Consider the following 230686-nt stretch of genomic DNA (forward strand, 5'->3'; position numbering starts at 1 on the left):
GGGATCGCGGTAAAGCCCACCCGGCCCTCTAAAAAGGCTGCGACCGCCACCTCATTGGCCGCATTCAGCACAGTCGTAGCGCTCTGGCCCTGCCAGCAAGCCTCGATTGCCAGTTGCAGGCAGGGATAGCGCAGTGGATCTGGCTTTTCAAAGCTCAGGGTTCCACAGGAGAGCAGATCCAAGGGCTCAACTCCGGCATCGATGCGCTGCGGATACGCCAGCGCATGGGCGATCGGTGTACACATATCCGGTTGTCCCATCTGGGCCAACACCGAGCCATCTTTAAAAGAGACCATGGAGTGGATCACCGACTGCGGATGGATCACCACCTCAATGTCACTTCGCTTAAGATTAAACAACCAGCGAGCCTCAATATATTCCAGTCCCTTATTCATCATCGAGGCAGAATCAACCGAGATCTTAGCGCCCATCGACCAGTTGGGGTGAGCGATCGCCTGCTCTACCGTAACCGAGGCCAGCTGCTCCAGGGGCAGCTTACGAAACGGGCCTCCGGATCCGGTTAACAGAACCTGCCGGACTCCGGCGCCAGCCAGATCACAGTGCCCCAGCTTGGTCTGAACCTGCTCGGGCAAACACTGGAAAATGGCGTTGTGCTCACTGTCAATTGGCAACAGCTCGGCTCCATGAGCCCGGGCTGCTTCCATCATCAGGGCGCCACTCATCACCAGCGACTCTTTATTGGCCAGAAGAATCCGTTTGCCCGCCTTGATGGCACTCATGGTAGATGAGAGCCCGGCAGCCCCGACTACGGCCGCAATCACCACATCCGATGCAGGATCCGCGGCCAGCTCATCCAAAGCCCCCTGCCCCTCCAATACCTGAGTTGGGCAACGGCTGGCAGCCAAAAGTTCCCGTAACCTTGCCGCAGCCTGAACGTCCACCAGCGCGGCATAGTCCGGCTGAAACTCCAGGCACAGCTCGGCCAGAGCCTCGGCGCTCGAATGGGCGGCCAGGGCACTGACCCGATAACGATCTGCGTTACGCCGTAACACACGCAAACTGCTTTGGCCAATAGAGCCGGTCGCTCCCAGAATCGTCACGCCCTGCATCATCACTCCTTAACTGAGCAGTCGATAGAAAAATACAAACACGGGTAGTGCCGCCGTCAGGCTGTCAATGCGATCCAAGATACCACCATGGCCCGGCAGGATCTGTCCACTATCTTTGATCCCCGCCTCACGCTTGAACATGCTCTCGGTCAGATCGCCCACCACGGAGAACAGTACCGCCGCCAGAGAGCTCACCAGCCAGACATACATCTCGTGCCCCCGGTAACCGATGCAGTAACCAATGATTGCCGCCACAATTACCGCCAGCACCACACCACCGGCGAGGCCTTCGCGGGTTTTGCCAGGACTGACTTTAGGTGCCAGCTTGTTCTTACCCAGGGCACGGCCACAGAAATAGGCCCCGGAATCGGCGACCCATACCAGGACCATCACGCTCAACAGTCCCCAGCCACCATGCATGGGTGCATCCACGTTGCCCGGCGCAAACACCAGCACCATGGCCCAGTAAAACGGAATCAGTGTCAACACTCCGGAGAAGGATTTGAGCCAGGAGCTCTTAAACCAGAAGCCTGTGCCCCTGGGGTAGACAGCGATCATCCACACCGAGAACAGCCACCACAGGACAGACAGGGATAGCATCAGCTCTAGGGCTTTATCATTGAAGGTCGCAAGCTTGATATCCTCAATGACAAAACCGCCGGAGAAGGCGACAATCACCAGTGTCACCACGGCACTCACCACGCAAACGGCACGCTTGTTACACAAAAAGCGCCCCCACTCGTAGCCCGCCGCTGTTACCAGCAAGGCTGCCACTATGGTAAACAGATTCAACGGCAGGAAAAATATGCACCCCAGAACGACAGCGACCAACACGATGGCGGTGATGATTCGTTGTTTGAGCAAGGAAAACCTCTCTTTAAACAGTAGATTGAGCCTGGCCGGAGATCAGCTCCCGGATCTGCTCTCCGGTGCAGCCAAAGCGGCGCTCGCGACGAACAAAGGAGGCGACCGCTTCACTAAAAGCGGCGTCATCAAAATCAGGCCATAACAGGGGAGTAAAATAGAGCTCTGCATAGGCAAGTTGCCATAGCAGAAAGTTACTGATCCGGCAGTCTCCTCCGGTACGGATCAAAAGATCGACCGGGGCCAGCTCGGACATGCAGATGTGTTGTGACAGCAGCGCCTCATCGATATCATCCACCGCAAGGGTTCCTTGCTGAACCTTAAGCGCAAGCGCGCGGCTTGCCTGTGTGATATCCCAGCGGCCACCATAGTTAGCCGCAACGTTAAGCTGCAGGCCGCTGTTGTTTTCGGTGAGCGCTTCGGCCTGAGCAATCTTCTTGCGCAACCTGTCACTAAAACGGCTGAGATCACCAATGATTTTTAGTCGGACATTGTTCTTATGTAGGCGTTTGATCTCTGAGCCCAGAACTGTAAAAAACAGCTCCATCAGTGCATTGACCTCTCCCTCGGGACGACGCCAATTTTCACTTGAAAACGCGAACACAGTCAGAGCTTCCAGCTTGAGCTTGACTGCAAATGAAACTGTATTGCGCACCGCCTTTACCCCGGCCTTGTGGCCGAAGACCCGCATCTTGCCACGCTCCTTGGCCCAGCGACCATTGCCATCCATGATGATAGCAACATGTCGAGGCAAACTGGCCTCACCAGTTTGAGTCAGTGCATCTGGTAATGACATCCCATCTCTCCGCAGCAAAAGGAACGCCGTGCAGGGAACTACACGGCGTCGGCTACTATAACTGAATAACGGATTATATTTCCATTAACTCATCTTCTTTTACAGACAAGAACTCGTCAATTTTCTTGATGTAGCCGTCAGTGATCTTCTGAACGTCGTCCTCAGCGCGACGCTCATCATCTTCACTGATCTCTTTCTCTTTGAGCAGCGCCTTGATGTCGCTGTTCGCATCGCGGCGAATGTTACGTACGGCAACACGGCCCTGCTCCGCTTCAGCGCGAACCAGGCGGATCAGATCTTTACGACGCTCTTCCGTCAGAGGAGGCAGGGGAATACGGATCACTGTACCTGCTGATGATGGGTTCAGTCCCAGATCGGACATCATGATCGCCTTTTCAACCGGCTGGATCAGGGTCTTATCAAATACGGTGATCGCCAGGGTGCGCGCATCTTCTGCAGTCACATTCCCTACCTGACGCAGTGGAGTTGGAACACCATAGTACTCAACTGTGATGTTATCCAGCAGGCTAGGGTGTGCACGTCCGGTGCGAATTTTTGCCATATGGGTGTTGAACGCCTCAACGCTCTTCTCCATACGCTGTTTTGCGGATTCTTTAATATCGTTAATCACGGCCACTATCCTTTCAAAACCTTTCAGGAATAAATCCGCTCTATTCTAGCGCAAACTGCACCAAGAACCAGAGCTTATTGCGCGAGTTGGTGAATAAGAGTCCCCTCCTGGTCTCCTGAGATCACCTTGGCCAGGGTTCCGGGCTTGTTCATGTTGAACACCCGAATCGGCATTCCGTGATCGCGAGCCAGGGTAAAGGCCGCCAGATCCATCACCTTAAGCTCTTTTTCCAGCACCTGGCTGTAGTCAAGCTCATGGTAGAGTTCCGCTTGTGGATCTTTAACAGGATCGGCACTGTAGACACCATCAACCTTGGTCGCCTTGAGCACAACATCCGCTTCGATTTCGATACCGCGCAGACAGGCCGCCGAATCCGTGGTAAAGAAGGGATTACCGGTTCCTGCAGAGAAGATCACTACCCGGCCCTGACGCAACATACTGATCGCATTGGCCCAGTTGTAGTTATCGCAGATCCCCTGCAGTGGAATCGCTGACATCACCCGTGCATTGACATCAACCCGGTGCAACGCATCACGCATCGCCAGACCGTTCATCACGGTTGCCAGCATCCCCATGTGATCGCCAACCACCCGGTTCATCCCGGCTTCGGCCAGGCCGGCACCACGGAACAGGTTACCACCACCGATAACCAGGCCAACCTGCACACCACGCTCAATCAGCTCCTTGATCTCCAGCGCCATGCGATCCAGTATCGAAGGGTCGATACCAAAACCATCCTCGCCCTGCAGCGCTTCGCCGCTGAGCTTCAACAAAACTCGCTTATAGACGGGTTTGGAAGAGGTTGTCATCTTTTTGTGTCTCCCGATGCTAAAAGACCGCGGCGAGCCGCGGTCTTGATGAATCAAATCAAGCGGCGATTAAGCCTTGGTTGCGTTGATCTGAGCCTGAACTTCTGCTGCGAAGTCTTCTTCTTTCTTCTCGATACCTTCACCAACTTCGAAACGTACGAAGTTAACTACGTCAGCATTTTCCTGCTTCAGCAGCTGAGCAACGCTCATGGAAGGATCTTTAACGAAAGGCTGACCAGTCAGAGAGATCTCACCGGTGAACTTCTTCATACGACCGGTAACCATCTTCTCTGCGATCTCTGCAGGCTTGCCAGAGTTCATCGCGATGTCGATCTGGATCGCTTTCTCTTTCTCAACAACGTCAGCCGGAACATCTTCAGGCTTAACGAACTGAGGGTTACAAGCAGCAACATGCATTGCGATATCTTTAGCCAGCTCGGCGTTGCCACCGGTCATGTTCACGATAACACCGATACGGCCACCGTGGATGTAGCTTGCCAGAGTCTCACCTTTAACCAGGGTCACACGACGCAGGTTCATGTTCTCACCGATCTTAGCAATCAGGTTGGTCAGAGAGGTTGCAACGTCTTCGCCGTTTTCAAACTCAGCAGCATTCAGAGCCTCAACAGACTCGATGCCGTTCGCCAGAGCGATCTCTGCCAGCTTGTTACCGAATGCGTTGAAGCTTGCATCCTTAGCTACGAAGTCAGTTTCGCTGTTCAGCTCAACCAGAACCGCCTTATCTGCGTCAGCTTTACCGAAGATGATACCTTCAGCAGCAACACGGCCAGCTTTCTTAGCTGCCTTTGCCTGACCAGACTTACGCATGTTCTCAATTGCCAGCTCGATGTCTGCATCCGCAGCTTGCAACGCCTTCTTACAATCCATCATACCTGCGCCAGTACGCTCACGCAGTTCTTTAACCAGAGCAGCTGTAACAGTTGCCATTTCAATAATCCTCGCTCTTGTTTTGACAAGAAATAGGGGCCAAAAGGGCCCCTATTAAGCAAATCGGTTTTCAATCAACCGGTAAAGGGCGACTTAAAAAGTCGTAACGCCTTACTCGCCTTTGTTTTCAGCGACGAACTCGTCTTGCTCAGCCTGAACAGCGATGTCAGTCTCACGAGCTTCGATGACAGTGTCAGCTGCAGCATTCAGGTACAGCTGAACAGCGCGGATCGCGTCGTCGTTACCAGGGATGATATAGTCAACACCATCTGGGTTAGAGTTGGTATCAACCAGAGAAACAACAGGGATACCCAGGTTGTTTGCTTCTTTAATCGCGATGTGCTCGTGATCGGCATCGATTACGAACAGAGCGTCAGGCAGGCCGCCCATGTCTTTGATACCACCCAGGCTCTTGTCCAGCTTTTCCATTTCGCGAGTACGCATCAGCGCCTCTTTCTTGGTCAGCTTTTCAAAAGTACCGTCCTGGCTCTGTACTTCCAGATCCTTCAGACGCTTAATGGACTGACGAACAGTTTTCCAGTTAGTCAGCATACCGCCCAACCAGCGGTGATCCACGTAGAACTGGTCACAACGCTGAGCAGCCTGCTGAACCGCTTCGCTTGCAGCGCGCTTGGTACCAACAAACAGGATCTTACCTTTCTTAGCAGCAACAGAGCTGATGAAGTTCATCGCATCGTTGAACATTGGAACGGTTTTTTCCAAGTTGATGATATGAACATTGTTACGAGCGCCAAAGATATAAGGCTTCATTTTTGGGTTCCAGTAACGAGTCTGGTGACCGAAATGTACGCCCGCTTTCAGCATGTCGCGCATAGAAACTTTTGCCATTTTAATCCTCTCTTAAGGGTTAGGCCTCCACGCATCCCATAGCACCGACCCTTGCGGGCACCCAGGTGTATGTGCCGATACGTGTGTGTTTTAACATATGTCCGCCCGAACAGCTCGGGACGAACGACGAACATTAGGCGCGCTTTATACCATAAGCACAAATTTATGGCTAGTTTTTTGTCGACCTAACGGGTGGTGGTTTGTATGTAGCTGCGCTACGGCTGGCTTTGTGGTTTCGCCACATCACGCCGGTGCTGACCGGCGACAGGAAATTATAATGATTCGGCCTGCGGATAGCTTATTTTTGCAGCTGCGCTGCATAGATGTCGGGGGCGCCCGACAGCGCCCTACTTTTGTATCGTCAAAAGTAGGCAAAATCTCGCTACGCACGATGGGTCCAACCATCGACCTTCGCAGCTCGCCATCCATGTCTCGAAAAGAAAAACTGTAGCTATCAATTCACCTCAGCGCTCGCTCACGGGGGGTTTTGGGCCCCGTCTATTTGCGCCGAGAGCTTCAAATAGGAGCAAATGGTGAGCTGCAGGGATGCAGCGAAAAGACAATCAGTACATGGACGTACTGTTTGTCTGTACCTTTGCGAATTTGAAACTTGAGGATGAAGCAAATATCGGGGTGTCCTTGGGAGTGAAGAGGGTATTGGACAAGCAATACCTTCTTCCCGCTGTCCGCGGCCGGACATCTGTGCCACAGGCATAAATCAGCTGCCCGCAGGTCAAACTGAACCTGCTTTTATCCTGCAGATAGCATTTTGCAGCTGCGCTGCATGGCCCGAATCACCGGGCGGGTGAGTTACTTTTCTACCGAGAAAAGTAACCAAAAGCTCCCTGCGCGTGATGGGTCCCTCCATCAAGCTACGGTGCTCGGCATCCTGCCTCGGAAAAAGCAATCCTCATCGGCTACCCTCGGCGCTCGCTCACGAGGGTGTTAGGCCCCGTCTATTTGCGCTGAATGTTTCATTGTTGATGAACTTATCAATCGCATGGACGCGATTGAAAGACAGCCGGAATATGGACGTTTCGTCTGTCTGTTTTAGTGAATCTGATGAAGCAAATTCCGGGGCGTCCTTGGAAGTTCAGTGGGGATTGGACAAGCAATCCCCTCAGGCCGGAGTCCGCTTACCGCAGGCCAAGCTAAACTTTTAGTTCCGCTAGCGATTGACTGCTCACCGCATATGTCGGGCCGTGATTGACATGGATGCTCGGATGCAAAACTGGGGAAGATTAACTGAATTGCAGGCAAAAAAATCGGGGCATAGTACCCCGAAATCATGCTGCTCAAAATATAGGTTTCCTCTGAGTTGCCTCAGAGCACAGGTCTTATCGCTCTCTGCAGAACCAAGTCTACTTAATTTACACTTAATACAAACTGAACGAATGCTGGTCAGTTGTTCAGTAACCACAAAGATAAAGCGGTGGAAGTTCGGCGCAGGAGTGGATAAAATTTCCGCTTTGGTTGAAAAGGCGAGCGCAAGCCGCACGATGACAGAGAATAGGAATGACAATACAGATCAAAACTGCAGAAGAAATTGAAAAGATGCGCGTGGCCGGACGCCTGGCTGCCGAAGTGCTGGAGATGATAGAACCACACGTACGCAAAGGGATCACCACCGAGGAGCTCAATCAGATCTGCCATGACTATATTGTCGACAAGCAGCAGGCGATCCCTGCCCCGTTAAACTATCACGGCTTCCCTAAATCGATCTGCACATCCGTCAATCATGTGATCTGCCACGGGATCCCCGCCGATAAGAAACTCAAAGACGGCGATATTATCAATGTGGATATCACGGTGATTAAAGATGGCTATCATGGTGACACTTCCAAGATGTTCATGGTAGGTAAGCCCTCCATCCTGGCGGAGCGCCTGTGCCGTGTTGCCCATGAGTGTCTCTATCTTGGCATCGAGATGGTCAAACCCGGCATTCACTTAGGTGACATTGGTCACGCGATCCAAAAGCATGCCGAGAAAAATGACTACTCGGTGGTCCGTGAATACTGTGGCCACGGTATCGGTCGCCTGTTCCACGAAGAGCCCCAAGTATTACACTATGGTCGTGCCGGCACCGGGCCGATTCTTGAGCCCGGCATGTGTTTTACCATCGAGCCGATGATCAACGCGGGCAAACGTCACTGCAAGATGCTCAAAGATGGCTGGACCGTGGTGACCAAAGATCGCTCCCTGTCCGCTCAGTGGGAGCACACACTGCTGGTCACCGAGCAGGGATGTGAAGTCCTTACCCTGCGCAGAGATGATAGCATCGAGCGATTCATCACCTCTTAATCCCCACCAAGACAAGGACGTTTCAGATGCCTCTTGATCCTTCGCAGCTTGACCCCTTTCTTAGTGCTGCGGTGGATCTACCGCAGGGACGGCTGTTTATTGAGAACCTGGACAATCAGCTCAGCGAGGCATTCAGTGCCAATACTCCCGTTGCCGAGCTGGTGCACTATCGGGCACAGCAGTTTGATCGCCTGCTACAGGCTCTGTGGAATCAATGTACCGCTATCTCTTCGCAATCCATGGCGTTGATTGCCGTCGGGGGCTATGGTCGCCAGGAGCTGCTGCCGGGTTCAGACATAGATCTGTTGGTCCTGATCACCGATACATTCGAGCCTCACCAATCCAAGCAAATCAGCCACTTTCTGACCCTGCTATGGGATCTCCACCTGGATATCGGCCACAGCGTGCGTACCCAGGATGAGTGCATCGAGCAGGGGAAAAAAGATATCACGGTCGCCACCAGTTTGATGGAGTCACGGCTCATCGCCGGAGCGGCCCCCATGTTTACCGAGCTGCAGCAGGTGCTCGATAGTGATCTCTTCTGGAGTAGCGAGGCTTTTTTTGAAGCTAAGTGCGAAGAGCAAAAGCAGCGCCACCAGAGATATCGCAACACGGTTTACCTGTTGGAGCCAGATCTCAAGCATAATCCGGGAGGCTTGCGGGATCTACAGACCATAGGCTGGATCGCGCGCCGCCACCTGGGAAGTCACTCGGTGGAGGAGATGGCGATTAGCGGTTTTCTAAGCCAGGCCGAAGCCAAAGAGCTCACCGGCTGCCGGGATAGCCTGTGGCGACTGAGATTTGCCCTGCACCTTATCAGTGGCAAAAAAGATAACCGACTGCTATTCGATCACCAACGCAGCGTGGCCCAGCTGCTGGGCTGGTCCGGCGAGGGAAACCGTCCGGTCGAGACCATGATGCGCCACTTCTATCAGGTGGTGCGCCGGGTCAGTGAGCTCAATGAGCTACTGCTGGAGCTTTTTGATGAGCACATCATCAATCGCCAGCCGATCACCTGCCAACCGATCACTGCTCAATTTGAGCTGCGAGGCCCACAGCTTGAGATCCGCCATCCATCGATCTTCAGTGAAGATCCCAGCTCACTGCTGGCACTCTTTTACACCCTGATCACCCAACCGCAAGCCGAGCGGATCGGCGCAGTCACACTCCGGGAGCTCTACAAGGTTAAGCAAAAGCTGACCGCTCCTCTATGTCAATCCGAAGCCTGCCGCCGCCTGATGCTGGCGATTTTACGCCACCCCAAGGCCATAGAAGCGTTCGAGCTGATGCACCACTATGATCTGCTTTCGAGCTACTTCCCCGAGTGGAAAGGGATCGTCGGCCAGATGCAGTTTGATCTGTTGCACACCTATACGGTTGATGAGCACACCATCAGGGCCCTCACTAAGTTGAGACTCATCGCCTCGGCCGAGGGTCAAAGCAACTATCCCCTGTGTCATCAGCTGCTACAGCACCTGTATAAGCCGGAGCTGCTCTACCTCGCCACCCTGTTCCATGACATCGGCAAGGGCAAGGGGGGCAACCACAGCGAGATCGGTGCCGAGACCGCCTATGAGTTTTGCAGGCTGCATCAGTTAAGCCACAAGGAGAGTGAGATCGTCTCCTGGCTGGTGCGTCATCACCTGCTGATGTCGACCACGGCCCAGCGCAGAGATATCTGTGATCCCGAGGTGATCCGTGAATTTTCACTGCAGGCTGGCGATGAGCGCCATCTGGATCTTCTCTACTGCCTGACGGTCGCCGACATGAACGCCACCAACGATAAGCTGTGGAATGACTGGAAAGGAAGCCTGCTGCGCCAGCTCTATTTCGCTACCCAGCGGATGCTTCGCCAGGGGCCTGAACTGTCGATGGATGTCAGGCGGCAAATTCGCGATCGCCAGCGGCGCTGCCGGCTGCAGTTACAAAAACGTGGTGAATCAACGGCGCTTATCGATAAGCTGTGGCAACAGTTTAAGAGCGATTACTTTATTCGCTACAGCGATGAGCAGGTGATCAATCATACCCAGGCAATTCTGGCCCACCAGCAGCAGGGAGAGAACTCTCCCCTGGTCAGTATCACCTCGGACAGCGCCCGGGGCAGCAGTGAGCTGCTGCTCTACTGCAACAATAGGCCCAACCTGTTTGCCAGCGTGGCAACCCTGCTCAGTCAAAAGCGTCTGACCATTCATCAGGCACAAATCATGACGACCCGGGAGGAGAAGGCCCTGGACAGCTTTGTGATCCTGGAGCCCGATGGCTCGCCCCTCTCCCATCATAGGATCCCCAAGATCCAGCAGGCGCTGCTGCATGCGCTCAAGCGCCCCACCTCCAAGGTTCGCAAGAAAGAGCGCCTGAGTAGGCGCCTTCAGCCGTTTAGGGTCAATACCCGTATCCTGTTCCTGCAAACCGCGGGGAGCCATAAGCACACCCTGATGGAGCTGAAAACTCTGGATATCCCGGGCCTTCTGGCACGGGTCGGCGCCGTGTTCCAGGAGTGTAAGCTGCAGCTACATTCGGCCAAGATCACCACAATCGGCGAGCAGGCACAGGATCTGTTTATGCTCACCGATCGCCAGGATCGGCCGCTTGACGACTCGCTAAAAAGGCAACTGACGGAAAAACTGCTGCAATCGCTGAATAATGACAGAGAAATGTGATAAAAATAGCCTCTATCTTCACTGATAAAGAGACGAACCATGACAGAGTTACAAGCAATAATCGAGGAAGCCTACGAGCGCAGGCAAGATATCACTCCGGCACTGGTCGATGATGCAACCCGCCTTGCCATCGAAACCACCCTGCAGAAGCTGGATGCCGGTGAGCTGCGCGTTGCCGAAAAGATAGCAGGCGAATGGGTCGTGCATCAGTGGATCAAAAAAGCGGTACTGCTCTATTTCCGCATCCATAACAACGAGGTGTTCGATCATAACGATCTTAAGTGCTACGACAAGGTGCCCCTTAAGTACGCCGACTACACCCAGGAGATGTTTGAGCAGCAGGGTGTGCGGGTGGTACCACCGGCCACCGTTCGTAAGGGTGCCTACATCGCCCGTGACGCGGTATTGATGCCATCCTATGTCAACATCGGAGCCCGGGTCGGAGAAGGCACCATGGTTGATACCTGGGCCACCGTGGGCTCTTGTGCGCAGATCGGCGCCAATGTACACCTCTCCGGTGGTGTAGGCATAGGTGGCGTTCTTGAGCCGCTGCAGGCAACCCCGACCATCATCGAAGATAACTGCTTTATCGGGGCGCGCTCCGAAGTGGTTGAGGGAGTGATCGTCGAAGAGGGCAGCGTGATCTCCATGGGGGTCTACATTGGCCAGTCCACCCGCATCTATGACAGAGAAACCGACACCATCCATTATGGCCGGGTACCTGCTGGCTCAGTGGTGGTTTCCGGCTCCTTGCCATCTAAGTGCGGTAACTACAGCCTGTATGCGGCAATCATCGTCAAAAAAGTTGATGCCAAAACCCGGGCTAAGGTTGGGATCAACGCACTGCTGCGTAGTGTTGAATAATTGATTACGCCAGGGGCTCCCCTGGCGATTTGCATGTTTCGAATCCAATAAAGGAGAAGGGAGTGTCTGAGAATCTGTACAACGTGGGGATCAGCGATCCCGCCCAGATCGATCGTTACAGCCTGCGCCAGGAATCGGGTAACGATATTCTGAAAATCTACCTGAAGAAGAAACCGGGTGAATTTTTCGCCAAGAGTGTCAAACTCAAGTACCCCTGTACCGCCTCCGGCGAGCTGGATGAAAACCTCAGCAAGGTACTCGAAGAGCTCAATCATAGTAAACCGACCCCGATCCCCCGCGATCTTAAGAAGAAGATACTCAGCGATCTTCGCCACCTGGAGAAGGTGGTTCAGAGCAAGATCAACGAAATTGAAGCGGATCTGGAGCGTCTGTAAACTCGCCGGGGCATATCGCCCCGTTTTTCTTTAAACCGGGCAACGACTCCCTCTGGCTGATCCCCTGCTCTCTTGAGATTCATGATAAACCTCTGGGCAAAGCCTTATCTAACACAAAGCCGCACACTCAAATATTATGCAAACGGAGGATGTCAGCGGCGGCCCTGCAGTGCTATAGTGCGGAAAAAATCAACCTCAAGAATCCTATGGCATACATTCCACCAAAATACGCCCAGTTAGAACAGGGCTATCGCGATAAGGCCCTCAAGCTCTTTCCCTGGGTCTGTGGCCGCTGCGCCCGTGAATTTACCTACTCCAACCTAAGAGAGCTCACGGTTCATCACATCGATCATGACCACAGCAATAACCCGGAAGATGGTTCGAACTGGGAGCTTTTGTGCCTTTATTGCCACGATCATGAGCATTCAAAGTACCTCGAAGCCGAAACCTATGGCTCTTCGGTCGAGGCGGGCGATGATCTCAAGCATGAGCAGGCCACTCACAACCCCTTTGCCGATCTCAAGGCGATGATGCAAAAGAAAAAATAGTAGTCCGCTATCCGCTCTGGCAGTTCAGGATTGCCAGAGCTCCTGGCTCCATCCCAGCGTCTGCAGCAAGCCACCCATGGCTTCATCCAGAGATGCCTCAATACAAACAGGCTCATTGCTCTCGGGGTGGATAAACTCCAGGGACAAAGAGTGCAGTAGCAGGCGACTCACCCCGAAATGCTCACGGAAAAAGCGATTATGTCGCCCTTCGCCATGGGTGGTATCACCAATCATGGGGTGATACAGGTGCTCCATATGTCTGCGCAGCTGGTGTTTACGCCCGGTGAGCGGACTGAGCAAGGCTAAGCTGTAGCGACTGGTCGGGTAGCGACTAATCACCGCATAGGGCAGTTCCACCTTTCCCAAACAGCGATATTCGGTCTGCGCCTCCTGCGCCTCTTTATCTTGGCTCACATCCGCATCGGCTAACTTATCCAGCCTGGGTTTCAGCGGATAATCGATGAGCCCCTGATCAGGCAGATAACCGCGCACCAGGGCCAGATAGCGCTTCTTCACAGAGCGCTCACTAAAAAGCTCAGTCATTGAGCGGGCCATCTCGGGGTTCAGTGCAAACAGCAGCACACCGGATGTCGGGCGATCCAGCCGGTGCACCGGATAGACATGCCGACCCAACTGATCTCTTAACATCTGCATCGCGAACTCTGTGGCGTGACGATCCAGCATGCTGCGGTGGACCAGCAAGCCTGCAGGCTTGTTGATTGCCACCAGTTGCTCATCCTGATAGAGGATCTCTAACATCTCAGTCTCGCTCTGCCGGTTTTCCGCTTAGCAGCTCATCAAAGCGGGCGATGATCTCGATAAGCTCTGCGGCACGCACTGGATGATCTTTGAGGGCCTCGGTTGCCATCGGGGTAATTGAGATCGCCTCAGGCAATGGGTGCCCACCATCGATCAAGGCTCGCATCCGCGGCAACAGGATAAACTGCAGCCACTGGGTAAACTCCAGGGTATCCACACAGAAGGGCTGCTGGCTTGAAAGCGCCTCGACAGATGGCATCACCTCCTCCCAGAATAACCGGAGCTTTAGCTCCTGCTCCAACAGGTTCAATAACTCTAATGTTTGTTGAGCTTTCTGCTCGGGTGTTGCATCTGCATGCATATCAACGCTTTCCTCTCTATAATGGGGGCTCATTGACCAAAGTTGTTGGATCTCATGCTTATCAAGACCCTTACAGATTTTCTTGTACAGGCGGATACCCGGTACCAGATCTATGATCTGGGACGACGGATCCGCCCCATTGATAACCAGACATTTTCCCAGATAGAGCAAAACCAGTGCCCCTACCCCTGGCCGCTCCAGCAACACGCCTGGCTTGCGGTACTGTTCTGGAATCCTCAGCTATCAAACGAGCATTATATCTGGTTTTTAAAATTTCCTTTAGATGAACGTGGCTTGCTGCACCCGGCTGCCCCCAGCCAGTTCCTTGAATCGGTGGCCGAGATCCTGGGTAGCAACCTGACCGGAAACCTGAATGAGGAGCAGCAACAGCGCCTCGCCAGCAACCCGGCTGTCTTCAAACCGGCCCAGGAGAAGCTGGCACTACTGCACGCCATGATCGCGGAAAAGTTTCACCTGCCGCCCTCACACTGGTACCCCGATGTCCAAACCTATCTCGATGGCACACCCGAGGCGAAGCCCTGGGAGCAGCTCGGATTGCAGGGGTTTGCCGATTATGTCATTCGCCTGCGCCATGATACCCCCGTCGACTCGTTGTGCCGGCTGTTGCCCAAACTGGATGAAACGCCTCTCTATACCCTGTGCCAGCTACTGGAGCAGAGCGAGCTACCCAAAGGGGTGTTTGACAGCCTCTACCAGATGATCAACCGGGAGCTGGAGCTCGCCGAGCCCAATCCGCAAAAGATTGCGATGCTGCTGCGGGCTACCACAGGGGCTCCTCAGGCAAAGCGCCGCCGCCAGCTCATCGCCAAGCTGTTGATGGCAGCCCCAGGCACCGAACTGCTACTGGTTATCGCTGCCCGCAGTTTTGAAGATCTCTGCGATAACGATCTTCTGGAGCTTTATCTTAAAACCCTGGCGACCATTAGCGAGCCGGCAGTCCTGTTCTGCCCCCTGTACCGGGAGCTGGTTTCCCAACCTCAGCTTCGTCTGCAGCTACTACCTCTGCTGCATACGGGTCATACGGATCCGGACATTCAAAAGGGACTGGATAGCCTGCTCAGTGAGATGCGCTCCGGTGGTTAACCTACTGCTGATCCTGTTAGCTGTGGGTGTGATGGCGCTGTTTTATAAACAGCGCCAGCAGAGTGAATATGCTAAACGCTATATTCAGGACTACTGCCAGCGTGAGGGATTGCAACTGCTTGAGCTGTTCCGTGCTCACAACCGGGTAACCCTGTCCCCGCTGCGCTTTATCACCGACTACGGTTTCAGCTACACCACAGATGGCATCGAGCCCCTTGAGGGTAGCCTGCAGATGCTGGGAATGCGGGTGGTAGAGATCCGGGTTCAGTCCCCGGATGATGCCAGCCACTCGACCTATGAGAACCTGAAGTGATACCTATCATGAAAGAAAGGTGATCAGCTTGTTCTGATAATCCATGAGTCATTTGCGCCACGCAGCAAGTACATCCTGTATGCTCGATGCCAGCATCCATGCTACCAACGGGCTAAATGACTCACAGATTATCCAAATTGGGGTTAGCTGCACCCTGATCACTTAACTATTAAGATTGGTATGATTCGCAGGATCTCGGGAGCCCAACAGGCACCCGGTGACTACTTAGTCGCCTAGCCAGGGCTCCAGCCTGTCCAGAAAGCCGGACAGGTCGACTCCCAGCGGGATCCTCTGCCCCTTACTCAGTTTCTCAAGCAGCACCTCGCCGCTTTGATTATCGACCGAGATGATCTGCATCTCATCCCGGCAACTGGCAATAAACAGGGTCGGAGCACGTTTCAATTTTTTCTGCATCAGCAGGTGGCCAATCAGGTTTTCCTGGAGCCTGGAAAAATCCTCCTCATTCCAGGGCTGTACCAGCTCAATGGCCAGCCCCTTGTATAGTGCTGGCAGAGGCCCACTAAAGTAGTGGCTATAAAACTGGCACACATCCGAGTGCAGTGATAACTCCAGCGCCTGCTCCACATTGGAAAAGTCACCAGCCCTGCCGCGCTCAGAGGGCCACCAGACGATTTCATCCTCCCGGGGCTTCCCCTGCTGACAGGGAGATAACCAGTCGGCATCGAACTCCTGCTTGGGTTCAAGATGGCGGGATTTACACCAATGTTGCCAGCGCTCAATATAGGATTGCAGCGCACAAAAAACTTGATTTGCCATATAAATTCTCCACAATTGCGCGCATATTCTCCCAGAAAGTTTTAAGGATGAACAATGGCAAAACATGATCCCTACAAAGATGCGGCTGAGCTTGCGGATCTGGAGCTTGGAAAGCGCAGCGACTATGTCACTCAGTACAGCCCACAACTACTGCAGCCGGTTCCCCGCTCTTTGAACCGCGGCGATCTGAACCTGCTGGCCGAGCTGCCTTTTTCCGGTGAGGATATCTGGACCCTGTATGAGATCTCCTGGCTTAACCCCAAGGGCAAACCCATGGTGGCGATTGGTGAGGTTCGCATCAACGCCGCAAGCTTAAATCTCATCGAGTCAAAATCATTCAAGCTTTACCTGAATAGCTTTAACCAGAGCCACTTCTCCAGCCTCAGGGAGCTGGAAAACACCATGAGTCAGGATCTTAGCAACTGCGCTCAGGGCGAGGTTTCGGTTCAGCTCTTTGAGCTCACCCAGGCCAGGGCTGAGATCGCCCATATTCCTGGCGAGTGTATCGATGATCTGGATATCGCCATCGATAGTTACCAGTTCAATCCTAAATACCTGGAGAATGCGACCTCAGATAAACAGGTGGAGGAGACCCTGTGCTCCCACCTTCTCAAGTCAAACTGCCTGGTAACCGGCCAGCCGGACTGGGGGAGTGTGACCATCCACTATCAGGGCTGCAAAATCGATCGCGAAGCCCTGCTCCGTTACCTGGTCTCTTTTCGCGATCACAACGAGTTCCATGAGCAGTGTGTCGAACGCATCTTTTCTGATCTTCTGCACTACTGCCAACCAGAAAAACTGACCGTCTATGCCCGCTACACCCGACGCGGAGGGCTGGATATCAATCCGTTTCGTAGTAATTTTCAGAAAACCCCGGAAAATATCCGCAACATCCGACAATAATCGCCCACCGGGCTGGACGCTCCCAGCCCGGGGCGCTAACATGAAGGCCCATTCGCCGTTTTACCATATAGATATTTAATGCGGAAAACGCTTGTCCTGTCGCTAATACTGATTTTGCTGCCGCTGCAAAGCTTTGCCGCGCAGCTGAGTAGCTCAACACTACCGCTGAATATCAGCGATGTATTGTTGCCAATGCTGCTCAATAAGGCGAAATCTGATGTGAACTCCGAGCCCTCGCTCTGCGTTCAGTACACCCAGCAATATCTGCATCCTGAGTCTTCCGCAACCTCGACTTCCGGCTCGACCAGCCATGGTAAAAAGCTCAACTATTTCCAGGCAACCCAGCAGATCACCGCCTTTCAGATGCAGGCGAAATGTCAGCTCAATATGTCTGAAAAGCGGGACGCCCTGCTGAGCATTGAAAAGGCAGAAAATCTCTCTGAAGGCCCGAGATTTACTCTGCAGCAGGCACAAAACTACTATTTGAAAGCCTTTATCTACACCCAGGCGATGCACGATTACGCCCGTTCTCTGGAGATGATCGATCAGGCCGAAAAGCGCACCCAGATTCTAGGAGAGAAGGCGGGAGACCTTCCCTTTAACCTGTCCCTGCTGCGCCTGGCTAACTACATCAACCTGCAGCAGTTCGACCAGGCCCGGCTGCTTCTCAAGGGCTTACAGCTTGAGCTTAATGATCACGGTTCCTCCACCCAGCTGGCCTGGCTACGCTTTGGGGAAGGAAGCTATTATCAGGCCCTGAATGAACCTCAACTGGCACTACAACACTATCTGCAGGCCTACCAGAAAGCAGCCAAGGTGAAGGATGATCTGCTGCGGGTTCATCTGAGCTGGTTTATCGCCGAACTCTATGCCAACCAGGGAAATCTGAAAAAAGCGATTCAATATGAAAATCAGGGAGCCGAGATTGCTGAAAAACAGGGGAGCAGTATCCTGTTAGCGGGCAGTCAGTTTCAACTGGCAAGGCTCAACCGGGCCATGGGCTCAAACAATATTGCCCTGGTCTACTTCTTCAATGCCCTGGATCTGTATCGTAACCTGCATGCAGATCTGAAGATCACCGAAACCTATCAGCAGATCGGCTCAACCTACCTGCAGATGCAGTATTGGCCTCAGGCGAAAAACTATCTGCAAAGTGCCGAGCAGGGGTATCTCAAGCACAAGGATCCTCAGGGCGTGCTCAATAGTCGCCTTGAGCTCACCAAGCTCGATATTCGCCAACTCAGATTTGAGCGGGCACTGAATGCGCTGCATGAGCTGCTGCCACAGGCAAAGAAACTGCACGACCTGCATGCAGAGCGAACCATCTACGAGTTACAAGCCTCTGTCTATGAGCATCAGCAGCTGTATAAGAAAGCCTACCATGCGAATAAACAGGCCAGCAGCATTGAACATCAGCTGCACCTGAAGAGAGCATCGAAGCCGCCCCAGCAGCAAAAACTGGTGGCATTTGAGCAGCTAAACGAGCTGAAACAGCTCCAGGATAGCAACAACCGCCTCAAGCAGAACCGTCTGACCCTGGTGTTTTTATTGGGAATCAGCAGCATCTGTATCTTCATGCTGGCTCTGGTGATGCTCTGGATGTTCCTGAGCAACAAGCGTCTGGCGCTGCTCAATGAAAAGATGTCCAAAGATATCTATCAGAACATCCGCTCCGGACTACCTAACTGGCGTAAGCTTCTGTTGAGAATGCCCCGGGAGCTGATGAAGCGACAAATCGACTCGGAACAATGGTACCTGGAAGAGTCCTCTCCCTATACCAATAAGGACAGGCTTCACTACCTGCTATTCAAGGTCGAATTCTTAAGAGAGTGGCGCGAACGGCTGGGCTCGACCATCTCTTTGCACCTGACCAAGCAGTTTGGCCAATATGTGGCAGACCGTGCTCATGATCCGGACCGGATCTATGATCTCGGTGAAGGTAACCTGCTACTGGCACTGCCTCACCTTGAGAAAAATGAACTCTATCATCAAACCGAAGAGTGGATCCGTTATCTGGCAAACTTTCCTTCCACCTACGCGCTGCGCCGTGAAGTGAGTGCCGGAATCATCAGCGTCCCCTTTCTTCCCAAAGAGCCCAGCGCCCTGGATCACCTGGCCCTGAGTGATATCGCCACCTTTGCCCTGGCAGGAGCCAATCAACTGGGCCTTCGTAGTGGACAAAACTGCTGGGTTGAGCTAATCCCGATCAACTGTTCACAGGCCGCTTTTTTCCGTGGCGAGATCTGGGAAAGTTGTGTGCAAGCCATTGACAGAGGGTTGCTCAGAGTTAACACTTCCCTAGAGAAAGAGGAAATTGACTGGCATGCAATTTTGGCCGCCAGACACCCTTGTGAATAGGCCGCCGCAGGGAGAGTGAGACAATTCATTCATGGACGATTCAGCCCGGCAACATGCAGAGCAGCTGCAGCAGAAATTACTTAATGAGCAGACTCAGCACCAGCAAGCAATAGCCCGCCTGAGCTCTGAGCAGAAACTCGCCTGCCACCTGATCGGGCAGCTCATGAATATCTGCCGGGGCTTGGATCGGGAGCTGGATAACCGACTCGCCGACCTCAAACATGAGCTCGATCAGTTTCAGGGTTTTGAATCGATCACCGAGCAACTCGATACCTTTGATAAATACCTGCTAAAGCAAGCCCATATCCAGGAAGAGTCTTTTGCAGACAGCGACAAAGCACTGCACCAGGGGCGCACCCAGCTCAAAAAAATTAAACAGCTCCCTAGGGAGTTTGAGGTCACCCTAAAGGAGCTGCTCAACACCCGGGACCCCTACTCGATGCGAGAGTACCAGCAGCAGACCATGCAGCTTCTGGATTTTTACCAAAACCTGTGGGGACACTTTCATAACGGCGATGCCCCCTCTGAAGCGACATTTGCCGATGGTAAGGTGCCGGAGCAACTCACCGAGGAGCTTAGTGATAAGCTGCAATTGCTGGTCGGGAATATCGAACTGTCCCAGCCCCTCAACGATCAGCTCAAAGAGCTGCGTAAGAAACTACTCGCAGGCAGTGATCCCGACTCACTGACAGAAGTGAGCCTGCAGGTGATGATGGTACTGATGCAGGGGCTCTATGAGGAGCGCACGGCATTCCAGGAGCTACTCGGTGCAATGGGTAATAACCTGACCTCGCTGCAACATAACTTCGATAAGTCGGTCAATGAGAGCTGCGAGCTCCATGAACAGGGAGAGCAGGCGGATACGAACCTGCAAGCCCACATCTCAGAACTCCAACAAAGCACTCAGCAGGCCACCGAGTTTGAAGACATCAAGCGCAGTGTGGTGTCCGGGATCGACACCATCTCCTCCATGATGATTCAAAGGCGCCACCTCAAGGCCCGTGAACAGGTCCTGCTCAATCGCCTCAATGATATGGGAAGTCATCTCAAGCAGGTTCAGGAAGAGGCCGATGAGTACAAGAAACAGCTGGATATCCAGAAGAGCCGCCTCTATATCGATAAGCTGACTCAGATCGGTAACCGGGAAGCCCTGGAAGAGCGGATGAAGCTGGAGTTCAAGCGCTGGAAGCGCTATGGCACTCCGCTGGGTGTCGCCATTGCCGATCTCGATTTCTTTAAGAGCGTCAATGACAGATTCGGCCACATCGCCGGCGACAAGGTGCTAAAGGTGGTGGCCCGAACCCTGCAGCTCTCTTTGCGAGACACCGACTTTGTGGCCCGATTCGGCGGGGAGGAGTTTATCCTGCTGCTGCCCAATATCCCGGCCGATCAGCTATTCACCCCGCTGGAAAAAATTCGTGAAGCGGTCAACAACATCCCCTTCCACTTCAAGGATGAGAATATCTCGGTCACCATCTCCATCGGGGCAACCCTGCTGCTGGAGGGCGATACCTCGACAACCGTGTTTGAACGAGCCGATACCGCCCTGTATCAGGCAAAAAATGAGGGGCGCAACCGGGTCATCCTCAGTATCTGATCCCTCAACCCCGGACTCTGATAGCTCAAACCAGCAGCAGATCCCGGGTTATTTGAGTTTTTCGCTCAAAAAAGACGCAAATGAGTCAACCTGCTCTCCACTTTTTATCTAAGTCGCACTAGGATCAAAATAGACCGCAGTCGCTTCGTCATTAAGATACTGAGGTCCCCAAGTGCGCGCAGCATTGCAAAAAGTGCTGTGTCGCAGCCACAAGAAGTACAAAATATGGACATAAGGGGACGATATGATTACACACCTCAACCCAGTAGGAAGCATGGCACTTCTTTCTCAGTTGGAGGTCGATCAGCTCAAGCAAACCGCGAGTAGTGAGATCTACCAGCTATTCCGCAACTGTTGTTTGGCCGTACTCAATTGCGGCTCACAAACCGATAGTTCCAAAGAGATACTGGAAAAATTCAAGTCATTCGATGTCAAAGTGATCCGCCGTGAGCGCGGTGTCAAACTGGAGCTTTTTGATGCTCCTGAAGATGCCTTTGTGGATGGGGAGATCATTGTCGGGATCCAGGAGCACCTGTTCTCTGTGCTACGAGATATCATCTATGTCACTGGTTTGCTTGAAGGAAAGTCAAAAGAGGATCGCGAAAAGCCAGCGAACCTGACCGATCTCATCTTCAACGTTCTGCGCAATGCTGAAACAATCCGTCCCGGCGTCGATCCAAATCTCATCGTCTGCTGGGGGGTCACTCGATCAATGAGCGTGAGTTTAACTATACCCGTGAAGTAGGAAGCGAATTAGGCCTCAGAGAACTCAATATCTGCACCGGCTGTGGCCCTGGAGCCATGGAGGGACCGATGAAGGGAGCCGCCATTGGTCATGCTAAGCAGCGGGTCCATCATGGCCGCTATATCGGATTAACCGAGCCCAGCATTATCGCTGCCGAGCCCCCCAACCCGATCGTCAACGAACTGGTGATCCTACCGGATATCGAAAAGCGCCTGGAGGCCTTTGTTCGCTTTGGCCACGGGATCATCATCTTCCCGGGCGGCGTCGGCACCGCCGAAGAGCTGCTGTATATTCTCGGGATCATGATGCATCCGGAAAACAAGCTTCAGCCACTGCCAATTATTCTGACCGGTCCCAAGGAGAGCGAAAACTACTTCCGTACCATTGATGAGTTTATCCAGGCAACACTCGGCCCCAAAGCAGCCAGCCTGTATGAGATCATTATCGATGATTCACAGCGAGTCGCGCGGACTCTCAAGGAGAGCATGGTAAAAGTTAAGGAATATCGTAAGGCGATCGGCGATGCTTACTCCTTTAACTGGACCCTCAAGATTGAGCCTGAATTCCAGCAGCCCTTTGAGCCCGATCATGACAACATGACTCAACTCAACCTGCACTGGGAACAGCCCCCTCAGCAGCTGGCAGCCAACCTGCGCCGTGCCTTCTCTGGCATTGTCGCCGGTAACGTCAAGGAAACAGGGATCCAGCAGATCGAGGAGAAGGGTCCCTTTAAGATTAACGGCGATCCCAAGCTGATGAAGCTGATGGATAAGCTTCTCAAGAGCTTCGTCAAGCAACAGCGGATGAAGCTACCGGGAACCCAGTACATCCCATGTTACGAAATCATTAAATAACCACTCCGGGGGAGGTCTTACCCTCCCTCATTTTTTGATCAATTTAGTTGCAACTTGTTGCCCTGTTGTTACAATGCCTGCGGTGTTCCCCGGCTATCCTAACAGAACACCTACAATTTCCACTCCTATCTGCGCCGCTTGGCATGCTTTGGGCTCCAGGCCCCGTACCCTGCTACTTGCCATGCAAGCCTGTGCAGATGGCTCTGACCTGAAAATGGAAACTACAGATGTCTGAAAAAAAAATCACAGTGATCCCCGGAGATGGGATCGGCCCAAGTATTATCCAAGCAACCCTGGCGATCCTAGATAAGGCAGGCTGTGGGTTGGAGTATGAATTTGCCGATGCAGGTCTGGCCGCTCTGGAAAAAGAGGGTGAGCTGCTTCCACAGCGTACCCTGGAGCTGATAGAGAAAAATCGTATCGCCCTCAAGGGTCCCCTGACCACTCCCGTCGGTGGCGGCTTTACCTCAATTAATGTGAGCCTTCGCAAAAAGTTTCAGCTCTATGCCAACCTGCGCCCGGTCCTCTCTTTTAAAGGCACCAACAGTCGCTACGAAAATATCGACATCATCACCATCCGTGAAAATACCGAAGGGATGTATTGTGGTGAGGGACAGATCCTCAGCGAAGACGGCAGCCGTGCCGAGGCGACCAGTGTTATCACTCGTGAGGGTGCCGAGCGGATCATCACCTATGCTTATGAATTAGCGCGCCGGGAAGGACGCAAAAAAGTCACCGCGGTTCACAAGGCTAACATTCTCAAGTCTACTTCCGGACTGTTTCTCGAGGTCGCACGTGAGGTCGCCGAGCGTTATCCGGATATCAGCAGTGAAGAGATGATTGTCGATGCCACCTGCATGAACCTAGTGATGTATCCGGAGCGCTTCGATGTGATTGTCACCACCAATCTGTTTGGCGATATCCTCTCGGATCTGTGCGCCGGCCTGGTGGGCGGCCTGGGACTGGCTCCCGGGGCGAATATCGGTAAGGATGCAGCTATTTTTGAGGCGGTTCATGGTTCGGCTCCGGATATCGCAGGCCAGAACATCGCCAACCCCACCTCGGTGATCCTGGCTGCGATACAGATGCTTGAGCACATGGGGATGAACGAGCAGGCCAGTCGGATCCGTAATGCGGTTCGCCAGACGATCGAGTCCAAGGATCGAGTCACCCGGGATCTGGGAGGTAATGCCAGCACCACAGAGTTTACCCAGGCGATCATCGAGCGCCTTTAACCCCTCCGGATTTGCAGGGGCCCCGCCCCTGCATCACTCAGTCTCACTCCATCCCCCAGAGTCAATATTCATGAATCGAGGTCGCGCTCCAAAGCAGCTTTACACCTGAGTTTTGGTTACACTGTGTGCTGGATTGCCAGATGAAAAGGAGAACCAATTGAAGCAGTTTATCAAAGAGGAAACACCACTCCTTGTCGGGATCATCACCGCTGGTTTTTTCCTGGGCGGTGGAGCACGCTGGCTCGAGGCCGGAACCAGTCTCTGGTTATATATCCCCCTTTCCCTATGGTTGCTTGGGATAGTGACCTGGTCGGCCTTCTGTGTGGTACGCCACTCCGATGCCCTGGCTATTAAGCTGGGCGATCCCTACGGCACCCTGATCCTCACCCTGTCGGTAATCACCTTAGAAGTGGTGGTGATCTCCTCGGTGATGCTGACCGGAGAACCCAACCCGACCATGGCCCGGGACACCATGTTTGCCGTGGTAATGCTGGTGATGAATGGTCTGGTGGGTATAACCCTGCTACTGGGAGGGTGGAAGTACCATATTCAGAACTTCAATCTGGAAGGGGTGAAAGCCTACCTGGTGGTGATTATCCCCCTGGCCCTGTTGTGTCTGGTGCTGCCCAACTTTACCATGACGGGCTCTAAGGGCGCGCTCACCACAGGCCAGGAGTGGGTCCTGATCCTCATATCTATCGCCTTGTACGGGATCTTTTTGCTGGTTCAGACCAATAGTCACAGCCACTTTTTTATCGACTCGGACCATGAAGATCATGAGGAACATCATGGGATCTTGCATAGCAACCTCTATCACACCCTACTGCTGCTTGCCTACCTGGTGATCGTGATCCTGCTGGCCAAAAAGCTGGCGATCCCCATCGAGTTCACCGTCTCCACTCTGGGGGCTCCCCACGCACTGGGGGGATTTGTGGTGGCCTGCCTTATTCTGTCTCCTGAGGCCGCCGGTGCTATCAAGGCAGCCCTCGGTAATCAGCTTCAACGCTCGATGAATATCTACTTTGGTTCGGTACTGGCCACCATCGCCCTGACGGTTCCGGCCGTGCTGCTGATCGGCACCCTGACCGGACAACAGGTGATCCTGGGCCTGTCTGCGGCAGATATGGTGCTGCTGGCTACCAGCTTGCTGGTATGCCACGTCAGTTTTGCCAGTGGCCGCACCAATGTCCTGTATGGTGCAACTCACCTGGTGCTATTTGTGGTCTACCTGATGCTGATGTTTGAACATTAATAAATGCCCGTGAGGGTGGAGGATAAAGCGTGAATATGACAGATCGCAGAAAATGGTATCTTGGCTTTGGCATCATTTTGCTCGTTATCATTGCCCTATTGCTACTCCTGCATACCAGCCTGCTGTGGATCGGCTCTTTTTTACTGATCCTGGTCGCTATCTATCTCTATGACATTATCCAAACCAAACACACGATACTACGCAACTTCCCGATTCTCGGGCACATGCGGTTTATCCTTGAGTTTTTCAGGCCCGAAATACAGCAGTATTTCATCGCTGATGATAAAAGCGAGATGCCGTTTGACCGGGCAACCCGCTCCGTCATTTATGAAAGAGCCAAGGGGATTAACGATACCACCGCCTTTGGTACCGAGCGAGACATCCTCAATGTAGGGTATGAGTGGGTTCTTCACTCCCTGGCACCAGCGGATCCCTCTGCTGTAGAGCACAGACTACAGGTCGGTGGAAAGTTCTGTAAGCAACCCTATAGTGCATCGAGGCTTAATGTCTCTGCCATGAGTTTCGGAGCCCTGTCTAAAAACGCCATCATGGCGATCAACAAGGGAGCGGCTCTTGGAGGCTTTTACCAAAATACCGGTGAAGGCGGCCTGACCGATCATCACCTGCAGGGAGGAGATATAGTGCTGCAGATTGGCACCGGCTACTTTGGTGTCCGCAATAAACAGACCGGGGAGTTTGATGAGGAGAAGTTTGCAGAAAAAGCCGCCCTTGACTCAGTAAAGATGATAGAAATCAAGCTGTCGCAGGGAGCAAAACCGGCCCACGGCGGGGTGCTACCCGCAGCGAAAATTACCCAGGAGATCGCCGAGATCCGCGGCGTCGAACTGGGCAAAGATGTGATCTCACCTCCCGTGCATACCGCCTTTAGTGGCCCCGATGGCCTGTGTCATTTCATAGAAAAGCTGCGCGGACTTAGCGAAGGGAAACCGATTGGCTTTAAGCTTTGCATCGGCAGTCAGCGTGAGTTTTTGAGTATCTGCAAGGCGATGATTTCAACTCAGATCTTCCCTGACTTTATTACCATTGATGGTTCAGAGGGTGGGACGGGAGCCGCTCCACTGGAGTATGCCGATCACATGGGCATGCCCCTTGATGATGCCCTGGTCTTTGTAAACAACGCGCTGATCGGTTGTGGGATCCGCCATGAGATCACTCTCATCGCCAGTGGCAAGGTTTCAACTGGCTTCGATATGGTCAAAAAGCTCGCTCTGGGAGCCGATCTCTGCAACTCAGCCCGGGCGATGATGATGGCGGTCGGTTGTATCCAGTCAAAACAGTGTAACAAGAATACCTGCCCGGTGGGGGTCGCCACCCAAAATCGAAGTCTCTACAAGAATCTAGATATCCAGGATAAGATGCACAGGGTCCGTCGTTATCATGATGCAACCCTGCACAATTTTCGCGAGATCATCGGCTCGATGGGGCTTGAGCATCCGGGAAAACTCTGTCCATCCCAGCTTCTCAAGCGTACCGGGCCTGAGACGGTGAGAAGCTATGCCGATATCTATCCCCGCATCGAGCCCGGCTGCCTGCTCAGGGAGGAGGCTATCCCGCAAAGCTTTAAAACGGACTGGGATGGGGCCTGTGAGACTAAGTTTTAAAGTCACACTGGGATTTTAGGCTCTGTTGACGTTTCCAATTTAGAACCTGTTGCCCCTGAAAATGTTCTGTTCGCGACGCGAATCATGAGGTTTAGTTGTTCTAAATGAGTGATGAGCAACAATGAACAGGGCTTTTTCAGGCGCAACCCGAAGGGCAGTGGCCATTTCTCCTCCCAGCAGCGTTATCAGATGCTCATGTAGAGCTACTACACCACACATCTTCTGCCTTGCTGGATGAAAAAATTGCCAACTGCAGAGCCAAATCTGAAACGTCAACAGAGCCTGGATTGAAGGGGGGAAATCCCGAAAACAGAGCCAGGCTGAAACACAGAAATGGGATCTGGGAGGGAAGCGCTCTCCCTCCCCCGCTTGTTAAGGGCATTTTCCATCTCTGACTATCACTGCTATTTTCCAATAAACTGCAGCCGTGAATTGTGCCCTGCCACAGCTCCTATTATCCCAGAGTGAGTAGCTGCCCCACCGAGCCTGTCATCTCCAATACCGACACCAATAACAGTCCTGCCATCGCGTAATTGAATAGCCGGACTCGACCAGGTTCGTGCAGCAGAGCCTGGAGCTTCTTTCCGGCAAAGACCCACACAGTGACCGAGGGGATATTAATCACAGCAAAGATCAGGGCAACCATTAGTATCCCCTTGAGCTCACTTGAAGCACTGAAAAGGCTCACCGCACTAACAGCCATCGACCAGGCCTTGGGATTAACCCACTGAAAAAGCACCGCCGAAACAAATGACATCGGCTTATAAGCTGACTCCTCGCTCTGAGCCGGTTTACTGGTTGCTATCATCACCGCCAGATAGAAAAGATAGAGAATGCAGCCAGCCTGCAAGATTGAGTGAATCATCGGATAAGCTTCAAATAGCCCGCTTAGACCTACCCCGACCAGGATCACCATCAGGCTAAACCCGATCACGATACCCAGCATGTGTGGCAGTGTACGCATAAATCCAATATGTGCGCCCGATGTCATAAGCATAATGTTATTAGGTCCCGGGGATGCCGTGGTTACTAAGGCAAACATAACCAATGCGACAAGCTGTTGCTGATCCATCTTTACTCCTATGCAATGAATAACCTCTTGTTGTATGTTAAATAAGTTCTCAGACAATTTTGTGTCTATAATTGTCATAAACCAGCCTAAATGAGCAATCTTATATAGCTATGGATAGATTTGATGACAGAATATTGCATGAGCTCAAGCTGAAGGGGCGCCTGTCCAATGTGGAGCTGGCCGAGCGAATCGGTTTATCCCCTCGGCGACGCTGCGACGGGTTCAGGAGCTGGAGCGAAGCGGTATCATTCAGGGGTATCGGGCGATACTGGACTCGGAGCAACTTGGGATCGGTTTTATCGCCTATGTCACCATAGGCCTGTCTAACCATAGCCAGAAGTCACAGCTAGGTTTTGAAGAGGAGATAATGCAGGCCAAAGAGGTCACCGAGTGTCACAACATCACCGGCAGCTGTGAGTACCTGATAAGGGTTGAAACCGCCGATCTCAAAGCCTACAAGCACTTTCACTCTCAGGTGCTCGGGGAGATCCCCCAGGTCAATGCGATCTCGACCATGGTGGTGATGGATACACCCAAGGATGAGCGCAGCTAGGGTCGCTCAAGGCTTGCGTAAAATAATGTAGCTATAGGGTGGGAGTTGGTATTCATCCAGATAGGGCTGAGCATCCGCAAGCTCCCCAAGGGGCTGATGAATCGTGATGAGCTCAAAACCGGCTTCTTTACTGGCTTCAACGATACTTTCGATCGACCAATAGACATCCTCAATCTTCAGATCGAGATGTTTAAGCCGAACCTGACAGCGATCGCCATCACGTACAGGCGGTTCACCGATGCCCTCAACCGTGGCATAGCTTGCCATATGAATACTGTGATTCCCATGGACAATAAATAAGAAGCCATTATCTTTCAGCGAGTTATAACAACGCTCAAGCTCTGTTGCCATCGCCTGCCGGGTTACAAAGTGAAAGAACATCAGGATAGAAAAGATAGAATCATAGGCTCCCCCTGATAACAATGCGAGCCTTGCTGATTGAGAAAACAGTGGATATCCGGATAACTCTTTTGGGTATTGCCCAGGGCTAGTGGATTAATATCAGTTGCGGCTATAGAGCTACACAGCGGTGATAACACACCGATCGAACGACCGCTTCCACAGCCAAGATCCAAGGCTTTGCCCGGGAGTAAAGCATATTCGTCCAGCAGCCAGGGAATATCCCGATAGGCTAAATAGCCGGTTCCAATCACCTGGTTATGGGAATATTTTTCAATCTGTTCATCCGTAAACTCGATCATCTTGACTCCTTATCAATCTCTGGCCCACAAAAAAGGATGCGATAAACGCATCCTTTTTTTAAAACCAATGAGAACTATTAATCGCTGTGTCGCTCAACCCGCCTGGAGACGCTGCGCTTGTTATACACATGCACAGTGACCTCTTCACGATCGTGATAGAGCTGCTTGGCCTCAACCACGAAGTCATTGCTCACTTCACTGAGCAGATCTTTAAGCTTTTGCAGGTTAAACATCAGCTCGGGGTAGCGTTTTTTCATCGGCAGCTTGAGGTTGAATATCGCCTCTTTACACCAGTCGTCGCACAGCCACTCTGCCATCAGCTCAATGACACGAGCCGGTTTTTCAACCATATCACACACCAGCCAGTAAATATTGTGCTTGACCGGGCGGTACATGAAGCCATCCTGCATCAGGTGCTTCACCTGGCCTGTATCCATTAAGGACTGGGCCATCGGACCGTTATCCACCGCTGTCACATGCATGCTGCGACGCACCAGCTGATAGGTCCAACCTCCGGGAGCCGCCCCGAGATCGACGGCGAACATACCAGGGCTCAGGCGCGCAGCTCGCTCCTTCGCTGGAATAAACTCAAGGAAGGCTTCATCCAGCTTGAGGCTGGAGCGGCTTGGTGCATCCGCCGGCTGCTTCAAACGCGGGATCCCCATGAAGTGGGAGGAGTGATTGTAGGAGTAGGAGTAACCCACCCAGCCATGCTCACCGCTGAGCATAAATAGGTGCAAAGTCCGCTTGGATTTGTGCTCTGTCTGAGTCAGGATCTCCGCCTTGCGCAGCCCCTGGCGCAGCGGCACGGTAAACTTACGGCAGAACTTGGCCAGCTCACGACCCTTTTCGGTATCCGGAGTCTCGACCCACAGGTTGCCGCAGACAGGATACTCCCGTAGCGCCTGAGAGATCAGCCGCACCCGATCGCCGACGATCAGCTCGCTGAGCTCATGGGTGGCGACAATCATCTGCCGGGCAAAGATCAGATCGCTGAAGGGATGCTTGCGGGCAAAGTAATCGGCATCCTCATCTTCATAGCAATGGAACAACACATAACCGGTGTTTGGCTCCAGCTGAGGATAACCAAAAATATCATAGGCGGCCGCTTTTTCCTGGACCTCCTGCGCACACTCTTTTTCAAAACCCGGACGGCAATACAATAGAAGATGAGACTGAGACATAACAAACCACAATAAAAATAAAAAATAGATTCCCGAATGAGATGCAGGACCTTAGGAGTCCTGACTCAATACAGGCATCCGCTCCTCTTCCTTGCGTACCACTTCCAACATCCACTCCCGAAACGCCACGATCTTACCCAGATCGGCCTGGCTCTCTTCACACACCAGGTAGTAGGCGTTTTTGCTCATCAGCGCCTGATTAAAGGGGCAGATAAGTCGACCACTCTCCAGCTCCGGCTGTGCCAGAACACTGTGTCCGAGCGCCACTCCCTGTCCATGAATGGCAGCCTGGATCACCATGGTTGAGTGACTGAATATCGGGCCCTGGTTTACATTTGGGGCCGAAATTCCAACCTGGCGGAACCAGGCCTTCCAGTCACGGCGTGAAGTATCGTGCAAAAGCGTATGATTTGCCAGATCTATCGGCTCCCGAAGAGGTTTAGGACCCGTTAGCAACCTTGGGGAGCACACGGGGATCAGGTATTCCGTATAGAGCTTATCTGCACGCAGCCCGGGCCAGTGGCCACGCCCGTAGTAAATCGCGATATCAACATCATCATCCAAAGCGCCTTCATCCATATCCACCGCCTTGATCCGCACGTCGATATCCGGATGCCGCTCACTAAAATCTGCAAGGCGTGGCACCAACCACTGAATGGCAAAGCTTGGCTGCAGGCTCACTGTCAACGCCCCCTTGGCACTGCGGGCCAGCAGCTTCTCGGTCGCCTCGGAGATCATGGTGAAGATATCTTTGATATCCAGAAAATAGGCCTGCCCCTCTTCCGTCAGTAGCAGGGAACGGTTTTTGCGTCGAAACAACTTGATTCCCAGGTACTCTTCGAGCCCTTTGATCTGGTGACTAATCGCGGCCTGAGTCACAAACAGCTCCTGAGCCGCCCGGGTAAAACTCAGGTGACGGGAGGCAGCTTCGAAGGCCTTGAGCGCATTTAGCGGTGGGAGTCGACGCGGCATGGCAGCAGTCCAAAGTTAAGATGAAAAAATCTAATGCAGATCATTATAAAATGTCGCTTGCTGCACTACCAGCTAATTAATATAGTGCGCACCAGGTTTCTGGTGAAGGTGAAACAGCCGAGTGAAGTGGTGATCGGCTGAAGCGAGTACGCTTTCATCTTCACAGACAGGCCTCGTGATTTTGCAGCCATGCTGCCAACTCACCTCCTGTTATATGAACCTGTCTGTCACATTGAATATCCTTTTGGCGCTACCTTTTGTAGCGCTTTTTTTTTGCCCGTCGATTAGCAAATTTTTTACACAACTGCTTTGATTTACATCAGATTTGATGTATTTTTTACAAGTTGTGATGAATCTCACACCACCTGTCTGAATTTTCGTCTGTATCAGACCCTGAATAGCACTCGTTCAAGAGCCTCTTCTACTGCTCATCCTACAGGATACTGCCGTTGACGCCCTTGAGATCTGCTCATCGTTCTGCAATTTCGATCCAGCTCCACCAGAAGTGTCACTGGAAAAAAACAGGCCAAAGTTTGAGGCCCCTTGTCGAAGATGGGAAAAGCGTGTTTCGGATCACAAGGTGGTGATGGAGCCCCATCATGCACAAGTACACATTTTTAAAAGAACAAAAGGGGAGGTCATCATGTTCTATCTGGTACATAAACTGGCTCAGGGCAGAGCAGTACACAACAGTAAAAAGGTTTCACAGCCCCAAAGCGGTCTGTTCATTCCCTACCACCTGCTGTAACTGCCCATCGATGATAAGCGACTCAGTCTGACACAACTTCACTCAAGCGCTTATCATCGACTATTATCTTCTTTATCCTACGGATAGCTGAATCACTTTGCATTGCATGCCGCTTATTTTGTGGCTACGCCACAGGTGTCGGGGTGCCGACAGCACATTACTTTTGTATCGCCAAAAGTAATTAAAAACTCACTCCGCGCTGCGAATTTATCATCCCTGATAAACCTCCGCAGAGCTGCGTCTCTCGGCATCCTGCCTCGAAGAGCTAAACTCTCAATAATTAAAATAGGTTCACTTGCAACAATCATCACTTTGTCGCCAAAGCTGACATAGGAATAACACAAGATTCTCGCGGTTAATTACCCCATCTAGCTAAAAAAGTTAGAGTCTCTCGGGCTGAGCGGTTGCATAGCGCTTCATTTTCATGGAGACCCATTGCCATACGAAATCCGCTGAGAACCCCGTACTTTCATTCTTCAGGGGCGCTTCGCAAACCAGAATGTATTTTCCGGACAGACTCTTCGCCCGGCTTCAGAAGTGATTTACGAATATATTCAACTGATACTCAAAGGGATGAAGCCATTCATCCCTTTGAGTTTTGATCATATGATGAGATCAAGCTTGAAGTAGGCCGCGGCCTGGACCGGTGTCTGCCCACTTACGTATGGTATTTCAGCTAAGAGTGGGCAATCAAAACGTTCCTCCAATACCGAAAGCATATCTTTATAATACTCATTAGGTAGTTCTGCGTTGGTTCTGGTTGCAACCCAGGCAGCAGGAGTCAGCCCATCATTGACCATAGCCTGATAGGTCGCTAAGTTATTACTGAGGGCACCATGATTCATACTTGCAACAAAAATTGTTGGAAAATTGAATTGTTTGGCAAGGTCGGCTGTTGTTTCTTTTTCATTTATAGGAACAAGCCACCCACCGGCACCTTCAACAATAACAAAATGAACCTGTTCTAATACCACTTCTTGGATTGTGTTCATTGACTTGTTATATATATCTGTAGTTGTTATTCCTATACCCTCCTTTTTTGCCGCAGTTTGAAAAGAAACACCATGTTTTAGGGTGAAAAAGTTAATTTTTTCATAAGGAAGTGGCAAGCTATTATGTTTTAGGTAGCATTGCACATCTTCGCTATAAATTCCATCAGATGTGACCTTACATGCACCTGCAACCGGCTTGAGCCCAACTGCAGGTAACCCTCTTTGTTTGAATGCTTCAACAAGAGAGCATCCGACAAATGTTTTTCCACTGTCAGTGGACGGAGACGCAATAAAAAAACCCTGATGTAGGCTTGGCATTATATTAATCCTTTAATCTTTGATTTTAGCGAATATATAATAATTAACTAAGGCATTATTCTTACGGGAGCTAATATATATCAATGCTTGGTGGTTTTCTTGTGAATTTTAAAAAAAAGACTATTTCCATTATTGAAATAATATAACCTATTAGTTCGATTTAAATATAGGGCGTCATTTAAATAGAGTTCTCTGCGCTGATCGCTTGACGCTGGAGATCTGAAGCCAGAGATGTAAAGGCAGTCTGAGAGGTTGTAGGCGATTGCCTTGTATTTCTCCCGCAATGCCTGCGTGATATCCAACGTTTGTTGGACTAAGAGCTTATAGCGGCGACTTATGGCAGCCTGTAGATGTAGCAGAGAAAAAAGCTGGGGAGGCTGGGTCTTCTTTTCTTGGATACTGCACTCTTCAACACTGGTAGTGTGCTCTTTCAAGTTGTCTCATGTAGTTCAAAATATCATTGCGCCTGAGCTTCTTCCTTTTCAACTGGCAGCCAGCTCGATTGACTACGTTAAGGGGTATTTTTTCTAAACGCATAACTGAGCAGTTTTACTGCCAAATTTAGATTATCCGTCTGATGGCTCCGAGCACTTCGACGATAAAATGGCCACTATACAGACAAATTCTTAGCCTATTCTCAAGCTAGCAAGTGAATAATTCTTTTAGGAAACAACGCCGCGTGAAGATAAAACTAACTTTGCTATATCTAGCCCTATTAGCTTGACCTTCATAGCGGACTCACTTCCTGCTGATAAATTATCGAACTAAATCATCATGGTCCAACTCGAGGCTGAATGAAAGGATGGATCCACTCCATTACACTTGAACCCTTTATCGCACAAACCAAGATGCGGCATAACTGCCAAAAGTCGTCTTTGATGAACAACTAGGCTTGACCGCATGGGTTCAACGTAAATGTATCCAAAACACGGTGACTCCGTGCTTTCAGATCAAGAAGCGACAGAGCCTAACAGCTTTCCCCTGATTTGATCACAAAAGAGTCGTATGTTTGATGATTTTGCTACGGGGCGATGATATATATAGAAAGTTGTATCGTCTAGTGGGATTCCGATATCTATAGCGATTAAATCACCTTCCGTGATTTCATTTTTTATTAAAATCTCATCGACAAAAACAATCCCCATACCCTTGCTTGCTAATTTTATTAATTCATCGCTCGATTCACTAATGTAACACCCATTGACCTTTACTTTATTCTCACTGGATAAATTCCAATAATTATCAGGAGATGTTTGCATGTTAATTAGGCATTGATGATGAGCAAGCTCATCTATTGATGAAGGTAAACCATGTCGATTTACATAATCTTGAGACGCGTATAAACCCTTGGTAGATGTAAAGAGAGCCTCTTTGATTAATTGTCCATTTCTATAGTTAATTGGTGTAATACACACATCAGACTGACCATCGATGACGCTGGGAGGATATCCGCCGCTGCGTGATCTGAGAGTTATATTTGGATACTTAACAAGAAAATCATGATATAGATCAGAAAGTAGCGTTCTGCTAAGGCTTGACGGTGAAGATATAATGATTTTTCCGTGCGGATCACAGTTGATGCTATCGAGAGCGAGTTGCGCGCTATTAATGTCTGAAAGTATTTTTAAAGAATATGAATAATAAACCTCTCCCGCATCTGTCAGGCGGCTAATCCTGGTAGTGCGCTCAAAAAGCGCACTACCAACATGTGACTCCAGCCAATGAATTTGCTTGGTCAACTGAGAAGGTGATACCCCAAGATCTCGTGAAGCACCCGCAAAACTATTATGCTTAACCGATGTAACAAAGCTTTTTAGACAAACCAAGTAATCCATACGATTACTCCAAGACAAAGCGAATGTATATAACACCTTCGCATGGAAAAATCAATGGTAATCATCAGTTAAAAAGATGCAGAGTTATATGGCTTAACATGTTTTGCTGTCTTATTGCCATGTATACCTCATGGCAGAGTGTTTATTTTTTTTGGTGACATAATCTATTATTTCTAATTTGGAAATAGATGATTTCGTGTTTCTGTATTTATTTTTATTTTATCTTGTGTGATATTTTCATCTCATTTATGAAAAAGACGAATAATGCATCCATAAATGAGGCCCATAGAAGTTAAACTGGTAAAAACAAGGAAAAGAAAATGAAAAAAACTAATTTATTCGGTATGCCAGTGGTAAGTGGTGTTCAACCTTATCCAGAGGGACCATTTCCATCAGATGATAGAGAATACTTTATCATTACTTATGAGACCGATATTGAGCTACTAAAAGAGATAGCACCCAAGCCACTTGAGGTAGTTAGCCCATATGTTAAATTTGAGTTTATCCGCATGCCTTCTTATGGTCTGGGTGATTTTTGTGAATCGGGCCAAGTTATTGAAGTTAAGCTCAATGATGAAGTTGGTAACTATATTCATAGAATGTATCTTGATGGTGCTACTTCTGTAGCTGCTGGGCGGGAAGTATGGGGTTTTCCTAAAATGATGGCTAGTCCTAGGCTCTATATCGACCAAGATGCTCTTGTTGGAACGTTAGATTACGGTACATTGCGCGTTGCACAAGCTTCAATGGGACTAAAGCAGAAGAGAGTTCCACTAGACAAAGTGAAAGAAGCCGCAGAACAACCTACCTTTGTTCTCAAATCTATCCCGCATGTCGATGGTACTCCAAGAGTTTGTGAGTTAGTCAAGTTTAATTTATCGAATGTTAATGTAAAGGGAGCGTGGAGTGGTTCTTCTGCTTTGGATCTATTTCAGCATGCTCTCATACCTGTGGCCGATCTACCCATTAAACGAATTATTTCAGCAGTTCACTTCATAGCTGATGTTACCGTAGATTATGGTGAAGTTGTCCATGATTATTTGAGTAAATAAATTTAGATAAATGTAGTTGGAGACTAATATGAACATCGGTTTTATCGGTCTTGGTAATATGGGCGCCCCTATGGCGGCAAACCTAGTTAAATCTGGAAATAAGGTTTATGGATTTGATCTGAATCAAGACTTTCTTGATAACCATAAGAAAATTGGTGGATATGCAGCAAGCTCTATTGAAAATCTAGCTGAGTTGTCTGAAGTTATAATTTTGAGTCTTCCTGCGGGTAAGCATGTTGCCGCAGTTTGCGGGGGTGAGCATGGTATTTTTAAGCATGCAACAAAAGGTACATTAATTATCGATTGCTCAACAATTGATGTACCTACATCAAAAGAACTGGCCGCTGAAGCTAGGCGAAATGATCTATCAATGATCGATGCCCCTGTCTCAGGTGGCGTAACAGGTGCGAAAAGTGCAACTCTCACATTTATGGTTGGTGGTGAGAAGAAAGACTACGAAACAGCGATGCTATTTCTGAAATGTATGGGTACTAACTTCATCTATGTTGGACAAAATGGCGCTGGGGTTGGTGCCAAAATTGCAAATAACATGATGTTAGGTGTAGCTGCGGTAGCAACTGCTGAAGCGGTTTCACTAGCAATAAAGGTCGGTGTTGATCCCAAGAAGTTCTATGATATCGCGTCGACATCGACATCGACAGGTTCATGCTGGGCATTAAATAATTGTTATCCAATTCCAGGTATTACTGAAAACTCACCTGCGAATAATGATTACAACCCTGGGTTTTCTTCCGCATTGTTGTTGAAGGATCTAAAACTAGCTCGAGATTCAGCAACCACTTCCAAACATAGCCTACTCATGAACGATGTAGCTATTGGACTCTATGAGTCTATGGTCAATAATGGCTTGGCTGGTAAGGATTTTTCCGCGCTGATCACTGTTCTCTATCCAGAAGCGCTCTGATCATATGAGTGTTGTATAAACTAATTAACTTAATCTTGGTGCATATTTTAAGCCCTTAATGTATGCACTAAATGAATAAATCCAAATACGAATTATCATGAAGGTGTAATTATGAGATCTAGTGTATATTATATTCCACCTGTAAATTATATGGGTAGTAGCTCTCTCTATCAAGCCATGGATGCATTAGTAAAATATGGCTTCAAGAAAGCCCTCATTGTAACAGATCAAGGAATCAGTTCTATAGGGTTAGTAGATGTTATTACCGAGATCCTGATACAGAAAAATATTGACTTTGTTGTTTACGATGAAACTAAACCAAATCCGACGGTTTCTAATGTTGATAATGGATTAAAGGTATTAATCGATAATCATTGTGATTGTGTGATTACTCTTGGAGGAGGATCTCCACATGATTGTGGTAAAGGGATCGCCCTGCTTGCGACTAACGGTGGATGTATCAAAGATTACGAGGGAATCGATCGTTCAAAAAATCCACAGCTCTCACTGATCGCTATTAATACGACGGCAGGTACAGCTAGCGAGATGACCCGTTTTTGTGTTATTACAGATGAAGTTCGCCAGGTCAAGATGGCAATAGCTGACAAGAACGTTACCCCTCTGATGTCTATAAATGATCCTATGCTAATGATTGCCAAACCCGCTTCATTAACTGCGGCAACAGGCATGGATGCCCTGACTCATGCTATTGAAGCTTATCTGTCGACCTTGGCAACTCCTGTCACTGACGCATCTGCCGAAAAGGCAATATCTCTCATTGCAGAGAACTTAGGTCGCGCAGTCAAATATGGAGATGATATCGTTGCTCGTGAGCAGATGGCCTACGCTGAGTTCCTAGCTGGTATGGCATTTAATAATGCAGGGCTTGGATATGTTCATGCACTAGCCCATCAATTAGGGGGGATTTACGATCTACCCCATGGTGTTTGTAATGCGATTTTGCTGCCCCATGTTCAACAGTTCAATTTGCAGGTGTCCGCCAGTCGATTATCAAAAATTGCGCAATTGATGGGGATCGACACTCAGGGTATGAGTGAGCAACAAGGGGCAGATGCTGCACTCGAGGCAATCCGCCAGCTGGGTCGGGAGATTGGTATCCCTGTAGGACTAAAAGAGCTAGGTGTACGAAGTGATGATTTGTCCCGTTTAGCAGATAATGCCCTAAATGATGTTTGTGGCCTGACCAACCCACGTCAGGCGAGCCATCAGCAGTTGGTCAACATTTATCAAAGTGCGATGTAATGGGTAACACCAAACCGTACAGCAGATGTGCATGCCCATTTTTTGGGTTTTGATACCAGATGTGGGGCAGAGGCATCAACAAGTCATCAGTAATCTCATCTGGCGAAGTTGGCTGATCGGTATCATACGCAGCCAGAGGTGACTGTTTGGATGGTTTGGTGTCGGCAGACAGTTAAGTTTGTATCCTTGGGGTGACTCTGGTCATCCCTATATTGTCTGCCGACAACGGGTTAACCCGGGGATGAATTATTTTTCAAATTTCATTGCGTAAATTTTGAATTTTTTCAACGAAGTTGTAACGGTAAGAACTCCGTGCATGCACGGGGTAATCTACAGTTGGCTAATGTCACATAGCGATACTGCCGCAGTGGCAATGGGGTGACCGCTTTCGTCAGAGTTGACATATTCTTTTGTAAGAAAAATATCAAAAATGGCAGTGCTAAACCAGATATAGAGATACCGAGTCGAAGAATGGTTCTTTATCCCCTGTCAATTTACCCCGAGGCGACTCGTAGTAAAAAAGACCGAACAGCATGGATGCTGAGAGCAGGCAGCCCGCACAGGGATGTGCGGTGTGTCTGTTGTCTTTATTTACAAGATAAGCCAAGGAATAGGTAAATTTCAGGGCGCTGGAGGATTGTTAAGGAGGGAGGCGCTCTCTCCTTAACCCGCAGTCCGCGGCCGGACAATGTGCCGCAGACACACACACCCTCCGAAGGAGGTCAGCTCCCGGAGCTGAAACCCCTGCCCGAAGGGCAAGCATCCAGGGCCGTTGGGAGCCAACACCTCAGCTCCCAATCCAGCAGCTAGCCCGCAGGGCTAACCGATCAACGTGATGTATCCAGCTCGGGGAAGGACTTCACCAGCTGATCTACCGCCTGCATCTGCTTGAGGAAGGGCTCCAGCGCCGCCAGTGGCAGGGCGCTTGGGCCATCACAGCGCGCATTATCCGGATCCGGATGCGCCTCGATGAACAGGCCTGCAATACCGGTTGCCATCCCGGCACGCGCCAGCGGAGTCACCCACTCACGACGGCCACCGGAGGCCTTGCCACTTGGGTCGCGACACTGCAGGGAGTGGGTCACATCGAAGATCACCGGGATTCCGTTACTCTGCTGCTTCATCACCTCAAAGCCCAGCATGTCAACCACCAGGTTATCATAGCCAAAGCAGCTGCCGCGCTCACAGAGGATCAGGTTCTCATTGCCACACTCATAGAACTTCTCCACCAGGTTGCCCACCTGAGAAGGGCTCATGAACTGGGGCTTCTTGATGTTGATCACCGCACCAGTGCGGGCCATGGCCTCCACCAGATCGGTCTGGCGAGCCAGAAATGCCGGCAACTGGATAACATCCACCACCTCGGCAACCGGCTTCGCCTGCTCAATCTCATGGATGTCGGTGATGATCGGCATCTTGAACTGAGCTTTGAGCTCTTCAAAAATCTTCAACCCCTCTTCCAGGCCCGGCCCACGGTAGGAGTGGATGGAAGAGCGGTTTGCCTTATCCCAGCTCGCCTTAAACACATAGGGAATATTGAGCTTGTGGGTTACCTCGGTGTAATGCTCGGCAATCCGCATCGCCAGATCCCGTGACTCCAGCACATTCATTCCGCCAAAGAGTACAAATGGCAGGTCGTTGGCGACCTGAAAATCATGGATCTGTACCTGTTTTTGATTCATTGTCTCATCCCGTTAGTGAAGGGTTTTCTGTTGCCGGTCCAGACGCTCGATCTGCTGCTTGAGGATCTCAGCCACAGGATCATCGGGACATTCCTTAATAAAATACTCAAAGTCATCCGCCGCAAGCTGCCCGCAATCGAGGCGCTCATAGAGGAAGCCGCGATCGCGAACCTCGTAAGGGTCACCTGGATTGAGGCGCAGGAAGAGCTCACTGCAGTGCAGCGCCTCCACTACCTTATCTTCGCGAATAAATGCGGTCTTAAGCTGTCCCAGCAGGCGCTCGACAATCAACCGCTGATCGGTCGCTTGCAGGTGCTCCTCTTTAAGCTGGGCCAGATTCCCCTGGGCGCCACGCAATCTCAGCTCCAGCTCATGATGCTCCAACCGCTGGCCATTGAGAGGATCGACGATCACCGAATCTTGGCCATCGTTAAAACGCACCAGGAAATACTCGGGAAAACAGATCCCCTCGGCATCAATCTCACAGCCCTTCGCCAGGTAGATCAACAAGATCCCCAGCGAGAGCGCATTGCCCTTGCGCTCCGATAGCACCTGATGCAGCAGATTGTTCTCAGAGATGAAGTAGTTTTGCCAGTTCCCTTTGAAACCGAGCTTTTGATAAAAGAGTGTGAGAAGCAGCTCACGCTTCTCGGTCACATTCTGGCATGCCGATATTTGGCTGCCAATCTCACGGCGGAGTGTCGCCAGCTGAGCAAGTCCTTGATGCAACAGCGGCTGCTGACAGATCTCCTCAGCAGCCATTAAGGCGAGCAGTGCCAAATCGTAACGTTCAAAATCTTGTTGTTGTTCGATTTTCACGATTCTGCCCCTTACATAAAACGAGGTGTCTTCAAAATGGTTAACTCAATCAGAAAGTAACCCCAACCCAGGGCTCCCACAAAGGCAAACCAGCGCAGTGCCAGATTGCGTCCAAGTTTCAGAGCAAACCAGATGAGAAATAGATAGATCACAATGCCTAGCAACTTCTCCGTCAGCCAGTGGGCTGAGGTAAAGGGATAGGTCGATGTGGCCAGGCACAGGCCGATGCCACTCAACAGCAGCAGCAGGTGTGCCAGCAGGGTTGAGCGCCACATCCAGGGATGTTGCGCCAGGGGTGCTTCACGCACCGAGCCGATAAAATAGATGATAATCAGCAACGCCGTCAGGGCGATGATAAGCAGGTGAAAACCAACCAGAAGCTGAACCATCTATTTTTATCCTTATTCTTTTGTTTGTAACTGACCCAGGGTAACCCGCTCCTGTCCGCCATAATCGCGGACGGTTTTGACCCGGGTAAATCCAGCTTTCTCAAACAGCTGGCGAACCGCTTCGCCCTGCTCCCAGCCGTGCTCGGTCATTAGCCAGCCGCCGGGGTTGAGATATTCGGGAGCCTGGCTGGAAATCAGCTGCAGATCGGCTAACCCGTCCTGCTCTGCAATCAGAGCGGTTACCGGCTCGTAGCGCACATCGCCCTGATCGAGGTGTGGATCACTGGCCTCAATGTAGGGAGGATTGCTCACCACCAGATCAAATTTTTGTTTATCCAGAGGCTCAAACCAGCTCCCCTGGACAAAGGTCACATCCAGCGCCAGCTTACGGGCGTTGCGCCGGGCCACGGCCTGGGCCTCATCTTGCAACTCGACTCCCCAGACCTCGGCCTGAGGGCGCTCGGATTTGATCGCCAATGCAATCGCGCCGGTGCCACTCCCCAGATCCACCACCCGACCCACAGGTCCGGCAAAATGCTCCAGGGCCTGCTCGACCAGCACTTCGGTATCGGCGCGGGGGATCAGCGACTCCCGGCTCACCTCAAGGGGCAAAGACCAGAATTCGCGCACCCCGGTCAGGTAAGCCACGGGCTCACCCTGACGGCGCCGCTCAACCAGCTCCTGATAGGCCTGCCAGCTGGATTCTTCGAGCGCTCGCTCCGGCCAGGTCATCAGGTAAACCCGCTCACAATCAAGGAGATAGCACAGTAAAACCTGCGCATCGAGCACGGGCGAGTCTCCCCCTGCTAGCTGCTCGCGGGCCCAGGACAAACTCTGACCAATGGTTATCATACCCAAGATCACTGCTCTGCTAAAGAGGCAAGCAGATCGGCATGATGCTCCTGCAATACAGGATCGATCAGGCAGTCGAGTTCCCCTTCGATGATATCGGTCAACCGATACAGGGTCAGGTTGATCCTGTGGTCGCTGACTCGCCCCTGGGGATAGTTGTAGGTACGGATCCTGTCCGAGCGGTCACCGGTTCCCAGCAGGTTACGCCGGGTACTGGCTTCCGCTTCCTGGCGCTTCTCTACCTCGATCTGTGCCAGCCGCGAAGCCAGCACCGCCATCGCCTTGGCCCTGTTCTTGTGCTGAGAGCGCTCATCCTGACACTCCACCACGATTCCCGAGGGCATGTGGGTGATCCGGATCGCCGAATCTGTCTTGTTGACGTGCTGTCCACCGGCACCCGAGGCGCGGAAGGTATCGACTTTCAGATCGGCGCTGTTGATCTCCGGCGCTTCGGCTTCGGGGATCTCGGGCATGATGGCGACGGTACAGGCGGAGGTGTGAATGCGTCCCTGAGACTCGGTCTCCGGAACCCTCTGTACCCGGTGGCCGCCGGATTCAAATTTCAAACGCCCGTAGACCCCATCTCCCTCGACCTTGGCGATCAGCTCTTTGTAGCCACCATGTTCACCATCATTGGCACTGATGACCCCCATCCGCCAGCCCTTGGTTTCGGCATAGCGCGAATACATGCGGAACAGGTCACCGGCAAAGATAGCGGCCTCATCACCACCGGCCCCGGCACGGATCTCCAGATAACAGGGGCGATCGTCATTGGGATCTTTGGGCAGCATCAAAAACTGCAGCTCATTGGCCAACGACTCGATGCGCTGCTCAGCATCGGCCAGCTCTTCGGCCGCCATCTCCTTCATCTCGGCATCATCTTCGGCCAACATCTCCTGGGCCGACTCTCTATCCGCCAGTGCCTGCTGATAGGCCTTAAAGCAGTTCACTATCTCTTCGAGCTGCGCATACTCCTTGGTGAGAGCGCGAAACTTATTCTGATCACCGATGACTTCAGGATCGCCCAGCAGTGCCTGGACCTCTTCGTGCCGCTCCATCAGGCCTTCGAGTTTATTGATTACAGATGCTTTCATATTGATTCGCTTTCTCGCTTTAAGTAAACGCGGTTAAATTCTAGAGTGCGTCATCAAGACGCAGCGTCTCGGCCAACTGGGCCAGTAATTGATGATCCTGCTCACGCCCGGCATGATGCAGTAGCTGGGTCGGGCCATGGCTGAGCTTATTCACCAGTCGATGAGCCAGCTGTTCCAGCACTTGATCGGCTGGCTCTCCGGCGGCCAGTGATGACATGGCCCGTTCGAGTTGCCGGCGCTGCAGCAAGGAGCAGTCCCGTCGATAATCTTTGACCAATGCCACCGAGCGCAGTGAACGATACCATTGATAAAGACGCTCATGCTCCTGCTCGGCGATCCACTCGGCCTGCTCTGCGGCCTGATGCCGTGATCTCAGGTTATCCTCGATGATATTGTTCAGATCATCGACCGTATACAGGTAGGCATCGGCCAGCTCATCGACCGCCGCCTCAATATCCCGGGGGACCGCCAGATCGATCAATAGCACGGGGCGATAGCGGCGCTGCCTGAGAGCCTGCTCCACCATCCCCTTACCGACGAGCGGCAGGGGGCTGGCGGTTGAACTTATCACTATATCCACATCCGGCAACAGCTCCGGCAGATCCGGCAGGGTTGCCGTTTTGGCCCCCAGCTCAGAAGCAAGCTCCTGAGCCCGTTGGCGGGTCCGGTTAGCCACTATGATATCCTGAACCCCCTGCTCCTTGAGATGGCGGGCAACCAGCTCGATAATCTCCCCCGCCCCGACCAGCAGGATCCGGGTCTTGGCAAGATCGGCAAATATTTGTCGCGCCAAAACCACCGCAGCATAGGCGGTGGATACCGCACTCGAGCCAATTTCGGTCTCGGTTCGGATCCTTTTAGCCACCGAAAAGCTCTGTTCAAACAGCCTGGATAACACGGATTTCGCGCACTTGAGCTCCAGGGCCCGCTGGTAGGCGGTCTTCACCTGTCCCAGGATCTGTGGCTCCCCAACGATCAGCGAATCTAAGCTGCTGACAACCCGTAACAGGTGGTGAATTCCCTGGCTTCCCTGGTATTGATAACTGTGGTTCGCCACCGAGCCGCTCTCCAGCTGGCTATAGCTTTCCAGCCACTCGCTGAGACTCTCGGGCTCCGGCTCCCCCTCACAGTAAAGCTCGGTGCGATTGCAGGTCGACACGATCACCGCCTCCTCTACGCCTTCAACTGACAAGAGTGATCGCAGTGCTTCGCCTGTCTGCTCAGGTCCTATCGCAACCCGCTCGCGGACCGAAACCGGGGCAGTCTTATGATTAAGACCTAAAACAAACAAGCTCATATGGGGGTTCGGAGTATGATGACCAGTTAGAATCTATTCAGGATTGGCTATTTTACGGAAAAGCCGGGCCGTTTAAAAGCAAGCCTGACATCCGGGGCCCCACTCAGTTATACTCGTGGCGTTTAATTTCACGGGATCCTCAAAGTGACTCGCAGCTACCGATTACTCTTTACCGCCCTGTGCTGCCTGCTGTTTGCAGCCTGCTCCAGTACTCCGCCCACCCCAACTCTGTCTGCCTCACAGCAAGCAGCGAACTGGAAGAACTATCAGAAAAATGCAGACTCACTCACCGACTGGACCCTGCGAGGCAAGCTGGCCCTCATCACTCCGGATCAAAAAGGCAGCCTGAATCTCTTTTGGCAAAACCGGGATACCAACTACAAGATGGTGCTCAGTGACTTTTTCGGCCGCACCATTTTAACCCTGCAAAAGATCAATGATGAGTTTTATCTCACCGACAACCGCAATCATCATTACCAGACCAGCGAACCCGAAGCCCTCATCTATAATCTCACCGGTTTGATGATCCCCTTGCAGGCGCTTCCGAGCTGGGTCAAGGGAGTGCCCCTCCCTCAGCAGCAGAAGGTGATCAAGGGCCCGCAGGGGCTACCGGCAACCTTTGTCCAGGGAAGCTGGCAGGCCGACTTCCAGGAATTCATGCAAAAGGGTAAGGTCCAGCTGCCGCAAAAGCTGAAAATCCAGGAGCATCAGGAAAAACTGACCCTTAAACTTGCGATCTACGACTGGAGTCTTCATGCCTGAACTCGATTATTGGCCCGCCCCGGCAAAACTAAATCTGTTTTTACATATCAACGGGCGCCGGTCCGATGGCTATCATGAGCTGCAGACGCTGTTCCAGTTTATAGAGATAGAGGATGAGCTGCGCTTTGAGATTAATGACAGCGGCAAGATCTCCCTGAAATGTGAGCCTGAAACCGATTTTCCTGCGGAGAAAAATCTTGTGGTCAAGGCGGCGCGGCGCTTACAGGAGCTCACTGGCTGCTCCCTGGGCGCCGATATCCAGCTGTCGAAACGGATCCCGATGGGCGGAGGCCTGGGAGGCGGCTCATCCGATGCTGCGACCACCCTGGTGGCACTTAATCAGTTGTGGAACCTTGGGCTGTCACGGGAGCAACTGGCCAAACTCGGTGCGGCCTTAGGGGCCGACGTCCCGGTCTTTGTCAGGGGGCATGCCGCATTTGCCGAGGGGATCGGAGAGATTCTGACACCCGCTCATCCCCGGGAACCCTGGTACCTGGTGTTAGTCCCCGACTGCCACGTCAGCACTGTGGATATTTTCACCGATCCTGAATTGATCCGGGACACACCTAAGCTTGTGGTAGAAAACCGGAGCGCAGAAGCGTGGAAAAATGACTGCCAGCCTTTGGTGGCTAAAAAACATCCCGAGGTTGCCAATGCGCTGAACTGGCTGCTAGAATACGCGCCGTCGAGACTAACGGGTACCGGTGGCTGTGTGTTTGCTTCGTTTGAAACCGAGGCTGCTGCTCGTGAAACCCTTGCAAGAGCACCCGAGGCTTTGAATGGATTTATAGCGAAGGGGGCGAATGTATCACCTCTTGAAGGCGTCTTGCAACTGATTTCTGATTGAGTGGTGTCGATTGCTGAAAAATGCATCTTCACGGCTTATAAAAAACCCCCACAACTGCATGCAAACCTGAGGTTTATACCGTGCCTGACATGAAGCTATTTGCTGGTAATGCTAATCCCGAACTTGCACAAAAAGTCGCTGGACGTCTGTTCACCAAGCTGGGCTGTGCCACTGTAGGCCGCTTTAGCGATGGCGAAATCTGCGTCGAGATCAACGAGAATGTGCGTGGCGGTGATATCTTCATTATCCAGTCAACCTGTGCCCCGACCAATGACAACCTGATGGAGCTGATCGTGATGATCGATGCTCTGCGCCGCGCTTCTGCTGGTCGTATCACTGCGGTAATCCCCTACTTCGGGTATGCGCGTCAAGATCGCCGTATTCGCTCCGCCCGGGTGCCAATCACCGCCAAGGTTGTTGCCGACTTCCTGTCCAGCGTTGGTGTTGACCGTGTCCTGACCGTCGACCTTCACGCCGAGCAGATCCAGGGCTTCTTCGATGTGCCTGTGGACAATGTATTTGGCAGCCCCTTCCTGCTGGAAGATATGCGCAGCAAACAGCTTGAAGATCCGGTTGTTGTTTCTCCGGATATCGGTGGCGTAGTTCGCGCCCGTGCCATTGCCAAGCTACTCGATGATACCGATATGGCGATCATCGACAAGCGCCGTCCTCGTGCCAACGTTTCCCAGGTGATGCACCTGATTGGTGATGTTGCCGGCCGTGACTGCATCATTGTCGATGACATGATTGATACCGCAGGCACCCTGAGCAAGGCCGCCGAAGCCCTGAAAGAGCGTGGTGCTAAGCGAGTATTTGCCTACGCTACTCACCCGATTTTCTCGGGCAACGCAGCCCAGAACATCATCGAATCTGTCATCGATGAGGTGATTGTTACCGACTCTATCCCACTGTCTGATGAAATTCGTGCCATCGACAAGGTTAAGCAGGTCTCTTTGAGCCCGATGCTGGCCGAGGCGATTCGCCGCATCAGCAACGAAGAGTCTATCTCTGCAATGTTTGAGCACTAAGGCTCTCAAGTGGAGCCTCGAATGAGGCTCCAGCTTCCCGATACCTGTTCTCTTAAGAGCACATATTTTTTAATGATCCTCTTTATTAAAAATATACTGCCGAATGATATTCTGATTTATCACAGCCTCTCAGCAGCCCCCACATCATTTTAAATCTCTTTTGAATTTTTGACTCATTCCATCGCAGCTCAAGAGATAGATCTTTCTTTTGAGAAAATATGGCACTCCAAATAAAAATCTCAGTTTAATCAAACAACTAGATTGAACTCTCCCTGTCCTCAAGCTAACTCTCTGAGTCCTGATCGCTCCAGGCAATAAAAATCAAGACCTGAATAATCCCCAAATCCTCCTCAGTTGCCGCAGAGCAAACTTGCCTCCATGATGAGCCAAACTAATCAGCAAACAATGACCAGACTTTCCGGTTCACCCATGAGTCATCCCATCCTGCTGCAGACAGCTCTGTGTATGTTTACAGGCTGCAACATGCTGCCCGCGGTTTAAACGACTTATAAATCGAATTGAAGTCCATGGGCTTTTGATCAGCTGCGATTGAGATTGGTATCACTGCGCTCTTTCATCGATTATTACCCAGAACACAAGCGAGGTATTTTGTGTCGACTCACTCTTCTCTAAATGTTTTCAGGCAGCCGAAGGCCTTCTATCTGACTTTCTCCATTGAACTTTGGGAACGCTTTGGTTTTTATGGCGTCCAGGGGATCCTGACCCTGTTCCTTGTGCATCAGTTCAAATTACCTGAAGCCAGCTCTTTCATCCTGTTTGGTGCCTTCACCGCCCTGGTTTATGGTGGTACCTCCATTGGAGGTTGGCTTGGCGATAACATCCTCGGCACCAAGCGGGTGATCCTGCTCGGTGCCATCACCCTGGCACTGGGTTACCTGTTACTCTCTCTAGCCAAAAGCCATGTCGAAATAGTCTATCTTGGGATGGGATTTGTCGCGATCGGTAACTGTCTGTTTAAGGCCAATCCATCCAGCTTGCTGTCCAAGGTTTACTCCAGGGATGATCCCAGGCTTGATGGTGCCTTTACCATGTATTACATGGCGATCAATATCGGTGGATTCATCTCAACCCTGCTCACACCCTGGATAGCACAGCATTATGGCTGGAATGCCGGGTTTGTTCTGTGCTTTATCGGGCTCATCCTGACCCTTGCCAACTTCCTGTTCTGCAGGCGCTGGGTTCATCAGTACGGATCCCCTGCTGACTTCAAACCCGTGAACTCAGGCGCCATGCTTATCACAGTGGCCGGGATCCTGATCTGCTCTTTTGTTGGGGCCTGGCTGCTGCAACACCTGAGTGTTGCCCACTGGCTGCTGACCCTCATCTCCATCGTTGCTATCTTTATCTTCTTTAAGGAGGCATTCGGATTGAGGGGAAGTGATCGCGCCAAGATGCTGATCGCCTTCATCCTGATGCTCGAAGCGGTGATCTTCTTTATCCTGTATATGCAGATGCCCACCTCTCTGAATTTCTTCGCGGCACATAATGTAAACCATAACGTGCTGGGGCTCTCCCTGGAAACGGCGCAGTTTCAGGCTCTCAACCCCCTGTGGATCATGGTTGCCAGTCCGCTGCTGGCAATGCTGTATAACAAGCTGGGAGATAAGATGCCGATCTCGGCCAAATTTGCGATCGGCATGTTGCTCTGTAGCTTGGCATTTTTAGTGCTGCCGCTGGGTGCTCATTTTGCGAATGCCCAGGGGATCATCTCATCTGGCTGGTTAGTTGCGAGCTATGGATTTCAATCCGTGGGAGAGCTGATGATCTCCGGTCTGGGGCTGTCGATGGTTGCCCAGCTAGTCCCCAGCGCCTGATGGGATTTATCATGGGCCTTTGGTTTCTTACCGCAGCGATTGCCGGGGTATTAGCAGGCTATGTGGCGGCTCTCACTGCAGCTCCAGCTGGGATCTCCGCTCCCAATCAGACCCTGCCCATCTACAGCCATGTGTTCCTGGAAATTGGGATCTCAACGGCCATTGTGGCCCTGATCATGCTGGCCACAGCCCCTGCCCTCACCCGGGTGATCCAGGGAGAGAGTCAATCCCCTCAATCTCCTGAAGGGAGCCCCTCTTTATAATCCCTCAACTCTCGAAGCCGCCCATTCACAGGGCGACTTTGAGATTATGCTAAAGGATAGCAGCCCTCTTTGAGCTAAGAAGTGCCCTGAATCGTAGGCTTTATCCTGTTTAATCCAAGTGCTTCATTCATCCATCTCGGGTATCAGGAGTAGTGGTTACTTTTGGCATCGAGCATACGGGAAGCAATTTCTTTTCTAAGGCGCACCCAAGGTAAGAAGCCAGGTAGCCATAGAAACTCATGGATGAGATTTGGACTCACGATGGGGCTGAAATGATTTTAAGACGGTTCAGACACTGCAGCTGACTTTTATGCTAAATCCCCATTTTACCGACCTATTCTGTCGCTCAAAGCCTGAATATTTGAAATTTTTAGCAGGTTAACTCTAAGTTAACCGTATTAACAACGGGTTAGATCAAAACATTGCACATAAAATACAAAACACTCCGAATGAAAATCGCCAATACAGCCTAAGGTGTGAATAATATTTTAATATCCGAATGACAACTCCCAGATAGGATCTCGGATAAATTTCCTCAACTCAAGATCCGCTCCGAGAGAAATAATCGGTTCGATTATCAGAAAGTTAGCTGTTAACCCTTCAAGTGAGGCCACCGGATGCCAGAAAACCAGAACAATACAAAAATCAAAAGATCAAGCATCGAATTTATAACTCATTATTGATAAATCATCCACAAACCACCAACATAAATCGCTCATAAAAAACAACAATAACAATGATTCTTATTACATATTTCAAATGAGCGAGGTAATTCATTGTGACACACCAGTCTTCACACAATTCATTAAACGTATTCAGGCAACCCAAAGCCTTCTATATGATTTTCTCTGTTGAACTTTGGGAACGCTTTGGCTTCTATGGTATGCAGGCAATTCTGACCCTGTATATGGTTCACCACCTAAAGCTCCCTGAAACCGCTTCTTTTGTTCTATTCGGTGCTTTTACAGCCCTGGTTTATGGAGGAGGCTCGATTGGGGGGTGGCTGGGCGATAAGGTTCTGGGCACCAAGCGAGTCATTTTATTGGGTGCAACCACCCTGGGCATCGGCTATTTAATACTTGCCGTAGCATCCAACTCTAGCTTTATGGTGTATCTTGCGATGGGGGTTATCGCCATCGGTAACTGTCTATTCAAAGCCAACCCTTCGAGTCTGCTATCAAAGCTATATACCGAAGATGATCCCCGGTTACATGGGGCTTTCACTATGTATTACATGTCAATCAACATCGGCGCCTTTGTATCTATGTTGATCACCCCGGTTCTGGCGAGTAAGTTCGGCTGGAACGCCGCCTTCATGCTTAGTTTCATCGGCATGATGGCTGCGGTTTTAAACTTTATACTCTGTAGTGGTTGGACAAAAGCCTATGGCTCTGCGGCCGACTTCCTTCCTGTAAATAAATCTTATCTATTGCTGACCATTATCGGCACTGTCATCGCTTCTTTTATCGCAGCCTGGTTACTGCAACACCTGGACTTTGCCCATGGGATCCTCACCATCATTGCCGTCATCGCCGTTGGGATCTACTTTAAGGAGGCTTTTGCACTCAAGGGGACCGAGCGTGCCAAGATGCTGGTTGCTTTCGTTTTGATGCTGGAAGCCATCATATTCTGGGTTCTCTACAATCAGATGCCGATGTCCCTGAACTTTTTTGCCGTACATAATGTGACTCGGAATATCTTTGGCATCGCAATTGAGCCAGCTCAATTCCAGAGCCTTAATCCGTTTTGGATCATGCTGGCCAGCCCCCTGTTGGCAATGATCTACAACGTTCTTGGCGACAAGCTACCGATCGCCACTAAGTTCGCAATCGGCATGGTTCTATGCTCACTGGCGTTCCTGATTCTGCCTCTTGGAGCTCACTATGCAAATGCTCAGGGCATGGTTTCCTCTTACTGGGTCGTCTTAAGTTATGGCCTTCAGTCTGTAGGTGAGCTAATGATTGCCGGATTAGGCTTGGCTATGATTGCGCAACTGGTCCCACAACGCTTGATGGGGTTTATCATGGGGATCTGGATGCTGACAACCGCCGTTGCCAGTATCCTGGCAGGCTATGTGGCAGCGCTAACCGCTGCCCCCAAAGGGATCACAGATCCATTACAAACTCTGCCTATCTATAGCCACGTGTTTCTGGAGATAGGCGTCTCTACAGCCGTAGTCGCCTTGCTGATGGTGATGACAGCGCCCATGCTCACCCGGGTGATCCAGGGTAGCCCACGGGATAAGGCTACAGCCCAAGCACTCTCATCCTAATTAATGGCAGGATTGAGTGGCTTCTGGGAAGCCGCTCAATCTGATTCATCCAATTTGGGATTCAATTGTTTTCGCTCCTGCGCATTAGTCCAGACTTTGTTGTTTATACGGAAAAACGCAGATTTTTTAACCACGCATTGACTCTGAATAAGAATTCTTTCATCTAAAGCTGCTGTAGATCACAAAAAATTACTAAGCACCCTCCTCTTTTGCCCTCCAAACTAAAAATAATCTGCAACCATATAACTAATACACCGAACATGTTTCAGCAATGTTACAAACTGAATGCATAAAGTAATGACTAAAAAGAGTGATATATAGCAGAGTGGCCTGTTTATAAAACAGACAGCGCAACCCCCGCAACCAACCTATAAAATCCTAATATATCAATATGTTGATATTATTTTGATGATTATTAATTCTTTTTTGCAATCTCTCTCACTGGTCAAAAAGCTGAAAAATAATCATCGAACCTAAAGCCTGCTATTGAAAAGTTATTTACAAACAATGAATATAAGTAGCTCGCAAAAATAATAACAACAATGCTTTTTTACAAACTCTAAACATGAGAGGTTCTTTACTGTGTCACACGATGCGTCACAAAATTCATTAAATGTGTTCAGGCAGCCCAAAGCCTTCTATATGATTTTCTCGGTAGAGCTTTGGGAGCGTTTTGGCTTCTACGGCATGCAAGCCATCCTGACCCTTTACATGGTCCACCACCTTAAACTCCCCGAAACAGCATCTTTTGTTCTGTTTGGAGCATTCACCGCCCTGGTTTACGGTGGAGGCTCGATTGGGGGTTGGCTGGGCGATAAGGTACTGGGAACCAAGCGGATCATCCTGCTGGGTGCAACCACTCTGGGAATCGGTTATCTGCTACTGGGACTTGCTTCTGACAGCACCTATATGGTGTACCTGGCGATGGGGGTTATCGCGATCGGTAACTGCCTGTTCAAGGCCAACCCCTCAAGCCTGCTGTCAAAGCTCTATGCTGAAGATGATCCTCGTCTGCATGGTGCTTTCACCATGTACTATATGTCGATCAATATCGGTGCCTTTGTCTCCATGCTGATCACCCCGATCCTGGCAAGCCATTTCGGCTGGAACGCCGCCTTCATGCTGAGTTTTGTCGGTATGATGGCCGCTGTGCTCAACTTTATGTTGTGTAGCCGATGGGTTAAGGATTATGGCTCCCCTGCCGATTTCAAGCCCCTGAAAAAATCCACCTTCCTGGCGGTCATTGCCGGCACGGTCGCGGCATCATTTATCTCCGCCTGGCTGCTGCAACACCTGACAGTGGCACACTGGATCCTGACAATCGTTGCTATCGCTGCAATCGCATTCTTTTTTAAAGAGGCGTTTGCCCTCAAGGGTAATGACCGCGCCAAGATGCTGGTCGCCTTTGTGCTGATGATCCAGGCGGTGATCTTCTTCATCCTGTATATGCAGATGCCAACCTCACTGAACTTCTTTGCGGTTCATAACGTGACTCACGATATCTTCGGGATCCCGGTAGAACCTGCGCAGTTTCAGGCCCTGAATCCGCTGTGGATCATGCTGGCCAGTCCACTGCTGGCCATGCTCTATAACGTGATGGGAGATAAACTACCGATTGCCACTAAGTTTGCGATTGGTATGCTGCTGTGCTGCCTGGCATTCCTGGTACTGCCACTGGGCGCTAAATTTGCCAATGCACAGGGGATCGTCTCTTCCGGCTGGGTTGTTCTGAGCTATGGCCTGCAATCTGTCGGAGAGCTGATGATCTCCGGTCTGGGACTGGCGATGGTTGCCCAGCTGGTTCCTCAGCGCCTGATGGGCTTTATCATGGGGATCTGGCTGCTGACAACAGCTGTTGCCAGTATTCTGGCCGGCTATGTTGCCGCACTAACTGCGGCTCCCAAGGGGATCACCGACCCGTTGCAGACCCTGCCTATCTATAGCCATGTATTCATGGAGATCGGTATCTCTACCGCAGTGATCGCTATACTGATGCTTCTGACCGCTCCAATGCTGACTCGTATCATCAATGGCGGTAAGCAGGGGTCTCTGACTGAGAAGACCGCTTAATCTCCTTTAACTGAAAAAAGACCGGCGGTGAGCCCTGCTCAGCGCCGGCCTTTTTTTAGGTCAAGCAAATCCAAAAGAGTCCCAAAGCCCCCGGAAAGCCACCAATCTCTCCAATTGACGCCATTTCACTATAAAGTTTTGCATTTGACTGCATTCTCTGTAGAAACCCCTGAGAAGATAGCAATAAGCTAATATTTTATATTGGTTTATGCAGATAAAACTGCATAAACTCACGGCTCAGACAGAGGCCCACCCCTTGCGGATACAGACTGCAACAAAACTTATCTCGCACAGGGATCGCTCAATAAACAACCAAAAGAAAACACCTTAAAAAACAAAAGACTAGACAAAAACACACTAACAAAATAAACACCAGCAAAAACACTTGATTAACAAACTTTTTTGATAGGCATTTCATATTTTTACAAACTATTTCTGAATGAAGCTTGACCGATGGTGCTTAAATCCTGAATATAGTGCGTTCGAAAATAATAAAAAAATAACTTTCTGAAATTCAATTAAGCAGAGAGGTTCAACTGTGTCACAAACATCACTTAACGTATTCAGGCAACCGAAATCCTTCTATATGATCTTTTCGATCGAGCTGTGGGAGCGCTTTGGCTACTACGGCATGCAGGGGATTTTGACGCTGTTTTTGGTAAACCACCTGGGATTACCTGAAGCAACATCATTTACCCTGTTTGGAGCATTCGCCGCCCTGGTTTACGGAGGAGTTTCAATCGGTGGTTGGCTGGGAGATAAGATCCTCGGAACCAAGCGAGTGATCCTGCTCGGAGCCATCACCCTGGCCTTTGGTTACCTGCTGCTTGCCCTTGCCGGAGACAGCATGCACCTGGTTTACCTGTCGATGGGCTTCATCGCCGTGGGTAACGGTCTGTTCAAGGCAAACCCATCCAGCTTACTGTCTAAGCTGTATGATGCAGACGATCCCCGCCTGGACGGTGCCTTCACCATGTACTACATGGCGATCAATATCGGCTCCTTCATCTCCATGCTGGCGACCCCATTCCTTGCCAGCAAATACGGATGGAACATCGCGTTCATGCTCTGCTTCATCGGTATGGTTGTGACTATTATTAATTTCCTGTTCTGTAAAAACTGGGTTGCCCCTTATGGTTCGGCCCCGGATTTCCAGCCCGTGAACCGCTCACACCTGCTGCTGACCATACTGGGAACCATAGTGATCTCATTCGTCGCTTCCTGGTTGCTGCAAAACCTGACCATCGCTCACTGGTTCCTGGCGATCGTCTCCCTGGGTGTGGTTGTGATCTTCTTTAAAGAAGCCTTTGCCCTGCACGGTAAAGAGCGCGCCAAGATGCTGATCGCCTTTATCCTGATGCTTGAGGCCGTTATCTTCTTCATTCTTTACAGTCAGATGCCAACCTCCCTGAACTTCTTTGCGGTGCATAACGTGACTCACGATATCTTTGGCATCGCGATTGAACCGGCCCAGTTCCAGAGCCTGAATCCATTCTGGATCATGCTGGCGAGCCCACTGCTGGCGATGGCCTACAACACCCTGGGCGATAAGCTGCCTATCGCGACTAAGTTTGCGATCGGCATGGTGCTCTGTTCTCTGGCCTTCCTGGTGCTGCCTCTGGGGGCAAAATACGCCAACGCTCAGGGCCTGGTAAACTCAAACTGGGTGGTTCTGAGCTATGGTCTGCAGTCTATCGGTGAGCTGATGATCTCCGGCCTTGGCCTGGCGATGGTTGCTCAGCTGGTTCCTCAGCGCCTGATGGGCTTTATCATGGGAGCCTGGTTCCTGACCACGGCAGCAGCAAGCGTTATCGCCGGTTATGTTGCGACCCTGACCGCGGCGCCTGAAGGGGTGACCGACAAGTTTCAGACCCTGGATATCTACAGCCATGTGTTCCTGCAGATCGGTATCGTCACCGCGGTGATCGCCGTACTGATGCTGATCACAGCGCCTATGCTGACCCGGATTATCACCAGCGGTAGTGCTGAAGATAAAGCGTCTCAGGCTGCTCCTGAAGCGGCTTAATCTGATACTGAGTTGAGTCTGACTCAACTCATTGCTAGGATATGCCATCCTGCGGTGAAGGTTTCACCGCAGGATGTTTTTTATAGGGCATCATCTCTTATCCAAGCGGTAGTAAAACGACGTGAAAAACTCAATCCAACTGATCGTCGGCCTGGGAAATCCTGGCCAGGAATATGCGGCAACCCGGCATAATGTTGGGGCCTGGTTTGTCGAGCGCCTCGCGGCTCGCCACCAGCTCTCCCTTAAAGAGGATCGCAAATTCTTTGGCTATACAGGGCGGGTGCGTATCCAGGATCAAGAGGTGCATTTGCTGATCCCAACCACCTATATGAATCTCAGTGGCCAGGCACTGTCTGCCCTGGCACGTTTTTACAAGATTGGGGTCGAAAATATTCTGGTAGTTCACGATGAACTGGATCTTCCCCCCGGGGTTGCCCGCTTTAAAAAAGGGGGCGGTGCCGGAGGACATAATGGACTCAAAGATATAATCCAGAAACTCGGTAACAACAAAGAGTTTTACAGACTGCGCATCGGTATCGGTCATCCGGGCTCTAAAGACAGGGTTCATGGCTTTGTTCTGGGCAAGCCCTGCCCTAAAGAGCTGGCTCTGATCGATGAAGCGATCGATGAAGCTCTGACATGCAGCGAATTGTGGCTAAAACAGGATCTTCCCCGGGCGATGAACCGCCTGCATTCCTTTAATGCCAATCCATCTTAATTAATCAAGAGTATCTGAATCATGGGTTTTAAATGTGGTATCGTCGGCCTGCCAAATGTTGGCAAATCGACCCTCTTTAACGCACTGACCAAGGCCGGTATCGATGCAGCAAACTTCCCGTTCTGCACCATCGAGCCTAATACTGGTGTGGTTCCTGTGCCTGATCTGCGCCTGGATCAACTGGCGGCGATCGTCTCTCCCCAACGGGTCATCCCAACCACCATGGAGTTTGTGGATATTGCAGGCCTGGTGAAGGGCGCCTCTAAGGGGGAAGGTCTCGGCAACCAGTTCCTGGCCAATATTCGTGAGACCGATGCGATTGGCCACGTGGTTCGCTGCTTTGAAGATGACAACATTGTTCATGTTTCCGGTAAGGTTCATCCGGGTGAAGATATTGATGTGATCAATACCGAGCTGGCCCTGTCCGACCTTGAGAGCTGTGAGCGCGCGATCACCCGGGTTGCGAAAAAGGCCAAGGGTGGCGATAAGGATGCCAAGTTCGAGCTGCAGGTTCTGGAGAAGATCCTGCCACACCTTGAGCAGGCCGAGATGGTTCGCTCGGTGGAGCTCAGCAAAGAGGAGAAGGCCGCGGTTGCCTACATCAACTTCCTCACTGCGAAGCCCACCATGTATATCGCCAACGTCAATGAAGATGGCTTTGAGAATAACCCCTACCTGGATCAGGTTCGTGAGATCGCGGCCAAAGAGAACTCTGTGGTGGTTGCCGTGTGTGCCGCTATCGAATCAGATATCGCCGAGCTGGATGCCGAGGAAGCCGCCGAGTTCATGGAGGAGATGGGACTCGAAGAGCCGGGCCTGAACCGGGTGATCCGCTCCGGTTATGAACTATTGCACCTGCAAACCTACTTCACCGCGGGTGTCAAAGAGGTTCGCGCCTGGACTACACCTATCGGGGCCACCGCTCCTCAGGCCGCAGGTAAGATCCATACCGACTTTGAGAAAGGCTTTATCCGGGCCGAGGTGATCGGTTTTGATGACTACATCAGCTGCAATGGCGAGCAGGGCGCTAAAGAGGCAGGCAAGTGGCGCCTGGAAGGCAAAGAATATATCGTCAAAGATGGCGATGTGATCCACTTCCGCTTTAACGTATAAGTCTGTCAGCCTGTGTTGTGACTAAAGTGCCGCCCCATCCGGGCGGCATTTTTTATGCGTCATCAGACAAGCATGGGCGATCGCTCCCTTGCCTTCAATTGAGCCCCTTATAGGCCTCCACCAAATCCTTGGGGGGCTGCATATCGTACTTCTCATAGACGCCATTGAGCTTACCCTGCTGATAAAGCTTAATCAGGGTGTCATTAAAGCGCTTGATGAGTGATGCCGAATTGTGGGCCTTGGCAAAGCCGATGTAGTATTTAAGCTGCCTGTGCATTCCTGCGTAACGAATATTGTCCAGCTCCAGTTTATTGATCAGGGCATAGCCCACATCCCGGTTGGAGTAGACGGCGTCCACCTTGCCATCGGATAAGTTCTGAAACTGCCGCTCATCATCATTGGTGACACTAACTGCCAGCTTATTAATATTCTCTTTGATCTTGAGCAGGGACTTTTCGGTATTTGAAGGGCCGTAGACTCCCACATGATAATCGAGAATATCCGTCTCTTTGGTGAACTTTAGGGGGTTATCTTTTCTCACAAAAATGCCGTATTCGGTGTCTATGATGGGCGGTGAGAAATAAAAGATTTTACTTCGCTCTTCATTCCAGCCAATGACAAACAGGCCATTTTTACGGCCATGCTCAACAAACCACTGAGCCCTGAGCCAGTTCATCAGCTGAAAAGAGCAGCTCATCTCCATCGCGTGGCACACCTCACGGATAATATCCGCCGCGGGCCCGGAGACCACATGCTTATCTTTGTAGTTAAAAGGATAAAAGTCCTGGGTAGCAAAGCTAAACTGGGCCCGGCTCACTGGGCTAAACAGCAAAAAGCTGGCACACAGTATAGATACCAGAAGAATTGACTTATTCATGCCAAACATCCTTGTCCACACTCCTCTATTGATAAAGGTAGTTAAGGAGCCGCCATGCTGCCCAGAAGCCTGATTTTTTTGCCAGAACCCAGTGCCGGTTGATGGAGCAAGGCTCCCCTGGTGACTCAGCCAAAACCTGCTTCGAACGGGTTATGAATCCCTGGAAGGAGAACCGGGTTTAAACCTCCCGATAAAGAGTAATCCACCCAGAGCCCTTTGAGATAGTGTTATCCCCGGGATGAAACTATCCTTTTCTAAAAGCCCCCCTGACATCATAAGGCCTCATGCAGCGACTGGAGAGATGGCTAAGAAAGCTTAAGATCCCGATCCGCCTTAGTGTCGGATATGTCTTGCTGCTGTTAGTCACCCTGGTGGTGGGAGATATTATCTTCTACTACCAGGTCAAACAGGTGGTGAAGCAGGGAATCGAGCAGGAGCTCGAAAAAACCACCTCGGCGATCCTTCATCAGGTGAAGACAGCGGCCAATGTCGCGATCCGCAGCCACCTGCGTGGAGTGGCAGAAGCAAACCTTGAGCAGATAAGCTCACTCTATCGCCAGGTTCAGGCCGGAAAGATTAGCAGAGCGCAGGCCGAGGAGAAGGTTCATCAGCAGATGCAGGCACAATCAATCGGGGAGCGCGGTTATCTCTACATCATCGATAGCCTGGGAAACATAGTCCACCATCGTCGTGATGCACTCAAGGGAGTCGATCTCTCCTACTACCCCTTCATCCAGCAGCAGATCGCTAAGAAGCAGGGCTATATGGAGTACGTCTGGAAAAACCCGGATGAGCGAACCCCTCAGGAAAAAGCCCTGTATATGACCTACTTCAAGCCCTGGGACTGGATCATATCGGTCTCAACCTACAGAGATGAATTTCGAACCCTGCTCAATATCGATGACTTTCGCCACTCGGTGCTGGATATGCGTTTTGGCAAAACCGGCTACCCATTTATCATCAACACCGCAGGGGATATCATCATCCACCCCTTCCTGGAGGGAAATTTCTTTGAGATCAAAGACGATAATGGATTTCCCTTTTTCAGGGAGATCATCAATCAAAGAAACGGGATGCTCACCTACAGCTGGAAAAATCCGGGTGAGTCCGACTTTCGCAAAAAACTGGTCCTGTTTAACTATCTGTCCGAGCTGGACTGGATCGTGATCTCCTCCACCTATGAAGAGGAGATCTACGCCCCTCTGGACCGGCTTACCAAGCTCAATATCATCTCTCTCGCCCTGATATTGCTGCTGGTCCTTCCATTGTCTATTATCCTGAGCGCCTCTATTATCAATCCGCTCAAGCAGTTGATGTCACGCCTTGAGCTCGCTGCCAAAGGGGATTTTTCGATCCGCATGCCCCTGGACAGCAGCAAAGATGAGATCCACCAACTCGCGGAGTACTTTAACCGCTTCATGCAAGAGCTGGAGGAGTTCAGTATTTCGCTACATGGTGAAATAAACCAGCACCGCAGTACCCAGCGGGAGCTTAAAAAGCTCAATATTGAGCTGGAGCAAAGGGTTTTGGAGCGAACCCAGGAGTTGAATGCCTCAATTGAAACCCTGAAAAAAGCCCAGGCTCAGCTGGTCGAAGCCGAAAAGATGGCATCTCTAGGTACGGTAGTCGCCGGGGTCGCCCATGAGATCAACACCCCCATAGGCACAGCAATCACCGCCATCTCCTTTCTCAGGGAGCAAACCGAAAGCTTTGTTCAGGTCACCGCCAATAATCAGCTCAGCCGAAGCGGCTTAACAGGTTACACAGAAACGGCTCTGGAGTTGACTCAGGCGATTCATAGCAGCCTTCAGCGCGCCGCCAGCCTGATCCAGAGCTTTAAAGGGATCGCCGTCGATGAGAGCCGTGAAAACCTGCGGGTGTTTAATCTCAGAGAGCTGTTAGTCGATTATTTTGCAACGGTTCAATCTGAGCTCGACTCCCATCAAATCACCCTGAACCTGACTTGTGACCCAGATCTTGAACTTAGAAGTTACCCCAACACCTTCTCCCATATCATCTCTAACCTGGTGGTGAACTCCCTGCATCACGGCTTTGAAAATCGCCCATCCGGAATCATCAGCATTGAGGTTGATGCATCAGCATCCGCCCTAACCCTTAAATATCGGGATAACGGCAGCGGAATGAATGATAAGCAGTTAAAAAATATTTTTGAACCCTTCTATACCACTAAGCGGGGCAGTGGAGGAACAGGCTTGGGTATGCACCTGGTTTATAATCTGGTCACCCATATTCTGGGGGCCAGATAACCCTCAGTAGCAGAGTCAATGAATACACCTCAATCACCATCACCCTGCCGGCAAGCACCATTGCCCTCCCCGCTTAAGCATCAAAGCGATACACAAAAAAACAAACTTTTGTATTGATTTAAAACAATAATCGGCATATTTACAAAATTCAGAACATAAATCACAAGAATTTGATCATTTGTGATAGCCATCATTTTATTTGAATGGCGTTTTTAACATGATGTTCACCCTGAGCCAGGCTCACTTATCAAAACAACTGGGTAAATAAGAATGACTCAATCACACTCAAATAATGTGTTAAATCAACCCAAACCCTTCTATATGATCTTCTTTGTAGAGCTTTGGGAACGCTTTGGTTATTACGGCCTTCAGGGAATACTCGCGGTCTATTTTGTCGAAAAGCTCGGTTTCTCTCAGGAGCTTTCTTTTATTACTTTTGGTGCCTTTGCAGCCCTCGTTTATGGATTAATCTCAATCGGTGGCTTCATCGGGGATAAGGTTCTCGGGACCAAACGAACCATTATTCTCGGTGCCTTGATCCTGGCGATCGGCTATATGGTGGTGGCATTTTCGATCTCTCACCGTGAGCTTATCTTCATCGGCCTGGGTATTGTTTCTGTGGGGAATGGCCTGTTTAAGGCAAACCCATCGAGCCTGCTTTCTAAGTGCTATGAAGAGGGAGACTCCAGGCTTGATGGTGCTTTTACCATGTACTACATGTCGATCAATATCGGCTCTTTCCTCTCCCTGCTGTTCTCCCCTGTGATTGCTTCTCACTTTGGTTATGCTGCCGCCTACACTGTGTGTGCCATCGGCTTGCTGCTATCCATGTTGAGTTACTGGATCTTTCGCAATACCGTGGGTCATATCGGATCCGAGGCCGATAAGCGTCCTCTGGACCTGAAAAAATTACTCCTGGTGATCATAGGTTCGGCCGTGCTCTCGCTGATCTGTGCGTTTTTAATGAAGCACGTGGCTCTGGCTGAGGGGGTGCTGGTCCTCATCTGTGCCGTGGTCATCGTTCTCTACTTCCGCGAAGCTTTCAAGCTGCAGGGAGTTGAGCGTGGCAAGATGATGGTTGCATTTGTGCTGATGATTGAGGCTGTGCTGTTTTTCATTCTCTACGCTCAGATGCCCACCTCTTTGAATTTCTTCGCCATCCACAATACCCAGCACCAGTTGTTTGGCATAGGTATCAACCCGGTGAGCTTCCAGAGCCTCAACCCATTCTGGATCGTACTTGCCAGCCCGATCCTCGCCTGGCTATACAATCACTTTGGCCATAAGGGACGCGATCTCTCTATGCCAGCTAAGTTCACCCTGGGGATGTTCCTCTGCTCCCTGGGCTTCCTCTGCCTGGCTCTGGCCGGACGTTTCTTTGCCAACGAAATGGGGATCGTCTCTGCCTGGTGGATCGTGCTGACCTATTTCTTCCAGAGTATTGGTGAGCTGATGATCAGCGCCCTGGGACTAGCGATGGTCGCCAGCCTGGTTCCCCAGCGCCTGATGGGATTTGTGATGGGTGCCTGGTTCCTGACTCAGGCCAGCGCATTTTTACTCGGCGGTTGGGTGGCAAGCTTTACTGCGGCACCTAAAGGGGTCAGCGATCCCATCCAGACCCTGCCTCTTTATACCAAGGTGTTCATGCAGATCGGCGTTGTCACTTTAGTGATCGCCATCATCATGTGGCTGACCGTCCCTATGCTCAACCGGATCATTCACTCTGAGAGCAAGCCTCAGGAGGGCGAGAGCGCTCTGAGCCATAGTTAACCCCACAAAAGACCCGGCATAGCCGGGTCTTTCCCCCTGTAGTTAATCCAAACTTGCCCTCCTCCAGCAATGCTCAATACTTAGCGTAAGGGACACAAAAAGCTCCTCTCATCTCAGGAGGGTATGGATCGTTCGAATATGAAGAGGCTGATAGGCTGGATCCGCTATCTGAAAATTCCCCCCGGCTGTTGCTGGGAACCCTGCTGACCCTGCTCATTATTAGCGGCATCGGCTATGCGGTCTTTTATCAAAACACCAAGCAACTGCTCAGCCAGGAGATCGACGATGAGCTCAAACTCACCAGCCAGGCGATATTAGAGCTGGTCAGGGGTTCGGCCCATATCTCGATTCAGACCCACCTGCACACCCTTGCCGAGGCTGATCTGCAGCTGGTTACCAGCCTCTACAATCAATCAAAGCAGGGGAAAATCTCAGTCGCCGAGGCCAAGCGCAGAGCCTTTGAGCTCCTTAAGGCCCAAAAGATTGGCGATAGTGGTTATACCTATGTTCTGAGCAGCAAGGGGCTGTTGCTGCTCCACCCCCTCAAGGAGTTTACCGACAAAGACATCTCCGGCCTGCACTTCGCCAGCGAGCAGATCCGACGTAAGCGAGGTTATCTGGAGTACCAGTGGCAGGGCAGCGACGATGACAGCCTGCGCAACAAGGCGCTCTACATGAGCTACTTCGAACCCTGGGACTGGATCATCTCGGTCTCCTCCTATCGCAGTGAATTCCACCAGCTACTCGATCCCCGGGACTTTGACTCCGCACTGGAGAAGATGAAAATTGGCCAGACCGGTTATCCCTTTATCGTGGATCGCCAGGGGAACCTGATTGCAGGAAAAAGCCAGGATCACCTCTCCCCCGAGGAGTTGCAGCCACTACTGGTGGCAAATTCAGATGATCTGAGCCTGAGCTTAAGTAACAAAGGAAGAGAGATCCAGGCAATATCTCACTACCTGCCCGACATGGGCTGGTATGTGATTGCGGTTGCCTACCCCGATGAGCTGAACGCCCCACTGAAGACCTTCTCACTACTTAACATCCTGGGGGGTCTCCTGATTTTACTGCTAATCCTGCCCCTGTCTCTTCTCATCAGTGCCTCCATCATCTACCCGATGCGCCAGCTTTTACGGCGAATGCAAAGTGCCTCGACCGGCGACCTATCGGTTCGGATTCCAGAGGAGCAGGCTGGCCAGGATGAGTTTTTCCAGCTTGCCCAACTTTTTAATACCCTGATGGAGGAGCTTGAGAAATCCAGCGCCTCGTTGCGCCAGGAGGTCAATGAGCGTCAAAAAGCCCAGGATGAGATGGAGATGCTCAATTTTGAGCTTGAGCAACGAGTTGCCGAACGAACCCAACGGATGCAAGCCTCCCTGCACTCCCTCAAGCAGGCCCAGAAGCAGGTAGTTGAAACCGAGAAAATGGCATCGCTCGGAACCGTTGTCGCGGGGGTAGCCCATGAGATCAACACCCCGATTGGCACAGCCATTACCGCCGTGAGCTTCTTAAATGAGCAGGCTGAAGGGCTAGCCCAAAGCCTTGCCGAAAACAAAATCGGCCGACAGCAACTAACACAGTTTATTGAGCAATCGATTGAGCTAACCCAATCGGCCAAAACCAACCTGCACCGTGCCGCCCGGCTGATCCAGAGCTTTAAGAGCATCGCGGTTGACCAGGCGAAGGAGCGCCCGTCGCAGTTTAATCTGTCTGAGCTTATCCGTGATTACATGCAAACCATCCATAGCGAGCTTCAAGAGAAACAGATTGAGGTCACGGTGAACTGCCCCGAGCACCTGATACTGGAGAGTTACAACAACGCCTTCATGCATATCCTGGCGAATCTTTTTACCAATGCCATCAGTCACGCCTTCACCGACCGGGGAGGTGAGATTATCCTGGAGGTGCAGTGCGATAGCGGCGATCTGGTGATCGACTTCCAGGATAATGGCAAGGGGATGAGCTGGGAGCAGCAGAAACTTATTTTTGAACCCTTCTTCACCACCAACCGCAACGATGGAGGGACCGGGCTTGGGATGCACCTGGTGTATAATTTGATCACTCACCTGCTCCAGGGGCAAATAAGCTGCCAGAGTCTGCCGGATCTGGGCTGTCGCTTCACCATTCAGCTGCCGATCGCCATCGTCCTTAATGCCGAGTGATCCCTCTCTATCCTGTTTTCTCCTGAACACCGTCCCCTGTTCCGCTCATAAAACCGACAGAGCTGTATAGCTTGCAGGCAAAGTTTCTATTTTTTATCCAACCACACCACAAAAGCTGTTTTTTCTCAAAAAAAGGGTTGACCCAATCTGCGCATATTCGCATAATACGCCCCGCTTCCAACGAGAAGCAAAGCAAACTTGAGTGTGGCTATGTAGCTCAGCTGGTTAGAGCACATCACTCATAATGATGGGGTCGCAGGTTCGAATCCCGCCATAGCCACCAGTCTGCTGGGATATCGCCAAGCGGTAAGGCAGCGGGTTTTGATCCCGCCACTCCCAGGTTCGAATCCTGGTATCCCAGCCATATTTTTGCTATTTTTTGATTGCTGTTGGGATATCGCCAAGCGGTAAGGCAGCGGGTTTTGATCCCGCCACTCCCAGGTTCGAATCCTGGTATCCCAGCCATATTTTTTGTTGTTGGCTATGTAGCTCAGCTGGTTAGAGCACATCACTCATAATGATGGGGTCGCAGGTTCGAATCCCGCCATAGCCACCAATATCTAGAGTTTTGCGGAAGTGGCGGAATTGGTAGACGCACCAGATTTAGGTTCTGGCGCCGCGAGGTGTGAGAGTTCGAGTCTCTCCTTCCGCACCATCACAATTGGGATATCGCCAAGCGGTAAGGCAGCGGGTTTTGATCCCGCCACTCCCAGGTTCGAATCCTGGTATCCCAGCCATTCAAAAAGCCCACCTCGTGTGGGCTTTTTTATTTCCGGATCACTGCAAACCCTGCCGGGATCCAATTCTGATAATCACTCTCAATCAGAAAACAATTGATTATTATTGCGCCATATTATAGAGTCGTCTGACTGGCAGCTCCCCTGTTGTGGCTCTTCGGGCAGCGCCTATCGGTGATCCTTTCTCAATTTACGATTTCCCCGGTCAGTTTTCCGCTGCTCCGGTCGCTTCCCTTGCTTAAAAAACGCTTATTACAAAAAGGCAAACCATGTCGAATAACAAGCATAATTACATCATTCTCACCCTGATCGTCACCATAGTGATCGATATCATGGGGTGGGTCTGGTCTTCCCTATTCTGCCCTCACTATTTTTCGGGCAGGGCTCGGTATTCCCGATGGGGACTCCTCACGCTGAGCTGTGGGCTTACTCGATCGCCCTGGCGGTCTGGCCATTCGGCCTGTTTGTTGGAGGACCTGTGATCGGTGAGCTCTCGGATAAGTTTGGCCGTAAGCCGACCCTACTGATCGCGCTGAGCCTGACTGCCGTCGCCTATGGACTCTCTGCAGCCTCGATCCTCATCGGTAACTTCTGGCTGTTTGTGGTAAGCCGCCTGATGAGTGGTGTGGTGGGTGGCGCCTATGAGGTTGCTCAGGCCACAGTGGTGGATATCAGTGATAAAGAAACCAAGGCTCGTAATCTGGGGTATGTAAGCATGGCCGCCTCCATCGGCTTTGTTATCGGCCCTGTGGTGACCAGCCTCTCTACCAGCGGCTGGCTGAGCTGGATGACCATCAGTACCCCGTTCTGGATCGCCATGGGATTAGCCGCCATCAATACCCTGTCGATTCTAAAGCTGCTGGAGCGGGACAAGCCTAAACACCCGGATCTCAAGCTGCATCCCATCGGAGCGGCTAAGACGGTTGGTTTTTTGTTTCTGGACAAGCGGGTGCTGTATATCGGTGCCATCTATCTGCTACTGCAGGCGGGCTGGGGATTCTATACCCAGGGGGTTGCGCTGTTTATGCATCACTACTATCACTATGACACTGGCAGTACCGGCTACTTCTATGCCGCGATGGGGCTGGCGGTTGCACTCTGCAGTGTCTCGGTACAACCCTGGCTGCTCAAGCGTTTTTCGCCAAGGACTCTTTACAGTGTGATGGGGGTCATCTGTGCACTGCTGCTGGTGATAGCTATGCTCAGTAAGCCGCTGGTTGTCCAATGGATCACCGCAGTTTTAGGTTCGGCCACCCAGTTCATCTGCTATACCGTGGTGCTGATGCTGCTCTCCGGCAGCGTCTCTGAGAAGGAGCAGGGTAAGGTGATGGGTAGTGCGGGCGCAGGCTTTGGCCTGGCCTGGGGATCAATGATCTATTGATGGGGGTGCTGACCCAGCACTCTGTGGCCCTGCCGCTGGCCGCCGGTGCCATCCTGCTACTGATCAGCGTGGTGATGATCCAGGGCTATCGCTCCGCTCAATCCAAACAGCTGTTAACCGGCAACGCCTGATCTCACCCGGGGGAGTCCTCTCCCCCGTCAGCTATACTAATTAGCCAGAACCTCTGACGTTGGGAAACCTTGATGCGGTTGCGTTACTCAATCGCTCTTCTGGGTCTGCTGATCCTACCCTCATTACTCTTCGCTCAGCAAAGAGAAAGGATCTCTGTGACCTTTATCAATCCGGGCGTCTCAGATACCAAGCATGCGACCGGAGGGTTCTGGTATAAGGTCAGTCACTTCATGCAGGCGGCGGCTGCCGATCTCAATATTGATCTCGAAGTTCTGTACGCCGAACGTAAACACACCCGGCTCACCCGTCTTGCCCGCGAGGTCAGCTCCAGAGACAAAAAACCTGATTATCTGATCATTGTCAACGAGATGAAGCAGGGAGCCCCCCAGCTCGTCGAGGCGGTGCAGGCAAAGATCAAAACCCTGATGATTCTTAACACCCTGGTCAATGAGACGGATATCGCGCAATTCGGAACTCCCCGGGAGGTTTATCAAGAGTGGATTGGCTCCCTGGTTCCGGATAATCATCTGGCGGGATACAAGGTGGCAACATCGATCATTAACCGCTTACTTGAACAAAAAAATCCCTCGGACTCTGCAAAGCTTCAGATGATAGGTCTCACCGGTGACTTTGCCACTCCGGCCGCCCTCAGCCGTAATGAAGGGCTTAAACAGGCAATCAAAGAGAATGAGCAGCTGGTTGAGCTGAAACAGCTGCTGGTCTGCAACTGGTCACGCAAGGTTGCAAGCCACAAGACTCAACGAATTTTACATCGCTACCCGGATATCTCCGGGATCTGGTCTGCCAATGACCCCATCGCATTAGGAGCGATGTCCGCCGCAAAACGCCTGCACAGGCAGCCAGGCAAAGATATTTTTTTCGCAGGCTTGAACTGGGATCAGCCAGCCTTAAGAGCCATCCAAAGGGGGGAGCTGGTTTCGAGTATGGGCGGACACTTCATGACCGGGGGCTGGGCGCTGGTACTACTGCATGATTATCATCATGGCAAAGACTTTGCTCAGCCGGGCGCCGCCCTCAAGATGCCGATCTTTGATGAGATCAATGCCTCCAATGTGGACAGCTACCTGGAGATGTTCGGCGATCAGGACTGGCAAAAGATAGACTTTACCCGTTTCTCCAAGGTGTATCACCCAGAGCTTAAAAACTATGAGTTTTCTTTAAAAGGGATTTTGAAAACTCTACCAACAAAAAGCTAAGCAACTCACAGTTGATGAGCTCCTCCCACTCGCTGATATCCCTCCTCTCAGGCATAGTACTAATAAATAGACTATCCGGGAGTGTTATTCATCGCTATTCTTAAAAACCAGCTCTCAACCCAGGTAACCTCGGAAAATTAACCATGATTCGCCATATTCTATTGATCCAATTCAAGCCAGATGCCCAACCCGAGGCGATTGAGGCGCTCCGCCAAGCCTTTCTTCGCATGCCAGATAAAATAAGCGGTGTACTGAGTATCGAGTGGGGAGAGAACGACAGCCCGGAGGGGAAAAACCAGGGATTCACTCACTGCGTGTTGATGAGCTTTGCCGATGAAGATGCACGCCAGCGCTACCTGCCACACCCGGAGCATGAGGCTCTCAAAGCTATCTTTAGACCGGTTTTGCAGGAGATCATCGTGCTGGATTACTCCCTTAGGTGAGACACAACTTAGCTCCCCAGGCGTTAAGCTGCTGATCAACGGGTCGAGTTAAGATACACTCCAGCTCAGAAAAATGAACGGGTTAAATGGGATCCTCAATGAAGAGACGACTCAGAAAGAAAAAGTTTTTAGGTGAATTCAAGGTCTTCGGTGCTCCGCTGGCAATTAAACGTAACACCACCAGCGAGATGGATGATTTCATCGATGCTTTGCTGCAAGAGGCGATTGAAGCGAACCATTGTATCGCCTGTATCGGCGGCCACGCCGACATGCTTGATGGCTTTATCGAGCTGGGTACCCAGGATAATAATCCTGAGCAGGCGCTGGCACGGATCAATGAATGGCTCAAGCAACGCAGCGACATCGAGCGCTTCTTTGTGGGTGAAATCATCGATGCCGAATATGGCCCCTTTGATGAGGTAGATCAGATCGCCCATAAGCTGTAGAGCGCTTGCAGCTGCTGACCGCAGGTCAAACTGCGGTCTTTCTGTATCCTGCGGATGGCGATGTGTGGCTACCGCCACAGATGTCGGGGCGCCGACAGCGCCCTACTTTTGTATCGTCAAAAGTAGGCAAAACCTCACTACGCGCGATGTATTTATCATCCCTGATAAATCTCCCCAGCTCGATATCCTATCTCGCGTTACGTTGCTCTGAGGAGCAACTTCACCCTTCCATCGAACTTCGCGGCTCGGCGATTATCATCCCTGATAATCCTCCCAGCTCGGTATCCATACCTCGCGTTTCATTGTTCCGGGAGCAATTACACCCTGCCTCGAAAAGGACAGTAGTTATCAACGGCTTGCCTCGGCGCTTGCTCACGGGGGGTAAACTTCCCCTTTGATTCACACCGAAGAGTCACATTGGAATTTGAGATTGAAGGATATGGATATCCTGAAAGCAGGGCCGAGCCATGGATGGCTCGTTTCTGCGAATCTCAAAAGCCAGTGCCTCTGAGGAACGATGTGAATCGGGGGCACCCTCGGGGTTGTTAGGGGGACTGGGTGAGCAGTCCCCCTGACCCGCCGCCGCTCGGCAGCGGCTATTGTGCCGCAGGCACAAATCAGCTGACCGCAGGTCAAGCTGAACCTGCTTTATCCTGCGGATGGGTGTTTGTGGCTACCGCCACAGGAGTGCCGGACTGGCCGGCGGCAGGCAAGAAGGGGCGCTCGTCCTCCCCCTCTTGCATCTCCCGGGACGCCCCGGATCTCGCTTTATCTTCACAATAACAGGGAATTCGAGGCACCAAACAAACGGGATGTCCCTATCCCGATTGTTCTCTCACAACTTCCTGTTGTTCGACCTCAAATTCCCAATTATTGCTCAGCACTCGCTCACGGGGGTTAGGGCCCCGTCGATTTGCTCCGAGAGCTTCAGATGGGAGTAGAGGGTAAGCGGTATGGATACCGCGAAAAGGCAGCCAGTACAGGGAGGTACTGTTTGTCTGTACCTTTGCGAATTTGAAACTTAAGGATGAAGCAAATCCCGGGGTGTCCTTGGGAGTGAAGAGGGTATTGGACAAGCAATACCCTTTTCCCGCCACCGCTCTGCAGCGGCATCTGTGCTGAAAGCACAAAACCTTCTGACCGCAGGTCAAGCTGAACCTGCTTTATCCTGCGGATGGCGATGTGTGGCTACCGCTACAGATGTCGGGGCGCCGACAGCGCCCTACTTTTGTATCGTCAAAAGTAGGCAAAACCTGGCTACGCGCGATGTATTTATCATCCCTGATAAATCTCCCCAGCTCGATATCCTATCTCGCGTTACGTTGCTCTAAGGAGCAACTTCACCCTGCCTCGAAAAGGACAGGAGCTATCAACGGCTTGCCTCTGCACTCACTCACGGGGGGTTAGGGCCCCGTCGATTTGCTCCGAGAGCTTCAGATGGGAGTAGAGGGTAAGCGGTATGGATACCGCGAAAAGGCAACCAGTACAGGGAGGTACTGTTTGCCTGTACCTTTGCGAATTTGAAACTTAAGGATGAAGCAAATCCCGGGGTGTCCTTGGGAGTGAAGAGGGTATTGGACAAGCAATACCCTTTTCCCGCCGCCGCTCGGCAGCGGCATCTGTGCTGAAAGCACAAAACCTTCTGACCGCAGGTCAAACCAACATGATTACCCGTAGTCCGCGGCCGGACAGTTGTGCCGTAGGCACAAAATCAGCTTAAAGCGAGCCTCACGGCCGAGGCCGCATGTATTTGCGTCGTATCATAGAGAGGCACAGAGGTGTGTTGCTGTTGCACCAACAATGCGATCTCGGTGCAACCAAGGATGACCGCCTGGGCTCCCCTTTCCCTGAGTCCATCTATGATGGTGAGATATTGCGCTCTGGAGCTCTCTCTAACTTCTCCACGGCAGAGCTCCTGGTAGATGATGTGATGGACCTGCTCACGCTCCTGAACATCGGGAATCAATACCTCAATTCCAAACTCATCTTGCAGGCGTCCCCGATAAAAATCCTGCTCCATGGTAAAGCGGGTCCCCAGCAGGCCAACACGGCGGATGCCCGCCTCGGCTAAGCGAGTCGCCGTCGCATCCGCAATGTGAAGCAGCGGGATCTGGATCGCCTGCTGAATTTTCGGGGCTACCTTGTGCATGGTGTTGGTGCAGATCAGCAGAAAATCAGCACCGGCGGCCTCCACCGACTGGGCCTCTCGGCTGAGAATTTCGGCGGTTTCATCCCAATCTCCTGCGTGCTGCAGCGCTTCAATCTTGGCGAAATCGACACTCACCATGGTAATTTGGGCACTATGTAACCCCCAAGCTCCGCCTTCACTCCCTCATTGAGAAGCTTGTAATAGCTAAGGGTCGATTCCCAACTCATGCCCCCGAGTAACCCTATGGTCTTCATTCGTATGCTCCGCTTTATCTGATTGAAACAGGGACTCAATCTTATAGCTTCTGTCTCAAAGATAAAACGAAACAAGGGGAGCTAAGCTCCCCTTGTGAGGTTTAAAGTGCTCCCCTGATCAGAGCAGGGCGTCGATGGCCCGGTTGAGGGTCTCACTCGGACGCATCGCCCGGGAAGCAAGCTCAGGGTTCGGGTGATAATAGCCACCGATCTCCATCGCCTGTCCCTGCACCGCATTGAGCTCATCCACTATGGCTTGCTCATTGGAGCCCAGGGTTTCAGCCAGCGCGGAGAACCGGGATTTGAGCTCTGAGTCCTGCTCCTGCAGCGCAAGCTCCCGAGCCCAATACAGCGCCAGATAGAAGTGGCTGCCACGATTATCCAGCTCTTTAACCTTGCGCGAAGGGGAACGATTCTCCTCAAGAAAACGTCCCGTTGCCCGATCCAGAGTATCCGCCAGGATCTGAGCCCTGGGGTTATTCTGGCTCTGAGCCAGATGCTCCAAAGAAACGGCCAGTGCCAGGAACTCTCCCAGAGAGTCCCAGCGCAGATGGTTCTCTTTGGTAAACTGCTGGACATGCTTCGGTGCCGAGCCGCCTGCTCCGGTTTCAAACAGACCACCACCATTCATCAAAGGTACAATGGACAACATCTTGGCGCTGGTTCCCAGCTCCAGAATCGGGAACAGATCGGTCAGGTAGTCCCGCAATACATTGCCGGTGACCGAGATGGTATCCTGCCCGGCCCTCAGGCGCTCCAAGGTATGTCGGGTCGCCTTGGCGGGTGCCATGATCTGAATATCCAATCCCCGGGTATCATGATCCTTAAGATACAGCTCAACCTTCTTAATGAGCTCGGCGTCGTGAGCCCTGGAGCTATCTAACCAGAAAATCGCCGGAGTGTCGGTTGCCCTGGCCCGGTTGACCGCAAGCTTAACCCAATCTTGGATCGGCGCATCCTTCACCTGGCACATCCGCCAGATATCCCCCTGCTCCACTCTGTGCTCGAAGAGTTGGGCACCGTTCGCATCCACCACCCGCACACAACCCGAGGCTGGGATCAGGAAGGTTTTATCATGGGAGCCGTACTCCTCGGCCTTTTGTGCCATCAGCCCGACATTAGGGACGGTTCCCATGGTTTTGGGATCGAAGGCACCGTGGGTCTTACAAAAATCGATGGTCTCCTGGTACACCCCTGAGTAGCTGCGATCCGGGATCACTGCTTTGGTGTCCTGAAGCTCTCCAGCCGGGTTCCACATCTTGCCCGAGGAGCGGATCGCCGCCGGCATCGAGGCATCGATGATGATATCGCTGGGAACATGCAGGTTGGTGATCCCACGATCAGAATCCACCATCGCCAGATCCGGACGCTCGGCATAGCAAGCCTTGAGATCATCTTCGATCTCAGTGCGCCAGGCCTCGGGAAGATCAGCAATTTTTGAATAGAGATCGCCAATCCCATTGTTTGGGTCCACCCCGAGCTCAGCCAGCAGCGCCGGATGTTTATCAAACACAGGCTGATAGAATACCCGTACCGCCTGACCAAAGATGATGGGATCGGACACCTTCATCATGGTGGCCTTCATGTGCAGGGAAAAGAGCACGCCCTGCTCTCTGGCCTGCTCAATCTGCTCCGCCAGGAAAGTCCGCAGCTTCTCACCACTCATCACAGCTGCATCGAGCACCTCGCCAGCCTGCAGCTCTATCTTCTCTTTGAGGGTCTGTAGTGAGCCATCTTCGCTGATCAGCTCAACTCGCACCGAGGTGGCCTGGGGTATGGTGGTGGACTGCTCACTGCCGTAGAAGTCGCCCTCACTCATACTGGCAACATGGGTCTTTGAATCCGTGCTCCAGCTTCCCATGGAGTGAGGGTTGTTGCGGGCATATTGCTTGACCGCGCCGGGAGCCCGGCGATCCGAGTTCCCCTCACGGAGCACAGGGTTAACTGCACTGCCCTTAATCTTGTCGTAGCGAGCCTTGATCTCCTGCTCCAGGGCCGTTTTAGGTTCTTCCGGGTAATCTGGGAGATCATATCCCTGAGATTGTAACTCTTTGATGGCAGCATGCAGCTGAGGGACAGAGGCGCTGATGTTCGGCAGCTTGATGATATTAGCCTCGGCAGACTGAGTCAGCTCTCCAAGCTCACTCAGGGCATCGGCAATCTTCTGATCTTCTCTGAGGGCTTCTGGGAAATTGGCAATGATCCGCCCCGCCAGGGAGATGTCACGGGTCTGGACATCAACTGCGGCAGGTGCAGTGAAAGCCTTGATAATCGGCAGTAGCGAGTAAGTGGCTAACGCCGGAGCTTCATCAGTTTGGGTGTAAATAATCCTTGATGTCATCTTTTATCCTGTTGCTATCGTGATAACCGCATGAGTCCACACTGATTCAGGGAACAACTCGGCAGAACCCACGTTTTAACAAATCCAAAAAGCAAACTCAAAGATTTTAACAAGATAGGGTGCGACAGTACTTACAAGTAAAGAGAGCTGAGACAGCCACTCAGTGGCTCTATGGGAAAGCAGATTTAGCCAGCTCAGCTCCACTCCCAGTGCTGGATAAACTCAATCCAACCCGTTGGCAGCAAGGAAGCTGTCAACGGGCCAACAGAGACGTTTTTACGATAAGATTTGATTGAGCCTATATGGGTAGCAAAGCAGACTGCCATCACCCAAGAAAAAGGATATTCGCTTAAAGCCCCAGGGCATACTTCAGGGCCCGCTTTTTCAGGGGGCCGCTGTGCTCAGCGCCCCATAGCCCGATATTACGTAACACCTTTAGCGGAAAACGCTCACAGCCAAAACCCAGATAGAAGAGATCCATGGCACTCTGCATCAAAAGATTGTCGCGCTTACGCTGCTTTTGATACTGAGCCAACCACTCCAGCCCGGCCCAATCTGAAGCTTTCCAGGCCTGATGAAACAGCTCACTCAGGCAGGCCACATCTTTAAAGCCAATATTCACCCCCTGGCCGGCCATGGGGTGGATGGTGTGGGCCGCATCTCCGAGCACCACCACCCGGCCCTTGTGATACTGCTGGGCATGACGCCGGGTCAGTGGAAAGCTGCCCGCAGCTTCAACCTTGATCCTTGCGAGCCTGTGCGGAAAAGCCTCCATGATGATCTCGGCCAGTGCATTATGCTCAAGTTTCATCAGAGCTTTTATTTTTTGCGGGCTGTCATACCAGACCAAAGAGGCCTTATTGCCCCCCAGAGGAAGCAAGGCCCTCGGGCCTGATGGATAAAACTGCTGCCAGGTACAGGGCTCAAGGCTCTGCTCGCAGCGCACATTGATCAGCATGCAGTGCTGGCGATAATCCCATTGGGTGACCCCGATTCCACTCAACTGACGAATCGCGGAGTGAGCTCCATCTGCCGCCACCACCAGGTTAGCCTTAATCCGCTCCCCCGAATCCAGGGTAAGCTCGGCAAAATCCGGCTCCTGATGAAGCTCTGCCACTTTGGCCGGAAGGCGCCAGCTGACATTGGAATGAGCCTTAAGTTGCTCCCACAGTCCAAGCTGGATCAGTCGGTTCTCCACCATGTAGCCAAGATGAGAAAGCCCCAGCTGGGAGCTATCAAACAGCAGCGGGTTTTGTTCATCCTCCCAGCAAGTCAGCTGGGTGTAGGGGGCAGCTCGCATCCGGGCAATGCTGTCCCATGCACCACACTGCTCCAGGAGCTTAACCGAGTTCCTGCTGATCGCCGAGACTCGAAGATCCATCGATTGCTTAGGTTCAAAAGGGATCGGTGTGCTCTGCTCAATCAAACACAGGGAACAACCGCTGGGGGCTAACGAGGCCGCAAGGAGTGCGCCGGTCATTCCCGCCCCGACGATGACGATATCAAACTGTTGCATACTGGCTCAAAATAGCTGGAGGAGTCATGAATTTTAATCCGCCTCTTCTTCGTCCGCCATCGCAAAATGTATCCCCAAAAAAGGATCTGCATACAATCTGGCCAGATGGCGAACAAACCGTTAGAATAGCCGGCTATTTTCCAGAAACCACGTTCCCTAGCGGTAGTTAGCTTCATGAGTAAAAAAGTTCATATCAAAACCTGGGGCTGTCAGATGAATGAATACGATTCATCCAAGATAGCCGATCTTCTCAATAGCACTCTCGGTTACCAAGTCACCGAGGAGCCTGAGCAGGCGGATCTGCTGCTGCTCAATACCTGCTCAATCCGTGAGAAGGCACAGGAGAAAGTGTTTCATCAGTTAGGACGCTGGAAAAACCTCAAACAGAACAAGCCAGAACTGGTGATCGGCGTCGGTGGCTGTGTTGCTTCCCAGGAAGGCGATCACATCCGTGCCCGCGCTCCCTATGTGGATCTGATCTTCGGTCCCCAGACCCTGCACCGCCTGCCGAGAATGATTACCGAGGTTCAGTCAGGCCATGGTAGTCAGATGGATATATCTTTCCCTGAGATTGAAAAGTTCGACTCCCTGCCGGAGCCGCGCGCCGAAGGCCCGACCGCCTTTGTTTCGATCATGGAAGGCTGCTCCAAATACTGCTCTTACTGCGTGGTACCTTACACCCGTGGCGAAGAGGTGAGCCGTCCTCTGGATGATGTGCTCTATGAAATTGCTCAGCTGGCCGATCAGGGGGTGCGCGAGATCAACCTTCTGGGGCAGAATGTCAACGCCTATCGGGGTGCCACCTTTGATGGTGAGATCTGCCGCTTCTCCGAGCTGCTGCGCCTGGTAGCCTCCATCGATGGCATCGACCGCATCCGCTATACCACCAGCCACCCGATGGAGTTTACCGACGATATCATCGAGGTCTACAAGGATACCCCTGAGCTGGTGAGCTTCCTGCACCTGCCGGTACAAAGTGGCTCCGATCGGGTGCTGACCATGATGAAGCGGCCTCACACGGCTCTTGAATATAAGTCAACGATTCGTAAACTGAAGAAGGCGCGCCCGGATATCAGCATCAGCTCCGACTTTATCGTCGGCTTCCCGGGCGAGACCCAGGATGACTTCGAGCGCACCATGCAACTGATTAGGGATGTGAACTTCGATCAAAGCTTCAGCTTTATCTTTAGTCCGCGCCCCGGAACACCAGCGGCGGATATGCCCGATGACACGCCGATGGAAGAGAAAAAGCAGCGCCTCTATGAGCTGCAACACCAGATCACCCATCAGGCGATGCTGATCGGCCGCCAGATGCTTGGCACCACCCAGCGAATTCTGGTTGAAGGTCCCTCCAAGCATAACCCGATGGAGCTGCGTGGCCGCACTGAAAATAACCGGGTGGTCAACTTTGAAGGACCCCACTCCCTGGTCGGTAAGTTTGCCGATGTTGAGATCACCGAGGTGATGCCGAACTCGCTGCGTGCCACCCTGATCCGGGGTGAAGATGAGATCGAACTGCGAGAGCAGATGGCTCCGGCAGAGGCGATGGCCAAGTATGGCCAGACTCAGGAAGATGAACTGGGTGTCGGAACCTTCACTCCTGTCGCTTAATCAAAACATAAAACAAAGAGGCGATCGTGACCCAATCGATCCTGACCCTCGAGCTTGAACTGGAACCAGCCGACGATCGTCGGCTGGCAAGCCTGTGCGGTCCACTCAACGATAATATTCAACAGCTGGAGCGCCGGCTGGGCATTGAGATCAACTCCAATAATTACCATTTCCAGGTCATCGGCAGCTCCCGTAATGTCAGGGCCTGCATCGATATCCTTAAAAAGCTCTACCTGGACACCCAACCCCTCAAAGGCAAGGCAGTTCCGGATATTACCCCGGAGAAGGTGCACCTGGCGATTCGCGAGGCGCGGGTGCTTGAACAGAACGCCACCCCAACCCCTTATGGCAAAGAGGTGACGATCAAGACCAAACGGGGCCTAATCAAACCACGGACCCCAAACCAGGCTCAATACATCGGCAATATCCTGCGCCACGATATTACCTTCGGGATTGGCCCTGCCGGAACCGGTAAGACCTACCTGGCGGTAGCTGCGGCGGTGGATGCCCTGGAGCGCCAGGAGGTACGACGTCTGCTGCTAACCCGCCCGGCTGTTGAGGCCGGTGAGAAGCTGGGCTTTTTGCCAGGCGATCTCAGCCAGAAGGTCGACCCCTACCTGCGCCCCCTGTATGACGCACTGCTGGATATGCTGGGCTTTGAGAAAGTTGAAAAGCTGGTCGAGCGTAAGGTGATTGAGATAGCACCTCTCGCCTACATGCGTGGCCGAACCCTCAATGATGCCTTCGTGATCCTGGATGAGAGCCAGAACACCACGGTTGAGCAGATGAAGATGTTCCTCACCCGGATCGGCTTCAACTCTAAGGCCGTCATCACCGGAGATATCACCCAAATCGATCTGCCGCGTAACCAGCGCTCGGGGCTGCGTCACTCGCTGGAGGTTCTCAGGGAGGTTGACGAAATTAGCTTTAATCTGTTCTGCGCAGACGACGTGGTTCGTCACCCTGTGGTGGCCCGGATTGTTCAGGCCTATGAGAAGTATGAAGCGGATCACCGCAAGGAGCAGCAGGCATGAGTATCACCCTGGATCTGCAAATTGCCTGTGACGAACAAGCGTCCCTGCCAACGGCAGAGCAGTTTCAGCACTGGTGTGAGGCCGCCATTTTGCCGTTTCAGGCCGAGGCGGAGCTGACGGTTCGCATTGTAGAGAGTGAAGAAAGTCAGCAGCTAAACGCCCAGTATCGGGGAAAGGACAAGCCTACCAATGTGCTCTCCTTTCCCTTTGAAGTACCGGATGGTATAGAGCTTCCATTGCTCGGCGATCTGGTGATTAGCCATCAGGTAGTTGCCCGGGAAGCCCGGGAGCAGAACAAGAGCGAACAGGCACACTGGGCTCATATGGTTGTGCATGGCTGTCTGCACCTGCTGGGCTATGATCATATTGAAGATCAGCAAGCCGAAGAGATGGAACAGCAAGAACGGGAGATCTTGGCAGATCTGGGTTATGCTGATCCATATCAGGATGACGAAAGCTGAAGGAGAACCACAAAACTCATGAGCGATGACCACCCTCACTCGAGTTACGATTCAACGAAGAAGTCCTGGGTCAGCCGTTTAATTCAGCTGTTTCAGGATGAGCCAAAGAACCGGGATGAACTGTTTGAAGTAATCCACGATGCCGAAGAACGTGATCTAATCGACCAAGACACCAAAGATATGATTGAGGGCGTCCTTGAAGTCTCAGAGCTTCGGGTCCGCGATATCATGATCCCTCGCTCACAGATGGTCACCATAGATATCACCCAAACGGTACATCAGTTCCTGCCGATCGTGATTGAATCCGCTCACTCCCGCTTCCCTGTGATCAATGAAGATAAGGATCACATCGAAGGGATCCTGCTGGCCAAGGATATGCTGCAGTATGGCTTTGATGCCGATCTGCACTGCTCCATCGATAAGATCCTGCGGCCGGCCGTTATTGTTCCTGAAAGTAAGCGTATCGACAAGCTCCTCAAGGAGTTTCGCGAAAAGCGTTACCACATGGCCATAGTGGTCGATGAGTTTGGCGGCGTATCAGGACTGGTCACCATTGAGGATATTCTTGAGCAGATCGTCGGTGAGATTGAAGATGAATATGATGACGCCGATGATAACACCGCAGAGATCCGCCCCATCAGCAAACAGCTGTATGCGGTGGGTGCTCTGACCCCCATCGATAATTTCAACGACATGTTCGGAACCCACTTCAGCGATGAGGAGGTGGATACCATGGGTGGCTTGGTGGTCCAGGCATTTGGCCATCTTCCAAAGCGTGGCGAAGTCGTCGAGCTTGAAGGCTACCAGTTCAAGATCACCCATGCGGATCGCCGCCGGCTACTGCAGCTCCAGGTTAAGACTCCCGAACAGCAAACGGAACAACAAGCCGATCACTAATCCATGTTGACAATAGCTAGAGTCAAACCGGCAGGTGCCCTGATTGCAGGGGCACTTGCCGTCTTTTCATTCGCCCCCTTCAATATCTGGCCACTGGCACTGCTATCCGTGGTAGCCCTCATCTGGCTGCTGGAAGATCTGTCCGCGAAAAAAGCCGCCCTGTGTGGCTTTTGCTACGCCGTGGGGTTATTTCTGGCGGGCCTGTGGTGGATCCATGTCAGTATGACAGAGTTCGGCGGGCTGCCCCTGATTGCGGCCTTTGCCCTGATCCTGCTGCTGAGCCTCTATCTCGCTCTGTATAAGGGGCTGGCCTGCTATCTGCTTAACCGTTTCTTCCCGGCGGGTTGGTCACGTTACCTGCTGGCTTTTCCGGCCCTGTGGCTCATCGCCGAGTGGGCCAGAGGCTGGGTACTCACCGGGTTCCCCTGGCTGTGGATGGGATATGGGCAAATCAACTCTCCGCTGGCTGGCTGGGCTCCGCTGCTGGGAGTTGAGGGGGTCACCCTTGCCCTGCTGTTAAGCTGTGGCGGTCTCTACCTTGCCTGGCGCCAACGCAAACTCTATTGGCTTATCCTGCCGATCGCTATGTTTGGCGCCGGAGCTCTGCTCAAGCCCATCAGCTGGACCAAGCAGCTCCCGGCCATCGATGTTGCCCTGGTTCAGGGCAACATCCCCCAGGAGCTCAAATGGGATCCTAAACAACAAAATGCCACCATCAGCAAGTACCTGATGCTAACCGAGCAGCAGAAAAAAGCGGATCTCATCATCTGGCCGGAGTCGGCACTGCCCCTGCTGGAGCAGGATGTCACCGGGCTGCTGAGCTTTGAGGGCAAACAGCTTGCCAAGAGGCACCAGGCTCTCATCACAGGGGTGATTCATTACAATGATGTGACCTCGCGCTTTTATAACGCCATGGTGGTACTGGGTGAGTTTGCTCCCGGATCTAAGGCGCAGTATCGCTATAACGGGCCCAACCGCTACTATAAGCATCACCTGGTTCCCATCGGCGAATATGTTCCCTTCGGTGAGTACCTAAGGCCCCTGGCGCTTTTTTTCAACCTGCCGATGTCCTCATTTTCAGCCGGTGGCTATGTGCAGCCCAACCTGCTGGCTGCGGGCTGGCGCCTGGCCAGTGCGATCTGCTACGAGATCGCTTTTGGTGAGCAGCTCAGGCACAACATTCATGACAACACCAACTTCATTTTGACCGTCAGCAATGATGCCTGGTTTGGTCGCTCTATCGGTCCATGGCAGCACCTGGAAATCGCTCAGATGCGAGCTTTGGAGTTTGGCCGCAGCGTTCTTCGGGCCACCAATACCGGGATCACAGTCGTTATTGATGCCAAGGGCAAAATCCAGGCTGAGCTACCTCAATTTAAGTCTGGGGTGCTCACTGCCAAGGTGCACCCTGCGACGGGGCAAACACCCTATAATCGGTTTGGCTCATGGCCACTGTATCTGCTGGTCATGCTCGCCTTGATCACCGGCCTGCTGATAGAGAAGCGCCGTTCACTCTGATCGCCCTTCCGGCTTAGGCTCTGTTGGCATAGCAGAGCCTAAACCAGCTCCCCTGAGCACTTTTCACCCAAAATGTTGACATATCGAAAATGGAGCTATTTGCGTCTATCCTATTAACAATGTAGTTACATCCTGAAATCTGATGCCTCTCATACATAGGAGAGCTGGGCTGATGAGTATTCTGAGAAAAGAGGGTCCATGGATGGAGCTGAGGTTATGGCGGACCTTGGTTATTCTGATCCTGCTGGTTTCCGGCACCCTGCTGATCACCCTGATGATCTATCTCACCGAGCGCTCGATGCGCAATGATCTGCTGGGGCGTGCCAAGCTGGTTGCCAGTAGTATCAAGTTCGATCAGCTAAAAAACCTCTCCGGCTCGGTCACCGATCTCAATTCGGATGACTACCTGCTGCTCAAACAGCAATTTGCCAATGCCAAAGAGGCCTGTACCAACTGTCGTTTCATCTATCTGATGGGGCGTCGCAGCGATGGCCAGGTGTTTTTCTTTGCCGATAACGAGCCGCAGGGATCTGCTGATGAATCTCCCGCGGGCCAGCTCTATGAAGAGATCTCTCCTGAATACCTCAAAGTGTTTGAAGGCTCTCAGTCGAAAACCGTCGGTCCGATCTCCGACCGTTGGGGTGAGTGGATCTCGGCATTGGTCCCAATGGCCACACCGGAGCAAACCGGTAACGAGCCTATTGCGGTATTGGGCATGGATATCGACTCCCAGGTCTGGTATCTGGATATTGCCAAGAAAATAGCGCTGCCGCTCGGGATCATTATCCTGGCCGGGCTATTTGGTTTTACCCTGGCCCTTTTGAAAACCTGCCGCAACCTTAGATCCCGTCATGCGGAGATCGCAGATAATGAGCTGTTTTTGCAAACCCTCACCGAAGGGTTGCCCGATTACATCTTTGTTCTCGATAACAGAGGGCAGATTCAGATGGCCAATAAGGTCCACCCTGATCACCTGAAACAAGATGTGATCCATAGAAAAGTCACAGATTTTATTCCGGCCCGCTACCAGGAGGTTTTTGAGCATCACCTGAGCGAATCCAATGCCAGCAAGGCCCCCCAGACGATGGAGGTCATCGCAGAGTTACCGGATGGAGAGCACCACTTTCTTACCCGTTTGACCCCCACTACCCTGCCAGGGCTCGAGAGTGCAATAGTGATGGTGGCGACCGATATCACCGAGCGCAAGCTGGCCGAGTCAGAGCGAGATGAGCTGATCAGCGAAATCACCGAAAGAATGAAGGAGCTAAGGTGCCTGTACCGGGTCAATCAGGCGCTCAGCTCCAAGCAGAGTATTGAAGATATCCTCAGCAAGGTAACCCGCCTGGTGCCCCCGGCATTCCTCTACCCCGAGAACTGTTACTGTCAGATCCTGTTTGATGGGGTCCGCTACCAGAATCAACCCTTTGAAGAGAGCCGCTCTAAACTATCTGCAGACATCATAGTGAAAAGTGAACTCAAGGGGATGATTGAGATCTATTACCTCGAAGAGTATCCCAAGCAGGATGAGGGACCCTTTTCACATGAAGAGCGCAGCCTTGTGGATAACATCGCTAAAAATTTAAGTGAAATGATCGAGCACCAGGTCGCAGAGGAGCTTCTTCAGAGTAAAACCCAGGCCCTGCTGGAGAGTCAGAGTAAGCTGATGCAATCTGAAAAACTCGCCTGCATCGGCGTATTAGCGGCGGGAATCGCCCATGAGATCAATAATCCGCTGAGCTTTGTGAAGAGTAATCTGAGTACGGTCAATAACTACCACCAGCGACTGCTAAACCTCATCGAGTTTTGCTATCAACATCAAAATGAGAGCAAGCTGACCAGTTTACTGAAACATAAGCTCCGGGAGATGGAGCTTGAGGATCTTCCATTTATTCTTGAGGATATCACTCCGCTGACAGAGGAAACCCTCAAAGGAGTTGAGCGAATTCAGGAGATCATCAATGGATTACGCTGTTTCTCACGGGCCGATCAGCAGCAGAGCGAGCAATTTAGTCTTAACCAGCTTATTGAATCATCCATTCAGATGGTATGGAATGAGATCAAATACCACTGCCAACTGCATAAAGAGCTGGGCCCTCTGCCCCTACTCAGCGGTAATCCGGGCCGGATCAGTCAGGTGCTGGTCAATCTTCTGATCAATGCTTCTCAGGCGATAGAGGAGAGCGGAACCATCTGGATTCGAAGCAGGGCCGAAGAGGAACGGATCATTCTTGAGATTGAAGACAGTGGCCACGGCATGTCGGAAGAGATACAAAAGCAGCTGTTTACCCCATTCTTCACCACCAAGCCCGCAGGCAAGGGAACCGGGCTGGGACTTTCCATCAGCCATGGGATCATAGAGGAGCATGGCGGAAACATTGATGTAAAAAGTACCTTGGGGGTCGGAACCACTTTTACCATCACCTTTCCGCTATTAAAGCAGGATAGTAATTCGGAAAGGCTTTCATAGAGTAACGCCGGGAGAGTGTTGCTCAGTAAAACCAGATCAATATAGACAAAGGTGATGCATGGAAGATGTGATATATAAAGAGAGGGAATTTTTCGATACAATTCAATCCATGCCTATCCATTGCGGTCACCACATAACAAAGAGGCTGATGACTCTTAAGCAGCGGGTGATGATGGCATATCGTGATGCACATCAGGTTCGGAGGCCCGCATGAACATTAGGCATCAGATCATAGCAATACTCATAGTGACTCTCATTATCTGTTTGGGAATCGGCTTTTTCTCGGTACAAAATGAACGAGAGTTTATCTCAACGAAAACGATTGAATTTCAAAAAAAGCAACTTAACTCAGTGAGTTACTTCTCTTCTCAGCTCAAGAACGAAGTCACTAAGCTGCAGGCAGTGCTGGCGAACCTATCGCAAATGCCAAAGCTCCAGTTTCTCAATAAAAATGAATCGCTTCTGCACATGATCCGAGCCTATAAATTGAATAAGAATTTGGTGACCGGAATTTTCAGAGTCGATTCGAAGAACAATTTATATGCCTCCTATCCTGCATCAGCAAAGATACTTCCGAAACATGCCCTGGATGCTCTATTTAATAAATCAAGAATGACAGGGAAACCCGGGGTGAAAATATTTCCTCAAATCGATCCTTCCAATGATTTTATGGTGATAGCTGTACCTGTTTATACCATTCAGGGCACCCCAAAGCTTCACCCGAATAATAAATTCTCCGGACTGCTCTACTTTACGGTATCCATATCGAATCTATATAACAGGGTCTATAACCCAAATGCATTTGGACAAAACAGCCTGCTCTGGACCATGGATAAAAATCATCATCTGCTGTGGATCTCATCTAAAGAGAACAACAGCGATGTAATCGATGGCATCATTCCAAATCAATTCAACGACCTGGATAGAGAAAATCTCGAAAAAGTGCTCTCTGAAATCAGCTCAGGAAAATCAGGAAATATCATTTATAAGCATCAGTATCATGAGAGCTCTGGCACTTCCTCATCGGAGCTAATGGATAGCCAGCAAAATTTTTACCTGTCACCTATCAATAGATTCCATAGCTTCACCACCAATTATATTTCATATACTTCGACCTCTATTTATGGGCAGACCTGGTATACCGCGGTGATCAATGGTCAGGATGACATTACACTTTTAATCGATAAATCAATCTATAATCGGCTGATCAATACCCTGGCTCTTCTGGCAACCTTTATTGGGATGATCTCTATTCTGCTTTTCATCATCAAGCGCAATCATAAGCTGCAGCTCGAAGAGATCAATAAGCGACAATCGGCTCTGATCCAGTCCGAGAAGATGGCAAGCCTTGGTATCCTGTCTGCCGGTATTGCCCATGAGCTAAACAACCCCTTGAGTTTTGTAAAAACTAACCTCCACATGGTGAACGATTACCATAAGCTGTTCACAGAATTAATTGGTGTTTGCAACGAATATCATGATCACCCTCAGCTTCCTGCGCAGTTAAAAAATCGACTGCAAGAGCTGGAAAACAAGGATCTCTCTTATATTAAAAATGACCTGACCCCCTGATGGAGGAATCGATTTATGGTATCAACCGGATGCAGGAGATCATTGGAGGGCTCAAAGATTTTGCCAGGGCAGATAAAAATAATACCGAAGAGATTGATATCTCCAGCCTGATCCACTCAACCCTCAACATGGTCAGAAATGAGCTGAGATACCACTGCCAGGTTCACCAGGAGCTCCATGAAGTTCCTCCCGTCATCGGATGCAGAGGGAAAATATCTCAGGTCTTTGTCAATATGTTGATCAACGCCTCTCAAGCGATCAAGGAGCAAGGAGACATCTATATCCGCACTTACAGCGAAGAGAACAGGGTTGTTATTGAGATCCAGGATACAGGCTGTGGGATCCCCCAGGAGCATCAAGAGCATCTCTTCACACCATTTTTTACCACTAAACCCCTGGGCAAGGGGACTGGGCTGGGCCTGTCTATCAGCCATGGAATCGTCAAGGATCACGGTGGAACCATTGGTGTTGAAAGCACTGTGGGGGAAGGCACGACCTTCATCATAAAACTTCCGGCAGATCATCGCGAACCGGATAGCGGAACCCCCGAGCCAAACTATAGCGAAACAGATGTCAATCAAGACTCTTGAGCAAATACAGATCATCAGGAAGTACTTTGCCGAACTCGGGTGACAGAGCTTCTCATTGAGGTTCATCTTAAAAATAATTTCCATATTTCTGGAAATATGGTTATTATCTGTTTTTTCCAACTCCATCCGGAGTCTTTTTACTTAGGAGATCTTAAGATGACAACTCAAACAAGCTGCTGTGGCGCCGCCGCCAACAAACAAGATAGTGACTGTGGCTGTGAAGCCTCCTCGGATGATGAATCGGCGCCCGCTCATGGGAAGTGTTGCGCACAAGGCACAGCAACACCTTCGGCAGCCGGTAGCTGCTCCCCCAAAATCGGCAAAATATACTCCCTTAAAAAGAACCTCCTGATCACCCTGGTACTGCATGCTCTGATCATCTCGGTCTGGCTTAACCTCGAAACCATAGCTGACTTTCTCACCTATCGGGTATTTGGGTTAGCTCCGGGATCACACCTGGCGGGCTCGGTGCATTTTTTCCTAAAAGATATGCCCTTTATCTTCATCCTGCTGGGACTTATCGTATTCTGGATGGGGATAGTGCGAACCATCTTATCCCCGAGAAGATGCGCAAAATGCTGGTTGGAAAAAACCAACTGACCGGCAACTTCCTGGCCGCCATGATAGGCTCTATCACCCCCTTCTGCTCCTGCTCTGCTGTTCCCCTGTTTATCGCCATGACCCAGGCCAGGATCCCTTTAAGCTCGACCTTTACCTATCTCATCGCCTCGCCGATGATCAATGAGGTTGCGTTTATTCTGCTCTGGGCCACCGTCGGCTGGCAGGTTGCGTTAACCTACTACATCACGGGCCTTATTTTTGCCCTGATCGGCGGTTATGTGATCGGCAGGCTCAAAATGGAGAAGCATGTTGAGCCCTGGGTCTATGAAGATCATGTGAGCTCTGCCGGCTGCTCTGGCAATGCCATAGGTTCAGGCTGGAGTGAGCGTCTGAGCTTTGCCCGCGCCGAATCTATCTCTATGATCAAAAAAGTGGGCCTGTACGTGCTGATCGGAATCGGCATCGGCGCCGCAATCCATGGTTATGTGCCGGAGTCTGCGCTCTCCACCGTGATGGGAACCGCCTGGTGGGCCGTGCCTGTCAGCGTACTGATCGCCCTGCCCCTTTACGATAATGCCGGAGGAGTGATCCCCGTGGTGCAGGCCCTGCTGGCCAAGGGCGCTGCTCTTGGAACCGTCCTCTCATTCATGATGGGGATCACCGCCATGTCGCTGCCTGAGCTACTTATTTTGAAAAAGGTGATGCGCCTACCGCTCATCGCAACCTTTGTCGGCGTGGTTGGCATAGGGATCCTAATCATAGGTTACTTTTTCAATTACCTGTTTTCATTAGGGATTATCCATATCGCCCTCAGGTGATCCGTAAGGGGGAGCTTCCCCCTTTCATTCCAGCTAAAGTTCTTTTTATCCTGCGGATAGCATTTTGCAGCTGCTCTGCATAACGAATCAGGATAATTTGACCTGCGGTCAGCAGCTTGCGCCTACGCACGAATGTCCGGCCGCGGACTGCGGCCAGAGGGGATTGCTTGTCCAACCCCCTCTGGACTCCTAAGGACACCCCGATATTTGCTTTTCCCTCAAGTTTCAAACTCGCAAAGGTCCAGGCAAACAGTACCTCCATGTACTGGTTGCCTTTTCGCGGCATCCATGCCGCTCCCCCTCTGCTCCTATTTTAAACTCTCGGCGCAAATAGACGGGGGTAACTTCCGGTAAGCGAGTTAGTCGATACGACCTCTGGCTTGTCCTTGTATTGTTATTTTCCTTGAAAACATCAAACATCAAACATCAAACATCAAACATCAAACATCAAGATTGACCCAAGAGTATCTCTATAGCTGAGTCGAAGAGTTGATTTATCCCCCGTGAGTGAGCGCTGAGGCGAACCATAGAGGAGTAAGGTCGAATCACATGGATGTGATGAGAGCTTAGCCGCGACAGGGAACTGCCGCCATCCATGGCTCTCGTTCCATTGGCGCAACCCCTGTGCGGCAGGAGTCGCGTCTAAGCTGTGCCTTAATCATCAGGTGAGCCGAAGATAAAGCGAGGTCGGGGCGCCCCGGGAGATGCAAGAGGGTGCGGGCGAGCGCACCTTCTTGCCTGCCGCCGGCCAGCGCCGGCATATGCAGCGTAGCTGCAAATAGCTATCCGCAGGATAGAAACTGAAAGCTATTTAAATTCCTTTCGATGAAATGCCTGCTCACCGCATTTGCCACAGGCGGTCACCACATCCGGATGTTTGAGGAGCTGCTCCTCACCGCACTTATCACACTTAAGGCGTGCCGCAGCGCTCCACTCTCCAGCTTTGACCTCATCATTGCGCTCAGCCTGTATCAGGGCCAGCTCGGACCATTCGATCCGGGTGTGATCCGCCACCTCCTCCAGCCAGTGCCACAGTGTCTCTTTGAGAGCCAGGTAAAAAACTCCCTCACGAAACGAGCCCCGACTCTGGGAGATCTCTTTGGCCAGTGCCCCAGATCGTTTTTGACATAGCAGGCGATGAGCTCCGCTTCATCCTTGGTGAGATCGCCGGCCGCGGTCAGATATTCCTCGGTGGTATCAATCAGCTCCTCGAGCTGTTTTTTCTGAAAGGTTTCAGTCTGTTGCCAGTGCTGCTTCAGGTGATTGACAAAAAGCGTATAACCGCTACGTTTTCTTTCCATAATACAACTCCCTCTTATCCCTCAAACAGGCGCTTGAAATCGCCTATGGGCCACCAGCTATCTCACAACCAAAATCCACCGCTGGCTATTGTTGCAACCGCCGTGTCTAAGGTATTCTATGGCGATTTTATGACTTCTTCTTAGCAATTTATAACCCGGGTATCGCCGATGCAAGAGCAATATACTCCTCAGGAGATTGAATCCAAGGTTCAATCCCACTGGACCGATCACCAAACCTTCAAGGCTACTGAGCAAGAGGGCAAAGAAAAGTTCTACTGCCTGTCCATGTTCCCCTACCCATCCGGGCGACTGCATATGGGGCATGTGCGCAACTACACCATTGGTGATGTGATCGCCCGCTACCAACGACTGCAGGGCAAAAATGTTCTGCAACCGATCGGTTGGGATGCCTTTGGTCTGCCTGCAGAAAACGCTGCGATCAAGAACAATACGGCTCCGGCTCCCTGGACCTATGAAAACATAGAGTACATGAAGGGTCAGCTAAAGATGCTGGGCCTTGGCTATGACTGGGATCGGGAGCTTGCGACCTGTGATCCTGATTACTACCGCTGGGAGCAGTGGTTCTTCACCAAGCTCTATGAGAAGGGACTGGTCTATAAGAAGACCTCTTCGGTCAACTGGTGCCCCAACGATCAGACGGTACTGGCCAACGAGCAGGTAGTTGATGACCGCTGCTGGCGCTGTGACACACCGGTCGAGCAAAAAGAGATCCCTCAGTGGTTTATCAAGATCACCGAGTATGCCCAGGAGCTACTGGACGATATCGAAAAGCTCGAAGGCTGGCCTGAGATGGTCAAGACCATGCAGCGCAACTGGATTGGCCGCTCCGAAGGGGTCGAGATGACCTTCAAGGTGGCAGATTCAGATCAGAGCTTTGATATCTACACCACACGTCCCGACACCCTGTTCGGGGTGAGCTACATGGGAATTGCCGCAGGCCACCCACTAGCCCAGCAAGCCGCCCACAACAACCCTGAGCTGGCCGCCTTCATCGAAGAGTGTAAGCACACCAAGGTCGCCGAAGCAGAGCTTGCCACCATGGAAAAGAAGGGGATGGCCACAGGCCTTCATGCTATCCATCCTCTGACCGGTAAAGAAGTTCCAATCTGGGTCGCTAACTTCGTGCTGATGGATTATGGCTCGGGTGCGGTGATGGCGGTTCCCGCTCACGATCAACGCGACTATGAGTTCGCCGGCAAATATGGCCTGGATATAATCCCTGTGATCAAGCCTGCCGATGGCAGTGCGCTGGATATTTCAGAGCAGGCCTTCACCGAGATGGGTGTGCTGTTTGATTCTGGAGAGTTCAGCGGTCTGAGCTCCGAAGATGCCTTTGATGCAATCGCCAATAAACTCAATGAGCTGGGTCTTGGCAGCAAGCGGGTGAACTTCCGCCTGCGTGACTGGGGGGTTTCTCGTCAGCGTTACTGGGGAGCACCAATTCCGATGCAAACCCTGGACAATGGTGAGGTGGTTCCGGTACCTGCCGAAGAGCTGCCTGTGGTGCTGCCCGAAGATGTCGTCATGGATGGGGTTCAGAGCCCGATCAAGGCCGATAAGAGCTGGGCACAAACCAGCTACCAGGGGCAGAATGCACTGCGTGAGACAGATACCTTCGATACCTTCATGGAATCCTCCTGGTACTATGCTCGCTACTGTAGCCCCAACTACCAGGACGGCATGCTCAACCCTGAGCAGGCTAACTACTGGCTGCCGGTCGACCAGTACATCGGCGGCATCGAGCATGCCTGTATGCACCTGCTATATGCGCGCTTCTTCCACAAGCTGCTGCGTGATACCGGACTGGTCAACTCAGATGAACCGTTCAAGCGCCTGCTGTGTCAGGGAATGGTACTGGCGGATGCCTTCTACTACCTCAATGACAAGGGTGCCCGGGTGTGGGTTAGCCCTGCCGAGGCGATCCTGGAGCGCGATAACAAGGGACGCATCACCAGGGCAACCGATCAGCAGGGCAACGAATTAACCCACGCGGGTATGACCAAGATGTCCAAGTCGAAGAACAACGGCATCGACCCACAGCTGATGGTGGAGAAATACGGTGCAGACACGGTGCGTCTGTTCATGATGTTTGCCTCTCCCGCCGACATGACTCTGGAGTGGTCTGACTCGGGTGTTGAGGGGGCTCAACGCTTCTTGCGTCGCCTGTGGCGCCTGGCTCACCAGTACAAGGAAGCTGGCGAACATCCGGCTCTTGATCTCAGCACTCTGAGCAATGAGCAAAAAGTTCTGCGCCGGGCTCTGCACAAGACCATAGATAAAGCCAGTGATGATATCGGTCGTCGCCAGACCTTCAACACGGCGATCGCTGCCGTGATGGAGCTGATGAATCAGCTGGTGAAGGCACCTCTTGAGTCTGAAAATGACAAGGCGCTGATGCACGAAGCCCTGACCGCGGTTGTCACCATGCTCTACCCCATCACCCCGCATGCAAGCTTCGCGCTGTGGAAGGAGCTGGGTCACGAAGGCGCCATCGACCAGGCCCAGTGGCCAAATGTCGACAAGGCTGCCATCGTTGAAGATGAGAAACTGGTGGTGGTTCAGGTCAATGGTAAGGTCCGTGCCAAGCTGACGGTCCCTGCCAATGCCGAGCAGTCACAGGTCCAGGAGCTTGCGCTGGCGGAAGATAATGTCAGCAAGTTCACCGACGGAAAGACCATTCGCAAGGTGATCTTTGTTCCCAACAAGCTACTTAACATTGTTGCCAACTAAGGAGCACAAGTGAAAAGAGCGCTTCGCCTCTTGCCACTGCTGATTGCAGGTCTGCTGTTGCAGGCCTGTGGTTTCCAGATGCGCACCGCACCGCCCCTGCCGCCTCAGTTAAAAACCCTGCAGGTGGTGGGTGATCAGAATAGTAACCTCTATCGTATGGTGGTGAACCGTTTGAAAATCGCCGGGGTCGATCTGGTCAGCAAGGCGGATAAGAACACTCCAATCCTCAGGGTAAATCCCCTGAGCCAAACCTCAACGGTTGCCTCCCTGACCGATACAGGGACAACGGCCGAGACTGTGGTTGAGGTCTACAGTACCTATACTCTGACCGTCCCGGGCGAGGAACCTCAGCTCTACAACCTGCACTTCACCCGAAGCTATATTAACCAGTCAAATCAGGTGCTGGCTTCGTCTGAATCAGAAAGCAGCCTGAGCTCAGAGATGGAGATCCAGGCTGCCAATCAAATCCTGGCCCAACTGAGCCGGTATAAACCTTGAAACGTGTCTATCCCGAGCAGCTGAATCAGCAACTTAAAGCAGGCCTTGCGGCCTGCTATCTGTTGTTCGGGGAGGAGCCCCTGCTCAAGCAGGAGAGCCGGGATGCGATCGCCGCTACCGCCCGCTCCCAGGGGTTTGATGAACAGCTGCATTTTAAAGTAGAAGGCTCATTTGACTGGCAACCGCTATTTGAGGCCTGCCAGGAGCTGAGTCTTTTTTCCTCCAGACAGCTGATTGAACTGGAGTTTCCTAAAGTTCCGGATCACAAGGTAGCCAAACAGCTGGAGCAACTATGCGCCCTGCTACATGCCGATATTCTGCTGATCCTGAGCGGCCCGCGCCTCAACACGGCCCAGCAAAAGAGTCAGTGGTTTAGCCGCTTCGCCAGCCAGGGAGTCTATGTGCCGATCGCCCATCCGGATCATCAGCACTTTCCGCGCTGGATGCAGCAGCGCTTTAGGGCACTGAACCTCAATCCCACTCCCGATGCGATCACCTTCATGTGCCACGCCTTTGAGGGGAACCTGCTGGCGGCCAAGCAGACCCTGGAGCTTCTGCCACTACAACAGCTTTCATCGCCGATTGAAGTCCGGGAGCTGCAGACGATCGTTGAGCAGCACAGTCATTTCTCCCGTTATCAGCTGATCGATGCCCTCTATGAGGGAAGGATCAAACGGGCCCGGCATATTCTTCGCCAATTGAAAGCCGAGGGAACCGAGAGCGCTCAACTGATCTGGCTGTTCCACCATGAGTTGGAGCAGCTCTATCCGCTGTGTGCCCAAAAGAGCCAGCGTCAGCCTTTGGGAACCCTGTATAAAAAACTAAAGATCTGGCCCTGGCGACAAAAGCAGCTTGAAAGAGTCTTGAGTCAGCTTACCCTGAGCCAGCTCAGCTACCTGCTCCAGCTCTGCGCTAAGGCTAATCTTGCGGCCAGCCAATTTGATGAGCCACAAAGCTGGCGTCTCCTGGAGCAGCTGTGTATCGGATTTGCTCACCCAACCCTCCCCATAGCTAACAGCATATGAAACAAGCCATAGGACTCATTGGTGGGACCTTTGATCCCATCCATATCGGACATCTTTGCCCCGCCATCGAAACCCGGGAGCAACTTGGTTTACAGAAAATTCTGTTTATTCCCAACTCGATTCCTCCGCACCGGGATACTCCTCACTCCTGCGCCGAACACAGGCTGAAGATGGCCCGACTCGCCATCCGCGATGTTGAAGGATTTGAGGTCGATGATCGCGAGCTTAAGCGCCTCAAACCCTCCTACACAATCGATACCCTGCAATCGCTACGCGCAGAGTATCCGGATACCCCCCTGTGTTTTCTGATGGGAATGGACTCTCTATTAAGCCTTGCCAGCTGGCACCGCTGGGAGGAGCTGACCGACTATGCCCACCTGGTTATCTGCCACCGCCCGGGATGGAATCCAGAGTTTGGCGAGCCCATTGCCAGCTGGCTCAAGGCGCACCAGGATCAGACCCTGGGAGCCCTGCAGACCCGACTGTGTGGCCTGGTCCAGTTTGTTGAAAACCGAACCTTTGACATCTCTGCCACCGAACTGCGCCAAAGGATCCGTGAGGGCAAGGAGTGTCGCTATCTGTTGCCCGATGCGGTCCTTGACTACATTCGCCAGCAGGGCCTGTATCGGCCCACTCGACCCCAGTGATATAATCGCCGGCCTTTCGCCAACGAACAGGAGAAGAACCTTGCAAAGTCAGCAGCTATTATCCTTTAGCATCGAAAAATTAGAAGAACTAAAAGGGCGGGAGATTGTCACTTTAGATGTGAAGAAGCGCTCCAGCGTCACCGATTACATGGTGGTCTGTTCCGGAAACTCGGCCCAGCATGTTCGCTCCCTGGCTGCCCATGTCACCCATGAGGCCCGGACTCTTGAGCAGCCGGTGCTGGGCGTTGAGGGGGAAAATGCCGGTGAATGGGTGCTGGTCGACTTAGGCGAGGTCATTGTGCATGTGATGCAGGATGATTGCCGGGATTATTATCAGCTGGAAAAGCTTTGGGGTGAGAGCCAGGCAGGAGCACACGGGGAATGAAGATACAGCTGGTCGCCGTCGGCACTAAGATGCCGGGTTGGGTTGAGCAGGGATTTAGCGAGTACCAACGGCGCTTTCCCAAAGATATGCCATTGGAGCTGGTTGAGATCGCGGCGGGTAAGCGGGGCAAGAATGCCGATATCGCGCGAATTTTGCAAAAAGAGGGCGAGCAGATGCTGGCTGCCATCCCGCGCGGCAACCGAATCGTCACCCTGGATATTCCGGGCAAGCCCTGGACCACTCATCAGCTGTCAACCCAGCTCGATAAGTGGAAGCTCGATGGGCGAGATGTGTCGATCCTGATCGGTGGCCCCGAGGGACTCTCCCCCGAATGCAAGCGTGCCGCAGAGCAGAGCTGGTCGCTGTCGCCCCTGACCCTGCCGCACCCCCTGGTTCGGGTGATCATGGCTGAGAGCCTGTATCGCGCCTGGAGCCTGAGTACAAACCACCCTTATCATCGGGAGTAGTGGATGCTGAAACAGCGGATCGCCATGCAGGATCACAGCAAGGAGGCGGCTCTTTATTATCGCAGAACTCTAATCGCCTGCCTGGCGGTGTGCGCCATGATCCTGACCTTGCTGGTCAATCTGTATCACCTGCAGATAGACTCCTATCAGCAATACAAGACCCGCTCCCGGGATAACCGGATCAAGCTGGTTCCGGTCGCGCCGACCCGGGGCCTCATCTATGATCGCAACGGCATCCTGCTGGCTGAGAACCGCCCCTCTTACAACCTGGATATCCGCCGGGATCAGACCAAGGATCTCAAACAAACCGTTGCCGAGCTGCAGAAGCTCCTCAAGCTGGATCCGGATCAGATCGATGATTTCTACAAGGAGCTGCGTCGCCACCGCCGCTTTGAGCCAGTGACCCTGGCAGAAGATCTCACGGAAAAACAGGTCGCCATCTTCAGCGTGCAGCGCTATCGCTTCCCCGGCGCCTCTATCGAGGCCAGGCTACAACGCTACTACCCCTATGGCAGTGTGTTGACCCATGTGCTGGGGTATGTCGCCAAGATCAACGACCGTGACCTGCAGCACCTGGAGGAAACCGGCGAGCTCTCCAACTACGCCGGTACCCATGATATCGGCAAGCAGGGGGTCGAAAAGTATTATGAGAATGTGCTGCATGGCAAGGTGGGCTACCAGGAGGTTGAGGTTAACAATGTCGGGAAAGTGGTACGCACCCTCAGCTATCATCCGCCGGTTCCGGGGCACGACATCTATCTCAATATCGATCTGCGCTTGCAGATGAAGGCCCAGGAAGATCTGGCCAACCGCCGTGGCGCGGTGGTGATGCTGGAGCCCAAGACCGGGGCGGTACTGGCGATGGCATCCAGCCCCAGCTACAACCCGAATCCTTTTGTCCATGGCATCAGCTCCAAGCGCTATACTTCGCTGCTGGATAACCCCAACCATCCGCTGATCAACCGGGCCACCCAGGGGATCTATGCCCCGGCATCCACGGTGAAACCCCTGATGGCAATCATGGGACTGGACACCGGCCTCATCACTCCACAGATGCGCTTTTTCGGCGCTGGTTACTTCCAGATCCCAGGCACCAAGCGTAAATTCCGCGACTGGCAACCCTGGGGTCATGGCTGGATGACAGTGTATAAGGCGATCGAGCAATCTGCCGATACCTTCTTCTACAACCTGGCCTATAAGGCAGGAATCGACCGTATCCACAAATATATGCATCTGTTTGGCTTTGGCCAGTATACGGGGATCGATCTTCACGAAGAGCGTAAGGGAAACATGCCGTCGCGGGAGTGGAAACAGGCCCGCTATCGCCAGCCCTGGTACCAGGGGGATACCATCTCGGTTGGGATCGGCCAGAGTTACTGGACCGCCACCCCGCTACAGATAGCACATGCCTTTAGCGTACTGATCGATCACGGCAAACGGATCGAACCGAGATTACTTAAGAGCATTGCAACTAAAGATGGGATGCTGTCACCACCACCGCAGACCCTGCCACCGATCAAACTGAAAAATGACAAGGATTGGCAGGTCTCCCTGGATGGGATGTACCTGGTGATCCAGGGTAAGAGTGGTACCGGTCGCCGCGCCTTTGCCAACCTTCCCTACAAGGCGGGAGGTAAATCCGGTACCGCCCAGCTGGTGAGCCGGAGAACCGATGTGGAGAAGCTGATAATCACCAAGGAGCGCCACAAGGATAACGCCCTGTTTGTCGCCTTTGCCCCCTTTAATGCCCCCAAGGCCCTGGTGGTGTCAATTATTGAGAATGCTGGTGATGGCAGCTCTCCGGCCGCGGACATCGCCCGCAGCATGCTGGATGCCGTGATGCTCCCACCCAAAGATAACAACAGGAATAAACCATGAATCACTCCCATCAACAGGAAAAGTTCTGGTACCGCTGCCACATCGACCTGCCGCTATTCATCGGCCTGTTACTGCTGATGATCGTCGGCCTGCTGATCCTCTATTCGGCCTCGGGCCAGAGTATCCCGATGACAGGGAAACAAGCGGCGCGGGGAGTACTGGCGATCGGGGTGATGCTGATCATGGCCCAGCTTCCGCCGGCCTTCTACGCTCGCTGGGCTCCGCCGATCTTCGGGGTCGGCATAGTACTGCTGGTGCTGGTGCTGATCTTTGGTCATATCGGCAAGGGGGCGCAACGCTGGCTGAACCTTGGATTTTTTAAGTTCCAGCCCTCCGAAATCTTTAAGCTGGTGATGCCGATGATGCTGGCCGCCTGGTTTAGTCAGCAGCCGCTACCACCTAAGTTTCGCCACCTGTTGGTCGCCCTGGTGTTGCTTCTGGTGCCCACCCTGCTGATCGCCAAGCAGCCGGATCTCGGGACCTCACTGCTGATCGCCTCCTCCGGGATCTTTGTGCTGTTCCTGGCCGGAATGAGTTGGCGACTGATTGGCCTGGCAGCGGCAGCAGTTGGCGCATTCGCACCCATCTTATGGTTTTTTCTGATGCATGATTACCAGAGGGAGCGGGTACTGACGTTTCTCAACCCGGAGCGGGATCCGCTGGGGGCCGGCTACCATATTATCCAGTCCAAGATAGCGATTGGCTCCGGCGGCTTACTGGGCAAAGGCTGGATGCATGGCACCCAATCCCAGCTTGAGTTCCTGCCGGAGCGCCACACCGACTTTATCTTTGCGGTATTTGGGGAGGAGTTTGGCCTGGTCGGCGCCGCGGTGCTGCTGGTGCTTTACCTGTGCATCATCGGCCGTGGCCTGTATATCGCAACCCAGGCCCAGAGCACCTTCGAACGCCTGCTGGCGGGCTCGATCACCCTGACATTTTTCGTCTATGTATTTGTAAATATCGGCATGGTGAGCGGCCTGCTGCCGGTGGTTGGAGTCCCCCTCCCCCTGGTCAGTTATGGCGGTACCTCGATGGTGACACTGATGGCTGGATTTGGCATTCTGATGTCCATCCATACCCATCGCCGTTTGCTGAGAAAATAGGGAGATCTCATGAAAGCATCCATCCTCGCCCTAACCCTGTGCACCCTGCCAGGGCTAGCCATGGCTGCACCGGTTGCTCCGGTGAAGGCCCAGTTGGAGTCTCTGGCTAAAGAAACCAAGCTCCCCTATTCTGAGCTCAGCAAGGCGGTCGAGAGCGCCTCGCTCAACCCCAAGGTGATCGATGCGATGAATCATCCCTGGGAGAGTAAGCCCTGGTATCAATACTCCAAAATCTTTCTCACCGATAAGCGGGTGAGACTGGGAGTCGATTTCTGGAAGGCCCATGCCGCAACCCTCAAGCGGGCAGAGCAGGAGTACCAGGTGCCGGCAAACCTCATCGTGGCAATTCTCGGAGTCGAAACCTACTATGGCGAGCGAATGGGTGATATTCCCGTATTGGATGCCCTCTATACCCTGGGTTTTCACTATCCCAAACGCAGCGCCTTTTTCAGTAAAGAGTTTGCAGACTATGTCAAACTAAGCAGCGAAGAGAAATGGCCCCTGACTTCGATGAAGGGCTCCTACGCCGGGGCGATGGGAATGGGCCAGTTTATCCCCTCAAGCTACCTCCACTATGCCGTGGATTTTTCGGGAGATGGCCAGAGGGATCTCTTTAATAACCCGGATGATGCCATCGGCAGCGTGGCCAACTACTTCCACCAGCATGATTGGCAGTACAGCCAGCCGGTTGCCTATCCGGCCCATGTCACGAGTGATAAAGCTGATGCCCTGCTAAGCCCGAAACTCAAGCCGGAACTCAGCTGGAAACAGTTGGCGAAGGATGGAGTCAGCGTTGATGCCAAAATACCGGCCGATGCCCAGGTTAAGCTTCTCAAGCTCAAGGGGAAAAAGTCCCCCGACTACTGGGTGGTACTGGACAACTTCTATGTGATCACTCGCTACAACCACAGCCCGCTGTATGCGATGGCTGTCTATCAGCTCAGTGAGCAGATCGCCCGGGAGTACCATGCAACCAGTTAAACTCTTTGGCCTCATCATGCTGGGATTGCTGCTAAGCGCCTGTAGCAGCAACCCGAAAACCTCTTCCGATCGTTACCATCTGGATCAGGATCGCCCACCGGCCCGTACTCTGGATCCCGATACCCTCAAAGATGCGGTGCCCCACTATGAGCCATATAGCCGGGGCGGCAATAAGGATTATCAGGTGTGGGGGAAGTCCTACAAGGTGTGGCGTGGGATCACCCAGTATGATCAGGAGGGCGTGGCCTCCTGGTATGGCGTCAAGTTTCATGGCTATCACACCTCCAATGGTGAGCTCTATGATATGTACGCCATGAGCGCCGCTCATAAGCACCTGCCTCTGCCCAGTTACGTGAAGGTGACCAACCTGAGTAACGGTCGCCAGGTGATCGTCAGGGTCAACGATCGAGGGCCGTTCCACGATGATCGCCTCATCGATCTCTCCTACGCCGCCGCAGCCAAGCTGGAGATGCTCAAGACAGGCACGGCACCGGTGCGAGTGGAGCTACTGCACTTCTCTGCGCCAACCAAGCTCCCCGGACGCCTGGCAGAAACAAACGCTCCCCCTGCAAACGCAGTCAATACCACAGCAAAGACCAAACAACCTGAGGCTACTCAGGACTCAGCCTCGCAGGCAGAGCAACCCCCAATCGCCACTTTGGATAAAACGGCCAAGGCAGAGTCCTCAGAAAAGATCCCCTCCTCAGGGAAGGAGGGGAAGATGATCCAGCTGGTCGCCACCTCCTCCGAGAGCCGGGCACACTCTTTAGCCGAGCGCCTCAAATCGGAGCAACTGCCGGTCAAGGTGGTTCATCAGGGCAAGCTATACAAGGTTCAGACAGGCCCCTATTCCAACCCCAAACGCCTATATCAGACATTAACTGAGGTTCAGCGTGAATTTATTCACGCTTTTGTTGTCCAATGACGAATGGTGTCGTTTGGCTAGTCCAGACACACCATCGATTGATGCCATATAGAGCCTGACATCGTCAAAATCCATCTGTTATAGTGGATGACGTTATATCGCTTTTTAACCTGACATGAAAGAATCGAGGACAATGAAACTATCCATCCGTATCTGTTCGCTTCTGGTTGTCGCAGGAAGCCTGTTAAGCAGTGTAGCGAGTGCTGCACCCACCATAATCCCTAAGCCACCAGAGGTAGCAGCCCGCTCCTACATCCTGATGGATTACACAACAGGCAAGATCCTGGCAGAACACAATGCTGATGAACGCCTGCCTCCCGCGAGCCTGACCAAGATGATGACCTCTTACATCATCGGTCAGGAGCTCAAGATGGGGAATATCAAACACGATGATAAGGTCACGGTGAGCCGTGCGGCATGGGCCAAGAACTTCCCCGATTCATCCAAGATGTTCATCGAGGTGGGTAAGCAGGTTACGGTTGCCGATCTCAACCGCGGGATCATCATAGATTCCGGGAACGATGCCTGTGTCGCCATGGCAGAGTATATCGCCGGTAGCTCCAACTCATTCGCCGATATGATGAACGTGTGGGCCAAAAAGCTTGGGATGACCGAGAGTCACTTCGTCAATCCCCACGGTCTGTATAGCAAGGATCACTACACCAGCGCCCGGGATATGGCGATTCTGGGACAAGCACTGATCCGCGATGATCCGGAAGAGTACAAGATCTACGCTGAAAAATCCTTCACCTATAACGGGATCACCCAGTACAACCGTAATACTCTGCTGTGGGATAAATCCCTGCACGTGGATGGGATCAAGACAGGCCATGTCAGCGAAATCGGCTATAACCTGGTCGCCTCGGCCAAGCAAAACGGGATGCGCCTCATCTCTGTGGTAATGGGCGCTAAGAGTGAATACGCCCGGGGTGCCGAGAGTAAGAAACTTTTGACCTATGGCTTCCGCTTCTACCAGACCCTGACCCCATATAAGGCAGGCCAGACCCTGACCACTCAGCGGGTATGGATGGGAGATAAGGATGAGGTCAAACTGGGTGTCTCCAAGGATGTTGCCATCACAATTCCTCGTGGTCAGAGCAAGAACATCGAGGCGAGTTTCGAGCTGGACAAGGTCCTCAAGGCACCTCTCAAGCAGGGTGAAACCGTTGGCTCTGTTATTCTCAAGGCCGATGGCAAAGAGATCGCCAAAGCGCCTCTGGTTTCGCTGGAAAATGTGGAGAAGGGCTCGATCTTTTCCCGTTTCAAAGACTATATAGTGCTGCTATTCAAAAGCTGGTTTAGCTAACCACTAAGCCTTTAGGTTGCCGCTTCCTGTGACCAAGAGATCCGGGGAGCGGCTGCTGACTTACCCAAAGTTCTGTTTCGGCAGGCTCTCACTTCCCCTCCTGCCGAGCGATGAATCAACCCAATGGACAGGCAGGCCCTCATGAACCACAGAGTATTTCTCAACGGAGATTTTATTCCCGAGCAGCAAGCCCTGATCCCTGTGATGGACCGGGGATTTCTGTTTGCCGATGGCGTCTATGAGGTGATCCCCGCCTACCGGGGAAAGCTGTTTGGAGTCCTCCCTCACCTTGAGAGGCTGCAACGCAGTCTCGATGCACTGAAACTGACCAATCCCTATAGCCAATCCCGGTGGCAGAGCATCTTCAGGGAGCTGCTGCCAGCCCAGGAGGATGCGATGATCTACCTGCAGATCACCCGTGGCGCTCCACAGGAACGTCAGCATCACTGGCAGGGGCAAACGATGGAGCAAACGGTGCTGGTGAAGTCTTCAACCATGGTTAGCCCACAGCAGCCAAAAGCCAACCAGGGAGCTATCCTGGTGGAGGATCAGCGCTGGCAGCGCTGCGATATCAAATCGATATCCCTGCTACCTAACATCCTGGCCCGCCAGCAGGCCGCCGAGCAGAATGCTGTCGAAGCGATTATGCACAGGGATCAGCAGATCACCGAAGGCTCCGCCAGTAACCTGTTTATGGTTAGTGATGGCGAAATAATCACACCTGAGGTATCATCGCACATCCTGGCCGGCGTCACGCGCAAGATAGTGCTGCGCTTGCTTGAGCGAGAGGGGATCCCCTATCGTGAAGCAAGAGTAGATCAACAACAGCTGATGCAAGCCGATGAGCTGTTTATCACCAGCTCAACCAAGGAAATCTGTCCTATCACCCGCCTCAATGCACAGCCGGTGGGCGATGGTGAAGTCGGCAGACTCACCCAACAGGTTTTCCTGGGCTATAAGCAACTGATCCATCAATTAGTCACAGGTAGTATCAATGAATACGAAATTTGATGAACTCCTCGAATTTCCATGCACCTTCCCATTTAAAGTGTTGGGTGTCGCCGATCCGAGCCTTCCCGATCGTATCATCGAAGTCTTACAGCAACATGCCCCCGGTGACTACTCCCCTACCGTTCGTCCCAGCACTAAGGGTAACTATCACTCGGTGACAGTGCCGGTGATCGCCCAGAGCAAGGAGCACCTTGAGGCCATGTATAAGGCGCTCGGTGACATCGATCTGGTGCGGGTAGTTCTGTAACCCGATTATTAATAGCGACAACCACAAGACAGACAGCATGAGCGAATCATCTCCCGTTTTGATTGTTCGCAAGCTGGGGATGCAGCCCTATCAGGATATCTGGCAGGCGATGCACCAGTTTACCGATAACCGAACTCCTGAGACGATGGATGAGTTCTGGCTGCTTGAGCATACGCCGGTCTTCACCCAGGGGCAGGCCGGCAAGCCAGAACACCTCTTGGATCCCGGGAATATACCCGTGGTGCAAAGCGATCGCGGGGGCCAGATCACCTATCATGGGCCCGGTCAGCTGATCCTTTATCTGCTGATCGATCTGCGTCGGATCAAACTCGGGGTGCGCGAGCTGGTGACCGCGATGGAACACAGCGTCATCGCTCTGCTGCAGCAGTCGCAAATTGAGGCCTATGCCAAACCCGATGCCCCCGGGATCTATGTGGGAGAGGCCAAGATCGCCTCTTTGGGGCTTAGGATCCGCCGGGGCTGCAGCTTTCATGGGCTGGCCCTGAATATCGACCTGGATCTCGCCCCATTTTTACAGATCAACCCCTGTGGCTACGCTGGCATGCCGATGATCCGCAGCTGCGATCTGGGCGGGCCACAAACAGTTTCACAAGCCGAGCAGCCTCTGGTTGAGCTGCTGGCACAGCGTATTGGCTATCAACACATTCAGTACCTGGAGAGCAATCTATGAGTAAAACGCCAACCATTGAACCCGGCGTCAAGTATCGCGATGCAGATAAGATGTCACGCATTCCAGTCAAACTGATGCCAGATCCCAATGAGGAGCGCCTCAAGAAGCCGGACTGGATGCGAATCAAGCTGCCCGCCACCAGCCAGCGTATTCAACAGATCAAAGATGTGATGCGCAAAAATAAGTTGCACTCGGTGTGCGAAGAGGCCTCCTGCCCCAACCTGGCCGAGTGTTTTAACCATGGTACGGCAACCTTCATGATCCTGGGCGCCATCTGTACCCGTCACTGTCCCTTCTGTGATGTGGCCCATGGCAAGCCCCTGGCACCGGATGAAGAGGAAGCCCGTCACCTGGCAGAAACCATCCAGGAGATGAAACTGCGTTATGTGGTGATCACCTCGGTTAACCGCGACGATCTGCGCGATGGTGGCTCCAGCCACTTTGCCCGCTGTGTGGCCGAGATCCGCAAAGAGAGCCCGGAGATCAAGATTGAAACCCTGACCCCGGACTTTCGCGGAAGAATGCAGGAAGCCCTGGACAACCTGGAGCAGGGGCTGCCGGATATCTTCAATCACAACCTGGAAACCATTCCACGACTCTATACCGTGGCCCGTCCCGGCGCGAACTATCAGTGGTCCTTGAAGCTCCTTCAGGAGTTTGGCAAGCGCTATCCGGGGATCCCAACTAAGTCCGGCCTGATGGTTGGCTTGGGCGAGACCAATGAAGAGATCATCGAGGTGATGAAGGATCTGCGTGCCCATGGCGTCACCATGCTGACCCTGGGACAGTACCTGCAACCGAGCAAGCACCACCTGCCGGTCAAGCGTTATGTTTCGCCAGACGAGTTTGATGAACTCAAGGCAAAAGCACTGGAGCTTGGATTTACCCAGGCGGCATGTGGACCTTTCGTGCGCTCCTCTTACCATGCGGATCTACAGGCCGCAGGAAAAGATGTAGGCTAGTGCAGCTAAGCGTTATTACCTATACCGCTTATCTGAGTGTTGTGATTCGCAGCTACGCTGCATGATTACCGGGGTGCCGGCGGCACATTACTTTTGTGCCGCCAAAAGTAATCAAAAGCTCGCTCCGTACTGTGAGTCCCTCCACAGAACTACGCAGCTCGACATCCTGTCTCGGAAAAGACATTGAACAGTTCGCCTCCACACTCACAGGCTGAACAACTTTCCCAGAGACCTACATAGCAGAGTCTCCCCTAAACAGGGTGACTCTGCGTTACACAACCCCATGACCTGCAGCTATGCATTCTTTTCGGGGATCAAAAAAGGGGATTCTATCCCCTTTTTTGATCCCTGAATTTGCCTGGTGGATGTTTGTGACGATTTATCCCCATGCTATAAGTTGAGCTCTTTTTATGACCGAGCTTATCTTTTATGTCTTTAACTTTTATCAAGCGCATCGCTCTATGCGTGATCTGTTTTGTGGTGAGCTACTATCTCGCCATCTTGCTCCATGAGTACGCCCACAGCTTCACTGCTTACCTGCTGGGAGGACGGAGCAATCCTCTGGCCATCGATTATGGTCATTATGGGATCTTATATCGGGTGGATGAAGCCAATCATTACGATCACATGATGGCGCAAGGAAAACATCTGGTGGTCGGTATCTCCGGTATTGCCGGACTCATCATGAGCTGGCTGCTGGTTATGTTGGCTATTCGTCTCTGCCGTAACTCCGGGACCAATCACTCATCTCTTGGCATGGTTTTCTCGTTCTGGCTGGGAACCCTGTCTCTGGTGAGTGTGATTGGTTATATCCCTTTTGGCAGCTTTGAGAAAACCGGCGATATAGGGCGGTTTTGCCAGGGGCTCAATATCCCGCATACCCTGGTTTATCTCATCGCCCTGCCACTGGTCTTGCTCACCGTCTATTTTTGGATGAAACACTGTATCAGCGCTATGAATCGCTATCTTGGACTCAACTCGCGTATTGCAAGATTGCTATTTCGAGCCCTGTGCCTGCTGATCCCCCTGATGCTGATGCCGACGCTGTGGATGCTCATCAACCAGGATTTTAACCACCTGCTTGTGTTTGATAGCAGCATGCCGATGCGTTACCTGATGTTTATCAGCGCCCTGCTGGTTGGTGAGTTAATCGATAAACAACCTGCAAAGAGGATGGCAGCAACAGCCCCATAATATTTCCAGGCCAGCCTCGATCCCCCCTCTTCCTGAGTCCGGGATTGAGGCTCAGTTATAACTTGGTTAAACTGGTGCGACACAAGGAAAACGAAGTGGCTTCCTTCCGGGAATTCACTCTCCCCACTCATAAGGAAACTCCATGAGCTACGATACCCTGATTGTTCTGGTGATACTGGTCCTGGTGGTACTCGCCATCCTGTTCTCCACCATCAAAGCTGTTCCCCAGGGCTATAACTGGACCGTTGAGCGCTTCGGTCGCTACACCAAGACCCTGACCCCAGGTCTGAATATCATCACTCCCTTTATCGAGCGTGTCGGCCAGAAGATCAATATGATGGAGCGGGTGCTGGATATCCCGGCTCAGGAGGTCATATCCAAAGATAACGCCAATGTCACCATAGATGCGATCTGCTTTGTGCAGGTCATCGAAGCAAAACAGGCGGCCTATGAGGTCAACAATTTGCTGGATGCGATCCGCAACCTGGCGATGACCAATATTCGTACCGTGCTGGGCTCGATGGAGCTCGATGAGATGCTCTCTCACCGGGACTCAATCAATGAGCGACTGCTGCGCGCCGTCGATGAAGCAACCAATCCATGGGGCGTCAAGGTTACCCGGATCGAGATCCGCGATATCCAACCCCCCGGGATCTCATCGAGGCGATGAATGCCCAGATGAAGGCGGAGCGTCAAAAGCGTGCCGAAATCTTAGAAGCCGAAGGGATACGTCAATCACAGATTCTCAAGGCCGAAGGTCAGAAGCAGTCGGAGATCTTAAGAGCCGAGGGTGAAAAGCAATCGGCGGTACTGCATGCCGAGGCCCGGGAGCGGGAAGCCGAAGCAGAAGCCAGGGCGACCCAGATGGTCTCTGAGTCTATCTCGGCGGGGAATGTGCAGGCGATCCACTACTTCGTCGCCCAGAAATATACCGAAGCCCTGGCGAAAATCGCCGAAGGAGATAACAGCAAGGTGGTGATGATGCCTCTGGAGGCCAGCAGCCTCATCGGATCCGTCGGTGGTATCGCTGAGCTATTCCAGCAAACTAAGACTAAGTAGGTGAAACTATGCTGATCCTGTTGGCGCAGATCAACTTCTGGCACTGGCTCGCCTTTGGTGGACTGTTGCTGCTCGGTGAGCTGCTTGGTGCGGCCGGTTTTCTGTTTTGGGTCGGGCTGGCCGCCCTCGAGATTGGCGTCATCATGCTGATCTACCCCATCGGCTGGGAGATCCAGTGGCTGCTGTTTGCGATTCAATCGCTGGTGACGACCCTGCTGTGGTGGCGCTATCAGCACAGCAAGGATCAAAAAGCCCAGCAGGAAACCACCCTGAACTTGAGAGCGAAATCCTGCGTCGGTCAGCAGGCACTGCTGCTGATGGATGTCGAAGCAGGGTATAGCCGGATCAAGCTGGAGGGCACCACCTGGCGGGTACGTTGCCCCGAGGCTCTCAAAGAGGGGGATCTGGTGGAGGTCACCGAGTTTGAGGGCACCACCCTGGCCGTCAAAGGCGCCTGAGCCCAACCTCCAAGACCCGGTTTCTGCAACCGGGTCTTGTGTTTAACTCAGACAACGGGCCTTAGCGCCTTACTCAGCTCCAGAGAATATCGACTCTGAATCCACCCTGCCGCTGGTTATAAAAGTTGGCTTTCATCCCATGCAGAGCAGCTATGCGTTGCACAATTGAGAGCCCAAGGCCACTACCCGCTTTTTCCTGCCCCGGAGGACGAAAAAAACGCTCGGCGATGCGCTCAATAAACTCCTGCTCCACACCACAGCCATTGTCGGCAACGCTAAACCCTCTATCCCCAATGGTGACCCTGATTTGAGTTGCACCAACACCGTAGCGGATCGCATTATCCAGAAGATTCCGCGCCAACAGGGCCAGCAACAGCGGCTGCCCCATCCGCGGCTCAGGCTCCTGCTGCACATCCAGGATCAGCTCAACCCCAGTTGATTGTGCCTTATGGTAGTGATCCATCACCGCACTTTGTAGGATCTCTTTGAGGTTCACCGACTCGACATCCTCCAATCCATACAGAGAGTCCAGCCTGGACATGGTCAATAGCTGATCCACCAGGCGGGTGGCCCGATCGATTCCAAGGCTCAGGTTCTTAAGGGCATTTTCACGCATCTTTTTATCATCCTCAGCCAACTGCACCACTTCGGTCTGAACCTTCAGTGCCGCCAGTGGACTGCGCAGTTCATGGGCAGCATCCGAAGTGAAGCGTCGCTCCCGGTTGAGCATCTCTTTGGTGCGGTGAAATAAACTATTGAGAGATGCCACAATCGGCTTAACCTCCGAAGGGATAGCCTGCACGGAAAGCTCTGAATCATCATCAGGCTGGCGCTGCTTGAGGCGTTTTGCCAGTCGCCTGAGAGGCGCCAGCTCACGACTGAGTAGCAGAAATAGTAGCAGGAGCATCACGGGCAGGGCGATCAACCATGGCAAGAGCTGGGCCTTGACCGTATCCAGGGCCATATCATTGCGATACTCCCACTCCTGGCCCACAACCACCCTATGTTTATGATCCTTAGAGGTCAGCCACACCAAGCGCCACAGATCATCATCGCCACGGCGATGACCGTCGGTGAAACCATCTCGCCGATAATCATATTTGAGATCCGCGCCGTTTTCGCCATCGTTAAGTACCATCTTGCCGTCCGTGGTGTAGATAGCGAACGCCAGCGCATCATCATCCAGATCTCCCCGGTGATGCTTCACTAGTCGCTTGGTTTTGGGAAGCTCCTTTGTCCCCCTGTCGAGCTGCGCCAGGTTCAGCGTCACCAGGCGCTTGGCAAATAGCATCTGCTGGGTATCAAACATCTCATTGATGGTGTCTCGTGCCTGGTACCAGGCCAGCAGGCTTGCGGCCCCCCAGGTCAAAAGTGCCAGCAGGGTAAAACCGAGGATCAGGCGAACTCGCAGGCTTTGATTCAGGTAAAGCCAGCTCATGATGGCTCTCCCAGGGTATAGCCTATCCCATGCACAGTGCGGATAAACTCTTTCCCTAGCTTGCGTCTGAGGTGATGAATATGAACCTCCACCGCATTACTGGAGACCTCCTCATCCCAGTTATAGAGCTTCTCTTCGATCTGAGCCTTGGGTAGCACCCGGCCACTGTGGCGCAGTAACAGCTCCAACAGGGCAAACTCCTTGGGCTTGAGGGTGAGAGGCTCCCCGTTGAAACTGGCGGTTAGCCGGGCAGGATCCAGCTCCAACCCGGCATGACTCAGGGTATTTTGCGCCTGGCCATGGCGGCGGCGGATCAGTGCCTGCAGCCTGGCAGCTACCTCTATCAATGCAAAAGGCTTACACAGATAATCATCGGCCCCGAGCTGCAGTCCATCGACCCGCTGCTCCAGGGCATCACGGGCGGTCAGGATCAGTACCAGCTCATTGCGCCCGGCCTGGCGCCACTTTTTCAGTATCTCCAGCCCATCCATACCCGGAAGGCTCAGATCCAGGACCACAGCATCGTAAGGAGCCGCATCTAACGCCATATACCCCTGCTTACCGTCGCTGAACCAGTCCACGCTAAATCCCATCTTAACCAGTCCGGCCCTGATGCCATCACCGATCAGGGCATCATCTTCAATCAATAAAATTCGCATGACCGGTTCCTTTATTTATTTCCAGATAAGCCATATCTAATGGCAATTCAGGCATGTTGTACAGAATAAAAACGCTGCAATCCAGTCAGTTAGCCATTTTTGAAAAAAATAGTCATCCCACCGGCTCCCTTAAGAACTCCTTAAGATCTGTTTGCTTTAATCAATCCTGAAACAAGGCGCAGCACCTCTTAAGCTGCAACCGAGTCTGACTGAGGAAGATGATTATGAAAAAAGTAGCAGCCCTGACCGCAATCCTGACTATCTGTAGTGCATCCGCTTTTGCCAGTGGCTTTGTTGACTCATCTAAACATGCAACGACTAAGGGTGGATTTGTCGGAGCAGCAGATACCCTGACCACTGTAGACAAGGCTAAGACCCAAAGTGATGACACCTGGGTCACCCTGCAGGGGAAGATTGAAAAGCGGGTCGGAAGTGATGACTATATCTTCCGTGATAACACAGGAACCATTAATGTCGAAATCGATCACAAGCGCTGGGAAGGCCAGACCGTTACCCCGAAGGATACGGTGAAGATCCAGGGAGAGATCGATAAAGACTGGAACTCAGTGGAAGTTGAAGTGAAACAGCTGCAGAAGATCTCCTAAGCACACCAGAGACAGCAAGGCCGGATATGAATCCGGCCTTGCTGTCTCTTTTCAATCTAAATTCAGTCTTTTTCCGTGTCGCCTCCAAATGACTCCCGCTCCGGGATAGGGTCACGGTCGCCAATCGCCGCCGAGAGCAAATCTTTCCAGGAGATGATCCCAACCAGGCGCCCCGCTTCGAGCACCGGCAGGCAGGAGATCTTGTACTTCAGCAAGATTCGCGAGGCCTCGGGAATCGTCATTGAGGGGGATGCGGTGATGGGATTACGCTGCATGATCTGATGCGCCCGCTTGGTGAGAGTCTCCCGATCCCGGGGAAGCTCGGCAATGGTATTTAAATAGGGGCTGACCGCCTTCATCATGTCCCGGTCTGAGATGATCCCCATCAGCTCATGCTCATCCACCACCAGCAGGTGGCGAAACGGTGCCTGTTCGAAAATATCCCGGACCACCTCAAGACGATCGTCCATGGAAACACAGACCAGGCGGGTCGTCATGATATCAGCAAGGCGCATTTTTCACTCCAGACAAGGCTTTAACCAAAATTTAGTACACTCCTGAGCCCCTTGCCTGCCACCTCATCGATTTAGCAGCTAATACACTATGCGATAGCTGATCACTTCTCTATTGTGATTGGTAATACTTTTGTATCGCCAAAAGTGCTCAAAAACTTATATGGACTCCCGGCGGCGAGCCCGACTGCGGCTCCATAGCCAGCACAAGAGCAACACCACAGCCAGGATTGGAAATAGCTTAATAAAGACCGCCAGCATCCCAACCAAAAAGAGCACAAACACAAACAGCGCCGCCACCAACAGCATGCTCACCAGGGTAAAGCCAGCGATAGCCATGCCTATGAGCACCACACACAAGATTAAAAATTCGAACATGATCTAACTCCAGAAAAGCGAGCTGCGACCTCAGCCCGCAAAGAAAACTGCCCTACAATACTCAAGATCCATACCAAAAGCATTTTTTCTTATAAAACAAGGGGTGAGCACCCGCTATGCCCACCCCTCATATCCAATAGTGGCTAAAGTAGCCACTTTAATTGGCGAAATTAGCTTTATATTGCTCCAATCGGACTCATCACCAACTGCCCCTGCTGCAGATTCAATCGCTGCTGATGGAAATGTGCCAGGGTCGAGCGGTGAGCAATACTCACGATCGTGGTCTCTTCAAGCTCCTCAAGCAACAGCTGATACAGAAGCTGCTCGGTCTGCTCATCAATGGCTGAGGTTGCCTCATCGAGGAAAAGCCAGCGCGGCCTCTGCAGCAGGGCCCTTGCAAAAGAGAGTCGCTGCTGCTCACCCGGTGACATCACCTGGGCCCAATGCTGTACCTCGTCCAGGGCTCCCCTGAAATGCTCAAGGTGACAGAGACTCAAAAGCTCCTGAAGCTTCTCATCACTGACAGCTCCGGAGAAGCCGGGGTAGAGCAGTGCATCACGCAGGGGGCCGATCGGCAGATAGGGACGCTGCGGCACAAACAGCACAGATTCAGGGCGGGTCACCTCCCCATCCCCAAAGGGCCAGATCCCGGCCAGCACCCGGAACAGAGTACTCTTACCGGTCCCCGATGCCCCGGAAACCAGCAGGTGCTCACCCGGTGTCAGCTCCAGGTTAGAGCGGTTAAGAAGCACAGAGCCTCCTGGCAACTGGACCTCAACTTCCTTGAGAGTACAGGCATCACCTCGCTGGTAGCGAAGATGGCTCTGCTTCACCATCTTCTCAAAGGCCATATCCATTCCCTGGTTAAAGCTCAGCAGACGATCCGTGGTTGCCTTCCAGGCCGCAAGCGCGGCATAGGCATCGACAAACCAGCTTAATGAGCTCTGCACCTGGCCAAAGGCGTTGAGGATCTGCATAAATCCACCCAGCTTGATCTGCTTGGCAAAGTAGCTTGGCGCCGCCACCAACAGTGGAAAAAGAACAGCGGCCTGATGGTAACCCGCGGTAAAAGCGGTCAGGTTTTTCTGCCAACGCATGATCCGCCAATAGTTTTGCCAGACCTGGGTAAAGCGCTTGCCTAAGCGCTTTTTCTCGGCGCTTTCACCATCATAGAGGGCGACACTCTCGGCATTCTCCCGCAGGCGGACCATGGAGAAGCGAAAATCCGCCTCATAGTGCTGCTGGCGAAAGTTGAGTTTTATCAGCGGCCGACCGACAAAATGGGTCAGTACACTACCAAGGATTGCATAGATAAGAGCCGCCCACACCAGAAAGCCCGGAATATGTACCCCGGGACCAAAAAAGGTGACCGTGACCGTGTTTGACAACCCCCACAAAATGGTGACAAAGGCGAAGAGGTTCACTATGTTACTCAACAGGCCCAGGCTCAGATCCAGGGTGTTATCGGTAAACATATTGATATCTTCGCTGATCCGCTGATCCGGGTTGTCGGTCTGGTTTCGGTTAAGCTCCAGCTGATAGTAAGCCTTCTTGCCGAGCCAACGATCAAAATACTGGTGAGTCATCCAGCGGCGCCAGTTAATCTTCAGCGCCATCTGCAGATATATTTTACAAACCGCTGCCACGATAAAAATTGCAGCAAGAATGCAGAAGAATTTCACGAGGGGCCAGAACTGCTCCTTTTGATAGTTCTGGAATACGTTAAACATATCCCGGTTCCAGGCGTTGATCTTCACCGAAATATAGATCAACAGCAGATCCAGAGCGATCACGATAATCAACAGGCTCCAGGCCTTGAGCCACTCCTCGCTGCGCCAATAGGGATAGGTAAGCCGCCAAACCGACTTGACGAAAGAACTAGATTGAGACTGTTGATTCATCCGTGAGCTACTCTCCGGTTAAAAAAGAATAATTATCCAGAATAAAACTGAGCGCAGACTGAAGCGTCTGCCTGGAGGGCGGCAGAAGTGGGTAGGCTGCAGGATCAAAAACGCCCCGTACGGGGCGTTCGGTTATTCTTGGTCGTCGTCTGGCTCGGCAAGCCAGATCTGATGGTCCGGATCCAATTCTTCAGACACGGATACACTCACCCCCATGTCCAGTAACTCTTTCAGGGTCAGATCATCAGCCAGGTTCATAACTTCGCCGACTTCGTTTGTAAAGCGCATAGTTCTCACCTCCCAAAAAATTACCTTGCACCCATAATCATGGCAGAAAATAACTCAGATCGCAGCCCCAAAAGTGCAACTATCTTGACTAATTTCACCCCTCATCTTCGACAAATTCAACCGCCAGGTGATAAGCACCATCAACGGTCTTAGCCCGGATCACCCGAGCCTCGGCAAGAAAAGGAGGAAGCCGGTTGCTGGCCGTTGCCAGGTTGACCTTGATGAGCTCCCCCACTGTAAACAGGGGCTCAGAGAGTTCTATCCCCATCCCGTGGGCACTGAGATCCCGGCAAACCCCTGTCACTCTGTGGGTCTGGCCGATAATCTGTAGCGGAGAGTTAATTACCATGCGACGAAACTGTCGCCGTTCATCATGATTGTTTTCCATAAGATCTATCATTCCCTGACGCCAATATCTGGTGTCGAAAACTGGTGTTCGTTACCAAACGTTAATACAATGTGCGCCGTTTCTCAAACTTGAATCATCCTTGATGCCACGCGCCATGGAGGCAATATTTGAAGGGGCTGGAGCAGACTTCAGCGCCTCGAAGATGGCTCACTCATCCACTATGGGGAAAAGATGTGAAAAAATTATTATCCTTTATGGCGATACTCCTTGTCGCAAGCTCGGTTCATGCCGCGCCAGCTAAAACCCTGACCATCTACACCTATAGCGCTTTTAGCTCCACCCCTGAACTGGGGCCTGCCATCGCCAAGGCGTTTGAACAAAAGTACCACTGCAAAGTCAAACTGGTTGGCCTAGATGATGGGGTCAGCCTGCTCAACCGGCTGCGTCTGGAGGGAAAACACAGCAGAGCCGATATTGTGCTGGGTCTGGATAACAATCTCATCAGCGCGGCTGAAAAGACCGGGCTTTTTGCCAGCAATGATATCAACCTTAGCAAGCTGAGTGTGCCCGGTGGTTGGAACAACACTAGCTTCATTCCTTACGACTATGGTTATTTTGCCTTTGTCTATAACCAGCAAAAACTAAAGAACCCGCCCCGGAGCCTGAAAGAGCTGGTCGAGCGAAAAGATATCAAGATCATCTATGAGGATCCCCGTACCAGCACTCCCGGGCTGGGCCTGTTACTGTGGATCCACAAGGTCTATGGCGATAAGGCAAGCCAGGCCTGGCAGCAGCTGGCGCAAAAAACCATCACTGTCCCCAAGAGCTGGAGTGATGCTTATGGGATGTTTCTCAAAGGCGAGTCGGATATGGTGCTGAGCTACACCACATCTCCGGCCTATCACATCATGATGGAGCATACCGACACCTACCAGGCAGCCGATTTTAAAGAGGGTCACTATATGCAGATTGAGGTCGCGGCCCGGCTCAAGAATGCGCCAAACCCGGAGCTCGCCAAAGACTTTCTGCGCTTCATGTTGACGCCCGCTTTCCAGGAGCGGATCCCGACCGGCAACTGGATGTACCCGGTCACCAGGGTCAAGCTGCCCAAGGCGTTTAACCAGCTTCCTGTCCCGGCCAAAGCTCTGAGCTACTCACCACAAGAGGTTGCTAAAAACCGCCAGGCCTGGGTTCGACAGTGGCGTAGCGCCGTTACTCAATGAAGCACAGACCCCTATGGTGGCTGCCGGCAACGGTCGCCACCTTGCTGATCCTTTCGGGAGCTATCGCTCCCTTAGGTGCGCTGTTACTTCAGAGCTCAGATAGCTCACTGTCGATGACACTGAGTGATCCCTATATCATTCATGTGATAGTTTTCAGCCTCAAACAGGCTACCCTGTCGACTCTGCTGAGCCTGATACTGGCGATCCCCATCGCCCGGGCCCTGGCCCGCCGCTCTTTTCCCGGGCGATCCTTGCTACTTCGACTGTTTGGCCTGTCTCTGGTGCTGCCGGTGATCGTGGCCGTATATGGTATCGTCAATGTCTATGGCCATGATGGGTGGCTCAACCAGCTACTGGAGTTACTACAGCTGCCCCGCTGGGGAAGCCTGTACGGACTGCAGGGGATCCTGCTGGCTCACGTTTTTTTCAACATGCCACTGTGTACCCGGATGCTCCTACAGGGGATCGAATCGATTCCCAGTAATAACTGGCGCCTTGCCAGTCAGCTGGGAATGAGTTCAGGAATGATTTTCCGCCTGCTGGAGTGGCCGGCGATGCGCTCACAGCTGTGTGGGCTGATAAGCCTGGTATTTATGTTGTGCTTTACCAGTTTTGCCACCGTGATGGCATTGGGTGGCGGCCCGGCCAGTACGACGCTGGAGGTGGCCATTTTTCAGGCCCTTCGCTACAACTTTGACCTGCAGAGTGCCGGTCAGCTAGCGTTGATTCAGCTGGCCCTCACCTGCGTCGTACTCCTGGTAAATCAGTGGTTTAATAAGCCTCTGCCCTCCTCTGCAGACAGCTACTCTAGTCAGTTAAGACCCGACCGCCACACTCTCAGCTCCAAGTTCTGCGATAGCCTGCTGATCCTGCTTGGCATTCTCATCTACCTGCCTCCCCTGCTGGCGATTGTTATCTCCGGGCTGAATCTTCAGCTTGTGAAGGATCTGATGCACCCGGTGCTTTGGCAGGCCTGCTGGACCTCTTTAAAGATTGCCGTTAGCTCAGGGCTACTGTCACTGCTACTGGCGGTGCTGATGCTGCTTACAACCCGCCACCTGAGGATCCGGATGCAGTGCAGGTTGCCGGCAACCCTCCTAGAAAGCTGTGGATCAATCATTTTGGTGCTGCCGGGAGTGGTCCTGAGTACCGGGCTGTTTATTCTGCTGATGCCCTGGCTTGATGTCTTTGGTGTCGGATTCTACCTGGTGATCCTGGTGAACGCTCTGATGGCTCTTCCCTATACTCTGCGAACCCTCAACACGCCGATGCAGTTACTGGTACAAAACTATGACAAACTTTGTGATAGCCTCGGGATCACAGGCCTGAGGCGGTTAAGAGTGATCGAGTGGCACCAGTTAAGGCGCCCGATTGCAATCGCCCTGTCACTGGGCATGATCCTATCGGTTGGCGATCTGGGAGCGATCGCTATGTTTGGTAGCGATCAACTACAAACGCTTCCCTACCTGCTGTACCTGCAGCTTGGGAGCTACCAAACTCAACATGGTGCGGCGACAGCCCTTATTCTGTTACTGCTGTGCTTTTTCATCTTCTGGTGCGTCGAAAAAGGCTTGGGAGGGCAGAATGCTCGAGATTCGTAACCTGACTTACCATCACGGCTCTGTGCAGTTTAAGTTTGATCTCAGTGTAAATACCGGGCAGATCCTCTGCCTGCTGGGGCCCAGTGGCGCAGGTAAATCAACCCTGCTGGATCTCATCGCAGGCTTTTTAACTCCTGAGCATGGTGCAATCGAGTTTTGTGGAGAGGATCTACTGCTATCGGCTCCGGCTAACCGACCGGTCACCTCACTGTTTCAGCAAAAAAACCTCTTTTTGCACCTCAAGGTTCGAGACAACCTGGCGCTTGGGATCCACCCGGGGATGAGACTCACTTCCGCGCAAAAAAAGCGTCTGGAGGAGGTCGCCCGGATGACAGGGCTCATGGAGCAGCTAGATAAATACCCACAACAGCTCTCCGGGGGACAGCAACAACGGGTCGCACTGGCACGCTCCCTGCTGCGCAACAAGCCCTTGCTGTTACTGGATGAGCCTTTCAGTGCCCTGGACCCTTCACTGCGCTCAGAGATGCTGCGCCTGGTAAGGCAGCTGGCCCGGGAGCACCGGCTCACTGTGCTGATGGTGACTCACCATCCCGAAGATGCAAAAGTGGTTGCCGATGAACTGCTATTTATCATCCTGGGTAAGAGCCATTGTCAGGGCCCGGTCTCACTTTTGGATAATCCTCCAAGCCAGGAGATCCGTGATTACCTGGGACAGCCAGACTCTAAGTAGCAGGTTAAAAGGCACAAGAATGCCGCCAAGCCAAGCTCGGCGGCATTTCGGGGGCTCGCTCTGTAGATGTCACAAACGGTGAGCCAAAAACTCTCCCCTAAGACAACTACCACTGACCGTATTTTTTCAGGATGGTCTGCATCTGCACCAGATCGGCCAGCACCTCATTCAATGCCTTTTGAAAATTGGCAACTCGCTGTGGGTCGGTATCACGATTAAAGGCAAAGCACAAAGGGTTACTGGTCACGACCCACTTCACCTCAAAGTCATCGGCTTTTTTCCCCAACTCCTGCAAACTGGTTAACAGGGGTACCCTGCCTCCGACCAGCAGATCCGTTTTATCCTGGATCAAGGCTTCGGCCATCTTGCGATTACTGTCGACACTTTCCAGATCGACATCATTGAAGCCGGACAACAACATTTTTTGCTCTCCGACATCGGACTTGGCAACCATCAGACGGTAATTTTTGGCATCATCAAGCTGCTTGAGCTCAATGCCATCCTTGCGATACCCAAGGATCACCACCTCCATAAAACCTATGGGACAGGCCCATTTAAACAGAGTCTCCCGGGACTTGATGCGGGTCGTAGAGAACAATACCGTATGCTTTTTCTGCAACGCCAGGTAATAGCCTCTATCCCAGGGAAGAAAGCGTATCGCCTGTTTGGGTTGCCCCAGACGTTGCCAAACCAGATGCAATATATCAACCGCAATTCCCTTGAGCTCACCCTGCTCAACATAGTTATAGGGGGGATACTGTTCTGTGATGTATTCGAGCTTATGTTGGGTCGCCGCCTGGAGCGAAAAACTCCCAAGGCAACTACATAGCATGATCCAAAACAGTCCTCTCATTTCGCTCTCCTTAAACGCCCTCAGGGGGCGAGTAATCCATATTTTTGCAAGATTTTCATATAGACCCTGGAGTTGGCGTGAACCTGGTTCAGTGCAAACTGAAAGGCCTCCACAGCCTCATCACTCACACTGCGGTTAAATGCAAAACACATCTGCTCTGAACTCAGGGTCCACTTGACCTCAAACCGGTTCGCATCCAACCCGAGATCGTGCAGGGTTGAGATGATGAAGGGCTCACTCCCCGAAACCAGATCGGTGCGGTTGCGCGAGAGCAGTTTGAGGGCATTTCCAAGCTTATTGACGGCGTGGATCTGCAGATCACCAAAACCATTTTGTAGCAGAACCTGCTCTCCCACATCGGAACGCAAGGCGGCCACCCGATACTTCATGGCATCCTTGAGGCTGTGAAGCTTGATACCATCGGATTTGAGTCCAACCAAAACCAGGCGTTGAAAGAAAATGGGACAGGCCCACTTAAACAGCTTCTCCCGGGACTCAATTCGGTTGGTGGCAAACAGCATGGTTTCAGGTTTTTGCAAAAGCAGGTAGTAACCCCGGGCCCAGGGCATAAACTCAATCGGTTGGGGCTCTATACCGAGCTTATCCCAGACCTTCTGTAAAATATCCACTGAAATTCCGGCAGGGTTACCTTTTTCATCTTTGAAATTAAAGGGGTGTGCCTGCTCGGAGAAGTAACTCAGCCGGACCAACTCCTCAGAAGGGGTAAGAGCTGCGCCCTGAATACCAAAAGTAATCGCAAGTAATCCCGCCAATAGCAGCAGCTGCAGTCGTTGCCTCACAACAGGACTCCTTTCCCGTTTGCTTTTAATTAAGTGTATATGAAATCACAAAGCTCAAACGGCAAAACAGGAACTCAGACTAACTTCAGAGACCTGGTTGTGTCTTCAACTGTGAAGTAGTCCATATTTTTGCAGTAGTTTATGAATAAACTGGCGATCACCCTGAACATCGTTGAGGGCTTTTTGAAAGATCCGAATTGTTTCATCATCCATGTTGCGGTTAAAGGCATAGCACAATGGATTAGACTCCAGGGTCCACTTCACTTCATAGTCCTCTGGATTACTCCCTAACTCCTTGATTCGGCTAAAAATTGCAACCTCCCCCCCGACAACAGATCCATGCGATCCCGCTCGAGCATCTTGAATGCGTTATCGAGCTGGTTAGCCAAGTGAATCTTGGTGTCATCCACTCCTCTTTCCAGAAGCATCTGCTCACCAACATCGGCCCTGACGGCAACCAAGCGGTATTTACTCAGATCATCCAGGCTCTCAAGGGATATATCGGCGGATTTTTTGGCGACCAGGACAACCCGCAGATAAGCGATAGGACAGGCCCATTTAAACAGGCTCTCTCTTGAGTCGATGCGAGTAGTTGAAAAAAGGACGGTATTGGGCTTTTGCAGTGTCAGGTAGTAGCCCCTTGCCCAGGGAAGTACCCGAATATCCTGCTGTTTAACTCCGAGTTTACCCCAGACTTTTCTGAGAATATCAACCGCGAGTCCCCGGGTGTCGCCCTTCTCATCCACATAGTTAAAGGGCGCATACTGCTCTGTGATATAGCCTAATTTATCCAGGTTATTGGCCTGAGATGGGCTTGATGATAAGAGTGCGATGACGCATATGAGTAAAAGATACTTCACGGTTGAGCCTCCCTGTCCATCTGCCTTAAGTGTATATGAAAAGTCCAATTTCGAAGGTTTCTCAGAACAGGGGAAGTTGATAACCTAGAAAGAGAGTATGAAGGAGAGCTTATGGCTAAACCGATACCTGTAGAGATCCGTACCAAAAGAACCCTGATCCGGGTGCTCGCCCCTGAGCAAGCCATTTTGCGCCAACGCTACTTCATTGAGAACCAAAGGCACCTTTCTCCATGGGAGCCAAGAAAGCCGCCACAGGCGATGAACCTTGGATTCTGGACTCAATTTCTCCTCAACACCAATCAGCAGTATGCCGAGGGCAGCCTCCTGCCACTCACGGCCCTGACCCCGGATGAAAGCCAGGTCATTGCGACCTGTAATTTCAGTAATATAGTGTATGGGGTCTTTCAGGCTTGTCATCTTGGATACTCAGTGGCAGCCAGCCATCAGGGCAAGGGGATCATGTATGAGGTCGCAACGGCTGCCATCGAATACCTGTTTGAGCGTTACCAACTGCACCGGATCATGGCCAACTACATCCCAACCAACCAGCGAAGCGCAGTGCTCCTCAAGCGCCTTGGCTTTGTCAAAGAAGGGTACGCAAAGTCTTACCTGAAGATTAATGGTCGCTGGCAGGATCATGTATTGACCTCGCTTATCAACCCTGCCCATAAGAGCTGAGAACCACACTCGCAGCTCTTATGGGCCATGCTACAAATCGCTTATTGGGATTTATGGTGTGCCGGTCATGGCAGCCCTAAACATCAGCAACTGGTGTCCTCCCTTCTAATGGTACAGGCCAAGTTTTGCTATCTGGTGAGCTACCGGGGGGATACGAATATCACTGGCTCCCGGAATCCTTAGTTTTTATTCCAGCGACTTATGAAAATATTATTAACGTCAAATTATGCCACTGCATTTAATAAAAGATAAAAAAAACATATACAGAGGTGAAATTATGGGTTACATTTGCGCCGGTAATTATTAAGGTAAGCGCAATGGAGGGATTTAGCCATGCGTCATTTTTTTAACTCCATAAAAAATTCCCGGCTTCACTGCCGCAGGGATGGCCTTGCCTTGTGTTACAGCTTCTCTAAGATCAATCACTATAATCGCCCCAATATTCATCCCGAAAGTCTGTTGATGCTGCTCTATCGCAGTGAGCAACTTTCGGCTCCTCCAAGGCGCAACGCTCTCATCTAAGCTCTGAAAAACCAGTCTACTCAAATGGTTAACTGAAATTCGGTTCCCAGTAGCGGCTGGTTTGTAACACCAGGAGCAGTCGATTGCTTGTCTGGCTGCACACAACCTCTGAGCATTTGAGAGCACTCCCCACACCATAGCCCAGGACCTCCTCGCTGAAATATCAAAGCCTGAGGCAACTGGCTCCTATGGTGATTTCTATATTAATCCATTACATGAGCTTCGCTCTCCATGTAATTAGATTCTTATTGCCCAGTAAAAAGGGAATAGAAAAATGCGCCTGTTTATTATCAAAGTTATTAAATTTCTTCAACCGGATCGGCTGGATGTAATTATTAACGATATTCTCGCCCCTGTTGAAAATACAGGGGATAACTCAGCTCCAAATAAACCTGAAGAACCTGGAACACTACGATTAGTACAGCTGAAACCTGTAGCAAAAGTTAAGTCTGATAGCACTTTTAAGGCGAGTGAATATCACCCACCGGTTCGCCAGGTCCTTCCCTTTAGTAAAAAAGAGCCGGGAAAAAGACAAGCCTGGGCTAACTGAGCCTGAGTCATGGATTCGATCATATAAGGAAAAAAGCATGCCTTATACCATAGCTACACCACTACAACCCCCTGGTTATTGATCGCTCTGCGGTATTGGTTCCCCTGGCCTGATCCCGGGATAAACACCTCACCGCTCGAAGATTAACTTATAAAACAATTGCTTATTAATTACTCTATTTTTGAGGGTATCCCTATGCATGGAATAAAATCTGTTTCCAAGCTGGATCAATTTTCTGCTCAGCTATCTCGAATTCTAAAAATGCGATTTAACTATCAGGATCTGCCTGTTCTCATCATTGCAGGGAGCTGCCTGTGGCTCTACCTTGTTGGCTGGCACGATATGCACACACAGTTTCTGCCTGATAGCCAGCTTGCTCCAATCACCCTGGATCCGGCAACACTCCCCTATTACACCCTGCGCACCAGCATGCGATTAATCATCGGAATGCTATTCTCTTTTGTATTTGCAATAGTCGCAGGTTATGCCTGTGCTAAAAACAAACACATTGCCCGCATCATCCTACCCCTTATCAACTTTATGGAATCAGCCCCCCTGATCGGCTTTTTGACCTTTACCACGGCTTTCTTTGTATTCCTTTTCCCCAATAACCTGATGGGTCTGGAAGCTGCGGCAATCTTTGGCGTCTTTACCGGCCAGGCCTGGAACATGGCCTTAGTGTTCTACCAGACCCTGAGAATTATTCCCCGGGAGCTAGAGGATGCAGCCCGGACATTTCATCTTAATGCCTGGCAGAAGCTGTGGCGTATCGAGCTTCCTTACTCAGTACCAGGCTTACTGTGGAACACCATGGTTTCTCAATCGGCAGCCTGGTTTGCTCTGGTTGCAACCGAGGCGATCCCGCTGGGAGGCCGGACAGTGATGCTCCCCGGCGTTGGCTCCTATATTCAGCTGGCCCTGGATAAGGCAAGCCTACCTGCTCTGCTATTCGCAGTGCTCGCTATTGTTTTGAACATTATTCTCTTTGACCAGCTTCTGTTCCGGCCTCTGGTCAAGTGGTCCGAGAAGTTTAAATACGAGAGCATTCGCTCTCAAAGATCGCATAGTTCCTGGTTTTATAACCTGATCACCCGGGGTGTCTTCACCCATGCCATCGGCTCTGTGTGTCAAAAGGCTCGCTATCTGTTTGTGAATACACCGACTCTCATTGCACGTCGTATGTCTCTCAAAGCGATCGCTGTGCCGCAAACGCTTCGTCAAAGTACAACCCTGCTCTGGTATGGGGTGATCATCACAGCCTGTATCTACTATGGGCATCTGCTCTGGGATTTTTACCCAAGTGGTAGCATGGGCTACCTGATCCCCCTGATGTTTAAAACAAGCTTGCGGGTCGCTGTGGCGATGCTGCTCAGTATCGTTATCTTTACGCCCCTTGGGATCTGGATTGGCCTGAATCCTCGCCTGACCCGGATTTGCCAACCCGTGATTCAGATCATGGCCGCCCTTCCGCCCAATATCTTTTTTCCGGCCATCATCCTGGCACTGCTTATCACACACCAGCCACTCAACCTTTGGACAATCCCACTCATCATGCTGGGCACTCAGTGGTATGTGTTATTTAACGTGATCGCCGGAGCCTCCTCGATACCACAGGATCTGCTCGAAATGGCGCGCAGCTTTCGCATTTGTGGTTGGAACTGGTGGTTCAAATTCATGATCCCAGTGGTCTTTCCCTATGTGGTCACCGGCATCATCAGCGCAGCTGGCGGCGCCTGGAATTCAGCTATTGCCGGCGAGTTCCTGCAGTGGGGAAGTAAAACCATTGCCGCAGATGGCCTGGGAGCATTGATCGCTCAAACAAGCGCAGATAACCAGCTTCCCCAGGCTGCACTCGCCGTCAGTACCCTGTGCTTTCTGGTTGCTCTGTGCGTCATCTTTATCTGGAAGCCTCTGTATCGCCTGGCTGAAACCCGCTACAAAGTTTAGGAAGTATCATCATGCAAAAAAATATCAATACGCAAGACCGTCAGCCGCTGCTGCACTGTAATAACCTGAGCCAGACTCTGATGAGCGAAGATAAGCAGTTTCATCACATTCTCGATGGCATCAACTTTCAGCTCTATGATCGTGAGATTGTGGCGATTTTAGGTAAATCAGGCTCAGGAAAATCCACCTTCCTGAGGACGCTGGCGGGCTTGTTGCCCCCTTCAAGCGGTCATGTCTATTACCAGGATCAACTCATTCTTGAACCGCGCCAGGAGATCTCCATGGTGTTTCAGAGCTTTGCTCTGCTTCCCTGGCTAACCGTCCTGGAAAATGTCCGTTTCGGGCTTGACGCCCTGGGGCTACCTAAGAGTGAAAGTAATGCCAAGGCGATCGAAGCGGTCCGTCTGGTTGGACTCGAAGGATATGAGAATGCCTATACCAAGGAGTTATCGGGAGGAATGCGTCAGCGGGTTGGGTTCGCCCGGGCCTTTGTGGTTGAACCAACCATTCTTTTGATGGATGAACCCTTCTCCTCCCTGGATATCGCCACCGGGGGAAAGCTCAGGGAAGATATGCTCCGCTTATGGCAGCAGCAGGGGATCCATACCCGCTCTATGGTGATTGTCACCCATAGCGTTGAAGAAGCGGTGGAGATAGCCGATCGGGTGATTGTGTTTGATCACAACCCAGGAAGAGTTCTCTTTGAAACCAGGATCGTCGAGGAGCACCCAAGACAGAGCCACTCCCCCTACCTTCAAAACAAGATAGATCTCATCTCGGCTCAGCTAATAAAGCCGCTGAGCGAGCATGACAGCCCAACTGAAATTGCCCTTATGCAGGATTGAGTGCATCACCAGGGGTTCCACATCCACGAGGCCCTGGTTCACCTCAGTACCCGTTAGATCAAGCAAGGAGCAAAGCAACTATGTACTCTTCTAACAACAATGAACAACGCCGATTTTTGGCGGTCTACCTACACCTGCAAAAGGGCTATAGCCAATCTCAAACTGCCCGGGCCATAGGTGTCTCACAGGGAAGTATCAGCCTATGGTGCAAGCAGGTCAGATCCGAAGGACTCGGGCGACTGAAAAACCGACCGCATACCGGCAGAAAGCCTCAACTCGACTCAAATGAGATAAAGGAGCTATTTCGTCTCCTCAAACAACAAAGTCCTGCAGCTTACGATTTGCAGGCAAAACGCTGGTCGAGCCGTAGTCTCTCAAAGGCGATTTGGCTGCTCAAAGGAGTTAAGTACAGTCACTCCAGGGTCAATCAACTGATGAAACACCATGGTTTTAATCCAAAAAAAGATGGAGACCCGAGGTCTCCATCTTAGGCTCTTTTGCCTTATTCGGCTTTGAGGCAAACCTGGCAGCTTCATCGTGCATGGTCAAGCCTCAATCTGTGTTCAGGAGGCAGGCATCTTCTGGGAGGGCAGCGGCTCGGGACGCTGAACCTGAGAGTTCAGCTCCTCAAGCTTGCCCTCCATCAGGCGACGGCAATGAATGTTCAGCTTTCGGGCCGATTCACGCTGCGGAGCATCTTTAAGAATCGGTGGCATGATCTCAATTAAGATCTCACCGTTGTTCCAACGATTGAGATCGATCTGCCCGACATAATCGGAGCACACCACAGGTACCACAGGCACCTCAGCCTGCACCGCGGTATGAAACGGACCATTTTTAAAAGGCAGCAAGCCACGGCCACGGCTACGGGTTCCCTCAGGGAACATCCAGACCGACATCCCTTTCTTTTCGCGAATGCTCTCAACCACCTGGCGAATGGTATCCGCCGCCTTGCGCTGTTTCTCACGGTTGATCAGAATATTTCCGGATAACCAGTAGAGCTGGCCAAAGAAGGGAAGCCAGGCCAGGCTGCGCTTTCCCACAGAAACCACGCCCGGCTGCACCGCACCAGTCAGGACAAAGATATCAAAGTTACTCTGGTGGTTAGCAATATAGACCGCAGAGCCCAGCTCCTTGATCTCATCAGCAACCTTGAGTCGAACCTTAACCCCTAAAAAACGGGTCGCCCAGAAAAAGAAGCGCGCCATAGTATGGACATTCTTATGATTTCTCGGGCGGAACAGGCAGTAGATACAACCAAAGACCGCAGAAATCACAATAAATAGTGCCAACAGCACAATACGGATAAGCTTGAGCATAGCAACAACAATCTCGAACAAAGTCAGTGGCGGAGTATACTGATCGCCACTGTACAACACAATGAATAATCGTTTAAAAAAACGACCACTATTTAGCAGGTGCTTCCAGCTCACAGCCGGTGACCCGCTGTAGCCCTCTCGGTAGCTTGGCTCCACGTCGCCCGCGCTCTCCCCGGTAAAACTTCAGATCGGAAGGCTTCAGGGTCAATTTACGCTTTCCTGCATAGAGAACCACGCTGTGCTCCGGCGGAACCACCAGCAACCACTGCAGAAACTCTTCACGGGCCTTGACCCGGGCCGAAGGGATATTGAGGATCTTATTCCCCTTGCCCTTGGCAAGAATCGGCAGATCTTTAAGCGGGAACAGCAGCATCCGCCCCTCGTTAGAGATCGCCATACAGAGATCCTGCTCAACTGAGCCCACCGGCTGAGGTGCTAACAGCTCTCCCCCCTGAGGAACATTCAAAAACGCCTTACCGCTTTTATTCTTACCCAGCATGTCCTGTACCGTGGCGATAAAGCCGTAACCTGCATCACTGGCGATAAGGTAATGGGATTTTTCATCGCTCATCAGCAGATGATGGATCTGCTCTCCCGGGCTCAGGGTAAAGCGCCCGGTCAGGGGCTCTCCCTGGCTGCGGGCCGAAGGCAGGGTATGAGCCTCAAGGCAATAGCTCCGCCCGGTGCTGGAGATAAAGACCACCGACTGGTTGCTCTTGCCCGAAGCACTGGCACAGAATTTATCGCCGGCCTTATAGCTGAGACTGCTGCCATCAACCTCAACTCCCTTGGCACTGCGGACCCAACCTTTCTCCGAAAGCACCACGGTCACGGCTTCACTGGGCAACAGCTGTTTTTCGGTGAACGCCTGAGCCTCTTCACGCTCAATCAGTGGAGAGCGACGCTCATCCCCATATTTCTCGGCATCCGCCTTGAGCTCCTTCTTGAGCAGGGTATTGAGGCGACGATCCGAGCCAAGAATAAGCTCCAGCTTATCCCGCTCCTCGGCCAGCTCGCTCTGCTCACCACGGATTTTCTGCTCTTCGAGCCGGGCCAGGTGACGCAGTTTCAGATCGAGAATCGCCTCGGCCTGCTTATCACTGAGCTGAAAGCGGCTCATCAGGACCAGTTTAGGCTCATCCTCATTGCGGATGATCTCGATCACCTCATCGATATTCAAAAAGGCGATGAGTAAGCCATCCAGGATATGCAGCCTGGCTTTGACCTTATTCAGACGGTAGCTCAGGCGTTTTCGGACCGTCTCCCGTCGATAGCTGAGCCATTCGCTCAGAATCGTCTTGAGGCCCTTGACCTGAGGCCGGCGATCCAGCCCCAGCATGTTGAAGTTCACCCGGTAGTTCTTCTCCAGATCGGTGCAGGCAAACAGGTGCTTCATCAAAGGCTCAATATCCACCCGGTTAGAGCGCGGCACGATCACCAGCCGGGTCGGGTTTTCATGATCGGACTCATCGCGAAGATCGCTCACCATGGGGAGCTTTTTCGCCTGCATCTGGGCGGCGATCTGCTCCAGGATCTTGCCACCGGAAACCTGATGGGGAAGCGCGCTGATCACCACTTCTCCATTTTCCCGGGAGTAGACCGCACGCATCTTGATGCTGCCGCGGCCTGTCTCGTAGAGTTTATGCAGCTCGGTGGCCGGTGTGATGATCTCAGCCTCGGTTGGATAATCCGGCCCCTTCACATGGCTAAGCAGATCGCTCAGTTCAGCCTTGGGGTTCTCCAAAAGCTCAATACAGGCGCTAACCACCTCACGTACGTTGTGAGGCGGGATGTCGGTTGCCATGCCCACCGCGATCCCGGTCACCCCATTGAGCAAGATATGCGGCAGCCGTGCCGGCAATAGCTGGGGCTCACTGAGAGTACCATCAAAGTTCGGTTGCCACTCGACGGTACCCTGCCCGAGCTCAGAGAGTAGTACCTCTGAAAAGCGAGATAAGCGAGCTTCGGTATAACGCATGGCGGCAAAAGATTTAGGATCATCGGGTGCCCCCCAGTTTCCCTGGCCATCCACCAGGGGATAACGATAGGAGAAGGGCTGCGCCATCAGCACCATGGCTTCATAACAGGCACTATCTCCGTGGGGGTGATATTTACCCAATACATCACCCACGGTACGGGCCGATTTTTTGTGCTTGCTGGCCGCCGAGAGCCCAAGCTCACTCATCGCATAGATGATGCGTCGCTGCACGGGTTTGAGGCCATCCCCGATATGGGGCAGCGCACGATCCATGATCACGTACATGGAGTAATTGAGGTAGGCTTCTTCGGCAAAACTTCTCAACGGAAGTTGCTCGGTTCCCTCTAAATTCAGATCGCTGATATCACTCATGACTAAATACTTTGGTACTCCAGAGAGTCGAAATTTAGGCTGCCTGCGGTTTTAGTTGTACAGGCTCAAAGAGCTGGCGATATGCCGATGGCCCTTTGCTGATAACAGGGAATATTAGCATACTCCGCCCCGCCTCCCGAGCCTTTTAACGCCAGCCAGACCGCAGATCAAAAATGCCAGCCCCGAAGGCTGGCATCTTATCCAAACTTAACGCTGGATTACTTACTCATCTTCTTATATTTGATCCGATGTGGCTGCAGCGCTTCGGCGCCAAAGGTCTTGCGCTTCCAGTCCTCATATTCGGTAAAGTTCCCCTCAAAGAAGTTCACCTGACCCTCATCGTTATAATCGAGGATATGGGTCGCAATCCGGTCGAGGAACCAGCGATCGTGTGAGATCACCATGGCGCAGCCGGGGAAGTCCAGCAGGGCGTTCTCAAGGGCTCGCAGGGTTTCAACATCCAGATCATTGGTCGGCTCATCGAGCAGCAGCATGTTACCGCCCGCCTGCAGCAGCTTGGCCAGGTGAACCCGGTTACGCTCACCACCTGAGAGTTCACCAATGCGTTTTTGCTGGGAGGAGCCCTTGAAGTTAAAGCGGCCTACGTAGGCACGGCTCGGGATCTCCAGGTTGCCGATGCGCAGAATATCCTGGCCATCCGAGACCTCCTGCCATACGGTTTTGCTATCATCCATGTGATCGCGGAACTGCTCCACAGAAGCCAGCTGAACCGTATCTCCAAGATCGATAGAGCCAGAGTCCGGAGTCTCCTGACCCGATAACATACGGAACAGGGTCGATTTACCGGCGCCGTTGGGGCCGATGATCCCGACGATCGCGCCCTTAGGAATCGAGAAAGAGAGATCATCAATTAACTGGCGATCGTTATAGCCCTTACACAGGTTTTTGACCTCCAGAACCTTATCCCCCAGGCGAGGCCCAGGTGGAATGAACAGTTCATTGGTCTCGTTCCGCTGCTGGTAATTTTGAGTATTGAGCTCCTCAAAGCGGGCCATCCGAGCCTTACTCTTGGCCTGGCGACCTTTAGGGTTGGAGCGCACCCACTCCAGCTCTTTCTCAATCGACTTCTTACGAGCCGCTTCTGAGGAAGCCTCCTGTGCCAGACGCTGATCTTTTTGCTCCAGCCAGGAGGAGTAGTTGCCCTCCCAGGGGATCCCCATGCCACGGTCAAGCTCCAAAATCCAACCGGCCACATTATCCAGGAAGTAACGGTCGTGGGTGATCGCAACCACGGTTCCCTCATACTGATGAAGGAATTGCTCCAGCCAGGCTACAGATTCTGCATCCAGATGGTTGGTCGGCTCGTCGAGCAGCAGCATTTCCGGCTTTTCAAGCAGCAGACGGCACAGGGCAACCCGGCGACGCTCACCACCGGAGAGCACATCCACCTTGGCATCCCACTCGGGAAGACGCAGCGCATCGGCGGCCCGGTCCAGCTGATACTCCAAATTGTGGCCATCTTTGGCCTGGATCAGCGCCTCCAGCTCTCCCTGCTCTTTGGCCAGGGCATCAAAGTCAGCATCGGCCTCGGCGTATGCAGCATACACCGCATCCAGGCGGGCCAGCGCCTCTTTGACATCAGCAACCGCCTCTTCAACACACTCACGGACCGTGGCACCCTCTGTGAGCTGAGGCTCCTGAGGCAGGTAGCCAATTCTAAGCCCCGGCATCGGGCGCGCTTCACCCTCGATCTCTTTATCAACACCCGCCATAATCCGCAGCAGGGTCGACTTACCCGCACCATTGAGACCCAGCACACCAATTTTGGCGCCGGGGAAGAAGCTAAGAGAGATATCCTTCAGGATATGCTGCTTGGGGGGAACAATCTTGCCCACCCGATTCATGGTATAGACAAACTGAGCCATGAAAGACGACTCCTCTGAATCTGAAAACTGCCCGAAACGGGCCGGAAAATAATGCAGCCGATGATACCTGCTTCATCGGTGAACGTCAGCTTTTTTAAAGAGAGTGGGTCTCCAAGCCATAGCAGAGCTCAGGATTAATCAAGGTACTCCCGCACCGAGCGGCGATAGCCATTATGTAGCGATTGATAGTTTGCCTTTAATGTAAAAAGACTATAGTCAGTTCCGATATCATAGATGTCGACTTTTTCGTAGCGCTTAAGTGCCTTGGCTGCTTTCACAGCAAAAATAACACCTATACACTCAATTGCTAACTTTATTAACCAAACAGCAATAGCAACATCAAAAATATGCTTTACATTATAGAGCCCATGGAATGCTGTAAACGCAAAAAACAAACTATCAATAACAGATGATATAAGTGTAGCTATAAAAAAACGTAATGCCGTCAAACGACCGTTAGTTAGCACTTTTAGCTTTGAGATGATATAGCTGTTAATCGGTTCTGAAACCAAATAACTAAAGAATGAGGCTATAATTATTCTCTCATTCAGTCCCAGTATTTTATCAATCTGTTGGTTAGTCGAAGCTGCATAATCAGGGGATGGCATACTTACAACCAAATAGGTATAGCCAATAAATAGAATGTTACAGAATAAAGCAGCCCAAATAGCCCGTCGGGCATGGCGATACCCATAAACTTCAGTGATAATATCAGAGATTAGAAATGTTAGAGGAAATACAATAGTACCCGGACTAAAAACGACCCCATGAACAGATATCAAGCGGGCATCAAACCAATTGGACATCACCATAAACATGGAGTAAAGCAAAACAAGAAACCATAATAAACGGAAGTTACAAACACAAACATGTTTTTTTTCTGTATCACTCATTAAAATATAGCTCCCTGTATATACACTACATTCCCAAGGTGCTCTCCATTATCCGCATAATTAAAATGTTTCATCAACTTATTCTTTTGATAAAATCCTTTAAGAAAAACATGCTGTTTAATCGATTCCTTTTGAAAATAAGCTTGAATTTCTCCCCCTGGACTACATTTGTCTGTATTGACAATAAAGACAGTACCGGGCTTAAAGATCCCAAGCTGCATCGTTTGAAAACGGATTGCCAGTAGATATTGTGAGTCTAAGTTCGTAGGATTCACCAGCCAATCACTAGCCTTATCTAGGCTATCACTTTCGAAGAGGGGTATTTTCCTGGCAACAGATGAGGCTGCTCCAGCCACAAGTTCATCCAGACTAAGAGTAAACCCTAGCTTTTCCAGGCGTGACTTTATTTTTTTAAGACTCTGCAGACTGGGGTTCTCCCGCTCCTCAGCCGGTAACTCCTTATCAATTAGTTGCAACACTGATGGCTCATCTTCGAGAGCTTGGTTTAAATTAGCCGCAAAGCCGATAGTCGACCTGTCTGAATCCTTTTTTTCGTCGAAAAAAAATTGCCCCCACTGCATGAGATGCGAGGCGATCGCTCTGATGATGGACATAATGTCAGTATTGCGCAACACTTCCTGTGGAAAACCCGAGATTCTACGCGATCTTTTCAACCAGAGTAAAGAGTGACCAGTGCAGAACTGCTAATATTCTGTAATAAATTGATAACTTAAAAGCATTTTTTCATTTATAGGAGATAACTAACTTTCAACTGAGTCTTCCGGGTCCGAGCAGCTGGGGACGGAAGAGCCACTCTCCTCACAGGCAAAGACCTCCAGTGACTCCATAATAGAGCAGTGCTCGGCACTCTCAGGACCTCCGCAGCAAGCCGATGAAAGAGCAACCAGTGAGCGCTGAAACTGTTCGAGGACCTTAATCTTCTCCTGGATCTCGCGAATCTTACCATCTGCAATATCTTTGACATCCATGCAGGTCTTATGAGATTTATCCACACGGATCGATAAAAGCTCATGGATATCGGCAAGAGAGAATCCCACCTGCTTACAGCGCAGGATAAATTGAAGCCTCGCATGATCTTCCCGGGTATAGAGTCGATAGCCTGACTCACTGCGGGCACTTGGGGTCAGCAGGGCATTTTTTCATAAAAACGCAGGGTATCAGCCTTGATACCACACAGCTTCGCCAGCTCACCGATACGATACATCTACTCACCTCCCGCAAAACCTGCAACAAAGCTCATGTTAGGCTCTCCTCCAGTGTTGAGCAAGCTCCTTCCAAGGAGAGCTCATGGCTTCAATGGGCTCAGGCTCACAGTAATCAAACCTGACAATAGTTATCATCCCGACTCCCCCCGATATAATTAAGCTAACTCCCTTTTCGAGAATTTCTATCTTTTTTCAGGAGAGACGATGATCAAAATCATCCCCTTGATGACCCTGGTTCTGGCTATCTCGATCTCAGTCATGGCTGCGCCTAAACATGAGAGCAGTTTTGAGCTAATGCAGGCTATTCCACAACACACGGAGCAGATATTTTACCAGCCCGGAATCCACTCCACCGCTAAGGTGTGGCTTAACATGATCAACCAGGCACAACATACCCTGGATATTGGGACCTTCTACATAGCCAACAAACCTGGAGAGGCTCTTGAGCCCATCATAGCGGCCATCAAAAGTGCCGCTCATCGTGGGGTTAAGGTTCGGATCCTGACCGACAGTATGCACATTGGAGGTAGCAGTGATCCTCAGAAACTATTTGCCAGTGAACCCAACATTCAGGTGCGAAAAATTGATTTTGCAAAAGTTTCCGGCGGGGTGATGCACGCCAAATATATGGTGGTGGATCAAAGAAATGTTTCCCTTAACAGCGCAAACTGGAGCTGGATCTCATTGACTCAAATCCATAACCTTGGGGTCAGGGTGCTTAGCCCCGAACTCGCAAAAACCATTCTCGGGATCTTCAATCTGGATTGGCGACTTGCCAAACATAATAACTCTGCTCAGGATCACGCCCTGCTCAATCAACATCAGAGCAGTAAAGTCACAGAACTCAGACCGATAAAAATCAAAACCGCTAATGAGACCCTGCTGATCCATCCCGCCTTCAGTCCGGTTGGCTTATTATCACAGGGTGTTGATAGTGAAATATCTCAGATGCTCGGCGCCATCAATCAGGCTCAGCACTCACTCAAGATGCAGGTGATGACCTTTAGCGGCTTTAAGAAGTATGGCTATGTAGGGTACTGGAGTGAATTGCAGGATGCGATTGCCAATGCAGCAATGCGGGGCGTCAAGGTTCAAATCATCGTCTCAGACTGGAATAACAAGCATCCGGATATCAATTTTATGAAGATGCTCTCCCTGATCCCGGGAGTCCGGGTCAAAATCAGCACTATCCCTGCTCTTGAGGATCGCTACATCCCATACTCACGGGTCGAACATGAAAAATATTTCGTGGTCGATAATGATCTCAGCTACCTGACCACCAGCAACTGGGAGTGGGGGTATTTTTACAACAGCCGCAACATTGCACTGCTGATCAACGGCAAACAGCCCGCCAGGGCACTCAATCGCCTCTTCGATGCAGACTGGAATGGCCCCTATACCCAGCCAATCAAGCTCAACCATGACTACAGGGTGCCAAAGCACAACTAGACAGCTAAAAAAGTGGCACCTGGGTGCCACTTTAAACAAGCAGTAAGCGGTTAGCTTACAACCGCTTCCAGGCCACTCTTCTTGAGAGTTTCAGCCTTGATATCATCTTTACTTTCCAGATAGTGCTTGAGCCCCTTGTGGCGAAGCAGGCAGGCAGGGCACTCGCCACAACCATCTCCAATCACACCGTTATAGCAGGTCAGGGTGCGTTCACGCACAAACTGCAGCTTGCCATAGTGGTCGGCCAGGGCCCAGGTTTCAGCCTTGTCCAACCACATCAGAGGTGTTTTGATTTCAAGCTCATAGTCCATCCCCAGCAGCAACGCCTTGGCCATCGCCTGGACAAAGCTATCCCGGCAATCCGGATAACCAGAGAAGTCGGTTTCACACACACCGGTGATCACCGTCTTGGCGCCCAGCTGATAAGCGAAGATCCCAGCCAGGGTCAAAAACAGGATATTACGGCCGGGAACAAAAGTATCAGGTAAGCCATTTTCCTGAAGCTCATGGCTCACCTCGATATCAGCACGGGTCAAGGAGGAGATCGCCAGCTCATTGAGCATGGTGACATCCATCACCTTGTGGCTCTTCACCCCAAGCTCTGCGGCGATCTCTTTGGCAACCTCGATCTCAAGCTTGTGGCGCTGATCATAGTCAAAGGTGATCGCGTGCACCTCATCAAACTGTTCAAGGGCCTGCGCCAGACAGGTTGTACTGTCCTGTCCTCCACTAAAAACAACAACACATTTATTCATCAGAACTTTCCCTGGTAAGTAAGAAAGAAAAACCAACGGACTATACCACAGTCACAACCAGTGCTCATCTAAGCCTCAGCTGAAGCAGATAGAACGAGATGCTGCGCACACAAATGCAGATCTGATAACCATGAAAATTGCATGGATTTCCCTTTCACGGCCCATTCACCTATGATCGCGGCTTTGGTCCAGGTTCAACTCGCTGTTCGAAAGATGTTACTCCCAAAACTCAAACTCTCTGTGGGGAAAGTCATTTTGCTGTTACTGCTATTGGTCACAGCCCTTGCCTGGCAACACTACAGCGAACAGTGGCTCACTCTGAGCAACCTGAAAAACCACCAGCTTCAGCTAAATGCTCTCCTTGAAGCTCACTATTATCACTGCTGCCTTATTTTTATTGGGATTTGTTTCATGCTAACTGCCCTCTCTCTACCTGGCAGCGCCGTCATGATGAGCCTGGTCGCCGGCGCCCTGTTTGGCTTTTGTTGTGGAACCCTGATGGTACTGTTCGCAAGCTCATTGGGAGCCCTGTTCGCCTTTTGGATCTCACGCTTTGTGTTGCGAGACTGGCTTAGGAAAGGTTTTAGTCACCACTATCAAAAGGTCGATCAGGGCCTGCAGAAGGAGGGGGCAAGCTACCTGCTGACCCTTAGGCTGCTTCCCATTATTCCCTTTGTGGTGCTCAATCTGGTGATGGGATTAACCAGCATCCCGGCCCGCCGCTATTACGTTTGGAGCCTGCCGGGGATCCTGCCCGGAGTCATGGTCTATGTGAATGCGGGGACCCAACTAGCCAACCTGCAAAAACCTTCGGATATTCTGACGCCCCAGGTTTTAACAGCCCTGCTGCTGCTCGGCATCCTGCCGCTGCTATGCCGCAAGGGAGTACAAAAGGTTAAGGGCCTTGCCCTTCACGGCAAAGCATAGAGATGCCAATACCCAGCCCCTCTGCTCAGGGTCGCTTATCCCCCAGCCAATCCCCTGAGGGCCTCTTGCTGACCAGAGTTTAGAACCAGTCATTTTTCTCAAAGAGTCCCCGCTCCCCCTGGTGATCGCGGGCAGCCGTGGTTTGCCGCTTACACAGACAGGGCTCCAGCAGCAGTTGAGATTCCTTTAACTCCTCTCCCCTGAGTTTTTTCACCAACAGCTGACCTGCCTTTACTCCCAGCTGCGCCAGCGGCAAAGCCATGCTGGTCAGTCCCGGGTGTAGAGTTTGCGCCAGATCCTGATCGCCAAAACCAGCCAAAGCGAGATCTCCCGGGATCTGAATACAACGGCGCTGACACTCAAACAAAATCGCCGCCGCCAGCTCGTTATGACTGCAGATCAGCGCATCCATATCCGGCCAGCGCAACAAAAACTCCGACAGGGTCGCCGCCGCCGCGCTATAGGTCATCTTCTGGGAGAGATGGATGATGGTATCAGGTGAGTAATCCTGCTCAAGCAGGGCCCGCTGCCAGCCGATCACCTGCTGCTGAGTCAGCCAGGATTGCTGATGCAGCGCAAAAAAACCAACCCGTCGATACCCCTGCTCCAGCAGATAACGGGTCAACTGATAACTCGCCTGCTGAAAGGAGATCCCCACATTGAGCCCCATGGGGGCAGGCTGCTCGGCCAATAGCTCCAGTACCGGGAGCTGCGCCTGCTCAAGCATCGCCTGAGTGTTTCCGGAATGCCTCCCCGCCATCAGGATCACGGCGTCGGGAGACAGGGGCAGAAGCTGAGCAAGTTGCTGCTCTTCATCTTCCCAGGAGCTTCCTGAGATATCCAGCTGCAACTTGATCCCCTGCTGCTCCAGAGTCTGCTGTAGCAGATCGAACAACTCAGCATAAGCCCGGTAATCCTGAGAAGATATCGCGGCGGCAACCCGCATCGCCTGGCCCGGATGGGACTGGCTAACCGAAGGCACCCCATACCCCATCTGTAATGCCACACGCTGGATCTCACAACGCAACGGCTCCGAGACCTGCTCCGGTGTTCGCAAGGCGCGTGAAACCGTCATGGTTCCTACGCCAACCTGCTCGGCAATATCCGCCAGAGTCACCTTTTTCTTTTTTCGAGAACCCGATTTAAAACCCACAACACTCAATCCTGCCCAAACCAAGGGGATACTTGTTTATCAAAAAGTGTGACACAGGCACCATAATTATCAAAAAATCCAACATGAATGATAAAACTATCATTCATGAATCAAATTTGGCGATCTTTATCACGTTAACTTCCCTGTCTTTCAGAATATCCTGATATAAATACAGGAGGCCCCTATGTTACATCCATTACTGCCAAAATCATTGATCCGGATTGAATCCTCGGCCAAAAACTGGCAACAGGCCGTTGAGCTGGCCACAGAAAAGATGACTCAGCAGGGCTATATCGAGCCCGGCTATACCCAGGCGATTATCAAATCCCATCAGGAGCTTGGCCCCTACTATGTATTAGCTCCGGGAATCGCCATGCCCCACGCCCGACCCGAGGATGGGGTCAATAAGCTTGGGCTGGCCCTGACCGTCATTCAACAGGGCGTTCACTTTGATGCCGAGGAAAATGACCCGGTGCACCTTTTAGTCACCCTGGCAGCAACCGACAGCGACTCCCATGTCGAAGCCATTTCCCAGCTGGCGGAGTTATTTATGAATCAACAGGATGTGGATGCCATCTGTGCCTCCCAAAGCATCGAACAGATCGAAGAGATTATCGCTCGCTATTAGCGATAGCCTCCCCACAAATACACCCTGAACAACCAAAGAGAGACGATGATGAAAATTACTGTTGTATGTGGAAACGGATTAGGCAGCAGCCTGATGATGGAGATGAGCATCAAGAAGGTGATCACTGAACTGGGTATCGAGGCCGAAGTTGATCACCTGGATCTTGCCTCGGTTGGCGGAAGCGTCGCCGATATCTATGTCGGCACCCGAGACATCACCTCACAGCTTCAGGGAGTGAATGGTGAAATCGTCACCCTGGATAACATAGTTGATAAAAACGCGATGAAAGAGCGTCTGGCAGCCGCGGTCAATACCCTGGCCTAAATCGAGTTGTAAACTTCCCGGGGGTGAAAGATGAGCAGTTTTTTCCATTTTATAATCTATGATGTGCTGGCCGTTCCTGCGGTACTGGTTGGGCTTATCGCCCTCATCGGCCTGTTGATGCAGCGAAAACCAGCCACCGACTGTATTAAGGGTACGGTCAAAACCACCATGGGTTTTTTGATCATTGGTGCAGGTGCCACTATCGTCATCGGAGCGCTGGGAGATTTCTCCAATATCTTCCAGCACGCCTTTGGCATTCACGGGGTGGTACCGACCAATGAGGCGATCGTGGCGATCGCTCAAAAATCCTTTGGCAAAGAGATGGCACTCATCATGTTCTTTGGCATGGTGGTTAACATACTGATCGCGCGCTTCACCCCCTCAAATATATCTTTCTGACCGGTCATCATACCCTGTATATGGCGGTGATGATCGCAGCGATTCTGGCTGCGGCAGGGATGCATGGTGTTGCCCTCATCGCCCTGGGCTCAGTGGTTCTGGGCGCCATCATGGTGTTGATGCCAGCCCTGGCCCAGCCCTATATGCGCCAGATCACAGGCTCGGATGATATCGCCCTCGGGCACTTCTCAACCTTCTCTTACGTTTTGTCTGGATTTATCGCCAGCAAACTGGGCAACAAGACTCACTCTACCGAAGATGTGAATGTTCCCAAGGCCCTGATGTTTCTGCGTGACACCCCGGTTGCCATCTCCTTTACCATGGCGATTATCTTTCTCATCTCCAGCGCCTTTGCCGGCCCTGGCTTTGTAGAAAATATCAGCCAGGGTAAGTCCTGGTTTATCTTCTCCATCATTCAATCCATCACCTTTGCCGCCGGGGTCTACATCATACTGCAGGGGGTCCGGATGTTGATCGCTGAGATTGTTCCGGCCTTCAAGGGGATCTCAGACAAGCTGGTGCCCAATGCCAAACCTGCGTTGGATTGCCCCATCGTCTTTCCCTACGCGCCAAATGCGGTGCTGATCGGCTTTATCAGCAGCTTTGTCGCAGGCCTGGTGGGAATGATGATCTGCTACCTGCTAAACATTACCGTTATCATTCCCGGCGTCGTTCCCCACTTCTTCATCGGAGCCACCGCCGGAGTATTTGGTAATGCGATGGGCGGCCGACGCGGCGCCATCATCGGCTCCTTTGCAGAAGGCTTGCTCATCACCTTCCTACCGGTTTTCTTGCTGCCTGTTCTGGGCAACCTGGGTTACGCCAACACCACCTTTAGTGACTCAGATTTTGGTGTCGTCGGCATTCTGCTGGGACATATTGTTCAGCTGGTGCAGTAACAGTCTTCTCCCGGGAGCCTTTCACGGCTCCCGGTTATTTCCCTGCCCCTCCTTTAGTTCTCCCTTCTGCGGCCGATAGTCAAATTAACAGCCTGTCATAAGGTAAGTGGTGCGTGGGACTCATAATCAATACCAATCTGGCTGCACTCTTTAGCCAACGCCAGCTGACCCGTAGTAGTAACGGGCAGACTCAGGCGATGGAGCGCCTGTCCTCCGGGATGCGGATCAACAGTGCCCGAGATGACGCGGCCGGACTTGCGATCGCAACCGGAATGAGCTCACAAATTCGAGGATTAAACCAGGCGATCCGTAACAGCAATGATGCTATCTCTGTCCTGCAGACCGCCGATGGAGCCCTGAACTCCATCACCACCGATCTCCAAAGGATCCGCGAACTATCGATCCAGGCCGCCAACGAAACCAACTCTCTACAAAACAAACAAGCGCTTCAGGCCGAGGTGGATCAGCTTTTAAGTAACATTGAAGCCACCGCCTTCGACAGTCAGTTTAACGGTATCAGCCTGTTCCGTCGCGATACCCTGATGCCGGAGGTTGATGAGAATAAACAGGCGGTGGTGGATGGCCTGTTTAGCGCCTGGTTTGCCCAGTCTGAAGCAATGATCACAGAGCTCTATGGGCTGACCGCCGATGGCTCCAAGCTCAATATCAACCTCTCAGATACACCAGATCCCGATCTCCTGGCATCGGTCAGTGGCACAGTGGGCGCCGATGGTAAGACTGAAAACATGTTCCTCAACATCGACATGAGTGATTTTCCGATCGGCCTTAGACCGGATGGCGGAGAGCCGCCCTTTTATAGCGACAGGATCATCGCCCACGAGATGGTACATGCGGTGATGGGACGCACCATGAATTTTAACGCCCTGCCAACCTGGTTTAAGGAGGGTACAGCAGAGTTTATTCATGGGGCCGATGAGCGAGTCTGGGGGATCTGGTGGCCGCCGATGGGGATAGCAGCAATCACTTTAGCACTGCCGATTTTGGCACCCTGGCCAATGATCTCAGCGCTGCCAACGCTAGCTGGGATGGCAGCAGCTCTCATTACTCGGTGAGTTATATCGCGGTGCGGATGATGCATGAGGAGATCAAACAGGCTGGCGGTCAGGGGATTAAGGATGTAATGACCTACCTTAATACCAATCAAACCAATGATCTCGATGATGTATTTGCCAATCTTCAGGATAGCGATGGCAATGCGTTGCTGGTCAATGAAAACACCTATGCTGCCTTCGTCACCCGCTTTACCGGCGGTGCCGGCGCCACCTTCATGCAGAATAACCTGAATCTTTCCAACGAAGACACCGGCGCCATTGGCGGCCTGGATGTCGAAGGCAGTGACGGGGTCGAGAAAACCGCCCGCTCGGTGGTCAATGATACCGCCAATGTGACCATCACCCCACTCTCTGGCTTTAGTGTCGAGGTCCCCACCAATGGCAATGTGGTCGACCCTCGCCTTGCCGGGCGCTATAACCTGCAACTTGGGGCCAATGCAGATGAGTCGATCAAGGTCGATGTGCTGAGAGTGGACCGTTCGGCCCTTGGGTTAAACAGCGTGGATCTCACTACAGACACCGATGATGTGATCACCAAGGTGGATGCAGCCCTGGACTATATCTCAGCCCGCCGCGCCGATTTTGGTGCCTCCATCAACCGGATCCAGGCCAGCATCTCGGTTAATTCCATCAGCTCCCAGGCGATGAGTCAGTCCCGCAGCCGGATTGAAGATGCTGATTTTTCCAAAGAGACCTCGGCCCTGATCAGAGAGCAGATCCTGCGCAGTGCCGCCACCGCCATCCTCAGCCAGGCCAATGCCAGCGGGCAGGTAGCCCTGACCCTATTGGGCTAGTTGTTATTTTATCCTGCGGATAGCCGTTTGCCACTTCGTGGCAAGTGTCGGTCTCGCCCGACCGGCGAGTCACTTTTCTATCAAGAAAAGTAACCAAAAGTTCGCTCCGCGCTGCGAGTCCCTCCGCAGAGCTGCGCAGCTCGACATCCTGTCTCGAAAAGAAACAACAAAATTACTCTACGGCTCGGTTCAGTGCTTGCTCACGGGGATTTTGGGCCCCGTCTATTTGCGCCGAATGATTCATTATTGATGAGCATATCAACTACATGGAAGTAGTTGAAGGACAGCCGGAACAGGGACGTTCCGTCTGTCCGTTAGTGAATCTGATGAAGCATGAGGATGAAGCAAATATCGGGGTGTCCTTGGGAGTGAAGAGGGTATTGGACAAGCAATACCCTTTTCCCGACGCCACTCGGCAGTGGCAATGTGCCCACAGGCACAAATAAGATGACAGCAGGTCAAGCTGCGGTCCTTTTTATCCTGCGGGTGACTTAGTGTTGTGGCTACCGCCACAAGAATGTCGGGGCGCCGACTGCGCCCTACTTTTGTATCGTCAAAAGTAGGCAAAACCTCGCTACGCACTGTGAATCCCTCCACAGAGCTACGCGGCTCGCCATCCATGCCTCGAAAAGAAACAGCAAATCTCTGCGGTTCACCTCAACTCTCGCTCACGGAGTTTGAAACTCCCCCTCTGATTCGCACCGAAGAATAGCGCAGATTTTTTAGAGTGAACGACAGGACGTCGTGAGAAGACAACCGGGATAGGGATTTCCCGTTTGTCTGTTCCCTCAAAAATCTAGTTATTCTGAGGAATTATGCGGATTTGGGGGCACCCTGGGGGTTGTTAGGGGGACTGAATGAGCAGCCCCTGCCATACAGGATGTATCAATGCCGTGGAAGGCAGGGCGGAGTTGCACAGCAACGAAGCGAGAGCAATGGACTGCGAACTGGAAAAAGCTATCAGGATGGTAGCAGCCTGGGAACGGCCTGACCCGCAGGTAGCTATCGTCGATTACCATCCCTGATAATCTCTCCCTGCTCGGTATCCATATCTCGCGTTTCATTGCTCCGGGAGCAATTACACCCAATAACAAATAAGACCAAGATTAACTCTGAAGCTGAGTCAAAGAGATGGTTTCTATTCCCCGTGAGCGAGCGCCGAATAATAACTTGAGTATTGGAGGTTGAGCGACAGGACGTCGCGAGAAAACAACCGGGATAGGGATATCCCATTTGTTTGATGCCTCCAATTCCATGTTATTTTGAGGAAGTAGCGAGATCTGGGGCGCCCCGGGAGATGCAAGAGGGTACGGGCGAACGCACCTTCTTGCCTGCCGCCGGTCAGCACCGGCACACCTGTGGCGAAGCCACATCATTAATCGGCCGAAGGACAAGTAGCCTCCCGCAGGGAAAAAAGCTCTGCTAACTGCAAGTCAATTTATCTCAGGGGGTTTCTGAGAGCCCCTGTGTTCAGGGGCTCGGCTAAATTAGTCTGATGACTGAGGCGACGGACTCATGCTTTTGGAGCGAACCGCCTGGACAGCGCGCACCAGACGGTTCAGGCCATCATCCAGCTTAGCGCGCGGACAACCGGCGTTGAGGCGTAAAAATCCTAACCCTTCCGGGCCGTAAGTCTCTCCCGGCATGATGACCACTTTCTCATGATGGATCATCTGCTGTTGTAGCTTTTTCATATCCAGCTCCAATGGGCGCAGATCCAACCAGGCGAGGTAAGTTGCATCGGGGATCCGGTAGCCTATCTCAGGAAGCTCTTCGGTCAGGCGCTTTTTGATATGCTGCAGATTCTCTTGCAGATAGTCACGCAGTGCATCCAGCCATTGGCTGCCCTGCTGGTAGGCACAAAGCAGCGCCTGCAGCCCCAGGATATTGGGAGAGCCCAATCCATCCTGTTTTATTAGTTTATCCAGATAACCCTGACGGGTTTTCTCACAGGCGATCAGGGCGTAGCTGCCCCCAGCGCCGGAATATTGAAGGATTTGGTAGCTGAGCTCAGCAGCGCCCAGCTATCACCCGGCTGAGCCACCTCGACCCAGGGGGTGTGGGGGCGAAAGCTCATGTCCATGTGAATCTCATCACTGATCACCCGAACCCCATGATGCTGGCAGATTGCCGCCATCCGCTCCAGCTCACCCTTGCTCCAAACCCGCCCCGTGGGGTTGTGGGGGCTACATAGCAGTAAAATTTTGCAGCTATCGCGAGCGGCCAGAGTCTCAAAGCTGTGCCAGTCAATCTCGAATCGCCCCTGTTTCTGTAACAGCGGGCAGGGAAGTATGGTCCTGTTGTTCCCATCGAGAACCTTATAAAAGCCGTTATAGGCGGGGGTGTGCAGCAAGACTTCATCGCCGGGTTCGGACCAAAGCTGCAACAGGGCTCCCAGCTGGTAGAGCACACTGGGACCATACACCAGCATCTTGGAGTCGATATTGCAGTCAAAGCGCTGCTTAAACCAGTGCTGGATCGTTGCATAGTAGCTTGGATGATGCCACAGACTATAGCCAAGAACCTGGGTTGTCAGGTGATGCTTGAGGTGCTCCTCGATACAGGGAGCCGTCTTAAAGTCCATATCCGAGATGGTAAAGGGTAACAGCCCGGCCTCACCATAATCATCGGCGATGCCATCCCACTGGACTGAGTAGCTGTTGCGCCGCTCGACCGGCTGATTAAAATCGAACACTGATCTCTCCGCTTATCCTGTTGAGGTGGGCCCAGCATAACAAACCCTTAACAGTGTGGGCAGCTTTATCGATAACTCATATACACTGGCTCATCTTCCACCTCGAATGAGATTCCTTTGACGACCCCCATCAAAAAGTTAACAATCAATAGGGTAAGGAATCACACAAGCGGATAGCACAGGGAGATGGCTGTGGAGCACAGAGATAAGTCTGTCAACAAAACTCTGCCGGGGAACTCAATCTCGATCACCCAGCCCGGGGGCCCGAGATGAACTCTCGAGCTCTCAGAGGCCTGAGTGCCAGCCTACCCCGTAACAACCTCTTTTCTGAGGAGGATGCCCTTCACTACCTGTCGGAATCCCAGCGCCAACGCAAGCCTCTGACCACTTTTTTGATTGAAAACCAGATCATCAGCAGCGAAGCTCTGGCCCTTTTTTGTGAGCAGGAGTATGGCCTGCCCCTCACGGACCTGGATACCTTCAATCTGGATGAACTCCCCTCCCAGTATCTCAACGAAGCGCTGATCGAGAAATATCATGCGTTACCCGTATATACCCAGGGGCAGACGCTGTTTCTTGCGATGTCGGACCCAACGAACCTGGAGGCTCTTGAAGGATTTTCGTTTCATTTTGGCCTGCATACCGAAGGGCTGTTGGTCGAGGAGATGCAACTGCAAAAAGCGATGCACAAGGTCCATGAGCAGGGGTGGAGTAATTATGTTCAGGAGCCCCTGGAGGATGGATTTGAGCTGATGGAGGTTGTGGAGGAGCAGGCCTATCAGGAGAGCGGGGAAGATAGTGCCGAAGATGATGCGCCGATCGTGCGCTATATCAACAAGCTGCTGATGGATGCGATTCGCCAGGGAGCCTCGGACCTGCACTTTGAGCCCTATGAGTTTCAATACAGGGTTCGCTTTCGTATCGATGGTATCCTGCATGAGGTAGCCTCACCTCCGGTGCAGTTTACCAACCGTTTTGCCGCACGTATCAAGGTGATATCAAAACTGGATATTGCCGAAAGAAGGTTGCCTCAGGATGGACGGATCAAGCTCAAGCTGGGCAAGGGAAAGAATATCGATCTTAGGGTCAGCACCCTGCCAACCCTGTGGGGAGAGAAGCTGGTGCTACGGATCCTAGATTCATCGACAGCCAAGCTCGATATGGAGAAATTAGGTTTTGATGCCCAGCAGTTAGAGCTGTTTGAGCAGACATTGCAGGCCCCCCAGGGAATGATCCTGGTAACAGGGCCAACCGGTAGTGGTAAGACCCTTTCTTTGTATGCCGGGTTAAATACTCTCAACGACTCGGTGCGTAATATCTCAACGGCCGAAGATCCGGTTGAAATCAACCTCCCCGGGATCAACCAGGTGCAGATCAATCCTAAAACCGGGCTGACTTTTGCCAGTGCACTGCGCGCTTTTCTGCGCCAGGATCCCGATGTGGTGATGGTGGGGGAGATCCGCGATCTGGAAACCGCAGAGATCGCCATCAAGGCGGCTCAGACCGGTCACCTGGTGCTTTCCACTCTGCACACCAACTCTGCCGCTGAAACCCTGACCCGCCTGCTGAATATGGGGGTCGCGGGTTACAATATCGCCTCATCGGTAGGGCTAATCATGGCCCAGCGATTGGTGCGCCGCTTGTGCCCTCACTGTAAACAGAAAGAGAACCTCAATGATGATAGGCTCCGGGAGCTAGGCTTTAGTGAGCAGCAGCTCGCCAATGGTGTCGAGCTTTACCGCGCCATTGGCTGTAAAGAGTGTGCCGCAGGCTACCGGGGACGGATCGGGATCTATGAGTTATTACCCATGACAGATGGGATCGCAACTCTGATCATGCAGGAGGGAAATTCACTGGATATCGCCCGGCTGGCAAGGCAGCAAGGGATGCAAACCCTTAGGGATTCCGGATTAGAAAAGGCCCGCCTCGGGCTCACCAGCTTGAGCGAAGTCAGCCGGGTCACCGAGTGATCGCTTAAGGCCTTCATTGTGCTGCGCACTGCTGATTTTCAACTGCGCTGCATAGGCCGGTGCTGACCGGCGGCAGACAAAGGGGCAAACGCCTTTCCCCTTTGCAATCCCCTACCGCCCCGGATCTCGCTTTATCTTCACAATAACAGGGAATTTGAGGCATCAAACAAACGGGATGCATATCATCCATAATATGCCTTCCCAGTTCGGCATCCTTCCTCTCGTTTCGTTACTTAGAAAGTAACTTCACCCCTATCCCGGTTGTTCTCTCGCGACATCCTGTCGCTCGACCTCAAATTACCAAATTATTGCTCAGCGCTCGCTGACGGTGGTTTAAATCTCCCCTTTGATTCACACCGAAGAGTCACGTTGGATTTTGAGATTGAAGGATATGGATATCCTGAAAGCAGGGCCGAGCCATGGATGGCTCGTTTCTGCGTATCTCAAAAACCAGTGGCTCTGAGGAACGGTGTGAATCGAGGGGCACCCTCGGGGTTGTTAGGGGACTGGGTGAGCAGTCCCCCTGACCCGTAGTCCGCGGCCGGACAATTGTGCCCACAGGCACACAATGCTGACCGCAGGTCAAGCTGAACCTGTTTTATCCTGCGGATAGCCGTTTGCCACTTCGTGGCAATTGTCGGTCTCGCCCGACCGGCGAGTCACTTTTCTATCAAGAAAAGTAACCAAAAGTTCGCTCCGCGCTGCGAGTCCCTCCGCAGAGCTGCGCAGCTCAACATCCTGTCTCGAAAAGAAAAAACATAATTATTCTACGGTTCGCCTCAGTGCTCACTTACGGGGGGTTAGTTCTCCCCTTTGATTCGTGCCGATGAATCATAAGGTGATTTGATGTTGAGCTGCATGGACGCTGCGAGTGCGCAGCCAGTATAGAGATATACTGTCTGCACTGTGCTTCAAAACACTATGATTTGAGGGATATGTGAATCGAGGGGCACCCTGGGGGTTGTTAGGGGGAGTGGGTGAGCAGCCCCTGCCATACAGGATGTATCAATGCCGTGGAAGGCTGGATGCCTGGGAACGGCCTGACCCGCCGCCACTCGGCAGTGGCAATGTGCTGCAAGCACAAACCCCAGTCCGGAGGACATCTGCATCTAGTGCAGAAATAGCTGACCGCTGGTCAAACTGCGGTCTTTTTTATCCTGCGGATAGCTATTGGTGGCTATCGCCACTGGTGTCGGGGGTGCCCGACGGCACATTACTTTTGTATCGCCAAAAGTAATCAAAAACTCGCTACGCACGATGGGTCCAACCATCGACCTTCGCGGCTCGGCGTCCATGCCTCGAAAAGAGACAGCAAATCTCTGCGGTTCACCTCAACTCTCGCTCACGGGGATTAAACTTCCTCTCTTCGATTAGGTTCAATGATTCCACATTAAGATTCATGAATGATCGTAACGGTCCCCCAATCTAAATCGAAGAGGTGGTTTGAGATCCCCCTTTGATTCGTGCCGATGAATCATAAGGTGATTTGATGTTGAGCTGCATGGATGCAGCGAGTGCGCAGCCACGCCATGGACGGCGTGTTTGCGCTGAGCTTCAAATTCACCATAATTTTGAGGAAAGACAAGAATCAGGGGGCACCCTGGGGGTTGTTAGGGGGAGTGGGTGAGCATCTCTGCCATACAGGATGTATCAATGCCGTGGAAGGCAGGATGCCTGGGAACGGCCTGACCCGCCGCCACTCGGCAGTAGCAATGTTCCCACAGGCACAAAACGCTGACCGCACGTCAGGTAAACTATACGTGTGGCACTCGCATAGGAGTGCCGGGAACCCCTCAATAAATGCTACACTGAAGCCATCAGAAATAGCCCCTCCTCCCCATGAGCTCAGTACGAAAAATCGCCCTATTAGATATGGATGCCTTCTTTGCCGCAGCAGAGCAGCTGCGCCATCCTGAGCTTAAAAATCGCCCATTCGCGATTGGGGGATCGCCGCAAAAGCGTGGGGTAATCGCCACCGCCAACTACCTGGCCCGGCGTTTTGGGGTCAAGAGTGCCATCTCATCGGCCCGCGCCCTGCAACTGTGCCCTCAGCTCACCCTGATCCCGGGTGATTACAGCTATTACAAACAGCTCTCCGGGCAGGTCGCCGATATTATCCACCGCTACTGTGACAAGGTAGAGCAGGCCTCGATCGATGAGTTCTACCTGGATCTCACCGACTCCCCCCACTTTCAGGGCAGCGCTTCTCTCATCATGGAGGCGATCCGCAGCGAAATTCGTGAGCTGGGGATCACCGCCTCGGCCGGGATCTCTTCCATCAAGATGGTGGCTAAGATAGCCAGCGATGATAATAAACCCGATGGCCAGAAGGTGGTGCCCCCCGAAGAGCTGTTCAGCTACCTGGCAAAGCTGCCGCTGAAGCGGATCCCGGGGGTCGGCCCCTCCTCATTGGCCAAGCTACAGGGCGGTGGTTTCTATCTTGGAGCGGATATTCAGCAGGCTGAGCTCGGTGATCTCACATCTCTGCTGGGAGAGCGTCATGGCCAATCCCTGTTTAATCGCTGTCAGGGCATTGATCCCCGAGAGGTAGTGACAGAGAGAGTCCGCAAGAGCAAGGGGGTTGAAAATACTCTGGCTGAAGATATTGACCAACTCTCACAGGCTGAAGCCATCATCAGTGATGAGCTCTACCCGGAGCTTCTCAGGCGCCTCGGTGAACCGGTGGCCAGTCAATTCAAGATCCACTCCCAAACGGTCAAGCTCAAATTCAATGACTTTAGCCAGACCACCGCCTCTCATAGCTGTAACCGGCTCTCTGCCGTGCTGTTTATCCAGCTGTTGCGTGATGCCTGGCAGCGTTCAGCGGGGCGCAGCGTTCGCCTCATAGGAATCAGCGTGGCCCTCGCCGATGAGGGGGAGCAGCGTCAATTAGAGCTGGATCTCTAGTTCAGCTAAACGCTCATACGTATAGCACTTATCCGAGTTATTTTATTTACAGCAGTGCTACAAACAATGTCGGGGGTGCCCGACAGCACATTACTTTTGTATCGCCAAAAGTAATCAAAAGCTTACTACGCGCTGCGTATTTATCATCCCCTGATAATTCTCCCCAGCTCGATGGTGACCATCCTTGGTCACCCGTCCCAGTTCAGCATCCTGCTTCTCGTTTCATTGATCTACAAGCAATTCCACGCTATCTCGCGTTACGTTGCTCCTGGAGCAACTTTACCCCTCCGTAGAGCTTCGCGGTTCGCCGCTTACCATCCCTGATAACCCTTCCCAGCTCAATATCCCTACCTCACGCTATGTTACTCCGAAAGTAACTTCGCCCATGGCTCAAGTTAGATGAATGAGCAAGGTATTTAAGCTATACGAAACTAGTTAAATTTCCTGCGCTATAAGCATCGATGCAGTGGCGCTGCTACCCTAATAAAAAAGCCAACAAGAAATAGTGTATGCGGCTGATGTTCAAAGCGATGCTCGCCGCCCTGGTTCTCGGAATCGGGATCTGGTTAAGCGCCGAACCTATCTATCAATGGGTGGATGAAAAAGGGATCACCCATTATTCGGATGCCCCGCTTCCGGAGGCTGTGCAGGTCGAGCGTAAACTGCCTCCGGCGGTCCAGCTCGAATCGCCTACTCTTCCACCACCTTTTAAAGAACCTGAAAAAATCGAGTATGAAGTCACTCTCACTCAACCCTCAGATAATTCGACCATTCGTAGCTACCAGGGGAATATGGTTGTGTTGGCTGAAATCACTCCTACACCGCCTAAGCCATACCGCATGCAGCTTTGGGTGGATGGGCGGATGATCAAAGAGCTGGAGTCTCAGGCTGGACTGCAAGTACAAGATCTGAGCCATGGTAAACATACGATCTTATTAAAGTTCATCTCGGATAAAGGAGAGACTCTCGCTGAGTCAAAAGCAACCACAGTGTTTATGGTCCGTGGAGCAACTCAAAACGCCGATAAAAAGCCAACCAATTGAAAATAAAGTTATTTACGGCATAGACTCCCCTGGACTTTCCCTCTCATCCAGCACCTGTTTCACTGTTATAGCCTATACTCAATCGATATAACTCTTAACTTCAAATGAGCCAGCACCAACGATGAGGTTCATGAATCAATTTCGAGCTTTATTGCTGACTTTGGGGATCCTGGGCTCAGCTCATGCCATCGCAGGCACGAATCCTCCTCCACCTCCTACGGGAGAAAACCCAACATTTCCTAAGGTTGCGCAAAGCCATAGCGCGAGCGGTGTATTGAATATGGAGCCTTCCGGGCAGATACGCTCCAATTTTTACCAGTTTAAATATGACTCAACCGAACCCACTCCTCTGGGTTCAACAACCTGTGAAGAAAGAGCTTGTGAAGCCACCGGGGATTATGAGCAGGGCCTTGAGCTTGATCAGGCTGACTTCCCGACAAATACAGCAACAAATGATATCAATATCGATAGCTGGCTAAGCTGTGCCTGGTATAGCCTCTTTGGGATTGGTCAGGGGAATTATGATCAGATCTACATCACTCGAAGTAATTGCAGTATCCGAATCGCAAACAATACCAAAATCCGAACACTAAGATTACGAAATAATGCCCAGGCCACCTTTTCAGGACAAGGCTACTGGATTGAAGACCTTGATATGGATGACGCCAGACTGCGAGTTTCAGCCCTAAGCCAACTTAATATAAAGGTTACCCTGGTTGCCAGAAACGCGACAATCAACACCGACAACCCCAGCTCAGCTCTCACCTTCGTCATCTACAACTCACAAAATACCGGTAGTGAGCCATTTTACCTGGTCAATACATTAGCTAATGCACTGGTCTATGTTGAAGGTGCAGCTTTAATCCAAAACTCCACCCTCTCCGGGGCTGTGCATACGAATCGCCTCAGTATTACCCAAAACGGGGTGCTTATTGATGAAACATCCTCAGAGCCCAGCCTGATTCTTGACAGCCCATCGACTGGAAATTGCCTTGGGAGCCACCCCATTACAATTAGAGCCTACGATGCCCAGGGTGATCTGGATATTGACTATACGGGAACCGTTAGCCTCACAGTCAATGAAACTCCAAGCGGTACTGTGACCTGGAGCACACAGGGAGCCCAGGGTGTACTAACGCCAAATGAACCCAATGCAACCTATCGCTTTGTCGCAGGTGACTCAGGAGCGGCCCCCCTTGCCTTTACCTATGACAAAAAAGGCACAGTAAACATTTCAGCGACAGCGAGCGGCATGAGCGGTGCCAGCAAGTCAATCGACTTCCAGGCAACCTCATTGCAATTTACTCCAAAGACAACCTCGCCCCACAGTGCAAATACAGATGTCACCATAGAGGTCAGTGTATTAGAACAAGGTGAATGCACAGTAGAAACCGCAATCGTGGGCTCACAAACACTCTCGGCCCAGTTTGATTATGTCAGTGAAAACAAGAGTATCCCTGTCAGCCAGCTGACCATTGCAGGGGAGCAAAAGCCAGCAAATAGTGCAAAGCAACTTAATTTGACATTCAGCTCAGGAAAATCTGAGTTCATTATCAACTACCCCGATGCTGGAAGTATCAGCCTCAGCGGAAGTCTCACATCCAATAATTATGAATACATTGGGAGCAGCTCCCTCTACTGGAGACCCCACGCACTATACATCAGCCGGGTCTATGACCAGCAAAGCACTAATAATCCTGGTGGAACAGCCAGCTCCGGAAATGCCTTCATCTCAGCCGGCACTGACTTTAAAGTCGATATAGAAGCGGTCACAGCCAATTGTGCACCGGCCAGCGGAAACTGCACCACCGAGAGTTATGACTCCACGATAGATCCAACCAAGATGTCGGTAGGAGATATCAGTTTCACCAATATTCAGGCGGTTTCCCCATCAAATGTCGATGGAACCCTTAATCTTAGTGGTGCCGTCCCTACATTTAGTCGGGGCAAATTAACCGCAGCGGTTAATTATAGTGAAGTCGGAGGCATGACTCTTGAGGCCCAATCACAGCTCGAATTTCCCGGTATTACCAGTACGGTCAGCGGAGCCTCATCCACCATCGGCCGTTTCTATCCAGATAAACTCACCCTTGATGCCTTTATTCCCACCATCAATGCCTGCCCCGCTTTTAGTTACTTGGGAGATGAAGACGCCTTGACCGATGCAAGCCTGACTCTCAAGGCTAAGAACAAATCCGATGTTATTGTGCGCAACTATAGTTATCTGCGAGGTTACACCAAACAAGCCACCCTCAAGCTTTACCTGCTACTTGGCCAAACAGACACCAGTAATCAGGTGGAGCGCCTCATTCCGGACTCATCCTGGCCGAATAGCGGCATAATCGACAACACCTTATGGGGAAGCGGCCAGGATGACCAGTATGTCTATAGCGGTTCGATGGGGATCTCCCGAAAGATCACGGATGGAGTCTTAGGAGACGGCCCCTATAATCAGGCAAAATTAGGTCTATTGGCCTCAGGCGGTGATGGTGAGCAGATTGAGATCCCAGGCAGTGATGACCAACTGGTAGTTGGTGGCGAGACCACCCGGCTGCTGGGCGAGCTAGCCGTTCCCGGTGGGACCGCTGCACCGTTTTGGTTGGGGCGGATCAACCTTCAGGGAGTCAGGGCTCAACGGAGCGATATAGACCTTAAACCCATGGTACGTCTTGAATACTGGGATGGCGATAGTTTTGAGATCAATAGCTTAGATAGTTGTACTGTTCTTGCGGATAACCTGATGACGTTCAACGGAGCAGCAAAGCCAGCCTCGGGAGGCTCAGTGAGCCTGGACTGTGCAGATATCGATGGTTGTGACCCGACAAAAACAACAGCCATCTCTTATAACTTGGCTCCGGGAGTAACCCGACTTAATACCTGTGACGGAGATTATGCAGCAAGCTCAACCGACTACGGATTACTGTTATGCTCACCGGGTTCCCTGGGGCGAGTCAAGATCACACTCCCCCTCACGGGCAGTTCGCTGGAATATCTGAATCAGCAGTCTGGTACCACCAGCAACTGGATCGATCCACCCCAGGTTGAGGCCCTGTGGGGAGCATACAACAGGGACAATCGGATCATGTATCGCAAGCACAACTATTAATTCAGCCCCACACTGAGTATTGCTTTTCAAACCAACACTCAGATGAGATGCTATAACTAAAATGATCAGGGACAGTGGTGAGGTATGATGGAAAACTTCTGGCATTGGATCCAATCTGTTTTTTTTGCCCCGGGAGAATGGGTATTACACAATTTAGTTGAGAACCTTCCCCGCCTCTCAGCCGCTTTAGGCCTGACGACAGCTAGCTATCAGGGGTTGTTACCCATGTTTATCTCGGCTCTGGTATGGCTCTACCTGCTGTTTATCTGCTCAAAAATAGGTCGGTTGTTCAGAGGCGAAGCAACCATAAAGAAAACTGACAAGTACATTAATGGCAAACACCTCATTAGCTCACCTTCATGGTTCTTTCTCGGCACTATCTTTGTGTTATTTTTATTTTTTTTACTTCTTCTTGCGAAGTAGTTATCTCAATAGAAAACAGATAATTAGCTGAATGGTCATGTTTCAGATCTATTGCTGATATCATTGATGCACTGGTATCAACGGCACCGGCCTGCTGCTACTGGGGTGAAGCTTCAAGGAAGCGAAGCGAAGCGAGAGGTAGGATACTGAGCTGAAAAAGGGGATCAGGGATGATACCTGTGCGGTAGCGTTCCAGGGATGAGTTCACAACGTATCGGTTGCCATACACCCCGAGTTAGGCTACAAAACTTTTTAGCAACTCCCACCAAAAACACCCGGCACCAAGGCCGGGTGTTTGGTTATACCGAGCAGCTAACGGTTAGATATCACTATCCAGAATGAGTCGCTCATCATCTATCATCTGCTGTAAGATCTCACTCTCACTTAGACCTGGATAATCATCTCTGAGATCAACGCCCTCCAGCACCACGGTTTGAGGTGTCTCGGTATCATCACCATTGGTCCAGACCTGAATAATGCTCGCAGGCCCATCCTCATCCTCACTGAAACTCAGCTCAAGATAGTCACCAATTTCCTCTTCGGCAACGTTATCCAGTAGCTCACTCAGATCCACCACATCTTCCTCTTCAAAATCTTCAATGCGATGGATAACGACCTCGTCCTCCTCCAGGTCGAACGATGGAATAACAAACTCATCCTCCTCACCTTCAGCGCCTCTCAGGATATTAATTGTTGAAACCTCAGATGTATCATCCTGGAAGTCATCCGGATCTAACTCAATACCCTGACTGGTTGGTCTGAATTCAAGGAAGATATCATTGAAGTCATTATCTCCCAGCTCAGGAAGGTCCTCAGTTGCAATTGCCAGTGACCCAGTTCCATCTTCATGCACTTCAAACTGGAAGTGATCTTTGCCATCGACGTTGAATGAACTGTCAGTGAAATAGACTGCCTGCTCATCACCGTTGACTGTGGCTGTATAGGTTCCATCTTCACCCAGGGTAAACTCAATATCCTCGGGATCGATCTCACCATGGTTCTTGGCACCATTGGCCAGGATGAACATACCAACCTTATTGCTCACATCATAGGAAGCCAATATGTCACCTCTATCCGGAGCTTCGAGACCACGGTAATCTTTGGATGCCTCCATGATAATCTCAACATTGATGATATTGCCCTGCTCATCCAGATTATAGGTTCCGAGAACATTCACATAACCTGCATCCTGTCCTTTGAAGACAATATCGTAGTCCCCCTGGTTGATATGGATATCCAGGGTTGAGCTGGCAGTCAGCCCATGCTCATCGGTAATGGTGTAATCAAACTGCTCATGCAGATAGTGATCACCATTTCGTACCAGCTCATGATCGGTATCGAGCTCATAGGTGTAGCTACCATCAGCATTGAGTTGCAGAGTTCCATATTCACCGGCCAATGTGCCTCCTACGACTCCTGAGTCACCGTCCACGGCAACAACACGGATTGCATCACCATTTGGATCACTATCATTATCCAAAACGTTGCCATTTATCTCGGTATCACCGACTTCCGGATTCCAGGCTGCACCATGCACACTACCGTACCGGCCTAGCTCAATAGTATTATGCACATCGTGGACAACCGGAGAGCCTCCTTCAAAGTCAAACTCATGGACTAGCTCTTTACTGGTCAGAGCTAACAGGTGGCCATCATCATCAATTGCAAGTCCTCGGTATTCCCAACCGGAACCAGTACCCTGATAGAACTTACTGACAACACTGAGGTCATTAAGATCAATGCTATAAATAGCCTTGTAAGCTGCGACATAGAGCACCGAATCGGCTACAACCAAATCCCCCACATGGCAGATTCCAGAGCCATTAAACTTAATACGACCCAGATCACTAATCGCTCCTGTTGCAATATCTATCTGATAGAGGTGACTTGAGTTAGACTTCATCGCCAGCAAGGTATCATCAGAAACATCACCCAGAGCTGACCACTTAGAGCTTGAGAATGACAGGCTCTGAGTATCCAGAACCACACCCGCCTCATCCAATGTATAGAGCGTACCGTGACCGATGCCATAGATAGAACCGTCAGCAGTAATAGCTATATCTTTGATTGAGTTGTTACTGGTATGTGTGGTTGTCTCATTCTCTTCAAGATCCAGTGCTCCAAGCTTGCCTTTCCACCCATGGCTATACTTGAATCCATTCCAGAACATCTCGCCATCGTTATACTCCAGTCGGCCCTCATCAGGATTGGCTTCAGGAGGCAGGTTATGGTCGATAATGGTTGTTTCAACCTCGGTTTGAGCTCCAAGGCGTGATTCTCCTCCCTGGGTTGCGGTTAACTGGACTGTGTAGGTCTCGTCACCTTCGATCAGTTGATCAGGCAAGATCTCTACTGTTACCTCCGCTGAGAGCTGACCTGCAGGGATAGTCACCTGAGTGACCCCTTCCTGATAATCCACACCATCACCGGTAGCACTGCCAGGCTGGTATGCAAGACTGACTACTATATCTTGCTCGGAAACCTGGGACAGACTGATGGTATAGGTTGCCAATGTTGGCTCATCTTCACCCTTATCATCTTCCTGGGCAAACCCAGGCTCTTGAACCTCTGCAGGTCCGGACAGGGTTACGAATGGGCCATCTTTCTCTTCACCCTCATCGTCCAAAATAGTAGTTTCAACCGCCTTTGGATTACCAAGACGAGACTCACCACCCGAGGTACTCTTGAGCTTGACGGTAAAGGTTTCATCATCTTCGCTCAGTGCATCATCAGTAATAGGTACGCTCACTTCGGCGCTGAGCTGACCGGCGGGAATTGTGACCTGCAGATCACCTTCAGAGTAATCCACACCAGAACCTTCTGCTGTACCCTCAATGTACTTAAGCTTGACGGTTATATCCTGCTCAGACACCTTAGTTAGCTGTACGGTATAGACAGCTTCACCATCGGACTCTCCAACCTCTTCGGGACCAAACAGCTTCACTCTTGGACCATCTTTATCCCGACCTTTATCATCAAGAATGGTGGTCTCAACACTGGTTTGCTGCCCAAGCCGGCTCTCTCCACCAAAGGTACCAGTTAATTCAACTGTATAATCCTCATTTTTTTCAGACAGAGCATCATCAATAATGGCAACACTCACCTCGGCACTAAGCTGCCCGGCTGGAATTGTCACCTGAGGAACCCCCTCTGAATAATCGACCCCGGCCCCCTGTGCAGTTCCAGGCAGATAGCCAAGGCTAACTGTAATATCCTGCTCAGATGTCTCAGTTAGTGAGACGGTATAGATTGCCGGGCCATCAGACTCACCAATCTCTTCTGGTCCTCTGATATTAACAAATGGACCATCCTTCTCTTCACCTTCATCATCAAGAATGGTGGTTTCCACGCTAGTATTGAAACCAAGGCGAGACTCACCGCCTTCAGTCGAAGTTAACTGAACGGTGAAGGTTTCATCCTCCTCAGTCAGAGCATCGTCATTAATGGCAACCGTAACCTCAGTGGATAGCTGACCTGCGGCAATGGTGACCTGTGCTACCCCCTCTGAGTAGTCAACACCTGCGCCAAGCGCAGTACCAGGCAGATAACCCAGGGTTACAGTGATATCCTGCTCAGAAGCCTCCGTCAGGCTCACGGTGTAGATCGCATTACCGTCTGACTCACCAATCTCGGCCGGGCCACGCAGATTCACAAATGGACCATCCTTATCATCACCCTCATCATCGATGATGGTGGTTTCAACGCTATCGGCCGCTCCCAGGCGAGATTCACCGCCCGTGGTTGAGGTGAGCTGAACGGTATAGGTTTCATCCTCCTCGGTCAGGGCATCGTCGATGATTGCAACCTGCACCTCGGTGCTGAGTTGGCCTGCGGGAATGGTCACCTGAGTGACGCCTTCTAAGTAATCCACACCACCACCGGTTGCCGTACCAGGCAGATAGGCCAGATCAACCACTACATCCTGAGCCGAAACCTGAGACAGGCTTATGGTATAAGTTGCAAAGTGACCTTCAGGCTGAACAGTGAGCCTTACAACATCATCACCTTGCTGCTCAGCACTCTCATAGATCTCTGATGGACCGGAGATGGTGACAAGTGGACCATCCTTATCATCACCCTCATCATCGATGATGGTGGTTTCAACGCTGTCAGCAGCGCCCAGGCGGGATTCTCCACCCGTAGTTGCGGTGAGCTGGACGGTATAGGTCTCATCCTCCTCGGTCAGTGCATCATCAATGATGGCAACCTGAACCTCGGTGCTAAGTTGCCCGGCAGAAATGGTCACCTGAGTGACGCCTTCTAAGTAATCCACACCGCCACCGGTTGCTGTACCAGGCAGATAGGCCAGATCAACCACCACATCCTGAGCTGACACCTGAGATAGGCTGATGGTGTAAGTTGCAAAGTGACCTTCAGGCTGAACAGTGAGCCTTACAACATCATCACCTTGCTGCTCTGCACTCTCGTAGATCTCTGATGGACCAGAGATGGTGACAAGTGGACCATCCTTATCATCCCCCTCATCATCAATGATAGTGGTTTCAACGCTATCGGCCGCGCCCAGGCGAGATTCACCGCCCGTGGTTGCGGTGAGTTGAACGGTATAGGTTTCATCATCCTCGGTCAGGGCATCATCAATGATGGCAACCTGAACCTCGGTGCTAAGTTGCCCGGCAGGAATGGTCACTTGAGTGACGCCTTCTAAGTAATCCACACCGCCACCGGTTGCTGTACCAGGCAGATAACTCAGATCAACCACTACATCCTGAGCCGAAACCTGAGACAGGCTGATAGTGTAAGTTGCAAAGTGACCTTCAGGCTGCTCTGTAAATTTCACAAAGTCATCACCAAGCTGCTCTGCGCTCTCATAGATCTCGGAAGGACCAGAGATGGTGACAAATGGACCATCCTTATCATCACCCTCATCATCGATGATGGTGGTTTCAACGCTATCGGCCGCTCCCAGGCGGGACTCTCCACCCGTGGTTGAGGTGAGTTGAACGGTATAGGTTTCATCCTCCTCGGTCAGGGCATCATCAATGATGGCAACCTGCACCTCGGTGCTAAGCTGCCCTGCCGGAATGGTCACTTGAGTGACGCCTTCTAAGTAATCCACACCGCCACCGGTTGCTGTACCAGGCAGATAGGCCAGATCAACCACCACATCCTGAGCAGAAACCTGAGACAGGCTGATGGTATAGGTCGCAAAGTGCCCTTCAGGCTGCTCAGTCACCTGTGGTACAAAGTCATCACCAACCAAACCAGGGGGATCGATCTGGGTCTGCCCCCCTCCACTCTCATAGATCTCGGAAGGACCAGAGATGGTGACAAATGGACCATCCTTATCATCACCCTCATCATCGATGATGGTGGTTTCAACACTATCGGCCGCTCCCAGGCGGGACTCTCCACCCGTGGTTGAGGTGAGTTGAACGGTATAGGTTTCATCCTCCTCGGTCAGGGCATCATCAATGATGGCAACCTGCACCTCGGTGCTAAGCTGACCTGCCGGAATCGTTACCTGAGTCAAACCTTCTAGGTAATCGATACCACCACCGGTTGCAGTGCCGGGCAGATAACTCAGATCAACCACTACATCCTGAGCTGAAACCTGAGACAGGCTGATGGTGTAAGTTGCGAAATGCCCTTCAGGCTGCTCAGTGAGTCTTACAACATCATCACCGGGTTGCTCTGCACTCTCATAGATCTCGGAAGGACCTGAGATGGTGACAAATGGGCCATCTTTATCATCACCCTCATCATCAATGATGGTGGTTTCAACGCTATCGGCCGCTCCCAGGCGGGATTCTCCACCTGTAGTTGCGGTGAGCTGGACGGTATAGGTCTCATCCTCCTCGGTCAGAGCATCATCAATAATAGCCACCTGAACCTCGGTGCTGAGTTGACCGGCAGGAATGGTAATCTGAGTCAAACCTTCCAGGTAATCCACACCGCCACCGGTTGCTGTGCCGGGCAGATAGGCCAGATCAACCACCACATCCTGAGCAGAAATCTGAGACAGGCTGATGGTATAGGTTGCAAAGTGCCCTTCCCCCTCCAATTCACGGGCCTGCTCAAAATCATCCCCACTCTGGTCGGCACTCTCGTAGATCTCTGATGGACCGGAGATGGTGACAAATGGACCATCCTTATCATCACCCTCATCATCGATGATGGTGGTTTCAACGCTGTCAGCTGCGCCCAGGCGGGATTCTCCACCCGTAGTTGCGGTGAGCTGGACGGTATAGGTCTCATCTTCTTCGGTCAGGGCATCATCAATGATAGCCACCTGAACCTCGGTGCTGAGTTGACCTGCCGGAATCGTGACCTGAGTCAAACCTTCCAGGTAATCGATACCGCCACCGGTTGCCGTACCAGGCAGATAGGCCAGATCAACCACCACATCCTGAGCTGACACCTGAGACAGGCTGATGGTGTAAGTTGCAAAGTGCCCTTCCCCCTCAAATTCGCGGGTCTGCTCAAAATCATCTCCACGCAGGTCGGCACTCTCATAGATCTCTGATGGACCTGAAATGGTGACAAATGGACCATCTTTATCATCACCCTCATCATCGATGATGGTGGTTTCAACGCTGTCAGCTGCGCCCAGGCGGGATTCTCCACCCGTAGTTGCGGTGAGCTGGACGGTATAGGTCTCATCTTCTTCGGTCAGGGCATCATCAATGATAGCCACCTGAACCTCGGTGCTGAGTTGACCTGCCGGAATCGTGACCTGAGTCAAACCTTCCAGGTAATCGATACCGCCACCGGTTGCCGTACCAGGCAGATAAGCCAGATCAACCACCACATCCTGAGCAGAAACCTGAGACAGGCTGATGGTGTAGGTTGCAAAGTGCCCTTCACCCTGTTCAATGAACTCCTCAAATTCATCACCAAACTGCTGTGTTGCACTCTCGTAGATCTCTGATGGACCGGAGATGGTGACAAATGGACCATCTTTATCATCACCCTCATCATCGATGATGGTGGTTTCAACGCTGTCAGCTGCGCCCAGGCGGGATTCTCCACCCGTAGTTGCGGTGAGCTGGACGGTATAGGTCTCATCTTCTTCGGTCAGCGCATCATCAATGATAGCCACCTGAACCTCGGTGCTGAGTTGACCTGCCGGAATCGTGACCTGAGTCAAACCTTCCAGGTAATCGATACCGCCACCGGTTGCTGTGCCGGGCAGATAAGCCAGATCAACCACCACATCCTGAGCAGAAACCTGAGACAGGCTGATGGTGTAGGTTGCAAAGTGCCCTTCACCCTGTTCAATGAACTCCTCAAACTCATCACCAAACTGCTGTGTTGCACTCTCGTAGATCTCTGAAGGACCTGAGATGGTGACAAAGGGACCATCAAGATCCTCACCTTCATCATCCAGGATAGTTGTGGTTACACTGTTATCCGCCGCTATCGTAGCCTCAGCTCCGGAAACATTAGTGATAGTCACCGTAAAATCTTCATCATCTTCAGTAAGCGCATCATCAATAATGGAAACAGGAAGCTCAACACTGGTAACTCCGGCTGGAACTAAGACCAGAGTGGCACCTTCCAGGTAATCCACCCCTCCACCCGTAGCTGAACCCGCCAGATAAGTTAATTCAACTTCCACATCCAGATTAATTGGTTTATCCAGTTGAACGGTATACACAGCCTCACCGTCAGACTCACCAACAAATTCAGGCCCGAGCAGTGATACTTCAGGGCCTACGGTCAGATCATTAATAAAGCTAAGCGCTGTAGCTGTTGTATTTACCGTTGCACCGGTATCTATATTTGCAGTTATCGTAAACTCTTCCAGATCCTCGATCAGTTCATCACTGAGCGTTGGTAGCCGCAATTGAAGGTCTGTTTGGCCAGCGGGTAGGGTTACAGGATCAGAAGTCAGATCAAGGGAGACAACGCCAGACAAAGGCTGCCAGGTACCGGAAGTTGTATCAAAAAATTCAAGCTGGGTTGAAAGGTAATCCAGAGCATCCTGGGCTGAGTCACCGGCGGCACCAATTTCCATAATGAAGGTAAGAGGCTCATCCGTTGCAGCATCTAAGGAGATAGTCATTAAACTAAATTCACCTTCATCAACTGTACTTCCGGTGAGAGTAAATGTTGGGACAAAGGACGGGATAAAAGGCGCAGTTGTGTCATCAGGTGCTTGATCCGGACCTGCACCTGGTCCATCTGTATCAAACCCAGCCTCAGCTAAAGTTTCTCCACCAGATCTTTCAATGGTAACTCCTCCGGCATTCTCACTTCCTGCTGGTCCCCCTTCACCCGCAGCCGCCGCTTCAAATGCTTCGGTTGGGTCGGTACCATCTAAAATAGCCTGCTGTAATGCAGCAAGATCAACATCCTCTGCACTCAGCGCTTCCGCACTCAGCCCCTCTTCAAAAGTCATAGGTAGAGAAAATACACTGCTTTGTTCCAGAGTTTGAGAATAGTTTTCTCCGGTAATCTGCAACGAAGCTTCCTGCTCAGTCACAACCAGGGTTCCACCACTCAGCTTCATACCTTCGGTCAAGGGAACCTGTTCGCCCTGAGCGTTAATATAATATGCATCACCGTTTATCTGAGTAATGACATAGGTCGTGGTTTCGTTTGTAGTGGCCATGACGATTCACCTAGTTGGCTGTCTCTAGTACCTAAATCCTAGTGTGTCTCCCCAAAACCTCCAGCCAAAACAAGATCCATACGACAACTAATTTCAAAACGTTCTAAGGATGATGAAACCGAGATACCAGACTTATAAATTTTCGATACAAAGATTATTTCAAATCACTTTTTCTCTAAAAAAATGAATAATCAATATTCATGGTTCACTATTTGCTTAAAAGTTTATGCATAGATCTGGAGCTCAAATTTGACGCTTGAGGGGTAAATTCTATCCTTATAGAAGGCAGGTTTTGTCTGATTCAATCATGTCAGGAGGGACGATGAGGGCGGTCACTAAGTATTCTCTGGGCATAACCCTGCTGGAGCTCATGATCACTGTTGCGATCGTTGCTATTTTGGTGGCGGTTGCCTACCCGAGCTATATCAGCTTCACCACAGAGAGTAATCGCAGTGAAGCTAAAACCGCACTACTAACAGCAGCTAACCTCCAGGAAAACTTCTTTCTTGATAACAATCAATATGCAACCACAATGGCGCAACTCTCATTATCTGCAGCAACCGCTACCGGTCTATATACCCTGAGTACAGCCTCAGTGAACACAGCTGCAGACTTTACTCTAACTGCAACAGCCCAAGGCAGCCAGGCCACTAATGATGCTGCCTGCTTAACCTTAACACTTACCCAAGATGGTACCCGCTCCGGTACCAGTGCCGACTGTTGGGATTAAATTATGCGAAGATTTTCTAAGCAGCAGGGGATAAGCTTGATCGAGGTGATGATTACCGCCGTAGTGATCAGTATTGCCCTGCTGGGCTTAGCCGCGATGCAGGGGATATCCAAATTTTCATCTTTTGAAGCCCAGCAAAGAACTCTTGCCCTTTACACAGCCAATGATCTGGTAGAGCGGGTTTTGATTAACCGATCGTCCTGGGAGGCCGCTCAACCAACATCATCTGCTGTTGGAACGGGACAAACGGCAATCGCCAGGCCCAATTGTGGTCAAACAACCGGGCTATCTACTTGTGCGACTGATGCCTTAAGAGTTCAGTTTGATCTCTTTAGCTGGCAGGAATCCATCTTAGGTAGCAGCGTCTCCGGAGCCTCAGGGCTACTTAGTCCTGTTGGCTGTGTCGATCTCCAAAACCAAACCCTCACCGTTGTCGTCAGCTGGCTTGGTCGCCAACAGACCAGTGACGCTGCAGCCACAGCCTTTGCCCAAGGATGCGGCACAGCAAGCAGCCAACGGCGTCAAATTACTATGACGACCCTCCTATGAAACACAATAAGCGCTGCAACAAGGGATTCTCGATTATTGAACTGATGGTCGCAGTGGTCATCGGGATTTTCCTCACTGGTGGTATTTTAACCTTCTTTGCAGCGTCTCAAAGAACCACAACCCAAACTTTTGAAATCGGAGAGCTTCAGGACAGTGGTCGCACAGCAATGCGTCTCATTTTAGAAGATCTGCGGATGGCGGGTTTTTGGGGGGCCTATACCGGAAGTCCTATTGAGGTCGGCTCAGGGGTTACTTTAGATGCCGGAGTTGCTATAGCTCAAGACTGTCTTGATGAACGAGGTGAGGGCACCTTCCCTCAAGCAGGTGGAGCTGCTTTTCGCCCGGTCTGGGTTCGACAAACCACTGCCGGAGGGAGTCTCAGTGGTGCACTAACCTGCGCTAACATCGGTACTTTAGCCGGAACATCCGATGTTATCTCCCTTAAAAGAGTGATCGGTAGCCCCGTTGATGATGCTGAAGCTCTACGAGCAGATCGTTTCTATTTTGCTGCAAACTCTTCAAATGCACATATATTTCCGGGAACTGTCACCCGCCCAACAGATGTAGAGATGCCAGCCAGACAGGTTTGGGAATATCAACATCATGTCTATTACGTCAGTACGACCAATGATATTCCAGGCCTTCGGAGAGTCCACCTGACAAACACCATGGTGAATGCTGGCGGTGCAGCCGCAGGTCCCATAGTTGAAGGAATAGAACGGATACGGCTGTTATTTGCCGTCGATACGACACCTATTCCTGACGGTATTGTTGATGAGTACCTTGCCAGTCCGCTTGATAGCTACTGGAATGAAAACCGTATCATTGGCTTGCGGGTTTTCATTTTAGTCAGAGCTCGTGAAGTTGCACAAAATTACACCAACAACAATACTTATCTATTAGGGGACATCTCGGTTAGCGGCAATGGAGACGGATTCAGAAGACTCCTTCTTGATTCATCGATCATGCTGCGAAATATTGCTATTGCCGGAGGCGCCTGATGAGTTTCCAACGTAAAGAGAAGGGTGCTGCCCTATTTGTTGCTGTATTAATTATTATTCCTCTCACACTGCTCGCAGTAGTCGTGATGAGCACCTCCGGGCTTGATCTGAAAATGGCCGGTGCATCTGCCGGATTTGTCCAAAGTAGCCATATACTTGAAGGAGCCATGGAGGAGACGCTTGATGATACGAATCTACCTGGCGACTTAGCTTCCATGACCAGTGCTGCAACAATGACCAAAAACCCTGCAATGGGTGGGATAGTTACCTTTACCTACCGGGCTGAAATCACATGTAAACGCAGAGTTGATGCCTCCAGTACCAATACCATACCAGCCTGTCGTTATGTTGATGCCGCCGTTTCTCAGGGGTATGGGAAAGCTCGAACCAGTGATGGGTCCCGTATCGGACAGGTTGGTCTGACCGTTGGGGTTGAACAACCCGTCTTAACCAGTTCATGAGGTGACGTATGAGCAACCTACTCTCTCGCATTGTCCCTTTTGCCATCGGTATCTCCTTGGCATCACAAGGGGTTTATGCTGACGACACCGAGCTGTTTGTTAAGGATTTGGCTGCGGGAAGTAACTATCAGCCCAAGGTCATGATCATCTTTGATAACTCGGGCAGTATGAGCTCATCCGTTGAGCTTGCGAAAGCTGCATACGATCCGAGTACAACCTATAGCGCTCTCAATAATAATGATAACTCCAGTTACAACACCAACTATATCTATTACAGTCTGGGCACCGATCCGGTACCTTACCCTAACGCTACCGGGCAACGTTTCCTGTCAACCTATCAAGGCTGTGATACAGGCCGGCAGGTTCTTGAAAACCAAGGGTTATATACGGGACAAGTGAAGCGATACCTATGGAACAGCCGTAATTGGAACCGACTACGTTATGGGCGCAATATCAGGGTAGTTGACTGCCTGGATGATATGAATAACCTCAATCCGAACAACTCCCAAGCGTTCTATAATAAATCCGTTCCGGTTATTGATGGCTATCCAAAAAATGGCCTTGCTAACCAGCCTTACTCAGCCACTTTAGGTAGCGAAATGCCTGGTGTTTTCTCTACCGGGGCAAGCGTCACCCTTTATACACTCAATTATCTGCGCTGGTACCACGCACCAAGCACAGAAACCAGCACAAGAATGCAGGTTGCAAAGGATGCAGTAAGCCGGGTCGTGGCATCTGCACCAGGCGTGGATTTTGGGTTAACCATCTTCAACCTGGATTACCCCTATGAGGGGGATCGAGATGGCGGACGAATCGTGCGTCGTATTACAACCAACGACCAGACAGGTCAAACCACTTTGCTCAATACAGTGGATGCCCTTGATCCCAGAACCAATACTCCTCTGTGCGAAACACTTTATGAGGTTTACCGCTACTATGCAGGCCGTCCGGTATGGTTTGGTGACGATGACTCAAACTACAGCAATTGGTACACAGGTAACCAGCCTCCGGCAGACAGAGATGCAATGACAGGCGAAAGTATGAGTGGTAATAAGCCAGTCGGTGGTACCTACACATCTGCGTTTTTTGGTCCATCGCGATCACCCAATAAGATCGATAGCGATCACTGAATAATATCGATCGCGATCGCTCAATAATATCGATGGCGATCACTTTTGAGTTTTATATTATTGGGTGATCGGCATGAATATTATGCAGTCCCGACCGAAATGTTATTCATTTCAACTCCCGTTTCGCAGGTGTTTTTTTAACCGGCTATGCTCTCTGTTTGACCTCGAGCGGAGAGCCAGCCATGCCAACGGTGCATATCACCATGCGAAAACTCAAAGAGATCCTCAGACTCAAGTACCAAGGCGGCCTGAGTCACCGCCAGATCGCAAGCAGCCTGTCTGTGTCTCCGTCGACTGTGTCCAATTACTGCAAAAGGGCCCAACAGATGGGGCTATGCCAATGGCCTCTGCCTGCTGAGTGGGATGAAGAGCGGCTGCGCCGTGAGTTCCTTGAGACCCGGATCACGGTTCGTCAGACACCTCCTCTGCCGGATTGGGCCGTGGCCCATCAGGAGCTCAGACGCAAAGGGATGACGCTACAACTCCTGTGGGAGGAGTATGCTGAGCGACATCCCAAGAACCACTACAGCTATAACCATTACTGCATGCGTTATCGTGAGTGGCGTAAATGCCAGTCTCCCTCAATGCGTCAGAGCCATAAAGCCGGTGAAAAACTGTTTGTTGATTACTGCGGTCCAACCGTGCCCATCGTGGATCCGAGGACTGGGGAGGAGCGTCGGGCTCAGATCTTTGTCGCTGTGATGGGTGCATCCAGCTACACCTACGCCGATGCAACCTTGAGTCAGGGGCTGGAAGACTGGGTGATGAGCCATAAACGGGCCTTCGAATTTCTGGGGGGAGTACCAGAGATGATCGTTCCGGATAATCTCAAAAGCGGAGTCAGTAGAGCGTGTCGCTACGAGCCAGATCTCAATCCTACCTATCAGCAGCTGGCTGCACACTATGGTGTTGCAGTGCTTCCTGCCCGTCCTTACAAGCCCAAAGATAAAGCCAAGGCTGAGGTGGGCGTGCAGATCGTTGAGCGCTGGATCCTGGCAAAACTGCGCCATGAGACCTTCTTCAGTCTGGCTCAGCTAAACCAGCGGATCGGGGCTCTGCTCACCGAGTTGAACAATCGCCCGTTCAAGAAGCTGCCGGGAAGCCGTAAATCACAGTTTGAATTGCTAGACAAACCGGTGCTCAAATCGCTGCCTCAAAACCCCTATCAGTTCACCCGGGTGAAGGCGGTTCGGGTTCATATCGACTATCACATCGAGCTCGACAAGCACTACTACTCGGTTCCCTATACCCTGCTCAAACGCAAGCTTGAAGCGCATATCTGCGACAACCTGGTACGGATCTATCATGGTGGTCGCTGTGTCGCGACACATCCACGCAGCTATCAGCAGGGAGGGCAAACCACCCACCCCGATCATATGCCGGTCGCACACCAAAAGCAGATGCAATGGACCCCGGGACGCTTTCTGAACTGGGCTCAGGAGATAGGCCCCTCCACGCTTGCGGTGATCAAACAGCTGCTCTACCGAAAGTCCCACCCGGAGCTTGGATATCGGGCCAGCCTTGGGATCCTCAACCTGGAAAAGCGATATGGACGCCCCCGCTTAGAAGCGGCCTGCCAGCGAGCAGACCGAACGGGCGTTTACTATCAGAAAGGGATCCGCTCCATCCTGGAAAAGGGGCTGGATGGCCAGCCACTGCCCGAAACTCAGCCGGATCGTCTGGCGGAGCTCACTCACCTCAATATCCGTGGCTCAGGCTACTATCACTAAGGATCAAAGATGACAGAACAACTCAAACAGCAACTTCGGGAGCTGAAACTAAGTGGTATCCGGGATGCCCTGGAAAGGCAACATCAGCAACCCGGGCACTACCAGGAACTCGGGTTCGAAGAGCGACTCAGCCTGCTGCTGGAGCAGGAGCTGACGGATCGGTCTCAGCGGCGGATCGAGCGCCTTATCAAGCAGGCCCGATTCCGGCTGCAGGCAAATCTGGAGCAACTGGATTATCGAAGTGATCGCGGCTTGCATAGAGCCCAGATCCGCTCACTGGCAGAGGGATACTGGCTTAGCCTGGGGCAGACTCTGATCCTGACCGGGGCGACCGGGTGCGGGAAAACCTATCTGGCCTGCGCCCTGGGCCATCACTTCTGTCTGCAGGGACTCGGGGTTCGCTACTTCCGGTTTAAAGAGCTGCTGGAGCAACTGCAGCTGGCTCAGGCTGATGGCAGCTATCGAAAGCTGATGGTTCAGTTGAGAAACACGCCGCTTCTGATCCTCGATGACTGGGGACTGGAGTCGCTGAATGCGCTTCAGCGTAGCGATCTACTGGAGTTAATCGATGCTCGCCATGGTCACGGAGCCACACTGATCGGCAGCCAGCTTCCGCTGGAGCACTGGCACACAATGATCGGTGAATCAACCCATGCGGATGCGATCCTGGATCGTCTGGTTCATGGAGCGATCCGTGTAGAATTATGCGGAGAATCGATGAGAAAAATCACCGCAGAGTTGACGGATGCCGATCACTCAGGGTAAAAAATAACCCAGTCTGTGAGACGGGATGTTGAGGTGATCGACATCATATTATTCGGTGATCGCCATCGCGATAATACGCACACATCTCCCTATGAAGTCTGTTTTGACAATGTTTATGTCATATTAATCACCGATGGAAGGCCCACTGTCGATACGAATGCCAACAGCCTGATTGATGCTATGTTTAATGCGATTCCCTCTGCTGACCGCGTTGCCGAGCACAATACCCTCAAATCAGCCAAAACCTATGGCAGCAGTAACCAATACAGCAGCAAGCTGGCAGCCATGGCTGGCTACATGAAAAACTATGATGTCAACGCCAATCTTTCCGGAACACAAACCGTAACCACATTCACCATTGGCTTTGGCGATGATGCGATTAACGGGGCCGGTGAGTTATTGGAAGAAACAGCTCGCCGCGGCGGTGGGCAATATCATGCAGCCACCAGCCCGGATCAGCTTGCAAGTGCGATTGAGCATTCACTTTTGAGTATCCTGCAGATCAGCGCTTCTCTGGTGTCCCCCTCGATTGCCAGTAATAACTTTGACCGAACTCAGAGCCTGGATAACGTCTATTACGCCATGTTCGAGCCAGGCAGTGGTGCTCGCTGGAAAGGAAACATCAAAAAGCTCGAATTCGATGGCGACGTGATTGTCGATAAATTTGGTTTACCCGCCATCTCGACAGATGCAGTGATATTAGATGATGCAACAACATTCTGGTCTTCCTCTCCCGATGGTAATGATGTGGGTGAAGGTGGCGTTCAGGCGATGCTGGCATCTAAATCCTCCAGAACTCTCTTTAGTAACAGTGGAAGTAGCCTGATTAGCTTCACTAAGCAAAACCTAAGTGCCGTTGCGGGCTCCGATGATGCGCTGCGTGTTCATCTGGGACTCGACAGCACCTCCCTTATCGATGCCCATCTCAACTGGATTCGCGGACTCGATATTGATGATGACGATGATGATCTGGGTACAACTATTCGCTCAGACATTTTTGGTGACCCTTTGCACTCAAGACCTCTGGTTATCAATTACGGTCCCCCAAAAAATGATCCCGATGGCGATCCCGATCTGAGAATCGTGATAGGGACCAATGCCGGTTTCCTGCATATGTTCAAAGACAGTGGAGCAACTGTCGATGAAACCTGGGCCTTTATTCCTTACTCTCTGCTTTCTGAGCAAAAAATCCTGAGAGATAACACCCAGAATCAGGACCACGTCTATGGCATCGACTCTTCACCCATTGTTCTGGTGAAAGAGCAGGTTGTTGATGGCCACATCGATTACACAGATGGCGATGCAGTCTGGTTATTTGTCGGGATGCGTCGAGGGGGAAACAGCTATATGGCGTTTGATATCTCCAACCCTGATAACCCTTCCCTGATGTGGATAATTAACGATCAAACAACTGGCTTCTCGGAGCTTGGTCAAACCTGGTCAGTCCCCGAAGTCGGTTATCTTCCGGATTACAGCAACCCTGTTTTAGTCTTTTCCGCTGGCTATGATATCAACAAGGACAGCACAGGTCTTGGAACCAACGATACAGAAGGTCGAGGTATCTTCTTCGTTGATGCCAACACCGGCGCTCTGGTTTATAGCATTACTCCGGCGACAACCTCGACGACAAACCTACAATCCACAGCTTTTACAAATAGCATGCCAGCGCAAATAACTTCGCTGGATAGTAATGGTGATGGAGCCCTTGACAGGCTTTACGTCACAGATACCGCTGCGAACATATGGCGTGTCGATATGAACGGGACCACCGCCAGTGAACGCGCACAGAACTGGAGTGTATTTAAGTTTGCAGAACTAGGACGAGATGCTGAAAACACTCCGGTTCAGGCAGATGATCGGCGATTCTTTACTCAACCCGTATTAGTTCGAACTATAAATCGCAAATTTAGTAAGGAGGTGGATGACGACGGGAATGCAACCTATGTATTCAGTGATATCCCCTTTGATGCTGTATTGATTGGTTCCGGTGATGTAACCAAGCCTTCATCGGATAAAACTGTCAATAATGTTTATGTCATGCTACGGGACTATAACATCAACGGCGCACGGTTTAGCAACTCGACACCAAGTCCTGGGGATACAATCCCAACCCTACCCGTTCCTTCAGCTATCACACTGGCGGGATTATACGATATCACCAACAACCCTGTTGGCAATGCAAGCAGTAATGCTGAACTTGATGCCGTCGTTGGCGTAACAAACTCCTCGGGTTGGAAATATTGGCTCACTCAAACCGGAGAAAAAAGCATGGGGGCCGGACTCGTTCTGGCTGGAGATCTATACTTCACCTCCTTTATCCCTGATGTCTCTCAGAATCAGTGTTCACTGGTCACCATTGGTACAACTCGCCAATATATGATCGATATGCATCTTGGTACCAATTTCACCTCTCAGCGGTTTATCGAAATCGATAATAAGGTTGTCAGCGATTTGAAAGTACATGTCGGCCGAAATCCGAGTGGAGATCCTCGAATTCATATCTTGGGAGCTGCACCTGGTGAAACAGTGGTTGTTGAGGATGATGAAAATGGCGACCCACCTGATCGTTGCGATGATGCATCCGATAACTGCGCTCAGGGTAATACTGTCGATGATGCTGATTTGACGCCAAGAAAGATCTATCTATACCATGATGAGGTACGCTAATCATGAAAACCGCCAAACTTCTTCTTGTTGGGCTGTGTGGTCTTGTATTCAGCGCCGCTGCAAGCACGAAAACACTTAGCTATAAGTGTGCTATCACTCTGAATAATGGCGAGCAAACAGTCATTGAACTCACAAGCAAGGCCAACCTTATGAAGGATACCTCAAGCCTGATAGGTAAGCAGCATGGAGGCCAGGATCAAAAGCTCCATGCAATCTCACAGGTGAGTGAATGCGTTCTTGAAGGCAAAGAGTTCTCCCGACTAAAAGACCAGCAGCTCGATAGCAAAACACCGAGATAACCATTCCTGCCAGAGAATCCAAGCCGGCTCAAAAGTGTGCCGGCTTTCTTTTTCAAGAGCCCGAGTAAACTGTCCCTTTCAAGGGAAAATTGCCATACTGAAGTTAAGCTCTTCAGATGAGCCAGTCACATCAGCTAAGGATAAGAATCGCTATGCTTTTTGGTGTCAAACACAAGGGTTTTACTTTGATAGAGCTGCTCATCGGGGTTAGTATTGTTGCAATCCTGATCACTGTTGGGATCCCCTCCTTTATCTCAGTCATGCAGCAGAACCGTGTCGATAACCTATCCATGATGCTGGTGAAAGACCTAAGAACAACCCGCTCACAAAGCATCTCTTTACGCCAACCTGTAACCGCTTGCTTTGTCAATAATGCTGATACCTGTGTACAGAACAATGGAGTGAGAATGCTCATTTTTGTTGACGATAATGGCAATGGTGTTTTCAATAATACAGAGCATCTTATTAAGCAGGGAGAAGATCTATCGAGCTCAATTATTGTGACCAATAGTGAAACACGTTACGTGTTCAGATCGGATGGTTTACTTAATGGCAACAGCGGCACCATTACCCTTTGCTCGAACAGAAGTGATATCACGGGCCAGCAAATATCGGTCCTCGCATCGGGTCTGGTACAAAGCCAGGATAAAAATGATTGTTAGGTGACAGGAAAGTGGAGAGCTGATGAGTATGAATACACCAGAGCCAAAAGTTTTTTTAGATATTCACAGTCCCGAGCTTTATAAGGATGAGTGTCAATTTCTGGGCCCGGAAGTAGGTCAGCAGGTCTGGCTGACAGAACAAGAGGAGAGCTTCTGCTACCTGGTAACCATTCAGGAGCGAGCCGGATGTCAATATCATGGTTTTATCGAGCAGATCGTTCAGGGGTCTCATTACTGCCTTCACCCAAAAAGAGATCAACAACCATCTCTGAGCATCGGGGATCGCGTACTCTTTGATCATAGCCACATACAGAACCTGTAAATCAGGCTTAATCACTGTTTAGATTTAAACTTGGTTCTGCAACAAGAGATTTTTCGTCCAGACAAATAGAAGTTGTATAACCTTGCTTTTCCACTGATGGCTCTACAAATTATTCCTGAAAAATCTCTGTTTATTGTTACTTTCCAGCCAGTTAGAGCCACTAACTGGCATGATTTGAATCGTTAACAGAGCTATTTACGTTATGCTCTGTTCACACTTCAGGCTCAATCTACCTTGGAATTCTCTATCTTTACTTTAAGTGTTGCACTCAAGCTTGCTGTATCTGCTAACGAAATAGCCTGAGTGCCGGTGATTCCGCTATTACTTCGCTTTACTTTCACAGTTACAGCCAGGATATCAGACGTCAGAGAATTTGTATCTGCAATGGCATGCAAGCGTCCCCGACTGAAGGATCCAAAATAGTAGCTCTCTGTATCGGTCAATGTCTGGATAGACTCACTGGTGACGACGGCGTAATTGGTATCTGAACTACTCCAATCTCCCAGGAGTGTGAGATTCAGCTCATAAAAGGGGAGCTTCTGCAGCACATCTGCGTCATTAACCAGATCAAGCTCATTTAGATAGCTATCCTCCATGAAATCAGCATAGATTCCTCTGGCAATAAGCTGATAGGTCCCCGGAGCCACAGTAATCTCAGTCGTCCCTCCCCGAGCCTTCAACCACTCAGCAAAAGGGGTAGGAACAAAGGTCTCCAAAACAGAGGGGGTAGCCTGAGCCTGGATCTGCGCCTTAGCATAGGCTTTCACCGCATAAGAGATGTATGACTCATATAGTTCGCGGTTTTCTGTATTGAGCAAAAAATCGGGACCTACAGCCACAAGAGCGATTAAATTCCAGTCTGGCATAGGTTGATAGTAGCCACCGATACGTTGAAAGCGGCAGGCCTCTTCATAGTTATCACCAATACTATTAGCGGGTGAGTAGGAACGGTCAGAGTAGTGAAAATGCATATGACTCTTTCGAGCCTGATGGTAATAATTATCAAAACTGTTACCGACCCCGTCAAAGTGATTCAGACAACATTTACTACATAACGATGGCTGATGACTATCGGGAACTCCTCGCCCTTTAGAGGCGGTCTCACCCACTCGCCATATGACAGCATCCATGTGGTAGTAGCTGGTCGCAGGCAACAGTGCCGAGCCTGCGCTCTGAATTGAGCAATCACAGGATAGGGTTACCTGCTCCTGCAGGTGAGTTCTAAGCTGTTTCGTGTCAAAAGAAATTGTCTCAAACTTAACTAAAACCCCACGCCCCTCCTTGTAAACGATGGGGGAAGGTTTTTGAGTTTCTCTCTTGATCCCGATACTGTTAATGACCACACCCATAACATCAGGTATTAACTCCGGGATATAGCTCACCCTGGGGAATTCACTTCTGATGAGTAAGCTATTCAGCTCAGAGGATGTAGATGAGATGTTTGGAGAGACTGTACTATCCAGACTGATGGATTGACTCACACCCTCTCGATCGATCCAAGCAACATTAACCACTAATTGTTTGCGTTCCGGGTAAGCGGGTAGCGGAGAGGGCTCGGTCGTCATCCAGCTCCCCACAATCCAATACTGATTCGTGACAGCCCAGGTAAGGAGATAAGTGACACTTCCTATGCTGTAACTGCCAGAGGTCATCTCACCACCTGTATTGTTGGCCAAATCCTGATAGGCAAACTTCCCTGTGGTGGTCTGTATAACCTCATAACTAGTGAGATCATCCATTTTTGACTCAGCTAACTGCAGCGCAACCTCAAAATCCCGGCTTTCTCCGGTTGTTTGGATATAGATTTTAGAAAGCTTCACTAATGCAGAAGCTCCCACTGAGACCACCACTAATGCAAGCAACACTTCGATTAAGCCAAACCCACTGTTGCGTATTAGTCGAATCATCTCCCTAATCCTTAAAAGTCACGCCAGCTGCCCGGTACCCTGTTCACCAAAGAGAACGCTTGGCCCGTTTTGATATTGTTTAGCGTTGCCTCGTCATAAACTACGGTATACTCTCCATCGGCACTCTCAAGCTCATGGTTAGAGATGAGAGCCCCATAGATCATGGCTCCGTCAATCATTTCGATCTCATACGCGACCCCACCGGAAGGAACTGAATCGTAGGAAAACAGCAGGCCATAAAACTTAAGATCGCTATTCATCACCAGATCACCGTTACGAACAAGCAAAGTAACCGGATACTTCTGAGTCCCAACCTGACCACTGAGGTTACAAACACCATCAACAATGTAAAACCCACTGGAAGCGAGCGTTAACAGGGCGCAGTTGCTAATAGAATCAGCTCGATACTCCAGCTCTGCCATCCCTGAGGCATCACTATCGATCCCAAACAGATAAGCTATGAGATTTGCAGGGAAATTGGGGTCATTATCCAGGATATCGGCTTGCTTATTATCAAACTCAGAAATTGACTGGCTAGAACAGTAGCCATAATAAAACTCCTCTTGATTGCAGGTGTGACCTGAACCATTACTCAGATCAACCAAAGCATCGCTCCAGATCGAAAGCGCCACCCCCGGCCCCCCGCCATTGGGATTCGTCGCCACGGTCAGACTCCCAACATCCACTCCTCCGGCAACCATAAGAGGAGCATCCGGAATCGCAGCGATGGAGAAGCTCACGGTGACCTGCTCATGCACAGTAGAGCGAGCCAAACCATCTGCAGAGCTTCCGGTAGAGGTGAAGGTCACCAGAGGCATAAGATCATCAGCAATTGCAATCGGAGCTTCATTGACGGCGGCTACATTGTATGAGGCACCACTAGCCTGGGATCCGGTTAGGGTCAAAGGAAAGGATTCACGCCAATTAATATCCCGGGATAGACGAGCGATAGCATCATTGATCCCAGCCTGAGCTGCGACCAGCGCTTGCTGATAACGGATCTCGTTAGCAACTATCCGCCGATCAGTCACCATCACCTTTCCCGTGACCAGGGTAATAGTTGTGATAAACAGGACCATGATCAGGGTAATAGTGAGAGTCGTAAAACCTGAAAGCTTCCTCATACTCACTCTCTTTGATAGTAGCCATTCCTGATCTTCACCAGACGCTCAACTCTCACTCTGAGGGTATTATCCAGTTTATGCTGACCTTCGATGGTGATCTGAAGCGAACGGACACTGGATGAAACAGCTGTGGGAGGAACAAGCTCCATGGTGAAACCTGTTACCAGAACTTCATTATTATCGGTAATACTTTGCCAGCTCCCCCCATTACAGAGTGAAACTGAAGCAGAGTTCCAGCTCTGAATGCCCTTGGAAATTGAGCTGTACCTATAGCCATGATAGTCACCAGGGCTTAAGGTTCCGTCTCCATCAACATCATATCGGACCAATACACAGTCATAGTTAGGAGCAACAGAATCCAACGCTTGCAAGTCAATGGCGGGTTTGAACACAAAATCAGTATTGATTGCCGCTGAGACATCTGAGTTATCTATAACGCCATCACTATTGGTATCTGTCCGTTTAAAGTTGTTGGCTGAACCAGCAAAGTAACCAGCTCTTTGCAAATCACGCGCAATGAGGTTTACGACAGCCATTAACTCCTGATTGAGACGAGTCATCCGCACCGAGATATGGCTGGCATTCATGATGCTGGTATATAAACCGATCACCGCCCCTAATACCAAGGTACCAGCAACCATAGAGATCATCATCTCGACCAAAGAGAAGCCTTTGCTGTCTAGCATGAAGATATCCCCATAATTGAAGTGCTGCCCCGGGTACAGATCCGAACCCGGCCCAGGCCACTGGTAATAACGGAGATCTCATCACTCCCCTTGATAAAATCAATGGAGCCAGAACTCATAGTGCCACGCCGGGCACCAATCCCAAGAACATCGCTTGCATAATTGATCGAGATGTTGGTATCGGGGAAATCACTACTATCACCACCTCGAGTAACCCCATCACCACCGATATCACATGTGACAGCACAACTATGACACTGCGTACCATTGAGATCAGTCACCCGATAGCACCAACTACCACTACTACTGAAAAAGCGGATCGTCAGATTATCATCGCTACGTTTGATCGCCTCTGAACGGGCATATTGCACATCGGAATAAAGGTGATGCGCAATACCAGAGAGCCGATGCTGATGGCTCAATTCGATGTAGCTGGGAATACCGATCACAAGCAGGAGCGCAAATACACTCATTGTGATTAAAAGCTCAATGAGTGAGAATCCTGTCACCAGGGATCTTATGGTGCTACTTGAGGTCCGTTCAGAAATCATTGTCAATGGAATATTAAATCTTCTATTACAATGATAGAGGGGTAAAAAAATTCCGCTATCGAGTTTTATATGCGATTAAATTTCAAAGGGTTATCTCTTATTGAGTTGCTGATTGCCGTCAGTATTGTCTCTTTACTGGCAGCGGTGGCCTACCCCGCATATATTGGTCACATGAGAGCATCTCATCGCGCTCAAGCCAAAGAGCACTTGTTCCAATTGCAGTTAAAACAGGAGGCTTGGCGGCTATCTAACAATAGCTATACAGCATCAGTCGCCGACCTGGGTGCTGCAAGTGATGCTCACTACACCTACAGGGTGACCAATGCTTCACTGAGCACCTACACACTGAATGCGATAGCAATAGCTGAAGGAATTCAATCTGATGATGAGGGCTGTACAAGTTTACAATTAGATCAATCTGATAATAGAGAACCTGCTCACTGCTGGTAACATAGCTCTTTTCTATCAGACTATTATCCGATTCATTAGCTATACTCATGGAGCATGCCAGAAGGATAGCTCTTAGTGATCCTGGCTATCCTTCTGTTACTGGTGACGCAATAAATACTCAAAATGAAAAAAGCCCCTCTATTCCATTAAAGAATAAAGGGGCTTTATTAAAGCTTTGCTGATTTTATTCAGCTCACTCCGAATCAGATATCCGCCAAATTCCCCTTATTCTCCAACCAGTGGCGGCGATCGCTGCTGCGCTTTTTGGCCAGCAGCATATCCATCAGGTGGAAGGTCTGCTCTTCATCATCGAGCTGCAGCTGCACCAGGCGACGAGTGTTGGGATCCATGGTGGTTTCGCGAAGCTGCTTGGGGTTCATCTCACCCAAGCCCTTAAAGCGGGTGACTGCGACCTTGCCACGTTTTTTCTCGGCCTTGATCCGCTCCAATACCCCCTCTTTTTCCGACTCATCCAGGGCATAGAACACCTCTTTGCCCACATCGATTCGAAACAGCGGCGGCATCGCCACAAAAATATGGCCATTGGCCACCAGGGGTTTAAAGTGGCGCACAAACAGGGCACACAACAGGGTGGCGATATGCAGCCCGTCGGAGTCCGCATCGGCCAGGATACAGATCTTGCCATAGCGCAGGCCGGAGATATCTTCACAGTCGGGATCGACCCCGATCGCGACCGAGATATCGTGGATCTCCTGAGAGCCCAATACCTGCTCGCCATCAACCTCCCAGGTGTTGAGGATCTTACCGCGCAGCGGCATCACCGCCTGGAACTCACGATCGCGCGCCTGTTTGGCACTGCCACCTGCCGAGTCCCCCTCCACCAGAAAGAGCTCAGAGCGGCTGGACTCCTGACCGCTACAGTCGGTGAGCTTACCCGGTAGCGCCGGCCCCTGGGTGACCTTTTTACGCACCACCTTCTTGGCGGAGCGCAGGCGGCGCTGGGCCCGCTGGATCACAAACTCTGCCAGCTGCTCAGAGAGTTCGGTGTGGGCATTGAGCCACAGGCTGAATGCATCTTTAACAATGCCGGAGACAAAGGCGGCACACTGGCGGGAAGCGAGGCGTTCCTTGGTCTGACCGGCAAACTGAGGATCCTGCATCTTGACCGACAGGATATAGCCACAGCGATCCCAGATATCCTCGGGGGACAGGCGCACCCCACGTGGCAGCAGGTTGCGAAACTCGCAAAACTCGCGCATCGCATCCAGCAGTCCCTGACGGAAACCGTTGACGTGAGTACCTCCCAGAGCGGTGGGGATCAGGTTCACATAGCTTTCGGTGACCAGCTCTCCGCCATCGGGCAGCCAGGTCACGGCCCAGTCTACCGCTGAGTGTTCGGCGCTGAAGGCTCCGGTAAAGGGTTGCTGCGGAAGTGTCTCGTACTGTTCAAGGGCCTCACACAGATAATCTTTGAGGCCATTTTTGAAGCACCATTCCTGCTGCTCACCGCTATTTTTATCGATAAAGCGAATGGTTAACCCGGGACAGAGCACCGCCTTGGCCCGTAGCAGGTGAACCAGCCGGGGCACCGAAAACTTCGCCGAGTCAAAGTAGCTGGCATCGGGCCAAAAGTGGACCTTGGTGCCCGTGGTGCGGCGCCCGCAGCTGCCGATCACCTGGAGATCCTCAACCTTTTCACCATTCTCAAAGGCGATGCTGTAGACATTGGCGTTACGCTTGACCGTTACTTCCAGTCGACTGGATAGGGCGTTGACCACAGAGACTCCTACCCCGTGCAGACCACCGGAAAACTGGTAATTCTTATTGGAGAACTTGCCCCCGGCATGCAGTCGGCTCAGGATCAGCTCGACCCCGGGGACTCCCTCTTCGGGATGGATATCCACCGGCATTCCCCGGCCATCATCGCTGACCTCCAGGGATTGATCCTTATGCAGGATCACCTGGATCTGAGTTGCATGCTCCGCCAATGCCTCATCGATACTGTTATCAATGACCTCCTGGCCCAGGTGATTGGGACGGGAGGTATCTGTGTACATACCCGGGCGACGGCGAACCGGATCCAGGCCACTTAAGACCTCAATGGCATCGGATGTATATTGTTCAACACTCATGAAAATTTTTCTTTAATTAGGCGGGCAGCTTATCCCTGCAAAAAACGCAGGATCTGCGCCGGATAGCGCTCAAATTCAGTAAACGAATGATCGCCCCCCATCTCTATGGTGGAGCGGCTAAAGCGGTAACGATCCAGAGCCTGGCGATAATCCAGCACCTCGTCACCGGTTTGCTGCAGTAGCCACAGCTGTTGTGGATGCTTGAGCCAGGGCACAGCTAAACTGCGCAGCTCATCCATATACTCAGGCTTGACGGTAAATCTCTCCCCTGTGTAGGGGTTTGTCTGCTCACCAATATAATCTTTGAGGAGCTCATAGGGATAGACGGCCGGGTTGATCAGCACAGCGCGGCAGCCAAAGTGTTCACACAGCGCGGTGGCATAAAAGCCCCCCAGGGAGCTGCCGAGGATCCCAACGCTTCCCTTAGCGGATCTCTCACGCACCAGCTCACTGAGCCCGGCCCAGGCTTCGGCGGGCGATACCGGGAGCTCAGGGATGATGATCTCTGTCTGTGGGTGGTAACGAGTCACGTATTCAGCCATCACCGAGGCCTTATGGGAGCCCGGTGATGAGTTAAAGCCATGAATATAGATTAGTGTCTGCAGGCTCATCTTTAATACCCCACGGCTTCAGTATCGGGTAGGTATTTCCCCATTGGCAGATGCCAGACCTGGGTCGAAATCCGCCCGTCGGGATGAAGCTGCAAATAACGCCAACCGGGCGCCTGACGATCCAGTGCAAACTCATCAGACAGAGGGGTAAACTGCAGGCAGGTCGAAGGGGCCGCAAGATATTTGACGCCGTTACGCTCGGTCTCAAAGGACTGGTGGACATGACCAAACACCACACCCTGTACCTGAGGATATCGATCCAGCAGTGCAAAGAGTTGCTCTGCATTTTTAAGGCTGTGTTGATCCAACCAGGCACACCCCACCGGCAGTGGCTGATGGTGCAACAGGATCAGGGCATGTTTTTGAGGGTAACTGGCAAGAGCGGTCTCCAGTTGCTGCAACTGCTGCTCACTGAGCATGCCGTGGGGTACGCCCGGGACCTGAGTATCCAGCATAATCAGTTGCCAGGCGGGCCAGATCAGCTGACCAAAGGGACGCAACCCGCCATCGGGAAGCACCTTATGCATCGACTCGCTGCCATCATGGTTTCCCGGTAGCCAGTAAGTCGGTTTCTGCAGCCGCTTCACCTGCTGAATAAATTTCTGATAAGACTCATCGGACTGATCCTGGGAGATATCTCCGGTCGCCAGAACCGCTTCATAGGGCTCAGGATGTGCTTCAATCGCATCGATTACAGCTGAGTAACTGTCAAAGGTGGTCACCCCTAACAATCTGGCAGATGCCTCGGCAAAAAGGTGGGTATCGGTGATCTGTAGCAGCCGGATCACCCCATCAGTGCTGGTCGTTTGAAGATGAATTTTGTCAGGAAACACCGCTTTCTCTTATCATCGTGTGCCGAAAAGAACCGAATGCGCCCGGCAAGAAAAACCTGCCCGGGAAAACATCCACTATGCGCCCTGACCTCTACCCAGTCAGGGATTGGGATGCCTTAGTATCTCACACCTCACCAAAGGCGCAAATAAGCGAATCTCTCAGTTTTTAACAATGACCTGCACAGGTGAATTATTGAACAGTCTTCTGGCAGAAAGGAACTGCGACCAGATAATTGCACCTTTGCCGCAAACAGGCTTAACGCAGATCAAAACTGCAGATCTTTTATCCTGCGGATGGCTATTTGTGGCTACCGCCACTGGTGTCGGGGGTGCCCGACTGCACATTACTTTTGTATCGCCAAAAGTAATCAAAAACTCGCTACGCACGATGTATTTATCATCCCTGACAAATCTCCCCAGCTCGATATCCTATCTCGCGTTACGTTGCTCTGGGAGCAACTTCACCCCTCCATCGACCTTCGCGGCTCGGCGTCCATGCCTCGAAAAGAGACAGCAAATCTCTGCGGTTCACCTCAACTCTCGCTCACGGGCTTTGAAACTCCCCCTCTGATTCGCACCGAAGAATAGCGCAGATTTTTTAGGGCGAACGACAGGACGTCGTGAGAAGACAACCGGGATAGGGATGTCCCGTTTGTCTGTCCCCTCAAAAATCTAGTTATTCTGAGGAATTATGCGGATTTGGGGGCACCCTGGGGGTCGTTAGGGGGACTGGGTGTGCAATCCCCTGACCTGCCGCCGGTCAGCACCGGCAATTATGCCGAAGGCATGAACTTGCAGCCCGCAGGGCTAATTCCAAAAAGACCGGGGTGTCCTTGGGAGTGAAGAGGGTATTGGACAAGCAATACCCTCTTCCCGCTGTCCGCGGCCGGACAATTGTGCCACAGGCACAAAACAAGCCGACTGCAGGTCAAACCTGTAGCTATTCCTGCCAGCGGGCCTGTAGCTCCTGGTAATTGAGCTGCAACCACTGCAGGGCGATCACCGCGGTGGCATTTTCCACCCGCCCCTGCTGCAACCACTCATAGGCGGTCTGCCGATCGACCACCTGGACCCGGATATCCTCACCCTCGTGAGGCAGGCCAAAAACCCCCTCAACCACAGCGTCACTGTCGGTTTCACCCACATAGACATCGATCCGCTCTGAGGTGCCCCCCGGACTCACCAAATAGCTCATCACCCGGTCACAGCGCCCGAGAGTAAGCCCGGCTTCCTCCTCGGCCTCACGCCGGGCCAGCTCCTCCGGGGTCTCATCGTGATCCATGATCCCGGCAACCACCTCCAGCAGCCAGGGGGAATAGGGACTATCCAGGGCTCCGATGCGAAACTGCTCAATCAGCACCACCTTGTCACGCTTTGGATCGTAAGGCAGCAGAGCCACGGCACTGCCCCGCTCCAGAAGCTCTCGGGTAATCCCCTCGCTCCAGCCTCCGGCAAACAGCTTATGGCGGAAGGTATAACGATTCAGTTTAAAAAAACCGGAATAGAGGGAGGTTTTCTCTATCACCTCAACATCTTCTAGATCAAACCGGGAATGATTTTCGCTCACCGACAACTCCTTTTTGTGCTGCAAAATTTGACATCTCTCATGGGCGGCCTAAAATCACACCAAGATGAATGAATGTTCATTCACAATGAATCCAGCAGAAGCCCATGATGCATAACAGTGAATTGTGCCGATCTGCTGATACAGATCAATGCTGCCGAGGCAATTAGCCTACAAAAAGAAACTTTTACTGAACAATCCAGTTAATTACACTACATTAAGTTTGGATTCAGCGAATTTCTTCAGGATCCATAGGTTCGGGCAGACGTTCCGGCAGGCATCATGATACACAGCGAACTGAAGGTAATGGCGATATGATGAAAAGAACTCTTCTTTCAACCCTGATCATTGCAGGATTTATGGGAACCGCCCATGCGGAAAACCTGCTTGATGTATACAAGCTGGCACAGCAAAAAGATCCGCAGATCCTTCAGGCCAAAGCCACTCTTGACTCTGCCCAGGAAAAGATCCCTCAGGCACGCGCCGACCTGTTGCCACAACTGGCATTAGTTGGGACAACTGACTATACACGGAACGTGAATACCAATCGAAATGATGGTGGCAACGCGGGCTCCAATGGTACACAGCAGAATGCTCAAGGTTCTTTAACCCTTAGCCAGCAGCTATTTCACTGGGATAGCTGGCTGAATCTGGGAATTGCCGAGAAGGAAGTAACCCAGGCTGGCGTCACCTACGCCGAAGCCAAGCAGGATCTCATCACCCGCACCACCAAGGCCTACTTTGATGTATTGTCCGCCAAGGATAGCCTGGAGTTTGCCGAGGCAAACCTTGAGGCGGTGCAACGTACTTTGGAGCAGACCGAGCAGCGCTACAAGGTGGGATTGAGCGCCATTACCGATGTTGAGGAGTCCAAGGCTTCACGGGATCAGGCGGTGGCTGACAAGATTGTCGCCCAGAACAACCTGGATAACAGTTATGAGGAGCTACGTAAGATCACCGGCACCACCATAGATAATCTCGACGTGCTGAACACCAAGCAGTTCTCTCCCTCCATGCCACGGCTTGGAGTCACCCAGTGGCTTAAAGTTGCCAATGATAAAAACCTGAGTGTTAACTCGGATCGGATCGCCCAGTCGATCGCCAAGCAACAGATCTCGGTGAATCAAGCGGGACACCTGCCAACCCTGGATATGACGGGAAGCCTTAGTAGCAACCACTATGATAACCATGCTGATTTCAACTCAACAGATGCTACCGGTCGCCAGGATCAAGGCACCATCGGCCTCAGCCTGAATATTCCTCTGTATAGCGGAGGAGCCACCAGCTCACTGGTACGCCAGGCCCAGGCCGACTATGTAAACTCCAGCCAGCAACTCGAACAGAGCTACCGTGCCATGGTCAGTGATATTAACTCTGGCTATAACAACGTCCGGGCCGATATCAGTAAGATCAAGGCCTACCAGCAATCGGTGCTGTCAAACCAAAGCGCTCTGGATGCCACCAAGGCTGGCTATGAGGTTGGCACCCGCACCATAGTGGATGTTCTGGACTCGGTTCAGTCCCTGTATCAGGCCAAAGAAAATCTCTCAAGCGCGCGCTTTGCCTATATCAATGACTACCTGGCACTGAAGGCGGCGGCCGGTACCCTGAGCGAAGAAGATGTGGTATTAATCAACAATGGACTGCAACAGGTTACGGCTCCGGCGACTAAAAACGCTGCAAAAACCACCAGCAAGTAACCCTAAAAGTCTGTTCAAGCCAACTTCACGGGGAGTTGTCGCAAATTGGCGACAACTCCCCGTTTTCATTTCCTTACACGACGACATCTGGCGTCTGATACAATCGGCAAAAGCATAATTCTTGTTATGCGCTGCGACAGTTTTACCCTAGTATCAACCCATGGACTCTCTGAGCTATTATCTCGCGTCGCCTTTTTGTAGTAGAGAGCATATTTCATGACCGATGAACGAAAAAAGATGATGAAACCCAATAAAATCTCTCAGATCGCTATCGCATTCCTGTTTAGTGGCTTTATCAACTCAAGCTTTGCTGCCCAGGCGGCTCCGACTCAAACAGCTGTCACGGTCGCCGTGACCCCTACCCACCTCAGGCAGATCCCGGAAACGGCAAGCTCATTAGGTACTATCAAGGCGGTTCACTCTGCCGATCTCAGCTTCTCCTCCTCCGGACATATCAATCACATCTTCTTTCAGGATGGCGAGCAGATCCACCAGGGAGATGTGATCGCTACCCTGGATGACAGTGACGTGAAGGCGGATATCGCCTCGGCCCAGGCCAACCTGGATGAGGTCAGCTCCAACTACAAGCGCTATCAGCTTCTCAAGGGAACCGGAGTATTCGCCAAGCAGGATTACATCAAGGTGCAAACCTCTCTCACGGTAGCCAAGGCCAACTATGCCGCTGCTCTGGAGAGTGCCCATAATCTCAAGCTGGTTGCCCCATTCGACGGAACCCTGGGGAGCTTTGATTTCAGTACCGGTGCCTACATCGGCAGCGGAACCAAACTGGTGAATCTGGTACAGCTGGATCCACTTAAGGTCAGCTATAACCTCAATCAGGATCTGAAAAACCGGGTCAAGCTGGGTCAGGCGATCTACCTGACGACGGATATGTACCCTAACAAGAAATTCGATGGGCGGGTGACCTATATCTCGCCGACCATCAACCCGGATACCGGACGCTTCGATCTCCAGGCTCAGTTTGGCAACGCCACCCACCAACTCTCACCGGGCCAGACAGTGACAGTGCATCAGCTGCTCGGCAAGGGAAGTAAACAGCTGGTGATCCCCCAGACCGCAATCATGGTTGATGATCAACAAAGCTATGTGTTTACCATCAAGGATCACAAGGCTGTTAAAACCGACGTGATCACCGAGGAAAATACCAATGATGGAGATATTGTCATCACCCAGGGACTGAGCGAAGGCCAGGATGTTGTGACCTCAGGGACTCAGAAATTGAGCGACTCGATGCCGGTTAACATCCAAAGCTCAGCAGAAACGGCACCAGAAAAGCCCGTTACTCCCAAGACAATATCTGCTAGTACGCCTCAACAAAAGCAGCCCTCTCAGACGGCGGCCCCAAAAGCCAGCGAGGTCCCCGGCGCCAAAAAGCCGGTAAAGGCCCAGGCAACAGCTGAGCCTAAGCCGCCACTTGCCAGCACAAGCTCCAAGCCGGCCCAGGTCAGCTCTTCTAAGCCGACCGCGACCGTGTCTGATAGCACTCCTGACACAGCAACCCATTAATCCAAGGGCGAGCGTTCGCCCTCACTCCAGAACAATATTATGGTCAAACTACCCGATATCTGTATCCGCCATCCGGTCTTTGCCACGGTTCTTAGCATTTTGTTGATCGTGGTCGGACTTGTTTCCCTTAAGCAGCTGGATATTCGCTACTTCCCACAGTTTGAACAAAAAACGGCAACCATCAGCGCCAGTGTTCCCGGCGCCAGCGCGCTCTATATGTCGGATCAGGTCACCAGCAAGATTGAGGATGCGATCAGCGATGTCGATGGGATCAAGCAGCTTTCGAGCAAGAGCTCGGATGGCAGCAGCAGTATCTCGGTGACCCTGCGTGATAATGTGAACTACTACCAGGTGGTGGATAAGCTGCGCAATAAGGTGGCCGGGGTTAGCGATCTCCCCGCCATGCCACAGGCCCCAACCGTCTCGGATAATAGTGGTGAGGACTGGAGCTCACCGCCCACCCTGAATATCGCGTTTACCTCCTCTTCCATGAATCTCTCCACCCTGTATAACTACCTGTGGGATCATGTGATCCCAAGGCTTAAGAACATCCAGGGAGTCGGTGGGGTACCCGGCCCTTACGGTGGCTCGGGGACCAATCTGTGGATCTGGCTCAACCCGATTAAGATGGCCGCACTTAAGGTCTCCCCGGCAGATGTTCAATCAACTCTGGCCAATAATAATGTCAGCATGAGTGCCGGATCGATTCTCAGTACCGAGAAAAATTATGTTTTGGTGTCAGATACCGAGATCCACTCGGCCAAGGATTTTGCCAACCTGGTGATCCGCTATCAGGATGGCCAGCCGATCAAGATAAGTGATGTGGCCAAGGTGGCCTGGGGACCCAGTGAACTCACTCCCAGCAAGCTGACCTATGACGGGCACCCGGCACTGGTGCTGGAGATCCGCCCCTTTACCGGCGCCAACCCTGTGGATGTTGCAGCCAGGGTGCAAAAGGAGCTTAAAAAGATAGCCCCCGCCCTGCCCAAAGGAGTCTCGGTAGCGGTTACCTATAACCAGGCGACCTTCATCAGCAACTCGTTGCATGAGTGTCTAAAGGCAGTGATCGAGGCGATCATCCTGGTTGGGGTGATCGTATTGGCCTTCCTCGGCTCGATGCGTCTTGCGCTTATCCCAATTATCACCATCCCCATCTGTATCATAGGGACCTTTGGAGTGATGGCGCTGTTTGGTTTCTCTATCAATGTGATCAGCCTGTTGGCAATTGTGCTGGCGATAGGTCTGGTGGTCGATGATGCCATCGTAGTGGTTGAGAACTGCCACCGCCATATTGAACGGGGTGAATCTCCGGTTCAGGCCGCGCGCCGAGGCTCCAGAGAGCTTATCTTTGCAATCATCGCCATGACACTCACCCTGGTGGCAGTGTATGTGCCCATCGGCTTTAGTAGCGGTTTTACCGCGACCCTGTTTCGGGAATTTGCCTTCACCCTGGCGGGAGCCGTATTGATCTCGGGGTTTGTGGCCCTGACCCTCTCACCTATGATGTGCGCCAAACTGCTGCGGCCGGTGGAGAAAAGCTCACGGCTTAGCTTAAAACTGGAAAGTATGCTGGAGAGGCTCACCCAGGGTTACCAGAGGCTGCTGCGTAAAAATCTTGAGCACAAGCGCTGGATGCTCAGCATACTGCTGCTGTGCGTGGTCGGGGCTGGTGTGCTCTATCACTTTATGGATCAGGAGGTGATCCCCAAAGAAGATATCGGCTACATTGATACCAGCATCACATTGCCACCGGCGAGTAACCAGAGCTATGTCGACAGCAACATGGCCCAGCTGGACAAGATCCTCAATCAGGAGCCGACCTTTGAGCATGTGGTCTCCTTTTACCTGACCTCACCGACCCACTTTATCACCCTCAAGCCCTGGTCCGAGCGCGATCAGACGGCTCGCCAAATTGTCGACAGACTCAATACCCAGGTGAACAGGAAGATCCCCGGGATGTCGGTCACCTTCAACCTGCCGGATCCGGTCAATTATGGCGCGGGCTCAACTGGCTTTGAGCTGCAACTGATGACTCTTAATAAGGATCAGGACCCTCAGGATCTGAAAAATCTCAGTAGCAAGGTGGTTGCTGCACTGAAAAAATATCCGGGGTTGAGTAATGTAGAAACCTCAATTAAGGCAGACCAGCCACAACTCAGATTCAGTATCGATCGGGCATTGGCCAGTAAGCTCGGCATAGGTCTGGATCAGATCAGCAGTGCCCTCAACACCATGATGGGCGGTGGTAGCGATCCCACCAAAATCCAGCTCCCGGATGGACGCACCTTCAGCGTGCGTGCCCAACTCAGTCAGAAATATCTGGGGAACTTTGATGTGATGAACAGCATCTATGTCAAGGCATCATCGGGTGAGATGATCCCCCTGTCCCAGCTGGTGACCCTCAAGAAGAGTACCGGCACCCCGGATATCACCACTTTTAACCATAAGCGCTCGGCCACCATCACTGCGGATGTGACCCCGGGCTACTCCCTGAGCAGCATAGAGCAGTATGTTAATCAGGTGGTCCCTCCAATGCTCACCTCGGATCAGAGCATGGCGTTTACCGGCGGTATCCAGCAACTGGAAGACTCTCAGGGAAGCTCGCTATTCCTGTTTGGTCTGGCACTCATCTTTATCTACCTCATCTTGTCGGCACAGTTTGAAAGCTTCCTCGATCCCCTGGTGATCCTGCTGACGGTCCCGCTGTCGATCACCGGTGCCCTGCTTGCACTCAAGCTAACCGGGAGCACCCTGAATATCTATACCAATATCGGCCTGGTGACCCTGATCGGTCTGATTACCAAGCATGGGATCTTGATCGTTCAGTTTGCCAATAACCTGATACAGCAGGGCTACTCCATCATGGAGGCGGTGCTGGAGGCATCAAAAACCCGGATGCGCCCCATCCTGATGACCTCGCTGGCGATGATCTTCGGTGCCCTGCCACTGGCGTTGGCCTCTGGCCCCGGCTCGATTGGTCGTTATCAGATTGGTCTGGTGCTGGTTGGTGGCCTTCTGATTGGCACCCTGTTCTCGCTGTTTGTGATCCCTGTTGCTTACTCAATACTGGCAACCTATCGGAGCCAGGATGTCCTGTGGACCCTACGTGGGAAGAATAAACTCAGCGATAACTAACCCTATCTGCCCCCTCAGTAAAGGGGGCTCTTTGTAACAGATGTGAGTTCCCTTGCTACACTTGAGATAAGCCTTGCAAGGGAACTGCATTATGTTTAAATCTATCCTGCTGTTGGTGCTTACGATCACCTTTTCCGGCCTGCTTCAGGCACAGACTCTGACCATCACCACGGGTGATTTTCCTCCCTTCTGCTCAAAATCTTTTAAGTTTGGTGGAATTGTCAATGGAGCCGCCAAGGAGGCATTTGCTATGGAGGGGGTCAAGGTGGACTATGTCTATACCTCCTGGCAGCGAGCCTACCGAATGTCAGAAGTTGGAGAGGTCAGCGGGACCCTCGCCTGGTACGACTCTGAGAAACGCCGCAAAACCCACCTCTATAGCGATCCCATTATCAATGACCGGATTGTCTGGTTTCACCTCAAGGGTTATCCGTTGCACTGGAAAAGCTTCGAAGATCTGAAAAACGAGAGAATTGTAGCGATCCGTGGCTACACCTATAGCGACGCCTTCTATAATGCGATCGAGGACGGTACCCTGGATGTTGCCTTCGTTAATCGCCTCAAGCAGAGCTTTGATCTGATCCTCTCGGGGCGCAAGGACGTCACCCTGGAGAGTGTTGATGTTGGCTATTACATGCTACGCAAGCTCTATCCTCACAGTGATATCCTGTTTACCAACCATCCAGTCCCGGCGGTCAGTAATCCACTGCATCTTCTGATCTCCAAGAAAACCCCCAACGCAGAGAAGATCATCGAAACCTTTAATCGTGGTCTTGCCAAGCTTAAAGAGCAGGGACGAATCGAGGAGCTTCTGTTACTGGCCAGGCAGGGGCAACTGGAGCAAAGATAAGGCCGGCTCAACAAACCGGCTTTAACAGAGCCCACCATTGGCAGGCAAAAAAACAGTCATTGCCTGGTGAAAATCCATATTGGGAAAAAGATTTGAAGGGAATTACTCTTCCTGAGTAGATTCTTTCCACTGCTGATAAAAGGTGGTTGCGGCTTCGCGTGAAGGCCAAAAGGCGCTGCAATCTGGCTCGCTGGAGCAGGTTTTTCGGATCTCTCCATCATCAAACAGGTACCAGATCCCCTGGGGCTCACAGATATACCAGCCTCGATGATCATCGGCCTGACCAATCACGGCCGCCTCCATCATCACTTCCTGCAGTAGGGTCATTGTCGTCATGGCTCACTCCTTTGCCTTGAGCTGGCGAATAAGATAGGTAAACACCTTCTCACGTTACACCAATTTAACCTTAAGCGCCAAATTGAACATCAGGGCCTATGGCGGTTAACGACGAAACAAAGATAACAGACGAGGTCCGCTGATGAGCTCGACCCTCTTTTGCTGGGCAAATAGCTTCTTTACACTATCCGGGGTTTTTCCTGTGTGCACAAAATAGCCCTGTACCCGGTCACGCTCACACAAAGAGATAAACTCACTCACATGCTCACTGCGAATATAATTTCGATAGCGCTTGGCCTGGATATAGTAGCGCTTGCGTCCAAGAAACAGCTTACCATCAATCCCGCCATCCCCGGCATACTTGCTGTTGCGCTCTATTCGATAGCCTTTTTTTTCAAAGGCGGTAAGCAGCAGCTCCTCGAAGAGATAGGGGTCGATCTGCTTGAGCCTGTTGAGCTTACCGGCTCCCTGGGGTTGACGGCAGAGTCTGCGATAGAGTCTCTTGGAGTCCTTAATATTGCGAGCATGGGGAGTCAGAGGGCGGCGCAGGCGCCAGAAAAGGATCAGCAGTACAACTCCAATCCCCCACAGAAAGGGATCGGTCAGATATTCAGGCATAGGGGAAAACCAGTTAAGAGAACGCTAGTCAGCCCATCCTATATGACTCATTTGAATCGTCAAGATCCTGGAAAATGCACAACGACCACCATAAGCAAGGCTAACTCTCAGGGCATAGCAAAAGGATCATCGGTTGGATCCTGATTCCAGATATACTCGGCCAGATGGGCGATCTCCAGGGCCCGGGTATGTCCGCAGATCCTGGCTATCATCGCCAGAGCCATATCGGTCCCAGCGCTGACACCAGAGGAGGTAAATATCTCACCATCTTCCACCCAGCGCGCTTTGGGTTGCCAGTCTACCCCATGGCCCTGCGCCGTTGCCCAGCGATACGCAAGCTTATTGGTGGTCGCCCTGCGACCATCCAGCACCCCGGTCCTGGCCAGCAGGGCAGAACCGGTACAGACAGAGGCAACCCAGTGTGATCGCTCAGCCAAACCATGCAGTGCATCTATCCACGGCTGATTTTCTACTAACTGTCGGGTACCCAGGCCTCCCGGAACCAGCAACAGATCCAACCTCTCAACCGCATTGAAAGAGTGATCGGCCTCAACCACCGGACCGGCACTGCTCCTTGCCTTGCTGCCCGCAAAAGAGAGCAGACGAATGTCAAACTGCTCACGGGCTAAGCCAAACATCTCCAAAGGACCAAACAGATCCAGTAATTCAAACCCATCAAAGACAACGGCCCCCAATTGTAATTTCTGCATTTCTCCTCCATTTTCAGCCAGCTAAAGCTATTAAATTGAGTCACAACTCATAGGCAAAAGCACAAATCAGCGATACTCGCCGCTTCCCCACACAAAACCACTCATCATTCTCTTTTGAGGACTATCCTAATTTCAATGGCACTGTGTGATCCAAAGAAATTTATCCGGGACACTCATTAGCCCTTGATGTGAAATTCGCTTATCATAGCGACCAATTGCGAACAGAAGATTGAACCAAAAATCCCTGCAACTGTGGTGATGGTGAGAAAATAAGTGAATAAATTAAACCGATGGAATTACCCCGTGCGCCTGACAGGATCTGTATTGATGGCTGCCTCAATGATCCCTCTGGCCCATGCAGCCTCAGAGCAGCAGACCAATCAGCCACAGGTTGAAGCCAGCTCAACTCACTCTGAAAGCTCAAAGGAGCAAACCACACAGCAGTCGCCAGAGGCAAACTCGAATCAGCAGGTAGCTTCAGGTAGCTCAACCAGTCCTCAGGATATCAATAACCTCCCGGTGCATATCACGGCAAAAGAGGCCTCCGCCAAGCAAGGCGGCAAGCTTATCTACACCGGCGATGTCAAAGCTAAGCAGGGAGATCGCTCATTCAGCTCTGACTATGCCGAACTGGATCAACCCACGGGAGAGGTGACCGCCAAGGGGGATATCGACTACCAGGACAGTATTGTCACTCTCAAGAGTGATAAGAAGATGACCTCGAACCTCAATACTCATGAGACCAAGATTCAACAGAGCACCTACAAGCTCAATCAGAGCCAGGGGCGCGGTGATGCAAGCTCGATGCATCTAAGAGATAACCGCTTTCTGACCATGACGGATGCTACCTTTACCACCTGCAAGCCGGATAACGAGGTGTGGCATATGCGGGCCTCTACTATAGATATCGATAATAACGAGGTGTTTGGTACCGCCTGGAACTCCAGCATGTGGTTTTACGATGTGCCGGTGTTCTACTTCCCCTATCTGCAGTTCCCGGTCAAGAATGAGCGAACCACAGGCTTTCTCTACCCAAGCTACAGCTCCAGCTCCAGTAATGGCATCGGCCTGAATATCCCCTTTTACTGGAATATTGCTCCCAATCAGGATGCGACCCTGACCGCACGCTACATGTCTCTGCGCGGCTGGATGAGTCAGCTGGAGTATCGCTATATGACCAGCCCCACCGACAAGGGGATCCTCTATGGGGAATATCTGGGCCATGATAAGAGCTTTGCATCCACCAATGAGCATGCCAACGACCCGCGTTGGATGTTCTACTGGAAACAGGATGCTGCATTCCTTAACAACGACCTGCGGCTGAATATCGACTATGCCCAGGTGGCCCAGTGGGATAAAAACTACTACAGTGATTTCGATCCTATATATGGTACCCGCAGCTCGGATCAGCTTCAGCGCACCACTTCTCTGGGTTATTATCAGCCTGACTGGAACCTGGTGATGGATACGGTTTCCTACCAGGTACTAGTACCAACGGTAGAACCTTACTCCATCATGCCGCGGCTTCGCTTTAACGGCTATAACAACAGCTCCAGTGATTACCAGCTCTCCCTGTATGCCGAATCGGTGCGCTTTGATAACGATCTGGATACCCTACCCGTTGCCGACAGATTTCACTTAGCTCCAGCTTTTACCGTACCTATTCTCAGCACCACGGGCTATAACCTGAGCTTCCAGAGTAAGCTCTTAATGACTCACTACAATCAGCAGGTTCGTGACTTTGCCGGCAGCTCAGATTACTCAAACCACCCTAACCTTGAAGATGGTGGGATCAACCGGGTGTTGCCAGAATTTCGCATCCTGGGAGGCATGACCTTCGAGCGGCCGATGGTGCTGCTGAATAACTATACCCAAACTCTGGAGCCTCAGTTCCAGTATCTGTATATCCCCTATAAGAATCAGCAGGATATCTACCTCTACGATACAACCCTGATGAGCCAGGATTATTACAGCCTGTTTAGCGATCAGCGCTTCTCTGACATCGACCGTATCAGTGATGAAAACCGCTTCTCTTTGGGGGTTACCACCCGCTTCCTGAATGGTGATGGAACCGAGCGGGCACGCTTGGCCGTCGGCCAGGCCTATAATTTTGTAGCCCCCAGAGTACAGCTCTACGCAAATTCGATTCAGGATAACGAGCAGCTATCCCCGATCTATGCCCAGGGCGATCTAAATCTTACCGAGCGCTGGTTTTTCCATAGTGGTATCCAATACAACACTCATAAAGATCAGATCACCGCGGGGAACTCTGCCCTGGAATACAGGGTCAATAAAGACCAGGTAGCTCAGATCAACTATCGTTATCTGTCTGAGCAGGATGCGACTGCCACGACAGATACCAGCTATGAGGTCCCGGCCGTCAGACAGTTGGGGGGACCTTTAGTACCCCACTTTTTAATGATCGCTGGAAATTGCTCGGAGGTTATTACCGGGATCTCAACAATAAAAACAATATCGATAGCTTTGCCGGTCTGAGATATGCCTCTTGTTGCTGGGCAGTCACCTTTACTTGGGAAGATCAGCTCAAGTACCGGACTCCGGAAGGAAGCAATCAGCTGGATACCTACAAAGAAGTATCACTTGGTATCAACTTTGAACTGCTCGGTATGGGCTCAGGCTCAGTTCCCAGCGACTTCAAGCTTGGTACCTCACAGCTGCCCTACTACAGACCCTTTGATCTGGAGACGGATCCGGATACAGGAATCAATCAATAAGAGTTGCTGCTCTGACTTTAAGATTTGATGTAAAGGAAACCTATGAAAAAAATAGTTCGATTGATGGCCGGTACAATCTGCGCACTACTGCTAGCCTTCGCTGTCCAGGCCAAGCCTGTGCTTCTGGACCAGGTGGCCGCTGTGGTCAACCAGGGTGTGGTGCTGCAAAGTGAGGTTCAGGAGCTGGTCGCCCAGATCAAGCGCAACGCCAAGCAGGCGAATCAACCCCTGCCCGATGACAAAGTTCTTGAGAAGCAGGCCCTTGATCACCTGATCCAGCAGGCCCTGCAACTGCAGGTTGCTAAGAAACAGGGACTTCAGGTGAGTGATGAGCAGCTTGAGCAAGCGATCAGCAGTGTTGCCTCCAGCCGGAAGATGAGTGTCACGGCACTCAAGGCCGACCTTAAAAAACAGGGCGTCAGCTACGGCGAGTTTCGCCAGCAGGTGCAAAATGAGATCCTTATCGGCGAAATCCAGCGGATCATGGTCCAGCGACGGATCAACATCTCGGACAGCGAAGTCACCCAGCTGATGAAAAACCTGCAAACCAAGGGCAAGGCACAGGAGCAGTACCAGATTGGTCATATCGAGATCGCGATTCCCGATAATGCAACCAAGGCACAGCAGAAAGTAGCCCGCAGTAAAGCAGATCGCCTTATTCGGGAGCTGAAAAATGGTGCCAACTTCTATAAGCTCGCAATCTCCGAGAGTGATGGTCCCAAGGCCCTTCAGGGAGGTAACTGGGGCTGGATGACCACTCAGGAGATGCCGACTCTTTTTGAAGAGGCGATTAAGGGAGCACAGAAGGGTGATGTGATCGGCCCGCTTCGTACCAGTAATGGCCTGCACATCGTTAAGGTCCTTGGGATCCGCGGTCAAAACAGGGTGATGGAAACCGAGGTAAAGGCCCAGCAAATCCTGCTTAAGCCATCTGTCATCATGAGCTCAGCTAAAGCCAAGCAGATCCTGACAGATGTCCGCCAGGAGATCCTCTCCGGCAAGGCAAGCTTTGCCGAGATGGCGAAGAAGTACTCTCAGGATCCAGGCTCTGCGGCCCAGGGCGGCGAGCTTGACTGGGCAAACCCGGATATCTATGTACCGGCATTCAAGGAGATGATCCTGCGTCTCAAGCCTGGCGAGCTGAGCCAACCCTTTAAATCCTCCCTAGGCTGGCACCTGGTGAAGCTACAGCAGCGCAAGAAGGTGGATGTCACGGGTAAGGCCAATCGTCAGCGCGCCTATCAACTGCTATTCCGTCGCCAGTTCAGCGAGGCGGTACAAAACTGGATTGATGAGCTGCAGGGCTCGGCCTACATCCGAATTCAAAAAACCAACCAGGTCGAAGATTAATGGGCCGGGCTCCCTTGGTTATCACTCCGGGCGAACCGGCAGGCATAGGCCCGGATCTATTACTTGAGGTTGCCCAGAACCCCTGCTCACACCCGCTGGTTGCTGTCGCCAGTCGCCAACTCCTTGAGCAACGGGCCCGGGAGTTGAGACTCGATATATGTCTCAGGCCCTATGATCGGGCAAAGCCACCGGTTAGCCACCAGCCAGGGACCTTGTGGGTCGAGGAGATCCCACTGAATCAATCTGCTCTGCCTGGGGTTCTCAACCCTGCAAATGGTAGCTATGTGGTCTCCTGTCTGCAGCGTGCCGCCGAGGGATGTCTCGGCGGTGAATTTGCAGCCCTAGTGACCGGTCCGGTCCACAAGGGGGTGATCAACGACTCAGGTACTCCCTTTACCGGTCATACCGAGTACCTGGCTGAACAGGCAGGCTGTAAGCAGGTGGTGATGATGCTGGCAACAGAGGGACTCAGGGTTGCCCTGGTGACCACTCATCTGCCTCTGCGGGAGGTCGCCGATGCGATAACCCAGGACAAACTTAGCTCGGTGCTTGCCATTCTGGGCCATGATCTGCAAACCAAATTTGGGATCCGCGAGCCACGGATCCTTGTGGCTGGCCTCAACCCTCATGCCGGAGAAGGTGGCCACCTCGGGCAGGAGGAGCTGACCATCATTGAGCCCACTCTGGAGAAGATGCGCCAGCAGCAACCCTGGCAGCTGACCGGACCATTGCCAGCTGACACCCTATTTCAGCCAAAATACCTTGAACAGGCCGATGCGGTACTTGCCATGTATCACGATCAGGGACTACCTGTGCTAAAATCGGTCGGTTTTGGGCGTTCGGTCAATATCACCCTGGGGCTTCCCTTTATCCGCACCTCGGTTGATCACGGCACCGCGCTCGAGTTAGCGGCAACCGGCAATGCAGATATCGGCAGCCTGAACACCGCAATTCAATATGCAATCCAGATGGCAGAGAATAGTTAATGAGCGATAAGGTACACATGGGCCATACGGCCCGCAAACGGTTTGGTCAGAACTTCCTTCACGATCCCATGGTGATCGATCAAATCGTTGCGGCAATCCACCCACAACGTCACCAGCAGTTGGTGGAGATCGGCCCTGGCCTTGGCGCATTAACCGAGCCTGTCAGTGCCAGCGTAGATAAACTGCACGTCGTGGAGCTGGATAGAGACCTTGCCGCACGCCTTGAGGAGCACCCGGTCCTCAGTCCCCGACTTGAGATCCACCAGATCGATGCCATGAAGTTTGATTTTGGCTCGCTGCAGCATGGGGATGAAAAGTTACGGGTGTTTGGAAACCTGCCCTATAACATCTCGACTCCGCTGATTTTTCATCTGTTTGAATTTGCAGATAAGATCAGCGACATGCACTTCATGTTGCAAAAAGAGGTAGTTCAACGCCTTGCCGCCGGTCCGGGCAGCAAAACCTATGGTCGCCTGAGTGTGATGGCACAGTATTATTGTCGGGTGATCCCGGTACTGGAGGTCGGCCCCGGCGCCTTCAAACCTGCCCCTAAGGTAACCTCAGCCGTGGTGCGTCTTGAGCCTTATGACGTTCCTCCATACCCGGCCAAAGATGTGAGACTGCTGGAGCGGATCTGTCGCGAAGCCTTTAACCAGCGGCGCAAGACCCTGCGTAACTGCTTTAAACATCTGATGAGCGAGAGCGAACTTGAAGCTCTTGGAATCAATCCGGTGCAGCGCCCGGAGCAGCTCTCTCTTGAGCAGTTTGTGACGATCGCCAATTATCTTGCCGATAAGGCTGCCGGTTAAACCGCGTCATGGCCTGTTACCTGGTCGGGGATATCCAGGGCTGCCTGGATGAGCTGAAACAGCTGCTGGATGATGTTGGTTTTGACCCCGCACAAGATGAGCTATGGCTCACCGGCGATCTGGTGGCGCGGGGTCCAAAGTCACTGGAAACCCTGCGCTACGTGCGCGATCTGGGCCCGGCCGCAACTGTGGTTCTGGGTAATCATGATCTCCACCTGCTGACGGTAAGCTCAGGCCTTGCCCGGGAGCATGATAAAGATCGTTTGCAGCCACTCCTTGCGGCTCCGGACAGAGATGAGCTGCTGCGCTGGCTGCGCTTTCAGCCTCTTCTGGCTGAGCACTCTGAATACCCCTTAGTGATGACCCATGCCGGGATCCCCCCGGCCTGGGATCTGACAACGGCCCGCCAATGTGCCCGGCAGATTGAGGCCGAGCTTCAATCCGTGGATTACTTTCATCTTCTTAAGGGGATGTATGGCAATCAACCAGATCAGTGGGATGACAATCTAAGTGGTATCGAGCGCCTTCGCTATAGCATCAATGCCCTGACCCGGATGCGCTTTTGCTACCCGGATGGGCGGCTGGAGTTTCACCATAAGCTGATGCCCTCAGGCAATCACCCTGAGCTGGTCCCCTGGTTTGAACTCCCTGCGGCTTACCTTGAGGATAAAGAGCTCATCTTTGGCCACTGGGCGGCGCTGGAGGGCCACTGTGGACGCAGTGACTATCACGCCCTGGATACCGGCTGCGTATGGGGAAACACCCTGACCATGCTGCGCTGGGAAGATAAACAGCGATTTAGTACGGCCTGTCCAACATACGCACAGTAATTCTCTTTATCTATCCTGCGGATGGCGATTTGCAGCTACGCTGCATGTGCCGATGCTGACCGGCGGCAGGCAAGAAGGGGCGCTCGTCCGCCCCCTCTTGCATCTCCCGGGACGCCCCGAATCTCGCTGAACCCTCGTCTCACCAAAGGATTAAGGTGCCGCTTAGACGCAACATCCCTGTCGCGGCTAAACTCTCATCACATCCATGTGATTCGACCTTAATCCTCTACGGCTCACCTCGGCGCTCGCTGACGGGGGTTGAACCTCCTCTCTCCGATTCAATTACCGAGAGGATCTCAATTGATCCTTTATCTTTTCGAGCCAGAGATGGCGAGCCACGAAGCTCGATGTCGGGAACATCGTATGCGTAGTGAGTTTTTGCCTACTTTTGACGATACAAAAGTAGGGCGTCGTCGGGCGCCCCCGACACCTGTGCCGCAGGCACAAAATAACTGACCGCTGGTCAAGCTGAGCTGACTTTATATCCTCTGGATAGCAAAAAGGCCGCTGCTGCGGCCTTTCTCATCTTCAAGAACTCAGGCTTGTTTAGGGGATCATCACCCCGGCAACAACCGCTGACAGCAGGCTTACCAGGGTCGCGCCATAAATCAGCTTGAGGCCAAAGCGGGCAACTAGCTCACCACGGTCTTCATTCAGAGCCTTCACCGCTCCACCGACAATGCCGATAGAGCTAAAGTTTGCGAAAGAGACCAGGAATACGGAGATCACCCCGATGGTGTGATGACTCAGGCCCTGGGCCTTATCCAGGCTCATCATGGCGACAAACTCATTGGTGACCATCTTGGTTGCCATGATGCTGCCCGCCTGAGCCGCCTCAGACCAAGGGATATTCAGCATATAGGCCACGGGGGAGAAGAGATAGCCCAGCAGCTGCTGGAAGCTAATCCCGAAGATCATATCGAAGATGCTGTTGATCGCTGAGATAAGCGCAATGAAGCCGATCAGCATGGCAGCCACAATCACCGCGACCTTGAAACCATCCATGATATATTCACCTAACATCTCAAAGAAGGTCTGCTTTTTCTTCTCTTTCATTACAATCAGATCTTCGCCCTCTTTGAGGCGATAAGGATTGATGACAGAAACGATAATAAAGGTGCTAAACATGTTAAGTAATAGCGCTGTCACTACATATTTAGGCTCAATCAACTGCATATAGGCACCCACAATTGACAGTGAAACCGTTGATAGTGCAGTTGCCGCCAGGGTATACATCCGCTTGTCGCTAATATGTGGCAGCATATCTTTAATTGAGATAAATACTTCAGACTGACCAATAGTTAATGAACTCACCGCATGGAATGATTCCAGCTTTCCTAATCCATTAACTTTACTCAGAACCAATCCGATATATTTAATAATAAACTGAAGGATTTTGAAGTGGCGAAGAATACCGATAAGAACAGAGATAAATACAATCGGTAGCAATACATTCAGGAAGAATACAAATTGTCCCTTCGCCGCAAGACCACCGAAAACAAAGGAGACACCATCGTTTGCATAGCTCATTAGTTTAACGAAAAATTCATTGACCGAGCCAATAAGAACCTGCCCTCCGCTGGTTTGCATCAGTACAAACCCAAGCACTAACTCGATCACCAGCATAATCGCAATCGGCTTATATTTTATAAGCTTGCGATCAGAACTCCATGCATAGGCTAATGCTAAGACGATCACAATACCGACTACGAAGAGTAGATATCTCTTTAATTCCAACATATTGTCGCACCTTTGTTTCAATTAATCTGCCATCTTTAAAGATGGCTTATCTATTTTTATATTTATCAGCACCATGAATTAGTCGTCATGACCTTCAAGTTGGGGGCTAATTATAATTCGATCCATCTTACACAAGTTCAAAAAATGATACCAAGAGCAATAGCTCGAAATGAGATCCCTGTCCTAATTGGATGTTTTTCCGGCAATACAAGATCGTTTAATTATGTGACGGGGATATCATTTTTTTTGCTTGCTAAAACTTTAAATTGAAGTTGCTCCATCCCAGTTTCAAAATCGATCTCTAAAGTGATTCATTCGCAGCTACTCATCAGGTCGAACTATGGCTTCTATCCGTGGAACACAAACAGAAAAAAATCTGCTAAAAGCTTTTATTGGCGAGTGTCAGGCTCGTAATCGCTACACCTTTTATGCCAGTGCGGCTAAGAAAGAGGGACTGGTGCAGATCGCCGATATTTTTGAGGAGACAGCCAATCAGGAAAAGGAGCACGCAAAGCGGTTTCTGAAATTTTTCGAGGGCGAGCCGGTAGAGATCACCGACACCTTCAGTAGCGCCTCGATTGGTACAACCCTGGAAAACCTTAAAGATGCGGCTAAGGGTGAAGAGCATGAGTGGAGTGAGCTCTACCCCGAGTTTGCCGCCGTTGCCCGGGAGGAGGGATTTAAAGAGATAGCCTTTGCCTTTGAAGCGATCAGCATTGCCGAAAAGCAACACAATAAACGCTATCTTGAGCTTGCCGATAACCTTGAAGCCGGACGGGTTTTTCGCCGTGATGAGACCATGAGCTGGCGCTGCCTCAACTGCGGCTACCTGCACCAGGCCAAGGCTGCTCCCGGGACCTGCCCGGCCTGCCTGCACCCTCAGGGATATTTTGAGCTGCTTGCAGAGAACTGGTAACGGGTAAAGAGCGCCTTCAGAGATAAATGAAGGTGCTCTCAGGCTCAAAAGCTAGCGTTTGTGGTAGCAGACAAAACTATAGGGGTGGGGGTTTTTCGAGTCGGCCGGATGCGCCTCCCGGTTCACCTCCTCCCAATCACCAGAGTCAAACTCGGGGAAGCAGGTATCACCTTCAACCGAGCAATCAACCTCTGTGATATAAAGCCGATCCGCCAGGGGAAGAAAGCGTTGATAGAGAGCATTACCCCCGATGATCATCAGCTCCTCTTGCCCGGAAAAATGCTCCAGCACGGCTTCGAAGGAGTGAAGCACTGTCACCCCTTGGGGGCGTAGTCCTTCTGGCGAGTGACCACCACGTTATGGCGATTCGGCAATGGCTTACCGATCGACTCATAGGTCCTTCGGCCCATGACTATGGTCTTTCCCGTAGTCAGCTTCTTGAAATGCCCCAGATCTGCGGGCAGGTGCCAGGGGATCTGATTATCACGACCGATAATTCGCTCCCGACTCATAGCGACAATCAAAGAAATACTCATATAACTCCTAAACAATCGGTTTATCCCGATACAGTAACAGGGAGGGCAGAGTGAGCCCGTAGCTCAGGGCTGCCAGAATAAAAAAAGCCTTCAGACTGTTCTGGATGGCAACATGAAACAGCTCCTGGGTAAAACCATCGGTATTCAGGGCCACCAGGGAGATCATCGCCTTAAAGGCAAAAACCCCGGGCACCATGGGAATAATCGAGGGCACAGTAAACACCGGGCGAGGCGCCAGAAACTTGCGCGACCAGTGCACTCCCAAAAAGCCGATCATGACCGCTGCAATAAAGGTCCCCATCTCAATGCTGAGCCCAAAATGCATCAAAAGGGTTCTCAGGGAGTGTCCCAGAGCACCACCTATCGCACAGTAGTGCAGGGCCCTGGGCGGTACATTAAATAGCATCCCAAAACCTATCGCCGGAATGGCGGCAAAAAAGGCATCCTGGAGCAGGGTCCACAATAGGTGGCTCATTTTAACCACCCCAGACACTGGTAGTAACCATGGCCAGCACGATGCCGATAGAGATGTTCAACACGATCAGGGTCGCCATACACAGACGTCCCCAGCCCATGTTGAAATAACCTTTAACCATGTCATCCACCCCACTGACCAAGGGGAAACCAGGAACCAGCAGTAGCACGCTGGACGCCATCACCAGATAGGGATGCTCGCCCCAGGCAAAGCGGGAAGCCAGGCTGGCTATCAGAGTGGTCACATAGGCAGTCCCACCAAATACGATCAGGGGATTGAAGTGGCGCTTGGTCAGCTCCTGGCGAACCAGCATCCCGAGCGTTGCCGAAATAAAGGTCCAGCCAAATACCGGCCAGTCCCCGCCAAACAGCTGGCTAAAGGCAGCACAGGAAAGACCAATCATCAGGGCCAGGGCCCAGCGATTATGAAAGTAGGGTTTGAGGGAGTAGAGACGTTGTCGCACCTCGGCCAAAGAGAGAACTCCCTTTTCGGCCATGATGCAGATCCGCTGGATCTCACACACCATGTGCATATTGATCCCAAGCTCTGAAACACGGCGGGTAGTGGTATGACTCTGTCCCTGATGGAGGGTGGTCAGCACCAGGGCACTGGAGGAGATCGCCATCTCAACCTTTTCTATTCCCAGTGCAGCCCCTAATCGGCAAGTGGTCTGCTCAATGATGCGACTCTCGGCACCATACCAGGCCAGCAGTTGCCCGGCCTTAATGATGATCTGGGTTATCTCTATCTGTTCAGCCTGACTAATCGCCTGAGTCGTTGGCAAAGTTTTCATGCCCTATTCAGTCCCTTGATAATGCGTGACTAAGCAAGCGACAAACAAAGCGGCCCGAATGATTTAGCATCTGCATCCGGCAACCAAAGGAAGCCAAATATCTCGGGCGACTCAGGGGTACCTGAACTTGCGCTGCTTTAGGTGAGTGAACATAAGGACTCAATCTACCATAAAGCAGCGAGCGGATCAGCGAGTGTAGATCACCTCAACACCCTCATCGTCATCCTCATCCCAGTCATCATCATCAAGGTCATCTTCACCCTGAACAAACTGTTCAAGCTGCTCCTGATGATAGTGCTCCCACTTAAACTCAACCGCCTGCTCCTGCTCCAGCTCGGCTGCACGCTGCTGAGGCTGGCTCTCCAGGAAGATGGCGATATCCCGGCACATCTCATAGGTACCCTGACTGCTGATAGCAGAGATGCTGTAGACAGGCCCCTCCCACTCCAGGGCGGCTTTGACGCTCTCGATAACCGTCTGGGCTTCCTCTTCACTGATGAGATCCAGCTTGTTGAACACCAGCCAGCGTGGTTTCTCAGCAAGCTTGGGACTGTATTTTTTGAGCTCTTCCAGGATTATTTTGGCGTTCTCCACCGGACAGCTCTGATCAAAGGGCAGCACATCCACCAGATGGATCAGCATCCGGCAGCGTTCCAGGTGCTTGAGAAAACGGATCCCGAGCCCGGCACCATCAGAGGCCCCCTCGATAAGACCCGGAATGTCAGCCACCACGAAGCTCTGCTCGCTCTTAAGGCGCACCACCCCCAGATTTGGAACCAGGGTGGTAAAGGGATAATCAGCAACGCGCGGCTTAGCAGAAGAGACCGAGCGAATGAAGGTTGACTTACCCGCATTGGGCAGTCCCAGCATCCCAACATCAGCCAGCAGAAGTAGCTCCAGCTTGAGATTACGGATATCTCCGGGAGTCCCGTTAGTTTTCTGTCTCGGAGCCCGGTTGACCGAACTCTTGAAACGGGTATTACCCAGGCCGTGAAAGCCTCCCTGGGCTACTCGCAGACGATAGCCGTGGCTCATCAGCTCACCGATGCGCTCTCCGGTATCTTCGTCGGTAACCCGGGTACCAACCGGCACCTTAAGGATCCGATCCTCTCCACGGTGACCGGTACAGTTACCACTGCGCCCATTCTCACCACGCTCGGCACGGTGGTAACGCTCAAAGTGGAAGTCGACCAGAGTATTGAGCCCCTCATCAGCGACCAGGTAAACATCACCGCCATCACCGCCGTCGCCACCATCCGGGCCACCTTTGGGGACATATTTCTCACGTCGAAAACTCAAACAACCGTTGCCGCCGTCACCCGCTTCGACTCGGATCTGCACTTCATCCACAAATTTCATTGCTTGTGACTCCTGCTGTGCTCTTGCTGTCAACTGATCTTAGGAAAGCGATCAGCCTAACAATCCGCCTTACTTAGATAAAACACGATAAAAAAAACCCCGTCCAGAGACGGGGTTCTTTTAACTCGGTAAAAAATCGAAATTAAGAAGCAACGATGCTTACATACTTACGATTCTTAGGACCTTTCACCTCAAACTTCACCTGACCTTCGGTCAGAGCGAACAGAGTGTGGTCTTTACCACAACCAACGTTGTCACCTGCATGGAACTTAGTGCCACGCTGACGAACGATGATGTTACCAGCCAGAACGGATTCGCCACCGTAACGCTTAACACCTAGGCGTTTGCTTTCGGAATCGCGACCGTTTCGAGTAGAACCACCAGCCTTCTTGTGAGCCATGGTTTCGGTCTCCTATAAAAATTAAGCGTTGATACCAGTGATCTTCACTTCAGTGAACCACTGACGATGACCCATCTGCTTACGAGAGTGCTTACGACGGCGGAACTTAACGATCTTGACCTTTTTGTCACGACCCTGGTTTACCACCTCTGCAGTCACTTTGCCCCCGTTCACATAAGGAACGCCGATCTCAACTTTCTCGCCATCGGCGATCATCAGAACTTTATCGAACTCAACAGCAGAGCCAGTTTCAACCTCTAACTTCTCAAGGCGAACTACCTGACCCTCTGCGACACGATGCTGTTTTCCACCACTTTGGATTACCGCGTACATGCCTTAACTCCGCTATTTGACGCTAATCTTGGCTTAGCCAGAGTGCGTCTCAAAAACTTATCACAATGGGCGCGAATTCTACGCAACTTGAGGCCGACAGGCAAGTCTCTTTTCAGGAAAAGTTTAATTTTTACACTTTCCCTCGTTCTGAGCGCCCGGATCCTCATCTTCTTCTGTCACACAAAGGTAATTGGTGTAGAATCTCGGTGTAAAAAAATGCGGCCTTATGTAAAACAGCCGTCCACTTCTCAGAGTGCGATGACAGTATACAGATTAATCTATGGATCTTAACGCAATTACACGGCTTAGTGCCGACGATATGGCTGGAGTCAATCAAACTATCTTGGAGCGCCTGAGCTCAGAGGTAGCGCTCATCAATCAGCTGGGTTACTACATTATTAATAGTGGCGGTAAACGGATCCGTCCTCTACTCACCGTACTGGCAGCCCGTAGCCTGAATTGTCAGAAGAATCACCATACTCAGCTGGCCGCCATTATAGAGTTCATTCACACCGCCACTTTGCTTCACGATGATGTGGTGGATGAATCCTCGATGCGCCGGGGCAAAGAGACGGCAAATGCACTATTTGGTAACGCTGCCAGCGTGCTGGTCGGAGATTTTCTCTATAGCCGGGCCTTTGAGATGATGACAGAGATCGGCAACATGGAGGTGATGCGCATCCTCTCTTCGGCAACCAATGTGATCGCCGAAGGGGAAGTGATGCAGCTGATGAACTGCAATGATCCCGATCTCGATGAAGCCAGCTATATGGAGGTGATCTACTGCAAGACAGCCCGCCTGTTTGAGGCCGCCTGTGAATTGGCCGCTGTCATCGAAGATCACCCGGCGCAGTTGCGCGACGCCCTGCGTGACTATGGGAGATATCTCGGAACCGCCTTTCAGATCATTGATGATGTGATGGACTACACCTCAGACCCCAAGGATATGGGAAAAAATGTCGGTGACGACCTAGCCGAAGGTAAGGTCACCCTGCCCCTCATCTATGCCATGGCACAGACAGACGCAGCAACCCGCCAGCTGATCCGCAGCGCCATAGAGAAGGGTAACGGCATGGAGCACCTTGCTACCATTAGCCAGACCCTGGAGCAGACCGGCGCACTGGAGCAAGCAAAGCTGAAAGCACAGAGCGAAGCTCAAAAGGCTGTCGCGGCTTTAGAGCCTTTACCAGCCTCAGAATATAAAGATGCATTGATCGCCCTTGCAGAGCTCTCTGTGGCGCGTTCAAGCTAATACAGATAGCGTTATTATCTATAACGCTTATCCAAAAAATGCCGGGGGTGCCGATGCATATGGATATGCGAATGCAGGGGTAACCAGGGATGGTGTTATCTGTCGACGGCACGTGACTTTTGTATCGTCAAAAGTCACCAAAACCTCACTGCGCGCTGCGTATTTATCATCCCTGATAAATCTCACCAGCTCGACATCCTATCTCGCGTTACGCTGCTCTGGGAGCAACTTCACCCCTCCGCAGAGCTCCGTAGTTCGCCATCCATGGCTCAACACTCGAAATGTAATTACAGTATTTCCGCTATACAACAGTATTAATGCTCGGAGCCTGTTGGCAATCCATGCTAGGACAGATACAAAAAGAGCCGCTCAATGCGGCTCTTTTTATTTGAGGCTTCAAAAACCTGAGTTACTCGTCAAAGGGGTTAACGGCAACTATGGTTTCTTTGCGATCCGGACCGGTAGAGATGATATCGATTGGCACCTCAGTCAGCTCGGCAAGGCGGCGGATATAGGCCTTGGCATTTTCAGGCAGCGCCTCATAGTTTTGCAGACCAAAGGTCGACTCGCTCCAGCCCGGCATCTCTTCCCAGATCGGAGTGATGTTCTCGTAGTCTTCGGCGGCCATCGGTGAGACATCTAGGACACTGCCATCAGGCAGCTTATAGCCCACGCAGATCTTCAGGGTCTCAAGACCATCCAGCACATCCAGCTTAGTCAGGCAGAATCCTGAAATGGAGTTGATCTGAACCGCGCGCTTCATGGAGACGGCATCAAACCAGCCACAGCGGCGGGCGCGACCCGTGGTGGCACCAAACTCATGGCCTTTGGCCGCGAGGTGCTCACCCACTGAGTCAAACAGCTCGGTTGGGAAGGGACCAGCACCCACACGGGTGGTGTAAGCCTTGGTGATCCCCAGCACATAACCCACATGGCGAGGGCCGAAGCCGCTGCCGGTCGCAACACCACCAGCCGTAGTATTAGAAGAGGTGACGTAAGGATAGGTGCCGTGGTCGATATCCAGCATGGTGCCCTGAGCACCTTCAAAGATCACCTTGTCACCATTACGACGCGCCTTGTCCAGCAGGTCGGTCACATCAACTATCATGGAGGTCAGGGTCTCGGCGTAGCCCTTAGCCTGCTCCAGTACCTCTTCATAACTCACAGCCTCGGCGCCGTAGAAGCCGGTCAGCTGGAAGTTGTGATACTCCATCACCTTCTTGAGCTTTTCAGCAAACAGCTCCATGTTACGCAGATCGCCAACCCTCAGGCCACGACGCGCAACTTTATCTTCGTAGGCAGGGCCAATTCCGCGCCCGGTGGTACCGATCGCTTTCTTACCCAATGCCTTTTCACGGGCCTGATCCAGAGCCACGTGATAAGGGAGGATCAGAGGACAAGCCTCACTGATCAGAAGACGCTCTTTAACCGGGAGGCCGCGATCTTCGAGTTGCTTGCTTTCACGCAGCAGCGCATCCGGTGCCAGCACCACGCCATTGCCGATGATGCACTTACAGTTATCACGTAAAATGCCTGATGGAATGAGGTGAAGAACAGTTTTCTCACCATTGATGACTAGCGTGTGTCCGGCGTTATGGCCACCCTGGTAACGCACAACGTACTGAGCTCTATCCGTGAGCAGGTCAACGATTTTACCTTTTCCCTCGTCACCCCATTGGGTGCCCAGAATTACGACGTTCTGTCCCATAATTTCTTTCTGCTTGGTGGTTAAAAAGTGATTCTATCAAAACTCGGCGCCAAAAAGAAAAAATGCTGTCATAGCGCAGATGATTCGATCGAACCGGTTAAAAAACCATAAAAAAGGGCCTGTTACCAGGCCCTTTGTTCAATATCAGCTTAGGTTACTTCTTAGATCCTTTTGAATCATTGAAGTACTTGAAGAAGCTATCATCGGGTGACAACACCATCATGTTATCGCCGCTGCTAAAGCTGTGCTGGTAGGCCTGCAGACTTCTTAAGAAACTAAAGAACTCAGGATCCTGCTTATAGGCATTGGCATAGATCTTCGCAGCCTGGGCATCCCCTTCACCCTTGATCTGGCTCGCCTTACGATTGGCATCGGCAATCATGACGGTGACCTTACGATCTATGGTTGCACGGATGATTTCAGCCTGCTCCTGACCTTCAGAGCGGTGCTCCTTGGCTACCGCATTACGCTCGGCACGCATCCGCTGGTAGATGGAGTTACTGACCTCGGTCGGCAGGTTGATCTGCTTGATCCGAACATCAATCACCTTGATCCCAAGCTCGGAAGAGCGAGCGGTACGCTTGAGGGCATCCTCCATCAGCTCACCACGCTGACCCGAAACGATCTCCTTGATGGTACGACTACCAATCTCAGAGCGCAGGCCGTTGTTGATCTTGCGCTTGAGCAGGGATTCTGCACGGGCGCGATCGCCATTGGTTGCCAGGTAATACTTGGCAAAATCACTGATCCGCCACTTCACATAGGAGTCGATGATCAGATCTTTTTTCTCTGAGGTCACGAAGCGGTCCGCGTTGCCGTCCAGGGTCTGAACCCGGGCATCCAGCTTGATCACGCTCTCAACCACAGGGATCTTAAAGTGCAACCCCGGCTCAAAGACCACCGCCTTGCCTGCCGAATCCCGCTCAATCTTGCTAAAGCGAGTCAGGATCCCGCGCTGTCCTTCCCGAACCACAAACATCGAGGAATAGACAAGAACCAGCACGATGACAATGATGATTCCAATAAATTTTTTCATCAGTTACCTCTCCCTGACTGGTAGCGAACACCGGAGCGCACCGTGTTGGAGCGGCTGGTACTACGGATCGGCTGTTGAGATGCCTGTGTATCACTGGCCGACACATCACTCATCGCGTTTTCAGAAAGCGGCTTTTTCACCGAGCTACTCATTTTATCCAAAGGCAGGTAGATCACATTGTTACTGCCCTGCTTCGGCAGATCGACCATTACCTTGTTGGTATTTTGCAGAACCGATTGCATCGCATCCAGATAGAGACGCTCACGAGTAATCTTAGGAGCTTCCTTATACTCAGGCAGCAGCTCATCGAAGCGAGCTACGGCACCCTTGGCCTGGAGCACTGTACTATCTTTGTATGCCTCGGCTTGCTGGAGTACCCGCTGCACCTGACCACGCGCCTTAGGCTCAACACCCTTGGCATAGGCTTCGGCCTCACGGATATAACGCTGCTCATCTTCCTGGGCGGCGATGGCATCATCGAAGGCATCCTTCACCTCTTCGGGTGGACGTGCCGGCAGGAAGTTGACGTCAACAATCTCAAGGCCCATGTGATAAGGCTTGATGATCTGCTCCAGAAGGGTTCTGGTTTCCTGACGAACCACTTCACGCCCTGTGGTCAGGATGTCATCCATCGAGGTATGACCGACCACATAGCGCAGTGCACTATCGGTTGCTTGCTGCAAACTGTTATCCGGGTTGGTCACACTGAACAGGTATTGCTCAGGGTTCTCGACGCGATACTGGACGTCCATCTCGACCCGAACCACGTTCTCATCCTTGGTCAGCATGAAACCGCTGGCCTGGAGTGAACGAACGGAGCGAACATCGACCGGAATAACCCGATCAACAAAAGTCATCTTCCAGTGCAGACCTGGCTGAACCACCTCGGTGACCTTACCAAAACGCAACAGGACACCGCGTTGTGCTTCCTTGATGGTATAGAAACCACTCACCAGCCAGATAGCTACTATGATGACGATGATGCCTCCCCACAGGGGAGCCAGACCGCCGTTACGCCCGCCTTTGCGCTTGGATAGCCCTCCAAACTTGCCAAAGAAATTGCGGATCATCTCATCAATATCCGGGGGCCCCTGCTCATCGCGATCTTTCTTGTCCCAGGGATCCCGATCCTTGTTGTTGTTGTTTCCAGGCTCATTCCAGGCCATCACACACTCCATTCATAGACGTCGAGAAGTTTAGTTCCTACTTTATCAGGCTATTTGGGCACGATAAAGCGTTGTAAATGCTCACCTTCCAGCTTTAAGAGCCGCATCCAGTCTGTTCGCGCCAAACGAATATCCAGCAAGCTGTTTCCCTCATCATCAAATCGCTCGGATTCGATACAGTTATATTGATAGAGGAGCCCGCGTAATCGGGCCGCCGCAGGCGGAATCGACAGGGATTCATTGACCATGGTCTCCGCCAGCCGCTCGCTCAGAGCCTGCAGCAGGAGATCGCACCCCTCTCCCGTTTTGGCCGATAACCAAACCCGGGATGCATGGCCCTGTTCATCGCGCTCGATTCTCGGCAGGAAACCATCCAGGCAATCGATCTTGTTGTAGACCAGCAGCGCGGGGATCTCATCGGCGCCCAGGATATCCAGCACCGCGGTGACCTCATCCATGTTCTCCTGCATGTTGTCATCGGCACAATCGATGACATGCAGCAGCAGATCCGCCTCCCGGGTCTCCAGCAAGGTCGCACGGAACGCCGCTACCAGCTCGTGGGGCAGATGGCGGATGAAACCTACCGTATCTGCCATCACCACTTCCCCAACATCCTTGACCTCGATGCGCCGCAAGGTCGGATCCAGAGTCGCGAACAGCTGATCGGCTGCGTAGACATCGGATTGGGTGAGACGGTTAAACAGAGTCGACTTACCAGCATTGGTATAGCCCACCATAGAAGCGGTCGGAACCTCGTTACGCTGCCGGGAGCGCCGCCCCTGGGCCCTTCGCTTCTCAACCTTCTCCAGACGCTTAAGGATATAACGGATCCGCTCACGAATAAGACGCCGGTCGGTCTCAAGCTGGGTCTCTCCAGGCCCGCGCAGGCCGATTCCCCCCTTCTGTCTCTCAAGGTGAGTCCAGCCGCGAACCAGCCGCGAGGCAATATGCCGGAGCTGGGCCAGCTCCACCTGCAGCTTACCCTCATGGGTGCGGGCCCGCTGAGCAAAGATATCCAGAATCAGGCCGGTTCTATCCAGAACCCGGCACTGCAGGAGCTGCTCTAAGTTGCGCTCCTGAGCCGGAGTCAGGGCATGGTTGACGATCACCAGGTTGGCCCCCTGGGCCCGAACCTCTTGCGCGATCTCCTCGGCTTTACCGGAACCTACAAAATATTTGGGTTGAACACTCTTGCGACTGCTGGTCACTACAGCCAGAGTTTCGACACCCGCAGAGTCAGCCAGCAGCTTAAGCTCATCCAGATCTTCGCTTTCGCTCTCATCGGCAAAATAAACATGGACCAGGATCGCCTGCTCACCAACCTCATAACGGTCAAACAAGCCAATAACTCCTCAGAAAAACACAGAAAAGCCGGGCGGAATCAAGGCTGATCCACCCGGTACAGGCAGGAACGATTAAAGCTCGGAAGAGCCCTCGTCCTGTGATGGATAGTTGCTGTTACTACTGCTATTGCCGTGATTCCCAGCGGAAGATTGCTGCTGTTGATGATGGTGCACGGCACGAGCAGGTACAACGGTAGAGATCGCGTGCTTGTAAACCATCTGACTCACCGTGTTTTTGAGCAGGATCACGAACTGGTCAAAAGATTCAATCTGTCCCTGCAGCTTGATGCCATTAACCAGATAGATCGAAACAGGAATGCGCTCGCGCCTTAGTGCATTCAAAAATGGGTCTTGTAATGATTGCCCCTTAGCCATCTATCGTTTCCTTATAATTTGTAGTTGTAAAAAAAATAAAAAAATAACACTACTGCCTGACTATTATATATTGACAGGATTATTTCTCACCTACAACCGAGCAAATTTGCTCAATATTTGTAAGATCGCCGCTGCGCAGCCAGAAAACATCCTGCCACCCTCTGAGCCAGGTGATCTGGCGCTTGGCCAGTTGGCGGGTCGCGATGATCCCTCGCTCTATCATCTCATCATAGCTAAGCTTACCGGCAAGATAGTCCCACATCTGCCGGTAACCCACACAGCGGATCGAGGGGAGATCCACATGGAGATCGCCGCGCTGATACAAGGCTCGCACCTCCTGCTCAAAGCCCGCCTCAAGCATCAGCTGAAAACGTTTAGCAATCAACTGATGAAGCTCACTACGCTCCTCTGGGGCGATCGCAAACTGAAAGACCTTATAAGGCAAAGGCTCTCCCTTGACCTGGGTGAGCTCTGTCATGCTGCTACCACTGATCCTATATACCTCAAGGGCCCGGGAGAGCCGCTGGGGATCATTGGGGTGAATTCTTGCTGCCGACTCAGGATCCACCTTTGCAAGCAGCTGATGCATCTTCTCCCAGCCCAGCTCGGCAGCCTCTTTCTCTATCTGCTCGCGGATCTCGGGCACCGAAGAAGGCAGCGGTGATAATCCCTCCAGTAACGCCTTGAAGTAGAGCATGGTACCGCCCACCAGCAGCGGGATCCGCCCCCTGGCGGTTATTTCAGCCATCTCTCTTAAGGCATCTTCACGAAACTGCGCAGCCGAATAGCTCTCACAGGGATCTAAAAGGTCCAGCAAGCGATGAGGCGCCCGGGCAAGCTCCTCGGCATCTGGCTTGGCGCTGCCGATATCCATCCCTTTGTAGATAAGCGCCGAATCGACGCTGATGATGTCACAGGGAAGATGCTGACATAGCTCAATCGCCAGGGCTGTTTTTCCAGAAGCGGTCGGCCCCATCAAAAAAATCGCCGGTGGTAAGGGATCACTCACCCTCAAACTCCTCAATAAAAGATTGCATAGATACAGGTTTAGCCAGGCTCGGATCCTGATGCCAATCAGGATAGGAAGCCTCAAGCTCGGTTAAAAGACTCCCGGCCTGCTGTAGATTATAGCCAGAAGCCCCCAGAGGTGAGTGGCCTGAGATCCACTGACAAAGAACCCTCGTTTGGCTTGCACTCAGTTCACCCGGGAAGCTTTCCAGTTGCTGTAAAAGGGCCGGAAAGATATCCGCCACACTGGTATGGCGCAGCGCCGCTGGCATTTTTCGCAGCATCGCCTGGCCATTTTTTTTAAGGACGAGATCAACACCAAGCCGTCCCAGCAGCGCCTGATGACGCTCGACTGCCTCCAGCATGCTCTCTTCGAGAGTAAGGGTGACAGGAATAAGCAGAGGCTGGGCCACCAGGCCCTGCCCAAGCAGGCTCTCAATCTGCCTCGCTAACAGTAGCTGTTCAACCCGCGGCATCGCGACCAGCAGTAATCTATCCTGATAACCAAGTAGCAGGTAGCGTGGGTTCACCATGGTCAATGGCAGCCAGTGACTCTCATCAGCGGAGTGCACCAAAGCTTCCTGCTCCGAAGACTCGGGGGAAGCTGAGGGATGCTCCGGGATCAGGGGTCGCATCAACTGCTGGTAAGGCTCCCAACTTTTTGGTGATGCGCCTGAGTGTTGCTGATAGTTATGTCGTGAGGCAGAGCCGCCCATTGCGGCAGGAGCACTGTTAAAGCTGCGTGCCGGTGAACTCAGGGAAGGACTCTGGGCACTCGCGGCATCATCACCGCAAGCCATCACGGGCTGTGCCTCACAGAGTGCAAGCTCTGGGTCCTGTCCCTGCATCAGGGCGTCTCGCAGCACCTGGCACACAAAATCGTGAACCAGCCGCGCCTGATGAAACCGCACCTCATGCTTGGTCGGATGCACATTCACATCCAGCTGATCCGCCGGGAGCTCAAGATAGAGCACATAGGCCGGATGAAGCCCTCCACTCAGCCACTGCTCATGGGCCTGACGAATCGCGTGATTAATAAGCTTGTCCCGGATCATTCGCCCGTTCACATAGCAATATTGAAGATCATTGCGCTCACGCAGTGCAGAGGCAGGGGCCAGCCAGCCCCACAGCTTCACATCCAGGTGCTGACTCTCGACAGCCAATGCCTGCTCTGCAAACTCGCGTCCACAGATCTCTTTTAATCGCTGCAGTTGCAGGGCTTCATCGGTTACGGCCCGGTACCGGCGCACAGGGCGCCCGTTATGCAGCAAGGTGAACTCAGTATCAAAACGGCTCAGGGCGATCCGTCGCAGCAACTCATCAATATGGCTAAATTCGGTCTTCTCGGTGCGCATAAATTTGCGACGGGCCGGAGTATTAAAAAAGAGATCCTTGACCTCAACACTGGTGCCGACCGGATGCGCCGCCGGGCGCAGCTGAACCTCCATATCCCGTCCCTCTGCCAGGGCTTGCCAGGCTTGCTCCTGCTCCGATGGACGAGAGGTCAGGGTCAGGCGCGATACCGAGCTGATGGAGGCCAGCGCCTCGCCGCGAAATCCAAGGCTCAAAATCGCCTCGAGATCATCCAGGGTTGCAATCTTACTGGTAGCATGGCGCGACAGGGCCAGGGCCAGCTCATCTTTTGGGATCCCTGAACCACTGTCTGTGATTCGAATCAGCTTAGCCCCACCCTGTTCAATCTCGAGGCGAATTCGCCGGGCCCCCGAATCCAGACTATTTTCGACCAGCTCCTTGACCACGGAAGCGGGACGTTCGACCACCTCACCGGCGGCAATCTGGTTCGCCAATCTTGGGGAAAGAATACGAATGCTCATTCTCAGGATCTCGGTATATATAAAACCTGCCCGATCCGCAGGTTATTACTCTTGAGGTTATTGCGTTTACGAATAGAGCTCATGCTGGTTCCATTGCGTTTTGCCAGAACCGACAGACTATCTCCGCGCTGGACCACGTATTTTTTCACACCATAGCGCAAAGCAAACATGGAGCCCTTGGGGGCATGCTGCAGATAGTAATCTTTGATCCCGCGAAACAGGGCCTCGGCGACTCTCTGCCGGTAGCCATCGTTAAACAGCAGTTTATTGTCGTGAGGATTAGAGATAAAGCCGGTCTCCACCAATAGTGATGGGATATCCGGCGATTTCAGCACCGCAAGGCTCGCATGCTGGGGATCATCTTTGTGCATATAAGCGACCCGCTTGAGCTCCCTGACCACATCCAGACTCACCGCATAGCCGACGGCACGGGAGCGATCCATGGAAAGATCCAGGAAAGTCCGGGTCAGATAGGGGTTGGGGTCGGTCTTGGCTATCACCTTGCCGACCCCACCCAACAACTCGGACTGCTTCTCCTGATCCTCCAGCCAGCGACCCATCTCACGATTGGCCCGGCGCAGGGAGAGCACCCAGACCGAAGCCCCCCTGGGCTGAGAGCTGGCAAAGCTGTCGGCGTGAATCGAGATCAGCAGATTTGCCCCGCTCTTACGGGCGATTTCACTACGCTGAGTCAGGCCAACATAATAATCACCGGTGCGGGTTAGGATCGCCTTCATCCCATACTGCTGATTAATAAGCTTCTGCAGGCGCTTAGCGATCGCCAGAGTCACGGTTTTCTCATAGCGACCATGAGCTCCGATTGAGCCAGGATCTTCTCCTCCGTGGCCCGGATCTATGGCTATCACCAATGGAAAAGGCTTAACGGCCTTAGGTTGTGACACCTGAGGCTTGCTATGGGTCACCTTTGCCACCTGTTTTCCCTGGGGAACAGGCAGGTCGATCACCAAACGATCGCCGTAGGGTTTCACCGGCTGCAGAGGGAACAACACAGGCTTGACCGGCTGTTTAAGCTCAAAGACCAGTCGGTAGCTGCCCTTCTTAGCTGGCGTACTGCCACGGATCTTCTGCAGCAGGCTCTTTTTATACTCAAGCTTGCTGAGGTTAACCCCCATTTTCGTGTTGCTGAGGTCCACCACCAGGCGATTGGGCTTGGTCAGGGTAAAATAGCTGTAATCAGGCTTATCCCTGAGATCCAGGACCACCCGAACCTTGTCCGGGGCTGACCAGACCCGAACACTATTAACCCGGTTTGCTGCAACAGATGAAAAGGCCAGCATCGCCAGCCATAGCCCTAAAAGGGGCCATCCATATTTTTTAATGCTCACTGCTTCCTACTGCCCGAACGATCGCTTTGCCGACTTCTGTATGTCCCTGAATCCTTACCACCCGCTGCTCTCCCTGGTAGGCCAGCCACAGCTCCAGATCAGGCTCGGGTAACATCCCCTTGCCCTTTTCCGGCCATTCGATAAGGCACAGGCTGTTATCCGCAAAATAGTCACGGATCCCCATATATTCCAGCTCTTCGGGATCACAAAGGCGATAAAGATCAAAATGACTGACGCTCCACTCCCCCAATTGATAGGGCTCAACCAGAGCATAGGTCGGACTCTTTACCCGTCCGGTATGGCCCATCCCCTGCACAAAACCCCGGCTCAGGGTCGTCTTACCGGCCCCCAGCTCCCCATGTAAAAAAATCACGACGGACTGCTGGCATGCCTTGGCCAGTTGACCTCCCAAACTTACGGTGGCCTGTTCATTCTCAAGTTGTAATCTAATTTCTGTCATCAACGGCTAATCTCAGGATTCATCAATGTTCTGATCCAGGGCAGGAGATCCGAGGCTAACATCCCCCGCTCCCCCCGGTGGCGGCCCGATCACCGGCTTCGCCATGAATTGCGGCTCCGAGGCGTGTCGCATGAGTGCAGCTTAGGCCCTGAGCCAATAATCCGCCAATGATACCAGATAACAGATCGCCCATCCCACCACTTGCCATCCCGGGATTTCCTTCGTGACAAAGATAGACGGATTGGCCATCGCAAATAAGGGTCCCACTGCCCTTTAGCAGTACCACTCCCCCATAGCGCTCCTGAAGTTTCTGCACCGCGGCAAAGCGGTCCGCTTCCACCTCCTCCACCGAGCAATTGAGCAGCCGGGCAGCCTCGGCCGGGTGGGGAGTCAATATATGACTCTCCCCCTCCAGGGCTGCTGGCCCCTGCCGGGCCAAAAGATTCAGTCCATCGGCATCAATAACCCGAGGCTTGTCCTGAGCAAGGGCCAGGTCGAGCATCTCCTGACTCCACCGCTGCTGCCCTAACCCGGGTCCAATCACCAGAGCGCTGGCCCAGCTCCAATAAGGCGCCGGATCATCGCAACATACCATCAGCTCTGGGTGCACCGAAGTCATGGGCAGGTAGTTTTCTGAAGCACAGCACACCCGGACCAGCCCGGCTCCGGAGCGAAGTGCCGCACCTCCGGCAAGTTGCATCGCTCCGGGCATCCCCAGGGCACTGCCTATCAGCATCAGCCGCCCAAAAGCTCCCTTGTTGGCATAGCGGGAACGAGGCTTGAGCCAGCAGGATAAGCTCTGGTAATCATCACGCATAGCGGCGGGCTGGTAGTGCGCATCAAGACCTGAGGCGATCCCAAGACCTGCAAAATAAAGTTTTCCCACATAGTCTGCACTTTGTCCGGTCAGCATTCCCCGCTTTATTCCGACAAAGGTAATGGTGGCCTGAGCTTTCACGGCGCAGCCTAGTATGCTCCCACTGTCTGAATCCAGCCCCGAGGGGATATCCAAGGAGAGCACGGGTTGCGGCGCCTGATTGATTCGTGCGATGAGATCAGAGAACTCGGGACGCACCTCACCACTGAGCCCGGTGCCGAGCAGGGCATCGATCAATAACTCCGGCGCCTGCCAGTTGACCTCAGCGGGAGTATGAATACTTCCTCCGGCCTCAAGCCAGAGATCGCGGGCCTGCGCCGCATCGCCGGTCAGCCGCTTGGAATCTTTAAGCTGAGCTAGCTCTACCTGATAGCCCGCTCTTCGAGCCAGCCGGGCCAGAACATAGCCATCCCCTCCGTTATTACCGACACCGCAGATAATTAACAGACGCCGGGCTTCCGGCCACTGGACTTTGAGGCAATCAAAAGCCGCTTCACCGGCCCGCTCCATCAGGGTATACATGGAGATCCCATGGGCTTTGGCCAGCTCAGGCTCAGCTTTGCGGATCTGCTGCGCACGCCACAGGGTCTGTGGTAGAGTGTGCGCTATTTGGGTGAGCGTCTCGGCCATGTCTAATACTCCATCTCAGTCACAACTCCATAATCTTGCCCAAGATATCAAGCAATGGGGGGCTGAGCTAGGGTTTGATAGCATCGGGATTTGTGGGGTGGATCTCAGAGCCCACGAGCCTTTGCTGCAATCCTGGCTGGATGCGGGATTTCATGGACAGATGGAGTATATGGCACGTCACGGCCTGATGCGGGCCCGCCCGGGTGAACTTCTGCCCGGAACGCTACGGGTCATCAGTGCTCGCATCAACTATATGCCCGAAGATGCCCGCTGCGCCACGACTCTGGAAGATCCAACCCTTGGCTATATCAGCCGCTATGCGCTGGGAAGAGATTATCACAAGGTTGTCCGCAAAAAGCTTAAGCTGTTGGCGGAACGCCTGCAGCAAGCTCTGCCAGAGCTAAAGCTCAACTACCGCCCCTTTGTGGACTCGGCGCCAATTTTAGAGCGACCTCTGGCCGAGCAGGCAGGGCTCGGCTGGATAGGCAAGCACACCCTGCTGCTAAATCAGCAGCAGGGGTCACTGTTTTTTATCGGCGAGCTGCTAATCGACCTTCCCCTGCCCATGGATGCGCCGGCAAACCCGGAGTGTGGTAAATGCACCGCCTGTATCAAGGCCTGCCCCACCGGAGCTATTGTCGCGCCCTACCAGCTGGATGCCAGGCGCTGCATCTCCTACCTGACCATAGAGCATGCAGGTCCAATTCCCCCGGAGCTACGCTCTGCTATCGGTAACCGGATTTACGGCTGCGACGATTGCCAGTTGATCTGTCCCTGGAATCGTTATGCACCTGTGACCCAAGAAAGCGATTTTTCGCCACGCCAGCAACTGCTCCAACCGGAACTGTTAGAGCTTTTTTCCTGGAGTGAGAGCGAGTTTCTCAAGGTGACTGAGGGCTCGCCGATTCGGCGCATCGGCTTTGAACGCTGGCAGCGAAACCTGGCAGTGGCCCTTGGCAATGCCCCCTACCAGCCGCGAATTATCGAGGCACTCGAACAACGGCAGGCGGTCTCTTCAGAGCTGGTCAAAGAGCATGTCGATTGGGCGTTAGAGCAGCAAAAACTTAAAAAAGATCAGGAGCAAGTCGAAAACCGCCAGAAGGCGCGGCTTATCCGGTGGATCAAAAAAGCGCTCCCGTTCCATGCCTGAACATTAACCGGGAGCGCCCTTCTTACATATCATCAAGACGATGAGTTGAGTGCACCAACTTGTGCAGGCGGTTTTTCTCTGAGGTGATGATGTTTTCGAGCGTTTCATGGGTACCGTCGGTCGGGGCCTCCTCAACCAACCTTTCAAGTTGATCGATCAAAGCCTGAGCAACATCCGTTGCCAGCGAAACGATTTCATCACTTCCCAGATAAGGGTGTATCTCAAGGTTTGCTAAGGGAGCCAAAGGGTCTGCATCAAAGACTGCATCCGACCAGGTATCCAGAACAGCCTTACTGGCGTCGTCCTGAAAAGCCCGAATATTGTTGCAAGCCTCATCTTCACACTGCTGCATAAATTGGAGTAACAGCTTGCTGCGCTCCTGACAGCTCTCCTCCTCCATCTTGACGTAATAATCACGGATGGTCTGGTGGACCGTCACAAGATAGTTGAGTAGATCATTGACCTGTTTGAATCGCACTGTCGTGCTCCTCCTTGAATGAGATCAGTTTCAGTATAAACCGCAACTGCACAAATAAGCAGCAAAATAGATCGGATCAGGTTCAGGATAGCTGGGTTAAATTTGCTTTAAATTGGAAAAATAGGAGAGATTGGAGCGGGAAACGAGATTCGAACTCGCGACCCCAACCTTGGCAAGGTTGTGCTCTACCAGCTGAGCTATTCCCGCATAATCTGGTCTTCGAAAACTTGGAGCGGGAAACGAGATTCGAACTCGCGACCCCAACCTTGGCAAGGTTGTGCTCTACCAGCTGAGCTATTCCCGCATATCTGGTCTTCGAAAATTTGGAGCGGGAAACGAGATTCGAACTCGCGACCCCAACCTTGGCAAGGTTGTGCTCTACCAGCTGAGCTATTCCCGCATATCTGGTCTTCGAAAATTTGGAGCGGGAAACGAGATTCGAACTCGCGACCCCAACCTTGGCAAGGTTGTGCTCTACCAGCTGAGCTATTCCCGCAATCAAATTTGTGTGAGAGAACTTGGAGCGGGAAACGAGATTCGAACTCGCGACCCCAACCTTGGCAAGGTTGTGCTCTACCAGCTGAGCTATTCCCGCAAAATGTGTCCTCACACGGGCTGCGAATTATAAGAGTATTCGCCGTTGATTCAAGTTTTTTTTGAAATTTATCCCGATTATTTCAGCTGGGTGTTTTTTTGTACCGGGGATGTTGATTTTGCCAACAAAAAACGGAGCCCATGGCTCCGCTCTCTATGAAATCATCTGATATCAGATGGTAAAAATATGCTTTCTGTAGTACTTGAGCTCTTCAATTGATTCGCGGATATCATCCAGAGCCTGGTGGGTACCTTTTTTCACCAGGCCATCGAGGACCTCGGGTTTCCAGCGGCGCACCAGCTCCTTAATACTGCTGACATCGACATTTCGGTAATGGAAAAAACGCTCCAGCTCAGGCATATGACGGTGCATGAAACGGCGATCCTGCCCTATGGTGTTACCACACATAGGAGAACTGGCTCGCTTGACCCATTTGTTCAGGAATTTCTCGGTTTCGGCTGCCGCCATCTTTTCATCAAGTTTACTTTCCCTCACCCGCTGGATAAGACCAGATGCACCATGGGTTCTGGTATTCCACTCATCCATCTCCTGAAGCACCTCCTCGGGCTGGTGTACGGCAATAACCGGTCCCTCAGCCAGAATATTGAGGTCGAGATCTGTCACTATGGTGGCAATTTCCAGAACATGGTGAATGTCAGGATCAAGCCCTGTCATCTCCATATCCAGCCAAATCAGGTTTTTCTCTTTACAAGACATGTGAATTACACCAAGCCTTTTATAGGTAATTTTAGGCATATAGTTGTATGATAAGGGCTTTATTCTGCATCAAACCATCAAATTTTTGTGGCCAAACGAAAAAAACTTAGTCAGGGTCAGCAGCGCAGGGTGCGTAGCAACCTTAAAAAACGTCTTAATTATCAAAAGGATGAGTCTAAATTTGACGATTCTCAGCTTGGCCCTGCCCAAGAGGGGCGGGTGATCAGTCGATTTGGTCAACACGCTGACATAGAGGATTCATCCGGAGATATATTCCGCTGCAATATCCGCCGCACCATCTCCAGCCTGGTCACGGGTGACCGCGTCGTATGGAGAAATGCGAAGGAAAACGACCCCTCACAGGGGATCAACGGCGTAGTTGAGGCAGTTCATCCCCGCCAATCCCTGCTGACCCGTCCCGACTACTATGACGGGATCAAACCGGTGGCGGCGAATATTGATCAAATCATTATCGTTTCGGCCGTGGTTCCTGAGTTCTCGTCCCATATTATCGATCGCTACCTGGTGGCCTCAGAAAATGTCGAGATCAAACCGATCCTGCTGCTTAATAAGATAGACCTGCTGGATGATGCCTCCCGGAAATCCCTTGACCAACAACTGCAACTCTATCAGGAGCTGGGCTACCAGACACTGTGCCTGAGCTGTGAAACCGGTGAGGGACTCGATGCCCTCCATGCCCTGCTCAAAGACAGGACCAGTATCTTTGTGGGACAGTCGGGAGTCGGTAAGTCATCTCTCATCAACGCCCTGATGCCGGAAGTTGAAGCTGTAACCAACCAAGTCTCAGAAAACTCTGGCCTTGGTCAGCACACCACAACCACGGCCCGTCTCTACCACTTCCCCAGCGGCGGTGAGCTCATCGACTCCCCGGGAGTTCGCGAGTTCTCGCTGTGGGATATTCCGGTCGAGAGGATCACCTGGTGCTTTAAAGAGCTTCGCGAGTTTATCGGTGGCTGCAAGTTTCGCGATTGCCGCCACGGCGATGATCCCGGCTGCCTGATTCGTCAGGCGGTTGAAGAGGGAACCATCAGCCAGCAGCGTTATCAAAGCTATCATAAGATACTGGATTCGATGCAGGATCAGCCGACCCGGCAGCGCCCTCAGAGCTGATTTTCGGCATCGCATCCCCAGACACACAAGAGTAAATACGAACCATGAGTATCCTAGACACCCTGAAAGTGACCGCTCAGTATTGCATGCCCAAGCACCTGATCTCCCGATTGGTCGGCCTGCTGGCTGCAGCCGAGTGCGGTAGCCTGACCCAATACCTGATTCGTACCTTCATGAAGCGTTATCAGATCAGCCTGGATGAAGCTGAGTTCGAGCAGCCGGAGCAGTACAAGAGCTTTAATCAGTTCTTTACCCGAGCCCTCAAAGAGGGAGCCCGGCCCATCTGCGAAGGTGACAATGTATTAGCCCAACCGGTTGATGGGGCTATCAGTCAGCTAGGCGCGATCAAGGAGGGGCGGATCATCCAGGCTAAGGGCCATGATTTTAGCTCCCGCACCCTGTTGGGCGGTAGTAAGGAGCTGGCTGAACGTTTCGATGCGGGTCAGTTTGCAACCATTTATCTTGCTCCAAGTGATTACCACCGCATCCACATGCCCTGTGATGGTGAGCTTGAATCGATGATCTATATCCCGGGAGAGCTGTTTTCAGTGAATCCGCTGACCGCAGAAAATGTCCCTGAGCTTTTTGCCCGCAATGAACGTGTGGTGTGTATCTTCAAAACCGAATTTGGCCCGATGGCGATGGTGCTGGTCGGCGCAACCATAGTGGCCAGCATAGAAACCGTATGGTCCGGTACGGTTACTCCACCAGCAGGAAAGAAAATCCAGCAGTGGAGCTACCCTGAGACCACGGCTCCCAAATTGAAAAAGGGTGATGAGATGGGACGCTTTAAGCTGGGAAGTACCGTGGTCTGCCTGTTCCCTAAAGATTCGATTGCGTTTGAGGCCGAACTTGCCTCTGGCTTTAAGACCCGCATGGGTGAGCCCCTGGCTCAGAAAGCCTAATTCAAGCTCACAGCAGCTCTCGGGCCCCATGGCCCTGAGAGCTCAGAGGCAACATATTTTCTCCCTCCCACTCCCCTGTGACCTGCGACAAGCTTTTCCGGAATTTAAGTGGAAACCCCAGGGTAAATCCAGCACCATAAACCTTAACCTCAGAACGTAAGCTGCCAGATATCATCCTTCTGGCCCTCGGCGGATAATGGAGCCAACGCCCTATGAGTGACAGGATCGCACTGAGTAAGTTAGTGATCACCCTCATCATTACCGGGATCATCCTGTTGATCCCAACCCATAGCTTTCCCATTGAGGGGCTAACCGTCGTTCAGCATCGAATCATCGCCATCTTCATCATGGCGGCTCTGCTCTGGGTGCTGGAGCCGGTACCGGTTTTTGCAACCTCACTGCTGATCATCACCCTGCTACTCATCAGCGTTTCCGATAAGGGGCTGCATTTTTTGATCAGCCACGGCGATGGCGTTGGCCATCCTTTGGGAGCCCTGCTTAGCTATAAGATGCTGCTGGGCTCTTTCTCCTCGCCGATCATCATCCTGTTTTTGGGTGGCTTCTCATTAGCCATCGCCGCCTCCAAATATGAGCTGGATGCCAATCTGGCGCGGGTGCTGCTTAGGCCATTTGGAAAAAAAATTCACTTCGTGATGCTGGGGCTGATGCTGATCACCGCGATGTTCTCCATGTTTATGTCCAATACCGCCACCACAGTGATGATGATGGCGATCATCGGCCCGTTAATCGCCGCTAACTCAGCTCAGGATCCCGGACTTAAGGCTTTGATCCTGGCGATCCCGATTGCGGCCAACACCGGCGGGATCGGCACCCCGATCGGCACGCCTCCCAACGCGATCGCCATGCAGTACCTGCAGAATGGAGGGATCAGCTTTGCCCAGTGGATGTCATTCGGAATTCCCTTTGTCGCTGTACAGCTGATGATCGGCTGGTTGCTGCTGAGAAAACTCTACCCGGCGCAGACGCCGGAGCTAAAAATTGACCTGGAGGGCAAATTCCAGCAGGGCGTTAAACCCTGGATCGTCTATATCACCTTTGCTGCCACCATACTGTTATGGCTGACCACCGCCTGGCACGGGATGAACACCTATGTGGTTGCCATCATCCCGCTGGCGGTCTTTTCTCTGACCGGGATCATCACTAAACAGGAGCTCAAACAGATCAACTGGGATGTGTTATGGCTGGTCGCAGGTGGTATCGCCATGGGGCTGGCGCTGGACAAGAGCGGGCTGGCGGTCAAATTGGCTCATGCCATCCGTTTTGATGAGCTCGATGGTCCGGTGATCATCATAGTGATGACCCTGGTCTGCTATCTGATGGCAAACTTCATGTCCAATACGGCAACGGCTAACCTGCTGATGCCAATTGCCGCTGCGATCGGCAGCTCAGCAGACTCACTGCTTCCCTTTGGCGGGCAAACCTCATTGCTGGTTTTCGTAGCTCTCTCAGCCTCTTTAGGGATGATTTTACCTGTGAGCACCCCGCCGAATGCCTTGGCCTACTCCAGTGGCCTCATTGAAACCCGGGATCTGATGAAGACAGGCATCATTCTCGGGGGAAGTGGGCTTTTTCTTATCTATCTGGCGATGGCGGTCAGTAAACTTATCTAATCAAGACACAGACAGAAGCTGCTATCCGTCGCTTCTGTCTGTGCCCTCTGCCTTTCCCTACTCAAAGAAAGTCCCTTCACCGCCAAACTGGTCTAGTTTGAATAGTATACCGACTCTAAAGATCCATCCTGAAGGCAATCACTGACAGGGAAGATACAGATGAACCTTTCAATAAAAAATAAATTGATCCTGGCACTGGCTATCGTCATCGCCCTGGTTTCTCTCGCCCAGACCTGGTTAACCGTCAAAGAGCTCAAGTCTGAGACAACCGCGGAGATAAGCTCATCTCTGGAAACCCTGACAACGGCCGCGGCCTCGAGCATCGATAAGTGGCTTAGTGCCCGCAAGCAGATCACAGCGGCCGCCAAAGAGGCTTTCACTAAAGATGAGCAGCCTCTGGATTTTCTCAACCAAACGATGCGCTCTGGTCACTTTGATCTGGTTTATGTGGGCACTTCAACCGGAGGGATCCTCAGCAGTAAGCCCTGGCCCTGGCCTGAAGGTTTTGATCCCCGTCAGCGCCCCTGGTATCAACAAGCTCAGTCCGCCGGTAAGTTAATCGTCACGCCTCCTTACAACGACCTCGCCACAGGAACTGTTGTACTCACCATTGCTGAGCCCTTTACCCGGGGAAATGTTACCGGAGTGATCGGGGCTGATGTTGCGATAACAGATGTCGTCAAGGATGTGCTCTCCATTAAAAAGGCCGGAACCTATGCTTTTCTGGTGAATAAAGATGGGCTCATCGTTGCCCATCCAGATAAAGCATTGAGTCTTAAAGCCAGCACCGAGATATCGCCAGAGCTAACGCCTTCACGCATCCAGCAGTTAGCAAATCAAACTCGCCCCAGTGAGATGATCCTCAATGATGAAGCTCAACTGGTAAAAATCAAAGAGGTCCCTGATTCGAATTGGTTCTTAGGTCTGGTCACAGAACAATCTGTTGCTTACTCCTCAGTCAATCAACTTATCAAAGACTCAGTCATTTTTGGAGTGATCCAATTTCTGATCGTTGTAGGTATCGCCTACCTTGTCATCAACAAGCTGTTTGCACCACTACAAAGTATGTCGCTGGCTCTGGAGGATCTATCTAAAGGAAACGGCGACTTAACACAAAGGCTAAAGATTGAGCACATGGATGAAGTTGGTACCGTGGCAAGCCACGTCAATGCCTTTGTCGAAAAGCTACATGCCATGGTGGGGGATATATCCAGCTCATCTGTCCACCTTGGGGAGCAATCACAGGCCTCAAATGAGGTGGCAGAAAAAACCAGTATGGGGCTGGCGACTCAGCAAAATGAGATATCTCAAATCGCCACTGCTGTCCATGAGATGTCAGCCACGGCAAATGAAGTTGCCAGTAATGCAGAACAAACAGCCGATGCGGCCCGCAGCTCGGCAAATAGTTGTGAACAAGGTAAGGAGGTGATAAGCAGTAACCAGCTGTCGATCACCACCCTGGCCAGCCAAGTAGAAGATACCTCCAATATCATTCTGGAACTTGAGAAAAACACCCAAGAGATTAATACCATTCTCTCGACTATCCAGGGAATAGCCGAACAAACCAACCTGCTGGCGCTCAATGCGGCGATTGAGGCCGCACGAGCCGGTGAACAGGGACGCGGGTTTGCGGTGGTTGCCGATGAAGTGCGGGTATTATCACAGCGGACCCACAGCTCGACTGAAGAGATCCGCTCCATGATCGAGACACTACAAAAGAATACTCAAAATGCGGTGCACACAATGAAAGAGGGTCAGGAGCTGGCCCAGGGAAGTGTCGAGGAAGCAAACAATGCAACCCTTGCCCTGGAGCAGATCACCGAGTCCATTAACCAGATCACCGACATGGCGACTCAGATATCCAGTGCAGCCGAGGAGCAAAGAGCAGTTACCGATGAGGTCAGCCGTAACCTGCAAGCCGTTAAAGATGTTTCCGACGAGCTGTCCGGTGAAGCTGAAAACTCCAATCAGCTCTCTCAAGAGCTAAGAAATATCGCGCAGGAGTTAAATCAACAGGTCCGTCAGTTCAAGATTTAATCCCTCAATGTATCCCCATCACCTTCAAGGCTCCACTGGAGCCTTGAAGGTTTTGAGCCAGCTCAAGTATTTTCCCTGGCTGATTCGGCAAAGCTCAAATGCTGAACTAACTTAAATGTAGATAGCCATCATAAGATTCAAAAGAGCCATCTGCTTTGAAAGCCATAGGGATACACGTATGAACCTCTCAATCAAGAATAAGCTGATCCTCTCCCTGGCCATTGTGCTTGCGATCGTGTCTGCCATCCAAACCTGGTTGACTGTCAATGAGCTCAAAGCCACCACATCACAGGAGGTGAGTGCCTCCCTGGATACCCTGTCCAGCTCTGCTGCCGCCGGGATCCAAAAATGGCTCGATGCTCGCAAGCAGATCACGGCCTCTGCCAAGGATGCCTTCGCCAAAGAGGGTAAGCCCCGAGATTTTCTGAGCCAGTCGATGAACTCGGGTAATTTTGATCTGGTTTATGTTGGGACCTCCGAGGGGAAGCTGTTTGATAGTAAGCCCACCCCCTGGCCCGATGGCTATGATCCAAGGGCGCGCCCCTGGTATCAGCAGGCACAGAGTGCCGGGAAACTGATCGTGACTCCCCCCTATGAAGATGCCAGTACCGGTGAGATGGTGATCACCATTGCCGAGCCCTTCTCTAAGGGAGGGATTTCCGGGGTGTTGGGAGCGGATGTTTCTATCGCGGCAGTGATTAAGGATGTTCTGTCGATTCAGAAAAAAGGCACCTATGCCTTTTTGGTGAATAAAGATGGCCTGATTGTGGCGCATCCTGATAAAAACCTAAATCTCAAGCAGATAACAGAGATGGCTTCCGGGCTCTCTGCCGGTAAAATCAAAGAGCTTTCCTCCATCAAGCAACCCGCCGAGATAGAGATCGATGATCAGGATAGCTTGCTGAAGATCAAAGAGATCCAGGGCTCAAACTGGTACCTGGGGCTGGTCGTCGACAGCTCAGAGGCTTTTGCCTCGGTCAGCCAGCTGACCCGGGACTCCATCATTTTTAGCATCATTCAGTTTTTGATCGTACTGGGAATCGCCTCTTTGGTGATCAATAAGCTATTCCGCCCCATTCATGTGATGTCTGAGGCCCTTGAGGATCTATCCAAGGGTAATGGCGACCTGACCCAACGCCTGAATATTCAAAGCCAGGACGAGGTCGGAACCCTGGCCAGCCATGTCAATGCGTTTGTCGAAAAGCTACATAAAATGGTTGGGGACATCTCGGACTCTTCGGGGCAACTCGATGAACAGTCCAAGGCCTCTAACGCGGTTGCAGATAAGACCAGCATGGGACTTTCGACCCAGCAAAATGAGATCTCCCAGATCGCCACCGCGGTCCATGAAATGTCAGCAACCGCCAATGAGGTTGCTGCCAATGCGGAGCTGACCGCAGATGCCGCCCGCAACTCAGCCGATAGTTGTGAGCAGGGTAAAGAGGTCATCGTCAGTAACCAGCAATCGATCACCTCCCTGGCCAGCCAGGTTGAAAGCACCTCTAATATCATTCTTGAACTCGAGCAAAATACCCAGGAGATCAATACCATACTCTCCACCATTCAGGGTATCGCCGAGCAGACCAACCTCCTGGCACTCAATGCGGCCATTGAGGCGGCGCGCGCCGGTGAGCAGGGCCGAGGGTTTGCGGTGGTTGCCGACGAGGTTCGGGTGCTCTCTCAGCGGACTCACAGCTCCACCGAAGAGATCCGCTCGATGATCGAAACCCTGCAGAAAAATACCCAGAATGCGGTGCATACCATGAAGGAGGGTCAGGAGCTGGCTCAGGGAAGTGTCGAAGAAGCAAACAATGCAACCCTGGCTCTGGAACAGATCACCGAGTCCATCAACCAGATCACCGACATGGCAACTCAGATCTCCAGTGCCGCCGAAGAGCAGCGCGCGGTCACCGATGAGGTGAGCCGCAACCTGCAAGCAGTTAAGGATGTCTCCGATGCACTCTCGGCAGAGGCGGAAAACTCCAGCAACCTCTCCCAGGAGCTTAGAAGCATCTCAAGAGAGCTAAATGATCAGGTGGGACAATTCAAAATTTAAACATAAGCTTATCAAGTCAAGAGGCTGCCCGGTGTAGCCTCTTTTCTTTGGGAATGCAGCCGGGAATCAGGCCCGGTTACTATCAAATGCCAGCACCTCGGCTATTGAATCCGCACCCGTTGCCAGCATGATGAGACGATCGATCCCCACCGCTACTCCAGAGCAATCGGGAAAGCCTGCGTCAAGCGCCTCAATGAAGTGATAATCGATGGGCTTAACCTCCAGCCCCATGGCCTGACGCTGACGATTATCCGCCTCAAAGCGTGCCAGCTGCTCTTTACCATCGGCTAACTCATGAAAACCGTTGGCAAGCTCCAGCCCCCTGAAGTAGAGCTCAAAGCGCTCTGCAACCCGTGAGTCTTCGGGGCCAATCTGCGCCAATGCAGCCTGGGATGCAGGAAAGTGATAGATAAACTGTGGTCTGTGTTGCCCGATATGGGGCTCGACTCCGTAGGCAAACAAAAGCTGGAGTATGGTATCGCGGCACGGTTCACTCTCAAGAAGCTCATCAACCCCTAGCCCCTTGCCTGCTGCCCTGAGTTCATCCAAAGAGGCTTCCAGGGGGCAAACCTTCAGATAACGGATAAAAGCCTCCTGATAACTCATCCGCTCAGCTTTCTCACTACCGGTGACAAGCTGCACCAGTTCACCAAGCTCATCCATTAGCTGGTGCTGATCAAAACCGATGCGATACCACTCCAACATGGTAAATTCGGGATTGTGGTAACGACCACACTCCTCATTACGAAACGCCTTACCCAGCTGGAAAATGCAGCCACTGCCGGCCGCCAATAAACGCTTCATATGAAATTCCGGGGAGGTTTGCAGGTAGAGCCTCTTGCCCATCGCGGCACCAGGCCCGACAAACAGGGTTTCGAAAGGGTGCAGATGAACATCGGTAATGCTGGCATGACTCATGGCCGGAGTTTCAACCTCCAACACCTGGCGCTGCTCAAAAAAGTGGCGGATCTGTCTGATAATACTGCTGCGCTGCCTCAGTGCAGTCAGGGTTGCACTTGGCTGCCATAGGCTAGGCTGAGTCATAGTTTTGCTCCCGGATAAAAACCGGCGCATTGTACCGCAAATCAAGGATTGGGTTCAGCCTCAGGGGCTAAATGATTATATCTCTCATTCCCTGCCAGCATGGGCTGTCAGGAACCTGCTTACCCTCAAACTTTTAGTGGGTAACTATCGACACCCCTTGGGGAAAAATCATATAGTGCGCTCACCCGGGGTGGTATAAGGAGCAACAGGCTTTCCCGCTTACTATAAGCCACCCTCTACAACAGGAAAGATCCCTGGTTGCTGAGCAGTTATCATCAGCTTAATTGCTAAACTGCAATGCTTCGGATCTTCTGATTAGTTTTGCTCTCAACATAACCCACAACAACCTTAAATACTTAGGGAGACGGAAGTGGATATAGTCAAAACAGATGTGGCAATTGTTGGTGCCGGTGGTGCGGGATTACGCGCCGCCATCGCTGTTGCCGAACAAAACCCAAACCTTGAAATCGCTCTCATCTCCAAGGTTTACCCGATGCGTAGCCATACGGTGGCGGCAGAGGGAGGCTCTGCAGGTGTTGTCCAGGATAACGACTCTCTCGAGCATCATTTTAATGACACAGTATCCGGGGGAGACTGGCTGTGTGATCAGGATGTGGTTGAGTATTTTGTCTCCCACGCAACTGAGGAGATGATCCAGCTTGAGCACTGGGGCTGCCCCTGGAGCCGTAAGCCGGACGGGCATGTGAATGTACGCCGCTTCGGTGGCATGAAGATCCCCCGCACCTGGTTTGCCGCGGATAAATCCGGCTTCCATATACTCCATACCCTGTTTCAAACCAGTATCAAATACCCAAGCATCAAGCGCTATGATGAGCACTTCTGTCTGGACCTCATGGTCAACGAAGGGCAGGTTCAGGGGGTGCTGGCCTATGATATTCAAAATGGTATTACCCGGCTGATCCAGGCAAAATCAGTGATTATTGCCACGGGAGGGGCCGGCAGGGCCTATAACTTCAACACCAATGGCGGCATAGTCACAGGCGATGGTATGGCGCTGGCCTATCGCCACGGTGTTCCGCTGCGCGACATGGAGTTTGTCCAGTACCACCCGACCGGCCTGCCCGGCAGTGGGATCCTGATGACCGAAGGTTGCCGTGGCGAGGGCGGGATCCTGGTGAATAAAGATGGCTACCGCTATCTGCAGGACTATGGACTGGGTCCCGAAACGCCGATCGGCAAGCCGGAAAATAAATATATGGAGCTCGGCCCACGGGATCGCCTCTCTCAGGCGTTCTGGCAGGAGCAACAAAAAGGCCGGGTGATTCAGACCCCGATGGGAGACGCCGTCAACCTTGACTTGCGCCATCTCGGAGCCAAATTCCTGCATGAGCGCCTGCCCTTTATCTGCGAACTCGCCAAAGAGTATATAGGTGTTGATCCGGTTAAAGAGCCAATCCCTGTTCGCCCTACGGTTCACTACACCATGGGCGGTATCGAAACCGACGGCAAGTGCGCAACGAGGATCCGGGGTCTGTATGCGGTGGGCGAGTGTGCCTCTGTCGGTATGCATGGTGCCAACCGCCTGGGATCGAATTCACTGGCTGAGCTGGCGGTGTTTGGCAAGGTGGCCGGTGAGCAGGCCGCACTCTTTGCGGATGAACAGGGTGACTCCCAAGCTAATCTCGAGCAGCAGGCAAAGCAGCAACTAACCCGCTATACAGAGCTCTTAGAACGTGATGGCACTGAGGATCCGGCTAAGATTCGCCATGAATTAGGTGAAACCATGGAGCAGGGCGTTGGCATCTACCGAACCGAAGAGCTGATGCAGCAAACCATAGATAAGCTCCAGGAGCTTAAGAGCCGTTACCAAAAGGTCCATGTGAAAGACAGATCCTGCGTCTTCAATACCGACTGGCTCTATACCATAGAGCTGGGACATCTGCTGGATGTTGCTGACTCCATGGCTCACTCGGCGATCGCCCGCAAGGAGTCACGAGGCTCACACCAGCGCCTTGATGGCTATGAAGAGCGCGATGACAACAATTACCTCAAACACACACTGGCGTTTTACCAAGAGGAGGCTGCGCCGGTGCTGGATTACTCGTCCGTAACCATCACCAAGTCACAACCAGCAAAGCGGGCCTATGGCGCCGAAGCGGAACAACAGCAACAGGAGGCGACAGATAATGGCTGAGATGATTGAGATTGAGATCCTGCGCTACCGCCCCGAAGAGGATCAGGAGCCCTGGTGGCAAAGCTATCAGGTACCCTACAGCAAGGAGCTCTCTGTGCTGGGGGCCCTTGGCTATATCAAGGATAACCTGGACTCGACCATCAGCTACCGCTGGTCCTGCCGGATGGCGATCTGTGGATCCTGCGGCATGATGGTCAATAATATTCCAAAGCTGAGCTGTAAAACCTTCCTGCGCGATTACTACCCGAACAAGATCCGCCTCGAGCCCCTGGCGAACTTCCCCATCGAGCGGGATCTCATTGTGGATATGTCGGACTTTGTGGCCAAGCTTGAGAAGATCAAACCCTATATTGAGCCCAAAGAGCCACGAACTCTTGAGCAGGGTGAGTATATCCAGACGCCTAAGGAGCTGGCGCAATACAAGCAGTTCTCTATGTGTATCAACTGCGGCCTGTGTTACGCCGCCTGCCCTCAGTACGCGCTGAATCCTAAGTTTACCGGCCCGGCGGCGCTGGCTCTGCTGCAACGCTATAACCTGGATAACCGAGATAACGGCAACAAGGATCGGATGAAGGTGCTCAATGAGGATGAGGGAGTCTGGGGTTGTACCTTTGTCGGCTACTGCTCTGAGGTCTGCCCCAAGGGAGTAGATCCTGCGGCAGCGATCCAGTTGGGCAAGGTTGCCAGCTCGAAAGACTACATGATTGCCATGCTTAAGCCAGAGGAGTAGGCCATGAATAATAGCCAAAGCAAGCGCAAACCCTATGTACGCGATGTTAAAAAGGACTGGTGGTTAAAAAATCGCTTTTACAGCTTCTACATGCTGCGGGAGTTCACTTGTGTGTTTGCCGCTATCTATGTGGTGATCCTGCTGTGGGGGCTGCTGCGCCTGAGTCAGGGACAGGTTGCCTTTGAGGGCTGGCTCAATGCCCTGCACTCCCCGGTGGCGATCGTGTTCCATATCCTGGCTCTTATAGCCATGCTCTATCATGCCAAGACTTGGTTTGCGCTGGCTCCCAAGGCGACTCGCCTGTTTAAGGGTGAGGAGCTGTTTCCTGAGAAACCAATCGTCCTCAGCCAGTACATAGCACTGGCGGTGGTGTTTATGGTAGTCCTGGCAATATTTATCATTTAGGAGGCATGATGAGACGTTCCGATGAACCTATCTATTGGGGATTATTTGGTGCTGGCGGTGTTGTCTGTGCCATGCTGCTTCCGGCGCTGATCCTGGTGACCGGGATCCTGATCCCACTTGGAGTTTTAGACCCAGGTAAGATGGATTACGCCCATGTGCATGCTTTTGTCACCAGCTGGTACGGCTTTATCATCACCCTGGTGGTGATCATATTCCCTATCTGGCATGCGATGCATCGCATCTACCATGGCCTGCACGATCTAGGAGTCCGTACCACCCGGCTGCACCACTACCTGTGCTACGGCTTCGCCTTCTTTGTGTCGGCCGCAACCTTTGTGCTGCTCATCCAGATGTGTGGAAGCTAGTGCACTTTCTCCATAAATGGAGATAACGCTTTGATTAATCACAGGCTTTACTCGCTTACTCGCAATGTCATCCTTGACCACTCTGTAGCTGCGTCCTTGCTGCAGAAGGTCAGCTTAGAAAAGCCTGATATTTTTTTATCGAGCTGAACGAGATGACTCTGATTAATCCGAAAGGGCTCTAACAACTCTTAAAATAGAATCAAAAAAGGCGACTTCGAGTCGCCTTTTTCATACCCGAAGTTTACCCCTACTCTTTTCCAGGAGCTGGAGAGGCCAGGAAGTGCTGAATCAGTACGCTCATCACCCCCAGGATCAAGCCTAACAACAGAGCTAACACCACGATCAAAGAACGTTTTGGTGCATCACGATACAGTGGCAATTGGGGTTGCTGCTGGTAATCAAATGGAGTGATCTGAATATCTGAAGCCTGTTTTTGTAACTTAGCAAGTGCAGCAGCTTCGCTCTTGAGTCCTGCAAGCTCAGGAGATAATGCACTTGGATCTTTTATCTGCTGCAATAGAGCTAGCTTGGCCTGTAGTGCCTTAGTCCCCAGGCTCACCTGCTGAGCCTGATCACCTAGTAAAGCATCTGGGCCAGCATTGGTGTCTGCTGCGGTATTAGCATCGGACGGATTGCGAATGCCCGCAGCTTTCGCAATTTTCAATGCCATCAGGGTTTTTTGCTGCTCCTCAGTCAAAGAGGCTTGTAGTTTATTGATAAGCTGAGTTGTCTGTTGCTCTAACCCTGCATATTGCGCAGCAATGACACTTACCAGCTGCTTTGAAAGCACCTGTGAGCTCTTACTCTGAATAAACTTAATATAACCGACTAAGGCCTCATAAGATGTATGATCTGAACTTCCAGGAACTGTCAGCTGGTAAAAATTGCTATCCTTATATGCCGTGGCAACTACTTTGCTTAGAAATTGATCCATCAAGGCACGCTCAGCCATTTTATCAGAACCATTGCGGGCCTGTTGATTCGCAGCTTGCCAATATTTGTGCTCAGCAAAAAACTCAGATTTATTATCGTAAGCGCCAAACTGATTGATAAAATTCCTGAAAATACTCTTGGGCT

203 protein-coding genes, 11 tRNA genes and 5 pseudogenes (2 of these 219 only partly in view) are annotated in these 230686 nt (G+C 51.9%); 127 read left to right on the forward strand and 92 right to left on the reverse strand.

All coding sequences use genetic code 11. The features are described from left to right. The 7 genes from ispC to rpsB form a co-directional block, all read right to left on the reverse strand. A protein-coding gene (gene ispC / locus DB847_RS18655) for a 1-deoxy-D-xylulose-5-phosphate reductoisomerase (protein ID WP_108652054.1) crosses the window boundary here: on the reverse strand, positions 1-1070 show its 5' portion. Its footprint begins 127 nt before the window's first position; only the first 1070 of its 1197 coding nucleotides appear in the window; the start codon lies at positions 1068-1070; its stop codon lies off the left edge, out of view. 9 nt (positions 1071-1079) lie between these two features. Further along, positions 1080-1934 (reverse strand): phosphatidate cytidylyltransferase, encoded by an 855-nt coding sequence (locus DB847_RS18660; RefSeq protein ID WP_159084744.1) that lies wholly within the window; start codon positions 1932-1934, stop codon positions 1080-1082. A 13-nt stretch (positions 1935-1947) separates the two neighbouring features. Further along, positions 1948-2730, reverse strand: a complete 783-nt coding sequence (gene uppS / locus DB847_RS18665) for a polyprenyl diphosphate synthase (protein WP_108652056.1) — start codon at positions 2728-2730, stop codon at positions 1948-1950. A gap of 73 nt (positions 2731-2803) precedes the next feature. After that, the gene (gene frr, locus DB847_RS18670) at positions 2804-3361 is read right to left on the reverse strand and encodes a ribosome recycling factor (RefSeq protein ID WP_108652057.1); all 558 of its coding nucleotides are present in this window, start codon (positions 3359-3361) and stop codon (positions 2804-2806) included. Between the two features lie 74 nt (positions 3362-3435). Beyond that, positions 3436-4170: a UMP kinase gene (pyrH, locus tag DB847_RS18675; RefSeq protein ID WP_108652058.1), complete on the reverse strand. Its 735-nt coding sequence runs from the start codon at positions 4168-4170 to the stop codon at positions 3436-3438. 69 nt (positions 4171-4239) lie between these two features. Beyond that, a complete protein-coding gene (gene tsf, locus DB847_RS18680) occupies positions 4240-5118 on the reverse strand; it encodes a translation elongation factor Ts (protein WP_108652059.1) in 879 nt (292 codons plus the stop codon). Positions 5119-5229: 111 nt separating this feature from the next. Further along, positions 5230-5967 (reverse strand): 30S ribosomal protein S2, encoded by a 738-nt coding sequence (gene rpsB, locus DB847_RS18685; RefSeq protein ID WP_108652060.1) that lies wholly within the window; start codon positions 5965-5967, stop codon positions 5230-5232. Between the two features lie 1515 nt (positions 5968-7482). Between rpsB and map the strand changes: the two genes are divergently transcribed. The 5 genes from map (at position 7483) to DB847_RS18710 (ending at position 12735) form a co-directional block, all read left to right on the forward strand. After that, positions 7483-8268, forward strand: coding sequence for a type I methionyl aminopeptidase (map, locus tag DB847_RS18690; protein ID WP_108652061.1), 786 nt, complete (start codon positions 7483-7485; stop codon positions 8266-8268). Between the two features lie 26 nt (positions 8269-8294). Beyond that, a complete protein-coding gene (gene glnD, locus DB847_RS18695; RefSeq protein WP_108652062.1) occupies positions 8295-10928 on the forward strand; it encodes a [protein-PII] uridylyltransferase in 2634 nt (877 codons plus the stop codon). 39 nt (positions 10929-10967) lie between these two features. Further along, positions 10968-11792, forward strand: coding sequence for a 2,3,4,5-tetrahydropyridine-2,6-dicarboxylate N-succinyltransferase (dapD, locus tag DB847_RS18700; RefSeq protein WP_108652063.1), 825 nt, complete (start codon positions 10968-10970; stop codon positions 11790-11792). Positions 11793-11854: 62 nt separating this feature from the next. Continuing rightward, entirely contained in the window at positions 11855-12187 is a 333-nt protein-coding gene (locus DB847_RS18705) for a DUF3461 family protein (protein WP_108652064.1), read from the forward strand. A 149-nt stretch (positions 12188-12336) separates the two neighbouring features. After that, on the forward strand, positions 12337-12735 hold the full coding sequence (locus tag DB847_RS18710; RefSeq protein ID WP_456073083.1) for a YajD family HNH nuclease: 399 nt from the start codon (positions 12337-12339) through the stop codon (positions 12733-12735). A gap of 24 nt (positions 12736-12759) precedes the next feature. On the opposite strand, the gene truC is transcribed toward DB847_RS18710, so the two are convergent. Next, a complete protein-coding gene (gene truC / locus DB847_RS18715) occupies positions 12760-13494 on the reverse strand; it encodes a tRNA pseudouridine(65) synthase TruC (protein ID WP_108652065.1) in 735 nt (244 codons plus the stop codon). Position 13495: 1 nt separating this feature from the next. After that, on the reverse strand, positions 13496-13855 hold the full coding sequence (locus DB847_RS18720; RefSeq protein ID WP_108652066.1) for a YqcC family protein: 360 nt from the start codon (positions 13853-13855) through the stop codon (positions 13496-13498). A 54-nt stretch (positions 13856-13909) separates the two neighbouring features. Here DB847_RS18720 and DB847_RS18725 point away from each other — a divergent pair, with 54 nt between their 5' ends. Both DB847_RS18725 and DB847_RS18730 read left to right on the forward strand, forming a co-directional pair. Further along, positions 13910-14959: a DUF3549 family protein gene (locus DB847_RS18725; protein WP_108652067.1), complete on the forward strand. Its 1050-nt coding sequence runs from the start codon at positions 13910-13912 to the stop codon at positions 14957-14959. Next, a complete protein-coding gene (locus DB847_RS18730; RefSeq protein ID WP_108652068.1) occupies positions 14952-15272 on the forward strand; it encodes a DUF3301 domain-containing protein in 321 nt (106 codons plus the stop codon). The genes DB847_RS18725 and DB847_RS18730 overlap by 8 nt, the downstream gene beginning before the upstream one ends. Before the next feature lie 225 nt (positions 15273-15497). On the opposite strand, the gene syd is transcribed toward DB847_RS18730, so the two are convergent. Then, a complete protein-coding gene (gene syd, locus DB847_RS18735) occupies positions 15498-16049 on the reverse strand; it encodes a SecY-interacting protein (protein ID WP_108652069.1) in 552 nt (183 codons plus the stop codon). A 54-nt stretch (positions 16050-16103) separates the two neighbouring features. Here syd and queF point away from each other — a divergent pair, with 54 nt between their 5' ends. The 7 genes and pseudogenes from queF to DB847_RS18770 all read left to right on the forward strand — a co-directional run bounded on the left by queF (position 16104) and on the right by DB847_RS18770 (position 26615). Beyond that, the gene (gene queF, locus DB847_RS18740) at positions 16104-16952 is read left to right on the forward strand and encodes an NADPH-dependent 7-cyano-7-deazaguanine reductase QueF (RefSeq protein WP_108652070.1); all 849 of its coding nucleotides are present in this window, start codon (positions 16104-16106) and stop codon (positions 16950-16952) included. 78 nt (positions 16953-17030) lie between these two features. Then, positions 17031-19310, forward strand: coding sequence for a tetratricopeptide repeat protein (locus DB847_RS18745; RefSeq protein WP_108652071.1), 2280 nt, complete (start codon positions 17031-17033; stop codon positions 19308-19310). A gap of 31 nt (positions 19311-19341) precedes the next feature. Beyond that, positions 19342-20907: a diguanylate cyclase gene (locus tag DB847_RS18750; RefSeq protein WP_108652072.1), complete on the forward strand. Its 1566-nt coding sequence runs from the start codon at positions 19342-19344 to the stop codon at positions 20905-20907. Between the two features lie 244 nt (positions 20908-21151). Beyond that, a pseudogene (gene ppnN / locus DB847_RS18755) lies at positions 21152-22506 on the forward strand (nucleotide 5'-monophosphate nucleosidase PpnN). Positions 22507-22733: 227 nt separating this feature from the next. Beyond that, a complete protein-coding gene (locus tag DB847_RS18760) occupies positions 22734-23741 on the forward strand; it encodes an isocitrate dehydrogenase (RefSeq protein ID WP_108652073.1) in 1008 nt (335 codons plus the stop codon). A 157-nt stretch (positions 23742-23898) separates the two neighbouring features. Continuing rightward, positions 23899-24993, forward strand: coding sequence for a calcium:proton antiporter (locus DB847_RS18765; RefSeq protein WP_199911624.1), 1095 nt, complete (start codon positions 23899-23901; stop codon positions 24991-24993). Between the two features lie 35 nt (positions 24994-25028). Continuing rightward, positions 25029-26615, forward strand: a complete 1587-nt coding sequence (locus tag DB847_RS18770; RefSeq protein WP_108652074.1) for an FMN-binding glutamate synthase family protein — start codon at positions 25029-25031, stop codon at positions 26613-26615. 454 nt (positions 26616-27069) lie between these two features. Here the strand turns inward: DB847_RS18770 and DB847_RS18775 are convergent, their stop codons facing one another. After that, complete coding sequence (locus DB847_RS18775; RefSeq protein WP_108652075.1) at positions 27070-27687, reverse strand: LysE family translocator; 618 nt, start codon at positions 27685-27687, stop codon at positions 27070-27072. A 110-nt stretch (positions 27688-27797) separates the two neighbouring features. Here DB847_RS18775 and DB847_RS26735 point away from each other — a divergent pair, with 110 nt between their 5' ends. Further along, on the forward strand, positions 27798-28004 hold the full coding sequence (locus tag DB847_RS26735; RefSeq protein ID WP_199911625.1) for an AsnC family transcriptional regulator: 207 nt from the start codon (positions 27798-27800) through the stop codon (positions 28002-28004). A 50-nt stretch (positions 28005-28054) separates the two neighbouring features. After that, positions 28055-28240, forward strand: a complete 186-nt coding sequence (locus tag DB847_RS25175; RefSeq protein WP_199911626.1) for an Lrp/AsnC ligand binding domain-containing protein — start codon at positions 28055-28057, stop codon at positions 28238-28240. A 6-nt stretch (positions 28241-28246) separates the two neighbouring features. On the opposite strand, the gene DB847_RS18785 is transcribed toward DB847_RS25175, so the two are convergent. The 7 genes from DB847_RS18785 to DB847_RS18815 form a co-directional block, all read right to left on the reverse strand. After that, complete coding sequence (locus tag DB847_RS18785) at positions 28247-28591, reverse strand: hypothetical protein (protein ID WP_159084745.1); 345 nt, start codon at positions 28589-28591, stop codon at positions 28247-28249. A gap of 29 nt (positions 28592-28620) precedes the next feature. Further along, positions 28621-28941: a hypothetical protein gene (locus tag DB847_RS18790; protein WP_108652077.1), complete on the reverse strand. Its 321-nt coding sequence runs from the start codon at positions 28939-28941 to the stop codon at positions 28621-28623. Between the two features lie 77 nt (positions 28942-29018). Continuing rightward, positions 29019-30125 carry a 23S rRNA (cytidine(2498)-2'-O)-methyltransferase RlmM gene (gene rlmM, locus DB847_RS18795; RefSeq protein ID WP_108652078.1) on the reverse strand — a complete coding sequence of 369 codons (1107 nt, stop codon included), beginning with the start codon at positions 30123-30125 and terminating at the stop codon, positions 29019-29021. Between the two features lie 51 nt (positions 30126-30176). Continuing rightward, on the reverse strand, positions 30177-31097 hold the full coding sequence (locus DB847_RS18800; RefSeq protein ID WP_108652079.1) for a transcriptional regulator GcvA: 921 nt from the start codon (positions 31095-31097) through the stop codon (positions 30177-30179). A gap of 1350 nt (positions 31098-32447) precedes the next feature. Continuing rightward, on the reverse strand, positions 32448-33155 hold the full coding sequence (gene bioD / locus DB847_RS18805; RefSeq protein ID WP_108652080.1) for a dethiobiotin synthase: 708 nt from the start codon (positions 33153-33155) through the stop codon (positions 32448-32450). An 80-nt stretch (positions 33156-33235) separates the two neighbouring features. Next, positions 33236-33589 carry a DNA topoisomerase gene (locus tag DB847_RS26740; protein WP_108652081.1) on the reverse strand — a complete coding sequence of 118 codons (354 nt, stop codon included), beginning with the start codon at positions 33587-33589 and terminating at the stop codon, positions 33236-33238. A gap of 516 nt (positions 33590-34105) precedes the next feature. Next, a complete protein-coding gene (locus DB847_RS18815; protein ID WP_108652082.1) occupies positions 34106-34990 on the reverse strand; it encodes a LysR family transcriptional regulator in 885 nt (294 codons plus the stop codon). Between the two features lie 320 nt (positions 34991-35310). Here DB847_RS18815 and DB847_RS18820 point away from each other — a divergent pair, with 320 nt between their 5' ends. The 3 genes from DB847_RS18820 to yiaY all read left to right on the forward strand — a co-directional run bounded on the left by DB847_RS18820 (position 35311) and on the right by yiaY (position 38230). Continuing rightward, on the forward strand, positions 35311-36042 hold the full coding sequence (locus tag DB847_RS18820) for an acetoacetate decarboxylase (RefSeq protein WP_108652083.1): 732 nt from the start codon (positions 35311-35313) through the stop codon (positions 36040-36042). Between the two features lie 28 nt (positions 36043-36070). Further along, positions 36071-36967 carry a 3-hydroxyisobutyrate dehydrogenase gene (gene mmsB, locus DB847_RS18825; protein WP_108652084.1) on the forward strand — a complete coding sequence of 299 codons (897 nt, stop codon included), beginning with the start codon at positions 36071-36073 and terminating at the stop codon, positions 36965-36967. A gap of 111 nt (positions 36968-37078) precedes the next feature. After that, positions 37079-38230: an L-threonine dehydrogenase gene (yiaY, locus tag DB847_RS18830; RefSeq protein WP_108652085.1), complete on the forward strand. Its 1152-nt coding sequence runs from the start codon at positions 37079-37081 to the stop codon at positions 38228-38230. Here the strand turns inward: yiaY and DB847_RS26745 are convergent. The 7 genes from DB847_RS26745 to hemA form a co-directional block, all read right to left on the reverse strand. After that, complete coding sequence (locus tag DB847_RS26745; RefSeq protein WP_407644426.1) at positions 38205-38306, reverse strand: hypothetical protein; 102 nt, start codon at positions 38304-38306, stop codon at positions 38205-38207. The two genes, yiaY and DB847_RS26745, sit on opposite strands and share 26 nt — an antisense overlap. A gap of 751 nt (positions 38307-39057) precedes the next feature. Next, positions 39058-39912, reverse strand: coding sequence for a 3-deoxy-8-phosphooctulonate synthase (gene kdsA / locus DB847_RS18840; protein ID WP_108652087.1), 855 nt, complete (start codon positions 39910-39912; stop codon positions 39058-39060). A gap of 12 nt (positions 39913-39924) precedes the next feature. Next, a complete protein-coding gene (locus DB847_RS18845; RefSeq protein WP_108652088.1) occupies positions 39925-40734 on the reverse strand; it encodes a SirB1 family protein in 810 nt (269 codons plus the stop codon). Positions 40735-40742: 8 nt separating this feature from the next. After that, entirely contained in the window at positions 40743-41120 is a 378-nt protein-coding gene (locus DB847_RS18850) for a SirB2 family protein (RefSeq protein WP_108652089.1), read from the reverse strand. A gap of 12 nt (positions 41121-41132) precedes the next feature. Continuing rightward, positions 41133-41969 (reverse strand): peptide chain release factor N(5)-glutamine methyltransferase, encoded by an 837-nt coding sequence (gene prmC, locus DB847_RS18855; protein WP_407644466.1) that lies wholly within the window; start codon positions 41967-41969, stop codon positions 41133-41135. Between the two features lie 11 nt (positions 41970-41980). Then, the gene (gene prfA, locus DB847_RS18860; protein ID WP_108652091.1) at positions 41981-43066 is read right to left on the reverse strand and encodes a peptide chain release factor 1; all 1086 of its coding nucleotides are present in this window, start codon (positions 43064-43066) and stop codon (positions 41981-41983) included. Positions 43067-43106: 40 nt separating this feature from the next. After that, positions 43107-44363, reverse strand: a complete 1257-nt coding sequence (gene hemA / locus DB847_RS18865) for a glutamyl-tRNA reductase (protein ID WP_108652092.1) — start codon at positions 44361-44363, stop codon at positions 43107-43109. 144 nt (positions 44364-44507) lie between these two features. Here hemA and lolB point away from each other — a divergent pair, with 144 nt between their 5' ends. The 10 genes from lolB to ychF all read left to right on the forward strand — a co-directional run bounded on the left by lolB (position 44508) and on the right by ychF (position 57297). Then, the gene (lolB, locus tag DB847_RS18870) at positions 44508-45125 is read left to right on the forward strand and encodes a lipoprotein insertase outer membrane protein LolB (protein ID WP_159084746.1); all 618 of its coding nucleotides are present in this window, start codon (positions 44508-44510) and stop codon (positions 45123-45125) included. After that, on the forward strand, positions 45118-45972 hold the full coding sequence (ispE, locus tag DB847_RS18875) for a 4-(cytidine 5'-diphospho)-2-C-methyl-D-erythritol kinase (protein ID WP_108652094.1): 855 nt from the start codon (positions 45118-45120) through the stop codon (positions 45970-45972). The genes lolB and ispE overlap by 8 nt, the downstream gene beginning before the upstream one ends. Positions 45973-46052: 80 nt before the next feature. After that, positions 46053-47000 (forward strand): ribose-phosphate pyrophosphokinase, encoded by a 948-nt coding sequence (locus DB847_RS18880; RefSeq protein WP_159084747.1) that lies wholly within the window; start codon positions 46053-46055, stop codon positions 46998-47000. Between the two features lie 611 nt (positions 47001-47611). Continuing rightward, positions 47612-48835, forward strand: coding sequence for an oligopeptide:H+ symporter (locus DB847_RS18885; RefSeq protein ID WP_234418437.1), 1224 nt, complete (start codon positions 47612-47614; stop codon positions 48833-48835). Between the two features lie 11 nt (positions 48836-48846). After that, positions 48847-49098 carry a hypothetical protein gene (locus DB847_RS25780; protein ID WP_234418438.1) on the forward strand — a complete coding sequence of 84 codons (252 nt, stop codon included), beginning with the start codon at positions 48847-48849 and terminating at the stop codon, positions 49096-49098. Between the two features lie 778 nt (positions 49099-49876). Beyond that, positions 49877-51370 (forward strand): dipeptide/tripeptide permease DtpA, encoded by a 1494-nt coding sequence (gene dtpA, locus DB847_RS18890; RefSeq protein WP_199911627.1) that lies wholly within the window; start codon positions 49877-49879, stop codon positions 51368-51370. 582 nt (positions 51371-51952) lie between these two features. Next, a complete protein-coding gene (gene dtpA, locus DB847_RS18895; protein WP_108652097.1) occupies positions 51953-53440 on the forward strand; it encodes a dipeptide/tripeptide permease DtpA in 1488 nt (495 codons plus the stop codon). Between the two features lie 538 nt (positions 53441-53978). Further along, complete coding sequence (gene dtpA / locus DB847_RS18900) at positions 53979-55466, forward strand: dipeptide/tripeptide permease DtpA (RefSeq protein ID WP_199911628.1); 1488 nt, start codon at positions 53979-53981, stop codon at positions 55464-55466. Positions 55467-55587: 121 nt separating this feature from the next. Further along, positions 55588-56184: an aminoacyl-tRNA hydrolase gene (gene pth, locus DB847_RS18905; RefSeq protein WP_108652099.1), complete on the forward strand. Its 597-nt coding sequence runs from the start codon at positions 55588-55590 to the stop codon at positions 56182-56184. Positions 56185-56205: 21 nt separating this feature from the next. Continuing rightward, positions 56206-57297, forward strand: coding sequence for a redox-regulated ATPase YchF (gene ychF / locus DB847_RS18910; protein WP_108652100.1), 1092 nt, complete (start codon positions 56206-56208; stop codon positions 57295-57297). Between the two features lie 94 nt (positions 57298-57391). Here ychF and DB847_RS18915 read toward each other — a convergent pair whose 3' ends face one another. After that, positions 57392-58174: a substrate-binding periplasmic protein gene (locus DB847_RS18915; protein WP_159084748.1), complete on the reverse strand. Its 783-nt coding sequence runs from the start codon at positions 58172-58174 to the stop codon at positions 57392-57394. 284 nt (positions 58175-58458) lie between these two features. On the opposite strand from DB847_RS18915, the gene DB847_RS18920 reads away from it, so the two are divergent. The 14 genes from DB847_RS18920 (at position 58459) to DB847_RS18980 (ending at position 68729) form a co-directional block, all read left to right on the forward strand. Continuing rightward, positions 58459-60441, forward strand: a complete 1983-nt coding sequence (locus tag DB847_RS18920; protein ID WP_108652102.1) for a sensor histidine kinase — start codon at positions 58459-58461, stop codon at positions 60439-60441. 270 nt (positions 60442-60711) lie between these two features. Further along, positions 60712-62211: an oligopeptide:H+ symporter gene (locus tag DB847_RS18925; RefSeq protein ID WP_108652103.1), complete on the forward strand. Its 1500-nt coding sequence runs from the start codon at positions 60712-60714 to the stop codon at positions 62209-62211. 188 nt (positions 62212-62399) lie between these two features. After that, positions 62400-64373, forward strand: a complete 1974-nt coding sequence (locus tag DB847_RS18930) for a sensor histidine kinase (RefSeq protein WP_108652104.1) — start codon at positions 62400-62402, stop codon at positions 64371-64373. A gap of 206 nt (positions 64374-64579) precedes the next feature. Beyond that, positions 64580-64656: transfer RNA gene (locus DB847_RS18935), tRNA-Met, on the forward strand. A gap of 6 nt (positions 64657-64662) precedes the next feature. Next, positions 64663-64737: transfer RNA gene (locus tag DB847_RS18940), tRNA-Gln, on the forward strand. Between the two features lie 26 nt (positions 64738-64763). Then, a tRNA-Gln gene (locus DB847_RS18945) sits at positions 64764-64838 on the forward strand. A gap of 14 nt (positions 64839-64852) precedes the next feature. Next, positions 64853-64929: transfer RNA gene (locus DB847_RS18950), tRNA-Met, on the forward strand. A gap of 14 nt (positions 64930-64943) precedes the next feature. Then, positions 64944-65028: transfer RNA gene (locus tag DB847_RS18955), tRNA-Leu, on the forward strand. A gap of 7 nt (positions 65029-65035) precedes the next feature. After that, positions 65036-65110 (forward strand) — tRNA-Gln (locus DB847_RS18960). A gap of 397 nt (positions 65111-65507) precedes the next feature. Further along, a complete protein-coding gene (locus DB847_RS18965; RefSeq protein WP_159084749.1) occupies positions 65508-66491 on the forward strand; it encodes an MFS transporter in 984 nt (327 codons plus the stop codon). Continuing rightward, positions 66491-66622, forward strand: a complete 132-nt coding sequence (locus DB847_RS26155) for a hypothetical protein (protein ID WP_267897720.1) — start codon at positions 66491-66493, stop codon at positions 66620-66622. The genes DB847_RS18965 and DB847_RS26155 overlap by 1 nt, the downstream gene beginning before the upstream one ends. 72 nt (positions 66623-66694) lie before the next feature. Then, positions 66695-67840: an ABC transporter substrate-binding protein gene (locus DB847_RS18970; RefSeq protein ID WP_108652106.1), complete on the forward strand. Its 1146-nt coding sequence runs from the start codon at positions 66695-66697 to the stop codon at positions 67838-67840. Positions 67841-67983: 143 nt separating this feature from the next. Then, positions 67984-68283, forward strand: a complete 300-nt coding sequence (locus DB847_RS18975) for a Dabb family protein (RefSeq protein ID WP_108652107.1) — start codon at positions 67984-67986, stop codon at positions 68281-68283. A gap of 98 nt (positions 68284-68381) precedes the next feature. Then, the gene (locus DB847_RS18980; protein WP_159084750.1) at positions 68382-68729 is read left to right on the forward strand and encodes a 50S ribosome-binding protein YggL; all 348 of its coding nucleotides are present in this window, start codon (positions 68382-68384) and stop codon (positions 68727-68729) included. A gap of 1711 nt (positions 68730-70440) precedes the next feature. Here the strand turns inward: DB847_RS18980 and DB847_RS18985 are convergent. The 3 genes and pseudogenes from DB847_RS18985 to DB847_RS18995 form a co-directional block, all read right to left on the reverse strand. Next, positions 70441-71132: pseudogene (locus DB847_RS18985) on the reverse strand (aspartate/glutamate racemase family protein). Positions 71133-71250: 118 nt separating this feature from the next. After that, on the reverse strand, positions 71251-73473 hold the full coding sequence (locus DB847_RS18990) for an NADP-dependent isocitrate dehydrogenase (protein ID WP_108652109.1): 2223 nt from the start codon (positions 73471-73473) through the stop codon (positions 71251-71253). Positions 73474-73822: 349 nt separating this feature from the next. Beyond that, positions 73823-74989, reverse strand: coding sequence for an FAD-dependent monooxygenase (locus DB847_RS18995; protein ID WP_108652110.1), 1167 nt, complete (start codon positions 74987-74989; stop codon positions 73823-73825). Positions 74990-75163: 174 nt separating this feature from the next. On the opposite strand from DB847_RS18995, the gene miaB reads away from it, so the two are divergent. The 10 genes from miaB to DB847_RS19040 all read left to right on the forward strand — a co-directional run bounded on the left by miaB (position 75164) and on the right by DB847_RS19040 (position 86518). Beyond that, on the forward strand, positions 75164-76600 hold the full coding sequence (gene miaB / locus DB847_RS19000; RefSeq protein ID WP_108652111.1) for a tRNA (N6-isopentenyl adenosine(37)-C2)-methylthiotransferase MiaB: 1437 nt from the start codon (positions 75164-75166) through the stop codon (positions 76598-76600). Positions 76601-76626: 26 nt separating this feature from the next. After that, positions 76627-77634 carry a PhoH family protein gene (locus tag DB847_RS19005; protein WP_108652112.1) on the forward strand — a complete coding sequence of 336 codons (1008 nt, stop codon included), beginning with the start codon at positions 76627-76629 and terminating at the stop codon, positions 77632-77634. Further along, entirely contained in the window at positions 77631-78095 is a 465-nt protein-coding gene (gene ybeY / locus DB847_RS19010) for an rRNA maturation RNase YbeY (protein WP_108652113.1), read from the forward strand. Before DB847_RS19005 ends, ybeY begins: the two co-directional genes overlap by 4 nt. 18 nt (positions 78096-78113) lie before the next feature. Beyond that, positions 78114-78992 carry a CNNM family magnesium/cobalt transport protein CorC gene (gene corC / locus DB847_RS19015; RefSeq protein ID WP_108652114.1) on the forward strand — a complete coding sequence of 293 codons (879 nt, stop codon included), beginning with the start codon at positions 78114-78116 and terminating at the stop codon, positions 78990-78992. A 3-nt stretch (positions 78993-78995) separates the two neighbouring features. Then, on the forward strand, positions 78996-80510 hold the full coding sequence (gene lnt, locus DB847_RS19020; protein ID WP_108652115.1) for an apolipoprotein N-acyltransferase: 1515 nt from the start codon (positions 78996-78998) through the stop codon (positions 80508-80510). A gap of 172 nt (positions 80511-80682) precedes the next feature. Further along, complete coding sequence (locus DB847_RS19025; protein ID WP_159084751.1) at positions 80683-82977, forward strand: PAS domain-containing sensor histidine kinase; 2295 nt, start codon at positions 80683-80685, stop codon at positions 82975-82977. A 210-nt stretch (positions 82978-83187) separates the two neighbouring features. Then, the gene (locus tag DB847_RS19030) at positions 83188-84549 is read left to right on the forward strand and encodes a histidine kinase dimerization/phospho-acceptor domain-containing protein (protein ID WP_108652117.1); all 1362 of its coding nucleotides are present in this window, start codon (positions 83188-83190) and stop codon (positions 84547-84549) included. Beyond that, positions 84549-85139 carry a sensor histidine kinase gene (locus DB847_RS19035; protein WP_108652118.1) on the forward strand — a complete coding sequence of 197 codons (591 nt, stop codon included), beginning with the start codon at positions 84549-84551 and terminating at the stop codon, positions 85137-85139. Before DB847_RS19030 ends, DB847_RS19035 begins: the two co-directional genes overlap by 1 nt. A 156-nt stretch (positions 85140-85295) precedes the next feature. Further along, a complete protein-coding gene (locus DB847_RS25180) occupies positions 85296-85739 on the forward strand; it encodes a hypothetical protein (protein WP_199911629.1) in 444 nt (147 codons plus the stop codon). Continuing rightward, positions 85715-86518 carry a permease gene (locus DB847_RS19040; RefSeq protein WP_199911630.1) on the forward strand — a complete coding sequence of 268 codons (804 nt, stop codon included), beginning with the start codon at positions 85715-85717 and terminating at the stop codon, positions 86516-86518. Before DB847_RS25180 ends, DB847_RS19040 begins: the two co-directional genes overlap by 25 nt. On the opposite strand, the gene DB847_RS19045 is transcribed toward DB847_RS19040, so the two are convergent. From DB847_RS19045 to DB847_RS19055, 3 genes are all read right to left on the reverse strand, one after another. Next, positions 86511-86804 carry a hypothetical protein gene (locus DB847_RS19045; RefSeq protein WP_108652119.1) on the reverse strand — a complete coding sequence of 98 codons (294 nt, stop codon included), beginning with the start codon at positions 86802-86804 and terminating at the stop codon, positions 86511-86513. The genes DB847_RS19040 and DB847_RS19045 overlap by 8 nt on opposite strands. A gap of 521 nt (positions 86805-87325) precedes the next feature. Next, positions 87326-87571 (reverse strand): zinc ribbon-containing protein, encoded by a 246-nt coding sequence (locus tag DB847_RS26160; protein WP_325049177.1) that lies wholly within the window; start codon positions 87569-87571, stop codon positions 87326-87328. Then, positions 87490-87819: a zinc ribbon-containing protein gene (locus DB847_RS19055; RefSeq protein WP_108652121.1), complete on the reverse strand. Its 330-nt coding sequence runs from the start codon at positions 87817-87819 to the stop codon at positions 87490-87492. Before DB847_RS19055 ends, DB847_RS26160 begins: the two co-directional genes overlap by 82 nt. 168 nt (positions 87820-87987) lie before the next feature. On the opposite strand from DB847_RS19055, the gene leuS reads away from it, so the two are divergent. From leuS to DB847_RS19145, 18 genes and pseudogenes are all read left to right on the forward strand, one after another. Continuing rightward, positions 87988-90570, forward strand: a complete 2583-nt coding sequence (leuS, locus tag DB847_RS19060; protein WP_108652122.1) for a leucine--tRNA ligase — start codon at positions 87988-87990, stop codon at positions 90568-90570. A gap of 9 nt (positions 90571-90579) precedes the next feature. Further along, positions 90580-91068 carry an LPS-assembly lipoprotein LptE gene (locus DB847_RS19065; protein ID WP_108652123.1) on the forward strand — a complete coding sequence of 163 codons (489 nt, stop codon included), beginning with the start codon at positions 90580-90582 and terminating at the stop codon, positions 91066-91068. After that, entirely contained in the window at positions 91065-92093 is a 1029-nt protein-coding gene (gene holA, locus DB847_RS19070) for a DNA polymerase III subunit delta (protein ID WP_108652124.1), read from the forward strand. The genes DB847_RS19065 and holA overlap by 4 nt, the downstream gene beginning before the upstream one ends. Further along, positions 92090-92740, forward strand: coding sequence for a nicotinate-nucleotide adenylyltransferase (nadD, locus tag DB847_RS19075; RefSeq protein WP_108652125.1), 651 nt, complete (start codon positions 92090-92092; stop codon positions 92738-92740). Before holA ends, nadD begins: the two co-directional genes overlap by 4 nt. A 40-nt stretch (positions 92741-92780) precedes the next feature. Then, a complete protein-coding gene (gene rsfS, locus DB847_RS19080) occupies positions 92781-93125 on the forward strand; it encodes a ribosome silencing factor (protein WP_108652126.1) in 345 nt (114 codons plus the stop codon). Then, positions 93122-93592 carry a 23S rRNA (pseudouridine(1915)-N(3))-methyltransferase RlmH gene (gene rlmH, locus DB847_RS19085; protein ID WP_108652127.1) on the forward strand — a complete coding sequence of 157 codons (471 nt, stop codon included), beginning with the start codon at positions 93122-93124 and terminating at the stop codon, positions 93590-93592. Before rsfS ends, rlmH begins: the two co-directional genes overlap by 4 nt. A gap of 3 nt (positions 93593-93595) precedes the next feature. Next, positions 93596-95470: a penicillin-binding protein 2 gene (gene mrdA, locus DB847_RS19090; RefSeq protein ID WP_108652128.1), complete on the forward strand. Its 1875-nt coding sequence runs from the start codon at positions 93596-93598 to the stop codon at positions 95468-95470. Then, positions 95467-96573, forward strand: a complete 1107-nt coding sequence (gene rodA / locus DB847_RS19095; protein ID WP_108652129.1) for a rod shape-determining protein RodA — start codon at positions 95467-95469, stop codon at positions 96571-96573. Before mrdA ends, rodA begins: the two co-directional genes overlap by 4 nt. Before the next feature lie 9 nt (positions 96574-96582). After that, positions 96583-97554: a lytic murein transglycosylase B gene (gene mltB / locus DB847_RS19100; protein ID WP_108652130.1), complete on the forward strand. Its 972-nt coding sequence runs from the start codon at positions 96583-96585 to the stop codon at positions 97552-97554. After that, positions 97541-98479: a septal ring lytic transglycosylase RlpA family protein gene (locus DB847_RS19105; RefSeq protein ID WP_108652131.1), complete on the forward strand. Its 939-nt coding sequence runs from the start codon at positions 97541-97543 to the stop codon at positions 98477-98479. The genes mltB and DB847_RS19105 overlap by 14 nt, the downstream gene beginning before the upstream one ends. A 133-nt stretch (positions 98480-98612) precedes the next feature. Next, positions 98613-99785 carry a D-alanyl-D-alanine carboxypeptidase family protein gene (locus DB847_RS19110; protein WP_108652132.1) on the forward strand — a complete coding sequence of 391 codons (1173 nt, stop codon included), beginning with the start codon at positions 98613-98615 and terminating at the stop codon, positions 99783-99785. A 141-nt stretch (positions 99786-99926) separates the two neighbouring features. Further along, positions 99927-100796, forward strand: a complete 870-nt coding sequence (locus DB847_RS19115; RefSeq protein WP_108653024.1) for an aminotransferase class IV — start codon at positions 99927-99929, stop codon at positions 100794-100796. Next, positions 100780-101043, forward strand: a complete 264-nt coding sequence (gene ybeD, locus DB847_RS19120; protein ID WP_108652133.1) for a DUF493 family protein YbeD — start codon at positions 100780-100782, stop codon at positions 101041-101043. Before DB847_RS19115 ends, ybeD begins: the two co-directional genes overlap by 17 nt. Before the next feature lie 37 nt (positions 101044-101080). Then, positions 101081-101734 carry a lipoyl(octanoyl) transferase LipB gene (gene lipB, locus DB847_RS19125; RefSeq protein WP_108652134.1) on the forward strand — a complete coding sequence of 218 codons (654 nt, stop codon included), beginning with the start codon at positions 101081-101083 and terminating at the stop codon, positions 101732-101734. Further along, positions 101731-102696 (forward strand): lipoyl synthase, encoded by a 966-nt coding sequence (lipA, locus tag DB847_RS19130; protein ID WP_108652135.1) that lies wholly within the window; start codon positions 101731-101733, stop codon positions 102694-102696. The genes lipB and lipA overlap by 4 nt, the downstream gene beginning before the upstream one ends. A 429-nt stretch (positions 102697-103125) precedes the next feature. Continuing rightward, on the forward strand, positions 103126-103890 hold the full coding sequence (locus tag DB847_RS19135; RefSeq protein ID WP_108652136.1) for a hypothetical protein: 765 nt from the start codon (positions 103126-103128) through the stop codon (positions 103888-103890). 142 nt (positions 103891-104032) lie between these two features. Next, a pseudogene (locus DB847_RS19140) lies at positions 104033-104949 on the forward strand (SPFH domain-containing protein). 8 nt (positions 104950-104957) lie between these two features. Then, positions 104958-105407 carry an NfeD family protein gene (locus DB847_RS19145; RefSeq protein WP_108652137.1) on the forward strand — a complete coding sequence of 150 codons (450 nt, stop codon included), beginning with the start codon at positions 104958-104960 and terminating at the stop codon, positions 105405-105407. 73 nt (positions 105408-105480) lie between these two features. Here DB847_RS19145 and qseC read toward each other — a convergent pair whose 3' ends face one another. Next, positions 105481-106845, reverse strand: a complete 1365-nt coding sequence (gene qseC, locus DB847_RS19150) for a quorum sensing histidine kinase QseC (RefSeq protein ID WP_108652138.1) — start codon at positions 106843-106845, stop codon at positions 105481-105483. Then, positions 106842-107504, reverse strand: coding sequence for a quorum sensing response regulator transcription factor QseB (qseB, locus tag DB847_RS19155; protein WP_108652139.1), 663 nt, complete (start codon positions 107502-107504; stop codon positions 106842-106844). Before qseB ends, qseC begins: the two co-directional genes overlap by 4 nt. A gap of 224 nt (positions 107505-107728) precedes the next feature. Between qseB and DB847_RS19160 the strand changes: the two genes are divergently transcribed. Continuing rightward, on the forward strand, positions 107729-108109 hold the full coding sequence (locus DB847_RS19160) for a YgiW/YdeI family stress tolerance OB fold protein (protein WP_108652140.1): 381 nt from the start codon (positions 107729-107731) through the stop codon (positions 108107-108109). 62 nt (positions 108110-108171) lie between these two features. Here DB847_RS19160 and DB847_RS19165 read toward each other — a convergent pair whose 3' ends face one another. The 5 genes from DB847_RS19165 to DB847_RS19185 form a co-directional block, all read right to left on the reverse strand. After that, a complete protein-coding gene (locus DB847_RS19165; RefSeq protein WP_108652141.1) occupies positions 108172-108624 on the reverse strand; it encodes a CBS domain-containing protein in 453 nt (150 codons plus the stop codon). Positions 108625-108780: 156 nt separating this feature from the next. Then, complete coding sequence (locus tag DB847_RS19170; protein WP_108652142.1) at positions 108781-108999, reverse strand: envelope stress response protein PspG; 219 nt, start codon at positions 108997-108999, stop codon at positions 108781-108783. 176 nt (positions 109000-109175) lie between these two features. Then, a complete protein-coding gene (locus DB847_RS19175) occupies positions 109176-110900 on the reverse strand; it encodes an ABC transporter ATP-binding protein/permease (RefSeq protein ID WP_108652143.1) in 1725 nt (574 codons plus the stop codon). 132 nt (positions 110901-111032) lie between these two features. Next, positions 111033-111188, reverse strand: a complete 156-nt coding sequence (locus DB847_RS19180; protein ID WP_108652144.1) for a hypothetical protein — start codon at positions 111186-111188, stop codon at positions 111033-111035. Between the two features lie 94 nt (positions 111189-111282). Continuing rightward, entirely contained in the window at positions 111283-111576 is a 294-nt protein-coding gene (locus DB847_RS19185; RefSeq protein WP_108652145.1) for a PilZ domain-containing protein, read from the reverse strand. A 215-nt stretch (positions 111577-111791) separates the two neighbouring features. Between DB847_RS19185 and thiB the strand changes: the two genes are divergently transcribed. The 3 genes from thiB to thiQ are packed head-to-tail and all read left to right on the forward strand — an operon-like array spanning position 111792 to position 115052. Further along, complete coding sequence (gene thiB / locus DB847_RS19190) at positions 111792-112760, forward strand: thiamine ABC transporter substrate binding subunit (RefSeq protein ID WP_234418641.1); 969 nt, start codon at positions 111792-111794, stop codon at positions 112758-112760. Further along, a complete protein-coding gene (gene thiP, locus DB847_RS19195; protein ID WP_108652146.1) occupies positions 112757-114361 on the forward strand; it encodes a thiamine/thiamine pyrophosphate ABC transporter permease in 1605 nt (534 codons plus the stop codon). Before thiB ends, thiP begins: the two co-directional genes overlap by 4 nt. Further along, positions 114345-115052, forward strand: coding sequence for a thiamine ABC transporter ATP-binding protein (thiQ, locus tag DB847_RS19200; protein ID WP_108652147.1), 708 nt, complete (start codon positions 114345-114347; stop codon positions 115050-115052). The genes thiP and thiQ overlap by 17 nt, the downstream gene beginning before the upstream one ends. A 106-nt stretch (positions 115053-115158) precedes the next feature. Here thiQ and DB847_RS19205 read toward each other — a convergent pair whose 3' ends face one another. The 4 genes from DB847_RS19205 to DB847_RS19215 form a co-directional block, all read right to left on the reverse strand. Next, a complete protein-coding gene (locus DB847_RS19205) occupies positions 115159-115905 on the reverse strand; it encodes a substrate-binding periplasmic protein (protein WP_108652148.1) in 747 nt (248 codons plus the stop codon). 20 nt (positions 115906-115925) lie between these two features. Further along, the gene (locus DB847_RS19210) at positions 115926-116705 is read right to left on the reverse strand and encodes a substrate-binding periplasmic protein (protein ID WP_159084752.1); all 780 of its coding nucleotides are present in this window, start codon (positions 116703-116705) and stop codon (positions 115926-115928) included. Between the two features lie 105 nt (positions 116706-116810). Continuing rightward, on the reverse strand, positions 116811-116969 hold the full coding sequence (locus tag DB847_RS24540; protein WP_159084753.1) for a hypothetical protein: 159 nt from the start codon (positions 116967-116969) through the stop codon (positions 116811-116813). A 23-nt stretch (positions 116970-116992) separates the two neighbouring features. Beyond that, entirely contained in the window at positions 116993-117565 is a 573-nt protein-coding gene (locus DB847_RS19215) for a substrate-binding periplasmic protein (protein ID WP_159084754.1), read from the reverse strand. A gap of 111 nt (positions 117566-117676) precedes the next feature. Here DB847_RS19215 and DB847_RS19220 point away from each other — a divergent pair, with 111 nt between their 5' ends. From DB847_RS19220 to DB847_RS19245, 6 genes are all read left to right on the forward strand, one after another. Beyond that, positions 117677-118243, forward strand: a complete 567-nt coding sequence (locus DB847_RS19220; protein ID WP_108652151.1) for a GNAT family N-acetyltransferase — start codon at positions 117677-117679, stop codon at positions 118241-118243. A gap of 333 nt (positions 118244-118576) precedes the next feature. Then, complete coding sequence (locus DB847_RS24545; protein WP_159084755.1) at positions 118577-118765, forward strand: hypothetical protein; 189 nt, start codon at positions 118577-118579, stop codon at positions 118763-118765. 274 nt (positions 118766-119039) lie between these two features. Then, positions 119040-119315 carry a hypothetical protein gene (locus DB847_RS19230; RefSeq protein ID WP_108652153.1) on the forward strand — a complete coding sequence of 92 codons (276 nt, stop codon included), beginning with the start codon at positions 119040-119042 and terminating at the stop codon, positions 119313-119315. A 195-nt stretch (positions 119316-119510) separates the two neighbouring features. Beyond that, positions 119511-121262, forward strand: a complete 1752-nt coding sequence (locus tag DB847_RS19235) for an ABC transporter permease (protein ID WP_199911633.1) — start codon at positions 119511-119513, stop codon at positions 121260-121262. Between the two features lie 11 nt (positions 121263-121273). Beyond that, positions 121274-122107 (forward strand): ABC transporter ATP-binding protein, encoded by an 834-nt coding sequence (locus DB847_RS19240; RefSeq protein WP_108652154.1) that lies wholly within the window; start codon positions 121274-121276, stop codon positions 122105-122107. Positions 122108-122187: 80 nt separating this feature from the next. Beyond that, on the forward strand, positions 122188-122598 hold the full coding sequence (locus DB847_RS19245; protein WP_108652155.1) for a helix-turn-helix domain-containing protein: 411 nt from the start codon (positions 122188-122190) through the stop codon (positions 122596-122598). Between the two features lie 72 nt (positions 122599-122670). On the opposite strand, the gene DB847_RS19250 is transcribed toward DB847_RS19245, so the two are convergent. The 7 genes from DB847_RS19250 to DB847_RS26165 form a co-directional block, all read right to left on the reverse strand. After that, entirely contained in the window at positions 122671-123426 is a 756-nt protein-coding gene (locus DB847_RS19250; RefSeq protein WP_108653027.1) for a 1-acylglycerol-3-phosphate O-acyltransferase, read from the reverse strand. Positions 123427-123514: 88 nt separating this feature from the next. Then, entirely contained in the window at positions 123515-125776 is a 2262-nt protein-coding gene (parC, locus tag DB847_RS19255) for a DNA topoisomerase IV subunit A (protein WP_108652156.1), read from the reverse strand. Positions 125777-125994: 218 nt separating this feature from the next. Next, positions 125995-127662 (reverse strand): energy-dependent translational throttle protein EttA, encoded by a 1668-nt coding sequence (gene ettA / locus DB847_RS19260; protein WP_108652157.1) that lies wholly within the window; start codon positions 127660-127662, stop codon positions 125995-125997. Between the two features lie 134 nt (positions 127663-127796). Beyond that, entirely contained in the window at positions 127797-128555 is a 759-nt protein-coding gene (locus DB847_RS19265) for a queuosine precursor transporter (RefSeq protein WP_108652158.1), read from the reverse strand. Continuing rightward, on the reverse strand, positions 128555-129187 hold the full coding sequence (locus tag DB847_RS19270) for a hypothetical protein (RefSeq protein WP_234418439.1): 633 nt from the start codon (positions 129185-129187) through the stop codon (positions 128555-128557). Before DB847_RS19270 ends, DB847_RS19265 begins: the two co-directional genes overlap by 1 nt. A 129-nt stretch (positions 129188-129316) precedes the next feature. After that, positions 129317-129706: a Zn(2+)-responsive transcriptional regulator gene (zntR, locus tag DB847_RS19275; RefSeq protein ID WP_325049178.1), complete on the reverse strand. Its 390-nt coding sequence runs from the start codon at positions 129704-129706 to the stop codon at positions 129317-129319. Next, positions 129700-129780 carry a MerR family DNA-binding transcriptional regulator gene (locus DB847_RS26165; protein ID WP_267897771.1) on the reverse strand — a complete coding sequence of 27 codons (81 nt, stop codon included), beginning with the start codon at positions 129778-129780 and terminating at the stop codon, positions 129700-129702. The genes zntR and DB847_RS26165 overlap by 7 nt, the downstream gene beginning before the upstream one ends. Before the next feature lie 205 nt (positions 129781-129985). On the opposite strand from DB847_RS26165, the gene DB847_RS19280 reads away from it, so the two are divergent. Continuing rightward, on the forward strand, positions 129986-131230 hold the full coding sequence (locus DB847_RS19280) for a phospholipase D-like domain-containing protein (RefSeq protein WP_199911634.1): 1245 nt from the start codon (positions 129986-129988) through the stop codon (positions 131228-131230). A gap of 50 nt (positions 131231-131280) precedes the next feature. On the opposite strand, the gene queC is transcribed toward DB847_RS19280, so the two are convergent. After that, positions 131281-131985, reverse strand: coding sequence for a 7-cyano-7-deazaguanine synthase QueC (gene queC, locus DB847_RS19285; RefSeq protein WP_108652160.1), 705 nt, complete (start codon positions 131983-131985; stop codon positions 131281-131283). A 141-nt stretch (positions 131986-132126) separates the two neighbouring features. Between queC and DB847_RS19290 the strand changes: the two genes are divergently transcribed. Continuing rightward, positions 132127-132912, forward strand: a complete 786-nt coding sequence (locus tag DB847_RS19290; protein WP_108652161.1) for a TVP38/TMEM64 family protein — start codon at positions 132127-132129, stop codon at positions 132910-132912. A gap of 79 nt (positions 132913-132991) precedes the next feature. On the opposite strand, the gene DB847_RS19295 is transcribed toward DB847_RS19290, so the two are convergent. Then, positions 132992-134065, reverse strand: coding sequence for a LacI family DNA-binding transcriptional regulator (locus DB847_RS19295; RefSeq protein ID WP_108652162.1), 1074 nt, complete (start codon positions 134063-134065; stop codon positions 132992-132994). Positions 134066-134249: 184 nt separating this feature from the next. On the opposite strand from DB847_RS19295, the gene DB847_RS19300 reads away from it, so the two are divergent. From DB847_RS19300 to DB847_RS19320, 5 genes and pseudogenes are all read left to right on the forward strand, one after another. Then, entirely contained in the window at positions 134250-134693 is a 444-nt protein-coding gene (locus DB847_RS19300) for a PTS sugar transporter subunit IIA (RefSeq protein WP_108652163.1), read from the forward strand. Positions 134694-134738: 45 nt separating this feature from the next. After that, on the forward strand, positions 134739-135017 hold the full coding sequence (locus DB847_RS19305; protein WP_234418440.1) for a PTS sugar transporter subunit IIB: 279 nt from the start codon (positions 134739-134741) through the stop codon (positions 135015-135017). A 30-nt stretch (positions 135018-135047) separates the two neighbouring features. After that, positions 135048-136315: pseudogene (locus DB847_RS19310) on the forward strand (PTS ascorbate transporter subunit IIC). 113 nt (positions 136316-136428) lie between these two features. Beyond that, positions 136429-137388 carry a flagellin N-terminal helical domain-containing protein gene (locus DB847_RS19315; RefSeq protein WP_108652164.1) on the forward strand — a complete coding sequence of 320 codons (960 nt, stop codon included), beginning with the start codon at positions 136429-136431 and terminating at the stop codon, positions 137386-137388. Then, positions 137271-138182, forward strand: coding sequence for a flagellin (locus tag DB847_RS19320; RefSeq protein ID WP_159084757.1), 912 nt, complete (start codon positions 137271-137273; stop codon positions 138180-138182). The genes DB847_RS19315 and DB847_RS19320 overlap by 118 nt, the downstream gene beginning before the upstream one ends. 1487 nt (positions 138183-139669) lie before the next feature. Here the strand turns inward: DB847_RS19320 and DB847_RS26445 are convergent. Next, on the reverse strand, positions 139670-140083 hold the full coding sequence (locus tag DB847_RS26445) for an aminotransferase class I/II-fold pyridoxal phosphate-dependent enzyme (RefSeq protein ID WP_325049097.1): 414 nt from the start codon (positions 140081-140083) through the stop codon (positions 139670-139672). A gap of 56 nt (positions 140084-140139) precedes the next feature. Further along, entirely contained in the window at positions 140140-140877 is a 738-nt protein-coding gene (locus tag DB847_RS26450; protein WP_325049098.1) for an aminotransferase class I/II-fold pyridoxal phosphate-dependent enzyme, read from the reverse strand. 269 nt (positions 140878-141146) lie between these two features. On the opposite strand from DB847_RS26450, the gene pilB reads away from it, so the two are divergent. The 5 genes from pilB to DB847_RS19355 all read left to right on the forward strand — a co-directional run bounded on the left by pilB (position 141147) and on the right by DB847_RS19355 (position 150326). Then, entirely contained in the window at positions 141147-142847 is a 1701-nt protein-coding gene (gene pilB / locus DB847_RS19335; RefSeq protein ID WP_108652167.1) for a type IV-A pilus assembly ATPase PilB, read from the forward strand. Between the two features lie 1839 nt (positions 142848-144686). Further along, entirely contained in the window at positions 144687-145754 is a 1068-nt protein-coding gene (dinB, locus tag DB847_RS19340) for a DNA polymerase IV (protein WP_108652168.1), read from the forward strand. A 509-nt stretch (positions 145755-146263) separates the two neighbouring features. Further along, the gene (locus DB847_RS19345) at positions 146264-146797 is read left to right on the forward strand and encodes a DUF4124 domain-containing protein (protein ID WP_108652169.1); all 534 of its coding nucleotides are present in this window, start codon (positions 146264-146266) and stop codon (positions 146795-146797) included. Positions 146798-146927: 130 nt separating this feature from the next. Next, on the forward strand, positions 146928-149903 hold the full coding sequence (locus DB847_RS19350; protein ID WP_108652170.1) for a DUF6701 domain-containing protein: 2976 nt from the start codon (positions 146928-146930) through the stop codon (positions 149901-149903). Positions 149904-149990: 87 nt separating this feature from the next. After that, positions 149991-150326: a hypothetical protein gene (locus tag DB847_RS19355; RefSeq protein ID WP_159084758.1), complete on the forward strand. Its 336-nt coding sequence runs from the start codon at positions 149991-149993 to the stop codon at positions 150324-150326. Between the two features lie 319 nt (positions 150327-150645). On the opposite strand, the gene DB847_RS19360 is transcribed toward DB847_RS19355, so the two are convergent. Continuing rightward, complete coding sequence (locus DB847_RS19360) at positions 150646-158901, reverse strand: retention module-containing protein (RefSeq protein ID WP_108652172.1); 8256 nt, start codon at positions 158899-158901, stop codon at positions 150646-150648. Between the two features lie 322 nt (positions 158902-159223). Between DB847_RS19360 and DB847_RS19365 the strand changes: the two genes are divergently transcribed. The 11 genes from DB847_RS19365 (at position 159224) to DB847_RS19415 (ending at position 169217) form a co-directional block, all read left to right on the forward strand. Beyond that, entirely contained in the window at positions 159224-159631 is a 408-nt protein-coding gene (locus DB847_RS19365) for a type IV pilin protein (RefSeq protein ID WP_108652173.1), read from the forward strand. Between the two features lie 3 nt (positions 159632-159634). Beyond that, the gene (gene pilV, locus DB847_RS19370; protein ID WP_108653030.1) at positions 159635-160180 is read left to right on the forward strand and encodes a type IV pilus modification protein PilV; all 546 of its coding nucleotides are present in this window, start codon (positions 159635-159637) and stop codon (positions 160178-160180) included. Further along, entirely contained in the window at positions 160177-161181 is a 1005-nt protein-coding gene (locus DB847_RS19375) for a PilW family protein (protein ID WP_159084759.1), read from the forward strand. Before pilV ends, DB847_RS19375 begins: the two co-directional genes overlap by 4 nt. Next, positions 161181-161642: a pilus assembly PilX family protein gene (locus tag DB847_RS19380; RefSeq protein ID WP_108652175.1), complete on the forward strand. Its 462-nt coding sequence runs from the start codon at positions 161181-161183 to the stop codon at positions 161640-161642. Before DB847_RS19375 ends, DB847_RS19380 begins: the two co-directional genes overlap by 1 nt. An 8-nt stretch (positions 161643-161650) precedes the next feature. Beyond that, a complete protein-coding gene (locus DB847_RS19385; protein ID WP_108652176.1) occupies positions 161651-162772 on the forward strand; it encodes a hypothetical protein in 1122 nt (373 codons plus the stop codon). Positions 162773-162954: 182 nt separating this feature from the next. Further along, positions 162955-164502 carry an IS21 family transposase gene (gene istA, locus DB847_RS19390; protein ID WP_108649425.1) on the forward strand — a complete coding sequence of 516 codons (1548 nt, stop codon included), beginning with the start codon at positions 162955-162957 and terminating at the stop codon, positions 164500-164502. Between the two features lie 9 nt (positions 164503-164511). Continuing rightward, entirely contained in the window at positions 164512-165267 is a 756-nt protein-coding gene (gene istB / locus DB847_RS19395; protein WP_108649424.1) for an IS21-like element helper ATPase IstB, read from the forward strand. A gap of 33 nt (positions 165268-165300) precedes the next feature. Further along, positions 165301-167934 carry a pilus assembly protein gene (locus DB847_RS19400; RefSeq protein WP_108652177.1) on the forward strand — a complete coding sequence of 878 codons (2634 nt, stop codon included), beginning with the start codon at positions 165301-165303 and terminating at the stop codon, positions 167932-167934. Positions 167935-167936: 2 nt separating this feature from the next. Beyond that, positions 167937-168233, forward strand: a complete 297-nt coding sequence (locus DB847_RS19405; RefSeq protein ID WP_108652178.1) for a TapY2 family type IVa secretion system protein — start codon at positions 167937-167939, stop codon at positions 168231-168233. A 152-nt stretch (positions 168234-168385) separates the two neighbouring features. Then, positions 168386-168895, forward strand: a complete 510-nt coding sequence (locus DB847_RS19410) for a GspH/FimT family pseudopilin (protein ID WP_159084835.1) — start codon at positions 168386-168388, stop codon at positions 168893-168895. A gap of 22 nt (positions 168896-168917) precedes the next feature. Beyond that, complete coding sequence (locus DB847_RS19415) at positions 168918-169217, forward strand: hypothetical protein (RefSeq protein WP_108652180.1); 300 nt, start codon at positions 168918-168920, stop codon at positions 169215-169217. Between the two features lie 224 nt (positions 169218-169441). Here DB847_RS19415 and DB847_RS19420 read toward each other — a convergent pair whose 3' ends face one another. Genes DB847_RS19420 through DB847_RS19435 form a run of 4 tightly spaced genes read right to left on the reverse strand, consistent with a single transcriptional unit; the run spans position 169442 to position 173485 of the window. After that, on the reverse strand, positions 169442-171124 hold the full coding sequence (locus DB847_RS19420; protein ID WP_108652181.1) for a prepilin-type N-terminal cleavage/methylation domain-containing protein: 1683 nt from the start codon (positions 171122-171124) through the stop codon (positions 169442-169444). Between the two features lie 11 nt (positions 171125-171135). Further along, entirely contained in the window at positions 171136-172248 is a 1113-nt protein-coding gene (locus DB847_RS19425) for a pilus assembly PilX N-terminal domain-containing protein (protein ID WP_108652182.1), read from the reverse strand. A gap of 2 nt (positions 172249-172250) precedes the next feature. After that, positions 172251-172934: a prepilin-type N-terminal cleavage/methylation domain-containing protein gene (locus tag DB847_RS19430; RefSeq protein ID WP_108652183.1), complete on the reverse strand. Its 684-nt coding sequence runs from the start codon at positions 172932-172934 to the stop codon at positions 172251-172253. After that, entirely contained in the window at positions 172928-173485 is a 558-nt protein-coding gene (locus DB847_RS19435; protein WP_108652184.1) for a GspH/FimT family pseudopilin, read from the reverse strand. The genes DB847_RS19430 and DB847_RS19435 overlap by 7 nt, the downstream gene beginning before the upstream one ends. A 69-nt stretch (positions 173486-173554) precedes the next feature. Here DB847_RS19435 and DB847_RS19440 point away from each other — a divergent pair, with 69 nt between their 5' ends. Next, the gene (locus DB847_RS19440; RefSeq protein ID WP_108653031.1) at positions 173555-173935 is read left to right on the forward strand and encodes a type IV pilin protein; all 381 of its coding nucleotides are present in this window, start codon (positions 173555-173557) and stop codon (positions 173933-173935) included. 203 nt (positions 173936-174138) lie between these two features. Here the strand turns inward: DB847_RS19440 and parE are convergent, their stop codons facing one another. The 4 genes from parE to nudF form a co-directional block, all read right to left on the reverse strand. Next, positions 174139-176028 (reverse strand): DNA topoisomerase IV subunit B, encoded by a 1890-nt coding sequence (gene parE / locus DB847_RS19445; protein ID WP_108652185.1) that lies wholly within the window; start codon positions 176026-176028, stop codon positions 174139-174141. Between the two features lie 29 nt (positions 176029-176057). Next, positions 176058-176639, reverse strand: coding sequence for an esterase YqiA (gene yqiA, locus DB847_RS19450; protein WP_108652186.1), 582 nt, complete (start codon positions 176637-176639; stop codon positions 176058-176060). Between the two features lie 2 nt (positions 176640-176641). After that, positions 176642-177472 (reverse strand): 3',5'-cyclic-AMP phosphodiesterase, encoded by an 831-nt coding sequence (gene cpdA / locus DB847_RS19455; protein WP_234418441.1) that lies wholly within the window; start codon positions 177470-177472, stop codon positions 176642-176644. 940 nt (positions 177473-178412) lie between these two features. Next, a complete protein-coding gene (gene nudF / locus DB847_RS19460; RefSeq protein WP_199911635.1) occupies positions 178413-179039 on the reverse strand; it encodes an ADP-ribose diphosphatase in 627 nt (208 codons plus the stop codon). Positions 179040-179353: 314 nt separating this feature from the next. On the opposite strand from nudF, the gene tolC reads away from it, so the two are divergent. From tolC to DB847_RS19480, 4 genes are all read left to right on the forward strand, one after another. Further along, positions 179354-180736 (forward strand): outer membrane channel protein TolC, encoded by a 1383-nt coding sequence (tolC, locus tag DB847_RS19465; protein WP_108653034.1) that lies wholly within the window; start codon positions 179354-179356, stop codon positions 180734-180736. Positions 180737-180952: 216 nt separating this feature from the next. Beyond that, the gene (locus tag DB847_RS19470; RefSeq protein ID WP_108652187.1) at positions 180953-182263 is read left to right on the forward strand and encodes an efflux RND transporter periplasmic adaptor subunit; all 1311 of its coding nucleotides are present in this window, start codon (positions 180953-180955) and stop codon (positions 182261-182263) included. Positions 182264-182302: 39 nt separating this feature from the next. After that, positions 182303-185398 carry an efflux RND transporter permease subunit gene (locus tag DB847_RS19475; protein ID WP_108652188.1) on the forward strand — a complete coding sequence of 1032 codons (3096 nt, stop codon included), beginning with the start codon at positions 182303-182305 and terminating at the stop codon, positions 185396-185398. A gap of 91 nt (positions 185399-185489) precedes the next feature. After that, positions 185490-186248 carry a substrate-binding periplasmic protein gene (locus DB847_RS19480; protein WP_108652189.1) on the forward strand — a complete coding sequence of 253 codons (759 nt, stop codon included), beginning with the start codon at positions 185490-185492 and terminating at the stop codon, positions 186246-186248. A 102-nt stretch (positions 186249-186350) separates the two neighbouring features. Here DB847_RS19480 and DB847_RS19485 read toward each other — a convergent pair whose 3' ends face one another. The 3 genes from DB847_RS19485 to DB847_RS19495 form a co-directional block, all read right to left on the reverse strand. Further along, positions 186351-186584, reverse strand: coding sequence for a hypothetical protein (locus DB847_RS19485; RefSeq protein WP_108652190.1), 234 nt, complete (start codon positions 186582-186584; stop codon positions 186351-186353). 105 nt (positions 186585-186689) lie between these two features. Continuing rightward, a complete protein-coding gene (locus DB847_RS19490; protein WP_108652191.1) occupies positions 186690-187202 on the reverse strand; it encodes a restriction endonuclease in 513 nt (170 codons plus the stop codon). Between the two features lie 107 nt (positions 187203-187309). Next, positions 187310-187912: a DJ-1/PfpI family protein gene (locus tag DB847_RS19495; protein WP_108652192.1), complete on the reverse strand. Its 603-nt coding sequence runs from the start codon at positions 187910-187912 to the stop codon at positions 187310-187312. 273 nt (positions 187913-188185) lie between these two features. On the opposite strand from DB847_RS19495, the gene lptD reads away from it, so the two are divergent. The 6 genes from lptD to DB847_RS19525 are packed head-to-tail and all read left to right on the forward strand — an operon-like array spanning position 188186 to position 194622. Beyond that, entirely contained in the window at positions 188186-190408 is a 2223-nt protein-coding gene (gene lptD, locus DB847_RS19500; protein WP_234418442.1) for an LPS assembly protein LptD, read from the forward strand. Next, a complete protein-coding gene (locus tag DB847_RS19505) occupies positions 190345-190647 on the forward strand; it encodes a hypothetical protein (protein WP_108652194.1) in 303 nt (100 codons plus the stop codon). The genes lptD and DB847_RS19505 overlap by 64 nt, the downstream gene beginning before the upstream one ends. A 42-nt stretch (positions 190648-190689) precedes the next feature. After that, entirely contained in the window at positions 190690-191997 is a 1308-nt protein-coding gene (gene surA, locus DB847_RS19510; RefSeq protein WP_108652195.1) for a peptidylprolyl isomerase SurA, read from the forward strand. Then, entirely contained in the window at positions 191997-192983 is a 987-nt protein-coding gene (gene pdxA / locus DB847_RS19515) for a 4-hydroxythreonine-4-phosphate dehydrogenase PdxA (RefSeq protein ID WP_108652196.1), read from the forward strand. Before surA ends, pdxA begins: the two co-directional genes overlap by 1 nt. Then, the gene (rsmA, locus tag DB847_RS19520) at positions 192983-193792 is read left to right on the forward strand and encodes a 16S rRNA (adenine(1518)-N(6)/adenine(1519)-N(6))-dimethyltransferase RsmA (RefSeq protein WP_108652197.1); all 810 of its coding nucleotides are present in this window, start codon (positions 192983-192985) and stop codon (positions 193790-193792) included. The genes pdxA and rsmA overlap by 1 nt, the downstream gene beginning before the upstream one ends. An 8-nt stretch (positions 193793-193800) precedes the next feature. Continuing rightward, positions 193801-194622 (forward strand): symmetrical bis(5'-nucleosyl)-tetraphosphatase, encoded by an 822-nt coding sequence (locus DB847_RS19525; RefSeq protein WP_108652198.1) that lies wholly within the window; start codon positions 193801-193803, stop codon positions 194620-194622. A gap of 546 nt (positions 194623-195168) precedes the next feature. On the opposite strand, the gene DB847_RS19530 is transcribed toward DB847_RS19525, so the two are convergent. Beyond that, positions 195169-196362, reverse strand: a complete 1194-nt coding sequence (locus DB847_RS19530) for a NupC/NupG family nucleoside CNT transporter (RefSeq protein ID WP_108652199.1) — start codon at positions 196360-196362, stop codon at positions 195169-195171. Between the two features lie 340 nt (positions 196363-196702). On the opposite strand from DB847_RS19530, the gene rbr reads away from it, so the two are divergent. Beyond that, positions 196703-197278, forward strand: coding sequence for a rubrerythrin (gene rbr, locus DB847_RS19535; protein WP_108652200.1), 576 nt, complete (start codon positions 196703-196705; stop codon positions 197276-197278). Positions 197279-197329: 51 nt separating this feature from the next. Here rbr and folA read toward each other — a convergent pair. From folA to rplU, 6 genes and pseudogenes are all read right to left on the reverse strand, one after another. Beyond that, positions 197330-197814: pseudogene (gene folA / locus DB847_RS19540) on the reverse strand (type 3 dihydrofolate reductase). A 7-nt stretch (positions 197815-197821) separates the two neighbouring features. Further along, the gene (locus DB847_RS19545) at positions 197822-198289 is read right to left on the reverse strand and encodes a threonine/serine exporter family protein (RefSeq protein WP_108652201.1); all 468 of its coding nucleotides are present in this window, start codon (positions 198287-198289) and stop codon (positions 197822-197824) included. 1 nt (position 198290) lies between these two features. Beyond that, a complete protein-coding gene (locus DB847_RS19550; protein WP_108652202.1) occupies positions 198291-199082 on the reverse strand; it encodes a threonine/serine exporter family protein in 792 nt (263 codons plus the stop codon). A 186-nt stretch (positions 199083-199268) separates the two neighbouring features. Then, a complete protein-coding gene (gene cgtA, locus DB847_RS19555) occupies positions 199269-200441 on the reverse strand; it encodes an Obg family GTPase CgtA (protein WP_108652203.1) in 1173 nt (390 codons plus the stop codon). 142 nt (positions 200442-200583) lie between these two features. Next, positions 200584-200841, reverse strand: coding sequence for a 50S ribosomal protein L27 (gene rpmA, locus DB847_RS19560; protein ID WP_108652204.1), 258 nt, complete (start codon positions 200839-200841; stop codon positions 200584-200586). Between the two features lie 21 nt (positions 200842-200862). Then, entirely contained in the window at positions 200863-201174 is a 312-nt protein-coding gene (gene rplU / locus DB847_RS19565; protein WP_108652205.1) for a 50S ribosomal protein L21, read from the reverse strand. Positions 201175-201454: 280 nt separating this feature from the next. On the opposite strand from rplU, the gene ispB reads away from it, so the two are divergent. Then, positions 201455-202426 carry an octaprenyl diphosphate synthase gene (gene ispB / locus DB847_RS19570; RefSeq protein ID WP_108652206.1) on the forward strand — a complete coding sequence of 324 codons (972 nt, stop codon included), beginning with the start codon at positions 201455-201457 and terminating at the stop codon, positions 202424-202426. A 409-nt stretch (positions 202427-202835) separates the two neighbouring features. Here the strand turns inward: ispB and DB847_RS19575 are convergent, their stop codons facing one another. The 10 genes from DB847_RS19575 to DB847_RS19620 form a co-directional block, all read right to left on the reverse strand. Then, positions 202836-204134: an adenylosuccinate synthase gene (locus DB847_RS19575; protein ID WP_108652207.1), complete on the reverse strand. Its 1299-nt coding sequence runs from the start codon at positions 204132-204134 to the stop codon at positions 202836-202838. A 154-nt stretch (positions 204135-204288) separates the two neighbouring features. Continuing rightward, positions 204289-205170: a protease modulator HflC gene (gene hflC, locus DB847_RS19580; protein WP_108652208.1), complete on the reverse strand. Its 882-nt coding sequence runs from the start codon at positions 205168-205170 to the stop codon at positions 204289-204291. Beyond that, on the reverse strand, positions 205170-206336 hold the full coding sequence (gene hflK / locus DB847_RS19585) for an FtsH protease activity modulator HflK (protein ID WP_108652209.1): 1167 nt from the start codon (positions 206334-206336) through the stop codon (positions 205170-205172). The genes hflC and hflK overlap by 1 nt, the downstream gene beginning before the upstream one ends. Before the next feature lie 50 nt (positions 206337-206386). Beyond that, positions 206387-207676, reverse strand: coding sequence for a ribosome rescue GTPase HflX (gene hflX / locus DB847_RS19590; RefSeq protein ID WP_108652210.1), 1290 nt, complete (start codon positions 207674-207676; stop codon positions 206387-206389). A gap of 75 nt (positions 207677-207751) precedes the next feature. Then, positions 207752-208054: an RNA chaperone Hfq gene (gene hfq, locus DB847_RS19595; RefSeq protein ID WP_108652211.1), complete on the reverse strand. Its 303-nt coding sequence runs from the start codon at positions 208052-208054 to the stop codon at positions 207752-207754. A gap of 79 nt (positions 208055-208133) precedes the next feature. Then, positions 208134-209030: a tRNA (adenosine(37)-N6)-dimethylallyltransferase MiaA gene (miaA, locus tag DB847_RS19600; RefSeq protein WP_407644467.1), complete on the reverse strand. Its 897-nt coding sequence runs from the start codon at positions 209028-209030 to the stop codon at positions 208134-208136. A gap of 25 nt (positions 209031-209055) precedes the next feature. After that, positions 209056-210897, reverse strand: a complete 1842-nt coding sequence (gene mutL / locus DB847_RS19605; RefSeq protein WP_108652213.1) for a DNA mismatch repair endonuclease MutL — start codon at positions 210895-210897, stop codon at positions 209056-209058. Positions 210898-210899: 2 nt separating this feature from the next. Beyond that, a complete protein-coding gene (locus DB847_RS19610) occupies positions 210900-212195 on the reverse strand; it encodes an N-acetylmuramoyl-L-alanine amidase (RefSeq protein WP_108652214.1) in 1296 nt (431 codons plus the stop codon). 37 nt (positions 212196-212232) lie between these two features. Next, on the reverse strand, positions 212233-212706 hold the full coding sequence (gene tsaE / locus DB847_RS19615) for a tRNA (adenosine(37)-N6)-threonylcarbamoyltransferase complex ATPase subunit type 1 TsaE (RefSeq protein ID WP_199911636.1): 474 nt from the start codon (positions 212704-212706) through the stop codon (positions 212233-212235). A gap of 52 nt (positions 212707-212758) precedes the next feature. Continuing rightward, positions 212759-214210 (reverse strand): NAD(P)H-hydrate dehydratase, encoded by a 1452-nt coding sequence (locus DB847_RS19620; RefSeq protein ID WP_234418443.1) that lies wholly within the window; start codon positions 214208-214210, stop codon positions 212759-212761. Between DB847_RS19620 and queG the strand changes: the two genes are divergently transcribed. Beyond that, on the forward strand, positions 214209-215360 hold the full coding sequence (queG, locus tag DB847_RS19625; RefSeq protein ID WP_108652216.1) for a tRNA epoxyqueuosine(34) reductase QueG: 1152 nt from the start codon (positions 214209-214211) through the stop codon (positions 215358-215360). The genes DB847_RS19620 and queG overlap by 2 nt on opposite strands. A gap of 22 nt (positions 215361-215382) precedes the next feature. Here queG and DB847_RS19630 read toward each other — a convergent pair whose 3' ends face one another. The 7 genes from DB847_RS19630 to orn all read right to left on the reverse strand — a co-directional run bounded on the left by DB847_RS19630 (position 215383) and on the right by orn (position 217150). Continuing rightward, the gene (locus DB847_RS19630) at positions 215383-215838 is read right to left on the reverse strand and encodes a hypothetical protein (RefSeq protein WP_108652217.1); all 456 of its coding nucleotides are present in this window, start codon (positions 215836-215838) and stop codon (positions 215383-215385) included. Positions 215839-215969: 131 nt separating this feature from the next. Beyond that, positions 215970-216045, reverse strand: a tRNA-Gly gene (locus tag DB847_RS19635). Between the two features lie 21 nt (positions 216046-216066). Continuing rightward, positions 216067-216142: transfer RNA gene (locus DB847_RS19640), tRNA-Gly, on the reverse strand. A 20-nt stretch (positions 216143-216162) separates the two neighbouring features. Next, positions 216163-216238 (reverse strand) — tRNA-Gly (locus DB847_RS19645). 20 nt (positions 216239-216258) lie between these two features. Continuing rightward, positions 216259-216334, reverse strand: a tRNA-Gly gene (locus tag DB847_RS19650). Positions 216335-216357: 23 nt separating this feature from the next. After that, positions 216358-216433 (reverse strand) — tRNA-Gly (locus DB847_RS19655). A 171-nt stretch (positions 216434-216604) separates the two neighbouring features. Then, positions 216605-217150, reverse strand: coding sequence for an oligoribonuclease (gene orn, locus DB847_RS19660; protein WP_108652218.1), 546 nt, complete (start codon positions 217148-217150; stop codon positions 216605-216607). A gap of 87 nt (positions 217151-217237) precedes the next feature. Here orn and rsgA point away from each other — a divergent pair, with 87 nt between their 5' ends. From rsgA to DB847_RS19685, 5 genes are all read left to right on the forward strand, one after another. Further along, positions 217238-218281 (forward strand): small ribosomal subunit biogenesis GTPase RsgA, encoded by a 1044-nt coding sequence (gene rsgA, locus DB847_RS19665; protein WP_108652219.1) that lies wholly within the window; start codon positions 217238-217240, stop codon positions 218279-218281. Positions 218282-218325: 44 nt separating this feature from the next. Continuing rightward, positions 218326-219186 carry an archaetidylserine decarboxylase gene (gene asd / locus DB847_RS19670; protein ID WP_108652220.1) on the forward strand — a complete coding sequence of 287 codons (861 nt, stop codon included), beginning with the start codon at positions 218326-218328 and terminating at the stop codon, positions 219184-219186. 212 nt (positions 219187-219398) lie between these two features. After that, positions 219399-220817, forward strand: coding sequence for an SLC13 family permease (locus DB847_RS19675; RefSeq protein ID WP_108652221.1), 1419 nt, complete (start codon positions 219399-219401; stop codon positions 220815-220817). Positions 220818-220976: 159 nt separating this feature from the next. Continuing rightward, positions 220977-222854 carry a methyl-accepting chemotaxis protein gene (locus DB847_RS19680; RefSeq protein ID WP_108652222.1) on the forward strand — a complete coding sequence of 626 codons (1878 nt, stop codon included), beginning with the start codon at positions 220977-220979 and terminating at the stop codon, positions 222852-222854. A 178-nt stretch (positions 222855-223032) separates the two neighbouring features. Continuing rightward, on the forward strand, positions 223033-224910 hold the full coding sequence (locus DB847_RS19685) for a methyl-accepting chemotaxis protein (protein ID WP_108652223.1): 1878 nt from the start codon (positions 223033-223035) through the stop codon (positions 224908-224910). Between the two features lie 66 nt (positions 224911-224976). Here the strand turns inward: DB847_RS19685 and epmA are convergent, their stop codons facing one another. Then, a complete protein-coding gene (gene epmA / locus DB847_RS19690; RefSeq protein ID WP_108652224.1) occupies positions 224977-225954 on the reverse strand; it encodes an elongation factor P--(R)-beta-lysine ligase in 978 nt (325 codons plus the stop codon). 370 nt (positions 225955-226324) lie between these two features. Here epmA and frdA point away from each other — a divergent pair, with 370 nt between their 5' ends. The 4 genes from frdA to frdD are packed head-to-tail and all read left to right on the forward strand — an operon-like array spanning position 226325 to position 229609. Beyond that, positions 226325-228109, forward strand: a complete 1785-nt coding sequence (frdA, locus tag DB847_RS19695; RefSeq protein ID WP_108652225.1) for a fumarate reductase (quinol) flavoprotein subunit — start codon at positions 226325-226327, stop codon at positions 228107-228109. Beyond that, positions 228102-228839 (forward strand): succinate dehydrogenase/fumarate reductase iron-sulfur subunit, encoded by a 738-nt coding sequence (locus tag DB847_RS19700; RefSeq protein ID WP_108652226.1) that lies wholly within the window; start codon positions 228102-228104, stop codon positions 228837-228839. The genes frdA and DB847_RS19700 overlap by 8 nt, the downstream gene beginning before the upstream one ends. Before the next feature lie 3 nt (positions 228840-228842). Continuing rightward, a complete protein-coding gene (locus DB847_RS19705; RefSeq protein ID WP_108652227.1) occupies positions 228843-229244 on the forward strand; it encodes a fumarate reductase subunit C in 402 nt (133 codons plus the stop codon). An 8-nt stretch (positions 229245-229252) separates the two neighbouring features. Further along, positions 229253-229609, forward strand: coding sequence for a fumarate reductase subunit FrdD (gene frdD, locus DB847_RS19710; protein WP_108652228.1), 357 nt, complete (start codon positions 229253-229255; stop codon positions 229607-229609). 247 nt (positions 229610-229856) lie between these two features. Here frdD and DB847_RS19715 read toward each other — a convergent pair whose 3' ends face one another. After that, on the reverse strand, positions 229857-230686 hold the 3' portion of the coding sequence (locus tag DB847_RS19715) for an LPS O-antigen chain length determinant protein WzzB (RefSeq protein WP_108652229.1). Its footprint extends 337 nt past the window's final position; the window shows 830 of its 1167 coding nt (coding positions 338-1167); the start codon falls outside the window, past its right edge — the gene reads right to left on this strand; its stop codon occupies positions 229857-229859.

The organism is Dongshaea marina (genome assembly GCF_003072645.1).
Lineage (GTDB): Bacteria > Pseudomonadota > Gammaproteobacteria > Enterobacterales > Aeromonadaceae > Dongshaea > Dongshaea marina.

Coding starts and splice junctions, on each gene's coding strand:
- mltB (WP_108652130.1), top strand. CDS start 96,583: ATGAAAGCATCCATCCTCGCCCTAACCCTGTGCACCCTGCCAGGGCTA.
- DB847_RS19490 (WP_108652191.1), bottom strand. CDS start 187,202: ATGCCTGAATATCTGACCGATCCCTTTCTGTGGGGGATTGGAGTTGTA.
- DB847_RS18775 (WP_108652075.1), bottom strand. CDS start 27,687: ATGGATCAGCAACAGCTTGTCGCATTGGTTATGTTTGCCTTAGTAACC.
- DB847_RS19475 (WP_108652188.1), top strand. CDS start 182,303: ATGGTCAAACTACCCGATATCTGTATCCGCCATCCGGTCTTTGCCACG.
- queG (WP_108652216.1), top strand. CDS start 214,209: ATGTCTAATACTCCATCTCAGTCACAACTCCATAATCTTGCCCAAGAT.
- DB847_RS25175 (WP_199911626.1), top strand. CDS start 28,055: ATGCAGGCCAAAGAGGTCACCGAGTGTCACAACATCACCGGCAGCTGT.
- hemA (WP_108652092.1), bottom strand. CDS start 44,363: ATGAGCTTGTTTGTTTTAGGTCTTAATCATAAGACTGCCCCGGTTTCG.
- DB847_RS19355 (WP_159084758.1), top strand. CDS start 149,991: ATGGAAAACTTCTGGCATTGGATCCAATCTGTTTTTTTTGCCCCGGGA.
- DB847_RS19250 (WP_108653027.1), bottom strand. CDS start 123,426: ATGCTCAAGCTTATCCGTATTGTGCTGTTGGCACTATTTATTGTGATT.
- parC (WP_108652156.1), bottom strand. CDS start 125,776: ATGAGTGATATCAGCGATCTGAATTTAGAGGGAACCGAGCAACTTCCG.
- thiB (WP_234418641.1), top strand. CDS start 111,792: ATGGCGATACTCCTTGTCGCAAGCTCGGTTCATGCCGCGCCAGCTAAA.
- DB847_RS26165 (WP_267897771.1), bottom strand. CDS start 129,780: ATGTATCGTATCGGTGAGCTGGCGAAGCTGTGTGGTATCAAGGCTGAT.
- rplU (WP_108652205.1), bottom strand. CDS start 201,174: ATGTACGCGGTAATCCAAAGTGGTGGAAAACAGCATCGTGTCGCAGAG.
- DB847_RS19365 (WP_108652173.1), top strand. CDS start 159,224: ATGAGGGCGGTCACTAAGTATTCTCTGGGCATAACCCTGCTGGAGCTC.
- DB847_RS18980 (WP_159084750.1), top strand. CDS start 68,382: ATGAAGAGACGACTCAGAAAGAAAAAGTTTTTAGGTGAATTCAAGGTC.
- yqiA (WP_108652186.1), bottom strand. CDS start 176,639: ATGAGCCTGCAGACACTAATCTATATTCATGGCTTTAACTCATCACCG.
- pilV (WP_108653030.1), top strand. CDS start 159,635: ATGCGAAGATTTTCTAAGCAGCAGGGGATAAGCTTGATCGAGGTGATG.
- DB847_RS19185 (WP_108652145.1), bottom strand. CDS start 111,576: ATGGAAAACAATCATGATGAACGGCGACAGTTTCGTCGCATGGTAATT.
- DB847_RS18820 (WP_108652083.1), top strand. CDS start 35,311: ATGAAAAAAACTAATTTATTCGGTATGCCAGTGGTAAGTGGTGTTCAA.
- DB847_RS19545 (WP_108652201.1), bottom strand. CDS start 198,289: ATGAGCCACCTATTGTGGACCCTGCTCCAGGATGCCTTTTTTGCCGCC.
- DB847_RS18995 (WP_108652110.1), bottom strand. CDS start 74,989: ATGCAACAGTTTGATATCGTCATCGTCGGGGCGGGAATGACCGGCGCA.
- tsf (WP_108652059.1), bottom strand. CDS start 5,118: ATGGCAACTGTTACAGCTGCTCTGGTTAAAGAACTGCGTGAGCGTACT.
- DB847_RS18725 (WP_108652067.1), top strand. CDS start 13,910: ATGCTTATCAAGACCCTTACAGATTTTCTTGTACAGGCGGATACCCGG.
- DB847_RS25780 (WP_234418438.1), top strand. CDS start 48,847: ATGGGCCTTTGGTTTCTTACCGCAGCGATTGCCGGGGTATTAGCAGGC.
- DB847_RS19240 (WP_108652154.1), top strand. CDS start 121,274: ATGCAAAAAAATATCAATACGCAAGACCGTCAGCCGCTGCTGCACTGT.
- parE (WP_108652185.1), bottom strand. CDS start 176,028: ATGAGTGTTGAACAATATACATCCGATGCCATTGAGGTCTTAAGTGGC.
- pdxA (WP_108652196.1), top strand. CDS start 191,997: ATGGGCCGGGCTCCCTTGGTTATCACTCCGGGCGAACCGGCAGGCATA.
- rpsB (WP_108652060.1), bottom strand. CDS start 5,967: ATGGCAAAAGTTTCTATGCGCGACATGCTGAAAGCGGGCGTACATTTC.
- DB847_RS19685 (WP_108652223.1), top strand. CDS start 223,033: ATGAACCTCTCAATCAAGAATAAGCTGATCCTCTCCCTGGCCATTGTG.
- DB847_RS19675 (WP_108652221.1), top strand. CDS start 219,399: ATGAGTGACAGGATCGCACTGAGTAAGTTAGTGATCACCCTCATCATT.
- DB847_RS19575 (WP_108652207.1), bottom strand. CDS start 204,134: ATGGGACAGAACGTCGTAATTCTGGGCACCCAATGGGGTGACGAGGGA.
- DB847_RS19415 (WP_108652180.1), top strand. CDS start 168,918: ATGAGTATGAATACACCAGAGCCAAAAGTTTTTTTAGATATTCACAGT.
- kdsA (WP_108652087.1), bottom strand. CDS start 39,912: ATGAATCAAAAACAGGTACAGATCCATGATTTTCAGGTCGCCAACGAC.
- DB847_RS19620 (WP_234418443.1), bottom strand. CDS start 214,210: ATGGCCGAGACGCTCACCCAAATAGCGCACACTCTACCACAGACCCTG.
- DB847_RS18970 (WP_108652106.1), top strand. CDS start 66,695: ATGCGGTTGCGTTACTCAATCGCTCTTCTGGGTCTGCTGATCCTACCC.
- asd (WP_108652220.1), top strand. CDS start 218,326: ATGAGTATCCTAGACACCCTGAAAGTGACCGCTCAGTATTGCATGCCC.
- syd (WP_108652069.1), bottom strand. CDS start 16,049: ATGGCAAATCAAGTTTTTTGTGCGCTGCAATCCTATATTGAGCGCTGG.
- DB847_RS19405 (WP_108652178.1), top strand. CDS start 167,937: ATGAAAACCGCCAAACTTCTTCTTGTTGGGCTGTGTGGTCTTGTATTC.
- DB847_RS19170 (WP_108652142.1), bottom strand. CDS start 108,999: ATGTTCGAATTTTTAATCTTGTGTGTGGTGCTCATAGGCATGGCTATC.
- DB847_RS19055 (WP_108652121.1), bottom strand. CDS start 87,819: ATGGAAAGAAAACGTAGCGGTTATACGCTTTTTGTCAATCACCTGAAG.
- uppS (WP_108652056.1), bottom strand. CDS start 2,730: ATGTCATTACCAGATGCACTGACTCAAACTGGTGAGGCCAGTTTGCCT.
- DB847_RS18815 (WP_108652082.1), bottom strand. CDS start 34,990: ATGGATTACTTGGTTTGTCTAAAAAGCTTTGTTACATCGGTTAAGCAT.
- rsmA (WP_108652197.1), top strand. CDS start 192,983: ATGAGCGATAAGGTACACATGGGCCATACGGCCCGCAAACGGTTTGGT.
- DB847_RS19290 (WP_108652161.1), top strand. CDS start 132,127: ATGGATTTCCCTTTCACGGCCCATTCACCTATGATCGCGGCTTTGGTC.
- DB847_RS19245 (WP_108652155.1), top strand. CDS start 122,188: ATGTACTCTTCTAACAACAATGAACAACGCCGATTTTTGGCGGTCTAC.
- ychF (WP_108652100.1), top strand. CDS start 56,206: ATGGGTTTTAAATGTGGTATCGTCGGCCTGCCAAATGTTGGCAAATCG.
- lipA (WP_108652135.1), top strand. CDS start 101,731: ATGAGTAAAACGCCAACCATTGAACCCGGCGTCAAGTATCGCGATGCA.
- DB847_RS19180 (WP_108652144.1), bottom strand. CDS start 111,188: ATGCGCTTTACAAACGAAGTCGGCGAAGTTATGAACCTGGCTGATGAT.
- tolC (WP_108653034.1), top strand. CDS start 179,354: ATGAAAAGAACTCTTCTTTCAACCCTGATCATTGCAGGATTTATGGGA.
- dapD (WP_108652063.1), top strand. CDS start 10,968: ATGACAGAGTTACAAGCAATAATCGAGGAAGCCTACGAGCGCAGGCAA.
- nadD (WP_108652125.1), top strand. CDS start 92,090: ATGAAACAAGCCATAGGACTCATTGGTGGGACCTTTGATCCCATCCAT.
- DB847_RS19375 (WP_159084759.1), top strand. CDS start 160,177: ATGAAACACAATAAGCGCTGCAACAAGGGATTCTCGATTATTGAACTG.
- DB847_RS19410 (WP_159084835.1), top strand. CDS start 168,386: ATGCTTTTTGGTGTCAAACACAAGGGTTTTACTTTGATAGAGCTGCTC.
- DB847_RS19550 (WP_108652202.1), bottom strand. CDS start 199,082: ATGAAAACTTTGCCAACGACTCAGGCGATTAGTCAGGCTGAACAGATA.
- DB847_RS19205 (WP_108652148.1), bottom strand. CDS start 115,905: ATGAGAGGACTGTTTTGGATCATGCTATGTAGTTGCCTTGGGAGTTTT.
- DB847_RS19235 (WP_199911633.1), top strand. CDS start 119,511: ATGCATGGAATAAAATCTGTTTCCAAGCTGGATCAATTTTCTGCTCAG.
- DB847_RS19345 (WP_108652169.1), top strand. CDS start 146,264: ATGCGGCTGATGTTCAAAGCGATGCTCGCCGCCCTGGTTCTCGGAATC.
- DB847_RS19110 (WP_108652132.1), top strand. CDS start 98,613: ATGAAACTATCCATCCGTATCTGTTCGCTTCTGGTTGTCGCAGGAAGC.
- DB847_RS19360 (WP_108652172.1), bottom strand. CDS start 158,901: ATGGCCACTACAAACGAAACCACGACCTATGTCATTACTCAGATAAAC.
- DB847_RS18925 (WP_108652103.1), top strand. CDS start 60,712: ATGACTCAATCACACTCAAATAATGTGTTAAATCAACCCAAACCCTTC.
- DB847_RS25180 (WP_199911629.1), top strand. CDS start 85,296: ATGACAACTCAAACAAGCTGCTGTGGCGCCGCCGCCAACAAACAAGAT.
- DB847_RS18800 (WP_108652079.1), bottom strand. CDS start 31,097: ATGCCGCGTCGACTCCCACCGCTAAATGCGCTCAAGGCCTTCGAAGCT.
- epmA (WP_108652224.1), bottom strand. CDS start 225,954: ATGACTCAGCCTAGCCTATGGCAGCCAAGTGCAACCCTGACTGCACTG.
- DB847_RS26745 (WP_407644426.1), bottom strand. CDS start 38,306: ATGCCTCTGCCCCACATCTGGTATCAAAACCCAAAAAATGGGCATGCA.
- DB847_RS26155 (WP_267897720.1), top strand. CDS start 66,491: ATGGGGGTGCTGACCCAGCACTCTGTGGCCCTGCCGCTGGCCGCCGGT.
- istB (WP_108649424.1), top strand. CDS start 164,512: ATGACAGAACAACTCAAACAGCAACTTCGGGAGCTGAAACTAAGTGGT.
- orn (WP_108652218.1), bottom strand. CDS start 217,150: ATGTCTTGTAAAGAGAAAAACCTGATTTGGCTGGATATGGAGATGACA.
- DB847_RS18790 (WP_108652077.1), bottom strand. CDS start 28,941: ATGATCGAGTTTACGGATGAACAGATTGAAAAATATTCCCATAACCAG.
- DB847_RS19135 (WP_108652136.1), top strand. CDS start 103,126: ATGTCTTTAACTTTTATCAAGCGCATCGCTCTATGCGTGATCTGTTTT.
- hflK (WP_108652209.1), bottom strand. CDS start 206,336: ATGGCCTGGAATGAGCCTGGAAACAACAACAACAAGGATCGGGATCCC.
- DB847_RS19035 (WP_108652118.1), top strand. CDS start 84,549: ATGGAGGAATCGATTTATGGTATCAACCGGATGCAGGAGATCATTGGA.
- DB847_RS19030 (WP_108652117.1), top strand. CDS start 83,188: ATGAACATTAGGCATCAGATCATAGCAATACTCATAGTGACTCTCATT.
- DB847_RS18920 (WP_108652102.1), top strand. CDS start 58,459: ATGCAGCGACTGGAGAGATGGCTAAGAAAGCTTAAGATCCCGATCCGC.
- DB847_RS19105 (WP_108652131.1), top strand. CDS start 97,541: ATGCAACCAGTTAAACTCTTTGGCCTCATCATGCTGGGATTGCTGCTA.
- rlmM (WP_108652078.1), bottom strand. CDS start 30,125: ATGTCTCAGTCTCATCTTCTATTGTATTGCCGTCCGGGTTTTGAAAAA.
- DB847_RS19280 (WP_199911634.1), top strand. CDS start 129,986: ATGATCAAAATCATCCCCTTGATGACCCTGGTTCTGGCTATCTCGATC.
- DB847_RS19435 (WP_108652184.1), bottom strand. CDS start 173,485: ATGATTTCTGAACGGACCTCAAGTAGCACCATAAGATCCCTGGTGACA.
- mrdA (WP_108652128.1), top strand. CDS start 93,596: ATGCTGAAACAGCGGATCGCCATGCAGGATCACAGCAAGGAGGCGGCT.
- DB847_RS19305 (WP_234418440.1), top strand. CDS start 134,739: ATGATGAAAATTACTGTTGTATGTGGAAACGGATTAGGCAGCAGCCTG.
- DB847_RS19530 (WP_108652199.1), bottom strand. CDS start 196,362: ATGTTGGAATTAAAGAGATATCTACTCTTCGTAGTCGGTATTGTGATC.
- DB847_RS19045 (WP_108652119.1), bottom strand. CDS start 86,804: ATGCCGCGAAAAGGCAACCAGTACATGGAGGTACTGTTTGCCTGGACC.
- ispB (WP_108652206.1), top strand. CDS start 201,455: ATGGATCTTAACGCAATTACACGGCTTAGTGCCGACGATATGGCTGGA.
- DB847_RS19480 (WP_108652189.1), top strand. CDS start 185,490: ATGTTTAAATCTATCCTGCTGTTGGTGCTTACGATCACCTTTTCCGGC.
- map (WP_108652061.1), top strand. CDS start 7,483: ATGACAATACAGATCAAAACTGCAGAAGAAATTGAAAAGATGCGCGTG.
- DB847_RS18750 (WP_108652072.1), top strand. CDS start 19,342: ATGGACGATTCAGCCCGGCAACATGCAGAGCAGCTGCAGCAGAAATTA.
- qseC (WP_108652138.1), bottom strand. CDS start 106,845: ATGAGCTGGCTTTACCTGAATCAAAGCCTGCGAGTTCGCCTGATCCTC.
- rodA (WP_108652129.1), top strand. CDS start 95,467: ATGAATCACTCCCATCAACAGGAAAAGTTCTGGTACCGCTGCCACATC.
- bioD (WP_108652080.1), bottom strand. CDS start 33,155: ATGCCAAGCCTACATCAGGGTTTTTTTATTGCGTCTCCGTCCACTGAC.
- thiQ (WP_108652147.1), top strand. CDS start 114,345: ATGCTCGAGATTCGTAACCTGACTTACCATCACGGCTCTGTGCAGTTT.
- DB847_RS19025 (WP_159084751.1), top strand. CDS start 80,683: ATGAGTATTCTGAGAAAAGAGGGTCCATGGATGGAGCTGAGGTTATGG.
- DB847_RS19265 (WP_108652158.1), bottom strand. CDS start 128,555: ATGAGTGATACAGAAAAAAAACATGTTTGTGTTTGTAACTTCCGTTTA.
- glnD (WP_108652062.1), top strand. CDS start 8,295: ATGCCTCTTGATCCTTCGCAGCTTGACCCCTTTCTTAGTGCTGCGGTG.
- truC (WP_108652065.1), bottom strand. CDS start 13,494: ATGTTAGAGATCCTCTATCAGGATGAGCAACTGGTGGCAATCAACAAG.
- DB847_RS18990 (WP_108652109.1), bottom strand. CDS start 73,473: ATGACATCAAGGATTATTTACACCCAAACTGATGAAGCTCCGGCGTTA.
- DB847_RS18915 (WP_159084748.1), bottom strand. CDS start 58,174: ATGAATAAGTCAATTCTTCTGGTATCTATACTGTGTGCCAGCTTTTTG.
- thiP (WP_108652146.1), top strand. CDS start 112,757: ATGAAGCACAGACCCCTATGGTGGCTGCCGGCAACGGTCGCCACCTTG.
- DB847_RS19220 (WP_108652151.1), top strand. CDS start 117,677: ATGGCTAAACCGATACCTGTAGAGATCCGTACCAAAAGAACCCTGATC.
- prfA (WP_108652091.1), bottom strand. CDS start 43,066: ATGAAAGCATCTGTAATCAATAAACTCGAAGGCCTGATGGAGCGGCAC.
- DB847_RS19145 (WP_108652137.1), top strand. CDS start 104,958: ATGCTGATCCTGTTGGCGCAGATCAACTTCTGGCACTGGCTCGCCTTT.
- queF (WP_108652070.1), top strand. CDS start 16,104: ATGGCAAAACATGATCCCTACAAAGATGCGGCTGAGCTTGCGGATCTG.
- DB847_RS19165 (WP_108652141.1), bottom strand. CDS start 108,624: ATGCGCCTTGCTGATATCATGACGACCCGCCTGGTCTGTGTTTCCATG.
- istA (WP_108649425.1), top strand. CDS start 162,955: ATGCCAACGGTGCATATCACCATGCGAAAACTCAAAGAGATCCTCAGA.
- DB847_RS19425 (WP_108652182.1), bottom strand. CDS start 172,248: ATGAGGAAGCTTTCAGGTTTTACGACTCTCACTATTACCCTGATCATG.
- cgtA (WP_108652203.1), bottom strand. CDS start 200,441: ATGAAATTTGTGGATGAAGTGCAGATCCGAGTCGAAGCGGGTGACGGC.
- rpmA (WP_108652204.1), bottom strand. CDS start 200,841: ATGGCTCACAAGAAGGCTGGTGGTTCTACTCGAAACGGTCGCGATTCC.
- DB847_RS18720 (WP_108652066.1), bottom strand. CDS start 13,855: ATGCATGCAGATGCAACACCCGAGCAGAAAGCTCAACAAACATTAGAG.
- DB847_RS18760 (WP_108652073.1), top strand. CDS start 22,734: ATGTCTGAAAAAAAAATCACAGTGATCCCCGGAGATGGGATCGGCCCA.
- DB847_RS26735 (WP_199911625.1), top strand. CDS start 27,798: ATGGATAGATTTGATGACAGAATATTGCATGAGCTCAAGCTGAAGGGG.
- DB847_RS18975 (WP_108652107.1), top strand. CDS start 67,984: ATGATTCGCCATATTCTATTGATCCAATTCAAGCCAGATGCCCAACCC.
- DB847_RS18710 (WP_456073083.1), top strand. CDS start 12,337: ATGTCAGCGGCGGCCCTGCAGTGCTATAGTGCGGAAAAAATCAACCTC.
- DB847_RS18785 (WP_159084745.1), bottom strand. CDS start 28,591: ATGGCAACAGAGCTTGAGCGTTGTTATAACTCGCTGAAAGATAATGGC.
- DB847_RS19610 (WP_108652214.1), bottom strand. CDS start 212,195: ATGCTGGCCTTTTCATCTGTTGCAGCAAACCGGGTTAATAGTGTTCGG.
- leuS (WP_108652122.1), top strand. CDS start 87,988: ATGCAAGAGCAATATACTCCTCAGGAGATTGAATCCAAGGTTCAATCC.
- DB847_RS19420 (WP_108652181.1), bottom strand. CDS start 171,124: ATGATTCGACTAATACGCAACAGTGGGTTTGGCTTAATCGAAGTGTTG.
- DB847_RS19160 (WP_108652140.1), top strand. CDS start 107,729: ATGAAAAAAGTAGCAGCCCTGACCGCAATCCTGACTATCTGTAGTGCA.
- DB847_RS19115 (WP_108653024.1), top strand. CDS start 99,927: ATGAACCACAGAGTATTTCTCAACGGAGATTTTATTCCCGAGCAGCAA.
- hflC (WP_108652208.1), bottom strand. CDS start 205,170: ATGAAAAAATTTATTGGAATCATCATTGTCATCGTGCTGGTTCTTGTC.
- DB847_RS19705 (WP_108652227.1), top strand. CDS start 228,843: ATGAATAATAGCCAAAGCAAGCGCAAACCCTATGTACGCGATGTTAAA.
- DB847_RS18850 (WP_108652089.1), bottom strand. CDS start 41,120: ATGGTTCAGCTTCTGGTTGGTTTTCACCTGCTTATCATCGCCCTGACG.
- ettA (WP_108652157.1), bottom strand. CDS start 127,662: ATGGCTCAGTTTGTCTATACCATGAATCGGGTGGGCAAGATTGTTCCC.
- DB847_RS19230 (WP_108652153.1), top strand. CDS start 119,040: ATGCGCCTGTTTATTATCAAAGTTATTAAATTTCTTCAACCGGATCGG.
- DB847_RS19680 (WP_108652222.1), top strand. CDS start 220,977: ATGAACCTTTCAATAAAAAATAAATTGATCCTGGCACTGGCTATCGTC.
- DB847_RS18745 (WP_108652071.1), top strand. CDS start 17,031: ATGCGGAAAACGCTTGTCCTGTCGCTAATACTGATTTTGCTGCCGCTG.
- qseB (WP_108652139.1), bottom strand. CDS start 107,504: ATGCGAATTTTATTGATTGAAGATGATGCCCTGATCGGTGATGGCATC.
- DB847_RS19350 (WP_108652170.1), top strand. CDS start 146,928: ATGAATCAATTTCGAGCTTTATTGCTGACTTTGGGGATCCTGGGCTCA.
- miaA (WP_407644467.1), bottom strand. CDS start 209,030: ATGGGGCCGACCGCTTCTGGAAAAACAGCCCTGGCGATTGAGCTATGT.
- DB847_RS24545 (WP_159084755.1), top strand. CDS start 118,577: ATGCGTCATTTTTTTAACTCCATAAAAAATTCCCGGCTTCACTGCCGC.
- mmsB (WP_108652084.1), top strand. CDS start 36,071: ATGAACATCGGTTTTATCGGTCTTGGTAATATGGGCGCCCCTATGGCG.
- corC (WP_108652114.1), top strand. CDS start 78,114: ATGAGCGATGACCACCCTCACTCGAGTTACGATTCAACGAAGAAGTCC.
- rbr (WP_108652200.1), top strand. CDS start 196,703: ATGGCTTCTATCCGTGGAACACAAACAGAAAAAAATCTGCTAAAAGCT.
- DB847_RS18965 (WP_159084749.1), top strand. CDS start 65,508: ATGGGGACTCCTCACGCTGAGCTGTGGGCTTACTCGATCGCCCTGGCG.
- DB847_RS19470 (WP_108652187.1), top strand. CDS start 180,953: ATGACCGATGAACGAAAAAAGATGATGAAACCCAATAAAATCTCTCAG.
- DB847_RS19380 (WP_108652175.1), top strand. CDS start 161,181: ATGAGTTTCCAACGTAAAGAGAAGGGTGCTGCCCTATTTGTTGCTGTA.
- surA (WP_108652195.1), top strand. CDS start 190,690: ATGAAAAAAATAGTTCGATTGATGGCCGGTACAATCTGCGCACTACTG.
- miaB (WP_108652111.1), top strand. CDS start 75,164: ATGAGTAAAAAAGTTCATATCAAAACCTGGGGCTGTCAGATGAATGAA.
- ispE (WP_108652094.1), top strand. CDS start 45,118: ATGCCTGAACTCGATTATTGGCCCGCCCCGGCAAAACTAAATCTGTTT.
- rlmH (WP_108652127.1), top strand. CDS start 93,122: ATGAAGATACAGCTGGTCGCCGTCGGCACTAAGATGCCGGGTTGGGTT.
- pyrH (WP_108652058.1), bottom strand. CDS start 4,170: ATGACAACCTCTTCCAAACCCGTCTATAAGCGAGTTTTGTTGAAGCTC.
- DB847_RS19040 (WP_199911630.1), top strand. CDS start 85,715: ATGCTGGTTGGAAAAAACCAACTGACCGGCAACTTCCTGGCCGCCATG.
- DB847_RS19300 (WP_108652163.1), top strand. CDS start 134,250: ATGTTACATCCATTACTGCCAAAATCATTGATCCGGATTGAATCCTCG.
- DB847_RS19495 (WP_108652192.1), bottom strand. CDS start 187,912: ATGCAGAAATTACAATTGGGGGCCGTTGTCTTTGATGGGTTTGAATTA.
- DB847_RS19700 (WP_108652226.1), top strand. CDS start 228,102: ATGGCTGAGATGATTGAGATTGAGATCCTGCGCTACCGCCCCGAAGAG.
- DB847_RS19175 (WP_108652143.1), bottom strand. CDS start 110,900: ATGAATCAACAGTCTCAATCTAGTTCTTTCGTCAAGTCGGTTTGGCGG.
- pilB (WP_108652167.1), top strand. CDS start 141,147: ATGAACTCTCGAGCTCTCAGAGGCCTGAGTGCCAGCCTACCCCGTAAC.
- frdD (WP_108652228.1), top strand. CDS start 229,253: ATGAGACGTTCCGATGAACCTATCTATTGGGGATTATTTGGTGCTGGC.
- DB847_RS19440 (WP_108653031.1), top strand. CDS start 173,555: ATGCGATTAAATTTCAAAGGGTTATCTCTTATTGAGTTGCTGATTGCC.
- DB847_RS19385 (WP_108652176.1), top strand. CDS start 161,651: ATGAGCAACCTACTCTCTCGCATTGTCCCTTTTGCCATCGGTATCTCC.
- yiaY (WP_108652085.1), top strand. CDS start 37,079: ATGAGATCTAGTGTATATTATATTCCACCTGTAAATTATATGGGTAGT.
- ybeD (WP_108652133.1), top strand. CDS start 100,780: ATGAATACGAAATTTGATGAACTCCTCGAATTTCCATGCACCTTCCCA.
- lnt (WP_108652115.1), top strand. CDS start 78,996: ATGTTGACAATAGCTAGAGTCAAACCGGCAGGTGCCCTGATTGCAGGG.
- ybeY (WP_108652113.1), top strand. CDS start 77,631: ATGAGTATCACCCTGGATCTGCAAATTGCCTGTGACGAACAAGCGTCC.
- DB847_RS19485 (WP_108652190.1), bottom strand. CDS start 186,584: ATGACGACAATGACCCTACTGCAGGAAGTGATGATGGAGGCGGCCGTG.
- queC (WP_108652160.1), bottom strand. CDS start 131,985: ATGAATAAATGTGTTGTTGTTTTTAGTGGAGGACAGGACAGTACAACC.
- DB847_RS18770 (WP_108652074.1), top strand. CDS start 25,029: ATGACAGATCGCAGAAAATGGTATCTTGGCTTTGGCATCATTTTGCTC.
- dinB (WP_108652168.1), top strand. CDS start 144,687: ATGAGCTCAGTACGAAAAATCGCCCTATTAGATATGGATGCCTTCTTT.
- lipB (WP_108652134.1), top strand. CDS start 101,081: ATGAGCGAATCATCTCCCGTTTTGATTGTTCGCAAGCTGGGGATGCAG.
- DB847_RS19430 (WP_108652183.1), bottom strand. CDS start 172,934: ATGCTAGACAGCAAAGGCTTCTCTTTGGTCGAGATGATGATCTCTATG.
- mutL (WP_108652213.1), bottom strand. CDS start 210,897: ATGAGCATTCGTATTCTTTCCCCAAGATTGGCGAACCAGATTGCCGCC.
- DB847_RS19525 (WP_108652198.1), top strand. CDS start 193,801: ATGGCCTGTTACCTGGTCGGGGATATCCAGGGCTGCCTGGATGAGCTG.
- hfq (WP_108652211.1), bottom strand. CDS start 208,054: ATGGCTAAGGGGCAATCATTACAAGACCCATTTTTGAATGCACTAAGG.